At 61.1% G+C, this 230,686-nt stretch carries 198 protein-coding genes, 1 tRNA gene, 1 pseudogene and 1 riboswitch (2 of these 201 only partly in view); of the genes and pseudogenes, 96 read left to right on the forward strand and 104 right to left on the reverse strand.

The window, feature by feature from the left end:
- The 6 genes from J4E63_RS29475 to gshB all read right to left on the reverse strand — a co-directional run.
- Window positions 1-112 carry the 5' end (the start) of an aspartate carbamoyltransferase catalytic subunit gene (locus tag J4E63_RS29475; RefSeq protein ID WP_003177495.1) on the reverse strand. The gene continues 893 nt to the left of window position 1, outside the view, so 112 of the gene's 1,005 nt are visible here — the first part of the coding sequence; its start codon is at window positions 110-112; its stop codon lies off the left edge, out of view.
- 24 nt (window positions 113-136) lie between these two features.
- Window positions 137-643, reverse strand: coding sequence for a bifunctional pyr operon transcriptional regulator/uracil phosphoribosyltransferase PyrR (pyrR, locus tag J4E63_RS29480; RefSeq protein ID WP_060740208.1), 507 nt, complete (start codon window positions 641-643; stop codon window positions 137-139).
- Window positions 644-728: 85 nt separating this feature from the next.
- Window positions 729-1,166, reverse strand: coding sequence for a Holliday junction resolvase RuvX (ruvX, locus tag J4E63_RS29485; RefSeq protein ID WP_003177497.1), 438 nt, complete (start codon window positions 1,164-1,166; stop codon window positions 729-731).
- Window positions 1,166-1,735, reverse strand: a complete 570-nt coding sequence (locus J4E63_RS29490) for a YqgE/AlgH family protein (protein ID WP_092203077.1) — start codon at window positions 1,733-1,735, stop codon at window positions 1,166-1,168. The genes ruvX and J4E63_RS29490 overlap by 1 nt, the downstream gene beginning before the upstream one ends.
- Before the next feature lie 176 nt (window positions 1,736-1,911).
- Entirely contained in the window at window positions 1,912-2,808 is an 897-nt protein-coding gene (locus tag J4E63_RS29495) for an energy transducer TonB (protein ID WP_207284081.1), read from the reverse strand.
- 76 nt (window positions 2,809-2,884) lie between these two features.
- Window positions 2,885-3,838 (reverse strand): glutathione synthase, encoded by a 954-nt coding sequence (gshB, locus tag J4E63_RS29500; protein WP_060740210.1) that lies wholly within the window; start codon window positions 3,836-3,838, stop codon window positions 2,885-2,887.
- Between the two features lie 224 nt (window positions 3,839-4,062).
- Between gshB and J4E63_RS29505 the strand changes: the two genes are divergently transcribed.
- The 17 genes from J4E63_RS29505 (at window position 4,063) to madM (ending at window position 23,018) form a co-directional block, all read left to right on the forward strand.
- Window positions 4,063-4,491, forward strand: a complete 429-nt coding sequence (locus J4E63_RS29505) for a PleD family two-component system response regulator (RefSeq protein WP_060740211.1) — start codon at window positions 4,063-4,065, stop codon at window positions 4,489-4,491.
- Window positions 4,492-4,539: 48 nt separating this feature from the next.
- On the forward strand, window positions 4,540-4,905 hold the full coding sequence (gene pilH / locus J4E63_RS29510; RefSeq protein ID WP_003206465.1) for a twitching motility response regulator PilH: 366 nt from the start codon (window positions 4,540-4,542) through the stop codon (window positions 4,903-4,905).
- Between the two features lie 10 nt (window positions 4,906-4,915).
- Window positions 4,916-5,455 carry a chemotaxis protein CheW gene (locus J4E63_RS29515; RefSeq protein WP_060740212.1) on the forward strand — a complete coding sequence of 180 codons (540 nt, stop codon included), beginning with the start codon at window positions 4,916-4,918 and terminating at the stop codon, window positions 5,453-5,455.
- Window positions 5,456-5,613: 158 nt separating this feature from the next.
- A complete protein-coding gene (locus J4E63_RS29520) occupies window positions 5,614-7,677 on the forward strand; it encodes a methyl-accepting chemotaxis protein (RefSeq protein ID WP_060740213.1) in 2,064 nt (687 codons plus the stop codon).
- A gap of 185 nt (window positions 7,678-7,862) precedes the next feature.
- A complete protein-coding gene (locus J4E63_RS29525) occupies window positions 7,863-13,799 on the forward strand; it encodes an Hpt domain-containing protein (RefSeq protein WP_207284082.1) in 5,937 nt (1,978 codons plus the stop codon).
- Entirely contained in the window at window positions 13,792-14,271 is a 480-nt protein-coding gene (locus J4E63_RS29530) for a chemotaxis protein CheW (protein ID WP_060740215.1), read from the forward strand. The genes J4E63_RS29525 and J4E63_RS29530 overlap by 8 nt, the downstream gene beginning before the upstream one ends.
- Before the next feature lie 198 nt (window positions 14,272-14,469).
- Window positions 14,470-15,099 carry a nucleotidyltransferase domain-containing protein gene (locus tag J4E63_RS29535; protein ID WP_207284083.1) on the forward strand — a complete coding sequence of 210 codons (630 nt, stop codon included), beginning with the start codon at window positions 14,470-14,472 and terminating at the stop codon, window positions 15,097-15,099.
- The gene (locus J4E63_RS29540; RefSeq protein WP_092474656.1) at window positions 15,062-15,487 is read left to right on the forward strand and encodes a hypothetical protein; all 426 of its coding nucleotides are present in this window, start codon (window positions 15,062-15,064) and stop codon (window positions 15,485-15,487) included. The genes J4E63_RS29535 and J4E63_RS29540 overlap by 38 nt, the downstream gene beginning before the upstream one ends.
- A gap of 258 nt (window positions 15,488-15,745) precedes the next feature.
- Window positions 15,746-17,416 carry a malonate decarboxylase subunit alpha gene (gene mdcA, locus J4E63_RS29545; protein WP_207284084.1) on the forward strand — a complete coding sequence of 557 codons (1,671 nt, stop codon included), beginning with the start codon at window positions 15,746-15,748 and terminating at the stop codon, window positions 17,414-17,416.
- Window positions 17,417-18,292 carry a triphosphoribosyl-dephospho-CoA synthase gene (locus tag J4E63_RS29550; protein ID WP_207284085.1) on the forward strand — a complete coding sequence of 292 codons (876 nt, stop codon included), beginning with the start codon at window positions 17,417-17,419 and terminating at the stop codon, window positions 18,290-18,292.
- The gene (locus J4E63_RS29555) at window positions 18,292-18,591 is read left to right on the forward strand and encodes a malonate decarboxylase subunit delta (RefSeq protein ID WP_003206454.1); all 300 of its coding nucleotides are present in this window, start codon (window positions 18,292-18,294) and stop codon (window positions 18,589-18,591) included. Before J4E63_RS29550 ends, J4E63_RS29555 begins: the two co-directional genes overlap by 1 nt.
- The gene (locus tag J4E63_RS29560; RefSeq protein ID WP_207284086.1) at window positions 18,584-19,435 is read left to right on the forward strand and encodes a biotin-independent malonate decarboxylase subunit beta; all 852 of its coding nucleotides are present in this window, start codon (window positions 18,584-18,586) and stop codon (window positions 19,433-19,435) included. Before J4E63_RS29555 ends, J4E63_RS29560 begins: the two co-directional genes overlap by 8 nt.
- Window positions 19,432-20,235 carry a biotin-independent malonate decarboxylase subunit gamma gene (gene mdcE / locus J4E63_RS29565; RefSeq protein WP_207284087.1) on the forward strand — a complete coding sequence of 268 codons (804 nt, stop codon included), beginning with the start codon at window positions 19,432-19,434 and terminating at the stop codon, window positions 20,233-20,235. Before J4E63_RS29560 ends, mdcE begins: the two co-directional genes overlap by 4 nt.
- Window positions 20,229-20,852 carry a malonate decarboxylase holo-ACP synthase gene (locus J4E63_RS29570; protein ID WP_207284088.1) on the forward strand — a complete coding sequence of 208 codons (624 nt, stop codon included), beginning with the start codon at window positions 20,229-20,231 and terminating at the stop codon, window positions 20,850-20,852. Before mdcE ends, J4E63_RS29570 begins: the two co-directional genes overlap by 7 nt.
- A complete protein-coding gene (mdcH, locus tag J4E63_RS29575) occupies window positions 20,849-21,769 on the forward strand; it encodes a malonate decarboxylase subunit epsilon (protein WP_207284089.1) in 921 nt (306 codons plus the stop codon). The genes J4E63_RS29570 and mdcH overlap by 4 nt, the downstream gene beginning before the upstream one ends.
- A 66-nt stretch (window positions 21,770-21,835) precedes the next feature.
- Window positions 21,836-22,252: a malonate transporter subunit MadL gene (madL, locus tag J4E63_RS29580; RefSeq protein WP_060740222.1), complete on the forward strand. Its 417-nt coding sequence runs from the start codon at window positions 21,836-21,838 to the stop codon at window positions 22,250-22,252.
- 1 nt (window position 22,253) lies between these two features.
- Window positions 22,254-23,018, forward strand: coding sequence for a malonate transporter subunit MadM (gene madM, locus J4E63_RS29585; protein ID WP_060740223.1), 765 nt, complete (start codon window positions 22,254-22,256; stop codon window positions 23,016-23,018).
- 111 nt (window positions 23,019-23,129) lie between these two features.
- Here the strand turns inward: madM and J4E63_RS29590 are convergent, their stop codons facing one another.
- Window positions 23,130-24,044 carry a LysR substrate-binding domain-containing protein gene (locus J4E63_RS29590; RefSeq protein ID WP_186707073.1) on the reverse strand — a complete coding sequence of 305 codons (915 nt, stop codon included), beginning with the start codon at window positions 24,042-24,044 and terminating at the stop codon, window positions 23,130-23,132.
- 158 nt (window positions 24,045-24,202) lie between these two features.
- Here J4E63_RS29590 and J4E63_RS29595 point away from each other — a divergent pair, with 158 nt between their 5' ends.
- On the forward strand, window positions 24,203-24,820 hold the full coding sequence (locus tag J4E63_RS29595; RefSeq protein WP_060740225.1) for a hemolysin III family protein: 618 nt from the start codon (window positions 24,203-24,205) through the stop codon (window positions 24,818-24,820).
- Between the two features lie 126 nt (window positions 24,821-24,946).
- Here J4E63_RS29595 and J4E63_RS29600 read toward each other — a convergent pair whose 3' ends face one another.
- On the reverse strand, window positions 24,947-25,666 hold the full coding sequence (locus J4E63_RS29600) for a 16S rRNA (uracil(1498)-N(3))-methyltransferase (protein ID WP_060740226.1): 720 nt from the start codon (window positions 25,664-25,666) through the stop codon (window positions 24,947-24,949).
- 157 nt (window positions 25,667-25,823) lie between these two features.
- On the reverse strand, window positions 25,824-27,230 hold the full coding sequence (locus J4E63_RS29605; RefSeq protein ID WP_207284090.1) for an adenosylmethionine--8-amino-7-oxononanoate transaminase: 1,407 nt from the start codon (window positions 27,228-27,230) through the stop codon (window positions 25,824-25,826).
- A gap of 222 nt (window positions 27,231-27,452) precedes the next feature.
- On the opposite strand from J4E63_RS29605, the gene J4E63_RS29610 reads away from it, so the two are divergent.
- The 5 genes from J4E63_RS29610 to J4E63_RS29625 all read left to right on the forward strand — a co-directional run bounded on the left by J4E63_RS29610 (window position 27,453) and on the right by J4E63_RS29625 (window position 32,693).
- Window positions 27,453-29,204 carry a flavin monoamine oxidase family protein gene (locus tag J4E63_RS29610; RefSeq protein ID WP_207284091.1) on the forward strand — a complete coding sequence of 584 codons (1,752 nt, stop codon included), beginning with the start codon at window positions 27,453-27,455 and terminating at the stop codon, window positions 29,202-29,204.
- Between the two features lie 827 nt (window positions 29,205-30,031).
- Window positions 30,032-30,583, forward strand: a complete 552-nt coding sequence (locus tag J4E63_RS29615; protein ID WP_072405882.1) for a cytochrome b — start codon at window positions 30,032-30,034, stop codon at window positions 30,581-30,583.
- A gap of 32 nt (window positions 30,584-30,615) precedes the next feature.
- Entirely contained in the window at window positions 30,616-31,212 is a 597-nt protein-coding gene (locus tag J4E63_RS29620; RefSeq protein ID WP_025215936.1) for a YceI family protein, read from the forward strand.
- Window positions 31,213-31,602: 390 nt separating this feature from the next.
- Window positions 31,603-31,860 carry a transposase gene (locus tag J4E63_RS31045; protein WP_237140769.1) on the forward strand — a complete coding sequence of 86 codons (258 nt, stop codon included), beginning with the start codon at window positions 31,603-31,605 and terminating at the stop codon, window positions 31,858-31,860.
- Window positions 31,857-32,693, forward strand: a complete 837-nt coding sequence (locus J4E63_RS29625; RefSeq protein ID WP_259333607.1) for an IS3 family transposase — start codon at window positions 31,857-31,859, stop codon at window positions 32,691-32,693. The genes J4E63_RS31045 and J4E63_RS29625 overlap by 4 nt, the downstream gene beginning before the upstream one ends.
- Before the next feature lie 295 nt (window positions 32,694-32,988).
- On the opposite strand, the gene J4E63_RS29630 is transcribed toward J4E63_RS29625, so the two are convergent.
- From J4E63_RS29630 to ahcY, 5 genes and pseudogenes are all read right to left on the reverse strand, one after another.
- Window positions 32,989-34,863, reverse strand: a complete 1,875-nt coding sequence (locus J4E63_RS29630; protein ID WP_207284092.1) for a DEAD/DEAH box helicase — start codon at window positions 34,861-34,863, stop codon at window positions 32,989-32,991.
- 231 nt (window positions 34,864-35,094) lie between these two features.
- Window positions 35,095-35,905, reverse strand: a pseudogene (locus tag J4E63_RS29635) (substrate-binding periplasmic protein); the annotation flags it as partial.
- Between the two features lie 124 nt (window positions 35,906-36,029).
- On the reverse strand, window positions 36,030-37,112 hold the full coding sequence (locus tag J4E63_RS29640; RefSeq protein ID WP_103311192.1) for a hypothetical protein: 1,083 nt from the start codon (window positions 37,110-37,112) through the stop codon (window positions 36,030-36,032).
- Window positions 37,113-37,197: 85 nt separating this feature from the next.
- Entirely contained in the window at window positions 37,198-38,043 is an 846-nt protein-coding gene (metF, locus tag J4E63_RS29645; protein ID WP_092474628.1) for a methylenetetrahydrofolate reductase [NAD(P)H], read from the reverse strand.
- Window positions 38,044-38,228: 185 nt separating this feature from the next.
- The gene (gene ahcY / locus J4E63_RS29650) at window positions 38,229-39,638 is read right to left on the reverse strand and encodes an adenosylhomocysteinase (RefSeq protein WP_103311190.1); all 1,410 of its coding nucleotides are present in this window, start codon (window positions 39,636-39,638) and stop codon (window positions 38,229-38,231) included.
- A gap of 23 nt (window positions 39,639-39,661) precedes the next feature.
- Window positions 39,662-39,768, reverse strand: a riboswitch (S-adenosyl-L-homocysteine riboswitch).
- A gap of 191 nt (window positions 39,769-39,959) precedes the next feature.
- Between ahcY and J4E63_RS29655 the strand changes: the two genes are divergently transcribed.
- Window positions 39,960-40,361, forward strand: a complete 402-nt coding sequence (locus tag J4E63_RS29655; protein WP_060740235.1) for an acyl-CoA thioesterase — start codon at window positions 39,960-39,962, stop codon at window positions 40,359-40,361.
- Window positions 40,362-40,592: 231 nt separating this feature from the next.
- A complete protein-coding gene (locus tag J4E63_RS29660) occupies window positions 40,593-41,474 on the forward strand; it encodes a formate/nitrite transporter family protein (RefSeq protein ID WP_207284093.1) in 882 nt (293 codons plus the stop codon).
- A 38-nt stretch (window positions 41,475-41,512) separates the two neighbouring features.
- Here the strand turns inward: J4E63_RS29660 and J4E63_RS29665 are convergent, their stop codons facing one another.
- Window positions 41,513-43,456, reverse strand: a complete 1,944-nt coding sequence (locus J4E63_RS29665; protein ID WP_207284094.1) for a patatin-like phospholipase family protein — start codon at window positions 43,454-43,456, stop codon at window positions 41,513-41,515.
- Window positions 43,457-43,701: 245 nt separating this feature from the next.
- A complete protein-coding gene (locus tag J4E63_RS29670; RefSeq protein WP_207284095.1) occupies window positions 43,702-44,862 on the reverse strand; it encodes an MFS transporter in 1,161 nt (386 codons plus the stop codon).
- 208 nt (window positions 44,863-45,070) lie between these two features.
- Between J4E63_RS29670 and J4E63_RS29675 the strand changes: the two genes are divergently transcribed.
- Both J4E63_RS29675 and J4E63_RS29680 read left to right on the forward strand, forming a co-directional pair.
- Window positions 45,071-45,904: an EamA family transporter gene (locus J4E63_RS29675; protein ID WP_207284096.1), complete on the forward strand. Its 834-nt coding sequence runs from the start codon at window positions 45,071-45,073 to the stop codon at window positions 45,902-45,904.
- Between the two features lie 38 nt (window positions 45,905-45,942).
- Complete coding sequence (locus tag J4E63_RS29680) at window positions 45,943-46,326, forward strand: MAPEG family protein (RefSeq protein ID WP_060740239.1); 384 nt, start codon at window positions 45,943-45,945, stop codon at window positions 46,324-46,326.
- 154 nt (window positions 46,327-46,480) lie between these two features.
- Here the strand turns inward: J4E63_RS29680 and J4E63_RS29685 are convergent, their stop codons facing one another.
- Window positions 46,481-47,668: a murein transglycosylase A gene (locus tag J4E63_RS29685; RefSeq protein WP_060740240.1), complete on the reverse strand. Its 1,188-nt coding sequence runs from the start codon at window positions 47,666-47,668 to the stop codon at window positions 46,481-46,483.
- Between the two features lie 125 nt (window positions 47,669-47,793).
- Here J4E63_RS29685 and J4E63_RS29690 point away from each other — a divergent pair, with 125 nt between their 5' ends.
- Complete coding sequence (locus tag J4E63_RS29690; protein ID WP_060740241.1) at window positions 47,794-48,243, forward strand: cytochrome c; 450 nt, start codon at window positions 47,794-47,796, stop codon at window positions 48,241-48,243.
- Between the two features lie 48 nt (window positions 48,244-48,291).
- Here J4E63_RS29690 and J4E63_RS29695 read toward each other — a convergent pair whose 3' ends face one another.
- Complete coding sequence (locus tag J4E63_RS29695; RefSeq protein WP_207284097.1) at window positions 48,292-48,687, reverse strand: DUF1090 domain-containing protein; 396 nt, start codon at window positions 48,685-48,687, stop codon at window positions 48,292-48,294.
- A 91-nt stretch (window positions 48,688-48,778) separates the two neighbouring features.
- On the reverse strand, window positions 48,779-50,452 hold the full coding sequence (gene ligB, locus J4E63_RS29700) for an NAD-dependent DNA ligase LigB (RefSeq protein WP_207284098.1): 1,674 nt from the start codon (window positions 50,450-50,452) through the stop codon (window positions 48,779-48,781).
- A gap of 206 nt (window positions 50,453-50,658) precedes the next feature.
- Here ligB and J4E63_RS29705 point away from each other — a divergent pair, with 206 nt between their 5' ends.
- Window positions 50,659-51,279, forward strand: a complete 621-nt coding sequence (locus J4E63_RS29705; protein WP_207284099.1) for a LysE family translocator — start codon at window positions 50,659-50,661, stop codon at window positions 51,277-51,279.
- Between the two features lie 224 nt (window positions 51,280-51,503).
- Here J4E63_RS29705 and metK read toward each other — a convergent pair whose 3' ends face one another.
- Together metK and J4E63_RS29715 are read right to left on the reverse strand one after the other, a co-directional pair.
- Complete coding sequence (gene metK / locus J4E63_RS29710; RefSeq protein ID WP_060740245.1) at window positions 51,504-52,694, reverse strand: methionine adenosyltransferase; 1,191 nt, start codon at window positions 52,692-52,694, stop codon at window positions 51,504-51,506.
- 19 nt (window positions 52,695-52,713) lie between these two features.
- Window positions 52,714-53,709: a metalloregulator ArsR/SmtB family transcription factor gene (locus tag J4E63_RS29715; RefSeq protein WP_207284100.1), complete on the reverse strand. Its 996-nt coding sequence runs from the start codon at window positions 53,707-53,709 to the stop codon at window positions 52,714-52,716.
- A gap of 310 nt (window positions 53,710-54,019) precedes the next feature.
- Between J4E63_RS29715 and tkt the strand changes: the two genes are divergently transcribed.
- The 6 genes from tkt (at window position 54,020) to fba (ending at window position 60,398) form a co-directional block, all read left to right on the forward strand.
- Window positions 54,020-56,017, forward strand: coding sequence for a transketolase (gene tkt / locus J4E63_RS29720; protein WP_072405866.1), 1,998 nt, complete (start codon window positions 54,020-54,022; stop codon window positions 56,015-56,017).
- A 150-nt stretch (window positions 56,018-56,167) separates the two neighbouring features.
- Window positions 56,168-57,223 (forward strand): erythrose-4-phosphate dehydrogenase, encoded by a 1,056-nt coding sequence (epd, locus tag J4E63_RS29725; protein ID WP_060740248.1) that lies wholly within the window; start codon window positions 56,168-56,170, stop codon window positions 57,221-57,223.
- A 24-nt stretch (window positions 57,224-57,247) separates the two neighbouring features.
- On the forward strand, window positions 57,248-58,411 hold the full coding sequence (locus J4E63_RS29730) for a phosphoglycerate kinase (RefSeq protein WP_207284101.1): 1,164 nt from the start codon (window positions 57,248-57,250) through the stop codon (window positions 58,409-58,411).
- 31 nt (window positions 58,412-58,442) lie between these two features.
- Window positions 58,443-58,667 carry a hypothetical protein gene (locus tag J4E63_RS29735; protein ID WP_207284102.1) on the forward strand — a complete coding sequence of 75 codons (225 nt, stop codon included), beginning with the start codon at window positions 58,443-58,445 and terminating at the stop codon, window positions 58,665-58,667.
- Between the two features lie 56 nt (window positions 58,668-58,723).
- Window positions 58,724-59,059: an MliC family protein gene (locus J4E63_RS29740; RefSeq protein ID WP_207284103.1), complete on the forward strand. Its 336-nt coding sequence runs from the start codon at window positions 58,724-58,726 to the stop codon at window positions 59,057-59,059.
- 274 nt (window positions 59,060-59,333) lie between these two features.
- Window positions 59,334-60,398, forward strand: a complete 1,065-nt coding sequence (gene fba / locus J4E63_RS29745; RefSeq protein ID WP_003177554.1) for a class II fructose-bisphosphate aldolase — start codon at window positions 59,334-59,336, stop codon at window positions 60,396-60,398.
- A 467-nt stretch (window positions 60,399-60,865) separates the two neighbouring features.
- Here the strand turns inward: fba and J4E63_RS29750 are convergent, their stop codons facing one another.
- The 3 genes from J4E63_RS29750 to J4E63_RS29760 form a co-directional block, all read right to left on the reverse strand.
- Window positions 60,866-61,150 (reverse strand): fructose-bisphosphate aldolase, encoded by a 285-nt coding sequence (locus J4E63_RS29750; RefSeq protein ID WP_092259536.1) that lies wholly within the window; start codon window positions 61,148-61,150, stop codon window positions 60,866-60,868.
- A 905-nt stretch (window positions 61,151-62,055) separates the two neighbouring features.
- Window positions 62,056-62,724 (reverse strand): polysaccharide lyase family 7 protein, encoded by a 669-nt coding sequence (locus tag J4E63_RS29755; RefSeq protein ID WP_207284104.1) that lies wholly within the window; start codon window positions 62,722-62,724, stop codon window positions 62,056-62,058.
- A 333-nt stretch (window positions 62,725-63,057) separates the two neighbouring features.
- A complete protein-coding gene (locus J4E63_RS29760; RefSeq protein ID WP_207284105.1) occupies window positions 63,058-63,726 on the reverse strand; it encodes a polysaccharide lyase family 7 protein in 669 nt (222 codons plus the stop codon).
- Between the two features lie 321 nt (window positions 63,727-64,047).
- Here J4E63_RS29760 and J4E63_RS29765 point away from each other — a divergent pair, with 321 nt between their 5' ends.
- Genes J4E63_RS29765 through J4E63_RS29775 form a run of 3 tightly spaced genes read left to right on the forward strand, consistent with a single transcriptional unit; the run spans window position 64,048 to window position 67,018 of the window.
- Entirely contained in the window at window positions 64,048-66,171 is a 2,124-nt protein-coding gene (locus tag J4E63_RS29765; protein WP_207284106.1) for a bifunctional diguanylate cyclase/phosphodiesterase, read from the forward strand.
- A gap of 42 nt (window positions 66,172-66,213) precedes the next feature.
- Window positions 66,214-66,717: a M48 family metallopeptidase gene (locus J4E63_RS29770; RefSeq protein WP_092202844.1), complete on the forward strand. Its 504-nt coding sequence runs from the start codon at window positions 66,214-66,216 to the stop codon at window positions 66,715-66,717.
- 4 nt (window positions 66,718-66,721) lie between these two features.
- Complete coding sequence (locus J4E63_RS29775) at window positions 66,722-67,018, forward strand: helix-turn-helix domain-containing protein (protein WP_092175162.1); 297 nt, start codon at window positions 66,722-66,724, stop codon at window positions 67,016-67,018.
- 126 nt (window positions 67,019-67,144) lie between these two features.
- Here J4E63_RS29775 and J4E63_RS29780 read toward each other — a convergent pair whose 3' ends face one another.
- The gene (locus tag J4E63_RS29780; protein WP_060740258.1) at window positions 67,145-67,597 is read right to left on the reverse strand and encodes a GNAT family N-acetyltransferase; all 453 of its coding nucleotides are present in this window, start codon (window positions 67,595-67,597) and stop codon (window positions 67,145-67,147) included.
- A 259-nt stretch (window positions 67,598-67,856) separates the two neighbouring features.
- Between J4E63_RS29780 and J4E63_RS29785 the strand changes: the two genes are divergently transcribed.
- Window positions 67,857-68,594 (forward strand): ABC transporter substrate-binding protein, encoded by a 738-nt coding sequence (locus tag J4E63_RS29785; RefSeq protein WP_207284107.1) that lies wholly within the window; start codon window positions 67,857-67,859, stop codon window positions 68,592-68,594.
- Window positions 68,595-68,729: 135 nt separating this feature from the next.
- On the opposite strand, the gene yccS is transcribed toward J4E63_RS29785, so the two are convergent.
- The 12 genes from yccS to J4E63_RS29845 all read right to left on the reverse strand — a co-directional run bounded on the left by yccS (window position 68,730) and on the right by J4E63_RS29845 (window position 86,217).
- Window positions 68,730-70,913: a YccS family putative transporter gene (yccS, locus tag J4E63_RS29790; RefSeq protein ID WP_207284108.1), complete on the reverse strand. Its 2,184-nt coding sequence runs from the start codon at window positions 70,911-70,913 to the stop codon at window positions 68,730-68,732.
- A gap of 279 nt (window positions 70,914-71,192) precedes the next feature.
- Window positions 71,193-72,371, reverse strand: a complete 1,179-nt coding sequence (locus J4E63_RS29795) for an NAD(P)/FAD-dependent oxidoreductase (RefSeq protein ID WP_207284109.1) — start codon at window positions 72,369-72,371, stop codon at window positions 71,193-71,195.
- Between the two features lie 194 nt (window positions 72,372-72,565).
- Window positions 72,566-73,903, reverse strand: coding sequence for an ATP-dependent RNA helicase DbpA (gene dbpA, locus J4E63_RS29800; protein WP_237140825.1), 1,338 nt, complete (start codon window positions 73,901-73,903; stop codon window positions 72,566-72,568).
- Window positions 73,904-74,216: 313 nt separating this feature from the next.
- The gene (gene mdtD / locus J4E63_RS29805) at window positions 74,217-75,644 is read right to left on the reverse strand and encodes a multidrug transporter subunit MdtD (protein WP_060740262.1); all 1,428 of its coding nucleotides are present in this window, start codon (window positions 75,642-75,644) and stop codon (window positions 74,217-74,219) included.
- A 182-nt stretch (window positions 75,645-75,826) separates the two neighbouring features.
- Window positions 75,827-77,164: a TldD/PmbA family protein gene (locus J4E63_RS29810; protein WP_207284110.1), complete on the reverse strand. Its 1,338-nt coding sequence runs from the start codon at window positions 77,162-77,164 to the stop codon at window positions 75,827-75,829.
- Complete coding sequence (locus J4E63_RS29815; protein WP_207284111.1) at window positions 77,164-78,606, reverse strand: TldD/PmbA family protein; 1,443 nt, start codon at window positions 78,604-78,606, stop codon at window positions 77,164-77,166. Before J4E63_RS29815 ends, J4E63_RS29810 begins: the two co-directional genes overlap by 1 nt.
- Before the next feature lie 235 nt (window positions 78,607-78,841).
- Window positions 78,842-80,545, reverse strand: coding sequence for a choline dehydrogenase (betA, locus tag J4E63_RS29820; RefSeq protein ID WP_207284112.1), 1,704 nt, complete (start codon window positions 80,543-80,545; stop codon window positions 78,842-78,844).
- Window positions 80,546-80,692: 147 nt separating this feature from the next.
- On the reverse strand, window positions 80,693-82,165 hold the full coding sequence (betB, locus tag J4E63_RS29825) for a betaine-aldehyde dehydrogenase (RefSeq protein ID WP_207284113.1): 1,473 nt from the start codon (window positions 82,163-82,165) through the stop codon (window positions 80,693-80,695).
- Between the two features lie 79 nt (window positions 82,166-82,244).
- Complete coding sequence (betI, locus tag J4E63_RS29830) at window positions 82,245-82,865, reverse strand: transcriptional regulator BetI (RefSeq protein WP_060740267.1); 621 nt, start codon at window positions 82,863-82,865, stop codon at window positions 82,245-82,247.
- 312 nt (window positions 82,866-83,177) lie between these two features.
- A complete protein-coding gene (gene choV / locus J4E63_RS29835; protein WP_192262739.1) occupies window positions 83,178-84,356 on the reverse strand; it encodes a choline ABC transporter ATP-binding protein in 1,179 nt (392 codons plus the stop codon).
- Complete coding sequence (gene choW, locus J4E63_RS29840; RefSeq protein WP_060740269.1) at window positions 84,353-85,198, reverse strand: choline ABC transporter permease subunit; 846 nt, start codon at window positions 85,196-85,198, stop codon at window positions 84,353-84,355. Before choW ends, choV begins: the two co-directional genes overlap by 4 nt.
- Before the next feature lie 71 nt (window positions 85,199-85,269).
- The gene (locus J4E63_RS29845; RefSeq protein ID WP_072405846.1) at window positions 85,270-86,217 is read right to left on the reverse strand and encodes a choline ABC transporter substrate-binding protein; all 948 of its coding nucleotides are present in this window, start codon (window positions 86,215-86,217) and stop codon (window positions 85,270-85,272) included.
- Window positions 86,218-86,642: 425 nt separating this feature from the next.
- Between J4E63_RS29845 and J4E63_RS29850 the strand changes: the two genes are divergently transcribed.
- Entirely contained in the window at window positions 86,643-88,019 is a 1,377-nt protein-coding gene (locus J4E63_RS29850) for an L-serine ammonia-lyase (RefSeq protein WP_192262743.1), read from the forward strand.
- A 531-nt stretch (window positions 88,020-88,550) separates the two neighbouring features.
- The gene (locus tag J4E63_RS29855; protein WP_060740272.1) at window positions 88,551-89,654 is read left to right on the forward strand and encodes a GlxA family transcriptional regulator; all 1,104 of its coding nucleotides are present in this window, start codon (window positions 88,551-88,553) and stop codon (window positions 89,652-89,654) included.
- A gap of 118 nt (window positions 89,655-89,772) precedes the next feature.
- On the opposite strand, the gene J4E63_RS29860 is transcribed toward J4E63_RS29855, so the two are convergent.
- The 6 genes from J4E63_RS29860 to J4E63_RS29885 form a co-directional block, all read right to left on the reverse strand.
- Window positions 89,773-90,036, reverse strand: coding sequence for a hypothetical protein (locus tag J4E63_RS29860; protein ID WP_060740273.1), 264 nt, complete (start codon window positions 90,034-90,036; stop codon window positions 89,773-89,775).
- Window positions 90,037-90,418: 382 nt separating this feature from the next.
- Window positions 90,419-91,582 (reverse strand): gamma-butyrobetaine dioxygenase, encoded by a 1,164-nt coding sequence (locus J4E63_RS29865; protein ID WP_207284114.1) that lies wholly within the window; start codon window positions 91,580-91,582, stop codon window positions 90,419-90,421.
- 19 nt (window positions 91,583-91,601) lie between these two features.
- Entirely contained in the window at window positions 91,602-92,078 is a 477-nt protein-coding gene (locus J4E63_RS29870; RefSeq protein ID WP_207284115.1) for a thioesterase family protein, read from the reverse strand.
- 163 nt (window positions 92,079-92,241) lie between these two features.
- Window positions 92,242-93,207, reverse strand: coding sequence for an L-carnitine dehydrogenase (locus J4E63_RS29875; RefSeq protein ID WP_060740276.1), 966 nt, complete (start codon window positions 93,205-93,207; stop codon window positions 92,242-92,244).
- Between the two features lie 182 nt (window positions 93,208-93,389).
- Window positions 93,390-94,277 carry a 3-keto-5-aminohexanoate cleavage protein gene (locus J4E63_RS29880; RefSeq protein WP_060740277.1) on the reverse strand — a complete coding sequence of 296 codons (888 nt, stop codon included), beginning with the start codon at window positions 94,275-94,277 and terminating at the stop codon, window positions 93,390-93,392.
- Window positions 94,278-94,348: 71 nt separating this feature from the next.
- On the reverse strand, window positions 94,349-95,293 hold the full coding sequence (locus J4E63_RS29885; protein WP_207284116.1) for a choline ABC transporter substrate-binding protein: 945 nt from the start codon (window positions 95,291-95,293) through the stop codon (window positions 94,349-94,351).
- A gap of 192 nt (window positions 95,294-95,485) precedes the next feature.
- Here J4E63_RS29885 and J4E63_RS29890 point away from each other — a divergent pair, with 192 nt between their 5' ends.
- Entirely contained in the window at window positions 95,486-96,445 is a 960-nt protein-coding gene (locus tag J4E63_RS29890) for a GlxA family transcriptional regulator (protein ID WP_060740279.1), read from the forward strand.
- Window positions 96,446-96,513: 68 nt separating this feature from the next.
- Window positions 96,514-97,689, forward strand: coding sequence for an AAA family ATPase (locus tag J4E63_RS29895; protein WP_207284117.1), 1,176 nt, complete (start codon window positions 96,514-96,516; stop codon window positions 97,687-97,689).
- A gap of 205 nt (window positions 97,690-97,894) precedes the next feature.
- On the opposite strand, the gene J4E63_RS29900 is transcribed toward J4E63_RS29895, so the two are convergent.
- The 3 genes from J4E63_RS29900 to J4E63_RS29910 form a co-directional block, all read right to left on the reverse strand.
- Complete coding sequence (locus J4E63_RS29900; protein ID WP_207284118.1) at window positions 97,895-98,311, reverse strand: DUF3010 family protein; 417 nt, start codon at window positions 98,309-98,311, stop codon at window positions 97,895-97,897.
- A gap of 32 nt (window positions 98,312-98,343) precedes the next feature.
- Window positions 98,344-98,667, reverse strand: coding sequence for a helix-turn-helix domain-containing protein (locus J4E63_RS29905; protein WP_103309265.1), 324 nt, complete (start codon window positions 98,665-98,667; stop codon window positions 98,344-98,346).
- A 105-nt stretch (window positions 98,668-98,772) separates the two neighbouring features.
- Window positions 98,773-99,174 (reverse strand): lysozyme inhibitor LprI family protein, encoded by a 402-nt coding sequence (locus J4E63_RS29910; RefSeq protein ID WP_103309267.1) that lies wholly within the window; start codon window positions 99,172-99,174, stop codon window positions 98,773-98,775.
- A 235-nt stretch (window positions 99,175-99,409) separates the two neighbouring features.
- Here J4E63_RS29910 and J4E63_RS29915 point away from each other — a divergent pair, with 235 nt between their 5' ends.
- The 10 genes from J4E63_RS29915 (at window position 99,410) to J4E63_RS29960 (ending at window position 115,943) form a co-directional block, all read left to right on the forward strand.
- Complete coding sequence (locus tag J4E63_RS29915; RefSeq protein WP_030139307.1) at window positions 99,410-100,387, forward strand: dipeptidase; 978 nt, start codon at window positions 99,410-99,412, stop codon at window positions 100,385-100,387.
- Between the two features lie 79 nt (window positions 100,388-100,466).
- On the forward strand, window positions 100,467-100,997 hold the full coding sequence (locus J4E63_RS29920; protein ID WP_207284119.1) for a DUF5943 domain-containing protein: 531 nt from the start codon (window positions 100,467-100,469) through the stop codon (window positions 100,995-100,997).
- Between the two features lie 15 nt (window positions 100,998-101,012).
- The gene (gene dgcA, locus J4E63_RS29925; RefSeq protein WP_207284120.1) at window positions 101,013-103,073 is read left to right on the forward strand and encodes an NADH:flavin oxidoreductase; all 2,061 of its coding nucleotides are present in this window, start codon (window positions 101,013-101,015) and stop codon (window positions 103,071-103,073) included.
- 170 nt (window positions 103,074-103,243) lie between these two features.
- Window positions 103,244-105,193: a dimethylglycine demethylation protein DgcB gene (gene dgcB, locus J4E63_RS29930; protein ID WP_103309268.1), complete on the forward strand. Its 1,950-nt coding sequence runs from the start codon at window positions 103,244-103,246 to the stop codon at window positions 105,191-105,193.
- Window positions 105,193-106,413, forward strand: coding sequence for an electron transfer flavoprotein subunit alpha/FixB family protein (locus tag J4E63_RS29935; protein WP_207284121.1), 1,221 nt, complete (start codon window positions 105,193-105,195; stop codon window positions 106,411-106,413). The genes dgcB and J4E63_RS29935 overlap by 1 nt, the downstream gene beginning before the upstream one ends.
- A 13-nt stretch (window positions 106,414-106,426) precedes the next feature.
- Complete coding sequence (locus J4E63_RS29940) at window positions 106,427-107,197, forward strand: electron transfer flavoprotein subunit beta (RefSeq protein ID WP_207284122.1); 771 nt, start codon at window positions 106,427-106,429, stop codon at window positions 107,195-107,197.
- 321 nt (window positions 107,198-107,518) lie between these two features.
- Window positions 107,519-108,085: a GNAT family N-acetyltransferase gene (locus J4E63_RS29945; protein ID WP_207284123.1), complete on the forward strand. Its 567-nt coding sequence runs from the start codon at window positions 107,519-107,521 to the stop codon at window positions 108,083-108,085.
- A 1,101-nt stretch (window positions 108,086-109,186) separates the two neighbouring features.
- On the forward strand, window positions 109,187-112,639 hold the full coding sequence (locus tag J4E63_RS29950; RefSeq protein ID WP_207284124.1) for a GMC oxidoreductase: 3,453 nt from the start codon (window positions 109,187-109,189) through the stop codon (window positions 112,637-112,639).
- 163 nt (window positions 112,640-112,802) lie between these two features.
- The gene (locus tag J4E63_RS29955; RefSeq protein ID WP_207284125.1) at window positions 112,803-114,671 is read left to right on the forward strand and encodes a cytochrome c; all 1,869 of its coding nucleotides are present in this window, start codon (window positions 112,803-112,805) and stop codon (window positions 114,669-114,671) included.
- A 27-nt stretch (window positions 114,672-114,698) separates the two neighbouring features.
- On the forward strand, window positions 114,699-115,943 hold the full coding sequence (locus J4E63_RS29960; protein WP_207284126.1) for a metallophosphoesterase: 1,245 nt from the start codon (window positions 114,699-114,701) through the stop codon (window positions 115,941-115,943).
- 102 nt (window positions 115,944-116,045) lie between these two features.
- On the opposite strand, the gene gbcA is transcribed toward J4E63_RS29960, so the two are convergent.
- A complete protein-coding gene (gbcA, locus tag J4E63_RS29965) occupies window positions 116,046-117,338 on the reverse strand; it encodes a glycine-betaine demethylase subunit GbcA (protein WP_072405825.1) in 1,293 nt (430 codons plus the stop codon).
- A gap of 284 nt (window positions 117,339-117,622) precedes the next feature.
- Here gbcA and gbcB point away from each other — a divergent pair, with 284 nt between their 5' ends.
- Complete coding sequence (gene gbcB, locus J4E63_RS29970) at window positions 117,623-118,723, forward strand: glycine-betaine demethylase subunit GbcB (RefSeq protein WP_092333406.1); 1,101 nt, start codon at window positions 117,623-117,625, stop codon at window positions 118,721-118,723.
- Window positions 118,724-118,826: 103 nt separating this feature from the next.
- Here gbcB and J4E63_RS29975 read toward each other — a convergent pair whose 3' ends face one another.
- Window positions 118,827-119,093: a hypothetical protein gene (locus J4E63_RS29975; protein WP_207284127.1), complete on the reverse strand. Its 267-nt coding sequence runs from the start codon at window positions 119,091-119,093 to the stop codon at window positions 118,827-118,829.
- A 314-nt stretch (window positions 119,094-119,407) separates the two neighbouring features.
- Window positions 119,408-120,448 (reverse strand): low specificity L-threonine aldolase, encoded by a 1,041-nt coding sequence (locus J4E63_RS29980; protein ID WP_207284128.1) that lies wholly within the window; start codon window positions 120,446-120,448, stop codon window positions 119,408-119,410.
- A 194-nt stretch (window positions 120,449-120,642) separates the two neighbouring features.
- Here J4E63_RS29980 and J4E63_RS29985 point away from each other — a divergent pair, with 194 nt between their 5' ends.
- From J4E63_RS29985 to fdhA, 8 genes are all read left to right on the forward strand, one after another.
- A complete protein-coding gene (locus tag J4E63_RS29985; RefSeq protein WP_207284129.1) occupies window positions 120,643-121,347 on the forward strand; it encodes a TraX family protein in 705 nt (234 codons plus the stop codon).
- A gap of 310 nt (window positions 121,348-121,657) precedes the next feature.
- Window positions 121,658-122,911, forward strand: coding sequence for a serine hydroxymethyltransferase (gene glyA, locus J4E63_RS29990; RefSeq protein ID WP_003206308.1), 1,254 nt, complete (start codon window positions 121,658-121,660; stop codon window positions 122,909-122,911).
- 21 nt (window positions 122,912-122,932) lie between these two features.
- A complete protein-coding gene (locus tag J4E63_RS29995) occupies window positions 122,933-124,183 on the forward strand; it encodes a sarcosine oxidase subunit beta (protein ID WP_003177603.1) in 1,251 nt (416 codons plus the stop codon).
- Window positions 124,184-124,197: 14 nt separating this feature from the next.
- Entirely contained in the window at window positions 124,198-124,527 is a 330-nt protein-coding gene (locus J4E63_RS30000) for a sarcosine oxidase subunit delta (protein ID WP_014340581.1), read from the forward strand.
- Window positions 124,524-127,541: a sarcosine oxidase subunit alpha gene (locus tag J4E63_RS30005; RefSeq protein ID WP_207284130.1), complete on the forward strand. Its 3,018-nt coding sequence runs from the start codon at window positions 124,524-124,526 to the stop codon at window positions 127,539-127,541. Before J4E63_RS30000 ends, J4E63_RS30005 begins: the two co-directional genes overlap by 4 nt.
- A 167-nt stretch (window positions 127,542-127,708) precedes the next feature.
- Window positions 127,709-128,341 (forward strand): sarcosine oxidase subunit gamma, encoded by a 633-nt coding sequence (locus tag J4E63_RS30010; RefSeq protein WP_207284131.1) that lies wholly within the window; start codon window positions 127,709-127,711, stop codon window positions 128,339-128,341.
- A 158-nt stretch (window positions 128,342-128,499) separates the two neighbouring features.
- On the forward strand, window positions 128,500-129,357 hold the full coding sequence (purU, locus tag J4E63_RS30015; protein ID WP_092333332.1) for a formyltetrahydrofolate deformylase: 858 nt from the start codon (window positions 128,500-128,502) through the stop codon (window positions 129,355-129,357).
- A 166-nt stretch (window positions 129,358-129,523) separates the two neighbouring features.
- Window positions 129,524-130,723 carry a formaldehyde dehydrogenase, glutathione-independent gene (gene fdhA, locus J4E63_RS30020; RefSeq protein ID WP_060740302.1) on the forward strand — a complete coding sequence of 400 codons (1,200 nt, stop codon included), beginning with the start codon at window positions 129,524-129,526 and terminating at the stop codon, window positions 130,721-130,723.
- 68 nt (window positions 130,724-130,791) lie between these two features.
- On the opposite strand, the gene J4E63_RS30025 is transcribed toward fdhA, so the two are convergent.
- Entirely contained in the window at window positions 130,792-131,004 is a 213-nt protein-coding gene (locus tag J4E63_RS30025) for a cold-shock protein (RefSeq protein ID WP_060743119.1), read from the reverse strand.
- 310 nt (window positions 131,005-131,314) lie between these two features.
- Window positions 131,315-131,890 (reverse strand): hypothetical protein, encoded by a 576-nt coding sequence (locus J4E63_RS30030; RefSeq protein ID WP_207284132.1) that lies wholly within the window; start codon window positions 131,888-131,890, stop codon window positions 131,315-131,317.
- A gap of 187 nt (window positions 131,891-132,077) precedes the next feature.
- Here J4E63_RS30030 and J4E63_RS30035 point away from each other — a divergent pair, with 187 nt between their 5' ends.
- Window positions 132,078-132,647: a DUF2780 domain-containing protein gene (locus J4E63_RS30035; protein ID WP_207284133.1), complete on the forward strand. Its 570-nt coding sequence runs from the start codon at window positions 132,078-132,080 to the stop codon at window positions 132,645-132,647.
- Here the strand turns inward: J4E63_RS30035 and J4E63_RS30040 are convergent, their stop codons facing one another.
- The gene (locus J4E63_RS30040; RefSeq protein ID WP_192262779.1) at window positions 132,648-133,535 is read right to left on the reverse strand and encodes an acyltransferase; all 888 of its coding nucleotides are present in this window, start codon (window positions 133,533-133,535) and stop codon (window positions 132,648-132,650) included.
- Window positions 133,536-133,742: 207 nt separating this feature from the next.
- Between J4E63_RS30040 and J4E63_RS30045 the strand changes: the two genes are divergently transcribed.
- From J4E63_RS30045 to creD, 5 genes are all read left to right on the forward strand, one after another.
- A complete protein-coding gene (locus J4E63_RS30045) occupies window positions 133,743-134,249 on the forward strand; it encodes an ATP-dependent zinc protease (protein WP_053188779.1) in 507 nt (168 codons plus the stop codon).
- A 70-nt stretch (window positions 134,250-134,319) separates the two neighbouring features.
- On the forward strand, window positions 134,320-135,000 hold the full coding sequence (creB, locus tag J4E63_RS30050) for a two-component system response regulator CreB (protein ID WP_207284134.1): 681 nt from the start codon (window positions 134,320-134,322) through the stop codon (window positions 134,998-135,000).
- Window positions 135,000-136,418, forward strand: coding sequence for a two-component system sensor histidine kinase CreC (gene creC / locus J4E63_RS30055; protein ID WP_207284135.1), 1,419 nt, complete (start codon window positions 135,000-135,002; stop codon window positions 136,416-136,418). The genes creB and creC overlap by 1 nt, the downstream gene beginning before the upstream one ends.
- 171 nt (window positions 136,419-136,589) lie before the next feature.
- Window positions 136,590-137,564, forward strand: coding sequence for an alpha/beta hydrolase (locus J4E63_RS30060; RefSeq protein WP_207284136.1), 975 nt, complete (start codon window positions 136,590-136,592; stop codon window positions 137,562-137,564).
- A 54-nt stretch (window positions 137,565-137,618) separates the two neighbouring features.
- Window positions 137,619-138,992 carry a cell envelope integrity protein CreD gene (gene creD, locus J4E63_RS30065; RefSeq protein ID WP_207284137.1) on the forward strand — a complete coding sequence of 458 codons (1,374 nt, stop codon included), beginning with the start codon at window positions 137,619-137,621 and terminating at the stop codon, window positions 138,990-138,992.
- Window positions 138,993-139,189: 197 nt separating this feature from the next.
- On the opposite strand, the gene J4E63_RS30070 is transcribed toward creD, so the two are convergent.
- From J4E63_RS30070 to J4E63_RS30110, 9 genes are all read right to left on the reverse strand, one after another.
- Window positions 139,190-139,819 (reverse strand): glutathione S-transferase, encoded by a 630-nt coding sequence (locus tag J4E63_RS30070; protein ID WP_207284138.1) that lies wholly within the window; start codon window positions 139,817-139,819, stop codon window positions 139,190-139,192.
- A 101-nt stretch (window positions 139,820-139,920) separates the two neighbouring features.
- The gene (locus tag J4E63_RS30075; RefSeq protein ID WP_207284139.1) at window positions 139,921-141,219 is read right to left on the reverse strand and encodes an MFS transporter; all 1,299 of its coding nucleotides are present in this window, start codon (window positions 141,217-141,219) and stop codon (window positions 139,921-139,923) included.
- A gap of 206 nt (window positions 141,220-141,425) precedes the next feature.
- Window positions 141,426-141,605 carry a hypothetical protein gene (locus J4E63_RS30080; RefSeq protein ID WP_060740312.1) on the reverse strand — a complete coding sequence of 60 codons (180 nt, stop codon included), beginning with the start codon at window positions 141,603-141,605 and terminating at the stop codon, window positions 141,426-141,428.
- Window positions 141,602-142,732, reverse strand: coding sequence for a PepSY domain-containing protein (locus J4E63_RS30085; RefSeq protein WP_092169507.1), 1,131 nt, complete (start codon window positions 142,730-142,732; stop codon window positions 141,602-141,604). Before J4E63_RS30085 ends, J4E63_RS30080 begins: the two co-directional genes overlap by 4 nt.
- A gap of 217 nt (window positions 142,733-142,949) precedes the next feature.
- Window positions 142,950-145,388 (reverse strand): TonB-dependent siderophore receptor, encoded by a 2,439-nt coding sequence (locus J4E63_RS30090; RefSeq protein WP_207284140.1) that lies wholly within the window; start codon window positions 145,386-145,388, stop codon window positions 142,950-142,952.
- Between the two features lie 231 nt (window positions 145,389-145,619).
- Window positions 145,620-146,591 (reverse strand): FecR domain-containing protein, encoded by a 972-nt coding sequence (locus J4E63_RS30095; RefSeq protein WP_207284141.1) that lies wholly within the window; start codon window positions 146,589-146,591, stop codon window positions 145,620-145,622.
- Complete coding sequence (locus J4E63_RS30100) at window positions 146,588-147,106, reverse strand: RNA polymerase sigma factor (RefSeq protein WP_060740316.1); 519 nt, start codon at window positions 147,104-147,106, stop codon at window positions 146,588-146,590. The genes J4E63_RS30095 and J4E63_RS30100 overlap by 4 nt, the downstream gene beginning before the upstream one ends.
- A gap of 226 nt (window positions 147,107-147,332) precedes the next feature.
- Window positions 147,333-148,040, reverse strand: a complete 708-nt coding sequence (locus tag J4E63_RS30105) for a PolC-type DNA polymerase III (RefSeq protein ID WP_207284142.1) — start codon at window positions 148,038-148,040, stop codon at window positions 147,333-147,335.
- On the reverse strand, window positions 148,037-149,977 hold the full coding sequence (locus tag J4E63_RS30110; protein WP_207284143.1) for a putative nucleotidyltransferase substrate binding domain-containing protein: 1,941 nt from the start codon (window positions 149,975-149,977) through the stop codon (window positions 148,037-148,039). Before J4E63_RS30110 ends, J4E63_RS30105 begins: the two co-directional genes overlap by 4 nt.
- 253 nt (window positions 149,978-150,230) lie before the next feature.
- Here J4E63_RS30110 and J4E63_RS30115 point away from each other — a divergent pair, with 253 nt between their 5' ends.
- Window positions 150,231-150,677 (forward strand): response regulator, encoded by a 447-nt coding sequence (locus tag J4E63_RS30115; RefSeq protein ID WP_060740319.1) that lies wholly within the window; start codon window positions 150,231-150,233, stop codon window positions 150,675-150,677.
- A 183-nt stretch (window positions 150,678-150,860) separates the two neighbouring features.
- Here the strand turns inward: J4E63_RS30115 and J4E63_RS30120 are convergent, their stop codons facing one another.
- Window positions 150,861-153,038: a malate synthase G gene (locus tag J4E63_RS30120; protein WP_192262810.1), complete on the reverse strand. Its 2,178-nt coding sequence runs from the start codon at window positions 153,036-153,038 to the stop codon at window positions 150,861-150,863.
- A gap of 567 nt (window positions 153,039-153,605) precedes the next feature.
- On the opposite strand from J4E63_RS30120, the gene J4E63_RS30125 reads away from it, so the two are divergent.
- Complete coding sequence (locus tag J4E63_RS30125) at window positions 153,606-154,124, forward strand: glycine cleavage system protein R (RefSeq protein ID WP_207284144.1); 519 nt, start codon at window positions 153,606-153,608, stop codon at window positions 154,122-154,124.
- A gap of 217 nt (window positions 154,125-154,341) precedes the next feature.
- Here J4E63_RS30125 and rarD read toward each other — a convergent pair whose 3' ends face one another.
- The 5 genes from rarD to J4E63_RS30150 all read right to left on the reverse strand — a co-directional run bounded on the left by rarD (window position 154,342) and on the right by J4E63_RS30150 (window position 160,157).
- Complete coding sequence (gene rarD / locus J4E63_RS30130; RefSeq protein WP_207284145.1) at window positions 154,342-155,229, reverse strand: EamA family transporter RarD; 888 nt, start codon at window positions 155,227-155,229, stop codon at window positions 154,342-154,344.
- 204 nt (window positions 155,230-155,433) lie between these two features.
- On the reverse strand, window positions 155,434-156,408 hold the full coding sequence (locus J4E63_RS30135) for a serine/threonine protein kinase (protein WP_060740323.1): 975 nt from the start codon (window positions 156,406-156,408) through the stop codon (window positions 155,434-155,436).
- A gap of 216 nt (window positions 156,409-156,624) precedes the next feature.
- A complete protein-coding gene (locus J4E63_RS30140; protein ID WP_207284146.1) occupies window positions 156,625-158,526 on the reverse strand; it encodes a PhoX family phosphatase in 1,902 nt (633 codons plus the stop codon).
- A gap of 67 nt (window positions 158,527-158,593) precedes the next feature.
- Window positions 158,594-159,358, reverse strand: a complete 765-nt coding sequence (locus J4E63_RS30145) for a TOBE domain-containing protein (RefSeq protein ID WP_092169552.1) — start codon at window positions 159,356-159,358, stop codon at window positions 158,594-158,596.
- 58 nt (window positions 159,359-159,416) lie between these two features.
- Window positions 159,417-160,157: a ComF family protein gene (locus J4E63_RS30150; protein WP_207284147.1), complete on the reverse strand. Its 741-nt coding sequence runs from the start codon at window positions 160,155-160,157 to the stop codon at window positions 159,417-159,419.
- 90 nt (window positions 160,158-160,247) lie between these two features.
- Between J4E63_RS30150 and bioB the strand changes: the two genes are divergently transcribed.
- From bioB to J4E63_RS30215, 13 genes are all read left to right on the forward strand, one after another.
- Window positions 160,248-161,303: a biotin synthase BioB gene (bioB, locus tag J4E63_RS30155; protein ID WP_014340550.1), complete on the forward strand. Its 1,056-nt coding sequence runs from the start codon at window positions 160,248-160,250 to the stop codon at window positions 161,301-161,303.
- A gap of 168 nt (window positions 161,304-161,471) precedes the next feature.
- Window positions 161,472-162,650, forward strand: coding sequence for an 8-amino-7-oxononanoate synthase (bioF, locus tag J4E63_RS30160; RefSeq protein WP_207284148.1), 1,179 nt, complete (start codon window positions 161,472-161,474; stop codon window positions 162,648-162,650).
- The gene (locus J4E63_RS30165; protein ID WP_207284149.1) at window positions 162,643-163,374 is read left to right on the forward strand and encodes an alpha/beta fold hydrolase; all 732 of its coding nucleotides are present in this window, start codon (window positions 162,643-162,645) and stop codon (window positions 163,372-163,374) included. The genes bioF and J4E63_RS30165 overlap by 8 nt, the downstream gene beginning before the upstream one ends.
- Complete coding sequence (bioC, locus tag J4E63_RS30170) at window positions 163,367-164,179, forward strand: malonyl-ACP O-methyltransferase BioC (protein ID WP_192262826.1); 813 nt, start codon at window positions 163,367-163,369, stop codon at window positions 164,177-164,179. Before J4E63_RS30165 ends, bioC begins: the two co-directional genes overlap by 8 nt.
- Window positions 164,176-164,856, forward strand: a complete 681-nt coding sequence (gene bioD, locus J4E63_RS30175) for a dethiobiotin synthase (RefSeq protein WP_060740330.1) — start codon at window positions 164,176-164,178, stop codon at window positions 164,854-164,856. Before bioC ends, bioD begins: the two co-directional genes overlap by 4 nt.
- Before the next feature lie 119 nt (window positions 164,857-164,975).
- Window positions 164,976-165,272, forward strand: a complete 297-nt coding sequence (locus J4E63_RS30180; protein ID WP_092474384.1) for a pyrroloquinoline quinone biosynthesis protein PqqE — start codon at window positions 164,976-164,978, stop codon at window positions 165,270-165,272.
- A 276-nt stretch (window positions 165,273-165,548) separates the two neighbouring features.
- Window positions 165,549-167,354, forward strand: coding sequence for a phenylacyl-CoA dehydrogenase (locus J4E63_RS30185; RefSeq protein ID WP_060740332.1), 1,806 nt, complete (start codon window positions 165,549-165,551; stop codon window positions 167,352-167,354).
- Window positions 167,355-167,836: 482 nt separating this feature from the next.
- Window positions 167,837-168,328, forward strand: a complete 492-nt coding sequence (locus J4E63_RS30190) for a DUF1097 domain-containing protein (protein ID WP_192262832.1) — start codon at window positions 167,837-167,839, stop codon at window positions 168,326-168,328.
- Window positions 168,329-168,415: 87 nt separating this feature from the next.
- Window positions 168,416-168,928 carry a DoxX family protein gene (locus J4E63_RS30195; protein ID WP_259334271.1) on the forward strand — a complete coding sequence of 171 codons (513 nt, stop codon included), beginning with the start codon at window positions 168,416-168,418 and terminating at the stop codon, window positions 168,926-168,928.
- A 180-nt stretch (window positions 168,929-169,108) separates the two neighbouring features.
- Window positions 169,109-170,398: a GGDEF domain-containing protein gene (locus tag J4E63_RS30200; protein ID WP_060740334.1), complete on the forward strand. Its 1,290-nt coding sequence runs from the start codon at window positions 169,109-169,111 to the stop codon at window positions 170,396-170,398.
- 91 nt (window positions 170,399-170,489) lie between these two features.
- Window positions 170,490-172,286 carry an acyl-CoA dehydrogenase C-terminal domain-containing protein gene (locus J4E63_RS30205; RefSeq protein ID WP_207284150.1) on the forward strand — a complete coding sequence of 599 codons (1,797 nt, stop codon included), beginning with the start codon at window positions 170,490-170,492 and terminating at the stop codon, window positions 172,284-172,286.
- 244 nt (window positions 172,287-172,530) lie between these two features.
- Complete coding sequence (locus J4E63_RS30210; protein ID WP_207284151.1) at window positions 172,531-174,309, forward strand: acyl-CoA dehydrogenase C-terminal domain-containing protein; 1,779 nt, start codon at window positions 172,531-172,533, stop codon at window positions 174,307-174,309.
- Window positions 174,310-174,656: 347 nt separating this feature from the next.
- The gene (locus J4E63_RS30215) at window positions 174,657-174,815 is read left to right on the forward strand and encodes a YqaE/Pmp3 family membrane protein (RefSeq protein WP_003177654.1); all 159 of its coding nucleotides are present in this window, start codon (window positions 174,657-174,659) and stop codon (window positions 174,813-174,815) included.
- Window positions 174,816-174,942: 127 nt separating this feature from the next.
- Here the strand turns inward: J4E63_RS30215 and J4E63_RS30220 are convergent, their stop codons facing one another.
- From J4E63_RS30220 to J4E63_RS30260, 9 genes are all read right to left on the reverse strand, one after another.
- Window positions 174,943-176,772 (reverse strand): S9 family peptidase, encoded by a 1,830-nt coding sequence (locus J4E63_RS30220; protein ID WP_207284152.1) that lies wholly within the window; start codon window positions 176,770-176,772, stop codon window positions 174,943-174,945.
- Window positions 176,738-177,859: a pyrroloquinoline quinone biosynthesis protein PqqE gene (gene pqqE, locus J4E63_RS30225; protein WP_207284211.1), complete on the reverse strand. Its 1,122-nt coding sequence runs from the start codon at window positions 177,857-177,859 to the stop codon at window positions 176,738-176,740. The genes J4E63_RS30220 and pqqE overlap by 35 nt, the downstream gene beginning before the upstream one ends.
- 19 nt (window positions 177,860-177,878) lie before the next feature.
- Complete coding sequence (pqqD, locus tag J4E63_RS30230) at window positions 177,879-178,154, reverse strand: pyrroloquinoline quinone biosynthesis peptide chaperone PqqD (RefSeq protein ID WP_207284153.1); 276 nt, start codon at window positions 178,152-178,154, stop codon at window positions 177,879-177,881.
- Window positions 178,151-178,903 carry a pyrroloquinoline-quinone synthase PqqC gene (pqqC, locus tag J4E63_RS30235; protein ID WP_207284154.1) on the reverse strand — a complete coding sequence of 251 codons (753 nt, stop codon included), beginning with the start codon at window positions 178,901-178,903 and terminating at the stop codon, window positions 178,151-178,153. Before pqqC ends, pqqD begins: the two co-directional genes overlap by 4 nt.
- Window positions 178,904-179,106: 203 nt before the next feature.
- Window positions 179,107-180,018 (reverse strand): pyrroloquinoline quinone biosynthesis protein PqqB, encoded by a 912-nt coding sequence (pqqB, locus tag J4E63_RS30240; protein WP_092202698.1) that lies wholly within the window; start codon window positions 180,016-180,018, stop codon window positions 179,107-179,109.
- Window positions 180,019-180,098: 80 nt separating this feature from the next.
- Complete coding sequence (gene pqqA, locus J4E63_RS30245) at window positions 180,099-180,173, reverse strand: pyrroloquinoline quinone precursor peptide PqqA (protein ID WP_003177660.1); 75 nt, start codon at window positions 180,171-180,173, stop codon at window positions 180,099-180,101.
- 170 nt (window positions 180,174-180,343) lie between these two features.
- Window positions 180,344-182,776, reverse strand: coding sequence for a pyrroloquinoline quinone biosynthesis protein PqqF (pqqF, locus tag J4E63_RS30250; protein ID WP_207284155.1), 2,433 nt, complete (start codon window positions 182,774-182,776; stop codon window positions 180,344-180,346).
- A gap of 62 nt (window positions 182,777-182,838) precedes the next feature.
- Entirely contained in the window at window positions 182,839-183,633 is a 795-nt protein-coding gene (locus J4E63_RS30255) for a carbon-nitrogen hydrolase family protein (protein ID WP_060740343.1), read from the reverse strand.
- A 12-nt stretch (window positions 183,634-183,645) separates the two neighbouring features.
- Window positions 183,646-185,328, reverse strand: coding sequence for an NAD(P)/FAD-dependent oxidoreductase (locus J4E63_RS30260; RefSeq protein ID WP_207284156.1), 1,683 nt, complete (start codon window positions 185,326-185,328; stop codon window positions 183,646-183,648).
- A gap of 358 nt (window positions 185,329-185,686) precedes the next feature.
- On the opposite strand from J4E63_RS30260, the gene J4E63_RS30265 reads away from it, so the two are divergent.
- Complete coding sequence (locus J4E63_RS30265; RefSeq protein ID WP_207284157.1) at window positions 185,687-186,052, forward strand: type II toxin-antitoxin system RelE/ParE family toxin; 366 nt, start codon at window positions 185,687-185,689, stop codon at window positions 186,050-186,052.
- On the forward strand, window positions 186,045-186,359 hold the full coding sequence (locus J4E63_RS30270) for an XRE family transcriptional regulator (protein WP_025215812.1): 315 nt from the start codon (window positions 186,045-186,047) through the stop codon (window positions 186,357-186,359). Before J4E63_RS30265 ends, J4E63_RS30270 begins: the two co-directional genes overlap by 8 nt.
- Window positions 186,360-186,480: 121 nt before the next feature.
- Here the strand turns inward: J4E63_RS30270 and J4E63_RS30275 are convergent, their stop codons facing one another.
- Complete coding sequence (locus tag J4E63_RS30275; RefSeq protein WP_207284158.1) at window positions 186,481-186,942, reverse strand: Lrp/AsnC family transcriptional regulator; 462 nt, start codon at window positions 186,940-186,942, stop codon at window positions 186,481-186,483.
- A gap of 35 nt (window positions 186,943-186,977) precedes the next feature.
- Window positions 186,978-189,341 carry a hypothetical protein gene (locus J4E63_RS30280; protein WP_310650722.1) on the reverse strand — a complete coding sequence of 788 codons (2,364 nt, stop codon included), beginning with the start codon at window positions 189,339-189,341 and terminating at the stop codon, window positions 186,978-186,980.
- A gap of 346 nt (window positions 189,342-189,687) precedes the next feature.
- Here J4E63_RS30280 and J4E63_RS30285 point away from each other — a divergent pair, with 346 nt between their 5' ends.
- The 4 genes from J4E63_RS30285 (at window position 189,688) to J4E63_RS30300 (ending at window position 194,499) form a co-directional block, all read left to right on the forward strand.
- A complete protein-coding gene (locus tag J4E63_RS30285) occupies window positions 189,688-189,939 on the forward strand; it encodes a helix-turn-helix transcriptional regulator (RefSeq protein WP_170847605.1) in 252 nt (83 codons plus the stop codon).
- A gap of 810 nt (window positions 189,940-190,749) precedes the next feature.
- A complete protein-coding gene (locus J4E63_RS30290; protein ID WP_207284159.1) occupies window positions 190,750-192,777 on the forward strand; it encodes a hypothetical protein in 2,028 nt (675 codons plus the stop codon).
- On the forward strand, window positions 192,767-193,435 hold the full coding sequence (locus J4E63_RS30295; RefSeq protein ID WP_207284160.1) for a hypothetical protein: 669 nt from the start codon (window positions 192,767-192,769) through the stop codon (window positions 193,433-193,435). Before J4E63_RS30290 ends, J4E63_RS30295 begins: the two co-directional genes overlap by 11 nt.
- Complete coding sequence (locus J4E63_RS30300; RefSeq protein ID WP_207284161.1) at window positions 193,432-194,499, forward strand: hypothetical protein; 1,068 nt, start codon at window positions 193,432-193,434, stop codon at window positions 194,497-194,499. The genes J4E63_RS30295 and J4E63_RS30300 overlap by 4 nt, the downstream gene beginning before the upstream one ends.
- Here J4E63_RS30300 and J4E63_RS30305 read toward each other — a convergent pair.
- Window positions 194,492-195,793, reverse strand: a complete 1,302-nt coding sequence (locus J4E63_RS30305) for a DNA methyltransferase (protein ID WP_207284162.1) — start codon at window positions 195,791-195,793, stop codon at window positions 194,492-194,494. The two genes, J4E63_RS30300 and J4E63_RS30305, sit on opposite strands and share 8 nt — an antisense overlap.
- A 1,578-nt stretch (window positions 195,794-197,371) precedes the next feature.
- Window positions 197,372-197,611, reverse strand: coding sequence for a hypothetical protein (locus J4E63_RS30310; RefSeq protein ID WP_207284163.1), 240 nt, complete (start codon window positions 197,609-197,611; stop codon window positions 197,372-197,374).
- Window positions 197,612-197,847: 236 nt separating this feature from the next.
- On the opposite strand from J4E63_RS30310, the gene J4E63_RS30315 reads away from it, so the two are divergent.
- Window positions 197,848-198,042 carry an antitoxin VbhA family protein gene (locus tag J4E63_RS30315; RefSeq protein ID WP_207284164.1) on the forward strand — a complete coding sequence of 65 codons (195 nt, stop codon included), beginning with the start codon at window positions 197,848-197,850 and terminating at the stop codon, window positions 198,040-198,042.
- 282 nt (window positions 198,043-198,324) lie between these two features.
- Here the strand turns inward: J4E63_RS30315 and J4E63_RS30320 are convergent, their stop codons facing one another.
- From J4E63_RS30320 to rpsU, 12 genes are all read right to left on the reverse strand, one after another.
- Complete coding sequence (locus tag J4E63_RS30320) at window positions 198,325-199,377, reverse strand: type IV secretion system protein (protein ID WP_207284165.1); 1,053 nt, start codon at window positions 199,375-199,377, stop codon at window positions 198,325-198,327.
- A gap of 1 nt (window position 199,378) precedes the next feature.
- A complete protein-coding gene (locus tag J4E63_RS30325; RefSeq protein WP_137271043.1) occupies window positions 199,379-199,639 on the reverse strand; it encodes an EexN family lipoprotein in 261 nt (86 codons plus the stop codon).
- Window positions 199,636-200,070 carry a hypothetical protein gene (locus J4E63_RS30330; RefSeq protein ID WP_137271042.1) on the reverse strand — a complete coding sequence of 145 codons (435 nt, stop codon included), beginning with the start codon at window positions 200,068-200,070 and terminating at the stop codon, window positions 199,636-199,638. Before J4E63_RS30330 ends, J4E63_RS30325 begins: the two co-directional genes overlap by 4 nt.
- A 10-nt stretch (window positions 200,071-200,080) precedes the next feature.
- On the reverse strand, window positions 200,081-200,812 hold the full coding sequence (gene virB5 / locus J4E63_RS30335; protein ID WP_207284166.1) for a P-type DNA transfer protein VirB5: 732 nt from the start codon (window positions 200,810-200,812) through the stop codon (window positions 200,081-200,083).
- Window positions 200,809-201,636, reverse strand: a complete 828-nt coding sequence (locus tag J4E63_RS30340) for a helix-turn-helix domain-containing protein (RefSeq protein WP_207284167.1) — start codon at window positions 201,634-201,636, stop codon at window positions 200,809-200,811. Before J4E63_RS30340 ends, virB5 begins: the two co-directional genes overlap by 4 nt.
- Before the next feature lie 2 nt (window positions 201,637-201,638).
- The gene (locus tag J4E63_RS31055; protein ID WP_259334272.1) at window positions 201,639-201,869 is read right to left on the reverse strand and encodes a plasmid-related protein; all 231 of its coding nucleotides are present in this window, start codon (window positions 201,867-201,869) and stop codon (window positions 201,639-201,641) included.
- 239 nt (window positions 201,870-202,108) lie between these two features.
- Entirely contained in the window at window positions 202,109-203,179 is a 1,071-nt protein-coding gene (locus J4E63_RS30345; RefSeq protein WP_207284168.1) for a site-specific integrase, read from the reverse strand.
- Window positions 203,180-203,305: 126 nt separating this feature from the next.
- Window positions 203,306-203,382, reverse strand: a tRNA-Ile gene (locus J4E63_RS30350).
- Window positions 203,383-203,397: 15 nt separating this feature from the next.
- Window positions 203,398-207,141, reverse strand: coding sequence for a bifunctional diguanylate cyclase/phosphodiesterase (locus tag J4E63_RS30355; protein ID WP_207284169.1), 3,744 nt, complete (start codon window positions 207,139-207,141; stop codon window positions 203,398-203,400).
- A gap of 126 nt (window positions 207,142-207,267) precedes the next feature.
- Window positions 207,268-209,115, reverse strand: a complete 1,848-nt coding sequence (rpoD, locus tag J4E63_RS30360; protein ID WP_207284170.1) for an RNA polymerase sigma factor RpoD — start codon at window positions 209,113-209,115, stop codon at window positions 207,268-207,270.
- Between the two features lie 67 nt (window positions 209,116-209,182).
- Window positions 209,183-211,141 (reverse strand): DNA primase, encoded by a 1,959-nt coding sequence (dnaG, locus tag J4E63_RS30365; protein ID WP_207284171.1) that lies wholly within the window; start codon window positions 211,139-211,141, stop codon window positions 209,183-209,185.
- 478 nt (window positions 211,142-211,619) lie between these two features.
- Window positions 211,620-211,835: a 30S ribosomal protein S21 gene (rpsU, locus tag J4E63_RS30370; RefSeq protein ID WP_002551877.1), complete on the reverse strand. Its 216-nt coding sequence runs from the start codon at window positions 211,833-211,835 to the stop codon at window positions 211,620-211,622.
- A 199-nt stretch (window positions 211,836-212,034) separates the two neighbouring features.
- On the opposite strand from rpsU, the gene tsaD reads away from it, so the two are divergent.
- The gene (gene tsaD, locus J4E63_RS30375; protein WP_207284172.1) at window positions 212,035-213,060 is read left to right on the forward strand and encodes a tRNA (adenosine(37)-N6)-threonylcarbamoyltransferase complex transferase subunit TsaD; all 1,026 of its coding nucleotides are present in this window, start codon (window positions 212,035-212,037) and stop codon (window positions 213,058-213,060) included.
- 8 nt (window positions 213,061-213,068) lie between these two features.
- Here tsaD and plsY read toward each other — a convergent pair whose 3' ends face one another.
- A complete protein-coding gene (gene plsY, locus J4E63_RS30380) occupies window positions 213,069-213,638 on the reverse strand; it encodes a glycerol-3-phosphate 1-O-acyltransferase PlsY (RefSeq protein WP_207284173.1) in 570 nt (189 codons plus the stop codon).
- Between the two features lie 74 nt (window positions 213,639-213,712).
- On the opposite strand from plsY, the gene folB reads away from it, so the two are divergent.
- Window positions 213,713-214,066 carry a dihydroneopterin aldolase gene (gene folB, locus J4E63_RS30385; RefSeq protein ID WP_039590767.1) on the forward strand — a complete coding sequence of 118 codons (354 nt, stop codon included), beginning with the start codon at window positions 213,713-213,715 and terminating at the stop codon, window positions 214,064-214,066.
- Entirely contained in the window at window positions 214,057-214,575 is a 519-nt protein-coding gene (folK, locus tag J4E63_RS30390; RefSeq protein ID WP_192264117.1) for a 2-amino-4-hydroxy-6-hydroxymethyldihydropteridine diphosphokinase, read from the forward strand. Before folB ends, folK begins: the two co-directional genes overlap by 10 nt.
- A gap of 139 nt (window positions 214,576-214,714) precedes the next feature.
- On the opposite strand, the gene J4E63_RS30395 is transcribed toward folK, so the two are convergent.
- From J4E63_RS30395 to J4E63_RS30445, 11 genes are all read right to left on the reverse strand, one after another.
- The gene (locus tag J4E63_RS30395) at window positions 214,715-215,941 is read right to left on the reverse strand and encodes a multifunctional CCA addition/repair protein (RefSeq protein ID WP_207284174.1); all 1,227 of its coding nucleotides are present in this window, start codon (window positions 215,939-215,941) and stop codon (window positions 214,715-214,717) included.
- A gap of 63 nt (window positions 215,942-216,004) precedes the next feature.
- Window positions 216,005-217,570: a SpoVR family protein gene (locus J4E63_RS30400; RefSeq protein ID WP_060740355.1), complete on the reverse strand. Its 1,566-nt coding sequence runs from the start codon at window positions 217,568-217,570 to the stop codon at window positions 216,005-216,007.
- Window positions 217,567-218,838 carry a YeaH/YhbH family protein gene (locus tag J4E63_RS30405; RefSeq protein ID WP_003206179.1) on the reverse strand — a complete coding sequence of 424 codons (1,272 nt, stop codon included), beginning with the start codon at window positions 218,836-218,838 and terminating at the stop codon, window positions 217,567-217,569. The genes J4E63_RS30400 and J4E63_RS30405 overlap by 4 nt, the downstream gene beginning before the upstream one ends.
- A gap of 113 nt (window positions 218,839-218,951) precedes the next feature.
- The gene (locus J4E63_RS30410; RefSeq protein WP_053125937.1) at window positions 218,952-220,874 is read right to left on the reverse strand and encodes a PrkA family serine protein kinase; all 1,923 of its coding nucleotides are present in this window, start codon (window positions 220,872-220,874) and stop codon (window positions 218,952-218,954) included.
- A gap of 299 nt (window positions 220,875-221,173) precedes the next feature.
- A complete protein-coding gene (gene glpE / locus J4E63_RS30415; RefSeq protein ID WP_207284175.1) occupies window positions 221,174-221,503 on the reverse strand; it encodes a thiosulfate sulfurtransferase GlpE in 330 nt (109 codons plus the stop codon).
- Window positions 221,504-221,535: 32 nt separating this feature from the next.
- Window positions 221,536-222,411, reverse strand: coding sequence for a symmetrical bis(5'-nucleosyl)-tetraphosphatase (locus tag J4E63_RS30420; protein ID WP_207284176.1), 876 nt, complete (start codon window positions 222,409-222,411; stop codon window positions 221,536-221,538).
- Window positions 222,411-222,791: a Co2+/Mg2+ efflux protein ApaG gene (gene apaG / locus J4E63_RS30425; protein ID WP_053125932.1), complete on the reverse strand. Its 381-nt coding sequence runs from the start codon at window positions 222,789-222,791 to the stop codon at window positions 222,411-222,413. The genes J4E63_RS30420 and apaG overlap by 1 nt, the downstream gene beginning before the upstream one ends.
- A 116-nt stretch (window positions 222,792-222,907) precedes the next feature.
- Complete coding sequence (gene rsmA / locus J4E63_RS30430; RefSeq protein ID WP_092202669.1) at window positions 222,908-223,726, reverse strand: 16S rRNA (adenine(1518)-N(6)/adenine(1519)-N(6))-dimethyltransferase RsmA; 819 nt, start codon at window positions 223,724-223,726, stop codon at window positions 222,908-222,910.
- On the reverse strand, window positions 223,723-224,712 hold the full coding sequence (gene pdxA / locus J4E63_RS30435; RefSeq protein ID WP_207284177.1) for a 4-hydroxythreonine-4-phosphate dehydrogenase PdxA: 990 nt from the start codon (window positions 224,710-224,712) through the stop codon (window positions 223,723-223,725). Before pdxA ends, rsmA begins: the two co-directional genes overlap by 4 nt.
- On the reverse strand, window positions 224,709-226,025 hold the full coding sequence (gene surA / locus J4E63_RS30440) for a peptidylprolyl isomerase SurA (protein ID WP_207284178.1): 1,317 nt from the start codon (window positions 226,023-226,025) through the stop codon (window positions 224,709-224,711). The genes pdxA and surA overlap by 4 nt, the downstream gene beginning before the upstream one ends.
- Complete coding sequence (locus tag J4E63_RS30445; protein ID WP_207284179.1) at window positions 226,006-228,807, reverse strand: LPS-assembly protein LptD; 2,802 nt, start codon at window positions 228,805-228,807, stop codon at window positions 226,006-226,008. The genes surA and J4E63_RS30445 overlap by 20 nt, the downstream gene beginning before the upstream one ends.
- A 130-nt stretch (window positions 228,808-228,937) precedes the next feature.
- Here J4E63_RS30445 and J4E63_RS30450 point away from each other — a divergent pair, with 130 nt between their 5' ends.
- The 3 genes in view from J4E63_RS30450 to J4E63_RS30460 are tightly spaced (at most 1 nt apart) and all read left to right on the forward strand, a layout consistent with a single transcriptional unit that may run on beyond the window.
- The gene (locus J4E63_RS30450; RefSeq protein WP_207284180.1) at window positions 228,938-229,963 is read left to right on the forward strand and encodes an aminoglycoside phosphotransferase family protein; all 1,026 of its coding nucleotides are present in this window, start codon (window positions 228,938-228,940) and stop codon (window positions 229,961-229,963) included.
- A complete protein-coding gene (murU, locus tag J4E63_RS30455) occupies window positions 229,960-230,631 on the forward strand; it encodes an N-acetylmuramate alpha-1-phosphate uridylyltransferase MurU (RefSeq protein WP_207284181.1) in 672 nt (223 codons plus the stop codon). Before J4E63_RS30450 ends, murU begins: the two co-directional genes overlap by 4 nt.
- A 1-nt stretch (window position 230,632) precedes the next feature.
- Window positions 230,633-230,686, forward strand: the beginning of a protein-coding gene (locus J4E63_RS30460; RefSeq protein ID WP_060740363.1) for a TerB family tellurite resistance protein. Its footprint extends 714 nt past the window's final position; the window shows 54 of its 768 coding nt (coding positions 1-54); its start codon is at window positions 230,633-230,635; its stop codon lies beyond the right edge, outside the window.

The raw sequence follows: 230,686 nt of genomic DNA on the forward strand, positions 1-230,686 counted from the left end.
TGTCGAGGATTTCCGTCAACAACTCGCGGCGCAGGCCGTCGAGGGACAGGAAGTGCCGCAGCTGGCCCTGATCGTTGAGCTGCAGCGGGCGCTTGGTTTCGAGAGGCGTCATCGCGATGGACTCTTACAAGGGCAGTTAAAGGGCAAGGTCTTGCAGTTCGAGTTGCAGCGGCGACGGCCCGGAGAGCTTGACCCGCTCATGGGCGGCCAGCGTCAGCGTCGCGCCGACCACGTTCGGCCGGATCGGCAGCTCGGCGGCGTCCAGGTCCAGCAGGCACACCAGCGTCACGCTGGCCGGGCGACCGTAGTCGAACAGTTCGTTCATGGCAGCGCGGATGGTCCGGCCGCTCATCAGCACGTCGTCGATCAGCACCAGGTGCTGGCCTTCGATCTCGAACGGCAGCGCCGAGGGGCGCACTTGCGGGTGCAGGCCGTTCTGGCTGAAGTCGTCGCGGTAGAAGGACACATCCAGGGTGCCCAGCGGCGATTGGCTGCCCAGTGCTTCGAGCAAGGCCTGGGCGACCCAGACGCCACCGGTGCGAATGCCGATGTAGCGCGGTTCGCTGATGCCGCGGTGTTCCAGGTGTGCCGTGAGACGAATCGCCATCTGGCTGATCAGTTCGGCAGGATTGGGCAGGCTCATGCTGGCTCCTTCAGGTTCCCGGGCCGGTGGTGAGTGGCGCGGCTTATCGCTAAAAGAAAGCGCCTTGGCGGCGCTTTGTAAAAAATCAGGTTTCGAACAGGGCGGCGTTGGCGTCGAGCCAGCCTTGCAGCAGCAGGGCGGCAGCGATGGCGTCCACCGGGTTGTCGCGGTAGCTGCCTTTCTGCCCGCCGCGCACCAGGCGCTCGCCCTTGGCCTCGAAGGTGGTCAGGCGCTCGTCATGGGTATAGAAGGGCAGGTTGTAGCGGCCATTGAGCCGGCGGGCGAACTTTTCGGCGCGCAGGCACATGTCGCTGGGCGTGCCGTCCATGTTCAGCGGCAGGCCGACCACCACGGCATCGGGTTTCCATTCCTTGATCAGCGCTTCGACCTGGTTCCAGTCCGGAACACCGTTCTGCGCCTTCAAGGTGCACAACTCGCGGGCCTGGCCGGTAATGACCTGGCCGACCGCTACGCCGATCTGTTTGGTGCCGTAATCGAAGCCCAGCAGCAAGCGCAGGGCCATCAGGCGTGTCCTGCCTGGCTGGTGAGCAGGCTGAGGTTGACCCCCAACCGGCTGGCCGCCGCTTCCAGGCGCAGTTCGCTGCTGGTATTGAACAGGATGTCGGCGTCGAACGGGCAGGTCAGCCAGGCGTTGTCGGCCAGCTCGGCTTCCAGTTGCCCGGGTTCCCAGCCGGCATAGCCGAGGGCGATCAGGCTTTTCTGCGGGCCGACGCCATCGGCGATGGCGAACAATACGTCCTGGGAGGTGGACAGCGACAAGCCGTCCAGGTCCACCGTGGCCTGGTATTTGGGGCCCGACGGATGGAGCACGAAACCGCGGTCGGTCTGCACCGGGCCACCGATGAAAATCGGCACGTGCTGGCACAAAAGTGGCGGTTCGATCTCGGGCCGCAGTTGCTCAAGAATGTCCGCCAGGTTCAGCTCCTGCGGGCGATTGATCACCAGCCCCATGGCCCCATTGGCCGTGTGCTCGACGATGTAGGTCAAGGTATGGGCAAAGTTCGGATCGGCCATGTGCGGCATGGCAATCAGGAAGTGATGCTTGAGGTAGGTGGGGCTGACGTTTTTCATAGGCGCTAGTGTGGCGGCGCAGGGCCGAACTGACAAGCCGGGAAATGCCTGAGACTGTCACCAATCCCCTGTGGGAGCGAGCTTGCTCGCGATAGCAATTGATCATTCAACACAGAGGTCGACTGACCATCTGCTATCGCGAGCAAGCTCGCTCCCACAAGGGGATTGGGTGGTTATCAGTTACTGGACAGCCGGTCGCCGCGGGCGAATTTCCAGGTGCGGATGATTTCCAGCCGGTCGATGTCCGACAGGTCCCCGGTAAACGGCGCGAACGGTGCGGCCAGACGGACGATCCGCTGGGCGGCCTGGTCCAGCAGCGGCTGGCCGGAGGATTCGAGCACCAGCACTTCATACAACGAACCGTCCCGATTGATCGAGACCATTAGCCGCAGGTTGCCGTAGATCTGCTTGCGCCGTGCTTCGTCAGGGTAGTTGAGGTTGCCGATGCGCTCGACCTTCTTGCGCCACTCGTCCTTGTACCAGGCACCCTTGTCGCGCATGGTCGAAGCGGCGCTCAGGCGGTGGATGCGCGGGCGCTTTGCGTAGAGCTGTTGCTCCTGGGCCAGTTCGGCTTCCAGGCTGGCGATGTCGCTGGACAGCTGGGAGCTGTCGAAGGTGGGCACGGGGGCCTGGGGCTTGGGATCAGGCTTGACCTCTTCCTTGACCGGGGCTTTCTTCGGCTTCGGCGCCACGGTGGTCACGGCCGCCTTGGGCGCTGTCTCCTGCACTTCGGGCTTGGCCGCTGGCGGCGGGGTGACTTTCTGCACCGTGTTGTCCTGGAAGGGCGCGATCTCGGTAGTCTTGGGGATCGCCTTTTTTTCCAGGGTGCCGCTGCCTTGCTGGTTTTCCTGGGCGAGGAAGTCGGCCTTCTTGGGCTTGGTCTCGCTCTTGAAGGTGGCCAGGGTGATTTCCAGGGTCTGGCTGATCTGTTTCGGCTCGACCGTGGCAAACCCGACGCCCAGCAGCAAGGCCAGGTGGATCAACGCCGCCAGGAACAGGGTAAAACCGAGGCGATCGGCCGGGCGCACGCCACGATGGGCGAGCTCTAGGGGCAGATCGGACGGGAGTGTCATGACAAGGAAACCAACATCGCGTTTTTTTCAGGCCGGGCATGATAACGCAATGTGGGTTTCCTTCAGCAGATCTGGATCAACGAGCCTTGAGCTTCTGATCGATGGCATCCATCAGCATGCCGCCGATGTCGGTGCCGAAGGCGTTATCGATCTCGCGGATGCAGGTCGGGCTGGTGACGTTGATTTCCGTCAGGTGCTCGCCGATCACGTCCAGGCCCACGAACAACAGGCCTTTTTCCCGCAGGGTCGGGCCGACCTGGGCAGCGATCCAGCGGTCCTTCTCGGTCAACGGACGGGCTTCGCCACGACCGCCGGCCGCCAGGTTGCCACGGGTTTCACCGGCGGCCGGGATACGCGCCAGGCAATAATCCACCGGTTCGCCGTCGATCATCAGGATGCGCTTGTCGCCGTCGACGATGGCCGGCAAGTAACCCTGGATCATGATCTGCTGCTTGCCGTGCAGCGTCAGGGTTTCCAGGATCACCGACAGGTTGGGGTGGCCGGCAGTGTGCCGGAAGATCGAGGAACCGCCCATGCCGTCCAGGGGCTTGAGGATCACGTCGCCGTGATGGTCGGCAAATTCGCGCAATACGTCCGGGCGACGGCTGACGATGGTCGGCGGCGTGCACTGCGGGAACAGCGTGGCGAACAGCTTTTCGTTGCAGTCGCGCAGGCTCTGGGGCTTGTTGACCACCAGCACGCCGGCGTTTTCCGCTTGTTCCAGCAGGTAGGTGGAGTACACGAACTCCATGTCGAACGGCGGATCCTTGCGCATCAGGATCACGTCCAGGTCGCTGAGCAGCGCATCGCGCTCGTCGCCCAGCTCGAACCATTTTTCAGGGTTGGCGAAGACGTTCAGCGGCTTCATCCGCGCCCGTGCCTGGCCTTCGGCCTGGTAGAGGTCGCGCTGCTCCATGTAGAACAGCTCCCAGCCGCGCTTCTGAGCGGCCAGCAGCATGGCCAGCGAGCTATCCTTTTTATAGGAAATGCTGGCGATAGGGTCCATGACAATGCCGACGCGTACGCTCATGGCTTGGTTCCTCGAAATATGATGGGCACATAATGGCGTGAAAAAGTGGCGTCAGAGTGGCGCCCGGAAGATTGGCGGTCAAGGAAAAACCACCGCGCCCAGCGGCCGATAGATCGGCGATGGAGACTGTGCTAAAAAGGCTGCCATGTGACGTGCGGGCCTTGAACATCAAGGGTTTGCGCTGTCGTTCACTCTCAGGCGTTAAAAACCGGTCCGCAGCGGCAATGGCAGAGCACTCTACGCAACAGCAACCCAGCGCCTTGAAGGTCATGGTCATCGACGACTCGAAGACCATCCGCCGCACCGCCGAAACCTTGCTGCGCAACGTGGGCTGCGAGGTGATCACGGCGATCGACGGTTTCGATGCCCTGGCCAAGATCGCCGACCATCATCCGGGCATCATCTTCGTCGACATCATGATGCCGCGCCTCGATGGCTACCAGACCTGTGCCCTGATCAAGAACAACAGCGCGTTCAAGGCCACGCCGGTGATCATGCTGTCGTCCCGGGATGGGTTGTTCGACAAGGCCAAGGGGCGCATCGTCGGTTCCGATCAGTTTTTGACCAAGCCGTTCAGCAAGGAAGAACTGCTGGGGGCGATACAGGCCCATGTCCCGGGCTTTGCCGCTGTCCAGCCGCACCAGGCACATTAATGACACTCGGCCAACGGGCCTGGGGTCAACAAGAAAATGGGGAACACCATGGCACGAGTTCTGATCGTCGATGATTCGCCGACTGAAATGTACAAACTGACCGGCATGCTGGAAAAGCACGGCCATCAGGTCCTGAAGGCCGAGAATGGCGCCGATGGCGTGGCGCTGGCCCGCCAGGAAAAACCCGATGCGGTGCTGATGGACATCGTCATGCCCGGCCTCAATGGTTTCCAGGCCACGCGCCAGTTGACCAAGGACCCGGACACCGGCCATATCCCGGTGATCATCATCACCACCAAGGATCAGGACACCGACAAGGTCTGGGGTACGCGCCAGGGGGCGAAGGACTACCTGACCAAGCCGGTGGACGAAGAAACCCTGATCGCGACCCTGAACAAAGTGCTGGCGGGTTGACGGCGCGGCCATGAGCCAATCCCTGACGGCCTTCGAACTGCTGCTGCAGATCGACCGGCGTTGCCGGCTGCTGGGGGCGGACCTGCCCTCCCAGCCGACCCATCGTGCCGGCTGGAGCGGCATCGGCTTTCGTCTGGGCGAGCACTGGTACGTGGCGCCGATGGGCGAAGTCAGCGAAGTGCTGCACGAGCCTCGTCACACGCATTTGCCCGGGGTCAAGCCGTGGGTGCGTGGCGTGGCTAACCTGCGCGGGCGCTTGTTGCCGTTGATGGATTTGTGCGGGTTCTTCGGCCATGAGTTGTCCACCGTGCGCAAGCAGCGGCGAGTGCTGGTGGTGGACCACGACGAGGTGTTCGCCGGGTTGCTGGTGGACGAGGTCCTCGGGCTGCAGCACTTTGCCCAGGACAGTCTGGAACCGATGCTGGTGGACGACCACGACGGCCCGGAAGCGGCCTTCGTCAAGGGCCGGTTCGGCGGCGAGCGCGAGTGGCAGGTGTTCAGCCCGTTTGCCCTGGCGCGGTCGCCGGGGTTCATGGATGTGGCGATTTGACGAGAAGCAGCGCAGGCCCCTTGTGGGAGCGAGCTTGCTCGCGATTGCGGTGGGTCAGCCAGAGCAATGCTGACTGATCCAAGGCTATCGCGAGCAAGCTCGCTCCCACATGGGGACCACGGTGAGTGAGTTGGACTGGGTAGCACAGGCGAGAACCGATGATCAAAGCAAAAACAGGCAAGCCACTGGAAGCGTCGCGCAGTCGTTCGCAGATCATCGTGCTGTTCGTCGCGCTGATCGTCTTCATCGTGCTGCTGTTCGCCAACTTCGCTTACCTCAACACCCAGTCCACCTACGACAAACAGTACATCGGCCATGCCGGTGAGCTGCGGGTGCTGTCCCAGCGCATCGCCAAGAACGCCACCGAGGCCGCCGCCGGCAAGCCTGCGGCGTTCAAGCTGCTGAGCGATGCGCGCAATGACTTCGCCCAGCGCTGGGGCTACCTGAAACAGGGCGACCCGGTGACCGGCCTGCCGCCTGCGCCCGCCACCCTGCGCCCGCAGATGCGCGCCGTACAGCTGGATTGGGAGCGCCTGCTCAAGAACACCGATGCCATCCTCTCCAGCGAACAGACCGTGTTGTCGCTGCACCAGGTGGCGGCCACCCTGGCCGAAACCGTGCCGCAGTTGCAGGTCGAGTACGAAAAAGTCGTCGAAATCCTGCTGCAACGCGGCGCCCCCGCCACCCAGGTGGCCATGGCCCAGCGCCAGTCCCTGCTGGCCGAGCGGATTCTCGGCGCGGTGAATACCGTGCTGGCAGGGGACGAAAACGCCAGCCAGGCCGCCGATACCTTCGGTCGCGACGCGGCGCGTTTTGGCCAGGTGCTCAATGGCATGTTGCAAGGTGACCCGGCCCTGAAAATCTCCCAGGTCCAGGACCGCGATGCCCGGGCGCGGCTGAGCGAAATCAGCGAGCTGTTCGAGTTCGTCTCCGGCTCGGTGGATGAAATCCTCGAGACCTCGCCGGAGCTGTTCAAGGTCCGCGAATCGGCCGGCAATATCTTCAACCTGTCGCAGACCTTGCTCGACGAGGCTTCGCACCTGGCCACGGCCTTCGAGAACCTGGCCGGCGGGCGTTCCGTCAATACCATCGGCGGTTATGTGCTGGGCCTGCTGGCGCTGATGTCGATCATCCTGATCGGGCTGGTGATGGTCCGCGAGACCAACCGCCAGTTGCACGAAACCGCGGAAAAGAACGAGCGCAACCAGAACGCGATCATGCGGCTGCTGGATGAAATCGAGGACCTGGCCGACGGCGACCTGACCGTCACGGCCTCGGTCACCGAGGATTTCACCGGCACCATCGCCGATTCCATCAACTACTCGGTGGACCAACTGCGCGATCTGGTGGCGACCATCAACCTCACCGCCGGCCAGGTCGCCGCCGCCGTGCAGGAAACCCAGGCCACGGCGATGCACCTGGCCCAGGCGTCCGAGCACCAGGCCCAGCAAATTTCCGAAGCTTCGACTTCAATTAATGAAATGGCCCAGTCCATCGACCAGGTGTCGGCCAATGCCGCCGAATCGTCGGCGGTGGCCGAACGTTCGGTGGAGATTGCCAACAAGGGTAACGAGGTGGTGCACAACACCATTCATGGCATGGACAACATTCGCGAGCAGATCCAGGACACCGCCAAGCGCATCAAGCGCCTGGGCGAGTCATCCCAGGAAATTGGCGACATTGTCAGCCTGATCGACGACATCGCCGACCAGACCAACATTCTGGCCCTCAACGCCGCCATCCAGGCGTCCATGGCCGGTGATGCCGGGCGCGGGTTCGCGGTGGTGGCCGATGAAGTGCAACGCCTGGCCGAGCGTTCTTCGGCGGCGACCCGGCAAATCGAAACCCTGGTGCGGGCGATCCAGGCCGACACCAACGAAGCGGTGATTTCCATGGAGCAGACCACCACCGAAGTGGTGCGCGGTGCGCGACTGGCCCAGGACGCCGGCGTCGCCCTGGAAGAGATCGAAGGTGTGTCCAAGACCCTGGCGGCGCTGATCCAGAGCATCTCCAACGCGGCGCAGCAACAGACCACCTCGGCGGGGCAGATTTCCTTGACCATGAACGTGATCCAGCAGATCACCACGCAGACTTCGTCGGGCTCCACCGCCACCGCCGAAAGCATCGGCAACCTGGCGAAAATGGCCAGCCAGCTGCGCCGTTCGGTGTCGGGGTTTACCTTGCCGGCGGCGGCAGCGGCTGGCGATGAGGAAAAAGGGTGACTGACCTGCTGGGAGGGGATGTACCTGTGGCAAGGGCGCTTTTGTGGCGAGGGAGCTTGCTCCCGCTGGGTGGCGCAGCCGCCCCAAATATTTTGTGAGCGCTGCGCACTCAAGCGGGAGCAAGCTCCCTCGCCACGGGGTTCTGGGCCGTACCACAGGTATACGACTGTTGATTTGGAGTGGTTATGGGTGATCGGCACGACTACGTGGCCCTGGAATGGGTCAAGGGCGAGATTGCCGAAACGCTGAAGCAGGCTCATCTGGCCCTCAACCGCCTGGTGGACGATCCCCAGGCGTCGGATGCCCTCGGGCAATGCCTGGCCTGCATTCATCAGGTCCACGGCGGCCTGCAGATGGTCGAGTTCTACGGTGCGGCGTTGCTGGCCGAGGAGATGGAGCAGCTGTGCGCCGCCCTGCAGGACAACCGCGTCACCCATCGCGATGAAGCCATCAGTCTGTTGAGCCAGGCCCTGGGGCAGTTGCCGATCTACCTGGACCGCATACAAGGCGCCCGCCGCGATCTGCCACTGGTGGTGTTGCCCTTGATCAACGACCTGCGCAGTGCCCGGGGCGAGAGCCTGTTGTCGGAAACCAGCCTGTTCAGTCCCGAACTGCCCGATATTGCGCCGCTCAGCGACGAGGCCTTGCAGCGCCTCGAACCCGCTGACCTGCCGAACACCTTGCGCAAATGGCGCCAGACCCTGCAAATGGCCCTGGTGGGCCTGCTGCGCGAGCAGGATGACGCGACCCACCTCGGTTACCTGGCCAAGGTTTTCCAGCGCCTGGAAACGTTGTGTGCCGGGGCGCCGCTCAATGCCTTATGGCAAGTGGCCTCAGCGCTGGTCGAAGGCATGCGTGACGGGTGCATCGCCAACAGCCCGGCGCTGCGCAGCCTGTTCAAGGAAGCCGACAAGGAGCTCAAGCGGCTGCTGGACCAAGGCATGCCCGGCATCAATCAGCCGGCACCGCCCCACCTGCTCAAGAGCTTGTTGTTCTATATTGCCAAGGCCGAACATCCCAGCGGGCAGATGCAGATCATGAAAGAACGCTACTCACTGGACGACGCGCTGCCCGACAGCGCCATGGTCGACGAAGAGCGCGCGCGCCTGGCCGGGCCCGACCGCGATGCCATGCGCTCGGTGCTCGCCGCGCTGTGCGAGGAGTTGGTACGGGTCAAGGAGCGCCTGGACCTGTTCGTGCGCAGCGATCGCCAGCACGCCTCGGAACTGGACAGCCTGCTGGCGCCGTTGCGGCAGATCGCCGACACCTTGGCGGTGCTGGGTTTCGGCCAGCCGCGCAAGGTCATCATCGATCAGTTGGCGGTGGTGCTGAGCCTCGCCCAGGGCCAACGCGAGCCGGATGACGCGACCCTCATGGACGTTGCCGGGGCCTTGCTCTATGTCGAGGCGACCCTGGCCGGCATGGTCGGCACCGTCGAGCCCGAGAGCCGCGAAGACACGCACCTGCCCACCACCGACCTGACCCAGATCCACCAGATCGTCATCAAGGAAACCCACACCTGCCTGCAACAGGCCAAGGATATGATCGTCGACTACATCGACGCGGACTGGAACAGCGAGCAGCTGCAACCGTTGCCAGCGCTGCTGACCCAGGTGCGCGGTGCGCTGGCGATGATCCCCCTGAGCCGTGCCGCCAGCCTGGTGGAGTCCTGCAATGCGTTCATCCGCGACCATCTGTTGCTGGAGCAGGCCCAGCCGGGCTGGGAAGAACTCGACCATTTGGCCGACGTCATCACCGGTCTCGAATACTACCTGGAGCGCTTGAGCGAGGACCCGGAAACCCCTGGCGAGCCCTTGCTCGATGGGGTCGAACGGAGCCTGGCCGCGCTCGGTTATTACCCTGATGAAGCGCGGGTGCCGGTGCTTGACGATGTGTTGAGTCCCAACGAAGCCCAGGTCATGCAGGACTTGCAGGAACTGGATGACCCGCAGACGGTGCAGTCCTTGGCACAGGTGCTGGCCAGCCCGGTGTCGGCGGTCAATCCGCCGGCCAGGAGCACCCCAGGCAGCCTGTTGCCTCCACCACTGGACGAGAGCCCGGTGGACGACGAGTTGCGTGAGGTCTTCCTCGAGGAAACCGCCGAGGTGCTCGACGTTCTGCGTGAATACTTGCCGCGCTGGAGTGCGCATCCCGACGACCACGGCGCCTTGAGCGAACTGCGCCGGGCCTTCCACACCCTCAAGGGCAGTGGTCGGATGGTGCGGGCGCTGGTGCTGGGTGAACTGGCCTGGGCTGTGGAAAACCTGCTCAACCGGGTGCTGGAGCGCAGCGTCGAACCGCAGGTGTCGGTCCGCCAGTTGATCGAAGACACGGTGCAGTTGTTGCCGGACCTGGTGGCCGATTTCGCGGCCAATCGGCAACGCCAGCGCGATGACGTCGACCGTCTGGCCGCCCGCGCCCATGCCCTGGCCAAGGGCGGCGATGAAGACGACGAAGACGACGAGCAGGACGTGGCCGCTCTCGATCCGCTGTTGTTGAAGATCTTCGACAACGAAGCCCAGGGCCACCTCGCCAGCCTCAATCGTTTTCTCGACCAGGCGGCCGACCACCTGCCGTTGCAGGCCAGCGATGAATTGCAGCGGGCCTTGCACACCCTCAAGGGCAGCGCTTCGATGGCCGGCGTCCTGCCCATCGCCGAGTTGGCCGGTGCGATGGATGAGCTGGCCCGGGAGTACCGGGCGCACCTGATTGCCCTCGACCTGGATGAGGTGGAATTGCTGCTGGAGGCCGAAGGGTTGTTGCGCCGCGGCCTGCGCCAGTTGCACAGCGAGCCGCTGGCGCCGATCCCCGACGCCGAGGACCTGATCCAGCGTGCCCAGGCCCTGCTGGCCGAGCGTCTGCACGCCGCCAACAGTGCGCCGGACAAAGCACTACGGACCAAGCGCGATCCACAACTGATCAACAACTTCCTCGCCCAGGGCATGGACATCCTGCTGGACGCCGAAAGCCTCTTGCAGCGCTGGCAGCAGCACCCCGGTGAAGGCCAGGAACTGAGTGCGCTGCTGGATGAGCTGACAACCCTCGGCGAAGGCGCGCACCTGGCCGATCTGCACCCAGTGGACGAACTTTGCGAAGCCTTGCTGGACCTCTACGGCGCGGTGGAAGAAAGCAGCCTGGCGGTCAGCGATGAATTTTTCCGGCAGGCGCAGCTCGCCCATGAAGCGCTGATCGACATGCTCGATCAGCTGGCGGCCGGGCAGCATGTGCGTGCGCAGCCGGAGCGAGTAGCGGCCCTGCGTCGCCTGCTTCAGGAGAGCCTCGACCCGTCGGCCACTGGCCTGATCCGCAGCGACGGCAGCCGCACGCTGAGTATCCGCGAACTGGGCCACGCGACGGCGGAAATGGAACGCGACGCGCCCGCCGAGACCTCGGTGGAAGATGACCTCGCGTCGATTTTCCTCGAAGAGGCCCAGGACATCCTCGAAAGTGCCGCCCAGGCCTTGCAACGCTGGTTGGCCGATCCGGATAACGGTGCGCCGCTGTCCTCGCTGCAACGTGACTTGCACACCCTCAAGGGCGGCGCGCGGATGGCCGACATCCGGCCGGTGAGCGACCTGGCCCAGGAGCTCGAAAACCTTTACGAAGGGCTGGTGGACCGGCGCTACAGCTACAGCGAGGAACTGGCGCAACTGCTCGTCAGCAGCCACGAACGCCTCGACCTGTTGCTCGGACAGTTGCAACAGGGCCAACCGTTGGGCGATCCCGTTGCGCTGATCGACTCTATCCGAAGGTTCCGCCAGGACAAGCCGAACGCCATCGAGACGAGCGCAGCGGCCCAGGCCGACGGTGCCGGCCATGATCCCGAGTTGCTGGAAATCTTCCTTGAAGAAGGCTTCGACATCCTCGACAGCTCAGGCGCGGCGCTGCTGCGCTGGCAGGAAGAACCGTCGAATCGCCAGGCCGTGGAAACCCTGCTGCGGGATTTGCACACCCTCAAGGGCGGTGCGCGGATGGTGGAAATCGTCCCTATCGGCGACCTGGCCCACGAGCTGGAAAACCTCTACGAAGGCCTGTCGGCGGGCCTGCTCCAGCCGACCCCGGCGCTGTTCGCCTTGCTGCAAAGCAGTCATGACCGACTGGCGCAGATGCTCGATGCGGTGCGCGCCGGCCATCCGTGCCCGCTGGCCGATCGGCTGATCGCGCAGATCCAGGCGGTGAATCATCCCCAGGCAAGTGCGGTGGCCCAGGCTGCCCCGGCGCCGGAGCCGATCACGCCCCCCATCGCAAGTCCGCCCGCAGCGCCCGCCAGACAAGACCCCAGTGCAGCGGGCGACGGTGCGGACATGGTCAAGGTCTCCGCCGAGCTGCTCGACGACCTGGTGAACCTGGCGGGGGAAACCTCGATTTTCCGTGGGCGCATCGAACAGCAGGTCAACGACGCACGCGTGGCCCTGGGCGAAATGGAAACCACCATCGAGCGCATGCGCGACCAATTGCGGCGCCTGGATACCGAAACCCAGGGGCGGATTCTCAGTCGTCAACAGGTGGAGGCCGAGCGCCTGGGCTACGAAGAGTTCGACCCGCTGGAGATGGATCGGCATTCCCAGTTGCAGCAGCTGTCCCGGGCGCTGTTCGAGTCTGCCTCGGACTTGCTCGAACTCAAGGAAACCCTGGATCGCAGTAATCATGATGCCGAGCTTCTGCTGCAACAGCAGGGGCGGATCAACACCGAGCTCCAGGAAGGCCTGATGCGCACGCGCATGGTGCCGTTCGAGCGCATGCTGCCGCGGCTCAAGCGCATCGTCCGGCAAGTGGCGCAGGAACTGGGCAAGGACGTGGAGTTCGTGGTGGGCAATGCCGACGGCGAGATGGACCGTAACGTCCTGGAGCGTATGGCCGCGCCCCTGGAACACATGCTGCGCAACGCCGTCGACCACGGCCTGGAACCGGCCGACGTGCGCCTCGCCGCTGGCAAGCCGGCGCGAGGGCGCATCAGCCTCGACCTGTCGCGGGAAGGCGGCGACATCATTTTCGACATCCGCGACGACGGTGCCGGCGTGCCGCTGGAGGCGGTGCGGACCAAGGCGATCAAGCGGGGCCTGCTGACGCCGGACAGCGATATCAGCGACCGCGACGTGCTGCAGTTCATCCTGCAACCGGGGTTTTCCACGGCGGAAAAAATCACCCAGATCTCCGGGCGTGGCGTGGGCATGGACGTGGTCCACGAAGAGGTGCGGCAGTTGGGCGGCAGCATGACCATCGATTCCACGCCGGGGCAGGGCGTGCATTTCCGCATTCGCCTGCCGTTTACCGTGGCGGTGAACCGGGCGTTGATGGTGCATTGTCACGAAGACCAGTACGCGATCCCGCTGAACGCCATCGAAAGCATTGTCCGGGTGTTGCCGGCCGAACTGGACGGCCATTACCAACTCGACCCGCCGACCTATACCTACGCCGGGCAACGCTATGAACTGTGCTACCTGGGCGAGCTGCTGAAAACCGGCGCCCGGCCGAAGCTGCTGGGCCAGAGCCAGCCGTTGCCGGTGCTGCTGGTGCAGTGCAACGAGCGGCACGTGGCCGTGCAGGTGGACGCTATCGCCGGGACCCGGGAGATCGTGGTCAAGAGCCTTGGCCCGCAGTTCTCGGCGGTGCAGGGCCTGTCCGGGGCGACGATCCTGGGGGATGGCCGGGTGGTGTTGATTCTCGACCTGCTGGCGCCGATCCGCGCCTTGCCCCACCAGGTCCCGCGCCGCCAGGTGCCGGCGGAAGGCGAGGGCGAACCGCAACGGCCACTGCTGGTGCTGGTGGTGGACGACTCGGTGACGGTGCGCAAGGTCACCAGCCGCCTGCTGGAGCGCCATGGCATGCACGTCCTGACCGCCAAGGACGGCGTGGACGCCATGGCGCTGCTGTCCGAGCACGCGCCTGACCTGATGCTGCTGGACATCGAGATGCCGCGCATGGACGGCTTCGAAGTGGCCACGCAAGTGCGCAACGACCCACGCCTGGCGCACCTGCCGATTATCATGATCACCTCCCGCACGGGCCAGAAACACCGCGACCGCGCCATGGCCATCGGTGTCAACGACTACCTGGGCAAGCCGTACCAGGAATCGGTGCTGCTCGACAGCATCGCCTACTGGAGCAGAACCCATGCATGACCTGCATCACTCACGCGCCAGCCACCTCACCGGCCTGCTGCTGCCACTGGCCGACCGCCACCTGATCCTGCCCAACGTGGCGGTGGCCGAACTGATCGACTACCAGAGCAGCGCCTTCGATATGGACACCCCGCCGTGGTTCCTGGGGTGGGTGAGCTGGCGCGAACGGCAAATCCCGCTGCTGAGCTTCGAATCGGCCTGCGGCCAGAAAACCGTGATCGGCGAGCGAGCACGCATCGTCATCCTCAACGCCCTGGGCGGCCGGCCGGAGCTGCGTTTCATCGCCCTGCTGGTGCAAGGCATTCCCCGCTCCTGCAAGCTCGACAGTCAGTTGAGCTATGTCGACGTGCCGCTGTGCGGGCTGGAGCAGGCGGCGGTGCAAGTGGGGGAACATGTGGCGAAAGTGCCGGACTTGTTGGCGTTGGAGGAGTTGGTGGTGGCGGCCGGGTTGGTTCAGCAGCACAAATCCTGAAGCCTATGCAGGGCCCATGTGGGAGCGAGCTTGCTCGCGATAGCGGAGTGTCAGCCGGCTCAGTGTTGACTGATCCACCGTCATCGCGAGCAAGCTCGCTTCACAGAAGTCCAGGCGCTTACGTTTAATGCCACTTCCAACTTGATAAGTCCCAAAAAGGGACCTATCGTTCCCTTTTTGGGACCTGTGGCCTTTTCCATGAATCATCTCTCTCTAAGCGATGCCTTGTTCACGGCCACTCAGCAACGGGTCCTGGGTCTGTTGTTCGGTAAACCGGATCAAAGTTTCTATGCCAATGAAATTGCTCGCTGGGCTCAAGTCGGCAAGGGCAGTCTCATGCGGGAGTTGGAGCGTTTGCAAAACTCAGGGATCTTGATGATGACTCGTCAGGGCAATCAAACCCATTACCAAGCCAATGTGAACTGCCCGATTTACGCGGAACTGTTGGGCATCGTTCAAAAAACCATGGGTATAGCGGAACCGTTGCGCCAAGCCTTGCAGCCGTTTTCCAGGCAGTTGAGTTGGGCATTCGTCTACGGTTCCGTCGCCAAAGGCCAGGCGAACGCATCCAGTGACATAGATCTCATGCTGATCGGCGAAGGCCTGCACTACAGTGAAGTGATGGAGCGGCTTATGCCTCTGGAAGAGAAACTGGGCCGTCCTCTTAATCCTACGCTCTACACGCCCCAGGACTGGGCCGCAAAATTTGCGGCGGGTAACAGCTTCGTGGTTCGGGTAGCGCAGCAGGACAAGATCAACTTACTGGGTGAAGACCCTTTGGAGTCCAAGGATGGGCAAGCAGGAAAGCCTGGAAAATCTATTACGTAGCGGCAGCCTCAAAGCAGAACCGCCGGATCGCCAGGAATGTGAGGGCTTGGTGCGTTCTGCAATGGACCGCCTGACAGATGCGCAAACAGTGTCCCTTTCGTTTGCCAGTCGATTCGACCTGGCGTACAACGCCGCCCATGCCGCCGCCCTTACGGCGTTACGTTTGAGCGGCTATCGTTCGGACAAGCGTTATCTGGTCTTTCAATGCCTGGTTCATACGGCGGATGTCACCAAAGTGCAGGTCCGGCTATTCGCCCTATGCCATGAGCGGCGCAACCTTGCCGAGTACGAGGGCTACATGGATGAAGATGACGCGCTTCTTATCCAACTGATTGAGAGTGCGGTAGAACTGCTCGAACGGGTTCGGCAATTGATGAGTATGAGTTGATCCCTGCTGGCCGCTACAAAATCCAAAGCCAAACGCAATCCTTGTGGGGGCTAGCTTGCTTGCTCGCGATAGCGGACTGTCTGCCGGCTCAGTGTTGACTGATCCACCGTCATCGCGAGCAAGCTCGGCTCCCACAGGGGACTGGGTCTTTTTCCTCACCATTACTCCAACCGTAACGATCCGCCGCTGAGCTTGATTGATGCCCTCGCCACAACACTCCTAAGGTAACCCCCACGACAGCGAACCCGTGGAGTGGTCATGACAACAACAATATCCCCCGACTCGCGCTGGACGCGGCGGCGCAGCGAAAAGCAGCGGCGCCTCGAACTGGTGAAGGGGCTTGCCGACGGTGTGGTGCTGCCCACCGACAAGATCGTCGCGGCGCTGGAGGCGTTGATCCTGCCCGGCGACCGTGTGGTGCTGGAGGGCAACAACCAGAAGCAGGCGGATTTTCTCTCGCGCTCCCTGGCCAAGGCCGACCCGAGCAAGCTGCATGATTTGCACATGATCATGCCCAGCGTCGGTCGTTCCGAGCACCTGGATCTGTTCGAACGCGGCATCGCCCGCAAGCTCGATTTTTCCTTCGCCGGCACCCAGAGCCTGCGCATCAGCCAGTTGCTGGAAGATGGCCTGCTGGAAATCGGTGCGATCCACACCTACATCGAACTCTATGCCCGGCTGGTGGTGGACCTGATTCCCAACGTGGTGCTCTCGGCCGGTTTCATGGCCGACCGCGCCGGCAATATCTATACCGGCCCCAGCACCGAAGACACGCCGGCGCTGATCGAGCCGGCGGCTTTCAGCGACGGGATTGTCATTGTCCAGGTCAACCAGTTGGTGGATGACGTCAGCGACCTGCCGCGAGTGGACATTCCGGCGTCCTGGGTGGACTTCGTGGTGGTGGCCGACAAGCCGTTCTACATCGAGCCGCTGTTCACCCGCGACCCGCGCCACATCAAGCCTGTGCATGTGTTGATGGCGATGATGGCGATCCGTGGGATCTACGAAAAACACAACGTCCAGTCCCTCAATCACGGCATCGGTTTCAACACTGCCGCCATCGAATTGATCCTGCCGACCTACGGCGAATCCCTCGGCCTGAAGGGCAAGATCTGCCGCAACTGGACCCTCAATCCCCACCCAACCCTGATCCCGGCCATCGAAAGCGGCTGGGTCGAAAGCGTGCATTGCTTCGGCACCGAGTTGGGCATGGAAAACTACATCGCCGCTCGCCCCGACGTGTTCTTCACCGGCCACGACGGCTCCCTGCGTTCCAACCGCATGGTCTGCCAACTGGCCGGGCAATACGCGGTGGACCTGTTCATCGGCGCCACCCTGCAAGTGGACGGCGACGGCCATTCCTCCACCGTGACCCGCGGCCGCTTGGCCGGCTTCGGTGGTGCGCCGAACATGGGCCACGACCCCCGCGGTCGCCGTCATGGCACGCCGGCCTGGCTCGACATGCGCCATGGCGATGGCGAGGCGCCGTTGCTCGAACGCGGCAAGAAGCTGGTGGTGCAGATGGTCGAGACGTTCCAGGAGGGCGGCAAACCGACCTTCGTCGAGACCCTCGATGCGGTGGACGTGGCGAAGAAAGCCGGCATGCCCCTGGCGCCGATCATGATCTACGGCGACGACGTCACCCACCTGCTGACCGAAGAGGGCATCGCCTACCTGTACAAGGCTCGTTCCCTGGAAGAACGCCAGGCGATGATCGCCGCCGTGGCCGGGGTCACCGCCATCGGTTTGCGCCATGATCCGAAAGACACCGCGCGCATGCGCCGCGAAGGGCTGATCGCCTTGCCCGAAGACCTCGGCATCCGTCGCACCGACGCCACCCGCGAGTTGCTCGCGGCCAAGAGCGTGGCCGATCTGGTGGAATGGTCCGGTGGCCTCTACAACCCACCCGCCAAGTTCAGGAGCTGGTAAATGCACGCCTTCAACCTGCAACCGAAAAAACTGTCCTTGGCCGAACGTCTGGCGGACATGGCGGTGGATGCGCTGATCGACGAAGCCGACCTGTCACCTAAACCGGCCTTGGTGGACCGTCGCGGCAATGGCGCCCACACCGACCTGCACCTGGGCCTGATGCATGCTTCGGCGCTGTCGCTGTGGCCGGCGTTCAAGGAAATGGCCGAGGCCGCCCTTGAATGCGGCGAAATCGGCCTGCCGTTGCGCGAAGCCCTTGGGCGGATCGGCCGTGAGGGGGAAGCGGCGATGCTTGCCACCACGGGCGGGGTAAACACCCATCGTGGCGCGATCTGGGCCTTGGGCCTGTTGGTCGCTGCAGCGGCGCTGGAACCTGAATCCAGTGTCGCCAGCGCCGTTACTTTGCGCGCTGCCCGCCTGGCCTTGCTCAACGACCGTCATGCGCCCCAACCCTTGAGCCATGGCGCCCAGGTCGCCCAGCGCTACGGCGTGCGCGGTGCCCGGGAAGAAGCGCAATTGGCGTTCCCGGCGGTGACGGGCCTGGGCCTGCCGCAACTCAAGCGCAGCCGCGCGGCAGGGGCGGGCGAGCAGAACGCCCGGCTCGATGCCTTGCTGGCGATCATGACCACCCTGGCCGACACCTGCGTGCTCTACCGCGCTGGCGAGCCGGGTTTGCAGGCCATGCAACAAGGCGCCAGAGCGGTGCTCGATGCCGGTGGCAGTGCGTGCCTGGGCGGTCGGCGCCAATTGCACGCGCTGGACCAACAACTGATTGCCTTGAACGCCTCGCCCGGCGGCGCTGCCGACCTGCTCGCCGCCTGCCTGTTCCTCGATCGTATCGAGCGCGGCGATGGCCTCTTCCCTGGAGTGTGCTGATGGAAACCTTATCCTTTGAATTCCCCGCCGGGCAGCCGCCACGGGGCCGGGCGCTGGTGGGCTGCGTCGGCTCGGGCGACCTGGAAGTGCTGATCGAGCCTGGCCTGGCGGGCAAGCTGACCATCCAGGTGCAGACCTCGGTCAATGGCAGCGAGCAACGCTGGCAACATCTGTTCGCCCGCATGTTCGACGGCCAGACGCCACCGGCCCTGTCCATCGACATCCATGATTTCGGCGCCACCCCCGGCGTGGTGCGTTTGCGCCTGGAGCAAGGCTTCGAGGAGATCGGCCATGACTGACAGCGCAGCGTTGCTCAACAAGCACAGCTTCGTCGAACTCGGCGCACGGCAGCGGGCCAAGGCCTTGCTCGATGACGGCACTTTCCGTGAACTGCTCGACCCGTTCCAGCGGGTCATGTCGCCGTGGTTGTTGCGTCAGGGCGTGGTGCCGCAAAGCGACGACGGCGTGGTGATCGCCAAAGGCTCGCTCGATGGCCTGCCCGTGGTGATCGTCGCCATTGAAGGTGCGTTCCAGGGTGGCAGCCTCGGCGAAGTCGGCGGGGCGAAGATTGCCGGTGCGTTGGAGCTGGCGGCCGAAGACAACCGCAAAGGCATTCCGACCTGCGCCGTGCTGCTGCTGGAAACCGGTGGCGTGCGATTGCAGGAGGCCAACCTCGGGCTTGCAGCGATTGCCGAGATTCATTCGGCGATTGTCGATTTGCGTCAGTACCAGCCGGTGGTGGGCGTGGTGGCCGGCAGCGTCGGTTGTTTTGGCGGCATGTCCATCGCCGCCGGGCTGTGCAGTTATCTGCTGGTGACCCGGGAAGCGCGGTTGGGCCTGAACGGTCCACAAGTGATCGAACAGGAAGCCGGCCTCGACGAATACGACTCCCGTGACCGGCCGTTCATCTGGAGCCTGACGGGCGGCGAGCAGCGTTTCGCCACGGGGCTGGTGGATCGTTATGCGGCCGACGATGTGACGCAGATCCGCCAACAGATCAGCCAATTGCTGCACCTGGGCGTGCCCGTGCAACACCGTAGCGGCCAGGCCGAACTGTTCCTGCAGCGCTTGGCGCGCTTGGACACTGACGTGCAAATCGAACCGGCAGCGGTTCGTCAGTTGTATCAGGGAGAACGCCCATGAGTGCGTATTCATTGAGAGGCTTGCGCTGGTTCGAAGCCTTGAGTGGCGATGCCAGCGCGGTACAAGGTTTGCCTGCTTCGTTGAAAGTCGCCGATGTCCGCCTGGGCGAGCAAACCGTACGCCTGCTGGCGGTGGTGGCCGATCCCGACAACCGTTTCCCCCGGGCGCGCAACGGCGAAGTCGGCTTGCTGGAAGGCTGGGGCCTGGCCAAGGCGGTGGATGACGCCATCGATGCCGACCGCGATGCCACCCACAAGCGTGCGTTGATCGCGATTGTCGATGTACCGAGCCAGGCCTATGGCCGGCGTGAAGAAGCCCTAGGCATTCATCAGGCCTTGGCCGGTGCGGCGGACAGCTATGCCCGTGCGCGGCTGGCCGGGCATCCGGTGATTGGCTTGCTGGTGGGCAAGGCGATGTCGGGGGCGTTCCTGGCCCACGGCTACCAGGCCAACCGGCTGATTGCCTTGCGCGACCCGGGCGTGATGGTCCACGCCATGGGCAAGGCCTCGGCGGCGCGGGTGACCTTGCGCAGTGTTGAAGAGCTTGAAGCCTTGGCCGCCAGCGTGCCGCCGATGGCCTACGACATCGACAGTTTTGCCAGCCTGGGCCTGCTGTGGGAAACCTTGTCGGTGGAGCAGATCGAGCAGCCCTGCGCGAGCGATCTCGCCCGGGTCACCGATTGCCTGCAACAAGCGATCAACGATGTCGCCACGGCACCTCGCGACTTGCGCAGCCGCCTCGGCGCGCCCCATCGGGCAGCCTCCAGCACCGTTCGCCAATTGTTGAGCGCGCAGTGGTGAACGAGTTCCTGGCCCATGACCTGCTCTGGGGAATGACGCCGGAGCACTTGCCTGCGGATGCACCAGGCTGGGCCGTCGAGAGCCTCGGCCTCGGTCAACCGGTGGTGGTGCGCCGGGCGCTGACCTTGCCCGGGGATGTCGCGGTGGGCGTGCGCGGTCGCTCCAGGGCGCAGCGTTACGCCACGTCGATGCCGATGGCTGCGATCCAGCGCCGGGTGCGCCCGGAGGACCTGTGCCAGGTCGAGTCGCCGCGCGACCTGCCGGCCCTGCACGCCCTGGCCCGGCTGCGTCCGCTGCTCGATGGCAGTGGCTGGACCTGGGGCGTCAGCGGCAGCGCCGGGTTCGAACTCGCCAGCGGTGTCGAGGCCCTGCATGAGCGCAGTGACCTGGATTTGATTCTGCGCACACCGCACTGTCTGGATCGTCTCCAGGCCAGGGATTTGCTGGCGCTACTGGATGCTTCGGTATGCGCCGTGGACATGCAGTTGCAAACGCCTTGCGGCGCGGTGGCTCTGCGGGAATGGGCGGGTTCGTCGCCTCGGGTCTTGCTCAAGGACGATGTTCAGGCCCGGCTGGTGAGCGATCCTTGGCAGCCTTGCGTGGAGCAGGTCGCGTGAGCAGCCTCTTCGTCTTTCCCGGCCAGGGTGCGCAGCGCGTGGGCATGCTCCATGGGCTGGCGCCGCTGATCCTGGACGAGGCGGGGGATGTGCTCGGTGAAGACGTCTTGCGACTGGACAGCGCCGAGGCGTTGCAATCGACCCGCGCCGTGCAGCTGTGCCTGCTGATCGCCGGCGTGGCGGCGGCCCGTCGATTGCTGGAACAAGCCCCCGCGCCGGATTATGTGGCAGGGCTGTCCATCGGTGCGTATCCGGCGGCGGTCGTTGCCGGGGCGCTGGGCTTCGAGGATGCGCTACGGCTGGTCAGCCTGCGCGGTGAACTGATGCAGCAGGCGTATCCGCACGGCTACGGCATGAGCGCGATCATTGGCCTGGATCTGGCGGCAGTGGAAGCCTTGCTCGAGCAGGTGCACGGTGAAAAAACGCCGGTCTACCTGGCCAATATCAACGCCGATAACCAAGTGGTCATTGCCGGCAGCGACGAAGCCATGGGCCTGGTCGCCGAAAAGGCTCGGCGCCAAGGGGCTGGCAAAGCCTTTCGGCTGGCGGTGAGCGTGCCGTCCCATTGCCCGTTGCTGGAGGCTCCGGCGCGGACATTGGCCCAGGCGTTTGCCGAGGTGCCGTTGAAAGCCCCCACACTGGGCTATCTCAGCGGCAGCCGCGCCCGGCCGGTGATCAGCACTGAGGCCCTGCGCGACGACCTGGCCTTCAACATGTGCCGCGTCGTCGATTGGCGCGGCACCGTGCAAAGCGCCTACGAGCGTGGCGTGCGGCTACAGATCGAACTGCCACCCGGCGCGGTACTCACCGGGCTGGCGCGCCGGGTGTTCGAGCAGGGCACCGTCATTGCCTTCGACGGTGCCCGGCTCGATACCTTGCAGGCGCTGTTGCGTGAGGAGGGAAGCCGCCAACCCTAGACACCGACTCAAGCTGACGAAGCACAAAAACAACAACTTCGACGATGCACTTTGAGGACTACGACAATGATTATTTACGGTGTGGCGCTGTTGGCGATCTGTACGCTGACAGGGGTGATCCTGGGCGACATGCTCGGCGTGTTGCTGGGCGTCAAATCCAACGTGGGCGGGGTCGGCATTGCGATGATCCTGCTGATCTGCGCGCGGTTGTGGATGCAAAAACGCGGCGGCATGACCAAGGACTGTGAGATGGGCGTGGCCTTCTGGGGCGCCATGTACATTCCGGTGGTGGTGGCGATGGCCGCGCAGCAGAACGTGGTTACGGCCCTGCACGGTGGCCCGGTGGCGGTGTTGGCGGCCATCGGTTCGGTGGTGCTCTGTGGTTGCACCATTGCGCTGATCAGCCGGACCCACAAAGGCGAGCCATTGCCTGATGAGCCGGCGGAACTGACCCCGCTGGGCACGCCAGCAGGAGGCCGCTGATATGTGGGATCTCATCGAGAAAGGCCTGGAACATAACGGTCTGATCACGGCGTTCGCGTTCGTGGGCGTGATCATGTGGGTATCGGTGGTGTTGTCCAAGCGCCTGACCTATGGACGGATCCACGGCTCGGCGATCGCTATTGTCATCGGCCTGGTGCTGGCCTGGGTGGGCGGGACCATGACTGGCGGGCAAAAAGGTCTGGCGGACTTGTCTCTGTTTTCCGGTATCGGTTTGATGGGCGGGGCCATGTTGCGTGACTTCGCCATCGTTGCCACGGCCTTCGAAGTGCAGGCCACCGAGGCGAAGAAGGCCGGGATGATTGGCGTCATCGCGTTGCTGCTGGGCACGATCCTGCCGTTCATCGTCGGCGCGAGCATTGCCTGGCTGTTCGGTTATCGCGACGCGGTGAGCATGACCACCATCGGCGCGGGTGCGGTGACCTATATCGTCGGGCCCGTGACCGGGGCCGCGATTGGCGCCACGTCCGATGTGATGGCGTTGTCGATTGCCACCGGCTTGATCAAGGCGATCATCGTGATGGTCGGCACGCCCATGGCGGCCCGCTGGATGGGCCTGGATAACCCGCGTTCGGCCATGGTATTCGGTGGCTTGGCCGGGACGGTGAGTGGCGTGACGGCCGGCCTGGCGGCGACGGACCGGCGGTTGGTGCCGTACGGCGCGTTGACGGCGACCTTCCACACCGGGCTGGGGTGCTTGCTGGGGCCTTCGTTGTTGTACTTCATTGTTCGCGGGATTGTTGGTTAATCGGCGACTGCTTTTGTGGCGAGGGAGCTTGCTCCCGCTCGGGGGCGCAGCACCCGCTCTTTTGGGGCTGCTGCGCAGCCCAGCGGGAGCAAGCTCCCTCGCCACAAAGTCCTATGCCTGGCGATTGGCATACATCCGGCACTCGGCCAACAGCGCCAGCAGGTTCGGATCACGCTCCTTGGCCTTCAGGAACACCACGCCGATGTGCTGCTGCAAACGGTACTTTTCCTGCAACGGGATCAGTTTCACCCGGTTTTCATACACCGCCGCAATCCGGCCCGGCAGCAAGGCATAACCCACCCCGGAACTGACCATGCTCAGCAGGGTGAAGATGTCGTTGACCTGCATCGCCACCTTCGGCTCGAACCCCGCCTGCTTGAACACCCGGACGCCGTCCTGGTGCGTGGCGAAACCCTGGGTCAGGGTGATGAATGTCTCGTCGCGGACCTCGGCCAGGTCGACTTCGCTGCGTTGGGCAAAGGGCGAGTCGGCTGGCGTGGCGAGGAAGATGTCATCGGAAAACAGCGCAATCTGCTCGCAGTCCGGGTCGTTGACGCTGTCGTCCAGGGACACCAGGATCGCATCGACCTCCATGTTCTTGAGCTTGTACAGCAAGTCGATGTTGGAGCCCATGATCAGGTCGATATTGAGTTCGCTGCGGCGGATCTTCAGGCCCATGATCAACTGCGGCACGGTCTTGACCGTCAGCGAATACAGCGAGCCGAGCTTGAAGCGCTCGGCGGAGAAACCGGCGGCCTCACGGGTCAGGCGCACGCTGTCGACCACGTCCTGGATCAGCTTCTGCGCCCGTTCTTCCAGCACGTAAGCGCTTTCCAGCGGTGTGAGGTTGCGACCTTCGTGCTTGAACAATGGGCAGCGCAGGGCGCTTTCCAGCGAGTGAATGGCCCGGTGCACACTGACGTTGCTGGTCTGCAACTCGGCCGCCGCCCGTGCCAGGTTGCCGGTGCGCATGAAGGCCAGGAACACCTCCAGTTTCTTCAGGGTCAATTCTTCGTCGATCAGCATGGGGCGGACTCTTATTCGTATGGTTTGATTGTGCCCCAATCGACTCTTTTTGGAGGAGTTAATCAGTGGTGGGCTCAGAGGGGTAGCAGCAAAGCATTGCACTTTGCTGCGCCAAGCCTGAGCCTTGGCACCTGTTTCTAAATGTGAGGTGGTATTGGATGTATCACGGGGAACGACTCAACGCCTGGACGCACCTGGTGGGGGCGGTGGCGGCGTTTATCGGCGCGGTGTGGTTGCTGGTGATCGCCGGGATGGCGGGCGATCCGTGGAAGATCGTCAGCGTGGCCATCTACGGGTTCACCTTGTTGGTGCTGTACAGCGCTTCGACGGTTTATCACAGCGTGCGCGGGCGCAAAAAGGAAATCATGCAGAAGGTCGATCACTTTTCGATCTACCTGCTGATCGCCGGCAGTTATACGCCGTTTTGCCTGGTGACCCTGCGCGGGCCGTGGGGCTGGACGTTGTTCGGGATCGTCTGGGGGCTGGCGGTGATCGGGATCTTGCAGGAAATCAAGCCGCGTTCCGAAGCGCGGATCCTGTCGATTGTGATCTACGCCGTGATGGGCTGGATCGTGCTGGTGGCGGTCAAACCGTTGTTGGCGGCTCTGGGCAGCACCGGGTTCGCCTGGCTGGCCTCGGGCGGCGTGTTGTACACCGTGGGCATCATCTTTTTCGCCCTTGACCATCGTCTGCGCCACGCCCACGGCATCTGGCACCTGTTCGTGATCGCCGGCAGCCTGCTGCACTTCGTGGCGATTCTGTTTTATGTGCTCTAACCCCTGAGCAACCTGGATTCAATGTGGGAGCGAGCTTGCTCGCGATAGCGTCGGATCAGTCAGCATCGATGTTGACTGGCCCACCGCCATCGCGAGCAAGCTCGCTCCCACAGGGGGTATCAGACTTCAGAAATCCCCCCACAACTGCTGCGCCACGGCCAGGGCCACCACCGGCGCGGTTTCGGTGCGCAGCACGCGGGGGCCGAGGCGGGCGGCCTGGTAGCCGGCGGTCTTGGCCTGCTCGACCTCGGCATCCGACAACCCGCCTTCGGGACCGATCAGGAAGGCCAGGGTCGACGGTTTTTCATGACTGACCAGAGGCTCGGCCACCGGGTGCAGCACCAGCTTCAGTTCGGCCTCGGCCTGCTTCAACCAGTCAGCCAGCAGCAGCGGCGGGTGGATCACCGGCACGGTCGAGCGCCCGCACTGCTCGCAAGCGCTGATCGCCACCTGGCGCCAATGCAGCAGGCGCTTGTCGGCGCGTTCGTCCTTGAGGCGCACTTCGCAACGTTCGCTGAAAATCGGCGTGATCTCGCTGACCCCCAGCTCCGTGGCTTTCTGGATCGCCCAATCCATGCGCTCGCCTCGGGACAGGCCCTGGCCGAGGTGGATGCGCAACGGCGATTCAAGTTGTCCGGCGAACTGCTCGTCCAACTGCACCCGCACGCGCTTTTTGCCGACTTCGGCCAACGTGCCGCGAAACTCCTGGCCGGAGCCATCGAACACCTGCACCGCATCGCCCTCGGCCATGCGCAGCACCCGACCGATGTAGTGGGCCTGGGCTTCGGGCAGTTCGTGGTCGCCGAGGCTCAGGGGGGCGTCGATGAAGAAGCGGGACAGTCTCATGTTTTGTTCTCTATTGAATCTGAATTCGACATTGCTGCAGGGGAGCTTTTGTGGCGAGGGAGCTTGCTCCCGCTCGGGTGCGCAGCGCCCGCTCTTCTTTTAGGGCCGCTTCGCAGCCCAGCGGGAGCAAGCTCCCTCGCCACAGAGAAACTTGTCGTCAACCCGGATCGCGATAGCCTGGGTGAAAGTCCTTCGGCACCGCCACGCTGACTTTGTCCCGGGTGGCGATGTCGATGCCTTCACTGGCCACCTCGGCAAGGAAGTCGATCTGCTCGGGGGTGATGACATACGGCGGCAGGAAATACACCACGCTACCCAACGGCCGCAACAATGCACCACGCTCCAGGGCATGCTGGAACACCGCCAGGCCACGCCGTTCCTGCCACGGATACGCGGTTTTGCTGGCCTTGTCCTTGACCATCTCGATGGCCAGCACCATGCCGGTCTGGCGCACTTCGGCGACGTTCGGGTGATCGGCCAGGTGCGCAGTGGCGCTGGCCATGCGCTGGGCCAGGGCCTGGTTGTTTTCGATGACGTTGTCTTCTTCGAAGATGTCCAGCGTCGCCAGGGCCGCCGCGCAGGCCAGCGGGTTGCCGGTGTAGCTGTGGGAGTGCAGGAAGGCGCGCAGGGTCGGGTAGTCGTCGTAGAACGCGCTGTAGACCTCGTCGGTGGTTACGCACGCCGCCAGCGGCAGGTAGCCGCCGGTCAGGGCCTTGGACAGACAGAGAAAATCCGGTGTGATACCGGCCTGCTCACAAGCGAACATCGTCCCGGTGCGGCCAAAGCCGACGGCGATTTCGTCATGGATCAGGTGCACGCCATAGCGGTCGCACGCCTCGCGCAGTAACTTCAGGTACACCGGGTGGTACATGCGCATGCCGCCGGCACCCTGGATCAGCGGTTCGACGATCACCGCCGCCACCGTGTCGTGGTGCTCGGCCAGGGTCTGCTCCATGGCGGCGAACAGGTTGCGCGAATGTTCTTCCCAGCCCATGCCTTCGGGGCGGTGGTAGCAGTCGGGGCTCGGCACCTTGATCGTGTCCAGCAGCAACGCTTTGTAGGTTTCAGTGAACAACGGCACATCGCCCACTGACATCGCCGCAATGGTTTCGCCGTGGTAGCTGTTGCTCAGGGTGACGAAGCGCTTCTTGTCCGGCCGGCCGCGATTGATCCAGTAGTGGAAACTCATCTTCATCGCCACTTCGATGCAGGACGAGCCGTTATCGGCATAGAAGCACCGGGTCAGGCCCTCGGGCGTCATCTGCACCAGGCGCTCGGACAGTTCGATCACGGGCTGATGGCTGAAGCCGGCCAGGATCACATGCTCCAACTGATCGACCTGGTCCTTGATGCGCTGGTTGATGCGCGGGTTGGCATGGCCGAACACGTTGACCCACCAGGAGCTGACGGCATCGAGGTAGCGCTTGCCTTCGAAATCTTCCAGCCACACGCCTTCACCGCGCTTGATGGGGATCAGCGGCAGCTGTTCGTGGTCTTTCATCTGGGTGCAGGGATGCCACAGCACCGCGAGGTCGCGTTGCATCCACTGGTTATTCAGGCCCATTTACAGTCTCCTCGAGGCGGCTCGCGGCGGGCGCGGGCAAAACAATCGCGCAAGCCTATGCAATGGCGGCCCTGGGGACAACCCATTGTGTCGTTGACGCTACTTTGAGCGAGGCGATAGACGCCGCTGGCGGCGCTTTGATGGCTGTCGTATTCTTCGCCGTTCCCTGAGCCGACTGGCTCGAAAGCTGAAATTTCCTACGTTTAATCCGGAGTTCGTTGAATGTCTGCTGGTTGGCTGCGCGCCTGTGCGCTGGTGATGATAGGGCTGTTCAGCGTTTCTGCGCTGGCCAAGGACAAACAACCGACGGCCATCGTCATCGGTGGTGGCCTGGCGGGGCTCACCGCGGCCTATGAGTTGCAGAACAAAGGCTGGGCCGTGACGCTGCTGGAAGCCAAGCCGGACCTGGGCGGTCGCTCGGGCATGGCCACCAGCGAGTGGATCGGCAATGAGAAGACGCAGCCGGTGCTGAACAAGTACGTCTCGACCTTCAAGTTGAGCACCACGCCGGCCCCGGAATTCGTGCGTACCCCCAGCTACCTGATCGACGGCACCTACTTCACCGCTGCCGACCTGGCGACCAAGCAGCCGGCCACCGCCGAAGCCCTCAAGCGCTACGAAACCACCCTGGACGACCTGGCGCGTTCCATCGAAGACCCGCAGAACCCGGCAGCCAACAATACCCTGCATGCCCTGGACCAGATCACCGTGTCCAACTGGCTCGACCGCCTGCAACTGCCAGCCACCGCGCGGCAACTGGTCAACCAGGAAATTCGTACCCGTTATGACGAGCCTTCGCGCTTGTCGCTGCTGTATTTCGCACAGCAGAGTCGAGTCTATCGCGGCGTGTCCGACCGCGACCTGCGCGCCTCGCGTCTGCTGGGGGGCAGTCCGACCCTGGCCCAGGCGTTCGTCAAGCAACTGAAAACCATCAAGACCAACTCGCCGGTGTCGGCCATTTCCCAGGACAAGGACGGCGTGACCGTCAAGGTCGGCAGCGTGGGTTACCAGGCTGACTACGTGGTGCTGGCGGTGCCGTTGCGGGCGCTGAACAAGATCCAGTTGACCCCGGCCCTGGACGCCCAGCATCAAGGCGCGATCAAGGGCACCAACTACGGTTGGCGCGACCAGATCATGCTCAAGTTCAAGACCCCCGTCTGGGACAGCAAGGCACGCATGTCGGGCGAAATCTACAGCAACGCCGGCCTGGGCATGATGTGGATCGAGCCGGCCATGAAGGGCGGCGCCAACGTGGTCATCAACCTGTCCGGCGACAACGCCCGGGTGATGCAGGCCTTCGGCGACAAGCAGATGGTCGATCAGGTGCTGATCCGCCTGCACGCGTTTTATCCACAGGCCCGTGGCGCGTTCACCGGCTATGAAATCCGCCGCTACAGCACCGACCCGTCCACGGGCGGCGCGTACCTGGCCTTTGGCCCGGGCCAGATCAGCAAGTACTGGCGTCTGTGGGAAAAACCGTTGCAGCGTGTAGCCTTTGCCGGCGAACACACCGATACCCTGTATCCGGGCACCCTGGAAGGCGCGTTGCGCAGCGGCCAGCGGGCTGCCAGCCAGGTTGAAGACCTGGCGGCCGGCAAGTCGTTCGAACCGGCCAAGGTCGCTCCCGCCGCGACAGCCGCCGCTGCCGGTGCGGTGGCGGCGAAGAAGGGCAACTTCTTCAGCAACCTGTTCGGCGGTTCGGATGACGACAAGAAGCCGGAGCCGGTCAAGGCGCCCGAGCCGGTAGCGCCGCCAGCACCGACGCCTGCGCCAACCCCGGCACCTGCGCCGGTAGAAGCGCCTAAGGCCGCGGCCCCGGTAAAAGCCGAGCCTGCCAAGAAAGCACCGGCGAAGAAACCGGCAGCCAAGACCCCGGCAAAAAAAGCCCCGGCCAAGGCCCCGGTGAAAAAGACTGAATCAGCGAAGAAGCCAGCGGCGAAGCCGGCGACGACCACTGAAACCAAGGTTCAGTAGTCGTCCTGGCGAAAAGCGCGGCTCAAGGGTCTAGCACTGTTCGCTCAAGGCTTGTCTGAATCATTGTGGCGAGGGAGCTTGCTCCCGCTGGGCTGCGCAGCAGCCCCTTTTTGTGAGCGCTTCGCACTCAAGCGGGAGCAAGCTCCCTCGCCACGGGCTCATCGCTTTTCTTAAGTAAGCAGCATAAGGCCCAAGGGCTGCTCTTTTTTTATCCTGCATTAGGCGTGTACTGACGCTGTCACCCAGAGCCCGGCGTTGTGCAACGAGCGCTAACTTTTTACACGCTGCGGCGATATATCGGAAACTTCCCACCCATTAACAGGATGGAAGTGATAGAGCGCACCAGTCATAGGCTCTAGGCTCCTAAAAACTGGAGCGCTTATGAAAGTCCTAATAGCGATGGTTGCGTTGGTAGTACTTTCTGGGTGTGTCTATGGCGAATGCCGGGATCCTTTGAGAATTCCGATGATCCCAAAAAGAGATCTGCAGTTGGCATACAAGTGCACGATGGATCCATACAAGCCCGAGTGCTCGGTGAATTAGTACATCAACTGTCAGGCTATCCTAGGATATTAGAGCTGGGGAGGGCTCAGCACACATGCTTCATGGCAAAAAAGCGCCGTGAGCAGGCTGCGATAGGGCCCTTTCAATCACGCGATCGCTGTTTGCACCGGTCGCCATCACCCACCGTTTCCCCTTTAATCTTTCCTTAACCCACCCCCTCCAGACTGATGATCGTATTTCTCGATATTTCAAAGCGAAAATTTCCGCTTTAAATCGATAGATAACTCGCTAGTCTTGATCGCAGTTTTTACAGGATATGAGCAATGCAGCTTCGCAACTCTTCTTCTCGCTATGGCTGGGTCAGTATCGCTGTGCACTGGGGCGTTGCGCTGGTGGTGTACGGGCTGTTCGCCCTGGGCCTGTGGATGGTCGGCCTGGATTACTACAGCACCTGGCGCAAAGACGCGCCGGACCTGCACAAGAGCATTGGCCTGGTGCTGCTGGCGGTCATGTTGCTGCGGGTGGTCTGGCGGTTTGTCAGCCCGCCGCCACCGACCTTGCCAACCTATGGCCGCCTGACCCGCGTCGGCGCCAAGCTTGGCCATAGCGCACTGTATCTCGGGTTGTTCGCCGTGATGATTGCCGGTTACCTGATTTCCACCGCAGACGGTGTCGGGATCCCGGTGTTTGGCCTGTTTGAAGTACCCGCGCTGGTGTCCGGACTGCCCGATCAGGCAGACGTCGCCGGTGAGATTCACTTCTACCTGGCATGGGCGCTGGTCATTTTTTCCGGCCTTCATGCGTTGGCAGCATTGAAACACCACTTTATTGACCGTGACGCGACCCTCAAGCGAATGCTGGGGCGCCAAGCCTGATGTTCAACCTCGACTCCAAAGGAATAGAAAGCATGTTGAAAAAGACGCTCGCCGCCCTGGCAATCGGTTCTGCCCTGCTGTCTGCCGGCCAGGCCATGGCTGCCGACTACGTCGTCGACAAGGAAGGCCAGCACGCCTTCGTCGACTTCAAGATCAGCCACCTGGGCTATAGCTACATCACGGGTACCTTCAAGGACATCGACGGCAAGTTCAGCTTCGACGCCGCCAAGCCTGAAGCCAGCAAGATCGAGTTCAACGTGAATACCGCCAGTGTATTCACCAACCACGCCGAGCGCGACAAGCACATCGCCAGCGCTGACTTCCTGAACGCCAGCAAATTCGGCAAGGCGACCTTCGTTTCCACCAGCGTCAAGTCCACTGGCAAGAACGCTGATGGCAAGGAAACCGCCGATGTGACCGGTGACCTGACCCTGCTGGGCGTGACCAAGCCGGTTGTGGTCAAGGCTACCTTCCTGGGTGAAGGCAAGGACCCGTGGGGCGGCTACCGTGCTGGCTTCGAAGGCACCACCAGCATCAAGCGTTCGGACTTTGGCAAGCAGAAAGACCTGGGTCCAACCTCCGACGCGGTCGAACTGTACGTCTCGTTTGAAGGTGTCAAAGCGAAGTAACCTTCGCGCCTGACAAAAAAACGCCCCTGGTCTTGGGACCAGGGGCGTTTTTTATTGCGCGGATTCGGGCAACACAGAGAACCCTGTGGGAGCGAGCTTGCTCGCGATGACGGCAGTTCTGTCACATTGATGTTGGCTGATACACCGCTATCGCGAGCAAGCTCGCTCCCACATCTGGAATGTGTCGAACCAAAAAAAGCCCCGGTCTTGGGACCAGGGGCGTTTTTTATTGCGCGGATTCGGGCAACACAGAGAACCCTGCGGGAGCGAGCTTGAACTGGCCTAATGATTTTGGACACTTCAATCGGGCGCTATGATGGCGCCCAAATCTGAGGTGTTTTGGTTATGCGTAAATCTTACTCCAGTGAGTTCAAACTCAAAGCGGCCAGCATGGTGCTGGACGAGGGACAGTCGGTTCCCGAAGTCTGCGCCAGCCTGGATATTGGGCCCACGGCGCTTCGCCGCTGGGTCGATCAGGTTCGCAAGGAACGCTTGGGTTCGACCCCGGTGGGCGCCAAGGCGATTACCGCTGATCAGCGTGAAATTCAGCAGCTCAAAGCGTTGCTCAGGCAAAAAGACCTGGACATTGAAATCCTAAAAAAGGCCAGTGCTCTCCTGCTTTTGGACTCCAAAGATCATTCTCGTTGATCAATGAGCTGGACGAGCAGTACGGCATTAACAATTGCTGTCGGGCGTTTGGAGTCAACCGCAGCAGCTTTTACGCCTGGCGTCAGCGCCAAGGCAAAGTGAAGCCCGAGCGGGAGAAACTTAAAGCCGTGCTGGTCGAGCATCACAAGGAGTCCAGAGCATCCGCGGGGTCTCGCACCCTTTCCAAGGAGCTGCAAGCAAAGGGACATCGTGTCGGGCGGCATATGGCTCGCAGCTTGATGCGCGAAGCCGGTGTTGCCAGTCGTCAGCGCCGGCGGCACAAGTACAAATCTTCCGGCGTGGAAGCGTTGGTGGCGCCGCACGTGCTCAAGCGCAAGTTTGATGTCACGGCGATCAACCAGGTGTGGTGTGGCGATGTGACGTACATCAAGGTCGGCAAGCGCTGGATGTATTTCGCGGCGGTGCTGGATCTGTTTGCTCGCCGGATCGTGGGCTGGTCGTTTTCAATGATTTCCGATGCCTCGCTGACCTGCGAAGCGTTGCGAATGGCGGTGCAATTGCGAGGTTGCCCAAAAGAGGTGCTGTTTCATTCCGATCAAGGCTGCCAATACACCAGCCACAAATTCAGGAATGAAATGCGCAAGCATGGACTCCTGCAAAGCATGAGTCGCAAAGGTGAGTGCTGGGACAACGCCCCGATGGAGCGTTTCTTTGGGAGCCTGAAGTCGGAGTGGGTGCCAGAAGATGGCTACAGCTCGGAGCATGAAGCCCGCGTGGATGTGCAGCGTTATGTGATGCGTTACAACAACGTCAGACTCCATAGCTACAACGACTACCGGTCGCCGGTAGCTATGGAGAAACTGGCAGCATGAAACCGTAACTGGTGTCCAAAATTAGTTGACCAGTTCAAGCTCGCTCCCACATTTGGAATGTGTTGGGCCAAAAAAAAACTGGTCTTGGGACCAGGAGCGTTTTTTATTGCGCGGATTCGGGCAACACAGAGAACCCTGTGGGAGCGAGCTTGCTCGCGATGACGGCAGTTCTGTCACATTGATGTTGGCTGATGCACCGCTATCGCGAGCAAGCTCGCTCCCACATTTGGAATGTGTCGGGCCAAAAAAAGCCCCGGGTCGCGAGACCCGGGGCTTTTTCACGGCTTGAAAAAACTCAGCGATTGCGTGTCAGCAATGCCGGTTTTTCGCCCCGTGGACGGCTTGGCAGTTGATCCAGCTGTTCAGGTGTCGGGAAGCGATCGGCTTTCGATTCCTTGTGCATGATCTTCGGCTGGTTGCTGCGTGGGTTCTGCACGGCAGGTTCCTGGCGAGGCTGGTCGTCACGGGCCGGGCGGCGCGGGCGGGTGTCGTCGCGGCGGGCCTGGCCGTCACGCGGGGCGCCGTTGCGTGGGCCGCTGCGCTTGGCCGGTGGTGTGCCGGTAGACGAGCCGTTGCTGTTGCGCGGACCGTTCTGGCGACCCTGTGGCTGGCCACTGCGCGGTGCGCCTGCACCTGCACCTGCGCCTTGTGCCGGGGCGCCCGGACGGCGACCGCGGCCCTGGGCCGGTTTCTGTTGTGGCACGTAGTCGACGCGGTTACCGAAGTTATCGACATCGTCATCCAGGAATTCGTCCGGGGCGCGATCGGCTGCGGCGCGCGGAGCCGGGCGCTGCTGCTCACGGGCCGGGGTGCCTTCGCGGGGCTTCTGCTCGCGGGCAGGGCGTTCGCCGCGGCCATTGCTGTTGCTGGCCGATTTTTCCTTGCCCTTGTCCTTGCCTTTGTCTTTGCGACCGCCACCACCACCGCCGCCGTTCGGACCGTCGCCCCGCGGGCCACGGGCATTGCGCGGATTACGCACATCCGGACGTTCGCGTACTTCAGGCTTCTCGGCTTCGATAGTGCTGGCATCGAAGCCCATCAGGTCGCCGTCGGCAATTTTCTGCTTGGTCATGCGCTCGATGCTTTTGAGCAGCTTTTCTTCGTCCGGCGCGACCAACGAGATCGCTTCGCCCGAACGACCGGCCCGGCCGGTACGGCCGATACGGTGAACGTAATCTTCATCGACGTTCGGCAGCTCGAAGTTGACCACGTGGGGCAACTGGTCGATGTCCAGGCCACGGGCCGCGATGTCGGTGGCCACGAGGATGCGCACTTCGCCGGCCTTGAAGTCGGCCAGGGCCTTGGTGCGGGCGTTCTGGCTCTTGTTGCCGTGGATCGCCACGGCTGGCAGGCCGTGCTTGTCCAGGTACTCGGCCAGGCGGTTGGCGCCGTGCTTGGTACGCGTGAAGACCAGGACCTGTTCCCAGGCGCCGGCGGTAATCAGGTGCGCCAGCAGGGCACGTTTGTGGCTGGCCGCCAGGCGGAACACACGCTGCTCGATACGCTCGACCGTGGTGTTCGGCGGCGTGACTTCGATGCGCTCCGGGTTGTGCAGCAGCTTGCCGGCCAGGTCGGTGATGTCCTTGGAGAACGTCGCCGAAAACAGCAGGTTCTGGCGCTTGGCGGGCAGGCGGGCGAGGACTTTCTTCACGTCATGGACGAAGCCCATGTCGAGCATGCGGTCGGCTTCGTCCAGCACGAGGATTTCAACGTGGGACAAATCGACGCTGCCCTGGCCGGCCAGGTCCAGCAGGCGACCGGGGCAGGCCACCAGTACATCGACGCCACGGGACATGGCCTGGACCTGGGGGTTCATGCCGACGCCGCCAAAAATGCAGGCGCTGACGAACTTCAGGTCGCGAGCGTAGACCTTGAAGCTCTCATGTACCTGGGCCGCCAGTTCGCGGGTGGGGGTCAGGACCAGCACGCGCGGTTGGCGCGGGCCATGACGCTGGGATTTGTCTGGGTGACCGTTGGGAAACAACCGCTCCAGGATCGGAAGGGCGAAACCACCGGTTTTACCAGTACCTGTCTGCGCCGCGACCATCAGGTCGCGACCTTGCAACACGGCGGGAATGGCCCGCTGTTGCACCGGGGTAGGCTGGGTATAGCCGGCGGCTTCGATGGCGCCGACTAAAGCCTCGGAGAGACCGAGGGAAGCAAAGGACATGAGTAATCCTGTTTTAGTGAGGGCCTGGCCCAATGGGATAGTCTTGCCGGGCGCGAATGACGTTCAACCAAAAGACGTCATCCCGTCCGGTCCTGCCGGGCCTCGAAGGCGGGTCCGGACAAGGCTCGCGCGGGCTGTAGGCGGCGCTGTAGCGGTGTCGGGATGCCTTTTGCAAGACCGGGCGTCCGGGCGTGAGCCTGGCGGGAAGGCCGGAGTATAACAGAGCAAACGCCTCGCGCCGCTTTCCTGGTGCTCAACGGTTTATTTCAGTGCTGGCCCGGCCGGGCGAAGTGGCCTTGGTCATATCGCCTGCGCCGTAGCGGGCGCTCAGTTCGGCATAGGCTGGTTCGCGCTTGAAACGCTTGAGTTCGGCACTGAAGCGTTGCACCAGCAAATCCATCCCGGCATTGCGCCGCACCGCCAGGTATTGGCTTTGACGGCTCACCACCACTGGGTTTTCGGTGATCTGGTCGCCCAACTGCATTTGTTCGAGCACATGTCGGCCGACCCTGCGGTCGGTGATGAGCAGGTCGATCCGACCCAGTTGCAACTTGCCGAAGTTGGCTTCGTGGGTGGGCGCCGCTTCACGTTTGAACAGGGTCGACTCACTGAAGGCCTGGCTGTACAGGTAACCGGGCGAGGTGCCAACGGTCAGGCCGCCCAGGTCGTCGAGCGTGCGAAACGGATGGGGGCGGGCGTTGGCGTAGAACATCACGAATTCCACGTCCGACAGCGGTTCGCTGGGGTAAAGCAACAGGGCATCGCGCTCATCGCTGTGGAAAATGTCCAGCGCCCCGTCCGCCAACCCTTGTTCCAGCATCGCCAGGCACCGCTTCCAGGGCAGGAACTGCCATTCCACATCAATGCCCAGGCGCTTGAACACAATGGCCGTGGTTTCGTAATCCAGGCCGAGCTTCTTGCCGTTCTCTTCGTAGACATAAGGCGCCCAGGGTTCGGTGACAATGCGCAACTTTTCGGCCTGGGCGGTCACGCTCAGGCACAAGAGAAGAAGGGTGGTCAGCAGCTGGGCAATGACGGGCATGGGCCTGAGGTTACGACGAGAGCTCATCAAATAGCTAGAGCGCTCTGGCCTGTGCCCTGGTGGCCTGTTTGGCTAGTGAGTCAACTTCTGCGAATTTGAACTGACGAACTCACCACACAGGCCACTACTTGCCTTTTGCCTGCATCAGGTGCGCATAGATGGCTTCGCGGCGCTCACCCAGCACGAGACGAATCAGCGGATGATCGAGCCAACGTTTGAGTTCATGGTCCTGCAGCGATTTTTCCAGGCGATGTTCGACGTTCTCCAGGGCTTTTTCCCACCAGACCGGGGCGCAGGCCTGATCGAACTCGTTGGTATGGCGATAGCAGCCATAGAGAATCTCGCGCATGAACTGGCGTTTATGGCTGGGCAGCCCCAGGGTGATGAATTTGTAGGCCAGGCGTTGGAAGGTCGGCGGCCGAGGCAGGGTGGCGGTGACTTGGCCGGTTTCATCCAGGGCCTGGTGGCAAGTCGGTGCGGCACCGTGTTTGTCGAGCCAGGCTTTGGTCTTGGCGCGGAACAGCTGCTTGCGGCTCCAATAGTGGTGGATCAGGTCCGGGCACTCGCGCACCTGCACCGAGCGATAGGCCGCGACCGAAAGGCAGAATTCTTCCAGCGTGTAGGCACCCTTCGCCAATGGATACAGCTCATCCATCAGGGCGATCGAGCGATCCAGGACTGACGCATCGACGCAGTTGAGACCAATGACCCCGGAGTTCAACAAGGGCATGTCGTCGTCCGCCAGTTGCCGCTGGCGCAGTGTGTCGGCCAGTGTCAGGTAAAGCCCGGCGTCCTTGTTGGCGCCATACGTCAGGCCGAAGGCATTGCACAGCAACGTGCCAGGCTGGACGCGGCGAAACAGTTCGAGGGGGGAACAATGGAAAAAAGTGTCGGTGTCGATCAGCAGCGCCACCTCGGCTTCTTCGAGCACCTTCTGCATCACCACGTGCTTGGCACGGAAGTGATACCCGTGGGGTTCGATCCAGGCCTGGCGCGTTTCATTGTCCAGCGGGCGCAAACGCACCGGCAGCCCTGCGTACGGTGCAGGATTGTCGGTGAACACCTGGATATCCAAGGCTTCGTCCGGCGTCTTGCGCAGACCGGCCAACGCGCTGGCGATGCTGAACAACGCTTCCTGGTGATAGGTTTCGGCCCCGTAGACCAGATAAATGAGTTGTGGGGTCGTTAGCCTGTGACCATTGGGCATCTACTGCGATCCTCCAGATGTCTGTGCTTAAAAAAAAGGCCTTGGTTTTCGCCAAGGCCTCTTTGTACCACCGCATTAAGTCAATTCAGCGCGGCAGCTTGAGGTTGTTCCATACCGCGAGGCTGGGCTCGGCCTGGTTAAGGGTATAGAAATGCAGCCCCGGTGCACCGCCCTGCAACAAACGCTCACACATTTGTGTGATGACTTCCTCGCCGAAGCTTTGGATGCTTGAGGAGTCATCGCCATAGGCTTCCAGTTGTTTGCGAATCCAGCGTGGGATTTCTGCACCGCATGCGTCGGAGAAGCGCGCCAGCTTGCTGTAGTTGGTGATCGGCATGATTCCCGGCACGACAGGAATGTCGACGCCCAGCTTGCGGATACGTTCGACGAAGTAGAAATAACTGTCGGCGTTGAAGAAATACTGGGTGATGGCACTGTTGGCGCCAGCATTGGCCTTGCGCACGAAGTTGCGCAGATCGTCTTCGAAGTTGCGCGCTTGCGGGTGCATTTCCGGATAAGCAGCCACTTCGACGTGGAAGTGTTCGCCGGTTTCCTCGCGAATGAAGCTCACCAGTTCGTTGGCGTGGCGCAGCTCACCGCTGGCCATGCCCATGCCCGACGGCAGGTCGCCACGCAGGGCAACGATGCGCTTGATGCCAGCGGCCTTGTACTGGGTCAACAGGCTGCGCAGGTCGTCCTTGCTGTCGCCGACGCAGGACAGGTGAGGGGCTGCGGGAACTTTGACTTCGCTTTCGAGCTGCAACACGGTGTTCAGGGTGCGATCACGGGTCGAACCGCCGGCGCCATAGGTGCAGGAGAAGAAATCGGGGTTGTAGCTGGCCAACTGGCGGGCAGTGGCGATCAGTTTTTCATGCCCAGCATCGGTCTTCGTCGGGAAGAACTCGAAGCTGTAGCGACGGTCTTGGGACATGGTCATATCCTTGGAAACTCGTAGGCCGGTGAGGCTTGCATATCCCTGGTTGGGGGCGGGCTTATGTGGGAGCGAGCTTGCTCGCGATTGCCATCGCCTCGGTACGGCAGTTGGGCCGAGGTGTCTGCATCGCGAGCAAGCTCGCTCCCACAAAAAAGCCTGCTCCCGTGGGGGAGCAGCGCCGATCAGTAGCGGTAAGCGTGCGGCTTGAACGGGCCTTCGACGGTGACGCCGATGTAGTCAGCCTGTTGCTTGGTCAGCTTGGTGACCACGCCGCCGAAACCGCGGACCATTTCCAGGGCCACTTCTTCGTCGAGTTTCTTGGGCAGTACTTCCACGGTCAGGCGCTCGGCTTTCTGGGCCGGCGACAGGTCGGCGTATTTCTGGCCGAACAGGAAGATCTGGGCCAGGACCTGGTTGGCGAACGAACCGTCCATGATGCGGCTTGGGTGACCGGTGGCGTTGCCCAGGTTAACCAGGCGGCCTTCGGCCAGCAGGATCAGGTAGTCGTCGTTCTGTGGGTCGAAGCTACCGGTACCGGTGCGGTGCACCTTGTGGACCTGTGGCTTCACTTCTTCCCATGCCCAGTTCTTGCGCATGAAAGCGGTGTCGATTTCGTTGTCGAAGTGACCGATGTTGCAGACCACGGCGCGTTTCTTCAGGGCCTTGAGCATGTTGGCATCGCAGACATTGACGTTGCCGGTGGTGGTCACGATCAGGTCGATCTTGCCCAGCAGCGCCTTGTCGATGCTGGCTTCGGTGCCGTCGTTGATCCCGTCGATGAACGGCGAAACCAGCTCGAAACCGTCCATGCAAGCCTGCATGGCGCAGATCGGGTCGACTTCGGACACCTTGACGATCATGCCTTCCTGACGCAGGGACTGGGAAGAACCCTTGCCCACGTCACCGTAGCCGATCACCAGCGCCTGCTTGCCCGACAGCAGGTGGTCGGTACCGCGCTTGATGGCGTCGTTGAGGCTGTGACGGCAGCCGTACTTGTTGTCGTTCTTGCTCTTGGTCACCGAGTCGTTGACGTTGATGGCCGGGATCTTCAGTTCGCCCTTGGCCAGCATGTCCAGCAGGCGGTGTACGCCGGTGGTGGTTTCCTCGGTCACGCCGTGGACGTTTTCCAGCACGGATGCGTATTTCTTGTGCAGCAGCTCGGTCAGGTCGCCGCCGTCGTCGAGGATCATGTTGGTGTCCCATGGCTGGCCATCCTTGAGGATGGTCTGTTCCAGGCACCACTCGTACTCCTGCTCGGTCTCGCCTTTCCAGGCGAATACCGGGATACCGGCGGCGGCGATGGCGGCAGCGGCCTGGTCCTGGGTCGAGAAGATGTTGCAGGACGACCAGCGCACTTCGGCACCCAGGGCAACCAGGGTTTCGATCAGCACGGCAGTCTGGATGGTCATGTGGATGCAGCCGAGGATTTTTGCGCCTTTCAATGGCTGTTCGCCAGAGTACTTGCGACGCAGACCCATCAGGGCTGGCATTTCGGATTCGGCGATGATGATTTCGCGACGGCCCCAGGCAGCCAGGGACATGTCGGCGACTTTGTAATCGGTAAAAGCTGCAGGCGTGATAACAGCGCTCATGAAGAGCCTCCATTCGTAATGTATGCGAATGGGCGCCGTTGTGCGTTTAGTGTCCGTGCGGGCAGGCCCGTACAAACAACGCCCCATCCGAGCCTGACAGGTCGAGCCTGCTGCAGCGCCCCTCGGACAGGTGGCGGGAACGGTCCAACGGGTGGACCGGGTAAAGCGGGGGCGATTATAACGGGCTAATCGGATCTTCCAAAAGGGTTTCTGTCGGCAAATCGAAATTGCCGATGACCGTCATAGGGGCCGCGACCTAGAGCCTGACCGCCCGGTCTGCCATGATGCGGCTATTCAACGGCCAGACGCTCAGGAGTGATCATGAATTTCCACACCCGCAAATGGGTCAAGCCCGAAGACCTCAACCCCAACGGCACGCTGTTCGGCGGCAGCCTGTTGCGCTGGATCGACGAGGAGGCGGCGATCTACGCCATTGTCCAGCTGGGCAACCAGCGCGTGGTCACCAAGTACATTTCGGAAATCAATTTCGTCAGTGCTTCGCGCCAGGGCGACATCATCGAGCTGGGCATCACCGCCACCGAGTTTGGCCGCACCTCCATCACCCTGACCTGCGAGGTGCGCAACAAAATCACCCGCAAGAGCATCCTGACCGTGGAGAAAATGGTCTTCGTCAATCTCGGCGAAGACGGCTTGCCCGCGCCCCATGGCCGGACCGAGATCACGTACGTCAAGGATCAGTTCAAGGAGGATGTCGTCGGGTGAGATCGGCGGCGCTGTCATCGCGAGCAAGCTCGCTCCCACAAGGGGTCTGCGGTGAGGACTCCCCTGTGGGAGCGAGCTTGCTCGCGATGACGATTGCACATTCAACACCGATGCAAACCGACCCACCGCTATCGCGAGCAAGCTCGCTCCCACATTTGTGTTTGGGGTGCCACTGAACAGCTCTGAACGCCGCGTGTCGTAGGTACATCACGCCACCGGTTCAGGAGCTGTATGGACACCCACAAAGACGGCAAGACCCCTGACCTTTCGGCTCAGGAGCAGCACGAAGTCGACCGCAACCAGCCGCCGCGGGCGGCCGTGTTGCATGAAATCATCCGCACCCAGGGCAATCTGGAGTTGGAACGCAGTATCGCCGCGCTCTGGTGGTCGGCCCTGGCGGCGGGGCTGACCATGGGGCTGTCGCTGATGGCGATGGGCTTGCTCAGCTCCCGGCTGCCGGATCACGAGGGCTTCAAGGTCATCGCCAGTTTCGGTTACTGCGCCGGCTTTCTCGCGGTGATCCTGGCCCGCCAGCAACTGTTCACCGAAAACACCCTGACCGCTGTGCTGCCGATCATGAGCAAACCCACGCTGGGCAACTTCGGTCGGTTGTTGCGGCTGTGGGGGGTGGTACTGGTGGGCAACCTGTGCGGCACCTTGCTGGTGGCCTACGTGATGCTGCATCTGCCGATTTTCGATCCGCGCACCGACCAGGCTTTCCTGGAAATCGGCCGCAAGGTCATGGAGAACGACACCGGCCAGATGTTCGCCAAGGGCATCATTTCCGGCTGGATGATCGCCACCATGGTCTGGATGATCCCGTCCATGGAAAGTGCCAAGATGTGGATCATCATTCTGATCACCTACCTCATGGCGCTGGGGGATTTCACCCACATCGTCGTCGGCTCGGCCGAAGTGTCCTACCTGGTGTTCGCCGGCCAGTTGTCCTGGGAGGACTTCTGGATGGTCTTCGCCGGGCCGACGCTGGCCGGCAACATAGTCGGCGGCAGCTTCATCTTCGCTTTGATCAGCCATGCACAGATCCGCAGCGAAGTCGGCCTGCCCAAAGATAAACGCCCAGATAAGCCTGCGCGGCGCAGCGATTCGGAGTAGGCGGGAACCTGATCCCAGGCTCCCGGCGTGAGCGGCGGTTATTTGAATTGCATGTTGCGCAGTGTCTTGCGGGTTGTCGACTCCGGATCGAGCATCCCCGTGTAGCGCGACCTGTAGTTGGCGATGACCCGTTCGAGTGAATTGTTGAACGCGATCTTCTGCTCCCGTGAGTTCTTGGAGGCCTTTGGATCTTGCACTTCCTGCAGGTCCCGGATGGCCCCTTTTATCAGCTTGATGTTCGCATCGGGCTGGCCGCCGATAAAGCGCGCGGGATTCAGCACGTTTTGCACGACGTTATGGATGCGCGTGGCAATGTCGTGCAGGTGCATTTGCTCGACGGCGTGACGGGTCACCTCGGAAATGGCGCTGGTCGCGCCGCTGTCCCACTCGGCGGCAGCCTGCAGGAACTGCATGAAGTCCGGGTCATTGCCGTGGTTGAGGCGTTTTGCCAACCAATCCAGCTTGCCGGGCTGGTCCGCAAGCTGGTCGAGGGCCCAGATGGCGCTCTGCATTTGTGAAGTGGGTTCAAGCTTGGAGGACGTTTCGTTGGCCGCCTGGATCGCTTCCTTCAATTGCGTCAACGCCAGTAGTGCGTGGCGCCTGAAGGCGATTACCTCGGCGCAGGCTTCGTCGCCTTCCAGTTCTATGCTCAGCGGCTCGAAGTCCTTGTCGCTCAACGCCAGCAGGGCGTCCTCGACCGAGGCAAACGAAAAGGTCTGCTGCGTGGCGTTGCGCTCGTCCACATGGGTTTGAACAGCCTTGCGCAGTTCTTCCTGGAGATGGTTCTTGGTCTCCTTGGACATGCTGAAGTTGATCGTTCCACTCACCAGACCAGAGTAATTGCCTTTATCGGTTATCAGCGGCACGACGACGGTCTTGTCGGCAAAGCGCTTCAGTTGTTCGGCATTCCATGCGGAGCTGGCTGTATGGGGAGCCTTGAGAACCCGATCGATCAGGGCCGAGATGCCCGTGCCTCGCGGGCTTTCCTGGGCCGACTCTTGCGCTTCGAATACCAGAATCAAAGGCTCGCCGTCCGGGATCGGGCTCATGGAGGTGGCCGGGTTGTAGATGGCAGGTACCGGTGTGTTGTTCAGGATGCCGCCATCGGCAAATGCCGTGGTGGTGCCCACTGCTTGGAACGGCTGTCCTTGCAGGGGCGGCTGGCTGAACACCACCGGCAGCGATGCGGAGATATGCGCGGCCACGGCAATGTCCATATCGGGGGTCAGGTCCGCGCTGAAGACCACCAATTGCGTGCCTTCCTCGAACATGGCGGTGCCGGTGATTTCCACGGATTTGATTTGCGGGACCTCTTTGCTCAGGACGGCCAGGTCGGCAAAAGTGACGTATTGGTTCCTTTCCACATTGGCAACGGCTTGTTGCGCGTCTTCGGAAAGAGGCTCCGGGTGTTCTTTGCAACGCTGCAACAGCGACGTGCAAGCCTCCTCCCTGATCAGTTTCTCCAGTGGCATCCCTTTGGAACCCAGGCGTGGCAGCAAATCACACAACAGTTGCGCCAGCGGGAGTTTTTCCAGTTTCTCGCCCAGCTTCGACAATCCGTTCTGGATTTTTTGAACAGTAGCGTTGGTGCTGTCGAGCAAGGAAATGAGAGGGATATCGTCAGAAATCCTATCGAAGCCGGCATGATTCATACCGCTGGCGAGCAATGCTGCCGATATGGCCCCCGCAGAGGAGCCTGAAATCGTTCTGATATTGTCCATGATGCCGTTGGTTTCGAGCGTATCGACGAAGCCGGAATACGCCACCCCCTTGGCGCCACCGCCACTGAGCACCAATTCTGTGATGGGAGGCCGATTGATACTGACTTGAGCGCTACCGTCTTCATTTCGAACGAGGGTGATCGACCGGTCTGTCGCGCCGCATGCCAATTGTTGGGGGCGTTCAGGGATGGCTTGCGTTGCGAGCTGGCCTGCGTTTTCAAACGTGTGAGGGGAGGGGATGTGTTGCGAGATTGCTAGCATTCTGGTTCGTTCCGTGTGCCCGGGAGGGAGGGGGCCGAACTGTAAGCAAGATCTGAAGGCGAATTGCGTTGTGACTCAATTGGACAAATATCCGCCGACTGCGAACGGCAGTCGGCGGATCTCAATAAAAGCCCTCTGGAACAAGGCTTCTGGAAGGTTGGTAAAACAGCTCGCAGGGATGGGGGGCAAAGTCTTACTGAGCGCGTCGCCCATTCGCTCACCGGCAGGGCATATTTCTCAGTCCCTCAAACAGCGACTACCGCCAAGCGTCGTTGTCGATGGATAAAGAACAAGGCGGTCAATACCGTGAGGCCGCCGACCGCTGCTCCGGTCCAGGGTAGATCCGCCAGGTCGGCACCGCTGGCCACCACCAACCCACCCATCCAGGCCCCGGCGGCGTTGCCCAGGTTGAATGCGCTCTGGTTGAGTGTGGAGCCGAGGTTCGGTGCTTCGTGGGCCTGGTCGATGATCAGCAATTGCAGGATCGGGCACAGGGCGAAGGCGAAGATGCCCCATAGCACCAAGGTGATTGCCGCCGGGATCACCGACCGGCTGGTCTGGCTGAATGCGGCCAACACCAGCACCACGGCCAGGGCCATGCCGACGAGCGAAGGCAGCAGGCGCCGGTCCGCCAGGCGTCCACCGAGGAAGCTGCCGGCCGTCAGGCCGACGCCGAACAACAGCAGCATGATGGTGATGCCGTGGGGGCTGACACCGGTGATGTCCTGCAGGATCGGCGCGATGTAGGTGAATACGCTGAACAGACTGGTAGAGGCCAGTACGCTCATGCCCAGGGCGAGCAACACGTTGGCCTTGCCCAGGACCTTGAACTCACTGGCCAGGTTGGCTTTGTCCATGGGGATTTCCTTGGGCAGCCAGACCCATTGGGCAATGGCCGCGATCACGCCGATGATCGAGACCGCCCAGAAAGTCGAGCGCCAGCCGGCGTATTGACCCAGGGCCGTGCCCAACGGGACGCCCAGCACGTTGGCCAGGGTCAGGCCGGTGAACATCATGGCAATCGCCTGGGCCCGTTTATTCGGCGCCACCAGCCCGGCGGCCACCACCGAGCCGATGCCGAAGAACGCCCCGTGGCACAGCGCCGTGATCACCCGGGCAGCCATCAGCGTGGTGTAGTTCGGCGCCAGGGCGCAGAGCACATTGCCGAGAATGAACATCAGGGTCATGCCCAACAGCGTGGCCTTGCGCGGCATGTTGGCGGTGCCGATCGCCAGGATCGGCGCGCCGAACACCACGCCCAGGGCGTAGCCGGTGATCAGCAGCCCGGCCTGGGGAATGCTCACGGCCAGGTCCCGGGCGACATCGGGCAATAGGCCCATGATGACGAATTCAGTCGTGCCGATGCCAAAAGCGGCAACGGCCAAAGCAAGCAAGGCGAGTGGCATGCGCAGGGTCTCTGTCTGTAGTCTTGACGCTCTGATCAGGCATACGCATGCCGGCGCCCCTATTCGAGTGAACGGGACAACCGCGAGCTTATTGGAATTAGGGGTATGCGCAACTGAGTGCGGCGTGGTCGGCTTGAAGTATAAACGATCGCGAATCAATTCATGAGCCCGCTGATCGTAGGAGCGGGGACAAGACAAGGAGCGTGCCGTGCTTGCGACGGCCTTGGTGTTGGTAGCGGCGCTGTTGCATGCGGCGTGGAATACGCTGATCAAATTCAGTGGCGAGCGTTTGCTGGTGGTGGCGTGCATGGACAGCGTCGCCCTGCTGTTCGTCGCGTTGACCCTGGGTTTCGTGGCATTGCCGCCGTTGGATATCTGGCCGTGGATCCTGGCCTCGGCGGCGTTCGAGCTGTTGTACCGTTATTTGCTGATCCAGGCTTATCGGGTTGGAGACCTGGGATTGGTCTATCCACTGATGCGTGGCCTGTCGCCGCTGGTGGTGCTGGCCCTGACGTTTATTTTCGCCGGTGAAGCGCTGACGACCCAGCAGGTCATCGGTATCTTGCTGATCCCGTTCGGCATGCTTTGTCTGTTGTGGCAGGGCGGTGGCGGCGATCGGCTGCCGTGGTCGATGTTGCCGGTGGTGGCGTTGATCGGCCTGTGCATCGGTTGCTACACCTTTATCGACGGCCATGCCCTGCGGCGTTGGTCCCATCCGCTGGATTACCTGGTCTGGGTCACGCTGCTCAGCGCCTGGCCCTTCCCCGTGCTGGCGTTGGTGAGCAAACGGCCGGCGTTCATGCGGTTCTGGCACGAACAGTGGCGGCTGGGGTTGGCGGTCGGATTCTGCGTATTGTTCAGCTACGCTCTGGTGCTGTGGGCCATGCAACTGGGCTCGATCGCCGAAGCGGCGGCGTTGCGGGAAATCAGCGTGATCCTGGTGGTGCTGTTCGGCATGCGCTACCTGAAAGAACCTTTTGGCTTGCCGCGGCTCTTAGCCTGCGGGCTGGTGCTGATTGGCATGCTGGTGATGAAAGCCTGACGCTCGACTCTCTATAAAACTCAAAAAGGAAGTGCGGTATGACGGTTGCCCTGTGGTGTGTGTTGATTGCTTTTCTCCTGCCTTACCTGTGTATCGGGATCGCCAAGGCCGGTGGGAAATACCGGTTGCAGGATAATCACGACCCCCGGGATTTTCTGGACTCGCTCGAAGGCGCTCCCCGGCGTGCCTACGCGGCGCAACTGAACAGCTTTGAAATCAGCCCGTTTTTCGCCGCCGCCGTGATCGTCGCGCACCTGGCCGGCAACGCCGAACTGGTCACCATCAACGTGCTGGCGGTGCTGTTCATCACCAGCCGCCTGCTCTACATCATTTGCTATCTGGCGGACTGGGCGATTCTGCGTTCGCTGGTGTGGTTCGTGGGGGTAGGGTTGGTGGCGAGTTTCTTCTTCGTTTCGATTTGAGCCTGGCGGCTGAATCGTCGGCGTCTGTACTGGCCTTATCGCGAGCAAGCTCGCTCCCACTTGGATCTTAGCCGCACACAAGATATGTGTTCACTGGCGATCGACTGTGGGAGCGAGCTTGCTCGCGATGGGGCCTGTACCCTCAATCCATTTCTCAAGGGTTGGCGGTCACCGCATTCGCCACCTGAGGTACTTGCGGCAACACCATGCCCTTGGGCCAGAGCATCCAGATCTGCCCCTGCTGTTTCATGTCCCCGGCCAGTTGGCCTGCCGCTTCACCCGTGCCCCAGAACAGGTCCGCCCGCACTTCGCCGGTAATCGCACCACCAGTGTCCTGGGCGGCGACGGGGCGGTTCAAGGCGCTGCCGTCGGGGCGAGTGGTGGATAACCACAGCAGGCTGCCCAGCGGAATCACCTTGCGGTCCACCGCCACGCTGTAGCCAGCGGTCAGAGGTACATTCAGCGAACCTCGTGGGCCTTCGTTGCTGTCGGGGTTGCGGTTGAAGAACACGTAGCTGGGGTTGCTGGCGAGCAATTCGGGAATGCGGTTCGGGTTGGCCTTGGCCCAGGCACTGATGGTGCCCATGGTCACGTCTTCTTTCTTGAGTTCGCCTTGTTCGACCAGCCAGCGTCCGATGGGGCGGTAGGGATGGCCGTTCTGGTCGGCATAGCCGATGCGCAGTTGGCGACCATCGGCCAGTTGAATGCGTCCCGAACCCTGGATCTGCAGGAATTGCAGGTTCATGGGGTCGGTCAGCCAGGCAATGACCGGCGCCTTCACGCCATTGGTCTCGATGGTGGCCGCGTCGTCGTACGGCTTGAGCACCCGGCCTTCGAGGCGGCCGCGCAGGCGTTTGCCCTTGAGCTCAGGGTAGATGCTGTCCAGCGACACGATGATCATGTCCTCCGGTACACCGTAGACCGGGATATTCGCCGTAGTGGTCTGGGTGAGGCTGCCGGGGTAGACCGGCTCGTAATAGCCGGTAATCAGGCCGTTGGGGCTGTTGTCCCCCGAGCGCAGGCCATAGACGTCCAGGTTCTGTTTCAGGAAGTTGCGTACATCCTGTGGGGTTTGCGGCACGTTGGCCGCTGCCGCACAGGTCGGACCCCAGGTCGCATCGGCCTTGAGCCGGGTGCACGCGCTGCGCCAGGAACCGAAACCGGCCAGCAGGTCTGCATCGGACACCGCCGGCAGCGCCTCCCAGGGGGCGCTGACATAGGTGGCGAGGGCATGGGTCTGAGGTTCTTCGACCTTTTCGCCGCGGTTACAACCGGCCAACAGTGCGATCAGCGGTAGGGTCAATGCCAGGCCTTTGTGCCAGGGCTTGATGCGGCTGTTCATGAAGATTTCCTTTGCAGCCATTCGGGCGCTGTCAGGCGCTCGAACAACCCGTATTGTTGATAGGGCCATTGGTCTTTACCGATGACCCGAGGATACTAACCGCCGTTTCCTGCCCCGAGGCCAAGATGTTTGTAAAACGATTTTCCATGGCCGTGCTGGCCTGCCTGATGTTGTCCGCCTGTGGCGGCGTCGATCCCAATTCTCCCCTGGGCCAGCGCAAGACCATCTTCAAGCAGATGCTCAAGACCAACGAAGAGCTGGGCGGCATGTTGCGCGGCCGAGTTCCGTTCGATGGCGCACGTTTCGCCGAGGGCGCGGCGCAACTGGACCAATTGTCCCATGAGCCGTGGAAGCACTTCCCGCAAGTGCGCGAGCAAGACCACACCAGCGCCCGGGATGACGTCTGGCAAAAACAGGCACGCTTTCAGGAACTGGCCCGCAACCTTGAAGCGGCCACCGGTGAGTTGGTGACCGCCAGCAAAGTCCAGCCTTACAGGGCCAGTTACCTGGGGCCGGCGGTGCAGAAGGTCGAAGATGCGTGCAGTGCCTGTCATAAAGAGTTTCGGGATTATTGACATGCCTTGAAGGATCGCAGGCTTCGCCAGCGCCTACAGATCGGGTGTTCACTTATCCAACTCATCCACCGCTTCCTGCAACTCCTTGCGGGAGGTTGCCAGCTTGTCCTTGCGTTTGTTGATCCGCTCGGCGTCGCCTTTCTTCATGGCCTTTTCCAGGTCGGCCTGACGCCGGCTGACCTCGTGCTTGGCATCGAGTACCTTGTTTTCACGCTCCTTGCGCAAGGACGCATCGGTGCAATGGGTGGTGACGTCACTCAATGCGGTTTCCAGGCCTGCCTGCTGGTCCTGGTTGCCACGGGACTTGGCCAGTTCGATCTGGTTGATGATGCCCTGGCGCTTGGCCGCGCAGCCGGTGAGTTCCGGGGTTTGTTCGTCCGCCAGCAAAGGGGCGGCCATGGCGCTGCATAAGACCAGCAGGGCAACGGGGGACAGGAAATTCATAGCAACTCCGTAAAAAATCGCGAGCGGTCGGTACAGATGCGCTGTTGGAACGCATGTTCGCCCCTTGGGTTCAACCGCACGGGGGGCCGGATTAAAAACCGTCGACCCCGGCGGAGCGTAATACGTCACTCAAGGCCAGCACCTGCGGGTCGCGAAAAAAGGCGCTCAATTGCGCGGCGCGTCCCGCTCCGATGCCGACTTCGGCTTGCCATTGTTCGGTGCTGCGCTCGGCCAGCGCCTGCCACGGCCCTTCCAGCCGGGCCTCACCGATGGGTGGCAGGCCCAAGGCCTTGAGCCATTGCCCGAAAGGGCGTTGCCGGGCGCTGTCGAGGCTGGCGAGCAGGCGCGCGCTAGTGCGTTCGCCGAAGCCGTCAATGTTAGCAAGCTCGGCGGCATCGAGGGTCAACCAATCCAACAATCCATGGAGTCGACCGGCAGCCAGGAGTTTTTCCCAGGTGCCGGGGCCGACATGGGCCAGGGCGAGCCCGTGCTTGCCGCTGAGCCAGTTCAGGCGGGCGAGGAATTGGCTTTCACAGCCGGGCGTCGCTTGCCAGCAACTCAAGAAGTGGTGATCGCTTGCCATGGGGGCATTGACGTCCTGGCGCTCGAGGCTGCGCAGCACCACCTCGTCGAGGCGTGGAATGGTCAGTCCGGCCAGGCTGATGGCAACCCGATCGCCGGGACGGATGTCCATCTCCTCCCAGCGCTTGAGGGAACTGACGCTGACCCGGCGAATCCGCCGGTCGTCGAGCAGGGTCGGTTCGAGTTCCAACACAGGGGTGATGCGCCCGGTACGCCCGACCTTGAAGCGCACCTTGCGCACTTCGGCCAGGGCCTGGGCATACGGGTATTTCCAGGCCACGCTCCAGAACGGCGTCCTGGCCTGCCAGCGGTCGGCGGGTGGACGGCGGCTCTGGCGCAGGACGATCCCGTCACTGGCGAAGGCCTGCGGCGTGCGATACCAGTGGTCGCGCCACCGCTGGGCATCCCTCAGTGTCCGGACAGGTTGGTTGTAGTCGTGGGTGTCAGCGAAACCCAGCGCGTTCAGCGCGGCCATCCGCTCTGGCAGGGTGCCTGGCCCTTCAGGCCAGTCCCAGACAAACAGGCCGATGGAGGATGCCTCCTGCGCCGTCAAATTGTTGCGCGCCATCAAGCCCGCCACGGTTGCGCGGGCATTCAGGCTGCCGTGGCTGGCTTGGACATGGGCGTCCAGGCGCCAGTACAACTCGCCCTGGACGACCAGGTCCACGGGCTGGCGCAGTTGCTGCGCGATGGCGCCGATCTGGTGCGCACTCGCGGTCCAGTCATGCCCCAGGACGCCATCGCCGCGGCTGATCGCCTGATGCAGGCGACCCGTGCGGTAAACCAGGGAGACCGCCACGCCATCGACTTTCGGTTGCGCCCAGACGTCCTCTCGACCGAGCAGCCAGGCCTCCACGGCGTCGGCGTCCTTCAGTTTTTCCAGGCCGGTATGGACGATGGGGTGCCGCACCTTTCCGCCCGCTGAGCGCAGGGGATTGTCGGGCGCCGCGAGATCGAAGCAGCGGCGCCATTGGCCCAGCTGTGTGCGGGACTGATCATAAAGCTCATCGGCCACCAGCGACTGGCCGAGGCGGTGGTAACGGTCGTCCCAGGTGTCGATTTGTTGTTGCAGTGCGGCGATCTCCGCCCGGGCCCGTTCAGCGGGCCAGTCGGGGCAGGGTGCGGCTAGCGCGGGGAGGGCCATGAATGCGAGACAGGCGAGGGCATAGAGGAACGGTGGCATCGAAGCATCCTTGCTCGGTTGAGTATCTGAAGGCTAGTCAGCGTCCCGGTTGTTGTGAGGGGCGGAGCGTTACCGGATTTTGCGGCGCCTGGTGGCAAAGTCGCGGCGGTACAGTCCTGCGGGATTTCGCCACGCAACTGTCCCTTGAACCCCTCGATGACCGGTGCAGAATGAGCCTTCGATCCACCTCTGCCTGGAACGCCCGAATGGACCTGCCGACACTCGCTGTTTTCATTCCGGCCTGCTTTGCGCTGAACATGGCGCCGGGGCCGAACAATCTGCTCTCCATCAGCAACGCCTCGCGTTATGGCTTCGTCCGGGCGTGCAGCGGTGGCATCGGTCGGTTGCTGGCGTTTGCGATCATGATCGCCCTGGCTGCGGTGGGGCTCACCGCCGTGTTGCACACATCGGAGCTGCTGTTCCTGGGGATCAAGCTCGTCGGTGCCGGTTACCTGTTCTATCTGGCCGTGCAGTTGTGGCGGGCCCGGCCCGAGGCCGACAGCGAAGCCGGGCTCGCATCGATGACCCGGGCCGGCCTGGCGCGCCAGGAGTTCCTGGTGGCGATTGGTAATCCGAAGGCAATTTTGTTGTTCACTGCGTTCCTGCCGCAATTCGTCGACCGTACAGGTACCGTCACCCAACAATTCGCCGTGCTGGGCGGCTTGTTCCTCGCGCTGGAGTGCATCGCCATCGGGTTGTATTGCTACATGGGCATTTACGCGCGGCGGCTGTTTGCCCGGCCCAGTGGCAAACGCCTGTTCAATCGGATGTGTGCGGGGCTGCTCGCCAGTGCGGCTTCGTTTTTGCTGGTGGCACGGCGCTCTTGAGCGCCATGACGAGGGGATTTTGTGGGAGCAAGGCTTGCCCGCGATACAGGCGCCTCGTTACCGCAGGGACCGCGTTGTCCTCATCGCGGGCAAGCCTTGCTCCCACAGATAAATTCTCCCGCCACAAGAACCAGGCATGACTTTGCACTCTGAGTAGTCAAGCACCTGGCATGAAAAAGCCCCTGACGACCCAGTCGCCAGGGGCTTTTCCTTACACGCGGGTGTTACAGGCCGGCAGCGGCGCGCAGGGCGTCCGCGCGGTCGGTCTTTTCCCAGGTGAACGTGGTGAAGGTATCGCCATCCACGGTCCTGGTCTCTGGCGTACGGCCGAAGTGACCATAGGCGGCGGTTTCCTGGTACATCGGGTGCAGCAGGTCGAGCATGGTGGTGATGGCGTATGGACGCAGGTCGAACACTTCGCGGACCAGGTTGATGATCTTGTCATCGCCGATCTTGCCGGTGCCGAAGGTGTTCAGCGAGATCGACGTAGGCTGGGCGACGCCAATGGCGTAGGACACCTGGATCTCGCAGCGTTCGGCCAGGCCGGCGGCCACGATGTTCTTGGCGACATAACGACCGGCGTAGGCGGCCGAGCGGTCAACCTTGGAAGGGTCCTTGCCGGAGAACGCGCCACCGCCGTGACGGGCCATGCCGCCATAGCTGTCGACGATGATCTTGCGACCGGTCAGGCCGCAGTCGCCCACCGGGCCGCCGATGATGAACTGGCCGGTCGGGTTGATGTGGAACTGGGTGTCCTTGGACAGCAACTCGGCAGGCAGCACGTGCTTGACGATCAATTCCATCACGCCTTCGCGCAGGTCTTTGTAGGACACCTCAGGGTTGTGCTGGGTTGACAGGACGACGGCGTCGATACCGACCACCTTGCCGCCTTCGTAACGGCAGGTCACCTGGGACTTGGCGTCCGGGCGCAGCCACGGCAGCAGGCCGGATTTACGGGCCTCGGCCTGGCGTTTAACCAACTGGTGCGAGAAGGTGATCGGGGCCGGCATCAGCACATCGGTCTCGTTGCTGGCGTAGCCGAACATCAGACCCTGGTCGCCTGCGCCCTGGTCTTCAGGCTTGGCCCGGTCAACGCCCTGGTTGATGTCCGGGGATTGCTTGCCGATGATGTTCATCACGCCGCAGGTCGCGCCGTCGAAGCCGACGTCGGAGCTGTTGTAGCCGATGCCCAGGATGACGTCGCGAACGATCTGTTCCAGGTCGACCCAGGCCGACGTGGTGACTTCGCCAGCGATGATCGCCACGCCCGTTTTCACCAGAGTCTCGCACGCCACGCGGGCGAACTTGTCTTCAGCAATGATGGCGTCCAGCACCGCATCAGAAATCTGGTCGGCGATTTTGTCCGGATGCCCTTCAGACACGGACTCGGAGGTGAAAAGGGAGTATTCGCTCATCTCGATGTTTTCCTACAAGTTACCGTTGGTGAGTGTTGCCAGTGGGTCGCTGAAAGTGGCGAACCTGGATCTGGAAACCATTACGTAAGCCTACATAGAGGCTTTCCCCGGGCACGAGGCCCGCTGCGGTGGCCCAGCGGGCCAGGTCGTCCTGTTCAAAGCCGAGCCAGAGGTCGCCGCAGGCTTCCCTGGCCCAGCTCTGGTTGTGACTGCATAACTCGGTCACCAGCAGGCTGCCGCCCGGTTGCAGCAGGCGGGCCATGTGCTTGAGTGCATCGGCCGGCGCGGCGAAATGATGCAGCACCATGTTCAATACCACGCAGTCGGCCTGCAGGCTCATGCCATCCAGTGCATCGGCCAGTTGCAGGCGCACGTTAGCCAGGGCCTCGCGCTCACACACCTGGCGCGCCAGTTCGAGCATGGCCGGGCTGTTGTCCAGCGCCGTCACCTGGCTGAAGCGTCGCGCCAGCTCCGGCAGAAAGGCGCCATCGCCGGGGCCGACTTCGATCGCCGTGGCCGCAGGCTCGAAGCTCAATTTGTCGAGCAGCGCCACCACGCTTTCACGGTACTGCGGCAAGCCGGCGATCAGGTCTTGCTGGGCGCGAAACTTCTCGGCGACCCGTGCGAAGAAGTCCTGGCTGGCGGCGGCCCGTTGTCCGTGAACCTGGGTGATGCGAGCCTGTACGTCGGTCGGCAGGCTCAGTGCGTCCACTTCGTCCAGCAGCGCCGCGTGCAGCTTGCCGCCCAGCAGGTCGGTGTGGGGCAGGGCGCGGCGATAGAAAATGGCGTTGCCTTCCCGGCGGGTCGCCACCAGGTCGGCCTGGGCCAGGACCTTGAGGTGGTGACTCATGCCGGACTGGCCGATACCGAAGATCTGCGCCAGTTCCAGCACGCCGAACGAATCGTTGGCCAGGGCGCGCAATACATTGAGCCGCAACGGATCGCCGCCGGCCTTGCAAAGGGCCGCCAGCTCATCGCAGTCGTCGTGGCGAATGGAGGGCGCGGGCAGGTTCATAGTGGGGCCGTCTGTTTCATGAGTGGGGCGGTCCGTTTCAGTGAGGCAGTCTAGTGAGGGGTTTGGATCATCGCAAGTTCAATATCAAAAAGTTTTGATATTGGTTGATAAATGGCACTTCCCACTCCGTGCTTGACTCTACAGGCCATCAGCGGAAAGGTTTCACCCGGCGAATGCGACTTTATCCACCGGAAAAACGCTCAAGGATGACTATCTGTCATTGCCCCGGGGCGGGTGGGTGAGGGAAAATGCTCGCCTTTTTCAGTTTCGTTTTATTCATTCTCGATTCAATACCCGCAGGAGAACAGCGATGCCCAGCCGTCGTGAGCGTGCCAATGCCATTCGTGCCCTCAGCATGGATGCCGTGCAGAAAGCCAACAGCGGCCATCCCGGTGCCCCCATGGGTATGGCGGATATCGCCGAGGTGCTTTGGCGCGACTACCTCAAGCACAGCCCGAGCAATCCTTCGTTCGCCGACCGTGACCGCTTTGTGCTGTCCAACGGCCATGGTTCGATGTTGATCTACTCGCTGCTGCACCTGACCGGCTATGACCTGTCGATCGATGACCTGAAGAACTTCCGCCAGTTGCACAGCCGCACCCCGGGCCACCCGGAATACGGCTACACCCCAGGCGTGGAAACCACCACCGGCCCGCTGGGCCAGGGCCTCGCCAACGCCGTGGGTTTTGCCCTGGCGGAAAAAGTCCTGGCGGCGCAGTTCAACCGCCCAGGTCATAACGTCGTCGACCACCACACCTACGTATTCCTGGGTGATGGCTGCATGATGGAAGGCATTTCCCATGAGGTCGCCTCCCTGGCCGGCACCCTGGGCCTGGACAAGCTGATCGCGTTCTACGACGACAACGGCATCTCCATCGATGGCGAAGTCGAAGGCTGGTTCACCGATGACACCCCCAAGCGCTTCGAAGCCTACAACTGGCTGGTGATTCGCAACGTCGACGGCCACGATCCGGAAGAAATCAAGACCGCCATCGAGACTGCTCGCAAAAGCGCCCAGCCGACCCTGATCTGCTGCAAGACCACCATCGGTTTCGGCTCGCCGAACAAGCAAGGCAAGGAAGACTGCCACGGCGCACCGTTGGGGGCCGAGGAAATCGCCCTGACCCGTGCCGCGCTGAAGTGGAACCATGGCCCGTTCGAAATCCCGGCCGACATCTACGCCGAATGGGATGCCAAGGAAAAGGGCCGTGCGCTCGAAGCCGAGTGGGACCAGCGTTTCGCTGCCTATTCCGCCGAATTCCCCGAGCTGGCAAACGAGCTGGTGCGTCGCCTCAGCGGCGAGCTGCCGGCCGACTTCGCCGAAAAAGCCTCGGCGTACATCGCTGAAGTCGCCGCCAAGGGCGAAACCATCGCCAGCCGCAAGGCCAGCCAGAACACCCTGAACGCCTTCGGCCCATTGCTGCCGGAACTGCTGGGCGGTTCGGCCGACCTGGCCGGTTCCAACCTGACCCTGTGGAAAGGCTGCAAAGGTGTCAGCGCCGAAGATGCCAGTGGCAACTACATGTACTACGGCGTTCGCGAGTTCGGCATGAGCGCAATCATGAACGGCGTTGCGCTGCACGGCGGCCTGGTACCTTACGGCGCCACTTTCCTGATGTTCATGGAATACGCCCGCAACGCCGTGCGCATGTCGGCGCTGATGAAAAAACGCATCCTGTATGTGTTCACCCACGACTCCATCGGCCTGGGCGAAGACGGCCCGACGCACCAGCCGATCGAGCAACTGGCGAGCCTGCGTTGCACGCCTAACCTGGACACCTGGCGTCCCTGCGACGCCGTGGAATCGGCAGTGGCCTGGAAATACGCCCTCGAGCGTAACGACGGCCCATCGGCGCTGATCTTCTCCCGTCAGAACCTGCAGCACCAGAACCGCGATGCCGACCAGATCGGCGACATCACGCGCGGCGGCTACGTGCTCAAGGACTGCATCGGCGAGCCTGAACTGATCCTGATCGCCACCGGCTCCGAAGTCGGCCTGGCCGTCCAGGCCTACGACAAGCTGACCGAGCAGGGCCGCAACGTACGCGTGGTGTCCATGCCGTGCACCAGCGTGTTCGATGCCCAGGATGCTGGCTACAAGCAGGCAGTGCTGCCGCTGCAAGTCAGCGCGCGGATCGCCATCGAGGCTGCCCATGCCGATTACTGGTACAAGTACGTGGGCCTGGAAGGCCGCGTGATCGGCATGACCACCTACGGCGAATCGGCACCTGCGCCGGCGCTGTTCGAGGAGTTCGGTTTCACCCTGGAAAATATCCTGGGTCAGGCTGAAGAGCTGCTGGAAGACTGATCCGCAAACAGGTTGTCTGTTCTGACGCCATCGCGAGCAAGCTCGCTCCCACAAGGATTTTCACCGACCCTGTGGGAGCGAGCTTGCTCGCGATAGCGCAGGCTCAGGCATTACTGGACTGAAGGATTCACCACGGTAACCGAGAACCCCATGCCCCAACCGCGTCCCTACAAAGTTGCACTCAACGGCTACGGCCGGATAGGTCGTTGCGTCTTGCGTGCGTTGTTCGAGCGAGGGGCCAAGGCCGATTTCGAGATCGTGGCGATCAATGACCTGGCCGACATGGCCAGCATCGAATACCTGACACGCTTTGACTCCACCCACGGCCGGTTTCCCGGCGAAGTGCGGGTCGAGGGTGATTGTCTGCATATCAATGGCGACTGCGTGAAAGTGCTGCGCAGTGCCACCCCCGAAGGCATCGATTGGGCGTCCCTGGGTGTCGATCTGGTGCTCGAGTGTTCCGGTGCCTACCACACCCGCGAAGACGGCCAGCGTTTTCTCGCGGCCGGCGCGCCACGGGTGCTGTTCTCCCAGCCGATGGCCAGCGAAGCGGATGTCGATGCCACCATCGTCTACGGCGTGAACCAGGATTGCCTGACCGGCGAAGAGCTGCTGGTGTCCAACGCGTCCTGCACCACCAACTGCGGCGTGCCGCTGTTGCGCCTGCTGGACCAGGCCATTGGTCTGGAATACGTGTCGATCACTACGATCCACTCGGCAATGAACGACCAGCCAGTGATCGACGCCTACCATCATGAGGACTTGCGCCGCACCCGTTCGGCGTTCCAATCGGTGATTCCGGTGTCCACTGGTCTGGCGCGCGGTATTGAACGGCTGCTGCCGGAACTTGCCGGGCGAATTCAGGCCAAAGCCGTGCGGGTGCCGACGGTCAACGTGTCCTGCCTCGACATCACGATGCAGACCGTGAGCGATACCGACGCCACCGAGGTCAACCGGATCCTGCGCGAAGCCGCCACCAGCGGCCCGCTCAAAGGCCTCCTGGCTTACACCGAGTTGCCTCACGCCAGTTGTGATTTTAACCATGACCCCCATTCGGCCATTGTCGATGCCAGCCAGACCCGTGTTTCCGGGCCGCGGCTTGTGAACATCCTGGCCTGGTTCGACAACGAATGGGGGTTTGCCAACCGAATGCTGGACGTTGCCGAGCATTACCTGCAAACCGCTTCGAAAAAACCTGCTCTCTAAACAGTTACCCAGGAATTGCGACCCATGACCGTGTTGAAGATGTCCGACCTCGATCTGCAAGGTAAGCGCGTACTGATCCGCGAAGACCTCAACGTCCCCATCAAGGACGGTGTTGTCACCAGCGATGCGCGTATCCTGGCTTCGCTGCCGACCATCAAGCTGGCCCTGGAAAAAGGCGCGGCCGTGATGATCTGCTCCCACCTGGGCCGCCCGACCGAAGGCGAGTTCTCGGCGGAAAACAGCCTCAAGCCGGTAGCCGATTACTTGAGCCGTGCCCTGGGCCGCGACGTGCCGTTGGTCGCTGACTACCTGGGCGGCGTCGATGTGAAGGCCGGTGATGTCGTGCTGTTCGAAAACGTGCGCTTCAACAAGGGCGAGAAAAAGAACGCCGACGAATTGGCCCAGCAATACGCCGCCCTGTGCGACGTATTCGTGATGGACGCCTTTGGCACCGCTCACCGCGCCGAGGGTTCGACCCATGGCGTGGCGAAATTCGCCAAAGTCGCCGCCGCAGGCCCGTTGCTGGCGGCCGAGCTGGACGCACTGGGCAAGGCCCTGGGCTCGCCGGCCCAGCCGATGGCCGCCATTGTGGCCGGCTCCAAAGTCTCCACCAAGCTGGACGTGCTCAACAGCCTGAGCCAGGTGTGCAACCAGTTGATCGTCGGTGGCGGCATCGCCAACACGTTCCTCGCCGCCGCCGGTCATCCGGTCGGAAAATCCCTGTACGAGCCGGACCTGCTGGACACCGCCCGGGAAATCGCCGCCAAGGTCAGCGTACCGTTGCCGGTGGACGTGGTCGTGGCCAAGGAATTCGCTGAAAGCGCGACGGCCACCGTCAAGCTGGTGGCCGACGTGGCCGACGACGACATGATCCTCGACATCGGCCCGCAAACCGCAGCCAACTTCGCCCAATTGCTGAAATCCTCCCAGACGATCCTGTGGAACGGCCCGGTCGGCGTGTTCGAGTTCGACCAGTTCGGCAACGGCACCAAGGTGTTGGCCCAGGCCATCGCCGAAAGCTCCGCGTTCTCTATCGCTGGCGGCGGCGACACCCTGGCGGCCATCGACAAATATGGCGTAGCTGCGCAGATCTCCTACATTTCCACCGGTGGCGGCGCATTTCTCGAGTTCGTCGAAGGCAAAGTGTTGCCGGCCGTGGAAGTCCTGGAAAGCCGGGCCAAGGCCTGAGGCTGCGTTGACCAGGCAAAGGAGTGTTCTGATGGTCAAGACGTTCACGTTGCTGCTGGCGACAACGATGCTGGTGGCTTGCTCGAGCAGCCCGGAGGCTCCGGCCCCGCAAACCGACACGCCGACGCCCGAAGAAGGCTGTTACCAGGCCGACTGGCAGGCCGAGACGAATCCGGTGCTGAACAAGCGTTCCGGACCGGACGGCCTGGACAAATACGAGACGCAAACCCCGGCCAAGGAACATGGTTGTCCTTGACGGGTCTGACTCTTAACTCATGGCGGGCGGCGTGTGCCGTCCGTCGAGGAACACGGATGAAAGGCTTGATCGCCGTTGTGGCGTTGGCATTGCTGGCCGGTTGTTCGCAACTGGGTTTTTTGCAGTCGTCCGAGCCCGTTGCAGAGGGCTGGACGAGTTGGACCTGTGACAGCGAGGCCAAAGTGCTCTGGCGCTACACCGATGCCGCCCGCAAGGAAGTCGATGTACGCCTGGGCGGCGCCGATAAGGTTTATCGCCTCAAGCTTGAGCCGGGTGCTGAAGGTTCGCTGTACAGCGATGACATGCTGGCATTTCACGTCAAGGGTGAAGAAGGCCTGGTGTACTGGGTTGCCACCAATGACTTGATTGGGCGTGGTTGCAAGGCGCAGTAATACGATTGAACTGATCCACACAGATCCAAATGTGGGAGCAGATCCAGTGTGGGAGCGAGCTTGCTCGCGATAGCGGTGTACCAGGCAACAGTGATGTTGAATGTACCGCCCTCATCGCGAGCAAGCTCGCTCCCACAAGGATCGCGTCAGTATTTGGGTTTAGCGATACCGAACACGCAGCTCGGGCCAACCCCCGATCCGCAATGACTTGAATAGCCGCCGCCGCTCCGGCAGGCTGGCACGATTAACGACCCTCGACCGGGAGAGAGACACAATGGCACTTATCAGCATGCGTCAGATGCTGGACCACGCAGCCGAGTTCGGCTACGGCGTTCCAGCCTTTAACGTCAACAACCTTGAGCAGATGCGCGCCATCATGGAAGCCGCTGACAAGACTGACTCTCCGGTGATCGTCCAGGCTTCGGCCGGTGCCCGCAAATACGCCGGCGCGCCGTTCCTGCGTCACCTGATCCTGGCGGCGATCGAAGAATTCCCGCACATCCCGGTGTGCATGCACCAGGACCACGGCACCAGCCCGGACGTCTGCCAGCGCTCCATCCAACTGGGCTTCAGCTCGGTGATGATGGACGGTTCCCTGGGCGAAGACGGCAAGACCCCGACCGACTACGAATACAACGTACGCGTTACCCAGCAGACCGTTGCCATGGCCCACGCCTGCGGCGTTTCGGTGGAAGGTGAGCTGGGTTGCCTGGGTTCGCTGGAAACCGGCATGGCCGGTGAAGAAGACGGCATCGGTGCCGAAGGCGTGCTGGACCACAGCCAGATGCTGACCGACCCGGAAGAAGCGGCGGACTTCGTCAAGAAAACCCAGGTAGACGCCCTGGCCATCGCCATCGGCACCAGCCACGGCGCCTACAAGTTCACCAAGCCACCTACCGGCGACGTGCTGGCTATCGACCGCATCAAGGAAATCCACAAGCGCATCCCCAACACCCACCTGGTGATGCACGGTTCGTCCTCGGTACCGCAAGAGTGGCTGGCGATCATCAACCAGTACGGCGGCGACATCAAGGAAACCTACGGCGTGCCGGTTGAAGAAATCGTCGAAGGCATCAAGTACGGCGTGCGCAAGGTCAACATCGACACCGACCTGCGCCTGGCTTCTACCGGTGCCATGCGTCGTTTGATGGCGACCAACCCGAGTGAGTTTGATCCGCGCAAGTTCTTCGGCGCTACTGTGACGGCCATGCGTGATGTGTGCATTGCGCGGTATGAGGCGTTTGGTACGGCGGGTAATGCTTCGAAGATCAAGCCGATCTCGCTGGAAGCGATGTATCAGCGGTATTTGAAGGGTGAGTTGAACGCTAAGGTCAACTGAGGCTTCAGTGGTGTGAGAAAACCCGCAGTGATGCGGGTTTTTTTATGGGTGGGGTTTGTGTGTATATCCGTTTCTTGGGTAACGGCGGCTTATGGTTCCGCCCTTACGGCGGGTTACTTTTGGCAAACGCCCCAAAAGTAACCAAAAGGTCTTTGCCCCACCACTCGGCACCTCGCCTAGGCTCGGTGTGCCCTCACTCCGGCATTGCTCCGTGGGCCGCCGCGAAGGGCCATCCATGGCCCAGCGCGGCTATCCCGGCATCCATGCCGGGATGCCCACTACGCAATACCGGCGTTCGGCCAGCGTGGTTAATGGGGCCCCCAGATCAAAAGCCCGCCGAGGCGGCCTTATAGCCGACCTGATTCTTGATGTGATCGCGTTTCTCCTGTGGGAGCGAGCTTGCTCGCGAAGGCACTGTTACTGTCGATGAAGATATTGAGTTTGCAGGCTTCTTCCTACGGGAAGCTTTACTGCCCTTCGAGCCCGCGCTGTTCAATCACTCCAAAAACATCCGCCACATCCTGGACCATGATCCGGGCGATGTTGGTGATGGTGTTGATGTCGGTCTCGGCCGAATCGCGCAGTGTGGTGCAGGCCATCAGCGTCAGGTAGTCGAGGGTGGCGTGCAGGCGTTCGCTGGCGCAGGCGTGGAGTTCGGGCAGTGGGGCGGTTTTATCGATGAACAGGACGGGGTGGGTGGTGGCGATTGGGGTTAGCGGGGTGAAGCGGCGGAACGATTGTTCGGTAGACATAGTAAATCCCTAACTCAAGAGAAAATTTGCCACCGTTTTGCTGCGAAACAATTGGGTGGCAGCCATGTGCGGGTTCGCAGACCGAGGAGTTAGGACTCGGCAGACCCGAAGATCTCCCACACACAGCCGCCATGAAAAGCCGAACGTAGGTGCGTATGCCTATGCCGATTTTTTTGACGGTTGTGATTCTAACTCACCAGGGCTGCGAAACCCTCCCACCGACCAAAGCCAGTAGGTGAACCAAACTATAGAAGGGGATTTTTGACGCAACAACCGACCTGTAGGACGCCCACAACCCCCGTGGCGAGGGAGCTTGCTCCCGCTCGGTGGCGCAGCCGCCGTAAATCCTGGTCATGGGACCGGTCTGACGAAAAGAGGGGGCTGCTTCGCAGCCCAGCGGGGATAAATCCCCTCGCCACAAAGGGGGAGTTCCTACGAGATTTTCAGAAGGCCGGGGGAACGATCAAAATCTCCGACCACCCCACAAATCCTAGTCGGCTGTCAGGCCGCCATCGCGAGCAAGCTCGCTCCCACAATTGGATCGGAGTACGACCGTGAGAGCCAGGCCGGCTGGCAGGCCGCCTCGCGGTGGACGTTGATCTCGGCGCCCCGTTAACCACGCTGGCCGAACGCAGGCATTGTGGAGTGGGCATCCCGGCATGGATGCCGGGATAGCCGCGCTGGGCCATGGATGGCCCTTCGCGGCGGGCCCACGGAGCAATGCCGGAGTAAGGGCACACCGAGCCTAGGCGAGGTGCCGAGTGGTGGGGCATAAAGCGTTTTGGTTACTTTTCGCCGGGCCGCGCAGGCTTCTCAAAAGTGACCCGCCGTAAGGGCGGAACCGTAAGCCGCCGTTACCGCAGCAACGGATATACACACGATATCTCTCTATCGAAAGCACCCGGTCAAGTGTTGTGATCGATATCCAACTTGCTGAACGTCACCTTCCCCCCTTCGCTGGTATAGCCACTGTTGTCCTGCACGTACACGCCAGCCTTGAAGTACAACGGCTTGACCTTCCATTTGGAACTGATGGTGGTGTACCAGCTACGACCCGCCGCAGTAATGCCCAGGTCGCCCGTACGGTCGAGGTGGAGCCGATAACTGAAGGACTGAGCCAGCTTCACGCCGGTCGCGACGGTGATCACCCGGCCCTCATCGTCATCGGGACGCATGCGGACCTTGGCAACGATGTCGCCAGTCTTGCTGCCATCCTTGTACTGGTACTCCAGTTTCACCATGGGTTTGCTGCTGTCCTTGGCATGAATCTGCCCGATCACGATCTTGCCGCTGCTGGGCACCTGGTTGACCACCAGGGTCGCGCTCAATTTATTGTCGGCGTCAGGGTAGACCCAGTTGCGCAAGGTGCCGTCTTTATAGGTTTCCCGTAATTCACTGCGCGGGTAGATCGCGTTTTCGGTCTTGGTGCCGGTGACAGGCGACCAGAAGTACACCGTGCTGCCTTCTGAGTTGAAGTACTTATCCTTGAACCCATCCACCAGTCGAGGCGTTTCGATGGTTTTCGGTGGGCTGCCCTCGGGGATGCTCAGGTTCCAGGTTGCAAGATCGACCATGTTCGGATCCTTTCTGAGAAGAAGAAATGATTTACGCCACAGCCGGAGGGCTCTAAGACGCGCTTTTGCTGAGGCCAAAAAGGGGGCGCGAACGTGTATTTGGCACGTTCGTACGGCGGAGGGTTGGCGTCAACAGTCCGTCAGAGTTGCGTTTACCGGTTTGGTGCCCGAGATAGACGACCGTTAGTCGGCTAGTAGGAATTTTTCGGGAACATGGCGATATGGCATCTGTCTATGGCGCCCTGTTGTAGGGCGTCAAGCAGCGGATACGGAGGTTTTTGTCGCACGAGGCAAGCAGCGTCCCTGCTGCTATGGCGCTACGAGAGGGCGCAATCAGAGGTTGTGATCGATATCCAGCATGCTGAAGGTCACTTTCCCGCCTTCGGTGACGTAGCCGGTGTTGTCTTGCACATACACGCCTGCCTTGAAGTACAGCGGCTTGTCGCTCCAGGTGTTGCTGATGTTGGTATTCCACTGATAGCCGGCGCCGTTGATGGTCAGGACGCCGGCGGGGCTGAGGTGAATCAGGTAGGAGAACGACTGGTTCAGCTTGATGCCCGTGGCGATGGTGATGACCTGGCCCGATTCGTCATCGGGGCGCATGCGGACCTTGGCGACGATGTTGCCGGTGGAGCTATAGGTCTTGTACTGGTACTCCAGCTTCACCATGGGGCTGGTGCTGTCCTTGGCGTGGATCTGGCCGATCACGATCTTGCCGCTGCTGGGCACCTGGCTGACGGTCAGGGTCGCGGCCAGTTTGTTGTCCGCCGCCGAGTACAGCCAGTTGCGCAACGTACCGTTGCTGTAGGTCTCCCGCAGTTCGCTGCGCGGGTAGATCGCATTTTCCGTCTTGGCGCCGGTCACCGGTGCCCAGAAGAACAGGGTCCCGGTTTCGGAGTTGAAGTATTGGTCCTTGAACCCCTGTACCAGCAATGGGGTTGAAATGGTTGCCGGTGGGCTGCCCTCGGGGATGCTCAAGTTCCAGGTGGCGAGATCGATCATGTCCGGATCCTACGTAACGAAGCGAAAAAAGTTGAAGCCCTGGCGCGGGCTCTAACTCGCGCTTTGTGGGCGTGTTGATCACGCAAGATGGGTGTTTTTCGACAACCGTCCGGCGGATGATTGACGTCAATTGTGCGTCGTAGGTGTCTTTGCAGTTTTTGTGCCCGAGGTGGGTGACCGTTAGTCGGCTATTTCGGGCTTTGCCTGGATGATGGCGCGATGACACCTACTGCTTTTCAAAATCCCGGTCTAGAGTGAGGGGACAGTATTTGTCCGCTTTGCTACGTAAAAACGGACGTGGCGCCCGATAAGAGAAGCAGCATGGAATGCGCGCAACCAACGCTCGGCGAAGACAGCTCTGTCCTTTTGATTGTTGATGATTACCCTGAAAACCTGCTCAGCATGAGGGCCTTGTTGCAGCGGCAGGATTGGCGGGTGATGACCGCGTCCTCGGGGGTCGAGGCGCTTAACCTGCTGCTCGAACACGACGTCGACCTGGTGCTGCTGGATGTGCAGATGCCCGACATGGACGGTTTCGAAGTGGCGCGCTTGATGCGCGGGAGCCAGCGCACGCGGCTCACGCCGATCATTTTCCTGACCGCCAACGAGCAATCCCAGGACGCGGTCATCAAGGGCTACGCCAGTGGCGCCGTGGACTACCTGTTCAAGCCCTTCGATCCGCAAATCCTCAAGCCCAAGGTCCAGGCATTGCTCGAGCACCAGCGCAATCGCCGGGCCTTGCAGCGCCTGAGCCAGGATCTCGAAGCGGCCAGGGCCTTCAACGCCTCGGTGCTGGACAACGCCGCCGAAGGCATCCTGGTGGTGGATGAGAATGGGTGTATCCGCTTCGCCAACCCGTCGACCTGCCGTTTGCTCAATGCCACCGCCGACCAGTTGCAGGGGATGCCGTTCCTGGATTTCCTGCAGAAACCCCATATTCCCGAGTGGGTCGGTTCCGATATCCATAACGCCTATCGGCGTGGTGAAACCTGGCGACTGCATGACGCGGTGCTGCGCACGGCACCCGGCCAGCAGGTGTCGGTGGCCTTGTCCTGTGCGCCGCTGCCCTCGGAGCAGAAGGCGATGGTGGTAACGCTCCAGGACATGTCCGTGGTTCGCCACTTGCACCAGCAGCTCGAATACCAGGCCGTCACGGACCCGCTGACCGGCTTGCTCAACCGCCGGGGCTTCTACCAGACCGCGGAAAACCTGTTGATGCGCAGCGAGCGGCTGGAAAGCAACTGGGTGCTGCTGTACCTGGACCTCGATGGTTTCAAGCGGGTCAATGACTCGCTGGGGCACGACGCTGGGGACCGGGTCTTGCGCTGGGTGTCGGAGCAGCTGAAGGCGTGCCTGCGTCCCTTCGATATCCTTGCGCGGCTGGGCGGTGACGAGTTCACGGCCCTGCTGGACCTGGAGTTTCCCGAGCAGGCGGCGAAGATCGCGGAGAAACTCATCGAACGCGTCGCGATCTGCCAGCAGATCGAAGGCATGGACGTGGCGCTCGGCGCCAGCATCGGCATCGCGACGTACCCGGACTGTGGCGCCAACCTCGATGGCTTGCTACGGGCCTCCGATATCGCGATGTACGAAGCCAAGCGTGCCGGTCGCCAGCAATACCGTTTCTACGACCATGAAATGAACGGTCGAGCCCGTTCACGGCTGATGCTGGAAGAGAGCGTGCGCTCGGCCATCGAGAACCGCGATTTCAATATGGTCTACCAGCCGCAGGTGAGCATCGTCGACGGGCGGATCCGTGGGTTCGAGGCGCTGTTGCGCTGGCAGCATCCGAGTGTCGGCGATGTGCCGCCGGGCCTGTTCCTGCCGTTGCTGGAAGAGGCGCGATTGATCAGTCGGCTGGGCAGTTGGATTTATCATCGCAGCGCGGCCCAGCGCAAAGTCTGGGAGCGTTTGTTCGCTGACGACCTGGTGTTGGGGGTAAGCCTGAGCAGCACTCAGTTCGGCATGCCGAATCTGGTGACCGAGTTGCGCCAGGTCCTGGAGCGCCACGCCTTGAAGCCTCGGCAGTTGGAGGTCGAGGTGACCGAGGATGCGCTGATGCGCAATCCCGATGAAACCCAAAAGCAGTTGCGGTTGCTGCGCCAGCTCGGGGTGCGGGTGGCGTTGGATGACTTCGGGTCGGGCCCGTGTTCGCTGACGCATCTGCGTGACCTTGAACTCGATACCCTCAAGCTGGATCGGCACTTGATCGCCCGTCTGCCAGGGTCGCCCCGGGATGCCGCGTTGGCTGCCTCGGTCATCGACCTCTGTACGCAGTTGGGCTTGCGGGTCATCGCCGAAGGGGTGGAAACCCGCGAGCAGTATCTGTGGCTACATGCCCACGGCTGTGAGTTCGTGCAGGGGTTCCTGGTGGCGCGTCCGTTGATGGCCGAAGACACCGATGTCTTCGCCACGCCCTTCGACTGGAGCGCGGTGCAGGCCTGAATTCGCTACACTGGCGGCCTCTTGTGACAGTGTTGCCTGCCGATGACCGCGCTCAAATACCTCCAGGCCTACCCCGCCGCCTTGCAAGCCCAAGTGCAGCAATTGATCGCCCAGGATCGCCTGGGCGATTACCTGCAACAGCGCTACCCGGGTCGGCATCCGATCCAGAGTGACAAGGCCTTGTACGGTTATGCGCTGGACCTCAAGCAGCAATACCTGCGTAACGCGCCGGCCATCGACAAGGTGTTGTTCGACAATCGCCTGGACCTGACCCACCGCGCCCTCGGCCTGCACACCGCGGTGTCGCGGGTGCAGGGCGGCAAGCTCAAGGCCAAGAAAGAAATCCGCATCGCGGCGCTGTTCAAGGACGCGGCGCCCGAGTTCCTGAAGATGATCGTGGTGCACGAGTTGGCCCACTTCAAGGAGTCGGACCACAACAAGGCCTTCTACCAACTCTGTGAACACATGCTGCCGGGCTATCACCAACTGGAATTCGACCTGCGGGTGTACCTGACCTGGCGTGACCTGCAACCTCACAAGGACTGACCGAATGGACGTGAGCAAGACCAAGACCAGTTTCTACCGTCGCCTGTACGTGGCTTACCTGATCGACAGCGGCCTGGCGAGCAACGTCCCGGCGCTCACTGAAGTCACCGGCATGCCGCGACGCACTGCCCAGGACACGGTCGCGGCGCTGGCGGACCTGGATATTGTGTGTGAGTTCGAACAAGAGGAGGGCGCTCGCAACCACGCCGGGCGTTATCGGATTCGCGACTGGGGTGCGATTGACCGGGGGTGGATCGAGGCGAATCTGCCGCGGATCAAGGCGGTGCTCGAGTATCCCTGATTGTAGGGTGGTGTTTGGGCTGGCCCTATCGCGAGCAAGCTCGCTCCCACATCGATCTTCGGTGAACAGGCGATTGATGTACGACATGGATCCACTGTGGGAGCGAGCTTGCTCGCGATGCCGTCATCAAGGTCGATGCATGCCAATGTGTGGAATCCCATCCTCCAGGTATTCCACCCCCACCACTTCAAACCCGTACCGCCCGTAGTACCCCTGCAAATGCGCCTGGGCCGACAATGAGATCGATGTGCCGGGCCAATGTTTCTCGGCCTGCTTGAGCGCTTGCTCCATCAGCGTGTGGCCTAACCCCTGGCCGCGCGCCTGGGGGGCGATGATCACGCGCCCGATCACTACGTCGCTGTTCTGCGAGTGCGGGTCGAGCAAGCGCAGGTAGGCCACCAAGTGGTTGTCGTGCCAGGCCATCAGGTGGCAGGTGTCGCCCTCCAGGTCCAGCCCGTCGACGTCCGGGTAGGCGCAGTTCTGCTCGACGACGAACACGTCGGAGCGCAATTTGAGGATGGCATACAGCTGTTCCTTGCTCAGGTCACTGTGATGTTTGCAGACCCACTCGATATCCATTTTTGAATTTCCTGAAGAACCTGCTGCCGATATTAAGCGTGGTTGGCTCGGAAGTCTCTTGCTCGCGCGACCGGAAAATCTGTGACAAAGACCAAAATGCCATCATTCCTTTGTCGCGGTGCTGTCGTCTTTGTGTAATCTTCGTGACAGCCCTGCGCAGCGGTTCCAATGAGCTAATGTTAGGACCGGGTGTCTGAGGATGCCTGTTGAGTTTCGGCTAAAAACAAACCGGGCTTTGAACCCGTCAAGGACGCTTGGCATGCCGCGATTGCATCGAACTCTTGCATTGATCGGGTTGCTGTTGCTGAGCTACGAGGCTTGCGCGCAGAAGTTGCGCCTGGTCGCCGATGCCTGGCCGCCCTTTACCGATTCCACCTTGATCAATGGCGGCCTGGCGACCGATATCGTCAGCACCGCCCTGGCGCGGGCCGGCTATGCCACGGACTTCGAACAGGTGCCCTGGGCCCGGGCGATGCTGGGCATCGGCGAGGGCCGCTATGACGTGCTGATCAACGCCTGGTACAGCGAGGAGCGCACCCATATCGGCCGGTTCTCGGCCGAATACCTGATCAACCGCGTGCGCTTCATCAAGCGCAAGGACGAGGCGATCCAGTTCGACAGCCTGCAACAGCTGCGTGCCTATCCCATCGCTGTCGTGCGCGGTTATGCCTATTCCAAGGACTTCGATGAAGACCCGCAAATGCAGAAAGTCCCGGTGCATAACTTCGCCATGGCGGTGCGCATGCTGGCTGCCGACCGCGTGAAGTTGACCCTGGAAGACGAGTTCGTCGCCCGCTATTACCTGGCCCGCGAATCGCCCAAGGTGCGCAGCGCCGTGGAGTTCCTGCCCAAGCCCTTGAGCGAAAACAGCCTGCACATCCTGGTCAGCCTGAAGAACCCGGAGCATGAGCAGATCGTGGCCGGGTTCGATCGGGAGATCGCGGCGATGAAGGCGGATGGGAGTTATGCGCGGCTGTTGAAGGCGCATGGGATGTAAGGTGTCTGGGCTGGCCTCATCGCGAGCGAGCTCGCTCCCACAGTGGATCGCTGGTGTGCACAGACTTTGTGTTACAGCAGATTCAATGTGGGAGCGAGCTTGCTCGCGATGAGGTCCGCTTGGACACCACACCCCTCAAGCCTCGCCAGTGTCCTTGATCAAATGCGCCGCCAGCGTGCGCAATGGCCCCAACTGTCGACAGATCAACCCCAGTTGCGTCTGCACCAGGCGCTGGCCTTCGTCGATTTCATCGGGCATCTGCTCAAGCTCGCTGGCCAGGGCTTCCTCTTCGTCGCTCTGGATCGCAATCGGTTGTTTGCTCGCCAGGCCCTGGGCGATTTCGTCGATGCTCGCTGCCAGTCTCACCCCGGCACCGTCGATCAACTGTTCGCGCACTTCCGTCGGCAGTTCGGTGCCCCGGTGGGCGCCCAGGCCGGACAAGTAACTGAGCAGGGTGTGGGACAGCACCAGGAAGCGGAACCCCACATCGGCTTCCTTGCGGAAATGCCCAGGCTCCATCAGCATGTTGGCCAGCGTGGTGGACAGCGCGGCATCGGCGTTGTGGGCGTTGCGTCGGGCCAGGCGGTAGGCCAGGTCGTCACTTTTGCCTGCTGCGTATTGCTGCATGATCTGGCGCAGGTAAATGCTGTTGCAGGTCAGCGTGTTGGCCAGCACTTTGTTCAGCCGCCGACCTTGCCAGTCGGGCAGGAACAGGAATACCGCCAGCCCGGCGATCAGGCTGCCGAGCAAGGTATCGAACAGCCGCGGCAGCAGCAGACCATAGCCGTCGCCCACCTGGTTGAAGCAGAACAGCACCATGATGGTGATCCCCGCCGTCGCCAGGGTGTAGCGGGTGGTGCGGTTGGTAAAGAACACCACCCCGGCGGCAATGGCGAAGCACGATTGCACCAGCGGGTTGGGGAACAGATCGAACAGCGCCCAGGCCACCGTCAGGCCGATGGCGGTGCCGATGATCCGCTGGCCGAGCTTGCGGCGGGTGGCGCCGTAGTTGGGTTGGCACACGAACAGCGTGGTGAGGATGATCCAATAGCCCTGGGACGGGTGGATCATGTGCACCACGGCGTAACCCACGCTCAAAGCCAGGGGCAAGCGCAGGGCATGCCGGAACAGCAGCGAGGTGGGCGTGAGCTGGGTGCGCAAGCGCAGCCAGACATCCTTGAGGTTGCGCGGCGAGCGGTCCAGCAGGCTGCTGTCGGTGGCGTCGGCCAGGGCGTCGGGGTTGCTCGCGTCGCTGAGCAGGCGGTCCATGGTGCCCAGGTTCACCGACAGGGCTCGCAACGAACGCAGCAAGCCGCGCCAGGCCGGGTTGCTCTGGATGCGCAGGTGCTCAAGGGACGCGTGGAGGTCGTTGAGGGCGTCGGCGAAGGTGTCGTCGTAGACGAACGGCTGGCGCAGTTGTATCGACTCGGCCAGCGCCTGGCAGGCCTTGCCTTGCTGGCGCAGCAGGCGCTGGCAGCGGAACAGCACGTCACTGTGGAAGAAGGCCTCGGCCAGGGCGTTGTAGGGATAGTGGGAGGAACTGGCGCGTTCGTGGATGTCCTGGGCCAGGAAGTACAGCTTCAGGTAGCGACTGACCTTCGAGCCCGGCCGGCCGTTGCCCACGCGGTGCAGGATGATTTCCTTCGCGCTGTTGAGTGCGGCGACCACCCGGCCATTCTGCTGGGCCAGTTCCAGGCGGCGGGCCTCGACGTCGAGTTGGCGGATCGGCTCGAGGAGCGACGATTTGAGTTTGAGGTAGCGTCCCAACTCGCGAAACAGCCGCGCCAGGCTTTGCTGCACCGGTTGGTTGGAAAACAGCGCCTGCCACAGCACCGAAAGCAGGCCGTACCACGTGGCGCCGGCCACTAGCAGCAGCGGCTCATGCCAGAAATCGGTGACCGCACCGCCGCGTTGGTCCACGCCGATCATGGTGTAGACCGAAAGGATCAGGGTGGCCGAGGCAATCGCGCCATAACGTTCGCCCAGGGCGCCGAGCATGGTCAGGCCGAAGCTCGCCAGGGCCAGGGCGATGATGAACAGGACGGGGTAGGGGAACAGCAACTCCACCGACAGCGCCGCGACGGTGAAACACACCAGGGTCACGGCCAGCGCATTGAGACGGCCCTGCCAACTGTCATCGGTCTCGGCCAGGGCACTGGCGATGATGCCCAGGAACAGGGGAATCAGCAGGGCCATTTCGTCCAGGTACCAGCACAGCCCCATGCTACCGGTCAGGGCGATGAAGACCCGCACGCTATAACTGAACTTATCCAACGCCCAAAGGCGACGCAAAGACTGGCTAAACGAGTTCGATGACATGAAGTGCACGGGCCTGACGGGCAATGACGCTAAATTGAGGCAGTAATGACGCCGACGCAATGGCGGCGATCACATCTGACAGCAAAAAGTGTTCCGGGAGCCGCCTGAGGCCCCTTTACCTGTGGCGAGGGAGCTTGCTCCCGCTCGACTGCGCAGCAGTCGCAAAACAGGCACCGCACGCTGCCTGAATAAACTCTGCGCATCAAAGGAAGGGGCTGTTTCGCAGCCCAGCGGGAGCAAGCTCCCTCGCCACAAAAGCAGGTTCAACCCAGGTTGGGATCAGACGTACTGCGCCGCCGCATACCCCGATGCCCACGCCCACTGGAAATTGAACCCGCCCAGGTGCCCGGTGACGTCCAGCACTTCGCCGATGAAGTACAGGCCAGGGCTTTTCAACGATTCCATGGTCTTGGACGAGACTTCCCGGGTGTCGACGCCGCCGAGGGTGACTTCGGCGGTGCGGTAGCCTTCGGTACCGGCGGGGACGACGTTCCAGCTCGCCAGTTTCTCGGCGATGTCCGCCAGCTCCCCGTGGGTGTACTGCTTCATGGGTTTGGAGACGAACCAGGTGTCGGCCAGCAGGTTGGCCATCTTCTTGGTGAACAGCTCGCCCAGCAGGGTCTTGAGTTCGCTGTTGGGGCGTTCGGCCTGTTGCTGTTGCAGCCATTGCGGCACGTCGTGGTCGGGCAGCAGGTTGATCTGCACCGTGTCCCCCGGTTCCCAGAACGAGGAAATCTGCAGGATCGCCGGCCCGCTCAGGCCGCGATGGGTGAACAGGATGTTCTCGCGAAAACTCTGGTCGTTGCAGCTCACCAGGCAATCCACCGAGGTGCCCGACAGCTCGGTGCACAGCGTCTTGAGCTGATCGGTGATGGTGAACGGCACCAGCCCGGCGCGGGTCGGCAGCAGCGCATGGCCAAACTGTTTCGCCACCTGATAACCGAAGCCGGTCGCCCCGAGGGTCGGGATCGACAGCCCACCCGTGGCGATCACCAGGGATTGGCAGGCGAGGGCGCCAAGGGTGGTTTGCAGCAGGTAGCCGCCGTCGGTTTTTTCGATCTGGGTGATCGACGTGTCGAGGTGCAGGCTGACGCCGGCCTGGTCGCATTCATCCAGCAGCAGGCCGAGGATGTCGCTGGACTTGTTATCGCAGAACAACTGGCCGAGCTTTTTCTCGTGATAGGGCACGCCGTGCTTGGCCACCAGCGCGATGAAGTCCCACTGGGTGTAGCGGGCCAGGGCCGATTTGCAGAAGTGCGGGTTCTGCGACAGGAAGTTGCCCGGCTCGGTGTACATGTTGGTGAAATTGCAGCGCCCACCGCCCGACATGAGGATTTTCTTGCCGGCCTTGTTGGCGTGATCCAGCAGCATCACCTGCCGCCCGCGCGCGGCCGCGGTCAGCGCACACATCAACCCTGCGGCGCCAGCGCCAATGATCACGACTTCGGTAGAGCGCAAAACGGTGTCCTCTGAATGTCTGGGGTCTGGCAGGAGTTTGCTCTTGTGGCGAGGGAGCTTGCTCCCGCTGGGCTGCGCAGCAGCCCTGAAAGCGATGAACGCGATGCTTCAGACAGTTCGCGTTCGTTGGTTTTGCGACCGCTTGGCGCTCGAGCGGGAGCAAGCTCCCTCGCCACAGGGTGAATCAACAGCGGTCAGAGGATCCGCACCCGCAACGAGCGGCCCTTGATCTTGCCATCGTTCAGGCGTTGCAGGGCCTGTTTGGCGATGCCGCGTTCCACGGCCACGTAGGCCTGGAAATCGAAGATCGCGATCTTGCCGACCTGGGCGCCGGGGATGCCGGCCTCGCCGGTCAGGGCGCCGAGGATGTCGCCGGGGCGGACCTTGTCTTTACGCCCGGCGCCGATGCACAGGGTGCTCATGGCCGGCAACAGCGGGCCGCCGCCCTGGGGCTTGAGGTTGTCCAGTTGGTCCCAGCTCAGGGGCGATTTCTGCAGTTGCTCGATGGCCTGGGCGCGATGGGCTTCGGACGGCGCCACCAGGCTGATGGCGATGCCTTTCTCACCGGCGCGACCGGTGCGGCCGACGCGGTGGATGTGAATTTCCGAGTCCCGGGCCAGTTCGACGTTGATCACCATGTCCAGGGCATCGATGTCCAGGCCGCGGGCCGCCACGTCAGTAGCCACCAGCACCGAGGTACTGCGGTTGGCGAACATCGCCAGCACCTGGTCGCGGTCGCGCTGTTCCAGGTCGCCGTGCAGGCCAACGGCAGAAATGCCCTTGGCGCTCAGGTGGTCGACGGTTTCCTGGACTTGCTGCTTGGTGAAGCAGAACGCCACGCAGGAGGCCGGGCGGAAATGCGCCAGCACCTTGACCACCGCGTCCATGCGCTCCTCGGGGGAAATCTCATAGAAGCGTTGCTCGATCTGCGCGTCGGAGTGAAACGCCTCGGCCTTCACTTGCTGCGGATTGCGCATGAACTTGGACGACAGTTGCTTGATGCCCACCGGGTAGGTGGCGGAGAACAGCAGCGTCTGGCGGCGTTCCGGGGTCTGCTGGATGATGTCTTCGATGGCGTCGTAGAAGCCCATGTCGAGCATGCGGTCGGCTTCGTCGAGGATCAGCGTATTGAGACCATCGAGCACCAGCGAACCCTTGCGCAGGTGTTGCTGGATACGCCCTGGCGTGCCGACGATGATGTGGGCGCCGTGTTCGAGGGAAGCGATCTGCGGGCCGAAGGACACGCCGCCGCACAGGGTCAGGACCTTGATGTTGTCTTCGGCGCGGGCCAGGCGACGGATTTCCTTGGCGACCTGGTCAGCCAGCTCGCGGGTGGGGCACATCACCAGTGCCTGGCAGCCGAAGAAGCGTGGGTTGATCGGGTTCAGCAGGCCGATGCCGAAGGCGGCGGTCTTGCCGCTGCCGGTCTTGGCCTGGGCGATCAGGTCCATGCCCTTGAGGATCACCGGCAAGCTTTGCGCCTGGATCGGCGTCATCTGGGCATAACCGAGTGATTCGAGGTTAGCCAGCATGGCGGCGGACAGCGGCAAAGTATTAAAAGCGGTGGCAATGGTGGTCACGGGACTGGCCTGCAAAACAAAATGTCGCGCAGTGTAGCAGCCTCGTGCCACTTTCTTCGAAAGTTCTGGACGAGCGTGGCGTGGCCCCTGTGGCGAGGGAGCTTGCTCCCGCTCGGCTGCGCAGCAGTCGTAATCCAGGCGACGCGATATTCAGGTACACCGTGTTGACCGATTTTGGGGGCGCTTCGCACCCCAGCGGGAGCAAGCTCCCTCGCCACAAGAGCCAACATCTCCCCCGGTTCAGACAGCGTTCCAAGCGCCTGGGTTAATGCTCGATATGCTCATCGGGACGCTTCTGCCGCCGGCCATCCTGCTTGGACAACTGGGAAAAAATCGTCGCCGCCAGCATCGCCATGATCCCCACCGTCACGAAGGTCAGCTGGAACGCGCCCAGCACCGTCTCCACCCCGTCGTTGCCCACCTGGGCGGTAAAGCCGCCGAGCAGGGCGCCGGCGCAGGCCACGCCGAGGCTCAGGGACAGTTGCGCCACCACCGACAACAGGCTGTTGCCGCTGCTGGCGCTGGCGTCGTCCAGGTCGATCAGGGTCACGGTGTTCATCGCGGTGAATTGCAGCGAGTTGATCGCCCCCAGCACCGCCAGTTGCGCCAGCAGCAGCCAGTACGGCGTCTGTTCGCTGACCAGGCCCATGCTCGCCAGCATCACACCCAGGGCCACGGTATTGCCGGTCAGGACGATGCGATAGCCCAGGCGTTCGATCAGCGGTCGGGCCACGGACTTGGCGACCATGGCCGCTGCCGCCAGGGGCAGCATGCTCATGCCGGCCTGGGACGGTGAATAGCCGAGGGCGACTTGCAGCAGCAACGGCACCAGGAACGGCAATGCGCCGCTGCCCAGGCGCGCGAACAGGTTGCCGAGGATGCCCACCGCGAAGGTGCGGGTCTTGAACAGCGACGGCGGGAACAGCGCGTTCTCGACATGGCCTGCCCGCAGCCAATAGGCCGCCAGGCAGGCCATGCCGCCGAACAGCAACAGCATCACCCGCAGGTGCGGCAGGTGCAGTTCGCCCAGGCCCTCCATGGCGACGGTGATCAGCACCATCGCCGCGCCGAACAGCAGGAACCCCAGGCCATCGAACCGGGTGCGCTCGCTGCCGCGCAGGTCGGGGATGAATTTCCACACCGCGTAACAGCCGATCACGCCCACCGGCAGGTTGATGATGAAGATCCAGTGCCAGGTCAGGTACTCGACCATCCAGCCGCCCATGGTCGGCCCGATCAGTGGGCCGAGCAGGCCGGGGATGGTGATGAAGCCCATGATCCGCACCAGTTCCGAGCGCGGATAAGCCCGCAGCACCACCAGCCTGCCCACCGGCAGCATCAGCGCACCGCCCAGGCCCTGGATGACCCGGGCGCCGATCAGCATGCTCAACGAATTGGACAGGGCGCACAGCAGCGAGCCGAAGCTGAACAGCAGGATCGCCCCGAAGAAGATCTTCTTGGTGCCGAAGCGGTCGGCGATCCAGCCCGAGGCCGGGATCAGCAACGCCACGGTGAGCATGTAGGCAATGATCACGCCCTGCATGCGCAGCGGGTTTTCCGCCAGGTCGCTGGCCATGGCGGGCAGGGCGGTGTTGAGGATGGTCCCGTCCAGGGACTGCATGAAGAAGGCGATCGCCACCACCCACGGAAGCCAGCGGGCGGTGACGGCGTCGAGCGGTGCGCGGTTGGGCATGGGACCTCTTGTATGGCGTGTTGATCAGGAACAGGTGTCGCTGTTGTGGCGAGGGAGCTTGCTCCCGCTGGGTTGCGAAGCAACCCTGAAACCAGGCACCGCGGTGTTTCAGATGCGTTGGGTCAGCAGGGTTTTGCGACTGCTGTGCAGTCGAGCGGGAGCAAGCTCCCTCGCCACGGTTATTACAGCGTTAAGGTCAACCGCTTCACCAGTGCCCCCGGCAACAACATCGAGGCCGTGGCTCGCTGGCTGTAGGTGCTGGCCGAGAGCAGAAGTTCCCGCTCTTGGGTCAGGCTTTCCAGTTGTGAGCCGAGCAGGCTGTAGACACTGTCGTCGAAACGCATGGTGCTGACCGGCGCGACGATCTGGCCGTTCTCGACCCAGAACGTGGCGAAGCGGGTCATGCCGGTCAGGCGCGCCGCCGGTTGGTCCGAGTAGTTCAGGTACCAGAGGTTGCTGATGTACAGCCCGGTGCCGAGTTCTTCGAGGATGTGTTTTTGCTCCAGTTGTCCGCCCCGCATGTCCAGCGCCGTAGGGTATTCGTAGCTGCTGGCGCCGTTGGCCGCGAGGCCATATTCGGCGGCGCTGCGGGAGTTGACCAGTCGCGCATTGGCCGTGCCCTTGGCGATCAGCCCCAAGTCATCGCGGGGATAACCTTCGTCGGAAAATGCCGGGCTCAAGGAGCCGCTGACCTGCTCCGCCAGCCACACGTTGGGGCTGAAGTGGGCTTCGCCAGCGTAGAACTTCTGCAGCGGGCTTTGCTTGCTGGCGATTGCACGGGCCGAGAACCCGCCCCAACTGAGCATGCCCATGATCTCTTCCAGAGCGGCCGGCGCCAGGTAGGCGCGATATTCGCCGGGCGGCAACGTGCGCAGCGGGCGGCCGAGGAATTCCAGTTGCTCGCGGGCCTGTTCGAAGCGCCGGGCAAATCCGTCGCTGCTCCATTCATGTCCGGCGTAGCTGGCTTTCACCGCCTGGCCATTGTCATGGAACAGGCTGAAATCGAAGTTGAAGCTGTTGGCCTGATGCCAGCCGAACGCCCCCGAAGAGCTGGCGAAACCACGGCTGATGGGCCCGGCGGCGTAGAACCCCACCAGGTCCAGGCCTTCGGCGGCGCGGGTGATTTCGGTAACGGCCTGTTCCGTCTCGGGCAATGGATGGGCCTGCACATTGTTGCTCTGCCAGTGGTCGGGGTTGAGCAGCAGGTACGGATCGCGGGGCAGCAACGGCAAGGTTTCGCGCAGTTGTCGCAGGCCTTCGGCCAAACGCTGCAAATCCGTCTCGGCTTCGCCGGACAAGGTGATCTGCAAATCGGCGTGGCGCCCGTCGTCGATCAGTTTGAAACTGACATTGGCTTGCTGCACCTGGCCGGCCTGGCGGACCTTGCCATGGTTGAAACGGACGAAGGCCGAAGACTCGGCGGCGTAGCCGAGGGTGAACTGTTCGGATTCATGCAACGTATCGCGCAGCCAGTCGACCAACGCCTTGAATGCCTCGGCCTGATTGTTGAAAGTGCTCATCAGGCATCCCCCCCAAACACATCGACGTTGCTGAACACGCAGGCTGGCGACGCATGGCCGACGCGGATGACCTGGTTCGGTTCGCCCTTGCCACAGTTCGGCGTGCCCAGGACCTGGAAGGTGCTGGCATCGCCCACCGCGCGCAGGCTCTTCCAGAACTGCGCGGAAATGCCCCGGTAGTTGGGGTTCTTCACCACGCCCTTGAGCTCGCCGTCCTCGATCAACTGGCCCCACTCGCAGCCGAACTGGAATTTGTTGCGGGCGTCGTCGATGGACCAGGAGCGGTTGGTGCGCATCAGCACACCCCGTTCGGTGCCCTGGATCAATTGCGCCAGGGACTGGTCGCCGGGTTCGATGTTCAGGTTCGCCATGCGGTCGATGGGTGGCCGATTCCAGCCGCAGGCGCGGCTGTTGGCGACACCGTCGAGGCCGGCGCGGAACTGCGACAGCGCGCCACCCAGTGGCCGCAGCAACAGGCCTTCGCGAATCAGGAACTGTTTGCTGGCGGCGCTGCCGTCGTCGTCGTGGCTGTAGCTGGCCAGTTCTTCGGGAATGTTCGGGTCGAAGGTCACGTTCAGCAGGCGGGAGCCGTATTGCAGGTGGCCGAAATCGCTGGCCTTGACGAAGCTGGTGCCGGCGTAATTGCGCTCGTCCCCCAGGATGCGGTCCAGTTCCAGCGGATGGCCGATGGACTCGTGGATCTGCAACATCATCTGGTCGGGCATCAGCAGCAGGTCGCGGGGGCCTTGCGGCGTGTTCGGCGCCATCAGCAACTGCAGGGCCTGGTCGGCGATTTTCGGCCCGGCCCCGATCAGGCCGCAGCGGCTGATCACATCGAAGCCGCCCTGCTGGCCGAAGTTTTCCCGGCCCAGGGTGCGGGTCTGGCTGTCGTGGCCGTCGAAGGCGGTGACTTCCAGGGCCGGGTAGATGAAGCGTTGGGCCTGGCGCAGTTCAGCGCCGGCACTGTTGAGGTAGATCTGCTCGACCTGGGTCAGGCCGATGCTGGCCTGCCAGTTCACCAGGCGCTCGTCCTGGGGCACCGCAGCCGATTCGTCGCCGAGCAACTGGTAGCAGTCGCTCAGGGGTGGGAAGGCCTGGTCGAAATGCGGCGAGAAGTAATCGGCGCGGTCACTGGACACGGCTTGTTCGCGCAGGTCGAGCAAGGCATGGGGCTTGAGCTGGCGAGCATGTTGTTCGGCACGTTCCAGTGCCGCTTGCAGACCGGCCTGGGACAGGTCGTTGGTGGCGGCATACGCCTCGACACCGTTGACCCGCGCGGTGAGCATCGCACCTTCATCACGGTTCAGGCTGGGCGGTTCGGCGACGTTCTTGCGCACCGACAAATGCTGGCCGGATTCGCGCACGTAACGCAGGGAAAAGAATTCAGCGCCCGTGCGCAAGGCAGCGAAACGCTCCTTGAGCCGGGGGTGGAAGTCGAACATGGAACCTCCTTGTCTGGAGCGAGGGTGCGGCGCATTGCGGTGATTTGACGCGGCGGCTCTAGATTAGGCCTGGGGTGGGGGTGGGATCAAGGTAGAAGGGAATACTGAGGTTGTCAGGGCGGACGCTTTCGCGAGCAAGCTCGCTCCCACATTGGATCTTCGGCGACCACGGAATCCGTGCCGGCCATCGTGCCCTTTGTGGGAGCGGGCTTGCTCGCGATGGCTGTCCTGAGCCTTACTGAGCCATCGGCCCCACTTCGCGCAGTGGCTTGCCGCGCACCGGCGCTTCGCCGGCCACGTAGTACGGGGCGGTGCTGCGTGGCAGGGGCTTGCGGCCGCGGATCTTGTCGGCGATTTTCTCGGCGATCATGATCGTCGGCGCGTTCAGGTTGCCGGTGGTGATGATCGGCATGATCGAGGCATCCACCACGCGCAGCCCTTGCATGCCATGCACGCGGCCTTCGCCGTCCACCACGGCCATGTCGTCGGTGCCCATCTTGCACGAGCAGGACGGGTGGAACGCGGTTTCGGCGTGTTCGCGGATGAACTGGTCCAGTTGCGCGTCCGTCTGCACCTCGATGCCCGGACTGATCTCGCGACCCCGGAACGGGTCGAGTGCTGGTTGCTGCATGATCTCGCGGGTCAGGCGGATGCCGTCGCGAAACTCCTGCCAGTCCTGTTCGGTCGCCATGTAGTTGAACAGGATGCTCGGGTGCTGGCGCGGGTCCTTGGACTTGGCCTGGATCCGGCCGCGGCTTGGCGAGCGCATGGAGCCCATGTGCGCCTGGAAACCGTGTTCCTTCACGCCGTTGCTGCCGTTGTAGTTAATCGCCACCGGCAGGAAGTGATACTGGATGTTCGGCCAATCGAAATCCGGACGGGTGCGGATGAAGCCGCCGGCCTCGAACTGGTTGCTGGCGCCGATACCGGTGCCGTTGAACAGCCATTCGGCACCGATGGCCGGCTGGTTGTACCAGAGCAGCGACGGGTACAGCGAGACCGGTTGGGTGCAGGCGTATTGCAGGTACAGCTCCAGGTGGTCCTGCAGGTTCTCACCGACCCCCGGCAGGTCATGGACCACCGGGATGTCGAGGCTTTCCAGCAATTGGGCCGGGCCGACGCCGGAGCGTTGCAGGATCTGTGGCGAGGCGATGGCGCCGGAGCACAGCAGCACTTCCTTGCGTGCCCGGGCTTCGACACGCTCTTCAGCGGCGCCCACCAGGTAACGCACGCCGACCGCACGCTTGCCTTCGAACAGGATTTTGTCGGTCAGGGCGTGGGTGACGATGGTCAGGGTCGAGCGCTTCTTGGCGATGTCCAGGTAGCCGCGCGCGGTGCTGGCCCGACGGCCGTTGGGCGTGACGGTACGGTCCATCGGGCCGAAACCTTCCTGCTGGTAGCCGTTGAGGTCTTCGGTACGCGGGTAACCGGCCTGCACGCCGGCTTCGACCATGGCGTGGAACAATGGGTTGTTGCCGGCCTTGGGGGTGGTCACGCTGACCGGGCCGTCGCCGCCGTGGTAGTCGTTCGGGCCGATGTCCCGGGTCTCGGCTTTTCTGAAGTAGGGCAGGCAGTCCAGGTACGTCCAGTCTTGTAGGCCAGGCAGTTTTGCCCAGTTGTCATAGTCCAGGGCGTTGCCGCGGATGTAGCACATGCCGTTGATCAGCGAAGAGCCGCCCAGGCCCTTGCCGCGACCGCATTCCATGCGGCGGCCGTTCATGTGCGGCTCCGGGTCGGTTTCGTAGGCCCAGTTGTAGCGTCGGCCTTGCAGCGGGAACGCCAGGGCGGCAGGCATTTGCGTGCGAAAGTCCAGGCGATAGTCCGGGCCGCCGGCTTCGAGCAGCAGGACGGTGACGCCCTCGTCTTCGGTCAGGCGGGTGGCCAGGGTGTTACCGGCCGAGCCGGCACCGATGATGATGTAATCGAATTCTTGGGACATGAAATGCACCCTCTTTTTGAATTGGGTTCAGGTCAGGCCTGGCGAGTGCTTCGCACTCAATCGCGAGCAAGCTCGCTCCCACATTGGAATGGGAGCTCCTGTGGGAGCGAGCTTGCTCGCGATGGCGGCCGCAGAGGCAACGCCGGCTTAGAACACTGACGCGTAATCGCCCAGTTCGACCTGTACCGATTTGATTCGCGTGAAGTTGTTCAGCGAACTGATGCCGTTCTCCCGGCCTACGCCCGATTGCTTGTAGCCGCCGACCGGCATCTTGGCGTCGGACTCGCCCCAGGCGTTGATCCAACAGATACCGGCTTCCAACTGGTGGATGATGCGGTGGGCGCGGTTCAGGTCGCGGGTCACGACGCCAGCGGCCAGGCCGAAGTCGGTGTCGTTGGCGCGGCGGATCACTTCTTCTTCGGTGTCATAGGTGAGGATGCTCATCACCGGGCCGAAGATTTCTTCACGCACGATGGTCATCTCATCGGTGCAGTCGGTGAACACGGTCGGGGCGACGAACGCGCCCTTGGCGAATTCGCCTTCAGTCAGGCGACCGCCGCCGCACAGCAGGCGCGCGCCTTCGGCTTTGCCTTTCTCGATGTAGCCCAGCACGCTTTCCATGTGGGCGAAGCTCACCAGCGGGCCGAAATTGGTGTTTTCATCCTCTGGGTTGCCAACGCGGATGCGCGCCACGCGCTCGGCGATCTTGGCTTCGAAGGCGGTCTTGAGGTGGCTCGGTACAAACACGCGGGTGCCGTTGGTGCAGACCTGGCCGGAGCTGTAGAAGTTGGCCATCATCGCGGTGTCGGCAGCGCGATCCAGGTCGGCATCGTCGCAGATGATCAGCGGCGACTTGCCACCCAGTTCCATGGTCACGTCCTTGAGCGAAGAACTCGAAGCGCTGGCCATGACTTTCTTGCCAGTGTCGGTGCCGCCGGTGAAGGAGACTTTTTCGATGCGCGGGTGCTCGGTCAGCCAGGTGCCGACTTCACGGCCGCTGCCGGTCAATACGTTGAAGACGCCTGGCGGAACGCCGGCTTCGGTGTAGATCTCGGCCAGTTTCAAGGTGGTGAGCGAGGTGACTTCGCTCGGCTTGAAGATCATCGCGTTGCCAGCCGCCAGGGCCGGTGCGGATTTCCACAGGGCGATCTGGATCGGGTAGTTCCACGCGCCGATACCGGCCACTACGCCCAGGGGCTCGCGGCGGGTGTAGACGAAAGACGTGTCGCGCAACGGGATCTGCTCGCCTTCGATGGCGGGCACCAGGCCGGCATAGTATTCCAGCACGTCGGCGCCGGTGACGATGTCGACGTAGCGGGTTTCGGAGTAGGCCTTGCCGGTGTCCAGGGTTTCCAGGGCGGCCAGTTCATCGTTGCGCTCGCGCAGGATGTCCACGGCGCGGCGCAGGATGCGCGAACGCTGCATGGCGGTCATGGCCGCCCAGACTTTCTGGCCCTTTTCGGCGCTGACCACGGCGCGCTCGACGTCCTCGAACGTTGCGCGCTGCACCAGGGCGAGTACTTCACCGTTGGCCGGGTTGATGGCTTCGAAAGTGGCGTCGCCGCTGGCATCGCTGTACGCGCCATCGATGTAGAGTTTTTGCAGTTCGAAACGGGCCATAAAGTCCTCGCAAGTGCATGAGTGGTTGGCTGGCCACCGAGCGTGTCGTTTATAGCTGACTACGCGCTGCGGTGGGGGTTCAGGAGTCGAGCGGTTCTGTGTGCTCTGGCGCCCCTGCCTTGGCCAGTTGGAAGTCCATGTATTCGTAAGCGATCTGGTGCGCCTGGGCGGTATCGAACGCGTCTCCCGACAGCGCTCCGCGCAGCCACAAACCGTCAATCAACGCGGCCAGGCCCCGTGCCGCGCTGCGTGCCTGATCAACGGGCAACAGGCGGCGGAACTGGCAGCACAGGTTGGAATACAGACGGTGATCGTTGATCCGCTGCAACCTGTGCAAAGACGGGTGGTGCATGCTGGTGGCCCAGAAGGCCAGCCAGGTTTTCATTGCCGGGCCATTGACCTGGCTGGCGTCGAAGTTGCCTTCGATGATCACCTTGAGGTGAGCCCGCGGGCTCGAATCCTCCAGCGCATGACGGCGCGCGGTGACGTTCTCGCTCAGGACAGTCATCAGGTACTGGGCCGTGGCCGCGATCAGGCCGTTCTTGTCCTGAAAGTAGTGACTGATGATGCCGTTGGAGACACCGGCCAAACGGGCGATCAGCGCAATGCTGGCGTCCCCCATCCCGACCTGATCGACCGCTTGCAGCGTGGCTTCGATCAATTGCTGACGGCGGATGGGTTGCATACCGACCTTGGGCATCTAGCACATCTCCTTAGGCCTGCAGGCGGACGAGTGCAGTCCGTCATGGCGAGGGCCAGTCTATTTTGTTTTGATTGAACGTTCAATCAACAAAAACAAAGTTCTATGACAAGTCGTCGCTGCTTGTCGGGATTTCCACGTGCAAAGGGCGCTTGAAGGCACATGGGAAACCCGCCACGCAGGGGCGAGGACTTTTTCGGGATGTCTTTATAACACTCGTCGGTCGGTTGCCGAGCAAACGGTTGTGGCAAGGCTGAATGTCTGTACAAACAAAAACGCCGCGATCATCTCGCGGCGTTTGTGTGCGTGGGCTCAGCCCAGGTTCTTGCCGAGCAGTGCGTGGTACAGCTCGCTGTCGCCCAGGATCCCGACGACTTTCTGGTTATCGTGGAGCACCAGTTTGTTGCCGGTCTGGTAGCGGATCTGCAACGCGTCGCGCATGCCGATGTTGGAGTCCACCAGGGTCGGACGCCGGCCCAGCTCTTCCACCGATTGGCCCGGTGCCCAGTTTTGCAGGTCCAGGACTGCGCCGTTCTGCCGGGCGCCCTTGATGGTGTTGCCTTCGGCCAGGTCGAGCCAGGAGTCGCCGCCCGGATCCAGGCAGACCGAACCGTTGATGCGCTTGCAGTTGTCCAGGGTGCGCATCAGGCTGCGACCGCAGAGCACGTTGAGTGGGTTGGTGTGGGCGACGAAGGTGCGCACATAGTCGTCCGCCGGGTTCAGCACGATCTCTTCCGGCTTGCTGTACTGGATGATCTTGCCGTCTTTCATGATGGCGATCCGCGTGCCCAGCTTCAGGGCTTCGTCCAGGTCATGGCTGACGAACACGATGGTCTTTTGCAGTTTGCGTTGCAGTTCCAACAGTTCGTCCTGCAAACCCTGGCGGATCAGCGGGTCGAGGGCCGAGAACGGTTCATCCATCAGCAGGATGTCGGCGTCCATCGCCAGGGCGCGGGCCAGGCCGACCCGTTGCTGCATACCGCCGGACAGCTCGTCGGGCTTCTTGTTGCGCCACTGGGTCAGGCCCACCAGCTCGAGTTTTTCATCCACCAGCTTGCGCCGTTCCTTCTCCGGACGGCCCTGCATTTCCAGGCCGAAGCTGATGTTTTCGCGCACCGTCAGCCAAGGCATCAGGGCGAACTTCTGGAACACCATGGCGATGCGCTTGGTGCGCATCATCTTCAGTTCGGCGGGGGTGCAGGAAGCGATGTCGATCTGCCGGCCTTCATGCTCGACGAACAACTTGCCACGACTGACGGTGTTCAAGCCGTTGATGCAGCGCAGCAGGCTGGATTTGCCTGAGCCGGAAAGGCCCATCAAGACGCAGATCTCACCCTTCTCGATGGATAGGCTGGCTTTTTCCACGCCGACGATCAGGCCGGTCTGCTGCAGGATCTCGGGGCGCGAAAAACCCTTGTCCAGCAGGTCCAGCGCGGCCTTGGGGCGGTTGGAGAAAATAACATCGACGTCTTCGAAACGAATGATGCTCATGCGTCACCCCCTACTTTAGCGTCGGGTTGTTTGCAGATTCGGTCGAGCATGATCGCCAGCAGGACGATCGCCAGGCCGGCTTCGAAGCCCAGGGCGATATCGGCGGTGTTCAGTGCGTTGACCACGGGTTTGCCCAGGCCATCGGCACCCACCAGCGCGGCGATCACTACCATCGACAACGACAGCATGATGCACTGGGTGATACCGGCCGCGATGCTTGGCATCGCATGGGGCAGTTCAATGCGCGACAGGAGTTGGCGACGGGAGCAGCCGAAGGCTTTGCCGGCGTCCATGAGTTCGTCCGGAACGTCGCGGATGCCCAGGTAGGTCAGGCGGATGGGCGCGGCAATCGCGAACACCACCGTGGAGATCAGGCCCGGGACCACACCCAGACCGAAAAGGGTCAGGGTAGGAATGAGGTAGACGAAGGTCGGTACGGTCTGCATCAGATCGAGTACCGGACGCATCATTGTGTAGAACATCGGCTTGTGCGCAGCAACAATGCCTAGCGGCACGCCGATCAGCACACAGACCAGGGTCGCGAACAGCACCTGGGCCAGGGTTTCCATGGTCTCTTGCCAGTAACCCAGGTTGAGAATCAGCAGGAAGGACGCGATGACGAATACGGTCAGGCCCCATTTGCGCTGGATGAAGTGCGCCAATAGCGCGATGAGGCCGATCAGGGCCAGGGGGTTGAACCAGGTCAGCGCAAACGTCACGCCGTGAATCATCGTTTCCAGAAACAGCGCGATTGCGTCGAATGTGCTGGCGCCGTTTTGCGTCAACCATTCGACAAAGCCCGCGATGTACTGGCCCAAAGGTATTTTCTGATCAATAAGCATGGTAGTGAACGTCCGCATGCAAGGGAATAAACAGCCCGGGCGAGCGAACTCGCCCGGCATAACATAAGCAGTTATTGCGCAAGTTTGGCTTTCACGGCTTCCAGGCCAGGTTTACCGTCAATGGTGGTCACGCCAGCGAGCCAGGTATCGAGTACCTGTGGGTTTTTCTTCAGCCAGGCCTTGGCGGCAGCCTCAGGTTTCATCTTGTCGTCGAGCACGTTGCCCATCAGCGTGCTTTCCATGTCGACGGTGAACTCCAGGTTTTTCAACAGTTGTCCAACGTTGCTGCATTCCTGGCTGTAGCCCTTGCGGGTGTTGGTCGCCACGGTAGCGGCACCGAAGTCGGGGCCGAAGAAGTCGTCGCCGCCGGTCAGGTACTGGATCTTGAAACGCGTGTTCATCGGGTGTGGCGCCCAGCCGAGGAACACCACGTCGGTGCCACGCTTGGAGGCGCGGTCGACCTGCGAGAGCATGCCCGCTTCACTCGACTCGACGACTTTGAAGCCGGCGTCCTTCAGGCCGAAGGCGTTCTTTTCGATCATGCTCTGGATCAGGCGGTTGCCGTCGTTGCCCGGTTCGATGCCGTAGATCTTGCCGTCCAGCTCTTTCTTGAATTTGGGGATGTCGGCGAAGTCATGCAGACCTTTGTCGTACAAGGCCTGGGGCACGGCGAGGGTGTATTTGGCGCCCTTGAGGTTGGTGCGCACGGTTTCCACGGTGCCGGCTTCGCGGTAGGCCTTGATGTCGTTTTCCATGGTCGGCATCCAGTTGCCGAGGAATACATCCATGTTCTTGCCATCGGCCAGGGACTTGTAGGTCACCGGCACGGAAATCATGGTGGTCTTGGTCTTGTAGCCCAGCGCGTCCAGCACCACGCTGGTGGTCGCCGTGGTCACGGTAATGTCGGTCCAGCCGACATCGGAGAAGTTGACGGTGCTGCACTTTTCGGGTTCTGCAGCGTTGGCCAGCATCGGAAGACTCAGCATGGCGGCCAACAACAACGGCTTGGAACCTTTCATGGGTGGACTCCTGGTGTTTTATCGGCGGTGTCCGGTCAGGACAACCACGCTTAATTGGATGTTGCGGTTGGTGGCGCGTGGGCACTCTCTGACACGCGGCCTTGCAAACGAGCCGTAACCGATCATGTACCAGTGCAAATCTGACGCCTACAGGGTGAGTCGTATCCAGTACAGGGATGGTCGCATCCAGTGTCGGTGACGTCGTTTACAGATTTTTTCCGCCCCTGACGGGCCTCTGACACGCAGAAAAACGCCGCAGAACCGGGGTCAGGGACAGGCGGCGCTGGTGGGCATGATTGCGTCGGTGTCAGACGTCGGGCGCCAAGGTAAAAGCCGGATGATGCGGCCATCCCGGCGTTGAGCGTAGCAGCTCCGTCACCGGACGCTCCTGCGCCCGGATGTGCCTGTTCTGGAGGTTATCGGCAATGGCAATCAGCGTTTTCGACTTGTTCAAAATCGGTATCGGCCCGTCCAGTTCCCACACCGTGGGCCCCATGCGTGCCGCGGCGCTGTTCGTTGAAGCGCTGAAGGCAAAGGCCCTGCTCAATGATGTGCGCCGGGTCGAGGTGCAATTGTTCGGTTCGCTGTCGGCCACCGGCATCGGCCACGGCAGCGACAACGCCGTGATCATGGGCCTGATGGGGGAGTGGCCGGACGCGATCGACCCGTCGCAGATCGGCCCGCGTATCGAGCTGCTGCGTGAAACCCAGACCCTTCTGCTCGACGGTCGCCTGCCGGTGCCGTTCGTATGGTCCCGGGACATGCGCCTGATCGACGAGAACCTGCCGTTCCATCCCAACGCGATGACGCTGGTAGCCGAGGGCGCCGACGGCGAGCTGCACCGTGACACTTATTACTCGGTGGGCGGTGGCTTTGTCGTCGATCAGGCCCAGGCCTCCAGCGGCGTGGTGGATCTGGACAGCACTGAGCTGCCTTACGATTTCTCCAGTGCCGAAGAGTTGCTTGAGCTGTGCCGTACCCACAACTTGCGGGTAGCCGAGTTGATGCTGGCCAACGAAAAGGTCTGGCGGTCCGAAGAAGAGATCCGCAGTGGCCTGATGAAACTGTGGCGGGCCATGCAGGATTGCGTCGAGCAGGGCCTCAAGCACGAAGGCATCCTGCCGGGCGGTTTGAATGTGCGCCGGCGGGCGGCCAAGTTGCACCGCAGCCTGCAAGAGCTGAACAAGCCCAATGTCATCGGCTCGACTCTCAGCGCCATGGAGTGGGTCAACCTGTTCGCCCTGGCGGTCAACGAGGAGAACGCGGCCGGCGGGCGCATGGTCACGGCGCCGACCAACGGTGCGGCGGGGATCATCCCGGCGGTGCTGCACTACTTCATGAAGTTCAGCGAAGCGGTCACCGACGCCAACGTCGTGGATTATTTCCTCGCTGCGGCGGCCATCGGGATCCTGTGCAAAAAGAACGCATCGATCTCCGGCGCCGAAGTCGGTTGCCAGGGCGAGGTGGGATCGGCTTGTGCCATGGCGGCGGCGGGCCTGGCGGAAATCCTCGGGGCCACGCCGGAGCAACTGTGCAACGCGGCGGAAATCGGCCTGGAACACAACCTCGGCCTGACCTGCGACCCGGTGGGCGGCCTGGTGCAGGTGCCGTGCATCGAGCGCAACGCGATCGCCGCGGTCAAGGCCATCAACGCCGCACAAATGGCCCTGCGCGGGGATGGCCAGCATTTCATCTCCCTGGACCGGGTGATCCGCACCATGCGTGATACCGGTGCCGACATGCATGACAAATATAAAGAGACCTCGCGCGGCGGCTTGGCGGTCAGTGCGGTGGAGTGCTGAAGCACGCATTGCCGGGGCTCCCTGTGGCGAGGGAGCTTGCTCCCGCTGGGTTGCGAAGCAACCCCAAGGCCTGATCTCGCGGTAGCAAACTCCCTCGCCACGGGTTGTTCTTAAAATCGCTCACAAAATGCACACCCATCCTGAAACACGCCACCTTTTAGCGCGTCGCAAACAGACAAGACGCCCGTTGTCGGGCCAACCGCTCAATCGTGCTCGACCGTCCGTCACCCGCACCTGTGGTGCTACTCCTTGCGCTAGCCGCGCAGCCCAGTTCCCACAAGTGCTACCGAACTGCTCACAGCCTTCTGTGATCGGTACCTGCAGCCATTGACGGCACCTAAAACCCGGACTCGATGCACGCCTTATATAGACAGGCCGCGATGTCGTTTTCAGGATTTATTGAACACACATTCAATTTTAGGCATGGCAATTGCTCTATCCCGATAAAGCCCTGTCTCGCGCAAGAGAACGTGGCAATAACAAGAGCCTCCGCCTGAGGCCATCACCCGCTTTGTGTGAGGAGATACCGCGATGACGACGTCCAACTCCGGGGCCCAACCCCAGAACCGTGCGCCTCAATCCATCGGCTTTTTGCTGCTGGACAATTTCACGCTGATTTCCCTGGCGTCCGCGGTGGAACCGCTACGCATGGCCAACCAGCTATCCGGTCGCGAGCTGTATCGCTGGACCACTCTCACCGTCGATGGTGGCCAGGTCTGGGCCAGCGACGGTTTGCAGATCACCCCCGACGCCTCCATGCACAAGGCGCCGCCCCTGGACACCGTCATCGTCTGTGGGGGCATTGGCATCCAGCGCACCGTGACCCGTGAACACGTGTCGTGGTTGCAGAGCCAGGCCCGCCAGTCCCGTCGCCTCGGCGCGGTCTGCACCGGCAGCTGGGCCCTGGCCTGCGCCGGCCTGTTGGATGGTTTCGATTGCAGTGTGCACTGGGAATGCCTGGCGGCGATGCAGGAAGCGTTCCCGCGGGTATCGATGAGCACCCGCCTGTTCACCCTCGACCGCAACCGCTTCACCAGCTCCGGTGGCACCGCGCCGCTGGACATGATGCTGCACCTGATCAGTCGCGATCACGGTCGCGAGCTGTCGGCGGCGATCTCTGAAATGTTTGTCTACGAGCGTATCCGCAACGAGCAGGATCACCAGCGTGTGCCGCTCAAGCACATGCTTGGCACCAACCAGCCGAAGTTGCAGGAAATCGTGGCGTTGATGGAAGCCAACCTCGAAGAGCCGATCGACCTGGACGAGCTGGCGGTGTACGTCGCCGTGTCCCGGCGTCAGCTGGAGCGGTTGTTCCAGAAATACCTGCACTGCTCACCGTCGCGCTACTACCTCAAGCTGCGGCTCATTCGTGCGCGGCAACTGCTCAAGCAGACGCCGATGTCGATCATCGAGGTGGCCTCGGTGTGCGGCTTCGTTTCCACCCCGCACTTCTCCAAGTGCTACCGCGAATACTTCGGCATTCCGCCGCGGGACGAGCGCGTCGGTTCCAACACCACGCAACAGGTGGCGATGATGCCGCTGCCGCAGGCGTTGGTGCTGTCGCCATTGTCCGGGCCGCTGTCGGCGCTGAGCCAGGCGCGTAATGAATCGACGTTTGCCAGTGTGAGGCTCTAAGACCTCTAGCGCCTTCATCGCGAGCAAGCTCGCTCCCACAGGGCGATCGCCTGGGTGCAATAGAAAGTGTGCACACCAGGGATCACTGTGGGAGCGAGCTTGCTCGCGATTGGTTTTATCAGGCGCTGTGGTTTTGCTGGTAATTCATCAGCGCCGGCAACAGCTGCTTGTCGATTGCCTGGCGCACGGCCGGCAGGATGGTGGCGCTGCTGGTGTACATGTCCTTGACCATCCGCCGCAGTTCATTGGCGCGGGCCTGGTCCAAACCCCGCACAGCGCACTCGCAGGCCTGCTCGGCGGTGGAGCCACTGGGTATCTGCAGTCCCAGGGCCTTGAGATGGCCCAGCAGGTCTTCCTGGTCGATCAAATCGGCGTGCATCATGACGCTTTTCCTTGTTCAGGGATTGGGGTCGTGTCTCGATTCTGGTAGCCACCCGAAGCGGCGGCAAGGGCAAATGGTCGCAATGTCACGAATGACTATGGAGGCGTCGTTTTCGGTTAACTTGCCCAGGCCTGGACTGGGCACACTGGCCCCAAGCTGAATCACGATGGTTTGGTCACCCTCGCGCGACAGCTCCTCCAGTAACGCAACCTGCCCCGATCCTGTCACGGCTTGATCGGGGATTTTTTTGTCTGTGACAATCAGGGAGTGATGGGTTGTTCGTCAGGACGCTATCGCGAGCAAGCTCGCTCCCACAGGGGGTTGTGTCGTTCACGAAACCTAATGTGGGAGCGAGCTTGCTCGCGATGAACGATGACGCGGTCTACCTCTGCAACACCAGAATCCGCGACAACAATTCATCCCGATCCACATAACACCCCTGGAAATGCCGCGCGCCGGAAGCCGGGTCGAAGGCATTGCGCGCGTGAAGCGTGCGGCGGTTGTCGAAGCACCAGAGCTGGCCCGGTTCGAGACGCTGCACCAAGCGAAAGCGTGGCTCGCGGGTCAGGGCGATGAAGCGGCGGTAGGCGCGGTAGAGTTTGGGCATCTGCTCGACCGAGGTGTCGAACGGCCCACGCAGGAAGTTCGCCATGCGGATTTCCGAGACTTCTCCGAGGGCGTCCAGGGCGATGATCGGCGCCAGGCAGCGGTAGTCGCTGCGACGGTCCTTGTTGCGAAATTCAACCGGAATCCGGCACAAGGCGTCGAAGGCCTCGGGGTCTTCCTGGCGCAGGGTTTCGGCAATGGCAAAACCGTCGACAAAAATGCTCTCGCCACCGTCGGCGTCATTCACCAGGCAATGCAAGAACTGCAGCCCCGGCTGCAACTCCCGGGTCGGCAGGTCGCTGTGCAGCGGCAGGTTGAAAGCGGTGTAGGCGTTGCTGTCGGCATCGGCCTTGGACTGCACGTTGAACAGCACGCCGAAGTTGCTCTCGCGGATGAAGGCGATGCGTTGGGCTACCCGTTTCAGCGAACCGGGTTCGGTGGGCACGCCGCGCACTTGGGTCAGGCCGATGTCGCGCAGCGCCAGCAACCATTGCAGCAGCGCGTCGGTATCGTCCATCAGCGCCGGATAATCGAACACCGGCAGTGGCAGGTCGTGCCGCCACAGCTGGCGCCGGGGCTTGTTCGCCAGGCGTTCGGCCCGGGATTGATCGTCGTAGGCGTGGGCGCGCAACCAGCCCGGGTCGAAACGGCTCTGGTGGCCGTCCTGCCAGTCCACGCATAGGCAGCCTTCGTCGTCGAGGCGAATCGCGCCGGGGGCCATGTCCTCAGCGACATCGACGATTTCCAGCACCTGCTCGCGGGTGACGCTGTAGACGCATTGGGGGCAAGGGCAGTTGTCCCGTAACCATGGGTGATGAAAGGGGCTGGTCCGGCCATCGGCCCATATGACTTGCACCCGGTCGGCCAAGGGGGTTGCGGCGGTCAACGCGAAGATCAGGGGATAACGGCGGAAGTCGGCAAAAGCGGCGGCGGTGTTCATGCGATCTCCTGTGCGGGGCTTATCGGGCGGGGGGCAGGGCGATGACCCGACCGATGTAGGCTGGGGGCGGCAGGTCGGATTGCTCGTCCAGCAGGGCGTCGAGCCGGGCCAGGGTCTGCTCCGTGAAGGGCGCCGAGCGCGGGCCGGCCAGGTCGACGTGCAGCAGCATCTGTTCATTGCCGGCCAGTTCTTTATCCCCGCCAACCAGGTGCAGGCTGTGGTAGAGGTGCAGGCGTTTGGCGTCGTGGCCGATGAGCTGCGTGTGCACTTGCACCTCGGCCCCGAGCTTCACTTCGTGCAGGTAGTTGAGGTGTAGCTCGAGGGTGAACAGCGAGTGACCGCTGGCTTCGCGGTTCTGGCTGTCCAGGCCGAGCCGGTCCATCAGCGCGTCGGTGGCGTAGCTGAAGATCAGCAAGTAGAAGGCATCGCGCAGATGGCCGTTGTAATCGACCCATTCGGGGAGGATGCGGGTCTGATAGGTGGTGAGGGTGGGCATGATTCAGGTCCGACAATTGGGGTGACTGGGTTGGCGCTATCGCGAGCAAGCTCGCTCCCACAGGGATCTTCTGGGGGAAATAAAGAGCGTTCACACCGCGAAATCCTTGTGGGAGCGAGCTTGCTCGCGATGGGGCCAGGCCTGCTGGCCCCAAAACCAGGGTTTACTCTTCGAAAGCCATTCCATGCTTGGCCTTGGTGGTCTTCACCGCCTCCAGCACCGCCAGCAAACAATCATCACGATAGCGCTCCAGGGCCGAGATGCTGTGGCTGCCCAATTGCTCGCTCGTGCCGTCCACCACATCGTCGATCAGCTTCTCGGTCAGCTCCGGCGCTGGCAGGTAGGTCCAGGGCAGTTGCAGTGCCGGGCCGAACTGGGCCATGAAGTGCCGCATGCCGGCATCGCCACCGGCCAGGGTGTAGGTCAGGAACGTGCCCATGAATGACCAGCGCAGGCCGGCGCCAAAACGGATGGCATCGTCGATTTCCCCGGTGGTGGCGACGCCGTCGTTGACCAGGTGCAGGGCTTCGCGCCACAGCGCTTCGAGCAGGCGGTCGGCGATGAAACCGGGCACTTCCTTGCGTACGTGCAGCGGTCGCATGCCGAGGGATTCATACACCTGCATGGCCGCCTGCACCGCTTCGGGGGCGGTGTGCTTGCCACCGACCACTTCCACCAGCGGCAACAGGTAAACCGGGTTGAACGGGTGTCCGACCACGCAGCGTTCGGGGTGAGTGCAACCTTCGTAAAACTCGCTGGGCAACAGCCCCGAAGTGCTGGAGCCGATCAATGCATTCGGCTTGGCGGCTGCGCTGATCTGGCCGTGCAGTTCGAGCTTCAGTTCCAGGCGCTCGGGGGCGCTTTCCTGGATGAAGTCGGCGTCGCGCACGCATTCTTCGATGGTCGCGACAAAGCGCAGCCGATCCTGCGAGGCGCCAGGGGCCAGACCCTGTTTCTCCAGCGCGCCCCAGGCGTTGGCGACGCGTTTGCGCAATGCGGCCTCGGCACCCGGCGCCGGGTCCCAGGCGACGACGTCGAGGCCATGGGCCAAGGCCCGGCTGACCCAGCCGCTGCCGATCACGCCGCTGCCCAGGGCGGCGAAGGTCTTGATGTCGGTGATAAAGCTCATGGTGATTATCCTGAGTAATTCGCTGATTCCCTGTGGGAGCGAGCTTGCTCGCGATGACGGTATTCCAGGCGCAGCAAATGCACTGGATGCGCCGACGCTATCGCGAGCAAGCTCGCTCCCACACTTGATCTTGGGTGGTCTTGATATCTGCAGTCACTGCAGATCCAATGTGCGCGTTCGGGTTAGCCGCGCTGGGCCAGGCCCATTTTCTTGCGGCCCTCAGCCGGGGTGAGCACGCGGGCCCCGAGGCGGCTGAGGATTTCGCCAGCGCGTTCCACCAGTTGGCCGTTGGTGGCGAGCACGCCTTTATCCAGCCAGAGGTTGTCTTCCAGCCCGACCCGCACGTTGCCCCCCAGCAGCACCGCCTGGGCAGCCATCGGCATTTGCATGCGGCCGATGCCGAAGCCGGCCCACACCGCGTCGGCGGGCAGGTTGTCGACCATGGCCTTCATGGTGGTGGTGTCGGCCGGCGCGCCCCATGGGATGCCCAGGCAGAGCTGGAACAGCGGGTTGTCCAGCAAGCCTTCCTTGATCAGTTGCTTGGCGAACCACAGGTGCCCGGTGTCGAAGATTTCCAGTTCGGCCTTGACCCCCAGCTCGGTGATCCGCTTGGCCCCGGCCCGCAGTTGCGCCGGGGTGGAGACGTAAATGGTGTCGCCGTCGCCGAAGTTCAGGGTGCCGCAATCCAGCGTACAGATTTCCGGCAACAGTTCTTCGACGTGGGCCAGGCGGGTCAGCGGACCCACCAGGTCGGTGTTGGGGCCGAACTCCATCGGCCGCTCGCCCGCACCGATTTCCAGGTCACCGCCCATGCCGGCGGTGAGGTTGACGATGATGTCCACATCCGCCTCACGGATGCGCTCCATCACTTCGCGGTACAGCGCCACGTCGCGGCTGAACTTGCCAGTCTGCGGGTCGCGGACGTGGCAGTGGACCACGGTGGCACCGGCCTTGGCGGCTTCGACGGCAGCGGCGGCGATCTGTTTCGGGGTGACCGGCACGTGGGGGCTCTTGGCGGTCGTGTCGCCAGCACCGGTGAGTGCGCAGGTGATGATGACGTCGTGGTTCATGGTGCGGATTCCTTCAGGCGTGGTGAGTCACCGCGCAGCCGTTCGGTGCTGCGCAGAGGGAGAGCGTTTGGTCAGTTACTGGTGAGTTTCAGGTTGTCGGCGGCCGGCTTGCCGTCGAAGGTGGTCACACCGTCGAGCCAGCGCTGCTTGTCTTGCGGATGATCCTTGAGCCATTGCCGGGCCGATTCGAGCGGATCCTTGTGATCGAGCAGCGGCTGCATCATCCGGCTCTCGTCTTCGGCGGTGAAGGTCAGGTTGCTCAGCAAGCGACCGACGTTCGGGCATTGCTCGGCGTAGTTCGGCGCAGTGACGGTCCAGATGGTGGCCATGCCTTCGTTCGGGCCGAGGGCGTCTTCGCTGCCGGTGAGGTAGGTCATTTGCACGTTGACGTTCATCGGATGCGGCGCCCAGCCAAAGAACACCACGGCTTCCTTGCGCCGTACGGCGCGGTCCACGGCGGCGAGCATGCCGGCTTCGCTGGACTCCACCAGTTGGAATTTGCCCAGGCCGAACTGGTTCTTGGCGATCATCGCCTTGATCTGGGTGTTGGCGCCGGAGCCGGGTTCGATGCCGTAGATCTTGCCCCCCAACTCTTTTTCGAATTTGGCGATATCGGCGAAGGTCTTCAGGCCCTTGTCGGCCAGGTAGGTCGGCACGGCCAGGGTGGCGCGGGCGTCCTTGAGGCTGGGTTGTTCCAGGACCTTGACCTGCTTGGCTTCGACGAATGGGGTGATGGTCTGGGTCATCAGCGGGTTCCAGTAGCCCAGGAACAGGTCCAGGCGCTGGTCACGAATGCCGGCGAAGATGATTTGCTGGGAGGCGCTGGTCTGCTTGGTCGTGTAGCCGAGGCCGTCGAGCATCACTTGGGTCAGGGCGCTGGTGGCGATGACGTCGGTCCAGTTGACTACGCCCAGGCGCACGTTCTGGCACGCGGCGGGTTCAGCGGCCATGGCGGTGCCATTCATTAAGGTGGTAGCGCTGAGTGCAAGAACGCAGGAGCTGATCAGTCGTTTCATGTCGGGTTCCTCGGCAGCTTATTGTTATGGGGCCCGGTGTCTGTGCGCCGGTGATGCCAAGTTACGCAGCCCGAAGCGTGGCAAAACGCACAGCGGCGACGTGCTCTTGCACTGCAGCGACCTGCGCCCTTGAACGACGCTTGCAACTGGCGTATCAAGGTCCGCACGCTACCCGTCGACCGAGTGCGCTCCATGTCCCAGGATTTCTACTTCTTGTTGATGCCGGGCTTTTCAGCCATCGGTTTCATCTCGGCCATCGAGCCGTTGCGGGTCGCCAATCGCTTTCGTGGCGAGCTGTATCGCTGGCATGTGTTGAGCGTCGATGGCGGGGCGGTGCTGGCGAGCAATGGCATGTCGGTCAACGCCGATGCCGCGCTGGAGCCGTTGAAGAAGGGCGCGACCCTTTGGGTGGTGGCGGGATTCGAACCACTGAAGTTCGCCACCCCGGCCCTGGAGCGCTGGTTGCATCGGTTGGACAACGAAGGCGTGATCCTGGGCGGCATCGACACCGGCAGCGTGGTTCTGGCCGAGGCGGGGCTGCTGGAAGGGCATCGCGTGACCTTGCACTGGGAGGCGATCGAGGCGTTCAAGGAGTCTTATCCGCAGCTTGGCGTGACTCAGGAACTGTTTGAAATCGACCGTCGCCGCATCACTTGCGCCGGTGGCACCGCGTCCATCGACCTGATGCTCGACCTGATCGGCCAGGCCCATGGTTCGGAGCTGGCGATCCAGGTCAGCGAACAGTTCGTGCTCGGCCGCATCCGCCCGCGCAAAGATCACCAGCGCATGGAGATCGCCAACCGCTATGGCATTCGCAACAAGAAGTTGGTGCACGTCATCGGCGAGATGGAAACCCACAGCGAACCGCCCCTGAGCACCTTGGCCCTGGCCGAGTCGATCAACGTCACCCGCCGCCAGCTCGAACGCCTGTTCCGCCTGCACCTGAACGACACCCCGAGCAACTTCTACCTGCGGCTGCGCCTGGAGAAAGCCCGGCAACTGCTGCGCCAGACCGACATGAGCGTACTGGAGGTCAGTATTGCCTGCGGTTTTGAATCACCGTCGTATTTCACCCGCAGTTACCGAGCACGGTTCGCGCGCTGTCCACGGGAAGATCGGCGGCGGCAGGGGGATGGGCGGGAGGTGGTTTGACAGGCTTTTATACTCAATTATACTCGCGACTATAAATTATACCTGCAGCCATAATTGAGTATAAAACCATGTCCAAGCACCCCGGTTTTGTATTCCGGCGCCCTGATCTGGCCCGCAATATTGTCGAGGGGCTGGTCGGCGCCGGGATCCAGGATTACACCTCAGGCCTGTTCCTGGCCGCGCCGAGACGTACCGGAAAAAGTACGTTCCTGCGTGAAGACTTGATTCCCGAGTGCGAAACCCGCGGCTGGCTCGCGGTCTACGTCGACCTGTGGGCCAACAAGGAGAAAGACCCTGCCGACCTGATCGCTTCGGCAATCGCCGGGGCATTGGTGCCTTATGAAAAGGGGATCCGCAAGCTGGCCAAATCCATGGGCATCGACAAACTCAGCTTCTTGCGCACGTTGTCCTGGGATTTCAGCCTGCCGCAACTGCCCGAAGGGGCGACGCTGACCCAGGCTTTGGAGTTGTTGCACAGTGCGGCCGGTAAAACCGTGGTGCTGGTGATCGACGAAGCCCAGCATGCGTTGACCACCGAGGCCGGGGTCAACGCCATGTTCGCCCTCAAGGCCGCCCGCGACCAACTCAACCAAGGGCGCGAGGGTGATACCAGCGGCCTGCGCCTGGTGTTCACCGGCTCCAATCGCGACAAACTCGCGCACTTGGTACTCAGCCGTAACCAACCGTTCTACGGATCCAGCATCACCTCGTTCCCATTGCTGGGTAAAGAGTTCACCAAAGCCTACGCTGCCCATTTGAACGCGCATCTGGCCCAAACCAATCAGTTCAATGCCGATGACTTGGACCAGGCCTTCGAGTTGGTAGGGCGCCGCCCTGAAATGCTGCGCAGCATCATTGGCGAAATTGCCTTGGAACTGGGCGAGGCGAGCCACTTGGGCGAATTGCTGCGCAACAGCGCGCAAATGCTCCGTGCTGGCGTCTGGACCGAGTTTGAAAGCGCCTGGAACGCCTTGACGGTGCCGCAACGAGCAGTGCTGCAGGTCATGGCCGAGCGCTCGCAAAACAACGAACCCTTTGCGCCCTTCACCGATTCAACGCTGGACGCCGTGGGCAAGGTGCTCAGGAGCATGGGGAGCGAAGTCGTGCCTGGCACCCAGACCATCCAATCCTGCATCGACGCGCTGCGTGACAAGGAACTGGTGTGGAAGTCCAATCGCGGTGGTTACGCCTTGGAGGACAAAGCGTTTGCGGATTGGTTGAAGGGGTATCGCAAGCAACATTGAACCTGGGAATACATTCTGTGGCGAGGGAGCTTGCTCCCGCTGGGTGCGCCCTGTAGGAGCTGTCGAGTGCAACGAGGCTGCGATCTTTCCCCAGACACTTGAATCCCAAGCGAAAGATCAAAAGATCGCAGGCTTCGCCAGCTCCTACAGAGCCGAGCGGGAGCAAGCTCCCTCGCCACAGGTATTGTGTTCGGCTGGAAAAGGGCTATTTCTTCATCAGTGCCGAGCACGCCGCCTTGTACGCCTCGTGCTGATACTTGTTCAGCGTCGCCGGCAAGGCGAAGTCATGTTTCTTGTGCTGCGCGTTGAGGGTCTGCGGTGACAGCAGTGTCACCTCGCAGCCTTCCAGCAACTGGAAAACCCCTTCAATCTTGAACGTGGTGGGTCCGCCGGCGAACTCGCCTTTCTTGCTGCGCTTCTTGATGGCGATGCGTTCAATGCCATGTTCAGCCACGAACGCCCGTACCTGGGCGGCAAACGCCTTGACGTTGGCGGCTTCGTCATCGTCGTCCAAGGCGATTTTCTTGGTGTTCAGCGCGATGTGAGTCAACGCCTGCTGCTCCAGCGAGGCAACGGCGATGATCGCTTCGCTGCCTTTGATTTCGATACCGCAGGTTTTCATGGGAGTCTCTTTGCTCGGTGGTGACGTACAGCTTACAGCTCTAACTGATCAGCATGGATACCAAAGGCAGCGGCAATTTTCTCTCGAGTAGCCCGGCGAGGCTTTGCGACCGATTCCTGCTGGGCAAACGCCGGTTGAGAAATACCCAGTCGCCTGGCGACTTCATCCTGAGTCAGATTCAAGTGTTCGCGCCAGGCGCGGATAGGCGTAGCGCCGTCGACGATACGGCTGACCACTTCGTGAGGGATCAGATCGGGTTCCAGTTTTTGTGCAACGTATTGTGCGTACGGAATGACCACAAATGCCGGGTTTCCGTCTGCATCGTTGATGATCTGAATATCAGTAGGTGCGTTCATCATGGAAAAAATATAAGTCTTTTATAAGATTTTCGAATCCTGACTTATATTCCTTCCAGGGCCAACGCGTGAACGATGTCTGGATATTGCTCCGTGGATAACCCTTTACTCCTGCCCAATCGACTCCAAAAACTCCGACCGATCATCGCTCACCTGGGCCATGCAGTCGTTTTCGGCGATTTTGTAGGCTTCGCTGCCGGGTTTGGCTGGGAAGGCGGCGATGGCGCAGTCGGCGTCGCGCTGTTTTTGCCACAGTTGTTGGGCGGCCTTGACCTTGGCGGTGATGTCGTTGAGTTGCGCCTTGTCGCTGGCGTAGCGGGTTTGCAGGCGCTCGTTGAGGCTCTGCAGGTTTTCGTTGAGCAATTGCTCGGCGGCGGTCTTGCCGTAGGCCGAGCAGGCCAGGGTCTGGACGTCGTTTTCAACTTCGTCGCAGGGATTGGGCTCGGTGTCTTCGGTTGCGTGTGCCAGGGTGCTGATCAGTGCCAAAGCCAGGAAGATTGATTTCATCGCGTTGCCGCTCAAGTCCAGTGAAAACCAGTGATGCGGCGGATTCTGGCGCAACCGTCGGGTAAAGAACAGACGGGCAGGGTGGGCCTGTCGTAGCCCATTGTCGTGGATTGACGCTTTCGGCAATTCCCCTGTCGTTTTTGCACCGGGTCGCGACGGCCCTCAGGCATATGCTGGCCCCAAAGCGCCGGCACACGATTCGGCGCATGAATCGCTGACAAAAGGGGACTGCCTGATGAGCCCAGCCGAATTGCACGCCGACAGCATCGTTATCGACGGGCTGATTATTGCCAAGTGGAACCGCGACCTGTTCGAAGACATGCGCAAGGGCGGCCTGACCGCAGCCAACTGCACCGTGTCGGTGTGGGAAGGTTTCCAGGCCACCATCAACAACATCGTCGCCAGCCAGAAGCTGATCCGCGAGAACAGCGACCTGGTGATTCCGGTGAAAACCACCGCCGACATCCGTCGCGCCAAGGAACAGGGCAAGACCGGCATCATCTTCGGCTTCCAGAACGCCCACGCCTTCGAAGACCAGCTCGGCTACGTCGAGATCTTCAAGCAACTGGGCGTCGGTGTGGTGCAGATGTGCTACAACACCCAGAACCTGGTGGGCACCGGTTGCTACGAGCGTGACGGCGGCCTGTCGGGCTTCGGTCGCGAGATCGTCGCCGAGATGAACCGTGTCGGCATCATGTGCGACCTGTCCCACGTCGGTTCCAAGACCTCCGAAGAAGTCATCCTCGAATCGAAGAAGCCGGTGTGCTACTCCCACTGCCTGCCGTCCGGCCTGAAAGAGCACCCGCGCAACAAATCCGATGAAGAGCTGAAGTTCATCGCCGACCACGGCGGTTTCGTCGGCGTGACCATGTTCGCGCCGTTCCTGGCCAAGGGCATCGATTCGACCATCGACGACTACGCCGAAGCCATCGAATACACCATGAACATCGTCGGTGAGGACGCCATCGGCATCGGTACCGACTTCACCCAGGGCCACGGTCAGGATTTCTTCGAAATGCTGACCCACGACAAGGGCTACGCCCGTCGTCTGACCAGCTTCGGCAAGATCATCAACCCCCTGGGCATCCGCACCGTGGGCGAGTTCCCGAACCTCACCGAGACGCTGCTCAAGCGCGGCCATCCTGAGCGGGTGGTGCGCAAGATCATGGGTGAAAACTGGGTCAACGTGCTGAAAGACGTCTGGGGCGAATAACCGCCGCCGCATCGCTAATCCTCTACCTGCGGCCCTCTGCGCCGCAGGCAATACCACGAATTTCCGGAGTCAAGTTTTCATGGCCAAGATCGCCCCGCAACTGCCTATCGAAGTCGACAGCGAAACCGGTATCTGGACGTCCGACGCCCTGCCGATGCTGTACGTACCGCGTCACTTCTTCGTCAACAACCACATGGGCATCGAAGAAGTGCTGGGCGCCGACGCCTACGCCGAGATTCTCTACAAGGCCGGCTACAAATCCGCCTGGCACTGGTGTGAAAAAGAAGCCGAATGCCACGACCTGGAAGGCGTCGCGGTGTTCGAGCACTACATGAAGCGCCTGTCCCAGCGTGGCTGGGGCCTGTTCAAGATCCAGGACATCGACCTGGATAAAGGCACCGCCAGCGTCAAGCTCGAACACTCGGCGTTCGTCTATGTGTACGGCAAGGTCGGGCGCAAGGTCGACTACATGTTCACCGGCTGGTTCGCCGGCGCCATGGACCAGATCCTCGCCGCTCGTGGCAGTTCGATCCGCACCGTGGCCGAGCAGGTCTATGGCGGTTCCGAAGAAGGCCACGACGACGGCCTGTTCATCGTCAAGCCGTTGTAAGTCGAGGATTGCGCCATGGCTTTTGAAGCAATGTTCCAGCCGATCCAGATCGGCAAGCTGACCATCCGCAACCGCGTGCTCAGCACCGCGCACGCCGAGGTCTACGCCACCGACGGCGGCATGACCACCGACCGGTACGTGAAGTATTACGAAGAAAAGGCCAAGGGCGGCATCGGCCTGGCGATCTGTGGTGGCTCGTCGGTGGTTGCCATCGACAGCCCGCAGGAATGGTGGAGCTCGGTGAACCTGTCCACCGACCGCATCATCCCGCACTTCCAGAACCTGGCCGACGCCATGCACAAGCATGGCGCCAAGATCATGATCCAGATTACCCACATGGGCCGTCGCTCGCGCTGGGACGGTTTCAACTGGCCGACCCTGATGTCGCCGTCCGGCGTGCGTGAGCCGGTGCACCGTGCCACCTGCAAGACCATCGAGCCGGAAGAAATCTGGCGGGTGATCGGCAACTACGCCCAGGCGGCACGGCGTGCCAAGGCCGGTGGCCTGGACGGCGTCGAGCTGTCCGCCGTGCACCAGCACATGATCGACCAGTTCTGGAGCCCGCGGGTCAACAAGCGTACCGACGAATGGGGCGGCAGCTTCGAAGGCCGCATGAAGTTCGGCCTGGAAGTGCTGAAGGCCGTGCGCGCCGAAGTGGGCGACGATTTCTGCGTGGGCATGCGCCTGTGCGGCGACGAGTTCCACCCGGACGGCTTGTCCCACGAGGACATGAAGCAGATCGCCAAGTACTACGACGACACCGGCATGCTGGATTTCATCGGCGTGGTGGGCTCGGGTTGCGACACCCACAACACCCTGGCCAACGTCATCCCGAACATGAGTTATCCACCGGAGCCGTTCCTGCACTTGGCCGCCGGTATCAAGGAAGTGGTCAAGGTCCCGGTGCTGCACGCGCAGAACATCAAGGACCCGAACCAGGCCACGCGGATCCTGGAAGGCGGTTACGTCGACATGGTCGGCATGACCCGTGCCCACATCGCCGACCCGCACCTGATCGCCAAGATCAAGATGGGCCAGATCGACCAGATCAAGCAGTGCGTGGGCGCGAACTACTGCATCGACCGTCAGTACCAAGGCCTGGACGTGCTGTGCATCCAGAACGCCGCGACGTCCCGTGAATACATGGGCGTGCCGCACATCATCGAGAAGTCCACCGGGCTCAAGCGCAAAGTGGTCGTCGTCGGTGCCGGCCCGGCCGGGATGGAAGCGGCGCGTGTCGCTGCCGAACGTGGGCACGACGTGACCCTGTTCGAGAAGAAAGAATTCATCGGCGGGCAGATCACTACCGCCTCGAAAGCCCCGCAACGGGACCAGATCGCCGGTATCACTCGCTGGTTCCAACTGGAACTGGCGCGGCTGAAAGTCGACCTGCGCCTGGGCGTGGCGGCTGACGCGGCGACGATCATGGACCTGCGTCCGGATGTGGTAGTGCTCGCCGTCGGCGGCCATCCGTTCCTGGAGCAGAACGAACACTGGGGCGCCGCCGAAGGGCTGGTGGTCAGCAGTTGGGACGTGCTCGACGGCAAGGTCGCGCCGGGCAAGAACGTGCTGGTCTACGACACCATTTGCGAGTTCACCGGCATGTCGGTGGCCGACTTCCTCGCCGACAAGGGCAGCCAGGTCGAGATCGTCACCGACGACATCAAGCCGGGCGTGGCCATTGGCGGGACTTCGTTCCCCACGTACTACCGCAGCATGTACCCCAAGGAAGTGATCATGACCGGGGACATGATGCTGGAGAAGGTCTACCGCGAAGGCGACAAGCTGGTGGCGGTGCTGGAGAACGAATACACCGGCGCCAAGGAAGAACGCGTGGTGGACCAGGTGGTGGTGGAAAACGGCGTGCGGCCGGACGAAGAAATCTACTACGCGCTCAAGGAAGGTTCGCGCAACAAAGGCCAGATCGACGTCGAAGCCTTGTTCGCGATCAAGCCCCAGCCGTGCCTGGAGCAGAGCGGCGATGGCTACCTGCTGTTCCGCATCGGTGACTGCGTGGCCCAGCGTAATACCCACGCGGCCATCTACGACGCCCTGCGGTTGTGCAAGGATTTCTAACGGCTTGTGGATAACCCTGTGGGAGCGAGCTTGCTCGCGATAGCGGTGGATCAGGCGACATTTATGTTGGATCTGAGTCCGTCTTCGCGAGCAAGCTCGCTCCCGCAGGGATCGAGCAAGACATCCAGGTTTCTGTGCCTGCAAGACCTGAGGTCTTTGGGAGCTTCACCATGCTGAACACCCTTCTTCCAATCCTGCTGTTCGCAGCCCTGGGCCTCGCGGTCCTCGGCGCCTTGCGGCGGGTGAACATGTGGCGCCGGGGACGACCGGCCAAGGTCGACCTGATCGGCGGTCTCTTTGCCATGCCCAAGCGCTACATGGTGGATTTGCACCACGTAGTGGCGCGGGACAAATACATTGCCAACACCCACGTCGCCACGGCCGGTGGTGCGGTGGCGTCGGTGGTGCTGGCGATTCTGGTCCACGGGTTTGGCCTGCATAACCGTTTCCTCGGCTATGCGTTGCTGTTGATGTCGGCCGTGATGTTCGTCGGTGCGATCTTTGTCTACCTGCGTCGGCGCAATCCGCCGGCCCGTTTGTCCAAGGGCCCGTGGATGCGCCTGCCGAAAAGCCTGTTGGCGTTTTCGGCGTCGTTCTTCCTGGTGACCCTGCCGGTGGCGGGCATCCTGCCGGAGAACTTCGGCGGTTGGCTGGTGGCGGCGGTCCTGGGTGTCGGTGTGCTGTGGGGCGTCTCGGAACTGTTCTTCGGCATGACCTGGGGCGGGCCGATGAAGCACGCCTTCGCCGGTGCCCTGCACCTGGCTTGGCACCGCCGCGCCGAGCGCTTTGGCGGCGGCCGTTCCACCGGTCTCAAGCCGCTGGACCTGAACGATCCCGCCGCGCCACTGGGCGTGGAGAAACCCAAGGACTTTACCTGGAACCAACTGCTGGGCTTCGACGCCTGCGTGCAGTGCGGCAAGTGTGAGGCTGCCTGCCCGGCGTTCGCGGCCGGCCAGCCGTTGAACCCGAAAAAACTCATCCAGGACATGGTCGTCGGCCTGGCCGGCGGCACCGATGCGAAATTCGCTGGCAGCCCATACCCGGGTAAACCTGTGGGCGAACATGCGGGTAATCCCCATCAGCCGATCGTCAACGGCCTGGTAGACGCCGAGACCCTGTGGTCCTGCACCACCTGCCGGGCGTGCGTCGAGGAATGCCCGATGATGATCGAGCACGTCGATGCCATCGTCGACATGCGCCGCCACCTGACCCTGGAAAAAGGCGCCACGCCGAACAAGGGCGCCGAGGTGCTGGAAAACCTCATCGCCACCGACAACCCTGGCGGCTTTGCCCCGGGCGGGCGGATGAACTGGGCGGCGGACCTGAACTTGAACCTGCTCAGCGAGAAGAAATCCACCGACGTGCTGTTCTGGGTCGGCGACGGTGCCTTCGACATGCGCAACCAGCGCACCTTGCGCGCCTTCGTCAAAGTGCTGAAGGCGGCGAAAATCGATTTTGCCGTGCTCGGCCTCGAAGAACGCGACAGTGGCGACGTGGCCCGGCGCCTGGGTGACGAAGCGACGTTCCAGCTGTTGGCCAAACGCAACATCCAGACCCTGGCCAAATACAGCTTCAACCGCATCGTCACCTGCGACCCCCACAGCTTCCACGTGCTGAAAAACGAATACGGCGCCTTCGATGGCAACTATTTGGTGCAGCACCACAGCACCTACCTGGCGGAGATTATCGACGCCGGTGCGCTGAACCTCGGCCAGCACAAGGGCGACAGCGTGACCTATCACGACCCGTGCTACCTGGGCCGCTACAACGGCGAATACGAGGCGCCGCGCCAGGTGCTGCGTGCGCTGGGTATCGAGGTCAAGGAGATGCAGCGTTCCGGTTTCCGTTCGCGTTGCTGCGGCGGTGGTGGCGGTGCGCCGATCACTGACATTCCAGGCAAGCAGCGGATTCCTGACATGCGCATGGACGACATTCGCGAAACCGGCGCTGAGCTGGTGGCGGTGGGTTGTCCACAGTGCACCGCGATGCTCGAAGGCGTGGTCGAACCACGGCCAATGATCAAGGACATTGCCGAACTGGTGGCTGACGCACTGCTTGAAGACGCAGCCCCGAGCAAGCCCGTGGCCCCAGCCAAACGTGAACCTGCGGAGGTGCATTAATGAGCGACATCATCCGCCGCGACCCTCGCGCCGAGTGGATCGCCCGCAACCGCCTGCACCCGCTGCACGCGGCCATGCAACCGGTACAACACAGCTGGATGGGCCCCAACGGCGTCATTCGCAAGAACGTCCATGGCATCGGTTTCATCGGCCCCAACGGCATCAAGCGCATCGACCGCAGCGGTGCCCAGCAGGGTGGCGCGAGCAAGCGTACCGCCGCGACCGAAGTGCAATTGCCGCTGCATCAGGTGCCGCAACCGGCGTTCTACATCAGTGTGGTGCCGGACATGGTCGGTGGTCGCCTCAGCAGCCACGACCGCGATCTGCTGGGCCTGGCCCATCAGCTTGCGGGGACGGACGGCGCGGTGCTGGCCGTGGTCTTCGGCGAGCACAAGGAAAACGCCTTCGCCACGGCCGGTGTCGACCGCTTGCTGGTACTGGAAGGTGAGGCCTTCAGCGGTTATGCACCGGAACAACGGGTGCAGGGTCTGCGGGCTGTGGATAACCAATTCAACCCACGCCATTGGCTGCTGCCCGACAGCCGTACCGGTGGCGGTGAACTGGGCCGGCGTTTTGCCGCAGCCCTGGGCGAGCGCCCGGCCACGCGGGTCTGGCAGGTCAAGGGCGAGGAGTGCATTGGCCGCGCCGGTGCGGGCCTGCAAGACTTGGCCCGGCCATTGGCGCGCTTGATCCTGGCAGCGGCCGAATGCGCCGAACCGGTCAGCGAAACCCGCCACGAAGCCTTGCCGGTGGAGTTATCCACAAGCGTGGCCCGCAGCTTGTCGCGAATCGAAGATCTCGGTGCAGTGGCGGTGGACCCGGGTGCGATCCCGATGGCCGAGGCCGAATTCATTTTCTCTGGCGGCAACGGGGTCAAGGACTGGGCGCTGTTCCACCAGACCGCTGCGGCCCTGGGCGCCACCGAAGGCGCTTCGCGGGTGGCGGTGGACGACGGCTTCATGGCTCGCGATCGCCAGGTCGGTGCGTCCGGTACCTGGGTCACGGCACGGGTCTACGTGGCGGTGGGGATTTCCGGGGCGATCCAGCACCTGCAAGGCATCGGTGCCTGCGACAAGGTGGTGGCGATCAACCTCGACCCAGGCTGCGACATGATCAAACGGGCAGACCTGTCGGTGATCGGTGACAGCGCGGCGATTCTCCAGGCCTTGATCGCGGCGGTAGAGGCTTACCGCAACGAAGCCAAGCGCGATGCGGCTTAAGAAGGATAAGTTGATGAGTACCCAAGTGATCAGCCTCGTGTCCATTGGCGCCCACCCCACTTCCGGTCGGCCCCGGCGCGCCGAACAGGACGCCCGGGCCGTGGAACTGGGCCTACAACTGGCTGGCAACGACCTGCAAGTGCTGCACGCCGGTGACGTGGCCGAACCGGCCCTGCGCGCCTACTTGGGCATGGGCCTGGATGAACTCCACGTCCTGGAAAATCCCGACGGGGCCGACGCCCTGCCGGCCCTGACCGACTACCTGCGTGACGCTGGCGCCCAAGTGGTGCTCACCGGCAGCCAGGCGGAAACCGGTGAAGGCTCGGGCATGCTTCCCTTTTTGCTGGCGGAAAACCTCGGTTGGCCGTTGGTGGTGGGGCTGGCCCAGGTCGAGTCCATCGACAGTGGCGTGGCCCTGGTGCTGCAAGCCTTGCCCCGCGGCCAACGGCGCCGTCTCAAAGTGCGCCTGCCATTCCTGGCCACTGTGGATAACGCCGCGCCAAAACCTCGGCAAAGCGCCTACGGCCCGGCCCGGCGTGGGGCATTGCATGCCGAGGAAGTCGAAGTGATCGACGACACCTTGCTGGCGGTGGCGACCCTGCAACCGGCCAAGCCACGCCCCAAGCGCTTGAAAGTGATCAAGGCCAAGAGCGGAGCCGACCGCATGAAAGCCGCCACGGCCAAGGCCAGCGGCGGAGGCGGGCAAGTGCTCAAGGGCGTGAGCCCGGAGGCCGGGGCCGAGGCCATTCTCAAGCTGTTGATTGAGGAAGGGGTCGTTCGCTAAACCCAGGAATACCTGAATCCCTTTGTGGGAGCGAGCTTGCTCGCGATGGCGGTATGTCAGGTTGCATCTTCTTCGCTGACACGCCGCTATCGCGAGCAAGCTCGCTCCCACAGGAGGGCAGTGTTTGCCCACCCTTGCTGTGCGCCTCTGTGGATAACCTGCTCGGCCCCCCCGCCGTAAACCAGGCCATCCAGGCCTGCGCTCAAGCCCCCCCACCTGACCTACTGCAACATCCGGCCATAAAACCGCTGGCCTGGCGGGTTGCCGTGACTCAAGCCTGTGGGTGAAAAAGGTCGTTTCATCGCCAATGGAGTCCTATCAATGGAAGTAGCAATTCGCCCGGCCTTGCCCACGGATGCACGGGAGATCGCCCGTCTGTTCCGGATTTCCTCAGAGGGTGCGTCGGATTACATCTGGAGCCAGCTGGCGAAGCCAGACCAGGATCTGCTTGACGTGGGCGCCGCGCGTTATGCCCGGGAAGGTGTCGATTTTTCCTACCAGAACTGCCTTGTCGCCCAGGCCAACGGACAGGTCATCGGCATGATGCACGCTTATGTCACGCGTCATGATCCACAGGCGGCCCCAGTCACAGACCCGGTCCTGGCGCCCTACGCCGACATGGAAGTGCCCGACACCCTCTATATCTCAAGCTTGGCCCTGCATGAAGGCTGGCGTAACAAGGGGCTCGGCGTTCGCTTCCTCGAACTGGCGCAACAGCGTGCCGATCAACTGGCACTCAAGGGCCTGAGCCTGATCGACTACGCCGCGAATACCGGCGCCCGGCGTTTTTATGAGCGCCATGGCTTTGGCATCGTCAAAACCTGTCAGGTCGTCCCGCATCCGTTGATTCAAGTAACGGGCGCGGCCTACCTCATGCATCGGCCGTAGCCGGCACGGCGGCCCTGAAACCCTGTGGGAGCGAGCTTGCTCGCGAAAGCGGTATTTCAGGCTACATTTTCGTCGCTGACACACTGCATTCGCGAGCACGCTCGCTCCCACAGGTAATGTGTTTACCCACAATCCTTGTGTATCCGCCTGTGGATAACCTGTTCGCCCCTCGCTGTACCCCATGAAAATCAGGCCCTGCCGGCCTGCGGTCAAAAAGTAGCCAGTCTAACCTACGGTTTTTATTGGTTTTTGTTTGTGAATAACGACCCCTTCCAGCTGAAACTTGCCCCCAATCTCTGTTGGCGCTTCTGTGGATAAGATGTTCGCTCAACGCTGCAAGCCATACGGGACGTGGTGCTCAGTGGATTGATCATAAAATGATCGATTGGTGTTTTTTATCGGTAAAACCTCCGGAAAACCGCGATTTACAAGCCGTCCAAGGGGTTTTCCACAGAATCGTCAAAATTACCCCCAAACACTGTTGGCGCTTCTGTGGATAAGGTGTTTGCTCACTGCCACAGCCCATGCTTATCGGGGCTTACAGGGAGTTGGTCAAAAAACAACCGATAGGCCAGTAAAACCGGCATTGTCCATAAGTCACGGTTTTTATTCACTTTGCCGGGGAGAAAATGCCCGACTTACGCACACTTGTCCCCATTTGCTGTGGGTGGCCATGTGGATAACTTGTTCGCCAAACGCTGCAGGCCACGGCCTGCATAGCGCAAATCGCGATAGATCAAATTTCATACAGTTCTAAGGCCCAACCTTGACGCAGGTCTGTCGGCTGTCTTCACTTCCATGGCACAAGGACATCGCACTTTATCCACATCAGGTTCAGGGAGAACACATGATGGATAGCAAGCACCCCCGCTCGCACCCGCTCCCCCTGCTGACCTGCGTCCCGGCACCGCCCACTTCGCTGCATAAACGCATCCACCGTCGCGCCGCCAATCAGCGTGCACGTCTATAGCGTCCGTTTTTTCCCCCTGTAGCACCGCTGACTGCCGCTGGACCCTGCACGGGACAGTGGCCAGGCGTTCGTGCGCCTGTCGATTTGCAGGCAACCGCAGAGTTGCCCCTTCTGCCTGAGAGGACTTGAACATGACACGGATCTCAACCCCCATCAGTGATATCCAGGAGCACTACGACGTCATCGTCATCGGTTCCGGCTACGGTGGCGGTATTGCTGCCTCGCGCCTGTCCCGGGCCGGACGCAAGGTGTGCCTGCTGGAGCGTGGCCGGGAGATCCAGCCCGGCGAATACCCCAACACCCTGCTCGCGGCCACCGAGGAACTGCAGGTCCATGACCCGGACGGGCATATCGGCTCGCGCACCGGGCTGTTCGACCTGCACGTCAACGCCCAGCAGAACGTGGTGGTCGGTTGCGGCCTGGGCGGCACGTCGCTGATCAATGCCAACGTTGCGCTGGAGCCGGAGCCTGGCGTGTTCGACGACCCACGCTGGCCCCTGGCGGTACGGGAGCACCGCGACACGCTGCTCAAGGACGGCTACGCCCGGGCCCGGGAGATGCTCAAGCCCAACCCTTACCCGGCTTCAGCACCGAACCTGCCCAAGCTCGACGCTCACAAGAAGTCGGCCGATTACCTCAAGCAAGGCGCGCATTTCTACAAGCCGCCGATCAACGTGACCTTCGACAAGCTACCCAACAACCTCAACCACGTCGGTGTCGAACAGTTGCCCTGCAATGGCTGTGGCGATTGCGTCTCGGGCTGTAACAACAAAGCCAAGAACACTACGCTGATGAATTACCTGCCGGATGCCTGGAACCACGGCGCGGAGATTTTCTGCCAGGCCGAGGTGCGCCACCTGGAGCGCGACGGCGACGGCTGGATCGTGCACTTCCAATACCTGGACAGCGGCCGCGAGCTGTTCTCGGCGCCCACGTTGTTCGTGCGGGCCGATATCGTGGTGGTGTCCGCCGGCACCCTGGGCTCCACCGAAATCATGTTGCGCTCGCGGGACAAGGGCCTGGCCATGTCCGGCCAACTGGGCGAGCACATGAGCGGCAACGGCGACATCCTCGGCTTCGGCCACAACTGCGACCAGGTCATCAACGGCATCGGTTTCGGCGCCCATCCGGCCAAGGAACTGGAGCCGGTGGGGCCATGCATCACCTCAGTCATCGACATGCGCACCGAAGGTGACTGGCGCAGCCGCATGGTCATCGAGGAGGGTTCGATTCCCGGCGCCCTCGGCCGAGCCATGGTGCCGAGCATGGCGGCGTTTGCCGAAATGATCGGCGTGCCCACCGACACCGGTTTCGGTGCCAGCCTCAAGTACAAGGGCCGGGAGGCCGAGAGCTTCCTGCGCGGGCCGTATTACGGCGCGCTGCACAACATGCAGACCTACTTGATCATGAGCCATGACAACGCCAAGGGTCGCATGCTGCTCGACAACAAGGACCAGTTGCGCATCGACTGGCCCGGCGTCGGCGAACAGGAGAACGTTACCCTTGGCAACGAGCGGCTGCACCAGAGCACCAAGGCCCTGGGCGGGATCTGGGTGGAGAACCCGATCTGGACCAAGCTGCTCAAGCACAGCATCGTTTCGGTCCACCCCCTGGGCGGTTGCGTGATGGGCGAGGACGCCACGCAAGGGGTGGTCAACCATAAGGGCCAGGTGTTCAGTGGCGCCAGCGGCACCGATGTCTACCCGGGCCTGTACGTGACTGACGGTGCGGTGATCCCCACGTCCCTGGCGGTCAACCCACTGCTGACCATCTCGGCGGTAAGCGAGCGCAACATGGGGTTGCTGGCGGCCGACCGTGGCTGGATCATCGACTACACGCTGCCCTCGGCCCCGCGCAAAACGGTGGCGCCGCCGACCCTCGGCGTGCAGTTCACCGAAACCATGAAGGGCTACTTCTCCACGGCCTTCACTCAGGCACAGGGCACCGATCTGAGCCTGTACGAGGCGGCGGCCAAGCGCGGCAAGGCCGACAACTCGCCCATCGAGTTCACCCTGACCATCACCGCCGCCGACCTCAACCGTCTGATCAAGGAGCCGGAACACGCCGCCACCCTGGTGGGCACCCTCGATGCACCGCTGCTCTCACCGCAACCGCTGGTGGCCAGCAACGGGGTGTTCAACCTGTTCGAGCAGTACCAGGAACAGGTCGGCGTACGGCACATGAACTACGACATGAAGCTGACCGCCGAGGACGGCAGCGACTATTACTTCAGCGCCTTCAAGACCGTGCCCGAGGACAACGGCGTGCTGAATATCTGGCACGACACCAGCACGCTCTATGTCACGCTCTATCGCGGGCCGGACAAGACCGGCGCAGTGATTGGCTGCGGCGTGATGCACATCCTGCCGGCCGACTTCGCCAAGCAGATGACCACCATGAAAGTGCTCAACGCGCGCAACGAGCGTGAGCGCGTGGAGGCGCTGGCGCGATTCGGCAAGTTCTTTGCCGGGATCCTGTGGGAGAGCTACGGCGGTGTCTTCGCCGGCGACGTCTATTTCAACCCGGACGCGCCGCCCCGGTTGAAACGGCCGTTGGATGCGCCGGCGCCGGCCGTGCATTTCTTCCAGACCGAAGACAACGTCGAGCTGCGCCTGACCCGTTATCAGGCCGGCACCAAAGGCCCGGTGATGTTGGTCCATGGCTTGGGCGTGGGCTCGAACATTTTCTCCACCGACACCATCCACACCAACCTGCTGGAATACCTCTGCAAGCACGAATACGACGTCTGGCTCCTGGATTTACGGGTGAGCATCCTGCTGCCGGCCAGCAAGCATGAATGGAACGGCGACCAGGTGGCCCAGTACGATTTCCAGGCCGCCATCGAGCAGATCCAGCAAGCGACCCTGGCCCGTGACGTGCAGTGCGTGGTGCATTGCTACGGCGCGACGACGTTCTTCATGTCGATGCTGGCGGGGCTGCAGGGCGTGCGCTCGGTGGTCTGCTCGCAGATCGCCGCCGACACGGTGGTCGCCACCGCCACCGGTCTGAAGGCCGGTTTGCACTTGCCGGGAATGCTCGATGCCATCGGCATCAAGTCCCTCACGGCCTACGCCGACACCAAGGAAAGCTGGTTCAACAAACTCTACGACAAGGCCCTCAACGGCTATGCCCGGATCGAGGCCCAGGGCTATTGCACCAACCCGGTCTGCCATCGCATCACGTTCATGTATGCCTCGCTGTACCGCCACGACACCCTCAACGAAACCCTGCACGACAACCTGCATGAGCTGTTCGGCGAGTCGAACATCCAGACCTTCGAGCACCTGGCGCTGATCGTGCGCAAGGGGCACCTGGTGGACTTCAAGGGCAACGACGTCTACATGCCGCATTTCGATCGGTTGAAGTTGCCGATCTGTTTCATCAGCGGCGCCGACAACCAGTGTTACCTGCCGCAAAGCACCCTCAAGACCTACGAGCGACTGTGCGAGATGCATGGCCCGCAGTTGTTCAGCCGCCACGAAGTGCCGGGGTATGGCCATATCGACTGCATGTTCGGCAAGGATGCGGTGGTGGATGTGTATCCGATCATTCTTGGGCACCTGGAAAAGACCGCTCTCGGTTGACGCAAGACCGAGTGGTCTGCATCGCGAGCAAGCTCGCTCCCACAGGGGCCATGTGCCGCTGATTTTGTGCACGCCACACATCCAGTGTGGGAGCGAGCTTGCTCGCGATGGCGATCGTCAGAGCGCCGCATATCGTGAGCCAAGAATTAAGGAAAAGGATGCCATGAACACTTACATCCGCTGGTTCCAACGCATTATCTGGGTCGGGATTGTCATGAACATGTTCTTCGCGATCCCGGCGTTGTTCGCGCCGGCATTGCTGACGTCCATGATCGGCCTGCCACCTGTCTTGTCCGATCCCTGGCTGGAGAACGCCGGCATGTTGCTGGTGGGGATCAGCCTGTTCTACATGCCCTCTGGGTTCAACGCGCCGCGTTTCGTGGTGCATTCGTGGTTGTGCGTGCTGTCGCGGCTGGTGGCGGTGGTGTTCTGGATCTATCTGATCAACACCAATAACCAGGGCCAATTGTTTGTGCCGATGTTGATGGGCGACCTGAGCATGTTCCTGATCCTGGGCGTGCTGCTGTACCTGGGCAGCCCGGTGGCCAATCGTCCGCTGGCCCTACTGTGCGCCGGTTGGCGGGAATGGCGCGCCGGCTGGGCGCTGCGCTGGCAGAGCCACGGGTTCAAGGTCGGCATGTTGGTGGTGGTCGTGTTGCTGGGTTTCATTGGCTACCAGACCTGGTACCAAATGATCCGGGAGGTACCGCAACCGGATTTCGCCTCCGACGAAGACCATTACAAATACGCCGCCATCGGCCTGGGCATCGAGGCGCGGATTCCCTACTACCTGTTCGCCGTGCTGCCGCAAATGTGCCCGGAAAAACTGCCCAAGCCCGGCGGCTACGAAGTGTTCGGGTTTCTCTATGAAAACGGCAAAGACCTGCCCATCGGCATGGCCAAGCGGCAACTCGGTTACCCCACGGTCGAACCCAATTGCGCCCTGTGCCACACCGGCTCCTACCGGGCCAATGCCACTGACGTGGCAGTGCCGGTCGCCGCCGCGCCGGCCAATACCCTGCAACTGCAAGCCTTCCAGTGGTTCGCCTACGATTGCGCCAGCGACCCGAAATTCACCCCCGAGGCGGTGATGGCGGCGATCAATGGCAAGTTCCAGCTGGGTTTTTTCGAAAAACAGTACAACCGTTACTTGATCATCCCGATGGCCAAGAGTGCGCTGCTCAAGCAGAAGCAGGCCTATGCTTGGCAGAAGCTGCGTCCGGCCCAGGGGCCTGGGCGGACCGATACCTTCAACCCGACCAAAATGGTGGTGTTCGGCTTCCCGGATGACTCCACCATCGGCACCGTGGATCTGCCACAGGTCTGGAACCAGAAACCCCGGGAGTCGATGTACCTGCATTGGGACGGCAATAACAACCAGATCCACGAGCGCAACTACGCAGCGGCCATGGCCGTGGGCGCGACGCCGGAATCGGTGCTGCCGCCGAGTTTCAACCGGGTGACCAACTGGCTGCTGGGCCACAAGGCACCGGCCTGGCCGTTCGCCCTGGACTCGGCGAAAGTCGCCCAGGGCAAACCGATCTGGGAGAAAAACTGCGCGAGCTGCCATGATTTCGGCCGCAGCGACACCGGCCAGGTCACCACCAACATCGACCAGTTGGGCACTGATCCCCATCGCCTGAATTCCTTCACCACGGGCCTGGTGACGGCGTTCCACGGCTTCAAGAAACCGCCGTTCGACTTTGGCGCCTACCGCAAGACCCAAAGCTACAGCAACACCCCCACCGACGGCATCTGGCTGCGGGCGCCGTACCTGCACAACGGTTCGGTGCCAACCCTGTGGGATTTGCTGCAAGCGCCGGAACAGCGTCCGCAGGTGTTCTACACCGGCTCTGACATTTACGACCAGGAGAAGGTCGGCTTCGTCACCCGCGGTGCACAGATGAAAGCGTCGGCGGATTTCAAATACGACACCCGCCTGGAAGGCAACCACAACGGCGGCCACCTGTATGGCACGCAACTGTCGGACGTCGACAAACGGGCCCTGATCGAGTTCATGAAGACCCTGTAGCCCAGGGCATTGCGAAGGAGCGTTCACATGTCATTACTGCACCATTGGGAACATGAGTTCGACAAGGTCAAGGTCCGCCTGCACGGGTTGGTCACGCGGCTGGAGATGTCCTGGAAGAAACTCGTCAACGACCTGGAACCCGAGGAGTTTCAGGCCATCGTCAAACTGCTGCAGCGCGGGCACGACCAGGCGCGGCACGTCATCGAGCATGGCGACCTCCCGGATGACGAGCCGGCCGTACCCTGGGAGCTGGCCCACGGCCTGTCGATCCTGAAGATCGGTAACCCCACGCCGTTGCCGCAAAGCGAAGACGAACTGCCGACTCGGGTGCTCAAGGACGGCACCTTGCTCGGTTGTCGCAAATGGGAGCTGCTGGACCTGCTGTGGAGCGAGGCGCTGCTCAAGTGGATCGAGAACCTGCGGCATCACGCGCCGTTCGCCACCAACCCGGCGCTGGTGAAAATGGACAGCGACGTGGTGCTGGCCATCGCCGGCGACTGGGGCACGGGGCCGTTCGACAGCCACGCGCCGGCGGTGGCCGTGGCCAATCAGATGCAACTGGCCCAGGCTGACTTCACCATCCATCTGGGTGATGTGTATTACGCCGGCACCCATTCCCAGGAAGACGTCGACATGGTCGGCTGGCCCCAGGGCAAGCACGGCTCGTTCACCCTCAACTCCAACCACGAGATGTACAGCGGTGCCCACGGTTACTTCAAGGAACTGGCCAAGCGTTTTCCGGTGCAGCAAGGCACCAGCTACTTTGCCTTGTACAACGACGACTGGCTGGTGGTTGGCCTGGACAGTGCCTATGCCTCGGACGCGATGAACCTGTACATGGACGGCACCCTCAACACCCAGCAGATCGAGTGGATGAAAACCCTGCCCAAGCGCAAGAAGTTGATGGTGCTCAGTCATCATCAGGGCTTCGATATTTCCGGGCACAACAAGACCGCCCTCTACCAACCGGTGTGCGATGCCCTGGGGCGTGAGCCGGACTACTGGTATTGGGGGCATTTGCACAACGGCATCTGCTACGCGCCGCAAGGCGGGTTGCACGCGCGCTGCGCCGGGCACGGGGCGATTCCCTATGGCACCACCAGCGAGCTGAACGGGCATGCCCGGGTGCTGTGGTCGGAGACTCAATTGGCGGGGGACGAGGCGTATCCGCTGCGAGTGTTGAATGGGTACGTGAAGGTGCGGTTGGTGGGGGAGGAGATTGTCGAGACGTTTTATGGGGAGGATGGCAGTGTGCGGTGGTCTTCCAAGTAGTCGGTGAGTGTCAGGCCGCTATCGCGAGCAAGCTCGCTCCCACAGGTTTTGTGAACGACACAGAACCCCTGTGGGAGCGAGCTTGCTCGCGATGCTTCTGACTTAGCCCTGGACTGGAACGCCCTTGAGGTAAGGCGCTGGCTCGGCCCCGAGGTTGTTGAGCATGCGCTCGCTGTACCAGTCCACGAAGTTCACCACGCCGAACTCATAGGTCTTGGAGTACGGGCCAGGCTGGTAGGCGGTGGAGTTGATGCCGCGCTGGTTTTCTTCGGCCAGGCGACGGTCCTGGTCGTTGGTGGCGTCCCAGACTTCACGCATGCGCGCCACGTCGTAGTCCACGCCTTCGACGGCGTCCTTGTGCACCAGCCACTTGGTGGTGACCATGGTTTCCTGGGCGCTGATCGGCCACACGGTGAACACGATGATGTGGTCGCCCATGCAGTGGTTCCACGAGTGCGGCAGGTGCAGGATGCGCATCGAGCCCAGGTCCGGGTTCTTGATGCGGCCCATCAGCTTGGCGCAGCCTTGCTTGCCGTCCATGGTCATCGACACGGTGCCCTTGAGCAGCGGCATGCGCACGATGCGGTTACGCAGGCCGAAACTGGCGTGGGCGTAAGGGATCTTCTCGGCGTCCCAGGCGGCGGCGGAAGCGGCCACGTGGTCCTTGAAAGCCTGGTCGGCCCGCGGGTCGGTGACGTCGTCCCATTCCAGCAGGGTCTTGAGCAATTCCGGGTGCGAACCGCCGCAGTGGTAGCACTCGCGGTTGTTTTCCAGCACCAGCTTCCAGTTGGCCTTTTCCATCAAGGTGGTTTGCACTGCCACCTTGGTGTTCTCCATGTCGTACGGTTCCATGTAGTGGTTCAGCGTCGACAGGAAATCATCGATGGCCGGCGGATTCTCGGCCAGGCTGATGAAGATGTAGCCGCCCGCGGTCTTCACGTTCACAGGCTTGAGGCCGTACTGCTTCATGTCGAAGTCGGCGCCCATCTCGGTGCCGGCGAACAGCAGGCGACCGTCCAGCTCGTAGGTCCACTGGTGGTAGTGGCAGACCAGTTTGGCGACCTTGCCCTTTTCGCTGGTGCACAGCCGCGAACCGCGGTGGCGGCAGACGTTGTGGAAAGCGTGGACCACACCGTCGGCACCGCGAATCACGATGATCGGGTTCTTGCCGACTTGCAGGGTCAGGTAGTTGCCCTTGGCCGGGATCTCGCAGGTCATGCCGGCGATCAACCATTCCTTCTGGAAGATTTCCTGCATATCGATATCGAACAGGCGCTCATCGCTGTAGAACGGTTGTGGCAGCGAGAAGGTGCGCTCGCGCTCTTGCAGCATTTGCGCGGTGGCCTTGCGTGCGGGTTCCAGCGGATCGCCCAGGCTCAGGGTAGTGGTGTCCATCGTTTTATCCTCGTGGCCCTCTAAGCGGAGCCGGTGAAAATGACTAATCGGTTGTGCTACGCAAGGCAGAAAACTTTGTTTATCTGTTGGGGCGAGTGTGGGGCCGCGCAGGGGCCGAACCTTATCCATGGGCGACATGGCCCAATCTGTTCCCGACGCGCAAGCCCCGGTAGTTAAGGGCTGGTCGCGATAAGTATGTGAATGTCGCAGATAGGTAAATGGTCACCCAGGCGCCTGCGCACAATCGCCATCATGAAGGCCGACAGTCGGCCGTGGAGATCAGCATGTCCAATAACTTCCTGAACCCGGTCACCACCCAGACCTGGGCCAATGGCCGACATATCGTACGTTGCGTCAAAGTCATCCAGGAAACCTGGGATGTGCGCACCTTCTGCTTCATGGCCGATCAGCCGATCATGTTCTTTTTCAAGCCGGGGCAATTCGTCACCCTGGAGCTGGAAATCGAAGGCCAGCCGATCATGCGCTCCTACACCATCTCCAGTTCGCCGTCGGTGCCCTACAGCTTCTCGGTCACCATCAAGCGCGTGCCGGGGGGCAAGGTCTCCAACTGGTTGCACGATACCCTGCATGAAGGCCAGGAGCTGGCGGTGCACGGGCCGGTGGGGTTGTTCAACGCCATCGATTTCCCGAGTCCGAAAGTCCTGTACCTGAGCGGTGGCGTGGGGATCACGCCGTGCATGTCCATGGCCCGCTGGTTCTACGACACCAACGCCAATGTCGACATGACCTTCATCCACAGCGCCCGGTCGCCCAAGGACATCATCTACCACCGCGAGCTGGAACACATGGCGTCGCGGATCGACAACTTCAGCCTGCACCTGATCTGTGAAAAGCATGGCCTGGGCGAGCCTTGGGCCGGGTATCGCGGTTACCTGAACCACAAGATGCTGGAATTGATGGTGCCCGACTTCCTCGAGCGCGAAGTGTTCTGTTGCGGCCCGACCCCGTACATGACCGCGGTCAAGCGCCTGCTGGAAGCGGCTGGCTACGACATGAAGCGTTACCACGAGGAGTCCTTCGGCGCCACGCCACCGGAAGCCCGTGCCGACGCCGTGGAACAGGCCGAACAGGCGGCCGACGCGCCGGAAGTCGATGCGGCGGACCTGCACCTGGTGGAATTCACTTCCTCTGGCAAGAGCATCCGCGTGGGCCCGGGCGAAACCGTGCACGCCGCCGCCGCCAAGCTCGGCATGATGATCCCCAAGGCCTGCGGCATGGGCATCTGCGGCACCTGCAAGGTGCTGAAGCTGGGCGGGGAGGTGGAGATGGATCACAACGGCGGGATCACCGAGGACGACGAGGCCGAGGGCTACATCCTGTCGTGCTGCAGCGTGCCGAAGGGGGATGTGCGGATCGATTTCTGAGGGGGCGTTGAGTATCAGGTCATCCTGTGTTTTTCAGAATGGCCTGATAGTCGTGGGGGCTTCCTTCGGCCATAGGTGACCGTGTCAATGGTCCCCGGCGAAGTTAACTACCTTGCATTGGTGGCTTGTGTAAGTGAAGTTGCAGCATCCAATCCGAGTCATCCACGTTTACTGGCGTTCTGGAAGCAAAACCCCTTAGCGCTACTGTTCCAGCAAAGTATTTGCCTTCGTGCCTGAAATTGATCATGTCGCCGACTTGGGCTCCGAGCAATATGTCACGATAGTTCTCATCGGGCGGGATATAGACCTGGACCTGATCAGGATAGTCCGAGGGGGAAAATGAAATTTCAATGCGCATTGGCTTAGCCATGATGATTTACCTCTTGCCATCGGGTTCCGAAGTGGAATTGCTCTTGGCCTCAATCGGTACTGTCGAGCGCGGGCTGCCTGTCTCACCGTCAAGGAGATGCTGATGCTAGGGGAAGGGATAGGCCTTGTCTGCTGTAAGGTCTGACAGTAGACGCGTCCCGGATTTGATGCTTTTGGCCGGTCGCGTTTTGAGGGGGGCCCCCGTTTTTTCTCTGACGATGAGCGCTTGTGGCGAGGGGATTTATCCCCTCGCCACAGGTTAACCATGTCCCCAGGCCAAACAGTAGTCCGGCCCGGTCTTGAGTGAGTCTTTACTTAGCTCGCCATCACTTCCCGAATATCCACCGCCAATTCCCGCACCCGCGCCTCTTCGGTATCCCACGAGCACATGAACCGTGCGCCGCCCTTGCCGATGAAGGTGTAGAAGCGCCAGCCCTTGGCGGTCAGCGCGGCGATGGCCGGTTCCGACAGTTGCAGGAAAACGCCGTTGGCCTGGACCGGGAACATCAGTTCCACGCCGGGAATGTCGCTGACCAGTTCTGCCAGCAATTGGGCGCAGTGGTTGGCGTGGCGGGCGTGTTTGAGCCAGGCGTCGTTCTGTAGCAGGCCGACCCAGGGCGCGGACAGGAAGCGCATTTTCGAGGCCAGTTGCCCGGCCTGTTTGCAGCGGTAGTCGAAATCCACGGCCAGGTCGTGGTTGAAAAACAGGATCGCCTCGCCCACCGCCATGCCGTTCTTGGTGCCGCCAAAGCACAACACGTCCACGCCGACCTTCCAGGTCAGGTCCGCCGGGGAGCAGCCGAGGAAGGCGCAGGCGTTGGAAAAGCGCGCGCCGTCCATGTGCAGGTTCAGCCCCAGTTCCTTGCAGGTGACGCTGATGGCGCGGATTTCATCCGGCGTGTAGACGCTGCCGACTTCCGTGGCTTGGGTCAGGGTGACGACCCGAGGCTTGGGGTAGTGGATGTCCTGGCGCTTGAGGGCAATCTCGCGGATCGCCTCGGGGGTCAGCTTGCCGTTTTCAGTACGTGCCAGCAGCAGCTTGGAGCCGTTGGAGAAGAACTCCGGTGCACCGCATTCGTCGGTTTCGACGTGGGCGGTTTCCGAGCAGATCACGCTGTGATAACTCTGGCACAGCGAGGACAGGGCCAGGGAGTTGGCCGCCGTGCCGTTGAACGCGAAGAACACTTCGCAGTCGGTTTCGAACAAGGCCCGGAAATCGTCCGCCGCGCGGTGGGTCCACTCATCGTCGCCGTAGGCACGTTGGTGACCCTGGTTGGCTTCTTCCATGGCGGCCCAGGCTTCGGGGCAAATGCCTGAATAGTTGTCGCTGGCAAACTGTTGACTCTTGTCGGTCATGGCCTTGCTCCTGAATAGAGAGTCCTGGATAAAGAGATCCCTGGCGGAATGCCCGGGTGGGGCGTTCCCTGGTTCGGCGTGTTTGGGTCCACAGCGCCGTGGTCGATACTGGTGCGCACTTTACCCAAGATTAGTGGGGGAACACACCGGATGTTTCTGTCGGAAAGTATCAATCTCGTCGCGCGGCTTTATACATGAGCCGGCGTGACGGGGCCCTGGACCTGCTCAAGTGGTTGGCTCTTTTGTCGATGGTCCTCGATCATCTGCGATATGTCGGTTTTTCCGTCGATTGGCTCTATGTGCCGGGCCGCTTGGCATTCCCGTGGTTCTGCCTGGCGATGGCGGCGAATCTGGCGCGCAGGGGTGCCAGCGCCGCTCCATGGCGGTACCTGGGCTGGCTGCTGCTATTCAGTGCCGTCAGCGAAATCCCCTACCGCTTGTTCATTCCTGATCCCACCACCCTGAATGTGATGCCAACCCTGGTGCTGGGATTGTTGGTGGCGCGCTGCTGGCAGACGCCCACCCTGGAGGCGCGATGCCTGGCGGTGATGGCGTTGCTGTTGGCGGCGCTGTTTTCGTCGCAGTTGATGTTCGGTTTCTTCGGTGTGCTGCTGCCGCTGGCGATGTTGCTGGTATTCAAGCGTCCCTTGTACATGGCGTTGTTGCCGGGGCTGGTCTGCGTGGCGGCCAACCAATGGCGAGTGTTGTATGGCGCGGCGTGGTTGGGAGATGGGGTGGCGTTGTGGGGGCTGGTGGCTTGCCTGATCGCGCCATGGCTTGGGCGGGTGCTTTTGCGACACGCCGGTCGTTTTCATCCACCGGCGATGCGGCGCTGGGCCTATGGCCTTTATCCGGCGCATTTCCTGCTGTTGCTCGCGGTTCGCCAGGTCGCTGCTTAATCCGTTGTGGCGAGGGAGCTTGCTCCCGCTGGGCTACGAAGTAGCCCCAAGGCCTGAGAATGCGATTTGTCAGGTGCACCGCGTTTGCCGGTTTTACGACTGCTGCGCAGCCGAGCGGGAGCAAGCTCCCTCGCCACGGAGGTTGGCGCCGGGCCTCCTTTGCCGTGCATGTCGTAAACGCACCTTTGCGTGGCGTCCATAGGCATTTGACATGCCTGCGCCAGCCATACCATCGCATCCAAAGGGCACGACCGAATGGTCCGTGCCTCACCGAGACGAAAGGCGCACCGCCGCCGCTGGGAGAGACGCGATGTTCAGCAAACAAGACCAAATTCAAGGCTACGATGATGCGCTGCTGGCGGCGATGAACGCCGAAGAGCAACGTCAGGAAGATCACATCGAGCTGATCGCGTCGGAGAACTACACCAGCAAGCGCGTGATGGAGGCCCAGGGCAGCGGCCTGACCAACAAGTACGCCGAAGGCTATCCGGGCAAGCGCTACTATGGTGGCTGCGAGCACGTCGACAAAGTCGAAGCCCTGGCCATCGAGCGCGCCAAGCAGTTGTTCGGTGCCGATTACGCCAACGTCCAGCCGCACTCCGGGTCTTCGGCCAACAGCGCCGTGTACCTGGCCCTGCTGCAGGCCGGCGACACCATCCTGGGCATGAGTCTGGCCCATGGCGGTCACCTGACCCACGGTGCCAAGGTGTCGTCCTCGGGCAAACTCTACAACGCGGTGCAATACGGCATCGACACCACCACCGGCCTGATCGACTACGACGAAGTCGAGCGCCTGGCGGTCGAGCACAAGCCGAAAATGATCGTGGCCGGTTTCTCCGCTTACTCCAAGACCCTGGATTTCCCACGTTTCCGTCAGATCGCCGACAAGGTCGGTGCCCTGCTGTTCGTCGACATGGCCCACGTGGCTGGTCTGGTTGCCGCCGGTCTGTACCCGAACCCGCTGCCGTACGCCGACGTGGTCACCACCACCACCCACAAGACCCTGCGCGGTCCGCGTGGTGGCCTGATCCTGGCCAAGGCCAACGAAGAAATCGAGAAGAAGCTCAACGCCGCGGTATTCCCCGGCGCCCAGGGCGGCCCCCTGATGCACGTGATCGCTGGCAAGGCGGTGTGCTTCAAGGAGGCGGCGGAGCCTGGCTTCAAGGCTTATCAGCAGCAAGTGATCGATAACGCCCAGGCCATGGCTGGCGTGTTCATCAAGCGCGGCTACGATGTAGTGTCCGGTGGTACCGATAACCACCTGTTCCTGGTCAGCCTGATCCGTCAGGGCCTGACCGGCAAGGATGCCGATGCTGCCCTGGGCCGCGCCCACATCACCGTCAACAAGAACGCCGTGCCGAACGACCCGCAATCGCCATTCGTGACGTCGGGCCTGCGCATCGGCACTCCGGCGGTGACCACCCGTGGCTTCAAGGTTACCCAGTGCGTCACGCTGGCCGGCTGGATCTGCGACATTCTCGACAACCTCGGCGATGCCGATGTCGAGGCCAATGTCGCACAGCAAGTGGCGGCCCTGTGCGCGGACTTCCCGGTTTATCGCTGAGTCGGTTTTGGAGTAATGACTATGCAACGCTATTCGGGCTTCGGCCTCTTCAAACACTCACTCAGCCATCACGAAAACTGGCAGCGGATGTGGCGCACGCCGACCCCGAAAAAGGTCTACGACGTGGTCATCGTCGGCGGTGGCGGGCATGGTCTGGCGACCGCCTACTACCTGGCCAAGGAACACGGCATCACCAACGTGGCGGTGGTCGAGAAGGGCTGGTTGGGCGGCGGTAACACCGCGCGCAACACCACCATCGTGCGCTCCAACTACTTGTGGGACGAATCGGCCCACCTGTACGAACACGCGATGAAACTCTGGGAAGGCCTGTCCCAGGACCTGAACTACAACGTGATGTTCTCCCAGCGTGGCGTCTACAACCTGTGCCACACCCTGCAGGACATCCGTGATTCCGAGCGTCGCGTCAGCGCCAACCGCCTCAACGGCGTGGATGGCGAGCTGCTCAACGCCAAGCAAGTGGCCGACGAGATCCCGTACCTGGATTGCTCGAAAAACACCCGCTACCCGGTGATGGGCGCCACCGTCCAGCGTCGCGGCGGCGTGGCCCGTCACGATGCCGTGGCCTGGGGCTTTGCCCGGGCGGCGGACGCGTTGGGCGTGGACCTGATCCAGCAGACCGAAGTGATCGGTTTCCGCAAGGAAAACGGCGTGTGCATCGGCGTGGAAACCAACAAGGGCTTCATCGGCGCCAAGCGCGTCGGCGTGGTGACCGCCGGTAACTCCGGGCACATGGCCAAGCTCGCGGGCTTCCGCCTGCCGATCGAATCCCATCCGCTGCAAGCGTTGGTGTCCGAGCCGATCAAGCCGATCATCGACAGCGTGATCATGTCCAACGCCGTGCACGGCTACATCAGCCAGTCCGACAAGGGCGACCTGGTGATCGGTGCCGGTATCGACGGCTACAACGGCTACGGTCAGCGTGGCTCGTACCCGGTGATCGAGCACACGGTCCAGGCCATCGTCGAGATGTTCCCGGTGTTGTCCCGCGTACGCATGAACCGCCAATGGGGCGGTATCGTCGACACCACGCCAGATGCCTGCCCGATCATCTCCAAGACCCCGGTGCCGAACATGTTCTTCAACTGCGGTTGGGGCACCGGCGGCTTCAAGGCCACTCCGGGTTCGGGCAACGTCTTCGCTGCAAGCCTGGCCAAGGGTGAAATGCACCCGCTGGCCGCGCCGTTTTCCATCGACCGTTTCCACAACGGCGCACTGATCGACGAACACGGCGCTGCTGCCGTCGCCCACTAACAGGAGAAATCCCTATGTTGCACATCTTCTGTCCTCACTGCGGCGAACTGCGCTCCGAAGAGGAATTCCATGCATCCGGCCAGGCGCATATCCCGCGCCCGCTGGATCCGAACGCCTGCACCGACGAGGAGTGGGGCGACTACATGTTCTTCCGTGACAACCCACGCGGGTTGCACCATGAACTGTGGGACCACGTCGCCGGTTGCCGCCAGTACTTCAACGTGACCCGTGACACCGTGACCTACGAGATTCTCGAAACCTACAAGATCGGCCAAAAGCCGCAGTTCACCGACAAGGCTGACAGTCCGAAAGCGGCTGCACAGGCTCTGGGAGAGAAGGTATGAGCCAGATCAATCGCCTGTCCAACGGCGGACGGATCGACCGCAACAAAGTGCTGAGCTTCACCTTCAACGGCCAGACCTACAAAGGTTTCGAGGGCGATTCCCTGGCCGCTGCGCTGCTGGCCAACGGTGTCGACATCATCGGTCGCAGCTTCAAGTATTCCCGGCCGCGCGGCATCTTCGCCGCCGGTGCCGAAGAGCCGAACGCGGTGCTGCAGATCGGTGCCACCGAAGCCACGCAGATCCCTAACGTGCGCGCCACGCAACAGGCGCTCTACCAAGGTTTGGTCGCCACCAGCACCAACGGCTGGCCGAACGTGAACAACGACATGATGGGCATTCTCGGCAAGGTCGGCGGCAAGCTGATGCCGCCGGGCTTCTACTACAAAACCTTCATGTATCCGCAATCGTTCTGGATGACCTACGAGAAGTACATCCGCAAGGCTGCCGGCCTGGGTCGCTCGCCGACCGAGAACGATCCGGACACCTACGACTACATTAACCGTCACTGCGACGTGTTGATCGTTGGTGCTGGCCCTGCTGGCCTGGCCGCCGCACTGGCCGCGGCCCGCAGCGGTGCGCGCGTCATCCTGGCCGATGAGCAGGAAGAGTTCGGCGGCAGCCTGCTCGACTCCCGCGAGAGCCTGGACGGCAAGCCGGCGACCGAATGGGTAGCCTCTGTTGTCGCTGAACTCAAGTCGATGCCCGACGTGGTGCTGCTACCTCGTGCCACGGTGAACGGTTACCACGACCATAACTTCCTGACCATCCACGAGCGCCTCACCGACCACCTCGGTGACCGCGCACCGATCGGCCAGGTTCGCCAGCGCATCAACCGCGTTCGCGCCAAGCGCGTGGTGCTGGCGACCGGCGCCTGCGAGCGCCCGCTGGTCTATGGCAACAACGACGTGCCGGGCAACATGCTGGCCGGTGCGGTGTCGACCTACGTGCGTCGCTACGGCGTGGCACCGGGCAAGAAACTGGTGCTGAGCACCAACAACGACCACGCCTATCGCGTAGCACTGGACTGGTTCGACGCCGGTCTGCAAGTGGTGGCCGTGGCCGATGCGCGCAGTAACCCACGTGGCGCGCTGGTGGAAGAAGCCCGCGCCAAGGGCATCCGTATCCTCACCGGCAGCGCCGTGGTCGAGGCCCGTGGCAGCAAGCGCGTCACCGGGGCACGTGTTGCCGCGATCGACGTCCGCGCCCATAAAGTCACCAGCCCAGGCGAATGGCTGGACTGCGACCTGGTGGCCAGCTCCGGTGGCTACAGTCCGGTGGTCCACCTGGCTTCGCACCTGGGCGGCAAGCCGATCTGGCGTGAAGACATCCTCGGTTTCGTACCGGGCGAAGCACCGCAAAAACGTGTCTGCGTCGGCGGTGTGAACGGTGTCTACAGCCTCGGCGACAGCTTGGCCGACGGTTTTGAAGGCGGCGTGCGCGCGGCCAGCGAAGCCGGCTTCAAAGCGGTGGAGGGCGTGTTGCCCAAAGCCCTGAGCCGTCATGAAGAGCCGACCCTGGCGCTGTTCCAGGTGCCTCACGAAAAATCCACCGCACGGGCGCCGAAGCAATTCGTCGACCTGCAGAACGATGTCACTGCCGCCGCCATCGAACTCGCCACCCGCGAGGGCTTCGAGTCGGTGGAACACGTCAAGCGCTACACCGCACTGGGCTTCGGTACCGACCAGGGCAAACTGGGCAACGTCAACGGCCTGGCCATCGCGGCCCGTTCGCTGAACGTGAGCATCCCGCAGATGGGCACCACCATGTTCCGTCCGAACTACACGCCGGTGACTTTCGGCGCGGTGGCTGGCCGGCACTGTGGGCACATCTTCGAACCGGTGCGCTTCACCGCACTGCATGCCTGGCATGTGAAAAACGGTGCCGAGTTCGAAGACGTCGGCCAGTGGAAACGCCCTTGGTACTTCCCGAAGAACGGCGAAGACATGCACGCCGCGGTCAAGCGCGAATGCAAGGCGGTGCGTGACAGCGTCGGCCTGCTGGACGCTTCCACCCTGGGCAAGATCGACATCCAGGGCCCGGATGCCCGCGAGTTCCTCAACCGCGTCTACACCAACGCCTGGACCAAGCTCGACGTGGGCAAGGCCCGCTACGGCCTGATGTGCAAGGAAGACGGCATGGTCTTCGACGACGGCGTAACGGCCTGTCTGGCGGACAACCACTTCCTGATGACCACCACCACTGGCGGCGCGGCGCGCGTGCTGCAATGGCTGGAGATCTATCACCAGACCGAATGGCCGGACCTGAAGGTGTACTTCACCTCGGTCACCGACCACTGGGCGACGATGACCCTGTCGGGCCCCAACAGCCGCAAGCTGCTGAGCGAAGTCACCGACATCGACCTGGACAAGGACGCGTTCCCGTTCATGACCTGGAAGGAAGGCCTGGTGGGTGGCGTGCCGGCACGGGTGTTCCGGATCTCGTTCACCGGTGAACTGTCGTACGAAATCAACGTACAGGCCGACTACGCCATGGGCGTGCTCGAGCAGATCGTCGAGGCCGGGAAGAAATACAACCTGACCCCGTATGGCACCGAGACCATGCACGTACTGCGGGCCGAGAAGGGCTTCATCATCGTCGGCCAGGACACTGACAGCTCGATGACGCCGGACGACCTGAACATGGGCTGGTGTGTAGGCCGGACCAAACCGTTCTCGTGGATCGGCTGGCGTGGCATGAATCGCGAAGATTGCGTGCGTGAAGACCGCAAGCAACTGGTGGGTCTCAAGCCGATCGACCCGAATGTCTGGCTGCCGGAAGGTGCGCAACTGGTGTTCAACACCAAGCAGGCGATCCCGATGACCATGGTGGGTCACGTGACCTCCAGCTACGCCCACAACTCCCTGGGTTATTCATTTGCCATGGGTGTGGTCAAGGGCGGCCTCAAGCGGATGGGCGAGCGAGTGTTCGCGCCATTGGCCGATGGCAGCGTGATCGAGGCAGAGATCGTTTCTTCGGTGTTCTTCGATCCGAAGGGGGATCGGCAGAATATCTAGTGGCTTGAGGTCCTGTGGGAGACCGGCGATACCGCGTCGGCATCATCGCGAGCAAGCTCGCTCCCACAGTTGATCGTGTAACCCTTGTGGGAGCGAGCTTGCTCGCGATGACGGCCTGACAGCCACCACAAGGGTTTGACTCAACAGCATTCAGACAGGTGCTCCATATGACCGCAGTCAACGTGTACCAACAACGCCCAACCACCGGGGCCAAGGCCGAGTCGTCGCTGCACCATGCCGACCTCGCCAGCCTGGTGGGCAAGGGTCGCAAGAACGCCGGTGTGACCGTGCGCGAGAAAAAACTCCTGGGCCACCTGACCATCCGTGGCGATGGCCACGACCCGGCGTTCGCCGCGGCCGTGCACAAGGCCCTGGGCCTGGAATTGCCAGGCGCCCTGGCCGTCATCGTCAAGGGTGAAACCAGCCTGCAATGGCTCGGCCCGGATGAATGGCTGCTGGTGGTGCCCACTGGCGAAGAGTTCGCCGCCGAGCAGAAACTGCGTGAAGCCCTGGGCGACCTGCACATCCAGATCGTCAACGTCAGCGGCGGCCAGCAGCTGCTCGAGCTGTCCGGCCCGAACGTGCGCGACGTGCTGATGAAATCCACCAGCTACGATGTACACCCAAGCAACTTCCCGGTGGGCAAGGCCGTGGGTACGGTGTTCGCCAAGTCACAACTGGTGATCCGCCACACGGGCGAAGACACCTGGGAGTTGGTGATCCGCCGCAGCTTCTCCGATTACTGGTGGCTGTGGTTGCAGGATGCCGCGGCTGAGTATGGGTTGAGCGTGCAGGCCTGATTGATGGCCTTGGAATGCTTTTGTGGCGAGGGAGCTTGCTCCCGCTGGGTTGCGAAGCAGCCCCCAATATCAGGCGACTGCTGCGCAGTCGAGCGGGAGCACGCTCCCTCGCCACAGGGTTCTTTGTCGCCCAGTTAATTTGAACAGGAGTCACCGCAATGAGTCGCGCCCCGGATACATGGATCTTGACTGCCGACTGCCCCAGCGTGCTCGGCACCGTGGACGCGGTGACCCGCTTTCTGTTCGAGCAGGGCTGCTATGTCACCGAGCACCACTCCTTCGACGACCGGCTCTCGGCGCGTTTCTTCATTCGCGTGGAGTTTCGCCAGCCCGACGGTTTTGACGAGCAGGACTTTCGCGCCGGCCTGGCCGAGCGTGCGCAAGCCTTCGGCATGGTCTTCGAACTGACGCCGCCCAACTATCGGCCCAAAGTGGTGATCATGGTCTCCAAGGCCGATCACTGCCTCAACGATTTGCTCTACCGCCAGCGCATCGGCCAGTTGTCCATGGACGTGGTGGCCGTGGTGTCCAACCACCCCGACCTCAAGCCGCTGGCCGACTGGCACCAGATTCCCTACTACCATTTTCCCCTGGACCCGAACGACAAGCCGGCCCAGGAGCGGCAGGTGTGGCAGGTGATCGAAGACACCGGTGCCGAACTGGTGATCCTTGCCCGTTACATGCAAGTGCTGTCGCCGGAGTTGTGCCGCAAGCTCGACGGCAAGGCGATCAACATCCATCACTCGCTGCTGCCGGGCTTCAAGGGGGCCAAACCGTATCACCAGGCCTATAACAAAGGCGTGAAGCTGGTGGGCGCCACGGCGCACTACATCAACAACGACCTGGACGAAGGCCCGATCATCGCCCAGGGCGTGGAAGTGGTAGACCACAGCCACTATCCCGAAGACCTGATCGCCAAGGGCCGGGACATCGAAGGGCTCACGTTGGCCCGGGCGGTGGGGTATCACATTGAAAGAAGGGTGTTCCTGAACGCCAATCGCACTGTCGTTCTTTAGGCCGGCATCGCGAACAAGGTGTACGCGGTCAAAATTGTGGGAGCGAGCTCGCTCGCGATGAGGCCTTTAAGACAACAAAGAAACAAGACACAAGCACTACCCGAGCAATCAACGCGCTGCCTGCCTGGGCAACGCAGTTCCACAAAAACAACAGCGAGGTGAAAGCATGTCTGGTAATCGTGGTGTCGTGTATCTCGGCAACGGCAAGGTCGAAGTACAGAAAATCGACTATCCAAAAATGCAGGACCCGCGCGGCAGGAAGATTGAGCACGGTGTCATCCTGCGCGTGGTCTCCACCAACATCTGCGGCTCCGACCAACACATGGTCCGCGGTCGTACCACTGCCCAGACCGGCCTGGTCCTGGGTCACGAGATCACCGGTGAAGTGATCGAAAAGGGCAGCGACGTTGAGAACCTGAAAATCGGTGACCTGGTGTCGGTGCCGTTCAACGTGGCTTGCGGGCGCTGCCGTTCCTGCAAGGAGCAACACACGGGCGTCTGCCTGACCGTCAACCCGGCCCGGGCCGGCGGTGCCTACGGTTATGTGGACATGGGCGACTGGACCGGCGGCCAGGCCGAATACGTGCTGGTGCCGTACGCCGACTTCAACCTGCTGAAACTGCCGGACCGCGACAAGGCCATGGAGAAGATCCGTGACCTGACCTGCCTGTCCGACATTCTGCCGACCGGCTACCACGGCGCCGTCACTGCGGGTGTTGGCCCTGGCAGCACCGTCTACATCGCGGGTGCCGGCCCGGTTGGCCTGGCGGCTGCCGCTTCCGCTCGCCTGTTGGGCGCGGCGGTGGTGATCATTGGCGACGTCAACCCGGTCCGCCTGGCTCACGCCAAGGCCCAGGGTTTCGAAATTGCCGACCTGTCCACCGATACACCGTTGCACGAACAGATCGCTGCGCTGCTGGGCGAGCCTGAAGTCGACTGTGCTGTCGATGCGGTAGGCTTCGAAGCCCGTGGTCATGGCCATGACGGCGTCAAGCACGAAGCCCCGGCCACCGTGCTCAACTCGTTGATGGGTGTGGTCCGCGTCGCCGGCAAGATCGGTATTCCCGGTCTCTACGTCACCGAAGATCCGGGCGCAGTCGATGCAGCGGCAAAAATGGGCAGCCTGAGCATCCGTTTCGGCCTGGGCTGGGCCAAATCCCACAGCTTCCACACCGGCCAGACCCCGGTCATGAAGTACAACCGCGCGCTGATGCAAGCGATCATGTGGGACCGTATCAACATCGCCGAAATCGTGGGTGTGCAGGTCATCAGCCTGGATGATGCGCCGAAGGGTTATGGCGAGTTCGATGCGGGCGTGCCGAAGAAGTTTGTGATCGATCCGCACAAGTTGTTCAGTGCGGCGTAAAGCAGTAGGCAGGACGGAAAAAGGGCGACAGTGATGTCGCCCTTTTTATTCGGCCTGTCCCGGATTGCTTATTCCGGCGTCACTCTTGTGGCCTGCATGCCTTTAGTTCCCTTCTCGATTTCAAATGAAACGGTCTGCTTCTGTTTCAACGTTTTATAACCCTCGCCGGCTATCGCCGAGTAATGAACGAACAATTCCTCGCCGCCGTTGCCGCAGGTAATGAAGCCATAGCCCTTTGCATCGTTAAACCATTTAACGGTTCCTTTGATTCGGTCGTTCATTTTTATTGTCCTGCTTGCCGAATGAATAAAGGCCTGGTTGCCCATGGCCTTGTTTCCGTTGACACAACGGGAGCTTAGGGACGGGGCAAATCGTTGCCTACTGTCAGAGTTGACAGTAGGCAATACCGAGAGGAAATAACCGATTGCAGGTGATATTCAGAGGTCTGTCATGAGGCGGTCATGCCATGGCTTGCGCTTCCATTGTGGCGAGGGGATTTATCCCCGTTGGGCTGCCTAGCAGTCCCCTTGCTTTCAGATACCAGCGGCGAGCGCTTCGCACTCGAGCGGGAGCAAGCTCCCTCGCCACGGGTTATTGATGTGCAGTTGCGGCCCCGACCCGGTCGCAGAATTCAGGGTAGAACCCTCGGGCGCTAGGGCCTTGGCAATAGTCTTGCGCCTGGGCCAATGCAGCGCCGCTGAAATTCAGGTTGCGAGGCATGCTGGCAAAGGTGACGTAGCCACCCTGTTGCGTCTTGATGGCGTCGAAGCCCTGCATGTCGTAGACCAGTTCCACGTCATCGTCGGCGAGCACTCGTGCCTTGACCGTCACTTGCACGTATTGCTTGCCTCCTGGCGCGCCATTGAGCGCCGCCAGGCCGTGGCCGACCACGCGCAGCATGTGCGGGACCCAGGGCTCGCAGTCATCCGCGCAAGGGCCTGGACGGTAGAGCACGGTCAGCGCCTGTTGATCGCGGCTCACCTCGGTCAGGGTTGGATCGGAGCGCTTGATGCGGTGTTCGATGGTCAGCCAGGTCTTTTGTTCTTCGCTGGTGCCATCGGCAAGTTCCGGGTTCTGCGGGCCGCGTTGGCATTCGCTGACGCCCAGGGCGATGAGCATGCCGGTCAGGATGACCGCGAGGGTGACGCCGCCGATTTTTACGTTCATGGGCAAACTCTGCTGGAGGAAGCCGCACTGTACGGTAACGGCGCATCAACCTGCACGTTCGGGTATCCGCGCTTTCGCTATCGGCCACTCTCGTACGGTTAGGAACAATCCGCGTCCGCATCAGTCCAAAGCACGCTTTACGCCGCTCTTTATGGGCGGCTTTTTCATGCTCAAGAGGATGTCCCGGATGAAGGTTTCACGAGGTTTTGCATTGTCCTGGCTGCTGACACTGGCCGCCAGCCCGGCCTTCGCGCAGTTCAGCCTCAGCGATGCGGCCAATGTGGTGTCGGCGATACAGGGCAACTCAGGTGAGGAAGAGGGCGTCGTAGCCGCCGCGCCGAAAGCTGCCGGCCTGCTCAACACCCTGGGATCGGAACTCAAGATCACGCCGGAACAGGCCATCGGCGGCGCCGGTGCGATGCTGGGGCTGGCGAAGAATCGGCTCAGCGAGCCGCAGTTCTCCGAGTTGAGCAAAAGTGTGCCGGGCCTGGATCAGATCGCCGGCAACAGCGCCATCGGGGGGCTAAATGGCTTGGGCGGTCTGCTCGGTGGCGGGTCGGACAAAAATGCCTTGCTCGACGGTCTGCTGGGCAACGTCAAGGACACCGGCGACCTGAACAATGCCTTCAGTGCGCTGGGCATGGACAGCGGCATGATCGGCCAGTTTGCCCCGATCATTCTGCAGTACCTCGGCCAGCAGGGGGTTGCCGGTTCGCTGCTGCAGAACCTGGGCGGTATTTGGGGCACAGGTGTCTGATCAGCCACCCTTGTTGCGCAAAGCCGTAATACGCCGATCCTTTTCAGTCCAGAGCTGGTTGACCCAGTTCTGCACATGCTGGCGAAACACAGGGTCGTTTTCGTAGTCGCCCTGCCACAACGCCGGGTCCAGTTCGCGGGTCTGGATGTCGATGATGACCCTGGGTACCGCGCCGCTGATCAAGTCCCAGAACCCGGGAATGCGCTCTTGCGGATAGACCACGGTCACGTCCAGTACCGCATCGAGTTGTTCACCCATGGCCGCCAGCACGAACGCTACGCCACCGGCCTTGGGCTTGAGCAGGTGGGTGAAGGGCGATTGCTGTTGTTGGCTTTTGGCGGCGGTGAAACGGGTGCCTTCGAGGTAGTTGACCACGGTGACCGGTTGACGCTTGAACAGCTCGCAGGCGGCCTTGGTGATTTCCAGGTCCTTGCCGGCCAGCTCCGGGTTCTTCGCCAGGAACGCCTTGGTGTAGCGTTTCATGAAAGGGTAATCCAAGGCCCACCAGGCCAGGCCCAGGAACGGTACCCAGATCAGTTCCTTCTTGAGGAAGAACTTGAAGAACGGCGTGCGCCGGTTGAGGGTCTGGACGAGGGCGGGGATGTCCACCCAGGACTGGTGATTGCTGATCACCAGGTAAGAGGTATCGCTGCGCAGGTCCGCACCGCCGCGAATGTCCCAGCGGGTGGGGATGCACAGGGCGAAGATCAGCTTGTCGATCTCGGCCCAGGTCTCGGCGATCCACATCACCGCCCACGAGGCGTAGTCGCGAAAGCGTCCGGGCAGGACCAGTTTGAGCAGTGCGAACACCATCAGCGGCCCGAACAGCACCAGGGTGTTGAGCAACAGCAGCAGGGTGACGAAACAGCCGGTGAGCAGGCGGCGCATAGATGACTCTTGCAAACGGGTGGGCGAGCCATGATAAGCAAGCTTCGGGCGGTAGGCCAAATCGGCTTGGACGAAAGTTTCACCTGGGCTTGGCTAAACTGGGCCGGTTTTTGTGGTGAGGGCGCCATCCCAGGCCACAGGTGCGTTTAACCGAACGAATTCATTGGCTACGGTCTAAAAGCCCACCCATACAGGAAGCCTTATTCCATGAAATCCCTTCTCGCCCTGCTTTCCCTGGTGGCCCTTCCAGTGCTGGCCGCCGAGCCGACCCTGTACGGGCGCTACGAATACATCGCGCTGCCGGAAATCGGCGGTGAAGTGCTCAAGGCCAAGATGGACACCGGCGCCCTGACCGCCTCGCTGTCGGCCAAGGACATCGAGACCTTTACCCGGGACGGCGATGATTGGGTGCGGTTCCGCCTGGCGACCAAGGATGCGAGCAACAAGGTCTACGAACACAAGATCGCCCGCATCAGCAAGATCAAGACCCGTTCCGAAGAGGATGAGGACGACGACGAAAAGATCGCTCCCACCAAGCGCCCGGTGGTCGATCTGGAGTTGTGCCTGGGTAACGTCAAGCGCACGGTCGAGGTCAACCTGACCGACCGCAGCAGTTTCAATTACCCACTGTTGATTGGTGCCAAGGCGTTGCGTGAGTTCGGCGCGGCGGTGAACCCGGCGCGGCGGTTTACGGCGGATAAGCCGGACTGCTGATTTCCCTGATTGACTCACCCCAAGCCTTGCGGCACCGTTCCGGCAACTTTTACTGCCGGGCTCGCAAGCCATGCCTCATATCCTGATTGTCGAAGACGAAGCCGCCATCGCCGATACGCTGGTGTTTGCCCTGCAAGGGGAGGGGTTTGACACCACTTGGTTGAGCCTTGGCGCCGCCGCCCTCGAGTACCAGAAAAGCACCCCGGCGGACCTGATCATTCTCGATGTGGGCCTGCCGGATATCAGCGGATTCGAGACTTGTAAAAATCTCAGACGTTTCAGCGACGTCCCGGTCATTTTTCTGACAGCCCGGGATGGGGAGATCGACCGGATCGTAGGCTTGGAAATCGGTGCCGACGATTACGTGGTCAAACCCTTCAGCCCCCGCGAGGTGGCGGCCAGGGTCCGGGCGATCCTCAAGCGCGTGGCGCCGCGTCCAGCGGTGGAGCCGGGCATGGGGCTGTTTCAGGTCGATGCCGGCCGTGTGCAGATCAACTATCGCGGTAAACCGCTGAACCTCACCCGCCACGAATTCCGCCTGCTCAATTGTCTGCTGGAGCAACCCGAGCGGGTCTTCAGCCGCGAGCAATTGCTCGATGCCTTGGGCGTTGCCAGCGATGCCGGCTACGAGCGCAGCATCGACAGCCACATCAAGAGCGTGCGCGCCAAGTTGCGCCTGGTCCGGGCCGAGGCCGAGCCGATCCAGACACATCGAGGCCTGGGCTACAGCTACAGCCCGGGGCACAGCTGATGTCGCTGGGGATCCGGATTTTCCTGGTGTATGTGCTGTTTATCGCCCTGACCGGCTATTTCGTGCTCAACACGGTCATGGAGGAAATCCGCCCCGGCGTGCGCCAGTCCACCGAAGAAACCCTGGTGGACACCGCCAACCTGATGGCCGAGATCCTGCGGGACGATTTCAAGGCCGGCACCCTCAACCAGAATCGCTGGCCGCAGTTGCTCAAGGCCTACGGCGAGCGCCAGCCGGCGGCGACGATCTGGGGCCTGCCGAAGAATCAGGTCAGCCATCGCATCTACGTCACTGATGCCAACGGCATCGTGGTGCTCGACTCCAGTGGCGTGGCGGTAGGGCAGGATTATTCGCGCTGGAACGACGTCTACCTGACCCTGCGCGGCCACTACGGCGCCCGCTCGAGCCGCAGTGATCCGGACGATCCGGCGTCTTCGGTGATGCACGTCGGCGCGCCGATCCGCGACAACGGCCGGATCATCGGCGTTGTCACCGTCGCCAAGCCCAACAGTTCCTTGCAGCCTTATGTCGACCGCACCGAGCGGCGCCTGTTGGCCTACGGCGCTGGATTGGTCGCCCTGGGCTTGTTGCTGGGCGGCTTGCTGTCGTGGTGGCTCAGCGCGGCACTGCGGCGTTTGACGAGCTACGCCCAGGCGGTCAGCCAGGGGCGTCGGGTGGAAGTGCCGCATTATCGTGGCGGCGAGTTCGAGCAATTGGCGGGTGCCGTGGAGCACATGCGCACCCAACTCGAAGGCAAGGCGTACGTCGAGCGTTACGTGCACACGCTCACCCACGAACTCAAGAGCCCGCTGGCGGCGATTCGTGGCGCCGCCGAACTGCTGCAAAGCGACATGCCCGCCGCCCAGCACCAGCGCTTCGTCAGTAACATCGACAACGAAAGTGTGCGCATGCAGCAGTTGATCGAGCGTTTGCTCAACCTGGCCCAGATCGAACAACGACAGGGGTTGGAGGATGTGGTCGCCGTGCCGTTGGTCGCGCTACTGGATGAATTGCTGGAGGCGCGTGGTGGCTGGATCGAGCGTCGCCAGTTAAAGGTCGAGCAACACATCGCGGCCGACCTGACGCTGACGGGCGAGGCATTTCTGTTGCGCCAGGCCCTGGGTAATCTGCTGGAAAACGCCCTGGACTTTACCCCCGCCCATGGATTGCTGCGCATCAGCGCCGAGCGTGTCGGCAGCCATGTCGAGATCCGCTTGTTCAATCAGGCCGAACCGATTCCCGACTACGCCCTGCCGCGCCTGAGCGAGCGCTTCTACTCCCTGCCGCGCCCGGACAGCGGCCGCAAGAGCACCGGCCTGGGGCTCAACTTCGTGGAGGAGGTGGTGCAGTTGCATGGGGGGGCATTCAGGATTGGCAATGTCGAGGGTGGGGTGGAGGTGCTGCTGCGGTTGCCTTGAGAAAAATTTGATTAATTTTATTATTGGTTAATTTACATAATCATTTTTTAGGTTTAGTTTTCGCTCAGCACTGACGAACAATAACTAGACCTGTCAGCACGCCCTGCCTTACGGCGAGATGGCTTTCGGTTCGTTGGTCCTATTCGTGGCTACACAACCGGGAGTATGAGCATGGTAAGCCTCTGGCAAAAATTGCAGGCCAAGTTGCTGCGCGCCTTCGCCAAGCGAATGAAGGCGAAGTTCACCTATGACGCCGCGCTGTTTCCGTTGCGCGCCGTGACCGAACAAACCATTGAAACCCCATGGGGACCCGCGCGGGCGTTGTTCTACTGGCCCCATTCCCAGGCCTCGACGACGCTGCCGGTGTATTTGAATTTTCATGGCGGTGGCTTTGTCGCCGGGACACCCGAGCATGACGATAGCTATTGCCGTCGACTGGCCCACAACCTGAACTGCCTGGTGGTCAACCTGGACTATGCCCTGGCGCCAGAGCAGGCCTTTCCCGTAGCGCCGCGGCAATGTTTTGCCGTGCTCGAGTGGTTGGCGGGCCAGGCTGAAGCGTTGGGTATCGATCCCCAGCGGATCGCCGTCGGTGGCCATAGTGCTGGCGGTAATTTGGCCGCCGTGGTGGCGGGTCTGGCGCGGGGGCATCGAACACTGAAAGTGGTGCATCAATTGATCGACTATGCGGCGCTGGACCTGGCCCAAGACCCGGCGCTGAAGACCTCCACCATTGCTCGTCCCTTGCTCGGCGTCGGCCTGATGCGGTTCTTCATGCGCTGCTACCTGAGCGATCCGGCACAGGCGCTCGATCCGTTGGCGTCGCCCTTGCTGTCGCCGGTCGATGCGCTGGTAGGGATGCCGGCCGCCACGGTGATTACGGCCCAGTACGATATCTTGCGCGGCGAGGGCGAGGCCTATGCCGAGAGATTGCGTCAGGCCGGCGTGCCGGTGCAGCTGCGAATGTTTGAAGGGTGCGACCATATGTTCACCCACCTGGGGCCGGACGAGTCGGCCGAGGAGGCTTGGCAGTTGATGGAAGACTCGCTGCGCGAAGCTTTCCAGGTCGTGGACGTGACGGAGGCCGGCATTCGCGGCCAGCATGGCGAGGGCAGTCTCCACACAATCTCCACAATCGCTCCATAAACCCAGCACACAGCCACCCCAGACTCTCCCTCATTCGAACAGGGAGAGCCCCACATGAACCGCAGCCTCGCCATAAAACTGGGCATGATTGCCCTCTTGATTCTCTTGCTGATGATTCCTCTGTTGATGATCAACGGCCTCATCGATGAGCGCCAGGAGTTGCGCGACGGTGTGCTGCAGGACATCGCCCGCAGCTCCAGCTACAGCCAGCAATTGATCGGGCCGATGATCGTGGTGCCGTTTCGCAAGAGCGTGAAGGTCTGGAACACCAACGAGAAGACCGGCGTGCGTTTCCTGGAAACCGTCGAGCGCACGGGCGAGTTGTATTTCTTGCCGGAGCAATTCGAGCTCGACGGCCAGGTCCGCACCGAAACCCGTGCCCGGGGTATCTACGAAGCGCGGATGTTCCACGCCGATAACCGGATCGATGGCCGCTTCAAGGTGCCTGAGCGCTATGGCGTCGCCGCCAAGGACTTTGCCGACTACCGCTTCGACGAACCGTACTTGAGCGTTGGCATCAGCGATATTCGTGGCATCGAGAACGCGCTGACCCTGACGCTGAACCAGCAGACCGTCGACTTCCTGCCCGGTTCGCGGCTTGGCTGGCTGGGGCAGGGTGTGCATGTGCCGCTGCCGATGATCACCGCCCAGGGCGGTCCCGAGCTGACCTTCGGTTTTGACCTGCGCCTGCAAGGCACTGGCGAGTTCCAGATTCTGCCGGTGGGCAAATCCACCAAAGTGCACTTGTCGGCGGACTGGCCGCACCCGAGCTTCATTGGCAACTATCTGCCGAGCAATCGCGAGATCAATGAGCAGGGTTTCAGTGCCGACTGGCAGACGTCGTTTTTCTCCACCAACCTGCTGGAAACATTGCAAGCCTGCGAGCCGAGCGATGGCTGTGAAGCGTTCCGCAGCCGGGCCTTCGGTGTGAGCTTCATCGACCCAGTGGACCAGTACCTCAAGAGCGACCGGGCGATCAAATATGCGTTGCTGTTCATTGCCCTGACGTTCGCCGGCTTCTTTCTCTTCGAAGTGCTCAAGAGCCTGGCCGTCCACCCGGTCCAGTACGCCTTGGTGGGCGTGGCGCTGGCGTTCTTCTACCTGCTGCTGTTGTCGCTGTCGGAGCACATCGGCTTCACCCTGGCGTACCTGGTGTCGGCCAGTGCCTGTGTCGTGCTGATCGGGTTTTATGTCTGCCACGTGTTGCGCAGCGTGAGCCACGGCCTGGGTTTTTCGGCGGGGCTGGCGGGTTTGTACGGTTTGCTCTACGGCCTGTTGAGCGCGGAGGACTATGCGCTGCTGATGGGGTCGCTGCTGCTGTTCGGCCTGCTGGGCGTGTTCATGGTGCTGACCCGCAAGCTGGATTGGTATGGAGTGGGGTCGAAGCCCGCCGCTGCGATGGCCTTCGATCTGGGAGAGGTGAAATGAGCCGGTCGTTGGGGTTGCGTGAGGATCAGCGGGAGGGCGCGATGTTGGTGGCGCTGATTGCCGGGTTGTTTCCGCTGGACCGCAGTGGCCCTATCGCGAGCAAGCTCGCTCCCACAGGAGACCTCGTTTACCCAGGCAATGAAGCCAAATGTGGGAGCGAGCTTGCTCGCGATGGGGCCGGTGCAGCCAGTGCAGAACTAGACTTTGGGCACTGTCTCAAGCATTGAAGGCCGCAAGCTCACCTCGGCAAACCACGCCGCCAATTGCGGGTTGGCCTTGCGCCATTCCAGGTCGGGATGGCGCAGGTCCAGGTAGCCCAGGGCGCAGGCCACGCTGATGGAGGCCACGTCGAAATGGCTGGCCAGTTCGGCGATCGCCTCGACTTCGAGCAGGCCCAGGGCCCGGCGAATCTTGTCCCGCTGCGCCTCGAGCCATTCGTCCCAGTGTTTTTCCACAGGACGTAGCGCGGTTTCGTAGCGGATCATCACCGCCGCATCCATGACTCCATCGGCCAGGGAGGCCAGGGTCAAACGCCGCCAGCGAGCCGCGCCGTCCCGGGGGATCAGCGGGTTGCCGACATGCTGGTGATCGAGGTAGTCGAGAATGACCCGGCTGTCATGAATCACGCTCCCGTTGGCCAGGCGCAGGGCCGGGATCTTGCTCAACGGGTTGTCCTCGATCAGCGCCCGATCCGGCTTGACCGGCGTGAGCTGGCTGAGCTGCAACGCCACGCGGTCCTGTTGACCGGTTTCGTGCAGTAGCACCAGGACCTTGCGAACGAAGGGCGAAGCGGGGTTGTGGAACAGCGTCATGCTGGGGGTGGACATGGCAACGTCTCGATTCAATGGGACTTGTTGCGCAGCATAGCGCGTTCATCCGTGTTCAAGGCAGGCGCGACCGAGGCGAAGAAGGTCGGTCGCGCCATGCATCAGGCGGCCGGCTGAAGGGCCTGCGGCTCTGGCGCCGATGTGGTCGGTTGCTGCTTGAGTTCCCGGGCGACAGTCCAGACGATGAACGCGGCGATGACATCGAAGATGGCCAGCAGCATAAACAGTGGGCTGTAGCCGATCTGGGTCACCATGACGCCGAACAGCAGCGTGAAGGCGGCGGCGCCCAGGTAACCGAACATCCCGCCCATGCCGGTGGCGGTGGCGACTTCATTCTTGCCGAACGAATCGGACGTGATGGCGTACAGCGCGCCGGACAGGGTCTGGTGGGCAAAGCCGCCGATGCACAGCAGGGCGATCGCTGTGTACGGACTGGCGACCAGGCCGATGCAGGCTGGGCCGATCATGCACGAGGCACCGAACAGCAGGACCATTTTGCGCGATGTGAACAACGACACCTTGCAGTATTTATGGAAGAACGGGCTCAGGTAGCCGCCCAGCACGCAACCGAGGTCGGCGGCCAGGAACGGCAACCAGGCGAACATCGCGATCTCCTTGATGTTCATGTGCCGCTCGGTCATCAGGTACAGCGGGATCCAGGCGTTGAATGTCTGCCAGGCCGGCTCGGAGAGGATCCGGGCACTGGCGATGGCGTAGAAGTTGCGGCTGGCGATGATGCGTTTCCAGCTGCCTTTCTTCGGCGTCGGGTCTTGAAAGTGAGCTTCCTGGCCGCTGAGGATGTAATCGCGCTCGGTGTCGCCCAGGAGCTTCTGGTCGCGTGGATGCTTGTAAAAGATCAGCCAGAGGAACGTCCAGGCCACGCCCAGGCCGCCAACGATCAGGAACGCCAGCTCCCAACCACTGTTCAGGATCGCCCAGACCACTAGCGGCGGAGCCAGCACGGCGCCGATCGAGGAACCGATGTTGAACCAGCCGATGGCCACCGAGCGTTCCTTGGCTGGGAACCATTCGGTAGAGGTCTTTACCGCAGCCGGCAGCCCGGCGGCTTCCGTCAGGCCAAGCAAACCGCGGAAAAACGCCAGGCCCTGCCAGCCCGACGCCATGGCCGCCGCGGCACAGGCGATGGACCAGGCGAACGCGAAAATGGCGAAGCCCATCTTGGTGCCGATGGCATCGATGATGTAGCCGGCCACCGGTTGCATCAACGCGTAGCAGACCTGCCAGGCCACGACGATGTGGGAATACTGCTCGGTGGAGATATTCATTTCGCTCATCAGGGTGGGAGCGGCCACCGAGAGGGTATTGCGAGCCAGGTAGTTGACCATCAGGCCGGCCGTGACGAGGCCGACCATCCACCAGCGGATGCCTTTGATTTTCATCACTTCACCATCGATTATTTTTGGATTTGGCGTGGCGTGGTTTGTTATAGGTTGTCGTACAACGTGCGCACTTATAGAGGGTCAAGAATTAATTTGTCAACAAATATGTCAAAGGCTGGGCGGTCTGAAACAGCCGGCGCGCTCGCGGTTGTCGTATGACGAAGAGAGAAGGGGCGCCCACTCTGGCAAGTGCACGCCCGGATGACTCAGCGGCGGGGGATCAGTCCCCACACCGCCAACACGGAGGGTATGCCCAATCCCAGCCAACTGACGGCGTCCCACAGACCGTCCCCCAGCAAGGCACTGAACAGCCCGGCGGCGCAGAGAATGGCGATCAGCACGGGCATGCCGAACACTTTCCAGAAACTCGACTGCCGTGGCCTCACGAGGCGACCTCCGTACCGACCGTTGCACGCCTGGCCGCTTTGCGCCGCACCAGCCACAGGTAGACTCCGCTGCCGAGGACGATGATGGTGAGCACGTCGAGGGTGGCCCAGAAGATCTGCATCGGCCGGCCACCGTAGTCGCCGAAGTGCAACGGTAGAGACAGGCTCATGACGTCCATGTACCACGGCCGCTCGGCCACCGCGGTGACCTCCAGAGTGCTGGCATCGATCAATACCGGCGTCAGCAAGTGCGAGGTCAGGTGGGTGCTGCCTTTCATGAACACGCCGTAGTGGTGTTGGCTGGAAAACAATGTGCCGGGGAAGGCGATGAAGCTGGGCTCCATGCCCGGCGCGACCTCCTTGGCGATGTCGAGCAAGCGGGTGGCCGGGGCCAATTGCGTCAGCGGCGGGGTGTTGCGATAGGGTTCGACCATGGCGCTGAGGCTGTCGTTGCGCCAGGCGGCAATGATCAGGTCGGCGCACGCGGCAATCACGCCGGTGACGCCCACGGTGAGCGCCCAGACCAGCGTCACCACACCGATCAGGTTATGCAGGTCGAGCCAGCGCAGGCGCGTGGATTTGTCCTGGCGCACCGTGGCGAATTTCAACCGGCGCATGAAGGGCAGGTACAGGACCACGCCGGAAACGATGGCGATCACGAACAACAGCCCCATGAACGCCAGCAGCAACTTGCCCGGCAAACCCGCGAACATATCCACGTGCAGGCGCAGCATGACCATCATGAAACCGCCGTTGGCCGAGGGCATTTCCAGGGCCTCGCCGGTGCGCGCATCGAGCATGAAGGTATGGGAGGAGTTGGGCTCGGTGTCCGGTGTCGGCGCCATGATGGTGAAGATGCCGTTGGGCTCGTCTTCGTCCCAGCCAAAATACTGGACCACTTCACCCGGACGATGGGCCTTGGCCTTTTCCACTAACTGCTGGAGGTCCAGGTGTGGCGTGTCGGCAGGCATCTCCCGGAACTCGGGAGCGTCGCCCAGCAGATGCTCGATTTCATGATGGAAAATCAGCGGCAGCCCGGTAATCGCCAGCATCAGCAGGAACACCGTGCAGATCAGGCTGGTCCAGGTGTGGACGAAGGACCAGCGGCGGATGGTTTTGCTTTTCATGAGCGATCCGAATGCAAGAGGGCCTCGATGCCTGAGCCCCTTCAGTCCAGTCGTGAAACCTGTGGAAGCGAGTTTGCTCGCGAAAGCGGTGTGCCAGACAACATCAATGTTGACTGTTACGCCGTCTTCGCGAGCAAGCTCGCTCCCACAGGGATTTCATTTGACTGGCAGGTCTCGGGTGCAGGTGCCCTCAAAAGGTTTTGCAAATGCTAACCGTTTACCATTTGTAATTCACGCTGGCGACGACGTTGCGTTGGTCGCCGTAGTAGCAGTAGAAGCCATCGCAAGTGGACAGGTAGTCCTTGTTGAAAATGTTCTTCGCGTCCACCGCCACCGTGACGCCTTTGAGGGTCTTGTTCAAACGCCCTAGGTCGTAATGGGCCGAGGCGTCGTACACGGTATAGGAGCCGACATGACCCCAGTCGGTGTTGGTGGTGTTGCCGTAGGTGTCGCCGACATAACGCACGCCGGCACCGACCCCGAAGCCATCCAGCGGACCGTTGTGCCAGGTGTAGTCCGCCCAGGCGGTGGCCTGGTTACGCGGTACCTGGGCCATGCGCTTGCCTTTTTCAGCGGCGGTACCCTTGGTGATTTCACTGTCGTTGTAGGTGTAGGAACCGATCAGCTTCAGGTTGTCGGTCACGTCGCCCGAGGCTTCCAGTTCCAGGCCGCGCACCCGAACTTCGCCCACTTGGCGAGTGATGTTGTTTTCGGTAACCGAGTTGTTCTGCTGCGTCAGGTCGAACACCGCAGCCGTCAGCAGGGTTTTGGTGCCCGGCGGTTGATACTTGATGCCGGCTTCGTACTGCTCGCCTTCTGTTGGCTTGAACGCTTCGGTGCTGTTGACGGTTGAGCCGGCCGCCGCCTGGAACGACTGGGCGAAGGAAACGTAGGGCGTCACACCGTTATCGAAGACGTAGCTCAACGCCGCGTTGCCGCTGAATTTCTTGTCGCGCTGGGTGTTGGTGACGTTGTTCTGGTTGTGGAATTCGGTGCCGGTGTGAATCCAGTCTTCGCGGCCGCCGAGGGTCAGGCGCCATTTGTCCAGGGCGATCTGGTCCTGGACATACAGGCCGGTCTGGTTGGTCTTCTGGTTGTAGTCGTACATGGTGAAGTACTGGACGTTGGAGAAATCCTGTCCGTAAGTCGGGTTGTGGATGTTGCTGGTCGGCACGCCGGTCGAGCCCCACAACCAACGCGAATTGCTGTTGGAGCGCTGGTGATCCAACCCCAGCAGCAGGGTGTGGCTGAGGGCACCGGTCTGGAAATCGGCCTGGAAATTGTTGTCCACGGCGAACTGGCTGATGTCTTCGTCAACGACACTGGCGCTGCGCTTGATGGTGCCATCGGCGCTGACTGCTTCCTCAGGCCCCGCCGGCCAGAACTGCCCGCCAGCGGAGATGCCCTGGGTTTCCAGGTCGCTCTTGGTGTAGCGCAGGTTCTGGCGGAACTGCCAGGTGTCGTTCAGGCGGTGTTCGAACGCATAGCCGAGGGCGTAGTAGGTACGGTCGTAGAATTCCCAATCTGGATCGCCGAGGTTCTTGTGGTGGGAAATCTTGCCTGCTGGCGAGGACAGCTTGGTGCCTTGCAGCGGCAGGAATTGCCCGGTGATGCCGGTGTCGTCGCGGGTGTACTGGGACAGGAAGGTCAGGCGCGTGTCGTCGTTGATGTTCCAGGTCAGGCTCGGCGCGAGGTTGTAGCGCTTGTCCGGGATGTGATCGACCTGGGAGTTGCTGTCGCGCACGGTGCCGCTGACCCGATAGAGGAACTGGCCTTCGTCATCGACTTTGCCGGTGCTGTCGAAGTTGATCTGCTTATGTTCGTAGCTGCCGGCCTGCAGCTCGACCTCATGGCTGCTTTCGGCCTGTGGGCGACGGCTGACCATGTCCAGCATGCCGCCAGGTGGCGTCTGGCCGTAGACCGACGAGGCCGGGCCACGCAGCACGGCGATGCGCTCAAGGTTCCAGGGCTCGATTTTCGGCGTGATGTAGTTGCCCTTGGGCAGCGGCAGGCCATCGAGGAACTGGGTCGGCACGAAGCCGCGCACCAACAGCCAGTCGTTGCGCGAATCCGAGCCGTAGCCGCTGCTCTGCACGCCGGCGGTGTAGCGCAGGGCGTCATTGAGGTTGAGGACAGAACGGTCCTCCATCTGTTGGCGGGTGACCACGGAGACGGAGCGCGGCAGTTCGACGATCGGCGTATCGGTCTTGGTGCCGGCCGCGGTGCGGGTGGCGGCGTAGCCCTCGGTCGGGCCCCACGCGGTTTCGCTGAGACCGGCACCGATCACGCTGGTTTCCGGCAAGGCCATGACGCCTTCAGGTACGGCCACCAGGCTGTAGGTGCCAGCGCTGCTTTGTTCCAGTTGCAGGCCGGTGCCGCGCAAGGCCTCGCGCAATGCGCCGGTGGCGTCGAACTGGCCCTGGACCGGGGCCGAGGTCTTGCCCGAGGCCAGGGACGGATTCAGGCTCAGTGCGAGGCCGGCCTGGCTGGCGATCTGGTTCAGGGTGCTGGCCAGGGGCGCGGCGGGCAGGTTGTAGGTGCGCACGCTCGTGGCTTGTTCGGCGGCCAGCAGCGGGGCGCTGGTCAACGGGACGGCGAAGGCAATGGCAACGGCCAACAGGCTGGGGCGCAACAGGGTGTCTAGCGGGCGGGACATACGGCGGCTCCTGAATGGAAATATTTCTCAATTGCCTGGGTGCCGGATGAAAATCGAAAAGTGATAGGGCTGGATGAAAATAATTTAGATTCGTTTTACAGCTGGTGGCTTTGTGGTGAAGCGAATGGCCTCATCGCGAGCTAGCTCGCTCCCACACTGACCGAGCCGCCCACGAATCATCCTGTGGGAGCGAGCTTGCTCGCGATGAGGCCACCACTGACACAAAACCATTCAAGGCTTGGCTTCAGCCCGTGGCCCCACCACCACCCACCACCGCGTGTGATGCTCGACCTGCACCGGCAAGGTCGGCAGCAGGGCGGTCAGCGCCAGGTCGGTGTCGTGCAGCGGGAAACTGCCGGTGATGCGCAGGTCGGCCACTCGTGGCTCGACACCGAGGTAGCCGCGCCGGTAACGCCCCAACTCATGGATCAGGTCTTCAAGGCGGGCGTTGTCCACCACCAGCATGCCGCGGGTCCAGGCATCGGCGCCGGGGCTCAGGGCAACGGTCGGCCCGAGGCCGTCGCGACGCATCAGCACTTGTTGGCCTTCGCGCAGGATCTGTTCGCTGTCCGTGGCCTGGGGATGCGCCGCCACGGCGGATTTCAACACGCTCAGGCGCGTGCCTTCGTCTTCACGCTTGACCAGGAATCGTGTGCCCAACGCGCGCAGGCGGCCTTCGCGGGTCTCGACAATGAACGGGCGCGGGTCGTCGTGGCCGGTTTCCACCAGGATTTCGCCTTCCTGCAGGACGATACGGCGCTGCTTGTCATCGAAACGCACATCCAGCGCACTGTGGGTGTTGAGGTTGATCAGCGTACCGTCGGTCAGGCGCAGGGTGCGTTGCTCGCCTGTCGCGGTGCGCTGATCGGCCAGCCAGTAATCCAGCGGCAGACGTTCACCGGCAAACAACGCCAGGCCGATGACCGCGACAACGCTGGCCAGGCCGCTGCCGATCTTGCGTATCCGTCGGCGAATGCTCACCCGCGATTGCAGCAGCGCCGCCCGTGCCGGCCCGTTGGCCACGCTGAAGCGCTGGTCGAGCATGCCCAGTTGCCGCCAGGCCCGGGCGTGTTCTTCATCGGCGGCATGCCAGCGGGCGAACGCTTCATGCTCCTGGGCGCTGCTCGCGTCCAAAGACAGCTGCCAGGCAATGGCGGCATCCAGCACGCTGGCCGAGACCGGCTTGGCATGGGCCTGGCTCATGTCGGTTCACCGTACAGGGCGATGTAGCACTGCCGGATGCCCTGGGCCAGGTACTGCCGTACCCGCGGCACCGAAACCCCCAGGCGCTCGGCGATTTCGGCATGGCCGAGGCCGTCGAGGCGGTTATAGAGGAAGGCTGCACGGGCCTTGCTCGACAGTTTGCCGAGCAGGCGATCGATGGCCTTGAGGTCTTCCAGGATGATTTGCTGTTCTTCCACCGAGGGCTGCTCGGCCTCGGGGATCAGCATCAGTTCGGTGAGGTAAGCCTGCTCCAATGCCGCTCGACGGAAATAATCGAACAACAGGCCCTTGGCGATGGCCACCAGAAATGCCCGGGGCTCGCGGGGCGTCTTCAGGTCCTCGCGTCCCAGCAAGCGCACAAAAGTGTCCTGGCTCAGGTCTTCCGCCCGGTGCGCACACGCCACGTTGCGTCGCAGCCATGCCAATAGCCAAGCGCGATGGTCACGGTACAACGCACCAACCAAATCACTGTGGGGGCTAGGAACTGACGACACGGAGCATCACCGATGTTTTAAGTAACGAGAATTGTTCGCGATTGTGGCAGAGGCGGGGGCGGGAAAGCAATTGGCGCTGGTCGGGCAGTGCAGGTAAGGAAATTGAGGCCGGGTTCTGTGTGGGAGCGAGCTTGCTCGCGATAGCGACAGGTCAGTCAACATCAATGTCGACTGACAGTGCGCCATCGCGAGCAAGCTCGCTCCCACAGGGTAGTGTGTTCATCTTTCAAAGCGAAGGCGCCTGCTGCCGCCGTTTCCACTGGCCCAGGCGCTGTTGCAGGTCAAGCGGGCTGAGGATCTGTTGCTGGCGGGCGCGGCTGAACAGGATCAGCGCCAGTTCCGCCGTGGCCAGGGCGTCGGCGCTGGCGTTGTGGCGGTCGAAGACTTGCAGCTTGAACCAGTCGATCCACTCGTCCAGGCCGGACTTGCGCAGATTGGCTTGTGGACAAAGCATCGGGGCCAGGTCCGCCACGTCGAGGAACGGATGCTGCAGGCGATAGCCCAGATGGTCTTTCAAGGCGCGCCCGAGCATGTGGGAATCGAACGGCGCGTGAAAGGCCAGCAGCGGGCTGTCGCCCACGAACGCCATGAACGCCAGCAGCGCCTCGGCCGGGTCGCTGCCGGCGGCGATGGCACTGGGCGCCAGGCCATGGATCAACACACTGGGCCCGAGCTTTTGCTGATTGCACTGCAAGGTACGTTCGAATTGCTGGCTGAAGTCGATGGCACCGTCTTCGATGACCACCGCGCCGATGGACAGCACCTGGTCCTTGTTCAGGTTCAACCCGGTGGTTTCCAGGTCCAGGACGACCCAGCGTTGCGCCCGCAGGTCGCCTTCGCCCAGTGGCGAGGGCGCGGGCAGGCGCTCCAGGCGCTGTTGCAGCGCGTCGGGCAATGTCGGCTGGGCCGGGCGCAGCCAGGAAAACAGGTTCACAACTGGTACCTCAGCGTCAGGCTGCTTTGCAGGCGTTGGGCCTGGCGCAGGGATTCGCGCAGGATGCGTCGGTCCAGATGGTTGAGGCTGTCGGGGTCCACGCGGTTGGAATAGGGCAGGTTCTCGCGGGTTTGCAGTTGGTGTTGCTGCATGCGGGTCTGCTGGATGAAGTGATAGGCCTCTTCATAGGCCGCGCCATCGAGCGGTTCGATCACTTCCTTGACGACCAGTTGTCGCAGGCGTTCCAAGGTATTGTTGGCTTCGATGCCGTTGGCCAGGGCCAGCAGGCGGGCGCCGTCGACGAAGGGCGTCAGGCCCTGCACTTTCAAGTCCAGGGTCGCCTTTTCGCCATTCTTGCGGCTCAGCACAAAGTCCCTGAAGCGTCCCACCGGCGGGCGATGACGCAGCGCATTCTCGGCCATCATGCGCTGGAACAGGCGATTGTCGGCCACTTGACCGAGGATCTGCTGGCGCAACTGCTCGCAACCTTGCTCATCGCCCCAGACCACCCGCAGGTCGAAATAGATGCTCGAGCCCAGCAGGTTTTCCGGCGTCGCTTCGCGAATGAATGACGCGAAGCGCCGGGCCCATTCGGCGCGGGACAGGCACAGCTCGGGGTTGCCGGCCATGATGTTGCCCTTGCACAAGGTGAAGCCGCACTGAGCCAGGCTCTGGTTGATCTGTTGGGCGATGGGCAGCAGCAGGCCGCGGATCTGCGCGGCATGGGCGGCATCCCGGGCTTCGAACAACATGCCGTTGTCCTGGTCGGTGTGCAGGGTTTGCTCGCGCCGGCCTTCACTGCCGAAACACAGCCAACTGAACGGCACACCCGGGTCGCCTTTGTCGGCCAGGGTCAGTTCGATGACGCGGCACACCGTGTGGTCGTTGAGCAGGGTGATGATGTGAGTGATCTGGGTCGACGACGCGCCGTGGGCCAGCATGCGCTCCACCAGTTGGCCGATCTCGCCGCGCAGGGCCACGAGGTTTTCCACCCTGGGGGCGTTGCGGATGGTCCGGGCCAGGTGCACCAGGTCGACGCGCTGCAAGGAAAACAGATCGCGCTCCGAGACCACGCCACACAGACGCTGGTCCTTGACCAGGCAGACGTGGGCGATGTGACGCTCGGTCATGGCGATGGCCGCGTCGAAGGCGCTGTGGTCCGGCGAAAGGAAGAAGGGTGCCTGGGTCATGTGTCCTACGATGGCTTGGGAAAAGTCCCCGGAACCATCGGCCACCACTTGCCGCAGGTCGCGCAAAGTGAAAATTCCCACCGGCGCCTTTTGCTCATTGACCACCACGATGCTGCCGACCTGCTGCTCGTGCATCAGTTTCACGGCTTCGCGCAGCGGCATGTCCGGGCTGCAACTGACTGGATGGCGCATCGCCAGTTCACCCAGCCGCGTATTGAGGGAGTACTGGGTGCCCAGGGTCTGTGCGGATTTCTGCTGGACCTGTTGGTTGACCTGGTCGAGCAGGCTGCTGACCCCGCGCAGGGCGAAATCGCGAAACGGGGCGGACAGGGCGAAGAGCTTGATGAAGGCCAGTTTGTTCAGTTGCAGGCAGAACGTGTCTTCGCCGGCCCGGTGCTCGGTGCGCGTGGCCCGCTCGCCCAGCAGCGCGGCCAGGGGGAAACATTCGCCGGTGGTGATCTCGAAGGTGGTCTCGGTGCCACCCTTGGCCGAATGCGGGCGTTCGCCCACCACCCGGCCCTGCTTGACGATGTAAAAGTGCTCCACCGGGCCGTCGGCCGGTTTGATGATGGTGTCGCCCGGGGCGTAGAAACGCAGCAGGCATTGCTCCACCAGATAGGCCAGGTGGGCATTTTCCATTTGGTTGAACGGCGGAAAGCGCTGGAGAAACTGCAGCGTCCCCTGGATGTTTTGCAACACCGCGGTTTTCCCTGCCTGGATGAAGGCGTCCGCTTTTTTCATAACCATTACGCAGTCTTATTCGAATTGTTGTGGTCGGATCTGTTCTCCATGGTCGGCCCCTCAGCGCGGGGTGCCCATTGGACGTAAGTCTAGGTCGCGGCCTAAGGGCCGCGCTTACGGAAAACTCTTACGCCAGGCGTCAGAAAAATCTTCATTGAATGTTCTTGGAAAAAAATCCGACGAAGTGCACATTGAAGCGCCGCAGAACGATGTCTGACCACTGTGCCAGGGGATCGATTTAAAGAACGTAGAGAGCACCATGTCCGACCACGATATTTTGAGTGACGCCGAGCGCGAGGCGCTGAGTGCCGTCATGTTGGAACCTGACCTGCCGCCGCAGCGCGTCTTGATCGTTGATGACGATAAGGACGCCCGTGAGCTGTTGTCGGAGATCCTGGCATTGGATGGGATTCACTGCATGACCGCCGCCAGCGGCGAAACGGCCCTCAAGATGCTGGAAACCAAGCCGTCGATAGGCCTGTTGATCACCGATCTGCGCATGGGCAACGTCGATGGCCTGGAACTGGTGCGCCTGGTGCGCGAATCCGAACGGGCAGCGCTGCCGATCATCATCGTGTCGGGCGATGCCGACGTGAAGGACGCCATCGAAGCGATGCACTTGAGCGTGGTGGACTTTCTGCTCAAGCCGATCGATACCGACAAACTGCTGGGGTTGGTCAAGCATGAGTTGGGGATGGATCTTTAAGACCGTCCGCCGAGGACTGGCGCCATTCAAATGTGGGAGCGAGCTTGCTCGCGATGGCGGCCTGACATTCAACATCTCCATTGACTGCCACACCGCTATCGCGAGCAAGCTCGCTCCCACAGGGGCATGAAAAAGCCCTGATCTTTCGATCAGGGCTTTTTTTGTGCCGCGTCTACCGCTCAATCACAACCCATTGGCGGCCTTGAACTCGCGACGGCGACGGTGCAGCACCGGCTCGGTGTAGCCGTTAGGCTGCTTCGTGCCTTCGATCACCAGTTCGACCGCCGCCTGGAAGGCGATGTTGCTGTCGAAGTCTGGCGCCAGTGGACGGTACAGCGGGTCGCTGGCGTTCTGGCGGTCGACCACTGGCGCCATGCGCTTGAGGCTTTCCATCACCTGGTCTTGCGTAACGATGCCATGGCGCAGCCAGTTGGCGATGTGCTGGCTGGAGATACGCAGCGTCGCACGGTCTTCCATCAGGCCGATGTCGTTGATGTCCGGCACCTTGGAGCAGCCGACGCCCTGGTCGATCCAGCGCACCACGTAGCCAAGGATGCCCTGGGCATTGTTGTCCAGTTCGTTCTTGATCTGCTCCGGCGTCCAGTTCGGGTTGACGGCCAGCGGGATGGTCAGGATGTCGTCCACCGAAGCGCGAGTGCGCTTGGCCAGTTCGGCCTGGCGAGCGAACACGTCGACCTTGTGGTAATGCAGCGCGTGCAGGGCGGCGGCGGTCGGCGAGGGAACCCAGGCGGTGTTGGCACCGGCCAGCGGATGAGCGATTTTCTGTTCGAGCATCGCGGCCATCAGGTCCGGCATCGCCCACATGCCCTTGCCGATTTGCGCGCGACCTTGCAGGCCGGTGCTCAAGCCGATATCGACGTTCCAGTTTTCATAGGCGCCGATCCACTTCTCGGCTTTCATGTCGGCCTTGCGCACCATCGGGCCGGCTTCCATGGAGGTGTGGATTTCATCGCCGGTACGGTCGAGGAAGCCGGTGTTGATGAACACTACGCGTTCGCTGGCGGCCTTGATGCAGGCCTTGAGGTTGACCGTGGTACGGCGCTCCTCGTCCATGATCCCGACCTTGAGGGTGTTGCGCGGCAGGTTCAGCACGTCTTCGACGCGACCGAACAGCTCGTTGGTGAACGCGGCTTCTTCCGGGCCGTGCATCTTCGGCTTGACGATGTACACCGAGCCGGTGCGGCTGTTGCGGCGCGAGGTGTTGCCGTTGAGGCTGTGGATCGCCGCCAGGCTGGTGACCAGGCCGTCGAGGATGCCTTCCGGCACTTCGTTGCCGTGCTTGTCCAGGATCGCGTCGATGGTCATCAGATGGCCGACGTTACGAACGAACAGCAGCGAGCGGCCGTGCAGGGTCACGCCCGAGCCGTCGACGGCGGTGTAGACACGGTCAGGGTTCATGGTCCGGGTAAACGTCTGGCCGCCCTTGGCGACTTCTTCCGACAGGTCACCCTTCATCAAGCCGAGCCAGTTGCGGTAGATCACCACTTTGTCATCGGCGTCGACGGCGGCGACCGAGTCTTCGCAGTCCATGATGGTGGTCAGCGCGGCTTCCATCAGAATGTCTTTGACGCCGGCGGCATCGGTCTGGCCGACGGGCGTGCTGGCATCGATCTGGATTTCGAAGTGCAGGCCGTTGTGTTTCAGCAGCACGGCAGTCGGTGCCGAGGCATCGCCCTGGAAGCCGATCAGTTGGGCATCGTCACGCAGGCCGCTGTTGCTGCCGCCCTTGAGGGCAACGACCAGTTTGCCGTCGACGATTTTATACGCGGTGGAGTCGACATGGGAGCCGGCCGCCAGGGGGGCCGCTTCGTCGAGGAAGGCGCGGGCGAAGGCGATGACCTTGTCGCCGCGCACCTTGTTGTAGCCTTTGCCTTTTTCCGCGCCATCGGCTTCGCTGATGGCATCGGTGCCGTACAGCGCGTCGTACAGCGAACCCCAGCGGGCGTTCGAGGCATTGAGGGCGAAGCGGGCGTTCATCACCGGTACCACCAGCTGTGGACCGGCCATGCGGGCGATTTCGTCATCGACGTTCTGGGTCGTGGCCTGGAAATCCGCCGCTTCTGGCAGCAGGTAGCCAATGTCTTGCAAGAAGGCTTTGTAAGCCACGGCGTCGTGGGCCTGGCCGGCACGGGCCTGGTGCCAGGCATCGATCCGCGCCTGGAAATCATCGCGTTTGGCGAGTAGGGCTTGGTTCTTCGGGGCCAGGTCGTGGATGACCTTGTCGGCACCGGCCCAGAATGCGTCGGCGGTGAGGCCGGTTCCGGGAATGGCTTCGTTATTCACGAAGTCGAACAGGACTTTGGCGACCTGCAGGCCACCGACTTGAACGTGTTCAGTCATTGCTTGCCTCACTCTGCTCAGCTATTTCGCTTTTCAGCTCTTCGATTTTGACAATGAAGCCTCGGGACATTTAAACCACAAACCCCGGAACCAGTACATGCCATCGCTGGCGGCTGGGTATTCAAGCCTTGCTGACGGGGCTTTTCAGGGATGCGACTGGCCTTAAGCAGACATCGGTACAACAGGGGTATCACGATTATGTAGTGCGCGCTGCGGCATACTACATGATCAATTGCGGTTGTGAAAATTAGACTAATTGCGTCGTTCCGCGACCGACTAAAGCAGTACAGTCACGGCGCGGCTTCTGATGTTCTCAAAAAAACTGTGGATTGTTCCAGATAAATATTAAAACTTGTACACGATTTATGTGAGCACACGAGCCCTGTGGCGAGGGGATTTATCCCCGTTGGGGCGCGAAGCGGCCCTAAATCCGACACTTCGGTGATCAGACAGATTGAGTTGAATGTCTTGGGGGGCTGCTTCGCAGCCCAACGGGGATAAATCCCCTCGCCACGGGACTTGTGCGTCCTGCCTATACTGTTCCTTCCACCACAAGAGGACTGCGCCATGGACCACCTCGTCATCACTGTTTTCGCCCCGGACAAGCCCGGGCAGGTCGAGCGCATCGCCGATTGCATTGTCGAACATGGCGGTAACTGGCTGGAAAGCCGCATGGCGCACCTGGCCGGGCAATTTGCCGGGATCGTGCGCTTCAGCGCCCCGGCCGAGGCCCATGAGGAATTGATCGAAGCCTTGCAGGGGCTGGCGGCCCACGGCATCCACGTATTGATAGCTGAAAGTGCCGTTGAGGAGTCCTGCACTTGGAAACCCATCACCATGGAGCTGGTGGGCAACGATCGTCCCGGTATCGTGCGGGACATCACCCGGTTGTTGAGCGAGCAGGGCGTCAATGTCGAGCGTCTGGTGACCCATGTCCGGCCGGCACCGATGAGCAGTGAGCTGCTGTTTCATGCCGAAGCGATCCTGGGCGTGCCCTTGACCTTGTCCCTGGAGACCTTGCAGGAACGCCTGGAGACCTTGGCCGATGAGTTGATGGTGGAACTCAAGCTCAGCGACGAAGTGTAATGAAGGTTATCCAAGGAAAAACTGCGCCTGCCTGTGGATAACCTGTAGAGACCCGGCCCCAGCCCAGGCCCGCCGGGGCTCAGCGGCCAATGATCAAAAAATCACCAGTTTTCAAGGGCTTGTGCACAAACGGCGGGGATCACGCTGTGGATAACCTTGGGAAGGATAAGCGCAGGCCACGGCGGACGTGGCCTGTGGAGGTTTGTGCGTTTTTTGATCAGCTGCGCCGGCGCATGCTGATCACCGCATCGACGCTGTACACCGCCAGCCCGGCCCAGATGAACAGGAACGCCACCAGCGTGCTGGACGACAGGTGCTCACCGAACAGCAGCACGGCGAGTAACAGCACCAGCGTCGGCGCGATGTACTGGAGAAACCCCAGGGTGGTGTAGGGCAAATGTCGGGCCGCGGCGTTGAAGCATACCAGTGGAACCAGTGTCACGGGGCCGGCCGCCACCAGCCACCAGGCTTCGGAGGTGGTCCAGAACGCGGCCTGGGCACTGGTGGCCGTGGGATTGAACAGCAACCAGGCGATGGCGATCGGCACCAGCATCCAGGTTTCCACCACCAGCCCCGGCAATGCCTTGACCGGCGCTTGTTTGCGGATCAACCCATAGAAACCGAAGGTCAGCGCCAGCACCAGCGACACCCACGGCAGGCTACCCACTTGCCAGACCTGCTGCGCCACGCCGACGGCCGCCAGCCCCACCGCCAGCCATTGCATGCGGCGCAGGCGCTCGCCGAGGATCACCATGCCCAGCAACACGTTCACCAGCGGGTTGATGTAGTAACCCAGGCTGGCTTCGAGCATGCGTTCGTTGTTCACCGCCCAGACGTAGGTCAGCCAGTTGGCCGCGATCAGTGTCCCGCTCAGGGCGAGAATCGCCAGGCGCTGTGGATTGTCCCGCAGTTCGCGCCACCAGCCCGGGTGTTTCCAGACCAGCAGCAATGCCGCGCCGAACAGGGCCGACCACAGCACCCGGTGGATGATGATTTCCACTGACGGCACGCTGGCGATGGCCTTGAAGTAGATCGGGAACAGACCCCAGATGATGTAGGCACTCAGGCCCAGGATATACCCGCGACGCGGGTTGGCGGCTTGCATGCAGAATCCTTGCTTAGGCAGCTAACAAAGGGGGATTGTAAGGAGATTTATCTGGTTGTGCTGTGAACCTTTGTGAGCGTTCCAGCGCAAATCCCTTTGTGGGAGCGAGCTTGCTCGCGATAGCGATGTGTCAGTCGACAGAGGTGTCGAGTGTTCGATCGCCATCGCGAGCAAGCTCGCTCCCACAGGGGGACCCGCAGTAGGTCAGAACAGCTTCAACGGCTCTTCATTGAGCGCCGCCAATTGCTCGCGCAATGCCAGCACCTGGTCGCCCCAGTAGCGTTCGCTGCCGAACCACGGGAAGCTGCGGGGGAACGCCGGGTCGTCCCAGCGCCGTGCCAGCCAGGCGCTGTAGTGCATCAGGCGCAGGGCTCGCAGCGGTTCGATCAGCGCCAGTTCACGCGGGTCGAAGTCGTGGAACTCACGGTAGCCGTCCATCAGTTCCGACAATTGCCCCAGGCACTCCTGGCGATCGCCGGCGAGCATCATCCACAAGTCCTGCACCGCCGGGCCCATGCGGCAGTCGTCCAGGTCGACGATGTGAAACACCTCGTCGCGGCACATCATGTTGCCGGGGTGGCAATCGCCGTGCATGCGGATGTTCTGGTGGGGTGTGGCGGCATAGACCTCTTCGACGCGCTTGAGCAAGTCCCGGGCGACCGACTCATAGGCTGGCAGCAGGCTGCGGGGAACGAAGCCGCTAGCCAGCACGGTGGCCAATGAATCGTGGCCGAAATTTTTCACGCCCAGGGCTTCGCGATGCTCGAACGGCCGGGTCGCCCCGAGCGCGTGCAGGCGTCCGAGCAATTGTCCCAGGCGATAGAGTTGGTCGAGATTGCCCGGCTCTGGCGCTCGGCCACCGCGACGAGGAAACAGGGTGAAACGAAACCCGGCGTGTTCGTGCAGGCTGGCGCCGTTGTGAATCAGCGGCGCCACCACGGGCACTTCGTATTCGGCCAGCTCGAAGGTAAAGCTGTGCTCTTCCAGGATCGCTTCGTTGGTCCAGCGCTGGGGGCGATAGAACTTGGCGATCAGCGGCTCGGAATCTTCGATGCCCACCTGATAGACGCGGTTCTCGTAGCTGTTGAGGGCCAACACGCGGGCGTCGCTGAGAAAGCCGATGCTTTCAACGGCATCGAGCACCAGGTCGGGCGTGAGGGTTTCAAACGGATGGGACATGCTGACTCCTGCGCAGCGGCAGGGCTGCCGCGTCCGGCACAGCATGGTAGCGCAGACAGAGGCAGATAGGTGGCGGCTGTGCTGACGTTATCGCGAGCAAGCTCGCTCCCACAGGGATAGCGGATCCATTGGACTGACTCCAAAAGCCAGATGGGTGTCCAACTTTTTGGGGGCAGTCCACATTGTGGGAGCGAGCTTGCTCGCGATGAGGCCCTATCAGGCGCCGATGACCCCGCCATCGTCCCGGGTAATCACCATCACCGAAGACCGCGGCTTGCCGTTGGGCAGGTGCTCAGGGAAGGTCGAACCACCGTTTTCCCCTGGATGCTGGATCCCGACGAACAAGGCTTTCTGGTCCGGGGCAAAACTGATCCCGGTCACTTCGCAGCCCACCGGTCCGACCATGAAGCGGCGGATTTCGCCACTGTTGGGGTCGGCGCAGAGCATTTGGTTGTTGCCCATGCCGGCGAAGTCCCCGGCGTTGCTGGAGTCACCGTCGGTGAGAATCCACAGCCGGCCGGCCTTGTCGAAACCCAGGCCGTCGGGGCTGTTGAACATGTTCTGCGGGTTGATATTGGACGACCCGGCTTTCGGCGTGCCGGCGTGTACCGTCGGGTTGCCGGCGACCACGAACAGATCCCAGGAGAAGGTCTTGGCGGCATGATCGTCGCGGTCGGTGCGCCAGCGCAGGATCTGCCCGTAGACGTTCTTGGCCCGAGGGTTCGGCCCGTCCACCGGTTGGCCTTCCTCGCCGCGCTTGGAGTTGTTGGTCAGGGTGCAATAGACCTGGCCGTCTTTCGGGCTGACCACGATCCACTCAGGGCGGTCCATGCGGGTGGCACCCACGGCGCTGGCGGCCAGGCGCGCATGGATCAGCACCTCGGCCTGGTCGGCGAAGCCACTGCTGGCGTCGAGACCGTTCTTGCCGTGGGTCAACTCGATCCACTGGCCCTTGCCTTTGGGATGGTCCGGGTTGCCGTCGCCGGCATCGAAGCGCGCCACGTACAAGGTGCCGTGGTCCAGCAGGTTGCGGTTGGCCTTGGCATTGCGATGATTGATGCGCTCGCGACTGACGAACTTGTAGATGAACTCACCGCGTTCATCGTCGCCCATGTACACCACGGCGCGACCGTCGTTGGTTTGTGCCAGGGCGGCGTTTTCGTGTTTGAAGCGGCCCAGGGCGGTGCGTTTCACCGGCGTGGACTCTGGATCGAACGGATCGATTTCCACCACCCAACCATGGCGATTGAGTTCGTTGGGGTTCTTCGCCAGGTCGAAACGCGGGTCGTACAGGTGCCAGTTGATCTCGCGGCTGGTGACGGTGGCGCCGTAGCGCTTTTGCGCCTCATCGAACTGCAGGTCGGTCTTGCTGCTGCCGAAGCAGTCGGTGAAGTTTTCTTCGCAGGTCAGGTAGGTGCCCCACGGCGTCATGCCATTGGCGCAGTTCTGGAAGGTGCCCAGCACTTTCTTGCCGCTCTTGTCGGCACTGGTTTTCAGCAGGTCGTGGCCGGCGGCCGGACCACGCAGGCGAATCGGCGTGTTGCCGTGGATCCTGCGGTTGTAGCGCGATTCCTGGACGAACTGCCACTGGCCGCGACGACGCTGGACCTCGATCACCGACACCCCTTCGCTGGCCTGGGCCTTGTGCACGTCTTCGGCCGACTGCGGCTGGCCACCGTGGGGAAAGAGGTAGCGGTAGTTGGTGTATTCGTTGTTGATCGCCATCAGCGCCCGGTTCTTGTCGCCGGGGAATTCGAACAGGCTCATGCCGTCGTTGTTGTCGCCAAACTGCACTTCCTGTGCGCGGGCTGTTCCATTGCCACTGGGATCGAACGCCGGTGCATTTTTCTGCAGCGGCTGGCCCCAACTGATCAGCACCGAAGCCTTGTAGCCCGGTGGCAGCGTGATGGTGTCGGCCGTGGCGGCGGCGATGCTGTTGAAACCCAGCAGCCGGCTGTTGCCTTCGCTCACGGCGGCGGCCAGCACGCTGCGGCTCAGCAGGTTGCCGCCCAGGAACATCGCCGCGCCGCACAGGGCGCCGGCGCTGATGAAACTGCGCCGGCTCAGGCCGACGATCTTTTCCAGGTCGGTGGATTGGTTTTCTTCTAATAGGCTCATCATCAGGCTCCCTGCTGGTTTTGGCAGTCACCTTAAAGCGGGTCGATGAAGCTATTGTTGCAGCGCGCTACAACGGTGTGCCGAGCAGCACATTTGTCGCTGAAAACGTCACTTGCACCGGTGAGCCGGCTACCAGGTCCTGCGCTTGCAACTGAAGCGGGTCGGCCAGGGCGCACAGCGTCTGGCCGTTGGGCAGGCCGATGCGCACTTCGCTGGGGCCGTCTTCGGCGGCGTCGACCTGCTCGATCATGCCGCGCAGCGTATTGATCCCCGGTTTTTCCGCTTGTTCGACGGGGTGCAATTCCAGCCAGCCGGCCTTGATCAGCGCCACCACGTCGGTGCCGACAGCCAGCTCGAGGCGCAACGTGCTGTCATGGGTGATCCGCGCTTCGATGACCAGGCCCCGGGCCAGCTCCAGGCGTACCCGGTCGTTGTGCCCCCGGGCCTCGATGCCCAGGACCTTGCCATGCAATTGATTGCGGGCACTGGTGCGCAGCATCAGGCGACTGAGCAGGCCCAGGTCTCCGGCGTCTTCGCTGGCTTCCAGCAGTTGCGCCTGCAGCGCTTGCAGGCGCTGATACAGGCGCAGCACCCGTTGGCCTTCCTCCGACAGCCTCGCGCCGCCACCGCCCTTGCCGCCGACGCTGCGTTCCACCAACGGATGGTCGGCGAGGTTGTTCAACTCATCGATGGCATCCCATGCCGCCTTGTAGCTCAGGCCCGCGCTCTTGGCGGCGCGGGTGATCGAGCCCTGTTCGGCGATGTGCTGCAACAGGGCGATGCGTTGTGGTCGCCGGACGATGTGTTGGGTCAGGAGCGTGGGCAATGACATGACGGCAAACTGCGTGCAAAAGTCGATGAGCGGACGTTGGCGCCTTGGGCGCGGCACGTCAAGCCGGTTCACCGGGTTTCGGCGTGCGGGCCAGGCAATACACATCGACCCGCGCCGCGCCGGCATCGAGTAACAGGGCGGCCAGGGCCTGGGCGGTGGCGCCGGTGGTGAGCACGTCGTCGACCAACGCCAGGTGACGATTGCGTAACGTCGCCTGGGGCGCGAGGGCAAAGGCCTGGCGCAGGTTTTGGCGCCGGGCCCTGGCGTCGAGGGCCTGTTGGGCGGGCGTGTCCTGGGTGCGTCGCAGCAGGTTTTCTTCGCAAGGGATCGCCAGCGGCCCACTGAGCCAGCGGGCCAGCAGTGCCGCCTGGTTGAAACCGCGCTGGCGCAAACGCCGGGTTGCCAGTGGCACCGGTACCAGTGCGTCGGGCCGTTCCAGCCCTTCGTCGAAATGATGTTGCAGCGATTGCGCCAGCAGTTCGCCCAGCAGCCGGCCAAGGGGCCATTTCGCCTGATGCTTGAAGCGGGTGATCAGGCTGTCTACCGGGAAATCGTAGGCCCAGGGCGCCAGGACCCGCTCGAAGGCCGGCGGCCGCGAGGCACATTGGCCGCAACGCAGTCCGGCCATGGGCAGTGGCAGGGCGCAAATGCTGCATTGATCGCCAAGCCAGGGCAGCTCGCTTTCGCAAGGGGTGCAGATAGGCTGCGGGGTATCCGTGCTTTCGCCGCACAGTAGGCAGGTTTGCTTGTTTTTTAACCAGATGTAAACCGGCCATTTGTATCGTGGTTGACAGCGCATGACTCTTCCTTAAATATGCCGAACATCCGTGTCGCGCCTGTGGGTATTGCATGCCCCAGGCGCCAGCCAAGCATAATCAAGGAAATGCCCATGAGCGCCAGCACCACTGCCAACCTGCGTCATGACTGGTCTTTGGCCGAAGTCAAAGCACTCTTTGTCCAGCCATTCAATGACCTGTTGTTCCAGGCGCAGACCGTGCACCGCGCGCACTTCGACGCCAACCGCGTCCAGGTTTCCACGCTGCTGTCGATCAAGACTGGCGCTTGCCCGGAAGATTGCAAATATTGTCCGCAGTCCGGTCACTACAACACCGGTCTGGATAAAGAGAAATTGCTCGAAGTGCAGAAGGTCCTCGAAGAGGCTGCGCGGGCCAAGGCCATCGGTTCGACCCGTTTCTGCATGGGCGCGGCCTGGAAACATCCATCGGCCAAGGACATGCCGTATGTGCTGGAAATGGTCAAAGGCGTGAAGGCCATGGGCCTGGAAACCTGCATGACCCTGGGCCGCCTCGACCAGGAACAGACCGAAGCGCTGGCCCAGGCTGGCCTGGACTACTACAACCACAACCTCGATACCTCGCCGGAGTTCTACGGCAGCATCATTACCACCCGTACCTACAGCGAGCGCCTGCAAACCCTGGCCTATGTGCGTGATTCGGGGATGAAGATCTGCTCCGGCGGCATCCTGGGCATGGGCGAGTCCCTGGACGACCGCGCCAACCTGCTGATCCAACTGGCGAACCTGCCGGAGCACCCGGAATCGGTGCCGATCAACATGCTGGTCAAAGTCGCCGGTACGCCGCTGGAGAATGCCGAAGACATCGATCCGTTCGATTTCATCCGCATGCTTGCCGTGGCGCGGATCATGATGCCCCAGTCCCATGTGCGCCTGTCCGCTGGCCGTGAAGCGATGAACGAGCAGATGCAGGCCCTGGCATTTTTTGCCGGTGCCAACTCGATTTTCTACGGCGACAAGCTGTTGACCACCGCCAACCCGCAAGCCGACAAGGACATGCAATTGTTCGCACGCCTGGGCATCCAGCCCGAAGCCCGCGAAGAACATGCCGACGAAGTGCACCAGGCGGCGATCGAACAGGCGCTGGTGGAGCAGAAGAGCAGCGAGCAGTTCTATAACGCCGCTGTCTGATTGCTCACCGATCCCCTGATTGGAATGCAAGACCTTGTGGGAGCGAGCTTGCTCGCGATGGCGGTATAACAGCCGACAGAGATGTTGAATGTAATGGCCTCATCGCGAGCAAGCTCGCTCCCACAGGGGATCTCACTCCGTCCATAAATGGTTCACCCCGAGGCCTGCATGCCCTTCGATCTCGCCGCACGCCTGGCTGCCCGTCGTGCCGAAAACCTCTACCGCCAGCGCCCGCTGCTCGAAAGCCCCCAGGGCCCGGAAGTGGTGGTGGACGGCCAGCCGTTGCTGGCGTTCTGCAACAACGATTACCTGGGCCTGGCCAATCACCCGCAAGTGATCGAGGCCTGGCGCGCCGGCGCGGCGCGTTGGGGCGTCGGGGGTGGGGCCTCCCATTTGGTAATCGGCCACAGCAGCCCTCATCACGCCTTGGAAGAAGCGTTGGCCGACCTGACGGGGCGTCCGCGGGCGTTGCTGTTCACCACCGGTTACATGGCCAACCTCGGCGCGGTCACCGCGCTGGTGGGGCAGGGTGATACGGTGCTGGAAGACCGCCTCAATCATGCTTCGCTGCTCGACGCCGGGCTGTTGTCCGGTGCGCGTTTCAACCGATACCTGCACAACGATGCCCAGAGCCTGGCCAGTCGCCTGGAGAAAGCCACTGGCAATACCCTGGTGGTCACCGACGGCGTGTTCAGCATGGACGGCGACATTGCCGACCTGCCGGCCCTGGCCCGTGAGGCAAAGGCCCGGGGCGCCTGGCTGATGGTCGACGATGCCCACGGCTTCGGTCCGCTGGGGGCCCATGGCGGCGGTATCGTCGAACATTTCGGTTTGAGCCAGGACGACGTGCCGGTGCTGGTCGGCACCCTGGGCAAGGCCTTTGGCACCGCCGGGGCCTTCGTCGCCGGTAGCGAGGAACTGATCGAAAGCCTGATCCAGTTCGCGCGTCCCTACATCTACACCACCAGCCAACCGCCGGCCCTGGCCTGCGCCACGCTCAAGAGCCTTGAACTGCTGCGCGACGAGCATTGGCGGCGTGAACACCTGCAGGTGCTGATCCGCCAGTTCCGCCAGGGTGCCGAGCAGATCGGCCTGCAATTGATGGACAGCTTCACGCCGATCCAGCCGATCCTGGTGGGTGATGCGGGGCGGGCCATGCGCTTGTCGCAGATGCTGCGTGAGCGGGGGCTGATGGTCACGGCGATCCGCCCACCCACCGTGCCGGCCGGCAGCGCTCGTTTGCGCGTGACTCTGACCGCCGCCCATAGCGAGGCCCAGGTGCAACTATTGTTGAATGCACTGGCCGAGTGTTTTGCCCTGTTGGGACCGGAGCCAAGCCATGCGTGATCGACTGGTTTTGCTGCCCGGTTGGGGCTTGGGCGTTTCACCGCTGGAACCGCTGGCGGCGGCCTTGCAAGGGCTCGACGAACACCTGCGGGTGGAAATCGAACCGTTGCCGGCATTGCTATCGAGCGACCCCGATGAATGGCTCGAAGAGTTGGACGCCACCGTGCCTCAGGACACCTGGCTGGGCGGTTGGTCCCTGGGCGGCATGCTGGCCTCGGCGCTGGCGGCGCGCCGGGGTGAGCGCTGCTGTGGCCTGCTGACCATGGCCAGTAATCCGTCCTTTGTCGCCCACGAGCAATGGCCGAGCGCGATGGACGGCCAGACGTTCGATGGCTTTCTCGCCGGCTGTGCGGCCGACCCACGCCAGATCCTCAAGCGTTTCAGTCTGCTGTGTGCCCAGGGCTGCAGCGATCCACGCGGGTTGTCGCGGTTGTTGTTGGCCGGGGCGCCAAGCACTTCGCCCGAAGTATTGATGGTCGGGCTCGAACTGCTGGCGCGATTGGACACCCGCGCTGTGTTGCAGAGTTTCCGAGGCCCGCAACTGCATCTGTTTGCCGGGCTCGATGCCCTGGTGCCGGCCGAGGCCGCGGGTGATTTGCTGGTCTTGCTGCCGGATGTCGAAATCGGTCTGATTGAACAGGCCGGCCACGGATTCCTTCTGGAAGACCCTCACGGTATAGCAGCGGCGATCCAGGTTTTTTTGCATGAGTCCGGCGATGACTGATTTGTCTCTCCCTCCATTGCCCGGTGCCTTGCCCGACAAGCGCCAGGTAGCGGCTTCGTTTTCCCGGGCAGCGACCAGCTATGACAGCGTGGCCGAGCTGCAGCGCGACGTGGGGCAGCAATTGCTCGGTCGCTTGCCGCCTTCTTTCACGCCGCAACGTTGGCTGGACCTGGGCTGCGGCACCGGCTACTTCACTCGGGCCTTGGGTGCGCGTTTTGGTGCGACCACCGGCCTGGCGTTGGATATCGCCGAAGGCATGCTCAACCATGCGCGTCCCCAGGGTGGCGCCGCGTATTTTGTCGCCGGTGATGCTGAGCGGCTGCCTTTGCAGGCGGCGAGCTGCGACCTGGTGTTCTCCAGCCTGGCGGTGCAATGGTGCGCGGATTTCGCCACGGTGCTGAGCGAGGCCCATCGTGTGTTGAAGCCGGGTGGGGTGTTGGCCTTCACCAGCCTCTGCGTGGGCACTTTGTACGAATTGCGCGACAGCTGGCGTCAGGTGGATGGCTTGGTACACGTCAACCGTTTCCGTGCGTTCGAGACGTATCAACACCTTTGCGCGGCCAGCGGGCTGAATGTCGTCAGTCTTGAAAATCGTCCTCATGTGCTGCATTACCCTGATGTGCGCAGCCTGACGCATGAATTGAAAGCTTTGGGTGCCCACAATCTGAACCCTGGTCGCCCCGGTGGCTTGACGGGCAGGGCGCGGATTCTCGCGCTGGTTGAAGCTTATGAGCAGTTTCGTCAGGCCCAGGGGCTGCCGGCAACTTACCAGGTGGTCTACGCCGTTTTGGAGAAACCGCTATGAGCAAGGCCTATTTCATTACCGGCACCGACACCGATGTAGGCAAGACCACCGTCGCGGCGGGCCTGCTGCATGCTGCGCGACAGGCTGGCATGAGCACGGCTGCCGGAAAACCCGTGGCCTCTGGCTGCGACGTGACGCCCAAGGGCCTGCGCAACGCCGATGCCTTGGCCTTGCTGGCCGAATGCTCGATACCGTTGACTTATGCACAGGTCAATCCGGTGGCGTTCGAACCGGCAATAGCGCCGCACCTGGCCGCCCGGGAAGCGGGTGTTGCCTTGACGGTGCAGTCGCTACTCGGCCCGATGCGCGAAGTGCTGGCGCTGAACGCCGATTTCACCTTGATCGAGGGCGCAGGTGGTTGGCGCGTGCCGCTGGCCGGCCAGGACAATCTTTCCGATCTGGCGATCGCGCTGGGCTTGCCGGTGATTCTGGTGGTGGGCGTGCGCCTGGGTTGCATCAGTCACGCATTGTTGACCGCCGAGGCTATCGCCCGTGATGGCTTGCAGCTTGCCGGTTGGGTCGCGAATATCATCGACCCGGCCACCTCGCGCCTGGAAGAAAACCTGGCAACCTTGGCCGAGCGACTTCCGGCGCCGTGCCTGGGCAGGGTGGCGCGGATCCAGAGCGTGACGGCCGAAGCCGTGGCCGGACACCTGCAACTGGATCTGCTGGACTGAGCCCCCGCCAAGGTTTTGCCTATGACACGGCACTGTGCCATTAGTGTTTTTGTCGGGCCTTTTCCCTGGGCTTCTGATTCAATGGCCACTGTCGACCCTTCAAGAAGACGAGCTCTGCCATGGAAATCTCAGGAAGTACCGCGTTCTATGCCGGTCTGAGCACGATTCAGACAGGGCAGAACCGCGTCGATCAGGCCGCCGGCCAGATCGCCAACAACACGATCGAGCGTTCGGTCACCAGCCAGTCGTCTGAAGTCCAGGTAGATCGCCTGCGTTCGGTGGATCGTAGCCAGCAGTCGGACCAGGCCGCCAACATGGTCGAAATGGCCCAGGGCAAGTTCCAGGTGCAACTGGGTGCCAATGTCGCCAAGGCATCCGACGAAATGCTCGGGACATTGATCGATACCTTTGCCTGATCCTGTTCTTCAGATTTGCCAAAACGCCGCGATTATTCGCGGCGTTTTTGTCTCTAACGTCTTATTGCTCAACTAATCTTTTCCTACGCGCATCGCGGATTCTTCAGGGCGATGGGTTTCCTGTGTCCGACATTTTTCTCAGGCTGATGACGAACGGCAAAAGATCGGCGCTTGACAAGATTTGGGCGTAAACGTATGTTTCAAACAACTGTTTGACCGCCACAACAAATCCACGCGGTCGTTCATTCCCGGTTACATCAGCAGAGGTTTATCGCTATGCCTGACTACAAGGCCCCCTTGCGTGATATTCGCTTCGTTCGTGACGAACTGCTTGGCTACGAAGCGCATTATCAGAGCCTTCCGGCTTGCCAGGATGCAACTCCGGACATGGTTGACGCCATTCTCGAAGAAGGCGCCAAGTTTTGTGAGCAGGTGCTGGCTCCGCTGAACCGTGTGGGCGACATCGAGGGTTGCACCTGGAGCGAGTCCGGCGTGAAAACCCCGGCAGGTTTCAAGGAAGCCTACAAGCAATTCGTCGAAGGCGGCTGGCCGAGCCTGGCCCACGACGTCGAGCATGGCGGTCAAGGCCTGCCGGAATCCCTGGGCCTGGCGGTCAGCGAGATGGTCGGTGAAGCCAACTGGTCGTGGGGCATGTACCCGGGCCTGTCCCATGGCGCGATGAACACGATTTCCGAGCACGGTACACCCGAGCAGCAAGAGGCCTACCTGACCAAGCTGGTTTCCGGCGAATGGACCGGCACCATGTGCCTGACCGAACCGCACTGTGGCACCGACCTGGGCATGCTGCGCACCAAGGCCGAGCCTCAGGCCGACGGTTCCTACAAGGTTTCCGGTACGAAGATCTTCATTTCGGCCGGTGAACACGACATGGCCGACAACATCGTCCACATCGTGCTGGCACGCCTGCCGGACGCACCGGCTGGCACCAAGGGCATTTCGCTGTTCATCGTTCCAAAGTTCCTGCCTAACGCCGACGGCTCCATCGGCCAGCGCAACGCGGTGAGCTGTGGTTCCCTGGAACACAAGATGGGCATTCACGGCAACGCCACTTGCGTGATGAACTTCGACGCGGCCACCGGTTACCTGATCGGCCCGGCGAACAAAGGCCTGAACTGCATGTTCACCTTCATGAACACCGCTCGTCTGGGCACTGCGCTGCAAGGCCTGGCCCACGCCGAGATCGGCTTCCAGGGCGGCCTGAAATATGCCCGTGATCGCCTGCAAATGCGTTCCCTGACGGGTCCGAAAGCGCCAGACAAGGCCGCCGACCCGATCATCGTGCACCCTGACGTGCGTCGCATGCTGCTGACCATGAAGGCCTTCGCCGAAGGTAACCGGGCGATGGTGTACTTCACCGCCAAGCAGGTCGACATCGTCAAGTACGGCGTGGACGAAGAAGAGAAGAAAAAAGCCGATGCGCTGCTGGCGTTCATGACGCCGATCGCCAAGGCCTTCATGACCGAAGTCGGTTTCGAATCGGCCAACCATGGCGTGCAGATCTACGGCGGCCACGGCTTCATCGCCGAGTGGGGCATGGAGCAGAACGTTCGCGACAGCCGCATCTCGATGCTGTACGAAGGCACCACCGGCATCCAGGCCCTCGACCTGCTGGGCCGTAAAGTGCTGATGACCCAGGGCGAGGCACTCAAGGGCTTCACCAAGATCGTCCACAAGTTCTGCCAGAGCAACGAAGGCAACGAAGCGGTCAAGGAGTTCGTCGAGCCCCTGGCTGCGCTGAACAAGGAATGGGGCGAGCTGACCATGAAGGTCGGCATGGCGGCCATGAAGGATCGTGAAGAAGTGGGCGCGGCATCGGTGGACTACCTGATGTACTCCGGTTACGCCTGCCTGGCCTATTTCTGGGCCGACATGGCGCGCCTGGCGGCGGAAAAACTCGCAGCCGGCACCACCGAAGAAGCCTTCTACACCGCCAAGCTGCAGACCGCGCGCTTCTACTTCCAGCGCATCCTGCCGCGTACCCGTACCCACGTGGCGACCATGCTGTCGGGCGCCAACAACCTGATGGATATGAAAGAAGAAGACTTCGCGCTGGGTTACTAAGCCTTACGCGGTTCTTTGAAAAAAGCCGCTGCTTCTTCGGGAGCAGCGGTTTTTTTTTGCGCCGCCGACAAACACTCGCCTCAAGCACCAGCAGGCTTCAAGTCGCCGAATTTCTCACTGTGGAAATGCAGCCTCGTGCTTCAAATTCCGTCACCTGTCCCTGCAACGCGTCGAAACGGTCCATAACGGCCCATTTGTTGTGGTTTTTGGAATAGATAAGTCAATTTCATCCCGTTTATTCACAGGCGGTCAATCGACATCATGGGGTTGTGGGCTGACAACCTTCGCTCCATGTGGGCTCGGCCGGTGCCGATCCCGTGAAACCAGCTTTATCGCACGTACCGGAAAGGAATTGACCATGAACGTGAACATCACTCTTGCGGCCTGGTGCCTGATTGCCGCTGGCGATCGCTTCTTGCGTCGTATCGCCCTGTCTGGCCTCTTGACGTCACGGCGGGTACCTGCGACCCGGGAGGTGAGTCATGGCCAATAATGCATTTTTCACTCATCTGAAGGTAGTGGTGGGGGAGTCGGTCATTGCGTCATCCGCCGCCACCCTGAGCGTGATGGCGCTGGAGGTTCCGGTGTGGGCCATGTTTGTCGGGTGGATTTCATTCTTTACCCGCGGGCTCAACCTCAAGCAAGGGGCGATCAATCTGGCCTGCGTGCTGATCGGCGTCATTCTGGGCATCGGTGCGGCCAATGCCATGGCTGCCCTGACGCCTGTTCTGGGCAGCTATGCCATCAGTGCAGTGGTGTTCGCCATCACGGTCATTGCGCTGTCTTTGGCCAAGGCGCCGGTGTTCAACAACCTGCTCGGTTTCTTCCTGGGGCTGGTGGCGTATTTCGCTTCGCACCAACCCCCGTCGCTCACAACCTTCGGGATGCTGGCCCTGGCCGGGACGCTGGGAGCGACAGCGGCCCTGCTGGCGCATTCGCTGCAAAAGCGGGTTCGCCAGGGCGCTGGTCATTGATGCGAAGGAGTCCAGCATCTCGCCAGCAAGCGCTGGCCGCGGTAGCGGGTGGCTCTGAAAACCTCATTCACAAAAAGGACTACCGAGATGGACACGTCACAACGTAAATCCGCGATGACCTCCATAGAAACCACCGCCTCCCAAGAGCGCCTGCTGTTTCCTGCGCTGGATGGGCTTTACACCCGTGCGGAGCCCGTTTTGTATGCAGTGCTGCGGTTTGCGTTCGGCGTTGTCATGTTCACCCACGGCCTTCCAAAAGCCCTGGGGATATCCCACGGTTCCATGGCGGATCCCATGGCGGGCTCCATCAACCTGATCCAGAATGTCATGGGTTTGCCGTTCGCCGCGCAATGGGCAGTTCTGGTCATGCTTCTTGAAACGGTCGGCGCGGTCATGCTGGCTATCGGTCTGTGGGCGCGCCCGGTCGCGTTCATGATGGCGATGCAAATGGTGGGTATCAGCTATGCACTTGGCCCCACTTGGCCGTGGATCGATCGCGGTATTGAATTTCCCGTATTGATGGGATTTCTTGCGCTCTATATTGCCGTGCGCGGTAGCGGCCACTTTGCGGTGGATCGCAAGCTCAGGTTTTCCATCTGAGCAGGCGCAGTTGTTTGCATGAAAATTCTGTAACAATAATTGCTCCGACAAAGCCTTAAGAAAACCTCCCGCCCTGCCGTTACAGCGATGGCAGTGTGACATCTGTCACATCTCGCGTGCCTTACTGTTCCAATTGCAGGCACAATGCCATCTTTGATCAGCCGGGTCGGAGCTTTACCCTTGCCGCGTTCTTCCGCTGTACGTTTGAGCCATTTCCTACCGTCGTTGCTGTTGTTGGTGGCGGGGCTTGCGGCTGCCTACGTCAAGGATCTCAACGTTTTCTTCACCTCGCTGTTCAACGTTCTCCCGACGCTGGTGCTGTTGCTAGGCGGGGCGTATTGCGCGGTCTACCGACGTCAGCGTGAACTGTTTCTGATGGTCACGGTGTATATCGCCTACTTTCTCCTGGACACCCAGACCGACTTTTATCGCGATAACGGTAAGGTGCGCGAAGACGCGGCGGTGGTGTTCCATCTCGTCTGCCTGTTGCTGCCGCTGTTGTTCGGGCTGTTCGCGGCGTGGCAGGAGCGCACCCACCTGTTCCAGGACATGGTGGCGCGGTTCGCGGTGTTGCTGGTCTTTGGCAGTGTAGCGCTGGCCTTGGAGCAGAGTTTTCCCCAGGCTTTGTTGTTGTGGCTCTCGGAGATCCGCTGGCCCGCGTTGCACGGTGCCTGGATGAGCCTGATTCAATTGTCCTACCCGATGTTCGCCGCCGCGTTCCTGCTGTTGGCCTGGCAATACTGGCGCAATCCCCGGCCACTGCACGCCGCGCAACTGGTGGGTTTGCTGGGGTTGTTCTGGATGCTGCCCAAGACCTTTATCCTGCCGTTCACCCTGAACATCATGTGCAGCCAGGTCATGTTGATGATCGCCGCGGCGGTCGCCCACGAGGCCTATCAGATGGCTTTCCGTGACGAGCTCACCGGCCTGCCGGGCCGGCGGGCACTGAACGAACGCATGCAGCGCCTGGGGCGCAACTATGTGTTGGCGATGAGTGACGTGGACCATTTCAAGAAATTCAACGACACCCACGGCCACGACGTGGGCGACCAGGTGCTGCGCCTGGTCGCCAGCAAGTTGTCGAAGATCGGCGGTGGCGGTAGGGCATATCGCTACGGCGGTGAGGAATTTGCCCTGGTGTTCGCAGGCAAGACCATCGACGAGTGCATGCCCCATCTGGAAGTCATCCGCCAGTCCATCGAGACGTATGCCATCCAGCTGCGCAATCCCGATAGCCGTCCCCAGGACGATCAGCAAGGCCGCCAGCGTCGCTCCGGCGCGGGTGCTTCCAGCGTATCGGTGACGGTCAGCATCGGTGTCGCGGAGCGCCTTGAGCAGCGCACGCCCGAAGAAGTGCTCAAGTCCGCCGACCAGGCGCTGTACAACGCCAAGGGCGCGGGGCGTAACTGTGTGGTTGCCTTCGGCCAGAACCGCCGCGGCGCGGTGCGCATGGAAGCCGCCGCGGGTTGAGTGATGACGGCGCATTCAGCGTCTGGACTGTGATTGTGGGACAGGGTGGCCGGCAGTAGGTTGGAACGATCTGCTACCGGAGAAAACCACCATGCCCGAGTACAAAGCCCCCCTGCGCGACATGCGCTTTCTGATCGATCACGTCTTCGATTTCCATGGCCGTTATGCCGAGCTGGGTGCCAGCGATGCCAGCCCGGACATGGTCAGCGCGATCCTCGAGGAAGGCGCCAGATTCTGTGAAAACGTGCTGGCACCGCTCAATCGCTCCGGTGACGAAGAGGGCTGCCATTTCGACAACGGCGTGGTCACCACGCCTACAGGCTTCAAGCAGGCTTTCGCACAGTACGTGGAAGGCGGCTGGCACGGCTTGGCGGCAGATCAGGCGTATGGTGGCCAAGGCTTGCCCAGCTCCCTGGGCCTGGTCATCAGCGAGATGATCGGTTCCAGCAACACGTCCTGGGGCATGTACCCGGGCCTGACTCACGGTGCCATGTCGGCCATTCATGCCCACGGCACTGAAGAGCAGAAACAGACCTACCTGAGCAAACTCACCGCCGGCCAGTGGACCGGCACCATGTGCCTGACCGAAGCCCACTGCGGCACCGACCTGGGCATCATCAAGACCCGCGCCGTGCCCCAGGCCGACGGCAGTTACGCGATCTCCGGCAGCAAGATTTTCATCTCCGCCGGCGAACATGACATGAGCGATAACATCATCCACCTGGTGCTGGCCAAGCTGCCGGACGCCCCCGCCGGGACCAAGGGCATCTCGTTGTTCATCGTACCCAAGTTCCTGCCCGAGGCCAGCGGTGAGGCGGGGGGGCGCAATGGCGTTTCCTGTGGCTCGATCGAACACAAGATGGGCATCAAGGCCTCGGCCACTTGTGTGTTGAATTTCGATGGGGCCAAGGGTTTCCTGATCGGCGAGCCGAACAAGGGCCTCAACTGCATGTTCACCATGATGAACCACGCCCGGCTTGGCACCGGCATGCAGGGCCTGTGCCTGGGGGAGGCGAGCTTCCAGGGCGCGATCAAATACGCCAACGAGCGTCTGCAGATGCGCGCGCTGACCGGCCCCAAGGCACCGGAAAAAGTCGCCGACCCGATCATCGTCCATCCCGATGTGCGGAGGATGTTGTTGACCATGAAGGCCTTCAACGAAGGCAACCGGGCGCTGACGTATTTCACCGCGCAACTGCTCGATACCGCCCACCTGAGCCCGGACGATACCGCGCGCCAGGAGGCCGAGGACCTGCTGGCGTTTCTTACCCCGATCTGCAAGGCCTTCATGACCGACACCGGGCTGGAGGTAACCAACCACGGCATGCAAGTGTTTGGCGGCCACGGCTTCATCCGCGAGTGGGGCATGGAGCAGTTGGTGCGCGACTGCCGCATCGCGCCGATCTACGAGGGCACCAACGGTATCCAGGCCCTGGATCTGCTGGGGCGCAAGGTGCTGGGTAGCCAAGGCAAATTGCTGCGAGGTTTCACCAAAATCGTCCATAAATTCTGCGCTGCCAATGAGCAACATTCGCAGCTCAAGGAGTACGTCGCGCAACTCGACGGGCTCAACCAGCAGTGGGGTGAACTGACCACCCGGGTCGGCATGGCCGCCATGAAGAATCCGGATGAAGTGGGGGCCGCCTCGGTGGACTACCTGATGTACAGCGGCTACATCATCCTGGCCTATCTGTGGTTGCGCATGGCCTTGGTGGCCCAGGCGCAACTCGACAGTGGCACTGGAGATGGCGATTTCTGCCAGGCCAAACTGGCGACCTGCGAGTTCTACTTCAAGCGCCTGCTGCCACGTACGACCGCCCATCGGGCTGCGGTCGAGGCCGGGAGCGAGTGTTTGATGAAGCTGCCGGCAGCGTTGTTTGCCCTCTGACGGAACCGTGGCGAGGGCGCTTGCTCCCGCTGGGCTGCGCAGCAGCCCTTTTTTTGTGAGTGCTGCGCACTCGAGCGGGAGCAAGCTCTCTCGCCACGGTTAATCTCTAAAATCCTGCAGTGACCAAAAATAACAAAACAGTCATGGGTTGACCCTATGTGTCGCAAAAGTTGTTGAGGTACACTCAGGTCATTGCGAAAACCGTCTTTTACGAACCAACTGTTTAGATCCTGCGAGGTTTGCCATGGCTGACTACAAAGCGCCCCTGCGCGATATGCGCTTCGTCCTCAATGAAGTGTTCGAGGTCGCGAAACTCTGGGCCCAATTGCCGGTACTGGCCGACACCGTGGACGCTGAAACGGTCGAAGCGATCCTCGAAGAAGCCGGCAAAGTCACCAGCAAAAGCATCGCCCCCCTCAGCCGCGCCGCTGACGAAGAAGGTTGCCACTGGGCCGACGGCGCCGTCACCACGCCGGCAGGTTTCCCACAGGCCTACAAGACTTACGCTGAAGGCGGTTGGGTCGGTGTCGGCGGTGATCCGGTGTACGGCGGCATGGGCATGCCCAAGGCCGTTTCGGCCCAGGTCGAGGAAATGGTCAACTCCGCCAGCCTGTCCTTCGGCCTGTATCCGATGCTGACCGCCGGCGCCTGCCTGTCGATCAATGCCCATGCCAGCGAAGAACTGAAGGCGGCGTACCTGCCGAACATGTACGCCGGCGTCTGGGCCGGTTCCATGTGCCTGACCGAGCCTCACGCCGGTACGGACCTGGGGATCATCCGCACCAAGGCCGAACCTCAGGCCGACGGTTCCTACAAGGTCAGTGGCACGAAGATTTTTATCACCGGTGGCGAGCACGACCTCACCGAGAACATCATTCACCTGGTGCTGGCGAAACTGCCAGACGCACCGGCGGGCCCCAAGGGTATCTCGCTGTTCCTGGTGCCCAAGTTCATGGTCAATGCCGACGGCAGCCTGGGCGCGCGCAACGCGGCCAACTGTGGGTCGATCGAACACAAGATGGGCATCCAGGCGTCCGCCACCTGCGTGATGAACTTCGACGAAGCCGTGGGTTACCTGGTGGGTGAGCCGAACAAAGGCCTGGCGGCGATGTTCACCATGATGAACTACGAGCGTCTGGGGGTTGGCATCCAAGGCCTGGCCTCCGGCGAGCGTTCCTACCAGAACGCCGTCGAATATGCCCGTGACCGCTTGCAAAGCCGTTCGCCCACTGGGGCGCAGAACAAGGACAAGGTCGCTGACCCGATCATCGTCCACCCCGACGTGCGTCGGATGCTGCTGACCATGAAGGCCTCGAACGAGGGTGGCCGGGCATTTTCCACCTACGTGGCGATGCAACTGGACACCGCCAAGTTCAGCGAAGACCCGGTCACCCGCAAGCGCGCCGAAGACCTGGTGGCGTTGCTGACCCCAGTGGCCAAGGCCTTCCTGACCGACCTGGGCCTGGAAACCACGGTCCATGGCCAGCAGGTGTTCGGCGGTCATGGTTACATTCGTGAATGGGGCCAGGAGCAACTGGTGCGTGACGTGCGCATCACCCAGATCTACGAAGGTACCAACGGTATCCAGGCGCTGGACCTGGTAGGGCGCAAGATCGTCGGCAGTGGCGGAGCGTTCTACCGGTTGTTCGCCGATGAAATCCGCCATTTCACCGCCACCGCCAGCAGCGACCTGGCGGAGTTCACCAAGCCACTGAACGATGCGGTCGGTACGTTGGATGAGCTGACTGAATGGTTGCTGGACCGGGCGAAGAACAACCCGAACGAAATCGGCGCCGCTTCGGTGGAATACCTTCAGGCGTTCGGTTACACCGCTTACGCTTACATGTGGGCGTTGATGGCCAAGGCGGCCTTTGGCAAAGAAAACCAGGATGATTTCTACGCGAGCAAACTGGGCACGGCGCGGTTCTATTTCGCTCGCCTGCTGCCGCGCATTCACTCCCTGAGTGCTTCGGTGAAAGCTGGCAGCGAGTCGCTGTTTCTGTTGGAGCCCGGGCAGTTCTAAAAACTGACATTGTGTAAGCAAACGCTTACACAATGTGCTGGCGTTTTCCCTCTATCGGCAGATTGGATCCAGGGCTAATCTACTTCACATGGACGCCGCGCAGGACGCGCAAAAGTAACAACACGGACACGTAGGATTCTGCCAGGACGGCGGAGTGAAATGGATGTCAGGGAAACAGTCTGCAAAGCCCCGCTTCGGCGGGGTTTTCTTTTGCCTGGGTTTTTTGTTCCTTGGCAGCGCGCCCTACTCCGGGGCTCCTTCTGCTTGCGTTTCACTGAACCCTGACGAGCGGCTTGAGGTCAATGAGCTATGTGGCAATTTGGCCATCGTCGATCAGGGAGTCATCCATGGATTTCATTCGCATTATTATCGCCATCCTGCTGCCGCCACTGGGGGTGTTCCTGCAAGTCGGTTTCGGCGGGGCGTTCTGGCTGAATATCCTGCTGACGCTGTTGGGTTACATCCCTGGCATCGTGCATGCGGTGTACATCATCGCCAAGCGCTGAATTCATCGGTCATAAAATCCCCCTGTGGGAGCGAGCTTGCTCGCGATAGCGGTGTGTCAGTCCACGGAAATATCGACTGGACTACTGCTATCGCGAGCAAGCTCGCTCCCACAGTTTGTCTGGCGTCCTACAGATCGCCATCCATCACCTTGCGATAGAACAACCACTCATGCTCCAGCGCATGCGCCTGGTTCGCGGCTTTGCGAAAACCGTGACGCTCATCCGGATAGTAGTGCGCCTCGACGGCTACGCCGTTGGCCTGTAAGGCACTGACCATGTCGCGGGTTTGCTGCGGTACCACCACGGCGTCCAGTTCACCCTGGAAAAAGATCACCGGCACACGGATGTTCCCGGCGTGCAGCAACGGGGTGCGGGCGCGGTAGCGTTCGACGTCCTGTTGCGGATCGCCGATCAGCCAGTCCAGGTAATCACCTTCGAACTTGTGCGTGGCCCGGCCGAGGGCAACAGGGTCGCTCACGCCATAGAGGCTGGCGCCGGCACGGAAGACCTCATGGAACGCCAAGGCGCAGAGGGTCGTATAGCCACCGGCACTGCCTCCCCGAATGAACGCATGACGGCCGTCGATCAGGCCTTGCTCATCCAGGTAGGCAATCACCGCGCAGGCATCCTCGACATCCACCACGCCCCAGTTCAAATGCAATGCCTGCCGATAGGCCCGGCCATAGCCGCTGCTGCCGCGGTAATTGAGATCGGCAACGGCAAAGCCACGCTGGGTCCAATACTGGATACGCGGATCGAACAGGGGATAACAGGCCGAGGTGGGGCCGCCGTGAATGAACACCACCAGGGGCGGCTTCGCCTGTACATTCATGGCCGGGTAAAAGAACCCGTGGGCCTCACCTGACCCGGACGGATAACGCAGGGTGCGAGGACGGCTGATCTGTTCGACGGGCAATGGCGCGACGCCGCCGGCCAGCACCGCCACGTCATGACTATGCCGCTCGATGGCAATGACCGCCGACGGGCCGGTCGGCGAGGCGGCAATGGCGTAGATGAACCGCTCATCCAGCGCCAGGCTGCGAAAGCGGGTATAGGTGCCGGTAAAGTCCTCGCTGGCGTGGTCTTCGCGACACAGGCCCAGGCGCCCGAAACCCGCTTCGGTCCAACTCGCCAGGTACGTGTGTTCATCCAGCGGCAGCCAGGTACAGCCACCCAGTTGCCATGGCGCGGGGGCGTGATCGGCTTCGGCGGCGGGCAGTGCTGCCAGGCCTTGGGCCGACTCCCTCCAGGGTTGCCAATAACCACCGCGATCACTCAGGCAATAAAGGCGACTGGCTGCGTCGAAGCGCGGTTGCTGAATGGACTCTTGCTCACCGTCGCCGGCCACACAGCGTGGCTCGCCCCAACCCGAAGCATTGCGTTCGGCCAACATCAACCGCGTCGCTGTCCAGGGTTGATGCGGGCGGCTCCACTCAACCCAGGCGAGCCGCTGGCCGTCCGGGCTCAGGGTCGGCGAAGCGTAGAAATCGGCGCCTTCAGCCAGTAGATGCCGTTGATGATCCGCCAACCCGATCGACACCAGGCGATGCTGGTTGGCTTGTTCTTCCACCGCCAACACCTGGCCACCGGCAAAGCCAAGGTCCCCGTAGCGGCACTCACCGGAGGTCAGCGCCACGAGTTGCCCGTCGCTCAGCGACTGGTGGTACAGCTGCTGGTCGGTCTCATTGACGAACAGCACGCCGTCATGGCTCAGGCAGAACGACCCGCCGCCGTATTCATAGACCCGGCTGCGCGCGCTGAACCCGTCCGGCGTCAAACAGCGGGCCTGGGCATCTTGCCAATGCCAGATCCGGCAGGCGCCGTCCGCGGGGCGGTATTCATTCCAGAACAAGCCCAAGGGCCCGACCTGCAGTTCGGCGAAGTCAGTGCCGGCGGCAACGGCCTGGGCGGCGCTGAAAGGCTCAGCCTTTGGCGATGAGGCGCGAGTTTCGTTCATTGCGAAAGGCCAACTGTTCAATGGTTTGCGTGGCGTGCTCGGCCTCTTCACGCGCCTGGAGAATCACCCCGTGGTGTTCGGACTTGCTGCACACCGGGTCGGCGTTACTGGCGTCCCCCGTGAGCATGAACGCCTGGCAGCGGCAGCCGCCGAAGTCCTTTTCCTTTTCATCGCAGGAGCGGCACGGTTCGGGCATCCAGTCATAACCGCGGAAACGGTTGAAGCCGAACGAGTCGTACCAGATGTGCTGCATGCTGTGGTCGCGCACATTGGGAAACTGCACCGGTAGCTGTCGGGCGCCGTGACAGGGCAATGCCGTGCCGTCCGGCGTGACGGTGAGGAAAATGCTGCCCCAGCCGTTCATGCAGCCCTTGGGTCGTTCTTCATAGTAGTCCGGCGTGACAAAGATCAACTTGCACGGATTGCCTTCGGCTTCCAGCTTGGCGCGGTATTCATTGGTGATGCGCTCGGCGCGTACCAGTTGCTCCCGGGTGGGCAGCAGGCCGACACGGTTCAATTGCGCCCAGCCGTAGAACTGGCAGGTGGCGAGTTCGACGAAGTCGGCCTCCAGGGCAATGCACAGCTCGATGATGCGGTCGATCTTGTCGATGTTGTGCCGGTGGGTCACGAAGTTCAGCACCATCGGATAGCCGTGGGCCTTCACCGCCCGGGCCATTTCCAGCTTTTGCGCGAAGGCTTTCTTCGAGCCGGCCAGGAGGTTGTTCACCTGCTCGTCGCTGGCCTGGAAACTGATCTGGATATGGTCCAGCCCGGCCTTCTGGAAGTCGCTGATTTTCTGTTCGGTCAAGCCGATGCCGGAGGTGATCAGGTTGGTATAGAAACCCAGCCTGCGCGCTTCACCGATCAGCTCGGCCAGGTCCTGGCGCACCAGCGGCTCGCCGCCGGAAAAACCCAGCTGCGCGGCGCCCATTTCCCGGGCTTCGCGAAAGACCTTGAACCATTGCTCGGTGCTCAGCTCCTTGCCCTGCTCGGCGAAGTCCAACGGGTTGGAGCAGTACGGGCATTGCAACGGGCACCGATAGGTCAGCTCCGCCAGCAGCCACAGCGGCAGGCCGACTTCCGGCATGGGCGGCAGGGCGCGGGTGTCAGGCAAGTTCGATCCAGTGCTGTGCACGGGCGACCTCCATGAATTGCTCGATGTCGTCACCAAGTTCCGGCACGTCGGGAAACTGCTTGGCCAACTCGCCAATGATGGCCGCGACATCCCGTTCGCCGTCGATCAGGCCGCCGATCAGCGCGGCGCTGTCGTTCAACTTGATCATGCCTTCAGGATAGAGCAGCACGTGGCCTTTCTGGGCCGGTTCGTACTGGAAACGATAGCCGGGGCGCCAGCGCGGGGTTTGGCTGCGGTTGAAACTCATAAGGTAATTCCTTTGTGCCAAACCCGTTGGTCGGTCACGCTGTGATAGGGCGGGCGGTTCAATTCGTAGGCCATGCTCATGGCATCGAGCATGCTCCAGAGGATGTCCAGCTTGAACTGGAGAATCTCCAACATGCGTTCCTGCCCTGCGCGGGTGGTGTAGTGCTGCAAGGTGATCGCCAAGCCATGCTCCACATCGCGCCGGGCCTGGCCCAGGCGGGTGCGGAAGTATTCATAGCCGGCCGGGTCGATCCACGGGTAATGCTGGGGCCAACTGTCCAGGCGCGACTGGTGGATCTGCGGGGCGAACAGTTCCGTCAGCGAGCTGCTGGCGGCCTCTTGCCAACTGGCCCGGCGGGCGAAGTTGACATAGGCGTCCACCGCGAAGCGTACCCCCGGCAACACCAGTTCCTGGGAGCGCAGTTGGTCGGGGTCCAGGCCCACCGCCTGGCCCAGCCGCAGCCAGGCTTCGATGCCGCCGTCTTCGCCGGGCGCGCCGTCATGGTCGAGCAGGCGCTGGATCCACTCGCGACGGATTTCCCGGTCCGGGCAGTTGGCCAGGATCGCGGCGTCCTTGAGCGGGATATTCACTTGATAGTAGAAACGGTTCGCGACCCAGCCCTGGATCTGCTCGCGAGTGGCACGACCTTCATACATCGCCACGTGATAGGGGTGATGGATGTGGTAATACGCGCCTTTGGCACGCAGGGCCGCTTCGAACTCGGCGGGGGGCAGGGGGGTGTCAGTCATTTCGGTCTCCGGGGAATAACCGTTGGGTTCTGTGGCGTCAGGGCTGGCCCCATCGCGAGCAAGCTCGCTCCCACACGGGTTGTGCTGTGAATCAGATATCAGGACTACTGTGGGAGCGAGCTTGCTCGCGATAGCGTCCTACCAGTCGGCACCAATGTCGACGGATACACCGCAAGCCCACCCCCACATTGGTTCCGACCTTCCTACAACTCAATACTCATTCCGTCGTAGGCCACTTCAATCTTTCGGCGTACAAGCTCTGCCCGCTCGGGCGAGTCTTCGTCCAGGATCGGGTTGGTGTTGTTGATATGGATAAGGACCTTGCGCTGCTCGGGCAGTTGCTCCAGCACTTCCAGCATGCCGCCGGGGCCGTTCTGGGCCAGGTGGCCCATTTCCCTGCCGGTGCGGGTGCCAACGCCACGGCGCTGCATCTCATCGTCGTCCCACATCGTGCCGTCAACCAGCAAGCAGTCGCTGCCGGCCATGATCGCCAACAATGACTCGTCGACCTTGCCCAGCCCCGGGGCATAGAACAGCTTGCCACCCGTGCGCAGGTCTTCGACTATCAGCCCGATGTTGTCGCCCGGGTGCGGGTCGAAGCGATGGGGTGAATAGGGCGGTGCGGCGCTGCGCAGGGGCAGCGGGGTGAAGCGCAGGTTCGGGCAAGCGGCGATGGTGAAGCTCTGGTCGAGCTCGATGCGATTCCAGCTCAGCCCGCCGTTCCAGTGGGTCAGCATGTTGAACAGTGGAAAGCCCGTGCTCAGGTCTTCATGAACCATGTCGGTGCACCAGACTTGATGCGGGCACCCTTCGCGCAGGCTGAGCAGGCCGGTGGTGTGGTCGATCTGGCTGTCCATCAGGATGATCGCGCCAATGCCGGTGTCGCGCAGGGCCCGGCCAGGCTGCATCGGGGCGAAGCCCTGGAGCTGGGCGCGAATGTCCGGGGAGGCGTTGCACAGCACCCAGTTCACACCGTCATCGGACAGGGCGATGGACGACTGGGTACGCGCCTGGGCCCGCAGGCTGCCGTTGCGAAAACCTGCGCAGTTGGCGCAGTTGCAGTTCCACTGGGGGAAACCGCCGCCGGCGGCGGAACCTAGAATCTGGACGAACATAGCTGCTCCATCTGCAAACCGAAATAAAAACGCCTCGGCTGGCCGAGGCGTAGTGCTGCGTGCTTAATCGCCTGCAGCAATCAACGGCTGGCGAAGTACATGGTGACTTCGAAACCGATACGCAGGTCGATATATGCGGGTTTGGACCAGGACATGGGAATACTCCTTTGGTTGGGGGACTTTGGTTCGATGGAACGGTGGAGACCTATACATATAGTCCACCTCCGTTCGGAGATGTTCAGATGCTTAGGCGCCTATGTTACTAAATCTGACAAATTCGTTCGCCGCGATTCTCGAAGAAAGCTCATTACAGCGGCTGCAATGATCACTGCGCCGCTTGCCAGTGTTCTGGTGGGCAGGCGCCGTTGCTCAGGCAATACCATCCCCCTTGCGCATCGAGCAAACCCTGGGCGGCAGCCTCGAGCCGGGCGCGATCCAGGCACAGGATGGCAGCAGACAACTGCTCAAGATAATCCGACGGGCGGCCGGCCAGCTTGCCCTGCCAGAGCAGTTCGGCGGCCTGGGCGAAGGGCTGGGCACTGCTCTGGAGTTGGGCGGCGAGAGCCTGCTGCTGACGGGCAAGGGACGCGTCATCAAGCTGCTGGATCAGCGCCGGTAACCCGGCCAGGAATTGTTCGAGGTGGGCGATCAGTTCTGCCGCCGAGAGGCTGGGCGATTGGACGCCGAACAACACCCCGGTTTGCCCATCGACCTGCTTCAAGCCGCTGAACACCGCATAACCCACCTGCAACTCGACGCGCAGGCGCTGGTAGAACGGCGTCTGGCACAGCTGTGCCAGCCACCGCCAGGCAGCTTCGTCGGCCAGCGCCGAGGTGGCGGTCGGGCAAAACAGCAACACGGCCGATTCTTCACCGTGGGTCTGGAGCCTATGCCAGACGCGTTGCCCACGCGACGCCGACGCCAGGCTGACGTCCTCGCCGGCAACGCCCGGCACACGGGCCAGCGCCGGGCCAAGCGCCCCTTGGGTGGCGGCCGACAGACCGATGGACAGCCCATCCCAGCGGGCCGTTGTCCACACGTCTTGATCGCTGTCGGGCATCGGCAACGTTGATGATTGCCGGCAATGATCCGGCAGCGCCTTCAACAGCTGTCGAATCGGCATCGACGGAATTTCGTCACCGGCCTGGGCCATTGGCAGGGGTTGGGCAAGCTTCGCCAGAACGTGTTCGAGCACCAACGGCATCGGTGCCTGCAAGCCGACCAGTTTTAGCAGCCATTGATGGGCGGACGCTTCGAAACTGACTTCCACGCCGGCCTGCCGAGCCTCTTCGCGCACATCCTGCAGGTGCCGGTCGAGCCTGGATTGAACGTCGGGCGGTGCCTGGCTCGTCAGTTGCCAGCGCAGGTACACCGCGCCTTCACGACCGTTGTCTGGCAGCGCCTGGCTGAACTGCATGGGCGAGCGTTCCCGCCGGCCCCGGGAGCGATCTTGGGCGAAGGTTCGCAAACCGCGGTGGGCGCTGGTCTGGCCGCGGATCAGCCCGGCGCGAGGCGCTTCGCTTGGTGTTTGCAGGAACGGATTGGGCGCGGGCAGTTGCCAGGGTTCCACGACGTTAGCGGCGGGGTGCAGTTGCCTGAGGATTTCCCTGAGCCTCACGAGGTCGTTTGCCAGCAGCGGCGTGTCACGTCCTTCACAGTCCCAGCGGGCCAACTGCAAGGCCGATCCTGTCTCCTGCCGTCGCTGCAACAACGCGGTGAATTCCTGGCGCAACGGCGCCCAGTCATCCTGGGCGGCAAAGAATCCCAACCAGTCGTGCAGCAACGGCTGGATTTGCGCCGCTGCCTGAGCGTTGCCGTGCTTGAATTCGATGTGCAGCAGCCCTTGTCCGGCAAACTCATACAGCGCAGTGGCCTTGAGGCTGTCAGCCAGGCCGCGCTGACGCAACATGGCGAGCAGGCCGCCCGGTTTGCTGGAGTTCAGCCACGTACAAAGAAAGTCCAGGGCTTGGGGGGAGGCGGCGGGCAACGCTTCGAAGGCGAACAACAGGTCGAGACAACCTTCCTGGGCCTGTTGATAACGCATCTGGGACGATGCCATCAGCCTTGGCGGCGACGATCCAGCGACCGCTTCACCGGCCGATACGTGGCTGCCGAACCGTTGCGCCAGCGCTTTCAAGGCGTCGATGCTTTGTGGGCCGGCCAAGCTCAACGTCATCTGGCCGCTCTGGTAAAAGCGGCGATAGAAGTTGTGCAATGCGCTTTGGAATTCGGCGTGTTCCACGGCGAGGCTGTCGCGATTGCCGGCGTGAAAACCCCGCAGCGGATGGGACGCTGACACGCCCTCATACAAGGCAAGCTGCCGTTGGGCGGCCGCATCCTGGGACCAGGCGATGAACTCCGCGTGCAACACTTCCCGTTCCCGCAACTGCTCAGCTTCATCCAGGCGTGGCTGGGCGAGCATGTCCCACAGCCGTTCCAGCCCGTCGGCGAAGGTTGCGGGAGGGAGCTCGAAGAAAAAATCCGTGGTGCGTTCACTGGTGCGCGCATTGACCTGACCGCCGTGCCGCTGCACGTAGGCCATCAGATTCTCCTCGGCGGGAAACCGTTCGGTACCGAGGAAGAACAGGTGTTCGAGCAAGTGCGCCATGCCCGGCCAGGCCAGGGGGGCGTCATGGCTGCCAGCGGCGACGCGCAGTACCGCGGCGCTGCGCTTGAGGCCCGGGACATGACGCAATGTCACCCGCAAGCCGTTGGCCAGGGTTTCGGTGTGGGGGCGGAGGGAATCGGGGACCGGCATGGGCGCTTCCAGAACAAGGATGCGCCCATGCTAGCGGATCAGGGCCCTTTCTCAATCCTCAATCAGTGTTTGTGCAGGTCGTCGTAAAGCTCGGGGCGGCGATCGTGCAGGTAGTTGTAGGCCGCGCGGGAGTCGTCCAGCAGTTGTCGATCCAGTTCACCGACGATCAAGGCCTCGTCCAGCCCCGCCAGCGCCGGGCGACTGCCATTTGGTGCGGCGATGCTGCTTTGGCCGCAATACTGCAATTCAGCTTCATGGCCGCAGTAATTGGCGTACGCCACGAAACACTGGTTCTCGATGGCTCGGGCGCGCACGGTGACGTCGGCGATGAACTCGTAGGGCTGCATGTTGGCGGTTGGCACCAGGATCAGCTCGGCGCCGGCCAGGGCCAGGCGTCGGGCGTTTTCCGGGAATTCCAGGTCGTAGCAGATCAGCAGGCCGAGCTTCCAGCCGTTGAGCTCGACGATGGGCAGCGCTGAGTCGCCGGCGCTGAACATGGCGTGATCAAGGTCGCCGAACAGGTGACTCTTGCGGTAGTTGGCCAGGCGCTCGCCCTGGGCGTCGATCAGTTGCACCGCGTTGTAGATCTGCCCGTCTTCGCCACGTTCCGGGTAGCCATAGACAATCGCCAGGTTGGCTGCCTTGGCGATGCGGCCGATCTGCTGCGCCCATTCGCCGTTGTAGACCTCGGCCAGTACATTCACCGCATCGACACCGATGTTGTAGCCGGTCATGAACATCTCCGGCAGCACCAGCACATCGGCGCCCCTGGCTTCCAGCGCCACCTGGTGCAGGCGGTGCAGGTTGCCGGCCGGATCCAGTGGCAGCGGTGGACATTGGTAGAGGGCTACGCGCATCGAAAACTCCTTTTATTCAGGCAGGGCGATCGGACCGATCTCGTGGAACACATCACCTGGACCCGGGTTCTCGGCGTGAGTTTCACCGCCGAAGTGCTTCATGATGCCCCACACGGCATTGAGTGAGGTCTGTACCGCGCCTTCGACCCAGGCGGGTGTCCATGAGACGTCATCGCCGGCGATAAAGATCCCGCGTTGTTCGGCCGGCATGTCGTCTTGCATGAAATGCGCGTACATGCGCTGGTTATAGCGATAGTGGCCGGGCAGGGCGCCCTTGAAGGCACCGAGGAAGTGCGGGTCGGCTTCCCAGGACACGGTGATCGGATCGCCGATGATCCGTGCGGCGATGTCCACCTTGGGGTAGATCTTCTTCAGGGCATCGAGGGCCAGCTTCACGCGTTTTTCCACCGGATGCGGGAGCATTTTCAGCGCATCGCTCATCCAGGAATACGACAGGCAAATCACCCCTGGCTTGTCATCGCCGTTGTCGAACAGGTAGGTGCCACGGGTCAGGCGGTCGGTCAGGGTCATGCTCATCAGGTCGCGACCGGTTTCCGGGTCCTTGTCTTTCCAAAATGGGCGGTCGACCATCACGAAGGTCTTCGACGATTGCATGTAGCGGGTGCGGTCCAGGGCCATCCACATTTTTTGCGAGAACAGCGCTTCTTCACACTCGATCTGGGTGGTCAGCAGCCAGCTCTGGCAAGTGACCAGCACGGCGGCGTACTCGCGGGTGTTTTCCCACACGTCCGTCACGCTGAACCGGCCATCGGCGGCACGGGCAATGCGCTTCACGCCGCTGCGTGGGGCGCCCAGGTGCAGCGAATTCAGGTTGGTACCTTCCGGCCAGTGCGCACAGCGTTCGGGCACGTGATTCCAGATGCCGTGGGGTACCTGCTCGACGCCACCGACCACAAGGTGCTGGTGGTCGTCGCAGTTGGTCATCACGACGCGAAAGATTTCCAGCATCGAATTGGGGAAGTCCGAATCCCAGCCGCCCGTGCCGAAACCGACCTGGCCGAACACTTCGCGGTGCTGGAACGAGAGCTTGGCGAACGCCTTGGAGGTGGCGACGAAGTCGTAGAAAGTGCGGTCGTCCCACAGCGGCACCAAGGTGTTCCACAACGCTTTGAGGCGTGGCACATCGCGGTCGCGGATCGCCTGCTGGATGTCGCCGAAGCGCGAACCATCTTCCAGCGCATCGGCCCAGGCGTCGGCGACTTCCTGGAACAGTGCGGGAAGGTCCGCCAGTTTCTGTGCGTAATAGGTCTGGCCTTCCAGGTCGATGACCGTGCTGCCGGACGCCGGGGTCAGTGGGTTGGGGAAGGGTTTGGTTTCCAGGCCCAGTTTGTCGACGTAATGGTAGAACGCGGTGGATGACACCGGAAAACGCATGCCGCCCAGCTCGGCAATCACCCCTTCGGCGCCGTTGAACGCCTGTGAGCGCAGGCGCCCGCCCATTTTCGATGCCTCGTAGACCACGGGCTTGAGCCCCAGCTTCATCAACTCGTATGCCGCCACCAGGCCGGCGATCCCGGCACCGACAATCGCCACTTCCGTACCGTGGTTGTGGGCGGGAATGCTGCCCAGGCCCGCCGGGTGCTCGATCCAGTCGTCAAAGGCGAAAGGAAAGTCCGGCCCGAAAATGGTGATGGGCTTCTTACCGTCTGCTGGGTGGCGATTGTTCTTGTTCATGGCGGACCTTGATGGGCGACTCGACGCGGTGCTCGCGTCTGAGTATAGGAAAGATGCCAGCCATTCTAGGGAGGGTAGAACACGTTAATAAGACACAATATGTCGTCGTTTTGAGTGGTTGTAAGTCATTTTGATGTGACTGTAAGGCGTAGTGACGAAATGCATTCCTGTGGGAGCGAGCTTGCTCGCGATAGTGCCGGTTCAGTCAGCACTTTCATGGACTGACAGACCGCTATCGCGAGCAAGCTCCCACAGAAACTCTCCTTAACAATTGCTTGCACGATCAACAGAAGCAGATACCCGCCCAAACTCCTATGGTTATTCCCTTGAGGTTATATATCCTGGGTGGCATATTTGAATGAAATGGGACGTTGAATACACTGACGAATTTGAGATGTGGTGGAACCGTCTCTGTGAGTCAGAGCAAGACTCTGTACAGGCCTCGGTAATGCTGCTCGGCGACACCGGGCCGTATCTGGGCTTTCCTCACACCAGTGATATCAAGGGTTCGCGCCATGGCAACCTTCGTGAGTTACGAGTGCAACACGCAGGTAGGCCTTATCGTGTGCTCTATGCGTTTGATCCTCGCCGCTGCGCCATCCTGCTGATCGGGGGAGACAAAACCGGCCAGGGCCGTTGGTATCAGGAATATGTGCCTTTGGCCGAACGCCTCTATGACGAGCATTTGGAAGTATTGAAGAGAGAGGGCTTTGACAATGGCTAAGAAATTTTCCGACTTGATGGCGCGTCGGTCGCCTGACTCCCAGGCTCGTGCACAGGCTCTGTATCAGACGTTGCGTGCAGAAATGCCGTTGCACGAGTTGCGCCAGGCGCAGGAGTTGAGCCAGGAGGCCTTGGCCAAGGCACTGCATATCAACCAGGCGGCAGTCTCGAAAATGGAGCGTCGGACGGATATGTACATCAGCACGTTGCGAAATTACATCCGGGCCATGGGGGGGGAATTGGAGATTATCGCGACCTTTCCAGAGGGGCAGGTCAGGATCGAAAATTTCTCCCATCCAACACCGTAACTGGCGATATTCCTGTGGGAGCGAGCTTGCTCGCGATAGCGCCGGTTCAGTCAGCACTTTCATGGACTGACAGACCGCTATCGCGAGCAAGCTCGCTCCCACAGGTTAAGTCATGTAGGGCCTAGACCGGCTGACCCCGGTCGATCTTGCTGCTGAGGATGATCGAGGTGGTGGTCTTCTCTACACCGTCCACGCTGCCGATCTGGTCCAGCAACTGGTCCAGTTGTTCCGGCGAATCGGTGCGCAGCCAGGCGACGTAGTCGAACTCACCGCTGACCGCGCACAATTGCTGGACTTGGGCCATGGCGCTCAAGCGTCGCAGCACGTCCTTGCCGGAGCGCGGTTGGACCTTGATGCCAACGTAAGCCTGCAAGCCGCCATCAATCACCCGTTGACCCAGGCGCACACCATATCCGGTAATCACCTTGGTCTTTTCCAGGCGCGCCAAGCGCGAAGTGACGGTTGTCCGGGCGATACCCAACTGCCGGGCCAGCATGGCGACGCTTTCCCGGGCATTGATTTGCAGGGCCGCGATCAGTTGGCGGTCGATTTCGTCGAGGATGGGAGGGCGGGTGTCAGGCAAGGTGGGCTCCGGCGTGGGCATCGGTGGCGAGCATGTTACAGGCTCTCGCGTTCGAAATAGCCAATGGCGGGTAAGGTCAGCGCTCGCCAGGCAGGGGCCAGGTGTACTTGCGAAGACCTGAGCCAGAAACCGTCCTGGCACACCAACTGTTCAGCGGGCGCTTGCAGCAAAAGGGTCAGAGGCAATGACTGTACCGAACCTGGGTCGTCATTGTCCTCCGCTTCCCAATCGCGTTCAAAACAGCGCACGCGCACCTGATCGTCGTCGAAACCTTCAAACAGGGGGCGGTGACCCAGCCACTGCGGGTGCACTCGCAACGTGTGCGCCTGGACATCCAGCAGCAGCAACTGCCAGCCCCGATAGCTGCCACACAGCTCGGTCACGTCGGTAGCCATACAGGTCAGGGCCAGATAACGACCATCCGCCGACCAGATCATCGAGGGGGCCAGGTCGGTCAACGCGCAGCCTGATGCTGTCAGCAGGTGGCCGCCAAGCCGAGGCGTCCGCGCCCGCATCCAGCTGTCGGCATATTCCGTCTCGCTGCCGAACAACCAGGCGGCATCCTGTTGGTTGGGGGCGGGCAGGATGAAGTCGCCATCGGCGTTGGCGACTTGCGGGCGATCCACCAGACGCCAAGGTGTAACGCTGTGCAGGTGTGAATCGGTCACCTGCAGCTCCACGGTGTTGTAGAACAGCCGGGATTGCTCGTCGGGTTGAAAGAACGAAGAGTCGCTATCGCTCTGCGGCGCGGGGATGTTGCAGCGTTGCAACGCGCTGCTCTCCAGGTCTTGATCGAGACGGCCGGCCACCACCGCCAGGCTCAGCCGGCCCGCGCGGAAATCGAGCAGGCGAGCGACCCACATCGCGGGGCCCTGCAGCAGCTGTCGCTCCTTCAGATCGGCAACCACCCCATGGGTCGCGACCGTCGTGGCACCGTCGAAGGGCAGCAGGGCCAGGTAACGTCCGCAATCGGAGACCCGATGATCCAACAACCAGCGGCCAGGCAATTGCCAGTCGCCGATCTGACAGCGATAACCGCCCAGCCCGTCGGGATTATCGCCAAGCCAGGTCAACCGTGCGTGCACCCCGTCCTGCATCGGCTGCGTTTCGATGGATGAATCGCCGCGCTGGCCTTGGCTGTCCAGCGGCATCGCGATGGTCATGCGGGTCAACGCAAACTCGCCCTCCTGCACGCGACCTTGGGCATCGTGACCGACCTGGGTCTCGGTATCGCCGTGGATGCTGTCCAAGCGGTAGCCATAACGCCCGGAGCCCGGTCGCGGATAGTCAAGGTACGAGCCGATCTGCACATGGCTTGCGTCGAGACCCAGCAACTCGTGCCAATAGAAGGACGGTTCTGCTTCGCTCTTCACCCAAGGCGAGGGCAGGGCGCGCCAGCCCAGGTCGAGCTGCCACAGCCAATAGTGGTCGCCGTCTGCATGAGGGGTTTGTTCCTGGGCCAGGCACACCAGGGCGCGTTGATCGCTGCTCCATACCAACGGCGCATCGGCCGCCATCAACAGGCCGGCCGGTTGCCCGTTGACGCTGATGGCGTAGCGCGGTGAAACCAGCGGTTCCAGCGGCTGGGCCAGGTCGCGAAACGTCGCGGGCAAGGCAATGTCGCCCCGCAGGCATTGCTGGCCGTCCGCAGAACGCCGCTCGAAGGTATGTTGAACCTGCTCGGGATGCCAATCGGAGTCCAGCCAGAGGTCGGCGAAGGGGACCAAGTGGGTAACGCTGGCCGTCTGGAATAGCTCATCCAGTCGGATTTCGCGAACGCTGTCGTCCACCAGTGGGCTATGGCGCCCGCTCAACACGCCGAGGTCAAAAGCGTCCAACTCCCAGAGTTCGCTGTCGGCACAGCGGTACACCTGGCGCTGTTGACGGTCGAGGACGAGCAGCCCCCAGTTCTGCCGAGACGGTACGGTCGCCGCGAAATAGCGCCCGTCGCGGGAGAACATGGACGAAGAGCCAAGGCCTTGCAGGAGCACGCCATCGGGGAACAGATAGTCGCAATAGGTGGGGCCGCCCATGGCGATTTCACTGTGGTTGAACACCCGGATCGGTTCGCCTTCAGGCGTCAGTTGTGGCTCGCTTCCACCCCAGGCACTGGCGCCTTTGCCGGAAACGGGCACCAAGCCCAGGCGCCGCTCCCAGGTGCTGACACACGCCAGCCCGACGCCGATGCTGGCGATGGCCGCCAGGATGCCCCACCACTCAGGCAAGGCCCGGCCCACGCTGAAACCCAGGCCGAACACGGCGCCGACGATCAACCTGCCACAGACTCGCCCGGCCGACTGAAAACCGAATCGTGCGGCAAGCCCCATCAGCAGGCCGAAGAACAACACCGCCAACAAAGCCAATGGAGGCGGCAATATCGTGACGAAAAAAGCCGGCACAAGCAGGATGCCGAGTTGCCAGAACAGTTCAAGAAACAGTCGGGAGAGGCTGGGGCTGGCGATGATGGGGATCTCGCTTGAGGAGGTTGAACGGCTTGGACGTGGGGTCTTCGCCCGTCGTTAATTCCCCAGAGTATTACTTCCAGGTGAGTCGAGGAACAAGGAAAGGGGGCGGGCAGTTGCCAAAGTTGCTATCGCGGTCAAACAACGGCGAGCTTTTGACGTCGATTCGGGGACGGATGTTCCGGTGAAAGGTGAGTACGTTAACTGCGAGGGCATATCTGCTTTGATTTTTTGGAGGTTAGGTATACGTTACATTTAATATTTTTTGTCTTGTATACATAACATGGATTATTCCCTCATCATCGTGCGTCTGGGCGAGCAGGTTCGCAAGCGCCGCCTCAATCGCGGCCTGACCCAGGCCAATCTCGCTACCTTGGCAGGTGTCACTCGGCAGAAGGTCATTGCCATCGAAAAGGGTGACCCGTCGGTGGGGATGCTTGCCTATGCACGAGTCCTGGGGGCCCTGGATTGTGAGTTCGCCGTGGTACCGGCTGCGATGCCTACGCTTGAGGAAATCCAGGGAGTGTTCGACTGATGACGACCAGTTGCAAGCACTGGAACAAGTGCTGGCCCGCTCGACTGAACTTTGTGAACAGGCACCGAATGTGGTCGCAGCCATCAGGCAGTGTGCAGAGCCGTTTATGAGGACCTTCGCCTAGGGCGCAAGAGTCAACAGGCTCAAGAACGCAAAAGCCGCGCAATGCGCGGCTTTTTGTATGGTGGGCCCACACGGACTCGAACCGTGGACCAAAGGATTATGAGTTGCTGGGCGAGCTGGTATGCCTAGAGAAGTCGTTCGTAGGTGAACGTAGGTTGGCATAGCTGGAGGCCCCGTCGTTACTGGTGTTGAGCGTAATTTTGAGAAGGTTGCTCAAGCTGGTTACTGTACCGGTGATGTACCTTAATTGGACTGGTAGATTTTTTACGGCTGCACACGGGAATTACAACCAAGCGACATCTACGGGTCTTAATCAGAACAAAAATTTATCCTGTCGCGTTCAGCAAATGGAGGTTGAGGCAATGGAAACCGTGCTGATACGCGCTACGCACGCGGTAGCTAAGCCAAGTCGGCATTCTAGTCCGAAACTAGAACCTGTTGCTTGATAGGCGCGTAGCATCGAAAGCTTACGGAGCGGTCATAGCAAATTTTGTCCGTGCTGCTGCGACCACAACCTGCTATCGAGCGTTAGCGCAGATGAAAGCGGTATGAGATTCGTCGAAATAACTGGATATACGTTCAGTATAGACAGGCTTCGAAGCATTTTATTGGTCAAATGACGAGCTAGAAGGCAAAATGCCAGATAGGAGAGTTTTTCTCACAGACTGGACGGAAGCAGGACGCTAAATGATTAACTTCCCGATTCTAAAAGAGTTGATTGTTGAGAACTATGGACTATATCCAGGGACGCCCCAGAGCCCAGGGTTGAATATAAATTTTCGAGGGCAGGGGCTCAGCATTGTCATCGGAGCCAATGGGCTCGGGAAAACCACTTTAATAAATATAATTTTTAGAGTATTAACTGGAGCCTTCGATCTTGGAAAATTTGATCGGACAGACGAATTAGGAAACTTAAGGCTGACGGCCGCTGAACGTTCAGATCTGAAGGGGTTATTTGCAGCGCGAGTTCAGGATCAAGCTCGGAACGCAACCGTAACACTTGTGGTTGAGTTTGGAGGTATGGAAGTATTAATTAAAAGAAGTCTTCATGATTTATCGCTTTTAGATTTAAGGGAAGGGCTTAGTGTCGTTCAGCTGCCTGACAAGAATGGGCTTAAAGAAGAACGCTTTCAATCCGTAATATGTCTCGCAGCAAAAGTGGCAGACTTCGGGGATTGGTTGTTGATGCTGCACTATGTAATATTCTATCAAGAAGATCGAAGAGCTTTAGTGTGGGATACAAGTGCGCAACGTGAGTTGTTGCGGGTATTGCTGTTGGATTCTGAAGAGTCTGGCGTTTGGAAAAATAATGCCAGGAAGGTTTTGGAACTTGACTCTGAGTTTCGAAATTTGCGAAGTTCGTTGAATAAGCAAATAAAAAGATTGCGCGAGCAAATATCAAGTGCGGAAGATAGGAGTGGTCTTCGCAGTGAACTGGATTCATTAAAGAAAATACAGCAAGAAACTAGGAGCTTGCTGGCAATAGTAAATGAAGATATCAAAGAAAAAAACAACTCTAGAGTCTTGCTTAGAGAGCAGCTTCTTCGTGAAAAAAATGACCTGGATAGTTTGGCTAGAGATCTGGAGAATGCAAAACTTACAGCTTTGGAAAGCACGCTTCCTAGCTTAAGTGATACCTCAAAGTTTATTCTTTCGCAGCTCATGGCCGATGAGATATGTCTGGCATGCGATAGCCACGCTCCTGCTGCCAAAAAAGAATATGAGCGTCGGCTGGAAAATCATATATGTGTGATTTGCGGGTCCCACTCAGCTGATGATTCTAATCATGCAGAACCTGTAGTAATAGCTAACCTTAGAATACAAAAACTCGTAGATGATATTAAAGAAAAGAAACGCGCCGAAGAAATTATAGTAGCTAACATTGATGTGGTTGAGGAAGAGCTGCTGTCTTGGTCTACACAGGCCCAGGAGTATCAAGAAAGGATACGCGAAACTGTGATGCGGATGGCGCCAATTGAAGGTGTTTTAGCAAAGACTGATGAGCCGGCTACAAGAGCAAGTGTCCAGATCAATAGCTTAGAGTTAATGCGGGATGAAAGAGCTAGAGAGCTTGAGGTTGAGCATTCTGCATTTACGGACTTTTTGGGAACGGTTGAGCATAAATTTTTATCAAATACGGATAATATTCAGGTTGAATTTAATCGTATTGTTCAGGAATTTCTCATCGAAGACTGTGAGGTTACTTGGAAACGAGTGGATTGGAAACTAGGTCAAGAAGAAGAGCCTATTGAGTTTCCTGCATTCATATTCAAAATGCGCAGTGGCACCCATCAGGTTGTGACAGAGCGCAGAGATCCTGCAGAAGTCTCGGAGAGTCAGAGAGAATTTATCGATTTGGCGTTCCGCATGGCTTTGATACGCACCTGTGGAAGCGGTGGCGCCGGAAGTATCATAATGGATGCACCGGAATCATCACTCGACGCTGTTTTCGTCGAGCGTGCAGCTGATGTTTTTACCGCGTTCACTAGGTCTGCACCAAATAAATTGCTCTTGGCTTCCAATCTTGTTGATGGAAATCTTTTACCAACATTAATCTCGGAGGTGTACAGAACAAATACGATCGGGACCGCGCTGGTCAACTTATTTAAAGTTGGTATGCCTTCAAAGGCGGTTTTAGATCATAAGGTTCAATATGAATCGCACTTGGAGCGTGTGATGGTACGAGCAAGGGAGATCGCATCTAATGCCAAGTGATAATAGTAGCAGAGCTCAGAAGGCTGCTCTGAAATTGCGTATTATTATGTTGCTAGAAGCCGCGCGGCTTTCTGGAATGAATCCACTTCCTGCAGAGATATTGCATAATTTAGCTTATTTTTCAAATTTGCTAGCGCCTTTGTGGAAACTAAAACCATTGGATGGGAAAGTTCTAAGGCTAAAAAGAGGTCCGTATTACCCCGATTTACAAAGGCAAGTTGATCATTTAGTCGCCACCGGATTAGTTACGTTATCAAATCTCAGATATGAGCAGCTAGCGGATAGCGGCCATTGGCAAGTTCTTGCGGATTATCGGTTAGATACATCGCGCGCAGAGCCTGTCTTGCATTGTATTTCCAGCTGGGAGAAGGAGCAGTCCGAGTTTTCTTTTATTAGAGAGTTGATGCTATCGATTTCATCTTTAAGTGATTTGCAACTTAAAGCAGTGGAAATTGATGATGCTACTTATTCAAGTAATGTGATCGGATATGGAAATGTTATCGATTTCGGTGAGTGGAAAAATGATAATCCCAGTGTTGATGCTGCAGAGTACTTTCAAAAAATCATGCCGGGAAATATTTATTTGTCGAGGAGTAATAAGCTGAATTTCTTCATAAGCCATTTGGCTTACAGGGTCGATCAGCGGAGGCTTGCATGAGTGGTAATTTTGGCTCTTGGTCTCAAGACGAGTTGAGTCAGTCCCTGCAGAGAACGCTTTCAGGTGGTCCTGTAATAGAAGGCGAGACGCCAGCTGCGGATCAGTTCTACGCTAATACTGTCAATGCGCTCAGGAAGTACGTGGCGTTAAAAACAAATGTTTTAGAACCTTCTATATTTTTTCTCGCGCCGGAAGTGCCTGTCGAGCTAGAAAAGGTAACGGAAATTAAGAGTGAGCGTAGATTAAGTTCCGGAGAGGTCACCTTAGCTGGATATGCCTGGTTTGTTAATCCTAAAGTTCAGCGAGGTAAAAGCTGCAAGATAGGATCTTTTGGGCTAAATGATTTTATTGATTATCTAATGGAGTATGGTTTGCAAGATACTCCAGCCATTATCTATAACCCCCTGGATATGCAGGAAACTATCGCATTTTATCCTAATGGCCTGGATTCGGATTTTACTGTTGCTACTCCTTTGTCTCCAGTATTTGTGACTACCGAAAAGATTAGGGAGGTCATTGATAATCTTTATGAGGGCACTCTTAAAACTCCATTTCAAGCTTCTAGTACCGGCGCAAAAATCTGGAGTGATGCTGCGAAATGGTATCCGGCGGAAAATGTGGAAAAAGAGATCCAGGGGCGTCTTCAGTCATACATGTATGGTAATTTCGAATGCAATTTACTACCGGTAAGTGAGGTTGAAACTGGGGAAGGGCGTTTAGATTTGCTTCTAATTGAGGCAAGTGCTACACCGGGAATTATGAAAAATCATGCGCTAATCGAACTTAAAGCATTTAGAACATATAGCAGCACTGGCAAAACTACCTACCGTAACTCAGACCATCTTAAATGGGTTGAGAAGGGTACCACTCAGGCAATTCATTACAAAGGAGTGCATGGGCCAAAGCACTCAATTTTATGTTGCTTTGATATGTGTAAACAGGAATATACGGATGCATATTGGTTCTCTGCTTCAGAGGTTGTGGCTCAGTCTGCTGAGATATTGCAGTGGCGTTGGAGGCTGTATAACTCAGCAGATGCCTTCCGAAATAAGAGTTCTAAATGAGTTTCTGATACACGATGAGGGTTTCGTCTAGTCCAAGTTGACCGCCCTGTTGGGGAGAAACTCTCATGGAGCGGAATGGCTCATTTTTTATGAGTGACCATCCTCTCGAAAGCAGTAGTTCATTTAATATCGTTGCTGTGGAAATGGTAATGCCGGCATATTTGCTGTCGCCGACTACCATCCACATAGTGCCATTAGGTGATAGATTTTCCCTTACGCCATCTATGACCTTTAGGAGGTCGGAGAAATAGCCGCCTACCATCTCAGGGATGCTACTGTTCCATAAGTTCTTCCTTGAAGCTATTAGCTCGCTCATGGCTTTAAGCAGAGTTTGTGACTCTAGAGGTGCTTCCGCATAGCCTCTGTGAATTTGGACATGGGAGCTGAGCGTTCTGTTTCTAAGCTCTCGATTCGACTCCTTAGAACACAGGTGGCCAAGAATCCAAAGCTCAATATTATATACATCTGTATAGTCAAATGAGTTAGGGTAGGGTGGCGAAAATACACATAAGTCGATAGGGCCAACATTAGATGTCAATACCCTGCTATCCCCTCGTGTAATTGAGTACGACTTACATAGCCTTCCACTATACCGTGTGATATCACCAATTGCATTTTTCACAGACTCTTGGAAAAGATCATCCAAATGGTTTTCTGGAATTACTCTACTTTTCCAATTGTTTCTATAGCGTCGCCCCTTGCCGTTAACGATGATGTTGCTGGCCTCTACCAATACACCGCCTAGTAGAGTTTTAAATAAGCGTTGGTGTGCTGGGTTTTCTATATATGAAATTGACTGAAGAAGGCATGAAATTCTTTCGCATATCTTAGTGTTGAATAGCCAGCGGTCTTTATCTCCAGGTTCAAAAAAAGTTTTCGGCATGTTTTCCGAAAGAGACTGAGTGTCCGGAGTTAAATTGTAAGATTTGCTGACAACTAATCTGAAGTCATCACTCAGTTCAAGTGCATTGTATTCTTGGAGCTTCGCTTCAATCAGATCGGCCAGGTAAGGATTTACTTCTACAGTACGAGGGTGGACCCCCAAAAACTGACATGCTAAAGCGGTCGTGCCTGACCCACCAAAGGGGTCCAAGCAGGAATGCACAGGAATTGGGCTTTCTGACACGGCCCTCCGAATCAGCTCTGGGGCAAATGCCTCTTTGAAATGCCGCCATCTCTGAAAGGCGATTGATGCTGTTCCGGCATTTGTCCCCCAGCACATGATCTCTCGAGACATCACCCATTCATCAAAGCTTGGAGTGTAGGCGGTGCAATCTTTAGAAAATGTACCCATTATGCTTTTTCCAGGCTCGATCATGCGGCTGTAAAAAGATGCAAATATAGCACTTCTTCAGTCGTAAGCTCAACTGGTAAGAGGGATTTAATTGGTTGAATTTATTGGGGTTGAGGCTGACAGAACTTTACTTTGATAGGTTGAGCCTAGTTTCTGTAAGTTTTAAAAATATATGAGAATAAATGCTCTGCTAGTTTGAAGTGTATATGGAGTAAATTCGCTTGGTAGGATCCCTTAAATTCCTGGGTGTGTTTTTTGTGAGGCGTGCGAGCTATTTGTTAATTTCGTAGGGGGCATAGTTCTGAAGGTGTAGTCGAGCGGGAAAGACTGTCTGTTCAACCGTCCTCGGGTCTGATCTGAATCCGAGTTGGCCGATCACTATCTCGATAGGCTGTTTGAGTGTCTAAATTCTGGTTTCATCATAGTGTCCACAGCCAAGAAATGTTCGTATTTTTAGCATCAAGTGTCGCTAGGTGCCTCCCCGATTTGAAATACAAAGCTCGGTTTATATTGATTGTTCATTGAAGTTGCCAAAGGAGTCCTAGCTTTACCTCGTGGTAGACGTGGTTTATCGCGCAAGGCTTTTCAGTAATCCTTGTACCGTTCAGGTACTAGGTTGACTTTGAAATCTTAGCTTTCCCGACACCTAACTAGGCCCGTCAATCCGCAAGTTTCCACAGTACTTTATCGAAATTACCGGGGTAGTTTACCGGCGACTAGCCTATCCTGCCTTAGCCCTCTGTAGCGCCTGCACATTGTGTTTTTTCGTCATGACGAAATTTTCGCCGGTAATGAGAGAAGCGGTTTTGCTCACTCAGAATGAGCCTGTATGACGAAGTCACGGCGTCTTGCCTATCCTGCACTAGTCCATCTACGCGTTTGCTACCTTGGTTATGAGGAGAGAGCAGAACGATTGAGACTGCCTTAGGTGGTAGACCGGGTGTAGTGGATGTCACATTCCCGGCGAACGCCTATCCTGCACTAGCCCATCAGACGTAGTTTTTTAGTATGACTAAGGTTTTGACAGCCTCGTACGAATCACTGGGAACGGGCCAGAGGAGGATGGTGATTCAAATATCGTGCTTGGGGGCTGGGCGACCGTTGTGTGGCACACAATGCCGGCGTTTGCCTATCCTGCAATAGCCCTCTCAGGCCTCCGATCCTTAGTCATGACGAAGGAATGCCGAGCTTGGGAAAAGAAACGTGGTTTTGCAGAGTGCGAACGAGAAATGCCGAGTGAGTTGTGAAGCAAAAATGGAATGGGTCAGGCTGCGCGCCCTTCGGGCTTGCCCAAAAGGGGCGCAGCCCCTCTGGACTCTCCGCCCTCGCCGGTAGCAGGGTTGCAGGAGGAAAAAACTCTCCTGCAACCCCGCCCGAAGGGTGGGGGCACTCCATCGGCATCAAGGGTACGCTTCGCCGGCATCCTCGCCCGGTCCACTCGCTACGCTCGCGGCTGCGGCCTCCGGTTCCGCCCTTGACCCCGATTACAGCCAGAAAGCGTTTGAGACTCTGGAAACGGCATTTTCCAACCATCCCGATGCGCTCTTCGCCAGTTCAAAGGGCTCGAACGGGTAGGAATTAATGCGCCTGTCCGACTCTTCGGACAGCTTCTCTTAAATCATCGAGGAATCGGATGGTCATGTCTGGGCCAACCTGGCTAACCGAAAATTGGACGACTAGTTGTCCAAGTCCTGCCATCAAGATCTGCGCAGGAATGCCGGGATTCTCATTTGCAAAGCGCTCCATTACGTCAACCATCTGATTTTGCAGTTCAGTGGCTTTGTCGCGCATAGCAAGTGAGAGCTTTGATGATGTCATGGGTTTTCTCCAAGAGGATCGAAAGAAAGGTGCGCGTTACTATCGAGCCCGGGTCCCTTCTCGAAAATTTCGTCATGACGAAATTTTTAGCTGTGATTTGGACCGTTCGCAGCCGTCGGAGGCATTGATACTAGATGGTGTCTTTGCTCGATCGACCCAGTTTCGTCACGAAATCGTTTTGTGCTGGCTTACCAGGTAAAATTTAAATCATATGGATTGCATGGTAGGGCTGGCTGATGGACAAAAATCATCATCCCCAAATTTCTGATGCTGAACGGCGGCGCAGAGAGGAGGCGGTGAACTACGCACGCTCGTCCGTTGGCTTAGAGGGCTTCCAGCTCAGCAAGGCCGACGAGAAACGCGCAAGGCGTTTCGTCGATGGAGAAATTGATTTGACTGAGTTCGTGGAATGTCGCGGTGGGGCAGGCTAGGAACCGTAGGTCACTTCCCACGACAGAGCTAGCGCTGGATGTTGATCGTGCGCCGGAATCGGCGTCAAGGGCGGGACCGGAGGCCGCAGCCGCGAGCGTAGCGAGTGGACCGGGCGAGGATGCCGGCGAAGCGTACCCTTGATGCTGATGGAGTGCTCATACCCTCAGGGCAGGGATGCAGGGGCGCTTTACTCCCTGCACCCCTGCCTCCCGGCGAGGGCAGGTGTCCAGAGGGGCAGCGCCCCTTTGGGTAAGCCCGTAGGGTGCGCAGCGGTAATGACTTCAATTACCTTTAACGGAGCCACCCGTTGCGGGGCCCCAGTTCTTCCCAAGGTTTTGCAAGACGTGCTGACGGTAGGCCGGATTCCAAACTGTATTGCCTGCCACCATGTGGTTGGTGCGACCTGCTGTGACCATCATCCCGGACTGCATATCACGCCGCGTCGTTTTCGGATTGACAACATTCCCAACGGCATCAGCCATGTTGCGGAAGGTAACGGCTCCGAACGAAATACCTCCGGCCAGCGATGAGCCCAGCCCGCTCGTTTTCTTAAGTGCAAAGAAGATGAGGAGGGCTGTCGCCAGGATCTGGAAAAAAGAGGTGATGGGATTGTCATCGCCTACGACGATTACCTGATCAAATAGGTGTTTGAAGAGAGCAACTCCGACAGTGACAACAACCATTGCGATGGCGATTTCCAGAGCGAATGAAAGCGCTTGCTGAAGCCATCGGTCGAACCACTGGGCAGTGACGGGGAACATGAGTGCAGCGATGAATATCGGACCGATTCCTAGCAGCACACCCAGGCCAAGCTTGGCCAGGATTATGGTTGCTGCGGCCGGCAGATGGATCAGAAACACTGCCAGCGCCATCAGGAGCGCGTTTAGGGCATCCCAGAACATCTGTCCCAGCTCATAGAATTCCCGTTTTGCCGCTTTGCCGAGCATGTCATAAGCAACGTTGAGCCCTTTGTTCATCGATTCGTCCAGCACCTGATAGATATTGGTGGAGTGCGCATTCGATGTGGACACAATGTTGGCTAGACCACTTTCTAATCCGTGAATCGCCGATACTACCGTTGCTGTATAGGAATCTGCCGTCATGCAAAAAGCAGCGATGATGCTGATCTTGATGCATTGTTTGAGGAACGTTGGAAAAGGCGCTTCCATCGCGCCGGAGCTGATCGCATAGCCTGTCAACGTGATGTAGAGAGTGACGCAGGTAAGTATCGTCAACTGAAAACCCAAAATCACATTCGATGCCGTTTGCGAAACGAAGGTGTTCAGCATCGCGTCCAGGCTTCCGCCGATCCATTGAAATACGGTCCACTCCATGTCACTGGCCTCCTTTCAGTGGATTGGATGGGACCAACCTGGGGTAGTCCCGTTTATCGACCGCTAGATGATTGGCCGCGGTTTTGGCGTTGATACAGTTCGGCGTCGTTGCCAGTTCGCCCGGATTTTCCTCACACTTGAGGATCATGCCTTTACGTTCCGCATCGTGATTCTTGTACCAGTCAACGGTTTGAACTGGTGTGCTTTCGCCGCAGCCGGCCAGGATGACTGCGACCGCGAGAACGAAGGAGACCTTTTTCATTTCTTCACTCCCGATGTAATGGGCTGCGGCATTGCGCGCAGGGCATGCGCTACCTCGGCTGCCGTAATGATGTGTCGAGCTGCAAGAAATCGGAGTGCGGATTCAGCTATGCCGGCATGAGTGGGGTTGGTGAATCGTTCGCGACCGTTGAAGTAGCCCATACCCACCGCTGCGATACTTGAAATGACCGCATAGAAGCAGCACTCCCAGCTTTCGAATCCTCTGGTGGGCAGGTCAAGCCAGTCATAAGCAGCCCAGAAAATAACCAGTGAGGCCCAGAAGGTTCCAATCACGTCGAAATTGAAAACCTGCCACTCCATGCGATAGGCGGCCTTGAGTTTTCCGAAGCGGCGCACGGCCAGCCAAAAGCTGATAATCAAGCTCGCGTAAAAGCTCGCGACGGCAATGGAAAGAACATAAAAAATTGGCATTGCATTCACCTTACTGGTCAAGTGGGTTGAAGGTTTGCAATCTCGAATACCCGCGCTTATCGACGAGCTGTGCATTGATTTCTCGCTGTTGTTGCCTCTGCAAGCGGTCCTCTGCTTCGGCCACCATCTGGTACATCTGAAGCTTGGTTTGCTCGTTTTGAATCATCGCTTGCTCGGCCGAAATCCGACCTTGTAGCTCTGCGATAGCCTTGGGATCTGGGGTGTCGTTGATCTTCCCCATCAACTGATCGATCTGCCTCAAGCGGCCTTTGGCTGCGTCGTAAGCGTCCAGGGCGAAAGCCTTGTCTTGCGAAGGTTTTACCGCCTGGGCTTGGCATGAAGTTCTCTGTTGGGTTGTCATGAACTGCGAGCAGGCGTCGTAGACTTTTCTGTCGTTGTAGATCTGAGCCGCCCTTCTACTCAAGCCGGCATAGCCGCCACTCTGTACTGAGTCGTAAACCTGCTGCCAGTCTTGCGGCAAGTAATCGCGAAGAGCCGGGTTATTCATGATGGTGCCTAGGCCGCGCGATCCGGTGATCGACTGGTATTGCTGCTTCATCTGGTCAATTTGCGAAGTCATTTGCTCGACTTGCTGTGCCCAGCGCGCTGTGTTGGACGCGAATTCGGCCATGGTCATTGGCGAGTCACTTGCCTGGGTTGTCACCGTTACGGGAATTTGAGCGCTGACGGTCGACGATATGGCAACGCCGAAAATCAGAATTAGCGAAAAATGATGGTTCATGATTGCCGCTCCTTTTGTTGAGGTAGAGGGGCTCGGGACGTATTTTCCGAACTGTCGACGGTGCTCCTTTTGCCGAGTAACGCTTTGATTTCCCGCATGTGATGTTCGGCGTGTTGAGGCGAATTTGAGAGGGATTTAGGTGGTTCTTGTGTCTGAGTCTGTTTGATCCTGCGTTTAGCGATATCAGGGCCAAGTTTCGGTTTGAAATGCCCGGCCCGATACCGCATAGCGACCGCTGAGAGCCAATATTCAGGGCGGTTACGCTTTTCAATGGCATCTATCGCCATCGCCCCAGATAACTCGTCCAAAAGCATCTGGGCCGCATCATTCGGAATCCCCTCCAGGACTCGGCCAATAGAGTCCCTCGAATGCCTGGTCAGTCCTTTTGGATAAACCAAGCCAGTTACATTGAGGGTATCTGACCGTACGTTTTGTTTTAATTTGGTTTTCTTTAGTAGTTCAAGGCCCGACACCTGCTTGGCGTCGGCGGGTGACAGTTGGCTGTCATCCCCCCCTGTCAGATGTATGTCATAGGGGGGTGACACAGCTGTGACGTTCTTGTCTACGTTAATAAAATTAAAATTGCTAGTTTGCGAGCCGTCAGTTCTGAAGCGCGGGTTCGATGAGATGAGTCCGGTTTCACGGTACTTTTTCAGAACTCGCTGCACTGTTCTTGGCGAAACGCCGCATTTGGCAGCTATTAGTTTCACACTTGCAAAACAAGGATCCTGTTCATTTTCGCATTTGGCGATAAACGTCAGGATGAGTTTGTCTTGCACAGGTAGCGGCTGGTTAAACACCCATTCTATCGTGCTGTAGCTCATGCTCAGGCCTGTAGCGCTGGGGTGTCGAGAGATAGCGCTTGACTGACTTGCAAGGTGCGGAAGTAAACACGGCGCCCAACTCGCACCATTGTAGGGTTTAATTTTCGAGAGACATCTGTGTTTGAGTATAGGGCTACTCGAACACCATCTGGAGAACGCCCCAGGAGTGAGGCTAGGTCCGCTATGCTCATTAGCGGGCCGAATCGATCCAGCATGTATTCTTCTGTTGTCATTTGTAAGTCCACCTAAGTTATGAGTAGGTGGACGTATTCTTCGGCTTGATTTCTATTTGGTCAAACGTAACTACAGCCAAGTTCTGACCATGCTCATCTATTGATGATTTCCAAAATTAGATATCGGCATATTCCAAAACATACTGTTTTGGTTAGTTGTGCTGGATTTTTGCTTTTTATTTCTTTATAGGTCAAAGAGTTGCAGATTTTATTGGGTATCTATTTTTGATAGATAATATTCATCGGGTTTTTAAGGCTTTTATTCGGTCGAGCCTCCCAACTAAGTCTTCAGCTCGAAGGTGCGTATAGCGTTTAAGCATCTGCATGGATTTATGACCGCTGATAGCGGACACCTCCTGATCCGAAAGCCCCCCTTCGACGAATCGACTAACCGCCTCATGTCGTAAGTCGTGAAAGCGCAAGTCAGGCATTCCGAACTTCTTTTTGAGCACTCCCCAGATTTTGGTAAACGCATAGGGACGTCGTTTTCCGTCTTTCCCAGGCTCGCCGAAGAATACAAGATCGCAATCCTGTGGCCGGGTAGGGTTCTCAAGTGCGGCCTGGAAAGTCACCGTTGCCAGCCTGCTTAGAGGAACAGTACGTGCGCTGTCGTTCTTGGTATCTGAGAGGCGGACCACGCGTCTTTTGAGATCGATTTGGTGGCGACGTAGGCCTGTGATTTCCGAAGAGCGCATTCCCGTTTCCAGAGCGATACGGACGATCCACCCAAGCATGGGGTTGCTGTGGTTGTTCACGGCTGCCAGTAGTCGTCGTTCCTCCTCTGGGGATAGACGACGGTCACGACCTTCGCCTGGGCTCGGCTTACGAATATTGAGCACAGGGTTAAAGGTTAGTCCAAGGCCCCACTCTTGAATCGCAACCGTGAACAGGTGGCTCAGCAAAGCCAGCTCCAGCCGCACGGTATTGTTACTCGTGGAATTGCCGCGGTTGGTGAGTGAGCCCAGTCGGGTGTCGCGATAGTTGGCGATCACTTCGGACGATAACGCCGCGAGGGAATACTTCCCCAGGTGCCGTATCAGTTGCTGCGCCTTGGTTGCTTCCGCTCTCTGCGTTGTGGGCTTCTTGGTAGGGCTCACTTCACGTAGGTATTGCTGGAGCGCCTTTTCGAGCGTCAGCCGCTCGGAGCCGCTGCGTTGGATGTACACGCCGCGCACCATTTCGTCTTCGGTGCGTCGTGACCAGTCTTCGGCGTCGCGTTTGGTGCGGAAGGTTTTGGCGTTGGTAGGCCATCCGGTTTTGCGGATGACGGCCTTCCAGGTGCCGGCAGGGGTTTTAACGATTGTGGCCATCTGAAGGACTCCAAAGGCGTGCAAGCGAAGCCGCACTGTACCTAATTTGTACCTTTGGACCATAGGACTGTATCTGTGATGGTTCCGCCAGAAACGCGAAAGCCGCGCAATGCGCGGCTTTGGAGTTGGTGGGCCCACACGGACTTGAACCGTGGACCAAAGGATTATGAGTCCTCTGCTCTAACCAACTGAGCTATAGGCCCTCAGTAGGTCGCGGATTATAGCGACGGTTTCTCGGCTGTGCTATCCGAAAAATCCGATACGGCCACACGAAGAAACGTTGCGGCAAACTCGTCGGCGCACAGGGGCAGGCTGACGATGTAGCCCTGGATCTGTTCGCAACCTTCTTCGGCCAGGAATTGTTGCTGGGCCAGGGTTTCGACGCCCTCGGCGATGATGGTGAATTGCATGCTGCGGCCCAGCGCGATGATTGCCCGCACGATGGCCACGTCGTGTGGGTCGTCGGGCAGGCCGCGGACGAAGGACTGGTCGATCTTGAGTATGTCCAGTGGCAGGCGCTTGAGGTAGCTCAGGGAGGAATAGCCCGTGCCAAAGTCGTCGATGGCCAGTTGCACGCCGAGGTTCTTCAACTGGTGCAGCACCGTCAGGGCCTCTTCGGCCTGGCTCATGATGAAGTTCTCGGTAATTTCCAGTTGCAATAAGTCGGACCGGAGCTGGTGTTCGCGCAGCAGTTGTTCGATACGCCCCAGCAGGTTGGGCTGGCGCAGTTGGGCGCCGGCCAGGTTGACCGACAGGGGGCCGAGGCTTTCGTAGGTGCTGTTCCATTCGCACAGTTGCCGGCAGGCGCGTTCCAGTACCCAGTCGCCAATTTGCAGAATCATGCCGTTTTCTTCCGCCAACGGGATGAAGTGTTCGGGGGGAACGTCGCCAAATGTCGGGTGATACCAGCGAATCAGCGCCTCGGCCCCCACCAGGCGATTGTCGGCGAGGCTGATTTTCGGTTGGAAGGACAGTGACAGCTCGTTGCGTTCAATCGCTCGGCGCAGCTCGTGTTCCAGGGCCACGCGCTCGCTCGCCTGGGCGGTGAGGTCGCGGGTGTAGCTTTCCACCCGGTTACGCCCCTTGGCCTTGGAGCGGTACATCGCTGCGTCGGCGTTCTTGACCAGCGTGGCGACGTCGCAGCCATCCTGGGGGTAGAGGCTGGTGCCGATACTGGCGCTGATGAAGAACTCATGCTCGCCGGCCTGGAACGGTGCGGTAAAGCAGTTCAACAGCTTCTGGGCGATGTGCTCGGCATCGCTGGGCTGTTGCAGGCCTGGCAGCAGGATAATGAATTCGTCGCCGCCCAGGCGCGCCACGGTGTCGATGTCACGCAACTGCTCGCGCAAGCGCACGGCAATGCCCTTGAGCAGCAGGTCGCCGACCGGGTGCCCGAGGCTGTCATTGATATGCTTGAAACGGTCCAGGTCCAGAAACAGCACGGCTCCCTGGCCGCCGTTTTCCTGCTGGCCGTTGAGAGCTGCCAGCAAGCGGCTTTCGAACAGCGTGCGATTGGGCAGGCCCGTCAGCGGGTCGTGGTGAGCCTGGTAATCGAGCCGGGCCTGGGCGTGCTTGAGGCTGGAGATATCGGCGAAGACCGCGACGAAATGGGTGATCTGTCGGCCCCGATTGCGCACCGCGCTGATGGTCAGCCAACTGGGGTACAGCTCGCCGTTCTTGCGTCGGTTGGAGATCTCTCCCTGCCAGTGTCCCTCGGCCGTCAACTGGTGCCACATCGCCGCGTAAAACGCGCTGTCATGCAGGCCGGAAGCCAACAACCGAGGCGTATGGCCCAAGGCTTCGGTTTCGCTGTAGCCGGTGATCTCGGTGAAGGCCCGGTTCACGGCGCTGATGTGCTGTTGCGTATCGGTGATCAGCACGCCTTCGGCAGTGCTTTCGAACACGGTGGCGGCCTGTTGCAGTTTTTCCTGCATCAGGTGGCGTTCGGTGATATCCCGGGCGATGGTCAGCATGCAGTCTTCGTTGCCGATGGGCAGTGGGCGGCTGGATACTTCGCAGAGCCGTATCTGCCCGTCGTTGCGACGGATATGGCAGCTGAAATCCCTGACGAAGCCGTCCCGTTTCAGCAGGTCGAGCATCTGCTTGCGCTCGTTGAGATTGACCCAGATACCCAGGTCCAGAGTGGAGCGGTCTACCGACAGGGCGCTGTTGAAACCGGTAATGCGGCTGAACCCTTCGTTGACCTCAATCAGCAAGCCGTCGCTCTGCCGTGACAGCAGCAGGCCATCGGGCGAGGCGTGGAACGCTTTGGCGAACTTCTCTTCGGATGTCTGCAGTTGCTGCTGGGTTTCCTTGAGCTGGCTGATGTCCCGTACCACCACGACCAGGGCTGGCGTCGTGTCGAGGTCGAAGGGTTCAGCGGAGATCAGCCCGGTGAACACCTGGCCGTTGCTGCGGCGAAAGGGCATTTCCAGGTTGCGAATGCTGCCGGCCTGCAAACGCTGCAACAGGCTCGGCCCCACGCCTTGGATGCCCCAGATATTCAGTTCGGTTGCGTTGTGCCCCACCACTTCTGCGGCACTCAGGCCGATCTGCTCTTCGAACGCCTTGTTGACCTCCAGAAGGCAACCGTCCAACAGTCGTGCAATCACCAGGATGTCCGGGCACTGGCGGAACACCGAGGCAAATTTCTGTTCCGAAAGGCGCAGTGCTTCCTCGGTGCGCTTGGCTTCGCTGATATCGATCATCAATCCACGTATCAGCGGCTCATGCCCGTGTTCGATCAGGCTGACAATGTCGCGTACCCACAGGCAGCGACCATCGGCCGTGATAACCCGGTAATCGATGCAGTGATCGCGACCCGCCAGCAGTTCATTGTCGCAGTAGGTCTGGGCGCGGATCAGGTCGGCCGGATGAATGATGGTGCGCCAGAAACCTGGGACCAGCCAATGGGAGAGGGGATAACCCAACAGGTCTTCGGCGTGAGGCGACACGTAGCTGTAGGTGAAATCGCTGACCCTTGCCTCCCAGGCAATGGCCGACAGGCTCTCCACCAGCCCACGGTAATGGTATTCGCTGCTGCGCAACTCCTGCTCAAGTTCGACGCGGCGGGCGATTTCCGAGCTGAGCCGGCGATTGATGCGAATCACCACCGCCAGTATGCCAATCAGGAGCAGCAACGCAGGCAGGCCGTAAAACAGTAAGTCTGACCAGAGCTGGCGATAGTCGTGCACATTGCCGATCCACTTCTGCTGGATCTCGGCGACTTCGGCCGGGTTCATATCTGCCAGGACTTTGTCCAGGATGCCCACCAATACCTTGTTGTCCCGAGGGACGGCCATTGCCAGTTGATAGCGATAAGGCGTTTCCCCGCTGACATAAAGGCCTTCGAGCTTGAGTTGGCGCAGGCTCCAGACACTGGAAGCCAGATCGCCAACCACCGCGTCCACTTCATCGGTTGCCAGTGCTTGCAGGGCTGAACTGACGTTGGGCAGCGCCACCAGGTTCAGGTCGGGATGATGGTTGCGCAGCAATTCATGAGGCGCGTAGTTCTCCACCACAGCGATTTTCAGCCCATACAGCTCCTTGAGGTTCTGGGGCTGGGCGCCACCGCGATGGGCCAGGATGACAATGGGGAAATCCAGGTAGGGACGGGTAAATGCCAGGTAATTCTGGCGCTCCGGAGTGGACATGATGCCAGGCAATAGGTCGATCTTGCCCTGTACGACCTGCTCCAGCACAGCAGTCCAGCTGGCCGGCTCGATGGGCGTGAGTCTGACGGCCAGTCGTTCACGGATGATCTCGATGTAGTCGGCGGCCAGGCCCTGATAGCGGCCTTGATCGTCGCGAAACTCAAACGGCGGCCATGAGGCGTCGACACCCAGGCGCAGATCGGGGTGGTCCTTGAGCCAGCGGAGCTCCTCATCGGTGAGCGTCAACGCGCCAGCTGTTGCGGTCCAGGTGATCAATGACAGCAAAAGCGCGGCCGTCAGTCTGGGCATCACTGTCTCGTCATGGCTTGGGGAGGATGTTTCGAGTGTAGACGGGCAACAGGGGGTGGGGAGCGTAACGAAGGGGATTTTATCTGCATATAACAAAACCCCCGGCAGGGCCGGGGGTTTTGAAGGTCACTCGTCGAGGAAGGAGCGCAGATGCTCGCTTCGCGTCGGGTGGCGCAGTTTGCGCAACGCCTTGGCTTCGATCTGGCGAATCCGCTCACGGGTTACATCGAACTGCTTACCGACTTCCTCAAGGGTGTGGTCGGTATTCATGTCGATGCCGAAGCGCATGCGCAGTACCTTGGCTTCACGGGCAGTGAGGCCGGAGAGTACTTCGCGAGTCGCTTCCTTGAGACTCTCGACAGTGGCGACATCGATCGGAGACTGCATGGTGGAGTCTTCGATGAAGTCCCCCAGATGAGAGTCTTCGTCATCGCCGATCGGGGTTTCCATGGAGATCGGCTCTTTGGCGATCTTCAATACCTTGCGGATCTTGTCCTCAGGCATTTCCATGCGTTCGCCCAGCTCTTCCGGCGTCGGTTCGCGACCCATTTCCTGCAGCATCTGCCGGGAAATGCGGTTGAGCTTGTTGATTGTCTCGATCATGTGCACCGGGATACGGATGGTGCGGGCCTGGTCGGCGATCGAGCGAGTGATCGCCTGACGGATCCACCAGGTGGCATAAGTCGAGAACTTGTAGCCGCGACGGTATTCGAACTTGTCCACCGCCTTCATCAGGCCGATGTTGCCTTCCTGGATCAGGTCGAGGAATTGCAGGCCGCGGTTGGTGTACTTCTTGGCGATGGAGATCACCAGACGCAAGTTCGCTTCGACCATCTCTTTCTTCGCGCGACGGGCCTTGGCCTCGCCGATCGACATGCGACGGTTGATGTCCTTGATCTCGGCGATGCTCAGGCCAGTCTCGGTCTCCAGCGCACTGAGCTTCTGCTGGCAACGAATGATGTCCGGCTGCAGGCGGGCAATGGCTTCAGCGTATTTGCTCTTGCCCTTGGCCAGTGCATCGGTCCAGCTTTCGTCGACTTCGTTGCCCGGGAACTGGCGCAGGAAATCAGCGCGTGGCATGCGGGCATCACGCACGCAAAGCTGCATGATCGCGCGCTCTTGCTGACGCAAGCGATCCAGGGCACTGCGAACACGCTCGACCAGGCCTTCGAATTGCTTCGGCACCAGTTTGATCGGCATGAACAACTCGGCCAGCGCCAACAGCTCGGCAATCGCCTGCTTGTTGTTGCGGCCGTGCTTCTTCAGCGCCTTGCGGGTGATTTCCATCTGGTCGGCCACGGCGCCGAAACGCTGTGCGGCGATGACCGGATCCGGACCGCTTTCGGCTTCTTCCTCGTCGTCGCTCGCTTCGGCGTCGTCGTCATCGGTGTCGTCGTCGGCCTTGACGGCTTTCGCATCGATCGGCGGCGGCACTTCGGCGGCAGGCGGCGCAATGCCGTCGTCCGGGTCGATATAGCCGCTCAGGACGTCGGACAGGCGGCCACCTTCGGTGGTGACGCGGGTGTACTCGGAGAGAATATGGTCAACCGTGCCAGGGAAGTGCGCGATTGCGCCCATCACTTCACGGATGCCTTCTTCAATACGCTTGGCGATTTCGATTTCGCCTTCACGTGTGAGGAGCTCTACCGTACCCATTTCACGCATGTACATGCGCACGGGGTCCGTGGTGCGACCAATGTCGGTCTCGACCGCTGCCAACGCTGCGGCCGCTTCTTCAGCGGCCGCCTCGTCGGTATCGGCGTCGGCCAGCATAAGGGCATCCTTATCTGGAGCAACCTCGAATACGTTGATCCCCATGTCGTTGATCATGCGGATGATGTCTTCCACCTGTTCCGGATCTGAAATATCCTCCGGCAGGTGGTCGTTGACCTCCGCGTAAGTCAGGTAGCCCTGCTCACGACCCAATAGGATCAACTCTTTGATACGAGACTGCTGTTGCGCTTTTCCGGACATAACACCCTATCCACTGAAGGTCTTGGCGGGCAAAAAACAAGCCGAGGATTATACCTGAGCTGTGACCTCACGCGCCAGTTGAGGTCGGGTTTGATGCGCAAACATTGCGGCTGAGTAAGTCGCGCAATTGGTTTTTCTCTTCGCTGGTCAACTCGCTCTGGCGAGCTTTTCGCAGAAGTTGTTCCAGGTTTCGCTCGCGTTGGCGGGCGGACAAGCTAGTAATGGTGTCGAAAAACTGTTGTTCAAGGTTGTCTCCATCAATCAGCCATTCCTTCTCGGCCAAGGCCTTCAAGAGGCGTCCCTGCTCGGTACCGTGCCACCGTGCGATCAACTGGAAAGAGTTTAGCTTGGGGTTCTTCTGCACGGCTTCAAGGAGAGCGACCAGCAATTGCGTATTGCTGTGGTCCTCGGCGGCGAAGTGCCCTGCGTCCTCTACTTTCTCCGCCAGTTGCGGGTGATGCAGCAAGGTGCGCAAGGCGGCCAGTGTTGGGGGTTCGACGGCGGCCGGCACGCGCGGGGCACGTGGCTGGTCGCGATCGCCGCGCTTGCCGTTCTTGTCCCAGGGTTTCTTGTCCCATTTCTTGCCGCCGCTGCCGGGTTTTTTCGGCGTCCATTCCTGCTGGGAGGCGTAATCCTGCTGGGGTTGATGATAGTCGGCGAAATCCGGCATCGCGTCGTAATCGATGCCTGGGTCATACGCCGGCGGCGCCTCCTGGGGGGCGCTGTGCACCAGTTGATTGACCGCTTCGCTGTTGAGCCCGGTGATCTCGGTCAGGCGCTGGCGCATGAGCGTGCGCAGATTGGCGCCGGGCACCTTGTCGATCAGCGGCGCCGCGAGGGTGGCCATGTGGGCCTTGCCTTCGAGGGAGCGTGGATCGGCTTCTTCGGTCAATTGCTGGAAAAAATAGTCGGCCAACGGTTGTGCGTGCTGGTTGATCCGTGCACGGAACGCGTCGGTGCCTTCGGAGCGCACCAGGGTGTCCGGGTCCTCGCCCTCGGGCAGGAACAGGAAGCGTGCCCGCCGGCCGTCCTGCAGGCACGGCAAGGTGGCTTCCAGTGCGCGCCAGGCGGCGTTGCGACCGGCCTGGTCGCCGTCGAAGCAGAACAGCACGTTGGGCACGACGCGAAACAGGCGCTTCATGTGCTCTTCGCTGGTGGCTGTGCCCAGGGTCGCGACGGCGTTGCGCAGGCCTTGCTGGGCCAGGGCTATCACGTCCATGTAGCCCTCGACGACGATGATTTCGTCGAGGCTGCGGTTGTTCTTGCGCGCTTCGTACAGGCCGTAGAGTTCCTGGCCCTTATGGAACACTGGGGTTTCCGGGGAGTTCAGGTACTTCGGCTTGTCATCGCCCAGCACCCGGCCGCCAAAGGCGATGATCCGCCCGCGCGTGTCGCGGATCGGAAACATGACCCTGTCGCGAAAGCGGTCGTAGCGCTTGCCGGTTTCGGCGTTTTCGATCAGCAGGCCTGCGTCGATCATGGCGCGCTGCTGCAGTGTGTCGCTGCTTAGATGCTTGTACAGGTTGTCCCAGCCGGGCGGGGCGAAGCCGAGGCCGAAATCCCGGGCGATTTCGCCAGTCAGGCCGCGGCCCTTGAGGTAATCCACTGCGGCCTTGCGCGCCGGGTGGCTCTTGAGGGCCTGGCGATAGAAATCGGCCGCCGCCGTCAGCAGTGGGTAGAGCGGTGAGTCGGTCGGTTGGCGCGGCTTGTGCGGTCGACCGCTTTCCTCGCGGGGGATTTCCATGCCGGCGGCTTTGGCCAGTTCTTCGACGGCCTGGGGGAAGTCCAGGTTGTCGTGGTCCATGATGAAGCCGAGGGCATTGCCGCCCGCGCCGCAACCGAAGCAATAGTAGAACTGCTTGTCGGGGCTGACGCTGAAAGAGGGCGTTTTCTCTTTGTGAAACGGGCAGCAGGCCGTGTAGTTCTTGCCTGCTTTCTTCATTTGCAGGCGAGAGCTGACCACGTCGACGATGTCGGTGCGGTTCAGGAGGTCGTCAATAAAGCTCTGGGGAATCAGCCCGGCCATGGCGTTCTCATCATCACTGCGCGAAATATGGACCCGAAATCGGCAGGCGTAACCGGGTCTGGGTTTGAGACACGCTGAATCGGTGGCTCGACCGGGTCGTCTGCATCATCGCTGTCGGGAAGTGTATCTGCCGATAATCCACTGACGTTAATAACTATCAGTATTCGACTGTTTGAATGTGTTGCGCTGAGTCCGGTAACGGCCGGTCAGGCCTCGGATAGCTCATGAAGCGGGCACGCAGGCAGGTGCCTTGGGCTGATCGTCGTTAGAGGAATCAGGGTGTGCTCGTCGGTAGCCTTGGAAGGCTCGTCAGGAAAGACGTGCACCGCTGGCAAAAGAGCCAGGTCTGACGCGGTGAAGCGGTTGTCTTGGTCGCGTCTGCGACTTTGACGGTGAAGCATCAAGCGTTATTCCGCAAATGCCATAAGCCCGGCTTGAAGGCCGGGCTTGGCAGAAGCTTGCTACGGACGTCTGTGTATTAGTACAGACGTACGGCGCGGCGCTGTTCGCGCTGAACTTTCTTGGCGTGACGCTTAACAGCGGCTGCTGCCTTGCGCTTACGCTCAGAAGTCGGCTTCTCGTAGAATTCGCGGCTACGAACTTCAGCCAGAACACCGGCTTTTTCGCAGGAGCGCTTGAAACGACGCAGAGCTACGTCGAAGGGTTCGTTCTCTTTTACTTTGACGGCTGGCATCCAGAGCTACCTTCATTCATTACCGGGGTCAACATCCTCGCGGCAAAAGAGCACTTGAAGACGTCGGTTTTTAAGGGTTGCGGATGTTAACCCCTCAACGCTCGGAATGCAAAGCCTCTGATCGAAAACCGCTGGTCGGGGCACAACGCGACGACTATTATGCGCGCCTTCGAATTCAGCCTCTACAAGGCGCAAACCCATGCTAGTACTGGGATTAGAAACCTCCTGCGACGAAACCGGTGTCGCACTTTACGACAGTGAGCGCGGCCTGCTGGCCGATGCGCTGTTCAGCCAGATCGACCTGCACCGCGCCTACGGCGGGGTGGTGCCCGAACTGGCCTCCCGCGATCACGTCAAGCGCATGCTGCCCTTGATCCGCCAGGTCCTGGCCGAAGCCGGCTGCATGCCGACCGAGATCGACGGCATCGCCTACACCGCCGGCCCGGGGCTGGTGGGCGCGTTGCTGGTTGGCGCTTCCTGTGCCCAGGCGCTGGCCTTTGCCTGGGGTATTCCGGCCCTGGGCGTGCATCACATGGAAGGCCACTTGCTGGCGCCGATGCTGGAGGCGCAACCGCCACAATTCCCGTTCGTCGCTTTGTTGGTATCGGGTGGCCATACACAGCTCATCCGGGTCGATGGCATCGGCCAATACGAGCTGCTCGGCGAAACCCTCGACGATGCCGCCGGCGAAGCATTCGACAAGACGGCGAAAATGATGGGGCTCAATTATCCCGGTGGGCCGGAAATTTCCCGGCTTGCAAGCCAAGGGGTCGATGGGCGCTTCGTGTTCCCGCGACCGATGTGCGACCGCCCCGGCCTGGATTTCAGTTTCAGCGGGTTGAAGACCTTCGCCCTGAACACCTGGCAGCAGTGCGTCAGCGCCGGGGACGACAGTGAGCAAGCCCGTTGCGACATCTCGCTGGCGTTCCAGCAGGCCGTGGTGGAGACTTTGACCATCAAGTGCAAGCGTGCCCTGAAACAGGCCGGGCTCAAGCGCCTGGTGATCGCCGGGGGCGTGAGTGCGAACAAGGCCTTGCGCACATCGCTGGAGAAAATGCTCGGTGACATGAAGGGCGACGTTTACTACGCCCGGCCGGAGTTCTGCACAGATAACGGCGCGATGATTGCCTTTGCCGGCTGCCAGCGTTTGCAGGCGGGCCAGCAGGAAAGCCTGGCAATCAGCGTGCAGGCGCGCTGGCCCATGGAGCAGTTGGTCCCCCTGTGAAACGGCATTTAAAAATGCCGTTCGCGCCCGGCGAACAGGTCGCGTAGATTGCCCCGGTGGCGCCAGACGATCAGTGCAACCAGCATGGTCATTGGCAGCAAGGCTGCCGGTTCCTGCCAGGCCAGCAATGGCAGGGTCAACGGCGTGGCGATCAGCGCGGCCAGGGAGCTGGTGCGGGTCAGGTAGAACGTCAGCAGCCAGGCGCAGACAGCCAGCAGGGCGGCGGGGGGGTACAGGCCCAGCAGCATGCCGGCGGCGGTGGCGACGCCCTTGCCGCCACGGAAGCGGAAGTACAGCGGGAACAAGTGGCCGATGACGGCGCAGACGCCGATCCAGGCCTGTTGCTGCAACGAGAGCCCTGCAAGGCTGGCGATCAATACCGGGACAAGGCCTTTGCAGAGGTCGCCCAGCAGGGTCAGGATGGCGAGTTTGCGTCCGGCCAGGCGCAGCATGTTGGTGGCGCCGGCATTGCCTGAGCCACTCATTCGCGGATCCGGGCGACCGGTCAGGCGGCTGAGCAAAATGGCGAAGGAGAGCGAGCCGAGCAGGTAGGCGAGAATCGCCAGTAACCAAAACATGCTAACTATTCCGGGCGAGGACGCCCTGATTCTAACGGGGCATCGCGCCCTTGTCGTGCTGCGGAGAAGAGTGCTTGGACAGAGTGTTTATCGAGGGCCTGGAAGTCGACACGGTAATCGGTGCCTACGACTGGGAGCGAGGTATCCGACAGTGCCTGCGGCTTGACCTGAGCTTCGCCTGGGACAACCGCCCGGCTGCCGCGGGCGACGACCTGACCCTGGCACTCGACTATGCCAGCGTGTCGTCGCGCATCCAGGCGTTTGCCGAGCAGGCGCAGTTCCAGTTGGTCGAGACCTTCGCCGAACGACTGGCCCAGGAGCTGATGGACGAGTTCAAGATCACCTGGTTGCGTCTGAAAGTGACCAAGCCTGGCGCCGTACCGGCGGCCAGCGGCGTTGGCGTGGAGATCGAGCGCGGATGTCGCTGACTCAGGTTTTTCTCGGGCTCGGCAGCAATATCGAGCGCGAAACCCATTTGTGCGCCGGTCTTGAGGCCTTGGCCGGTTTCCTCGTGGACATGCGCTGTTCGGCCGTGTTCGAGAGCCAGCCAGTGGGGATCAAGAGCGGGCCGTTCTTCAATTTTGTCGTCTCGGCCTTCACGGACCTGCCGCTGATGGAGTTGGATCGTCGCCTCAAGTTCATCGAGGCGGACAACGGTCGTTATGCGCCAGACCGCAAGGGCCTGCCACTGGATATCGACGTGTTGTTGTATGGCGAACAGGTCGGCAACTTCGATGGGCTGATCCTGCCGCGTGCGGAAATCCTCAAGAACGCCTTCGTCCTGTGGCCTTTGTCGTTGATCGCGCCGGATCGGATTCATCCCGGTGTAGGCAAAAGCTTCGCTACCTTGTGGGACGAGTCGCAGATTGATCAGGTGCTGGCGCCGGTGGCTTTCGAGTGGCGCGGCCAGCAGCTTACGCCGTCCAGCCTGTTGTGAGGCGCCTGCCGCCATCGCGAGCAAGCTCGCTCCCACAGAGGATTTCAGTCGAATACGAGACATGCGTCCACTGAGAGTCACTGTGGGAGCGAGCTTGCTCGCGATGACGGTGGGCACTCCACCGCAAATGTAAACTGACTCAGCTCGCCGCTTCCTTATAGGCCTTCAATGCCTTGAGCCGCTCACGCTTGATCGCCTCACCCAGCTCCGGCCCCTTGAAGCCTTTCTCCAGCAAAGGCTGCACCGCCACTGCGCGGGCCGCTGCTGCGGCGCCCCGCAGATAATCAGCCTGTGGATAACTTCGCTGCTCAAGCCCCTTGCGCCCCCGCGCATCCATTTCGCAGGCCGCGATGAATTCCTCGAAGCGCTGGGGCCGACGGTACACATCAAAACTTTGTAGCAGCTCAAGCAGAGTAGATGCCTTCAGTTCAAGCGCGCGATGACCATGGGTATGGTATTGGCCCACCAATAACGCCAGTTCCTGACAGTCGCGCGGCGCCTTGAAGCGCTCGTTTACGACTTTGATCAGCTTCAAGCCCGTGTGCTCATGGGCGATGTGTCGCGGCCATTCGTGCTGGGGCGTCAGGCCTTTACCCAGGTCATGGAGCAGGCAGGCCCAGCGGACCGTTAGTGGCTGTTGATGCAGTGCCGCTTGTTCCAACACGCTCAGGGTATGGACGCCGGTATCGATTTCCGGGTGATGGGCTTCAGGTTGTGGCACGCCAAACAGCGCGTCGACTTCGGGCATCAAGACCTTGAGGGCTGTGCAGTCGCGCAAGACCTGAATAAATACCTGTGGTTGCTTTTCCATGAGGGCGCGGGAGATTTCTTTCCAGCTGCGCTCAGCCGTCAACGCCTCCAGTTCGCCGGACTCGCTGAGCTGGCGCATCAGCTCAAGGGTTTCGCCCGCCACCTTGAAACCCAGCGGCGCATAACGCGCGGCAAAGCGGGCAACTCGCAGGACTCGGAGCGGATCTTCGGCGAAAGCGGGGGAAACGTGACGCAGCACCCGGGCTTCGAGATCGCGCTGGCCGTGGTGCGGATCGGTCAGGTTGCCATGGTCATCTTCAGCCATGGCGTTGATGGTCAAGTCCCGGCGGACCAGGTCTTCTTCCAGAGTGACTTCAGGACTGGCATGGAACACGAAGCCGCCATAGCCGCGGCCGCTTTTGCGCTCGGTGCGGGCGAGGGCGTATTCCTCTCCGGTCTTCGGGTCGAGGAATACCGGAAAGTCGGCCCCCACGGGGCGAAAACCCTTGGCGAGCATTTCCTCGGCGGTGGCTCCCACGACGACCCGATCGACGTCGGTGATGGGAATGCCCAGCAGGCGATCGCGTACGGCGCCGCCAACTTTATAGATCTGCATAAAAAACCTCCGTTGGTCCGACAGGATAACCTTTGCGTCGGACGTCCGGAGGCGAAAACGGGATCAAAGATGAATGACGGCCAGGTCCAGGCGGCCATAATCGCCTTCGGCTTGTTCGCCCCTGGGCGGTACATGATGGGTTTTCATCACTTGGTCGCCTTGCAGGGTTTCCAGGTGGATGTCGAAGCCCCAGAGGCGATGCAGGTGCTTGAGCACTTCATCGGTGGAGTCCCCCAGTGGTTTGCGGTTGTGCGCCTGGTGCCGCAGGGTCAGCGAACGGTCTCCGCGGCGGTCGATGCTGTAGATCTGCACGTTGGGCTCGCGATTACCCAGGTTGTACTGCGCCGCCAGGGTTTCGCGGATGATGCGATAGCCGCTCTCATCGTGAATGGCAGGTACCACCAGGTCATCCTTCTGGTCGTCATCCAGGATGCTGAACAGTTTCAGGTCGCGGATCACCTTGGGCGAAAGGTACTGCAGGATGAAGCTTTCGTCCTTGAAGCTGCTCATGGCGAATTTAATGGCGGACAACCAGTCCGAACCGGCGATTTCCGGGAACCAGCGACGATCTTCCTCGGTAGGGTTTTCGCACATGCGCCGAATGTCGCGGTACATGGCGAAACCCAGTGCGTAAGGATTGATGCCGCTGTAGTACGGGCTGTCGAAGCCAGGTTGGAACACCACGCTGGTGTGTGACGTCAGGAACTCCATCATGAAGCCGTCGGTGACCAGGCCTTCGTCGTACAGGTCGTTCATCAGCGTGTAGTGCCAGAACGTGGCCCAGCCTTCGTTCATTACCTGGGTTTGGCGCTGTGGATAGAAATACTGGGCGATCTTGCGCACGATGCGCACGATTTCCCGCTGCCACGGCTCCAGCAGCGGCGCATGTTTTTCAATGAAATAGAGAATGTTCTCCTGGGGCTCGGCAGGGAAGCGGGCATTGTCTTTTTCGTTGTACTTGTCCGCACCCTTGGGGATGGTGCGCCATAGATCGTTGATCTGTTTCTGCAGGTGTTCTTCGCGGTCCTTCTGGCGCCGGCGTTCTTCTTCGGCGGAAATCGGATACGGTCGTTTGTAGCGGTCCACGCCGTAGTTCATCAGGGCATGGCAGGAGTCCAGCAGGTCCTCCACCGCGTCGATACCGTGGCGCTCCTCGCATTGCATGATGTACTGCTTGGCGAACACCAGGTAATCGATGATCGAACTGGCATCGGTCCACGTGCGGAACAGGTAGTTGCCCTTGAAGAAGCTGTTGTGCCCGTAGCAGGCATGCGCCACCACCAGGGCCTGCATGCAGATGGTGTTCTCTTCCATCAGGTAGGCGATGCAGGGGTCGGAATTGATCACGATCTCATAGGCCAGCCCCATCTGACCGCGGCTGTAGGATTTCTCTGTGCTGAGGAAGTGCTTGCCGTAGGACCAGTGGTGATAGCCCAGCGGCATGCCGACCGACGCGTAGGCGTCCATCATTTGCTCGGCGGTGATCACCTCGATCTGGTTCGGGTAGGTGTCGAGGGCATAACGGTCCGCGATACGGCTGATTTCGCGGTCGTAGGCCTTGATCAGCTCGAATGTCCATTCGGAGCCGGTGGAAATGGGCTGGCGTTTCTGCTCTTTTTTGGCGGTCATGTCACTAACCTGCGCTGGAAGAGTTCACGGAAGACCGGGTAGATATCCCCGGCCGAGACCAGTTGCTGTTGGGCAAATGTGTCGGAAAATGCTTCGGCAATCCGTTCGTATTCGTACCACAACGCCTGGTGTTCCCGTGGAGTAATTTCCACATAGGTGTAGTACTGGACGAACGGCATGATCTGGTTGATCAGGATGTCACGGCAGATCGGTGAATCGTCGTTCCAGTTGTCACCGTCCGACGCCTGGGCCGCATAGATATTCCATTCGTTGGCCGGGTAGCGTTCGGCCATGATTTCCTGCATCAGCTTCAGGGCGCTGGAGACAATGGTGCCACCGGTTTCCCTGGAGTAGAAGAACTCCTCCTCGTCCACTTCCCGGGCGCTGGTGTGGTGGCGGATGAACACCACATCGATCTTGTCGTAGTTCCGTTTCAGGAACAGGTACAACAGGATGAAGAAGCGCTTGGCGATGTCCTTGGTGGCCTGGGTCATGGAGCCGGAAACGTCCATCAGGCAAAACATCACCGCCTTGGAGCTGGGGTTGGGCTGTTTCACCAGCAGGTTGTACTTGAGGTCGAACGTATCGAGGAACGGGACGCGGTGGATGCGGGCGCTGAGTTTCTCGATTTCCGCTTCCAGGTCCTGAATGTCGCCGAAATTGTCGGGTTCTTCGCGTTTAAGGCGAGCCAGCTCTTCCTTGGCTTCGCGCAGTTTGGCCCGGCTGCTGCCCGACAGCGCGATGCGTCGGGCGTGGGCCGAACGAAGGGTGCGGATGATGTTGATGCGTGACGGGTTGCCTTCATTGCTGATACCGGCACGCACGGTCTTGAAGGTGTCGGTACCGGTCAGGTTGCGCTTGACCAGGTTCGGCAGCTCCAGGTCCTCGAACATGAACTCCAGGAATTCCTCCTGGGTGATCTGGAAGACAAACTCATCCATGCCTTCGCCGGAATTGCCGGCCTTGCCAGGGCCCTTGCCGCCACCGCCGCCCTGGGGTCGGGGGATGTGCTCGCCACTGGTGAATTCCTTGTTGCCAGGGTGCACGACGGTCTGTTTGCCGCCGCGACCATGGTGAAGCACCGGCTCGTCGATGTCGCGGCCGGGGATGCTGATCTGCTCGCCGTGTTCCATATCGGTAATGGAACGCCGGCTGACCGCCTCTTCGACGGCCTTCTTGATGTGGTCGCGGTAACGCCGCAGAAACCGTTGGCGGTTCACCGTGCTCTTGTTCTTGCCATTAAGGCGTCGGTCGATCACATAGCTCATAGGCCCCTCCAGGGGAGCTTCAAGTCGTAAGCCTCAAGCCGTAAGGGGCGTGGCGTCGAGCCTTGGGCTCGACGCCGCTCCCTTGCAGTTTGTAGCTAGAAGCTTGCCGCTGCTTACTGCGATTTTCGGACCCGCAGGTACCACTCGGAAAGCAGTCGTACCTGTTTGTCGGTGTAGCCACGTTCGACCATACGTGTGACGAAATCGTTGTGTTTTTGCTGGTCCTCCTTGCTGGCCTTGGCGTTGAAGCTGATGACGGGCAGCAGGTCTTCGGTGTTGGAGAACATTTTCTTCTCGATGACCACCCGCAGCTTTTCATAGCTGAGCCAGGTTGGGTTCTTGCCGTTGTTGTTGGCCCGGGCGCGCAGCACGAAGTTGACGATTTCGTTGCGGAAATCCTTCGGATTGCTGATGCCCGCCGGTTTCTCGATTTTTTCCAGTTCCTCGTTGAGGGCCACGCGATTGAGTATTTCGCCGGTTTCCGGGTCGCGATATTCCTGGTCCTGGATCCAGAAGTCTGCGTACAGCACGTAGCGGTCGAAGATGTTCTGGCCGTATTCGCTGTAGGACTCCAGGTACGCCGTCTGGATTTCCTTGCCGATGAACTCGATGTAGCGTGGCGCCAGGTATTCCTTGAGGAAGCGCAGGTAACGCTCGCGGGTTTCGGCCTGGAACTGTTCCTGTTCGATCTGCTGTTCCAGCACATACAGCAGGTGAACCGGGTTGGCGGCAATTTCGTGGGGGTCGAAGTTGAAGACCTTGGACAGGATCTTGAACGCGAAGCGTGTGGACAGCCCGTTCATCCCTTCATCGACGCCGGCGTTGTCGCGGTACTCCTGGATCGACTTGGCCTTCGGATCGGTGTCCTTGAGGTTTTCACCGTCGTACACACGCATCTTCGAATAGATGTTGGAGTTTTCCGGCTCCTTGAGACGCGACAGCACCGTGAACTGGGCCAGCATCTTCAGGGTGTCGGGGGCGCAATGAGCCTTGGACAGCGAGCTGTTGAACAGCAGCTTGTCGTAGATCTTCACTTCGTCGGTCACTCGCAGGCAGTACGGCACCTTGACGATATAGATCCGGTCGATGAAGGCTTCGTTGTTCTTGTTGTTGCGGAAGGTATGCCATTCCGATTCGTTGGAGTGCGCCAGCAGGATGCCGGTGAACGGAATGGCCCCCAGGCCCTCGGTGCTGTTGTAGTTGCCTTCCTGGGTGGCGGTCAGCAGCGGGTGCAGCACCTTGATAGGTGCCTTGAACATTTCGACGAATTCCATCAAGCCCTGGTTGGCCCGGCACAGCGCACCCGAATAACTGTAGGCGTCGGCGTCGTTCTGTGGGAATTCTTCCAGTTTGCGGATATCGACCTTGCCCACCAGGGCGGAGATGTCCTGGTTGTTTTCGTCCCCCGGCTCGGTCTTGGCTACCGCGATCTGGTTGAGGATCGAGGGGTAGAGCTTGACCACCCGGAACTGGCTGATATCACCGCCGAACTCGGCCAGGCGCTTGGTCGCCCATGGCGACATGATGGTGTTGAGGTAGCGGCGTGGGATACCGAAGTCTTCCTCGAGGATCGCGCCGTCCTCTGTTGCATTGAACAGCCCCAGGGGTGATTCGAACACCGGCGAGCCCTTGATGGCATAGAAGGGCACTTTTTCAATCAGTTGCTTGAGTTTTTCGGCCAGGGACGATTTACCGCCACCTACGGGGCCGAGCAGATAAAGGATTTGTTTCTTCTCTTCCAGGCCTTGGGCGGCATGGCGGAAATAGGACACGATCTGTTCGATGCATTCTTCCATCCCGTGGAAGTCCGCAAAGGCCGGATAGCGGCGTATCACCTTGTTGGAGAAGATGCGCGAGAGCCTCGAGTTGGTCGAGGTATCCAGCAGCTCCGGTTCTCCGATGGCCAGCAACAGACGCTCCGCAGCCGACACATAGGCACTGCGGTCCTGCTTGCAGAGTTCGAGGTATTCCTGCAGCGAGTATTCCTCTTGCCGCGTGGACTCGAAACGTTGCTGGAAGTGGCTAAAAATGCTCATGACGTCACCTCGCTCGATACGTGGAGCCGGTGTCGGATCAATCAGTCGATGCTGGACAGCCGCTGGGAACCCAGTTGCCGTTTACCCCCCAGAATGCTTTCAAGAATGCAGGCTCCTGAAAGCTGACTCCCGATGACCCGCGCGCCGGTGTACCGGCTCTCCCCTGTTTTGGATGGCCTGAGGCTAAGGATAGTTCGGAATCACGGAGGTAAAGGTGGAATACGTAATTAGTTGTGGCTGACCGTTCGTCTGCCATCGCTCAAGCCCACGGTTCACGCGGGCTTGGCCGGCATAAAAAATTATTCGGCGGCGCCTTGCGCTGTTTCTGCAGGGTACGTCGCGCGCCACAACTCAAAACCACCGTCCAGGCTGTAGACGTCGCTGAAGCCCTGGCTGATCAGATAGGCGGCTGCGCTCTGGCTGGAGTTGCCGTGATAGCAGACCACGACGGTCGGCGCATCGAGGTCGGCGGCACGGATGAAGTCGGCGATGGAATGGTTATCCAGATGCTTGGCGCCACTGATATGCAGAGCCGCAAACGTCGCTGGGTCGCGAACGTCGACGACGACCGCGCCTTGCTCGCGCAGGGCCTGGGCCTGTTCCGGGGGGATGCGTTTGAATTCGGTCATGAGGGACTCCTGTAGCTTGAGCGCAACGCCGGTCAAACGGCGGTGCCGGCCGGCAATGGTGCAGTGGTCGGGTGATGGATTCTGGCGTGGCCCTGTTCGTCGCAATCACAACGCAATTGCTCGCCCGTGTCGACGTTCATCAGCGTCATGGCGCTGCCCCACACGCAGCCGGTATCGAGGGCGAAGACGCCGGGTTCGTCGCATTGACCTCCCAGTGCCGCCCAGTGCCCGAAAATGATTTTCAGGTGACGGGTCTTGCGCTCGCTGTGCTTGAACCAGGGGGCGTAGCCGGGTGGTGCGGTCTCGATGCCTTCCTTGCCCTTGAGGTCGAGCTTGCCGTCACGGGTGCAGAAGCGCATGCGCGTGAAATAATTGGTGATGACGCGAAGGCGGGCGCTGCCGGTGAGGTCGTTGTCCCACTTGACCGGCTCGTTGCCGTACATGCCATCCAGGTAGGGTGCGAACAGATTGTCGTCGCGCAGGGCCTGTTCCACCTCGCCGGCGCACTTGAGCGCCTTGCTCAGGGACCACTGGGGCGGGATGCCGGCATGGACCAGCGCCAGGTTGCGTTGCTCGTCGTAGTGCATGAGCTTTTGCTGGCGCAGCCACTCCAGCAGTTCAACGCAATCGGGGGCGTCGAGGATTTCACTCAAGGTGTCGGATTTTTTCAGGCGCTCGATGTTCTGCCAGGCGGCCAACAGGTGCAGGTCGTGGTTGCCGAGCACGCACACCAGCGACTGGCGGATGCCGTAGAGAAAACGCAACGTCTCAAGGGATTGCGGGCCACGGTTGACCAGGTCACCCACCAGCCACAGCGTGTCTTTCCGGGGATCGAAGGCGACGCGCTCCAATAGGCATTTGAGCGGATCGAGGCAGCCTTGCAGGTCGCCGACCGCATACGTGGCCATTAGTGCAGCGCTCCGGGCACGGCCAGGCGAAAGGGCTTGATGACGGCGTCGAAGCGTGTGCCGTCCTCGGCCAGCATCTGGTAGGTACCCTGCATGGTGCCGACCTTGGTGGTCATCACGGTCCCGCTGCTGTAGCTGTGGCTTTTACCGGCGTCGATCAACGGCTGCTGGCCGACAACGCCTTCACCGCGCACCTCTTCGACATGGCCGTCGCCATCGGTGATGACCCAGTGCCGCGACAACAGCCTGGCCGGCAAGGAGCCGTTGTTGCGCACGGTAATGCTGTAGGCGAAGGCGAAGCGGTCATGCTCGGGTTGCGACTGTTCTGCCAGAAAACGGGTGGTGACGCTGACGTCGACCTGGTAACGAGGATCAGACATGCAAATAAGGCCTTAAAAACGAAGCGGGACGCGGGCGCGACTCAGGAGATCAGTCTAGGCCAAGTATCGGGTAGTAGACCAGACTGGCGTACTGCCCGATAGCGCTTGTCGCCCGTTCAGTTGGCGTCGGCTTGCGGGGCGACCTGTTCGCTGAGCTTGTCGGCCAGGCGTACGAAAGCCGCCAGGTCCAGCTGCTCGGGGCGCAGGCTGCCGTCGACGCCGGCGGCTTCGATTTCGGCGCTGCTGAGCAACAGTTTCAAGGTGTTGCGCAAGGTTTTGCGGCGTTGGTTGAACGCTTCGCGCACCACCCGTTCCAGCAGGCGATGATCCTTGGCCGGGTGCGGCAGGACGGCATGAGGTACCAGGCGGACGATGGCCGAATCGACTTTCGGCGGCGGGTTGAATGCACCCGGACCGACGTTGAACAGGTGTTCGACCCGGCAATGGTACTGGACCATGATCGACAGGCGGCCCCAATCGCCACCGCCAGGGCCGGCGGCGAGGCGCTCGACCACTTCTTTCTGCAGCATGAAGTGCATGTCGCGGATCAGGCTGGCGTTGCTCAGCAGGTGGAAGATCAGTGGTGTGGAGATGTTGTACGGCAGGTTTCCCACCACCCGCAGGCTGTTCGGCGCGGCATTCAGGCTATTGAAGTCGAACTTCAGCGCGTCGCCCTGGTGCAGGTTGAAATTGCTCTTGCCGGCGAACTGCTGGTTGAGGATCGGGACCAGGTCCTTGTCCAGTTCCACCACGTCCAGTTGCGCGCCGCTGTCGAGCAGGCCCTCGGTCAGGGCACCCTGGCCTGGCCCGATTTCCAGCAGGCGGTCGTCGGGCTTGGCCCGGATGGAGCGCAGGATGCGATCGATCACGCCGGCGTCATGCAGGAAGTTCTGGCCGAAGCGCTTGCGCGCGCGGTGTTGGTATTGCTCGGTCATAAATGGGTCTCGGCCATCTGGTAGGCGGTTTCCAGGGCGACTTGCAGGCTGCCGGTATCGATCTTGCCGCTGCCGGCCAGGTCCAGGGCGGTGCCATGGTCCACGGAGGTACGGATGATCGGCAGCCCCAACGTCACGTTGACTGCCGCGCCGAAGCCTTTGTACTTCAGCACGGGCAGGCCCTGGTCGTGGTACATCGCCAGCACCGCATCGCAGTGCTCCAGATATTTGGGGGTAAACAGAGTGTCGGCAGGCAGCGGGCCACGCAGGTCCATGCCCTCGCTGCGCAAGCGCTCCAAAGTGGGTTCGATGATGTCGATTTCTTCACGGCCCAGGTGCCCGCCTTCGCCGGCATGGGGATTGAGCCCGCAGACCAGGATGCGTGGCCGGGCGATGCCGAATTTTTCCTGGAGGTCGGCGTGCAGGATGCGGGTGACCCGCTCCAGGCGTTCCGGGGTGATGGCGTCGGCGATGTCCCGCAAGGGCAGGTGAGTGGTCACCAGGGCCACACGCAGGCCGCGGGTGGCGAGCATCATCACCACTTGCGCGGTGTGGGTCAGGTCCGCCAGGAATTCGGTATGTCCGGAAAAGGCAATCCCGGATTCGTTGATCACGCCCTTGTGTACCGGCGCGGTGATCATGCCGGCAAACGCCCCGTCCAGGCAGCCTTGGCCGGCGCGGGTCAGGGTTTGCAGGACGAACGCGGCGTTGGCCTTGTCCAGCTGCCCGGTGACGACCGGGGCGCCCAAGGGCGTATCCCAGACATACAGGCTGTTGGCGGGCGCCGGGGCATCCGGCCAGGCCTGCGGCGTTACCGGCAACAGGTCGACGACCACCCCCAGTTGCGCGGCCCGTTCAAGGAGCAGGTCGCGATTGGTGATGGCAATCAGAGGATGCGGCTGGGGGTGCGAGGCGAGCAGCAGGCACAGGTCGGGACCTATGCCGGCTGGTTCGCCGGGTGTCAACGCGAAACGCTTGGGTTTCACTGCGCTGCCTGGTCTGCACCAGGAAGTTTGATCTCAACGTAGGCTTCGTCGCGAATCTGACGCAGCCAGGTTTGCAGCTCTTCGTCATATTTGCGGTTGCGCAATACGGTCATCGCCTGCTGTTCGCGTGCCTGGGTGGTGCTGTCGGTGGCGCGACGGCCAAGGACTTCCAGTACGTGCCAGCCGTACGGGCTCTTGAACGGCTTGGACAGTTGGCCTTGCGGCGTATCGGCCATGACCTGGCGGAACTCGGGAACCAGTGCATTCGGGTCAACCCAGTTCAGATCGCCGCCGTTGAGGGCCGACCCCGGGTCTTCGGAGAAACTCTTCGCCAGTTCGGCGAAGTCCTCGCCCGCTTCGATGCGGTCGTAGAGTTTTTCCGCCAGGCGCTTGGTCTCGGCTTCGCTGCGAATCTCGCTTGGCTTGATCAGGATGTGGCGAACATGTACTTCGTCACGAACCTGGGTTCCGCCACCGCGCTTTTCCAGCACTTTCAGGATAATGAAGCCGCCTGGGGTACGTGCTGGCTGGGTGATGTCGCCCACGGCCATGGCGCTCAGTTCACGGTCGAACGGAGGCGGCAGTTGAGCGGGCTTGCGCCAGCCCATGTCGCCGCCTTCCAGGGCGTTGTCGCTGCCCGACTTGGCGATGGCCATCTGGCTGAAATCAGCGCCTTGCTTGAGCTGCTGGTAGACATCCATTGCCTGGCGATAAGCGCTCTGGATGGCTTCGGAGTTGGCGCTTTCCGGGGTAGGAATCAGGATGTTCGCCAGGTGCAGTTCTTCGGAAAGCTGCATCTTGCCCAGGTCGGAGGCGAGGAAATTCTTCACTTCCTGCTCCGACACCTGGATGCGTTCGGCGACACGGCGCTGGCGCACACGGCTGATGACCATTTCGCGACGGATCTGATCGCGGGCGTCCTCGTAGGAGAGGCCGTCGCGAGCCAGGGCGGCGCGGAACTGGTCGATGCTCATGTTATTGCGCTGGGCAATGGTGCCGACAGCCTGGTTCAGCTCTTCATCGGTAATGCGAATACCGGAACGCTCGCCGATCTGCAGTTGCAGGTTTTCGACGATCAGGCGCTCGAGCACTTGCTGGTCCAGTACGCCCGGTGGCGGCAGGCCACCGCCGCGCTTGGCGATGGTTTGCTGCACTTCATGGACGCGCTGGTCCAGTTGGCTCTGCATGACCACGTCGTTGTCGACGATGGCCACGACCTTGTCGATGGACTGTACCGCGGCGTTGGCCGCGGTACCCAGGAACAGCGCGCCCAGCATCAGCGGGCGCAGACAATCAGAAAGCTTGTTCTTCACGTTCACGATAACCTTGGATGCCTTTGTCGAGGAAGCTCTCTACCTTGGCGCCGGTGAGGCCGCCGAGTCCCTTCAGGACAATTTGGAGGAAGATGCCGTGGTCGCCTTTTTCGTTTTCCGGGGCGGCTTGACTGAATTCTTCATAGTCGACCCAGTAGCGGTTGATCAGGCGCAATTTCCAGCAGCAGTTGTCGTACTCGAAACCACCAAAGGCTTCCAGGGTGCGGTTGCGGTTGTAGTCATACTGCCAGCGGCTGATGGCGTTCCACTGCGGCACGATCGGCCAGATGACCGAGAAGTCGTGCTGCTTGATCTTGTAGTAGTCCTTCACGTAACCAGGTTGGCCCGGGGTGCCATAGTCGCCGCCGCCCACTTGCCACGTACCCGTGTTCTGGTCGTAACGGACCAGGTCGTTGCGATAGCGATAACCGGCGTTGATGACCTTGTTCGGGTTGTCTTCCGGCTGGTAGTGGAACATCGCACTGCCCGAACGCGGGCTGTGGGTGTCCGGGTCCCAGTTGTAGTCGGCCGTGGTACGCCAGTCGCGGTTCCAGCGGTATTCGTACTCCAGGGCGTATGGTGAAACGCTGGAATGCGCATCTTCACGCGTCTTGTAGTCGATACCCGGGAGTTGGACTTCGCGGTCCTTGAAGTAGAAGGCCTGGCCGACGCTGATGCGCTGGCGTTCGAAGCCATCTTCCTGAATCCAGCGGTTGGTCACGCCCAGGGACAACTTGTTTTCATCGCCGACACGGTCGGAGCCGCTAAAGCGGTTGTCCCGGAACAGCGAGGAATAGTTGAAGGTGCTTTCGCTGGTATCGAAGACAGGAATGTCGCTCTGGTCTTTCTCCGGTACATAGAGGTAGTACAGGCGTGGCTCCAGCGTTTGGCGATAGTTTTTGCCGAACCACTGGGTATCGCGGTCGAAGTACAGGCCGCTGTCAATGCTTGCGATTGGTACGCCACGGCTTTGGCTGCTGCTGTAGGTGCCGTTCAGGCGGTCCTGTTCAGCCGTTTGTGCGGCGACATCGGCTTTGCCCCGGTTATCCAAGTCGAGGTCATACTGCGTGTACTGATACTTGAGCGACGGCTTGATAAAGCCATAGCTCGTACTCATTGGCAGGCTCATGACCGGGGCCAGATTCATCCGGTCGCCGGTGGCACGGGCCAGGCCGCGGACGTTCGTATCAAGGAATGCCTGGGTAGAATCGCCGTTCTCGTTCGTGTAGTTGCCAGTTCTCAAATCACGATCAAACCGCACGAACTCAGTGTTATAGGCGAAATCCAAGCCACCCGGATGCTGCGGCAACGCACCGTTGAAGGTGATCTGTGGCAAGCGGTCATAAGGCGTGATGTTCGAAATCGTGGCCATTTGATAGGCCTGGACGTTCAAGCGCGCCGTATACGTATCGCCGCGATAGCTGACCGCACCCTGCTGGTTCACATAGTCCCTGGACTCGACACCGATCTGGTCGGTCTGCAGGTCCTGGAAGTAGTAAGGGTCGCTGATCTTGGTGTAGTCGACTTCCGTCAGCACGCGGGAATCGAGCCCACCCTTGTGCTGCCAGTTGTACATGTAGCGAGTCTTGCTGTAGTCGGTCTGCTTGGCGCGTTCGTCTTCTTCGTCGTTGAGGTACGCAGCACCGAACTGACCTTCGCTGGACTTGGTCAGGTAGCGGAACTCGCCTTCCATCAACAGGCCGCGCTTGGCCATATAGCGTGGGTACAACGTGGCGTCGTAGTTCGGCGCCAGGTTGAAGTAGTACGGAGTGACCAGCAGGAAGCCGGTGTCGCTGCCGCTGCCGATGGTCGGCGGCAGGAAGCCGGATTGGCGACGGTCGTCGATCGGGAAGTAGATGTACGGCGTGTACAGGACCGGGAAGTCCTTGACCCGCAGCGTCACGTTGGTCGCGGTGCCGAAGCCGGTGGCCGGGTTCAGGGTGATGTTGTTGCCCTTGAGCGTCCAGGCGTTGCTGCCCGGTTCGCACGTGGTGTACGTACCGTCCTTGAGGCGGATGATCGCGTTCTCGGCACGCTTGGCGTACAGCGCGTTACCGCGGATGCGCGATTTGTGCATCACGTATTCGGCGTTGTCGACCTTGGCTTCGCCGGTGTCCAGCTGTACATCGGCGTGGTCGCCGACGATCAGCGCACCGTTGTCGCGAACCCGTACGTTGCCGCTCAGCTCGCCACGGTTCTCGGCCTGGTACAGGCTGGCCTCGTCGGCTTCGACCTGCATGCTGCCCTGGCGCATGACCACATCGCCGGCCAGGGTCGCCACTTGCTGTTCCTGCTCATAGCGGGAAGCCTTGGCGCCGAGGAAAGTCGGGGCATCGCTCTTGGCCGTCTTGTCATTCATGCCGGGACGAGAGGGCTCGATATAGGCGCCCGCGCAGTAAGGACCGGTTTCAGCCAGTTGCGCCGGGGTGAGGTTCTCTCGTGGAACCCAATCCAGGTGGCTGTAGTCTGCACTGCGCGACTTCAGGCCGCGGCCCTTGGCTTCGGTAACGAGCATCGGCTTTTCGCCGGCCTCCTCGCCCGAGCTGCTGTCGGCTGGCGACGCGCCGCTGTCGGAAACCGCACTGCCGTCATGCACGGGGCGCGGCGGCAACGCGGCGGCCGGTGTCTTGGGTGCACAGTCCCAGGCACCCGAAGCGGAGACGGAGCAGTCATACTGCTGCGCCGCGACGACGAATGAAGAGGCCAGGGGTTGCAGGGCCAGCAGACTGCCGGTGACCAGCAACGGAAATTTTTTACGAAACGCGGGGGATTTCAATGCCATCTTATTAGTCCGGGCTTCCTGCGTGCCATCTGCCCGCGGTGTGGGCCGCACGCCTCTCGATGGTCTGAAAAAGATGCTGGATAATAAAGCATGACCCGCTTGACGGCTAGCGCCGTCGGAGACCCTTGCAATGCCCGACCAAGATGTACGCTTGCAACACCTGAAAGTTTGGCTCGATGAACAACTGCCGATCCTTTTCACTCAACAGGGCTGGGGCACCGTACCCCCGGCCACGTTGACCGCCGCCAGCAGTGACGCGAGTTTCCGGCGGTATTTCCGCTGGGAAGGCGAGGGCCGCAGTTTGATCGTAATGGATGCGCCACCGCCCCAGGAAAACTGCAAACCCTTCGTGGATATTGCTTTTTTACTGGCGAAATCCGGCATCAACGTGCCGAAAATTTATGCCGAAGACCTCGAGCGCGGCTTTCTTTTGCTCAATGACCTGGGCAATCAGACCTACCTGGACGTGATCGACAGCGAAAATGCCGACGATTTATTCGGCGATGCCTTGCAAGCCTTGTTGGCTTTCCAGCAACTGCCGATGGTCGCGCCGTTGCCGAGCTACGATGTCGCGTTGCTGCGTCGGGAGCTGGAATTGTTTCCCGAGTGGTACGTCAAGCGCGAGCTGGGCATCGAATTCGATCCGGGCCAGCAGCAACTCTGGCAACAGGCCAGCGAGCTGTTGATCGACAGCGCCCTGGCCCAACCCAAAGTGCTGGTGCACCGCGACTACATGCCGCGCAACCTGATGCTCAGCGTACCGAACCCCGGTGTGCTGGACTTTCAGGATGCGGTCTATGGCCCGGTGACCTACGACGTGACCTGCCTGTTCAAGGATGCCTTCCTCAGTTGGCCCGAGGCGCGTGTGCGCGGTTGGCTGGAGCGTTACTGGCAGCAGGCTGGCGCCCTTGGCATTCCCGTCCAGCCGGATCTCGAGGATTTCCTGCGGGCCAGCGACTTGATGGGCGTGCAGCGTCACCTCAAGGTTATCGGGATCTTCGCGCGCATTTGCCACCGTGATGGCAAACCACGTTACCTCGGTGATGTGCCGCGTTTCTTTGCTTATATAGAAGCGGTCATCGCCCGGCGTCCTGAACTGGCACCGCTCGATGAGCTGCTTGTCAGCCTGCGGCAGTCGGCCGGAGCAACGGCATGAAGGCGATGATCCTGGCGGCGGGCAAGGGCGAGCGCATGCGCCCCTTGACCCTCACCACGCCAAAGCCGTTGATTCGCGTGGGTGGCGTTCCCTTGATCGAATACCACTTGCGGGCGCTCGCCAAGGCCGGGTTCAGCGAGATCGTGATCAATCACGCCTGGCTCGGCCAGCAGATCGAAGATCACCTGGGAGACGGCTCGGGTTTTGGCGTGAGCATTCGGTTCTCACCCGAAGGCGAGCCGCTGGAAACCGGTGGTGGAATCTTCCGGGCCTTGCCGCTGCTGGGCGATGACGCGTTTGTGGTGGTGAACGGCGATATCTGGACCGACTACGATTTCAGCGTCTTGCGCAGGCCGCTCAAAGGGCTGGCGCACCTGGTGCTTGTCGATAATCCAGAGCATCACCCGAACGGCGATTTCATTCTGGCCGACGGAAAGGTTCACGATGGGCAAACACCTGCCGACAACCTGACCTATAGCGGCATCGCCGTGCTGCACCCGCGCTTGTTCGACGGCTGCACAGGCGGTGCCTTCAAGCTCGCACCGCTGTTGCGCACGGCCATGGCCGAAGGGTGCGTCAGTGGCGAGCACCTGAAAGGGCATTGGGTCGATGTCGGCACCCATGAACGGTTGGCGCAGGTTGAAACCTTGATAGAAGCGAGCGGTTGATATGTGGTGGCCAGGGACTCTGATTGGAGCCGGGGCGGGCTTTGCCATCGCCAGC

It is taken from the genome of Pseudomonas sp. FW300-N2F2 (genome assembly GCF_017351655.1).
Taxonomy (GTDB): domain Bacteria; phylum Pseudomonadota; class Gammaproteobacteria; order Pseudomonadales; family Pseudomonadaceae; genus Aquipseudomonas; species Aquipseudomonas fluorescens_AA.

Coding starts and splice junctions, on each gene's coding strand:
- fdhA (WP_060740302.1), top strand. CDS start 129,524: ATGTCTGGTAATCGTGGTGTCGTGTATCTCGGCAACGGCAAGGTCGAA.
- plsY (WP_207284173.1), bottom strand. CDS start 213,638: ATGTTTTGGTTACTGGCGATTCTCGCCTACCTGCTCGGCTCGCTCTCC.
- J4E63_RS30445 (WP_207284179.1), bottom strand. CDS start 228,807: ATGGCATTGAAATCCCCCGCGTTTCGTAAAAAATTTCCGTTGCTGGTC.
- J4E63_RS31045 (WP_237140769.1), top strand. CDS start 31,603: ATGGTGCTGGACGAGGGACAGTCGGTTCCCGAAGTCTGCGCCAGCCTG.
- glpE (WP_207284175.1), bottom strand. CDS start 221,503: ATGACCGAATTCAAACGCATCCCCCCGGAACAGGCCCAGGCCCTGCGC.
- J4E63_RS29630 (WP_207284092.1), bottom strand. CDS start 34,863: ATGTCCTTTGCTTCCCTCGGTCTCTCCGAGGCTTTAGTCGGCGCCATC.
- betB (WP_207284113.1), bottom strand. CDS start 82,165: ATGGCCCGTTTCGAACTGCAAAAACTCTACATCGATGGCGCGTACAGC.
- J4E63_RS29900 (WP_207284118.1), bottom strand. CDS start 98,311: ATGAAAACCTGCGGTATCGAAATCAAAGGCAGCGAAGCGATCATCGCC.
- J4E63_RS31055 (WP_259334272.1), bottom strand. CDS start 201,869: ATGACAACAGAAGAATACATGCTGGATCGATTCGGCCCGCTAATGAGC.
- J4E63_RS29960 (WP_207284126.1), top strand. CDS start 114,699: ATGTCATTACTGCACCATTGGGAACATGAGTTCGACAAGGTCAAGGTC.
- J4E63_RS30010 (WP_207284131.1), top strand. CDS start 127,709: ATGACCGCAGTCAACGTGTACCAACAACGCCCAACCACCGGGGCCAAG.
- ruvX (WP_003177497.1), bottom strand. CDS start 1,166: ATGGCCCTGCGCTTGCTGCTGGGCTTCGATTACGGCACCAAACAGATC.
- rpoD (WP_207284170.1), bottom strand. CDS start 209,115: ATGTCCGGAAAAGCGCAACAGCAGTCTCGTATCAAAGAGTTGATCCTA.
- J4E63_RS29515 (WP_060740212.1), top strand. CDS start 4,916: ATGAGCCAATCCCTGACGGCCTTCGAACTGCTGCTGCAGATCGACCGG.
- J4E63_RS29845 (WP_072405846.1), bottom strand. CDS start 86,217: ATGAAAGGTTCCAAGCCGTTGTTGTTGGCCGCCATGCTGAGTCTTCCG.
- murU (WP_207284181.1), top strand. CDS start 229,960: ATGAAGGCGATGATCCTGGCGGCGGGCAAGGGCGAGCGCATGCGCCCC.
- fba (WP_003177554.1), top strand. CDS start 59,334: ATGGCACTTATCAGCATGCGTCAGATGCTGGACCACGCAGCCGAGTTC.
- J4E63_RS29950 (WP_207284124.1), top strand. CDS start 109,187: ATGACACGGATCTCAACCCCCATCAGTGATATCCAGGAGCACTACGAC.
- dnaG (WP_207284171.1), bottom strand. CDS start 211,141: ATGGCCGGGCTGATTCCCCAGAGCTTTATTGACGACCTCCTGAACCGC.
- betA (WP_207284112.1), bottom strand. CDS start 80,545: ATGTCCCAAGAATTCGATTACATCATCATCGGTGCCGGCTCGGCCGGT.
- J4E63_RS29915 (WP_030139307.1), top strand. CDS start 99,410: ATGAGCCCAGCCGAATTGCACGCCGACAGCATCGTTATCGACGGGCTG.
- J4E63_RS30305 (WP_207284162.1), bottom strand. CDS start 195,793: ATGGGTACATTTTCTAAAGATTGCACCGCCTACACTCCAAGCTTTGAT.
- J4E63_RS29715 (WP_207284100.1), bottom strand. CDS start 53,709: ATGAACCTGCCCGCGCCCTCCATTCGCCACGACGACTGCGATGAGCTG.
- J4E63_RS29705 (WP_207284099.1), top strand. CDS start 50,659: ATGGACCTGCCGACACTCGCTGTTTTCATTCCGGCCTGCTTTGCGCTG.
- J4E63_RS29730 (WP_207284101.1), top strand. CDS start 57,248: ATGACCGTGTTGAAGATGTCCGACCTCGATCTGCAAGGTAAGCGCGTA.
- J4E63_RS29640 (WP_103311192.1), bottom strand. CDS start 37,112: ATGCCCAATGGTCACAGGCTAACGACCCCACAACTCATTTATCTGGTC.
- mdcA (WP_207284084.1), top strand. CDS start 15,746: ATGACAACAACAATATCCCCCGACTCGCGCTGGACGCGGCGGCGCAGC.
- J4E63_RS29920 (WP_207284119.1), top strand. CDS start 100,467: ATGGCCAAGATCGCCCCGCAACTGCCTATCGAAGTCGACAGCGAAACC.
- J4E63_RS29655 (WP_060740235.1), top strand. CDS start 39,960: ATGAATTTCCACACCCGCAAATGGGTCAAGCCCGAAGACCTCAACCCC.
- J4E63_RS30400 (WP_060740355.1), bottom strand. CDS start 217,570: ATGACCGCCAAAAAAGAGCAGAAACGCCAGCCCATTTCCACCGGCTCC.
- J4E63_RS30355 (WP_207284169.1), bottom strand. CDS start 207,141: ATGCCCAGACTGACGGCCGCGCTTTTGCTGTCATTGATCACCTGGACC.
- creC (WP_207284135.1), top strand. CDS start 135,000: ATGTCGCTGGGGATCCGGATTTTCCTGGTGTATGTGCTGTTTATCGCC.
- J4E63_RS29870 (WP_207284115.1), bottom strand. CDS start 92,078: ATGCCCACCCTCACCACCTATCAGACCCGCATCCTCCCCGAATGGGTC.
- J4E63_RS29525 (WP_207284082.1), top strand. CDS start 7,863: ATGGGTGATCGGCACGACTACGTGGCCCTGGAATGGGTCAAGGGCGAG.
- J4E63_RS30255 (WP_060740343.1), bottom strand. CDS start 183,633: ATGCGCGTAGCCCTCTACCAATGTCCACCGCTGCCACTGGATCCGGCC.
- J4E63_RS30310 (WP_207284163.1), bottom strand. CDS start 197,611: ATGACATCATCAAAGCTCTCACTTGCTATGCGCGACAAAGCCACTGAA.
- J4E63_RS29490 (WP_092203077.1), bottom strand. CDS start 1,735: ATGAAAAACGTCAGCCCCACCTACCTCAAGCATCACTTCCTGATTGCC.
- J4E63_RS30340 (WP_207284167.1), bottom strand. CDS start 201,636: ATGAGCTACAGCACGATAGAATGGGTGTTTAACCAGCCGCTACCTGTG.
- bioD (WP_060740330.1), top strand. CDS start 164,176: ATGAGCAAGGCCTATTTCATTACCGGCACCGACACCGATGTAGGCAAG.
- bioB (WP_014340550.1), top strand. CDS start 160,248: ATGAGCGCCAGCACCACTGCCAACCTGCGTCATGACTGGTCTTTGGCC.
- J4E63_RS29945 (WP_207284123.1), top strand. CDS start 107,519: ATGGAAGTAGCAATTCGCCCGGCCTTGCCCACGGATGCACGGGAGATC.
- pqqF (WP_207284155.1), bottom strand. CDS start 182,776: ATGCCGGTCCCCGATTCCCTCCGCCCCCACACCGAAACCCTGGCCAAC.
- J4E63_RS29760 (WP_207284105.1), bottom strand. CDS start 63,726: ATGATCGATCTCGCCACCTGGAACTTGAGCATCCCCGAGGGCAGCCCA.
- J4E63_RS30040 (WP_192262779.1), bottom strand. CDS start 133,535: ATGCGCCGCCTGCTCACCGGCTGTTTCGTCACCCTGCTGCTGTTGCTC.
- metK (WP_060740245.1), bottom strand. CDS start 52,694: ATGAGCGAATACTCCCTTTTCACCTCCGAGTCCGTGTCTGAAGGGCAT.
- rsmA (WP_092202669.1), bottom strand. CDS start 223,726: ATGACCGAGCAATACCAACACCGCGCGCGCAAGCGCTTCGGCCAGAAC.
- J4E63_RS29530 (WP_060740215.1), top strand. CDS start 13,792: ATGCATGACCTGCATCACTCACGCGCCAGCCACCTCACCGGCCTGCTG.
- J4E63_RS30330 (WP_137271042.1), bottom strand. CDS start 200,070: ATGCCAATTTTTTATGTTCTTTCCATTGCCGTCGCGAGCTTTTACGCG.
- rarD (WP_207284145.1), bottom strand. CDS start 155,229: ATGCAAGCCGCCAACCCGCGTCGCGGGTATATCCTGGGCCTGAGTGCC.
- madL (WP_060740222.1), top strand. CDS start 21,836: ATGATTATTTACGGTGTGGCGCTGTTGGCGATCTGTACGCTGACAGGG.
- apaG (WP_053125932.1), bottom strand. CDS start 222,791: ATGTCTGATCCTCGTTACCAGGTCGACGTCAGCGTCACCACCCGTTTT.
- J4E63_RS29540 (WP_092474656.1), top strand. CDS start 15,062: ATGGGCAAGCAGGAAAGCCTGGAAAATCTATTACGTAGCGGCAGCCTC.
- choV (WP_192262739.1), bottom strand. CDS start 84,356: ATGAGCATCATTCGTTTCGAAGACGTCGATGTTATTTTCTCCAACCGC.
- J4E63_RS29505 (WP_060740211.1), top strand. CDS start 4,063: ATGGCAGAGCACTCTACGCAACAGCAACCCAGCGCCTTGAAGGTCATG.
- J4E63_RS29775 (WP_092175162.1), top strand. CDS start 66,722: ATGGACGTGAGCAAGACCAAGACCAGTTTCTACCGTCGCCTGTACGTG.
- J4E63_RS30285 (WP_170847605.1), top strand. CDS start 189,688: ATGGATTATTCCCTCATCATCGTGCGTCTGGGCGAGCAGGTTCGCAAG.
- dgcA (WP_207284120.1), top strand. CDS start 101,013: ATGGCTTTTGAAGCAATGTTCCAGCCGATCCAGATCGGCAAGCTGACC.
- J4E63_RS29980 (WP_207284128.1), bottom strand. CDS start 120,448: ATGACCGACAAGAGTCAACAGTTTGCCAGCGACAACTATTCAGGCATT.
- pqqE (WP_207284211.1), bottom strand. CDS start 177,859: ATGCCGGAAGTCGGCCTGCCGCTGTGGCTGCTGGCGGAGCTGACCTAT.
- J4E63_RS29620 (WP_025215936.1), top strand. CDS start 30,616: ATGTTGAAAAAGACGCTCGCCGCCCTGGCAATCGGTTCTGCCCTGCTG.
- bioC (WP_192262826.1), top strand. CDS start 163,367: ATGACTGATTTGTCTCTCCCTCCATTGCCCGGTGCCTTGCCCGACAAG.
- J4E63_RS30025 (WP_060743119.1), bottom strand. CDS start 131,004: ATGAACGACCGAATCAAAGGAACCGTTAAATGGTTTAACGATGCAAAG.
- J4E63_RS29605 (WP_207284090.1), bottom strand. CDS start 27,230: ATGGGCCTGAATAACCAGTGGATGCAACGCGACCTCGCGGTGCTGTGG.
- madM (WP_060740223.1), top strand. CDS start 22,254: ATGTGGGATCTCATCGAGAAAGGCCTGGAACATAACGGTCTGATCACG.
- J4E63_RS29890 (WP_060740279.1), top strand. CDS start 95,486: ATGTCCCAGGATTTCTACTTCTTGTTGATGCCGGGCTTTTCAGCCATC.
- J4E63_RS30085 (WP_092169507.1), bottom strand. CDS start 142,732: ATGAAAAGCAAAACCATCCGCCGCTGGTCCTTCGTCCACACCTGGACC.
- J4E63_RS30320 (WP_207284165.1), bottom strand. CDS start 199,377: ATGGAGTGGACCGTATTTCAATGGATCGGCGGAAGCCTGGACGCGATG.
- J4E63_RS30420 (WP_207284176.1), bottom strand. CDS start 222,411: ATGGCCACGTATGCGGTCGGCGACCTGCAAGGCTGCCTCGATCCGCTC.
- J4E63_RS29935 (WP_207284121.1), top strand. CDS start 105,193: ATGAGCGACATCATCCGCCGCGACCCTCGCGCCGAGTGGATCGCCCGC.
- J4E63_RS30190 (WP_192262832.1), top strand. CDS start 167,837: ATGGCCAATAATGCATTTTTCACTCATCTGAAGGTAGTGGTGGGGGAG.
- J4E63_RS30260 (WP_207284156.1), bottom strand. CDS start 185,328: ATGAACAAGAACAATCGCCACCCAGCAGACGGTAAGAAGCCCATCACC.
- J4E63_RS29665 (WP_207284094.1), bottom strand. CDS start 43,456: ATGCTAGCAATCTCGCAACACATCCCCTCCCCTCACACGTTTGAAAAC.
- J4E63_RS29770 (WP_092202844.1), top strand. CDS start 66,214: ATGACCGCGCTCAAATACCTCCAGGCCTACCCCGCCGCCTTGCAAGCC.
- J4E63_RS30345 (WP_207284168.1), bottom strand. CDS start 203,179: ATGGCCACAATCGTTAAAACCCCTGCCGGCACCTGGAAGGCCGTCATC.
- J4E63_RS30060 (WP_207284136.1), top strand. CDS start 136,590: ATGGTAAGCCTCTGGCAAAAATTGCAGGCCAAGTTGCTGCGCGCCTTC.
- J4E63_RS29685 (WP_060740240.1), bottom strand. CDS start 47,668: ATGAACAGCCGCATCAAGCCCTGGCACAAAGGCCTGGCATTGACCCTA.
- J4E63_RS29695 (WP_207284097.1), bottom strand. CDS start 48,687: ATGAATTTCCTGTCCCCCGTTGCCCTGCTGGTCTTATGCAGCGCCATG.
- J4E63_RS29810 (WP_207284110.1), bottom strand. CDS start 77,164: ATGAGCACTTTCAACAATCAGGCCGAGGCATTCAAGGCGTTGGTCGAC.
- J4E63_RS30030 (WP_207284132.1), bottom strand. CDS start 131,890: ATGAACGTAAAAATCGGCGGCGTCACCCTCGCGGTCATCCTGACCGGC.
- J4E63_RS29755 (WP_207284104.1), bottom strand. CDS start 62,724: ATGGTCGATCTTGCAACCTGGAACCTGAGCATCCCCGAGGGCAGCCCA.
- J4E63_RS29535 (WP_207284083.1), top strand. CDS start 14,470: ATGAATCATCTCTCTCTAAGCGATGCCTTGTTCACGGCCACTCAGCAA.
- J4E63_RS29595 (WP_060740225.1), top strand. CDS start 24,203: ATGTATCACGGGGAACGACTCAACGCCTGGACGCACCTGGTGGGGGCG.
- gbcA (WP_072405825.1), bottom strand. CDS start 117,338: ATGGACACCACTACCCTGAGCCTGGGCGATCCGCTGGAACCCGCACGC.
- J4E63_RS30135 (WP_060740323.1), bottom strand. CDS start 156,408: ATGTCCCATCCGTTTGAAACCCTCACGCCCGACCTGGTGCTCGATGCC.
- J4E63_RS30215 (WP_003177654.1), top strand. CDS start 174,657: ATGGATTTCATTCGCATTATTATCGCCATCCTGCTGCCGCCACTGGGG.
- J4E63_RS29895 (WP_207284117.1), top strand. CDS start 96,514: ATGTCCAAGCACCCCGGTTTTGTATTCCGGCGCCCTGATCTGGCCCGC.
- pilH (WP_003206465.1), top strand. CDS start 4,540: ATGGCACGAGTTCTGATCGTCGATGATTCGCCGACTGAAATGTACAAA.
- J4E63_RS29600 (WP_060740226.1), bottom strand. CDS start 25,666: ATGAGACTGTCCCGCTTCTTCATCGACGCCCCCCTGAGCCTCGGCGAC.
- J4E63_RS30070 (WP_207284138.1), bottom strand. CDS start 139,819: ATGTCCACCCCCAGCATGACGCTGTTCCACAACCCCGCTTCGCCCTTC.
- bioF (WP_207284148.1), top strand. CDS start 161,472: ATGCCCTTCGATCTCGCCGCACGCCTGGCTGCCCGTCGTGCCGAAAAC.
- pqqB (WP_092202698.1), bottom strand. CDS start 180,018: ATGTTCGTCCAGATTCTAGGTTCCGCCGCCGGCGGCGGTTTCCCCCAG.
- J4E63_RS29955 (WP_207284125.1), top strand. CDS start 112,803: ATGAACACTTACATCCGCTGGTTCCAACGCATTATCTGGGTCGGGATT.
- J4E63_RS29690 (WP_060740241.1), top strand. CDS start 47,794: ATGTTTGTAAAACGATTTTCCATGGCCGTGCTGGCCTGCCTGATGTTG.
- J4E63_RS30005 (WP_207284130.1), top strand. CDS start 124,524: ATGAGCCAGATCAATCGCCTGTCCAACGGCGGACGGATCGACCGCAAC.
- J4E63_RS29940 (WP_207284122.1), top strand. CDS start 106,427: ATGAGTACCCAAGTGATCAGCCTCGTGTCCATTGGCGCCCACCCCACT.
- choW (WP_060740269.1), bottom strand. CDS start 85,198: ATGCTTATTGATCAGAAAATACCTTTGGGCCAGTACATCGCGGGCTTT.
- J4E63_RS30300 (WP_207284161.1), top strand. CDS start 193,432: ATGAGTGGTAATTTTGGCTCTTGGTCTCAAGACGAGTTGAGTCAGTCC.
- J4E63_RS30125 (WP_207284144.1), top strand. CDS start 153,606: ATGGACCACCTCGTCATCACTGTTTTCGCCCCGGACAAGCCCGGGCAG.
- J4E63_RS29740 (WP_207284103.1), top strand. CDS start 58,724: ATGAAAGGCTTGATCGCCGTTGTGGCGTTGGCATTGCTGGCCGGTTGT.
- mdcE (WP_207284087.1), top strand. CDS start 19,432: ATGAGTGCGTATTCATTGAGAGGCTTGCGCTGGTTCGAAGCCTTGAGT.
- dgcB (WP_103309268.1), top strand. CDS start 103,244: ATGCTGAACACCCTTCTTCCAATCCTGCTGTTCGCAGCCCTGGGCCTC.
- J4E63_RS29865 (WP_207284114.1), bottom strand. CDS start 91,582: ATGAACACCGCCGCCGCTTTTGCCGACTTCCGCCGTTATCCCCTGATC.
- J4E63_RS30000 (WP_014340581.1), top strand. CDS start 124,198: ATGTTGCACATCTTCTGTCCTCACTGCGGCGAACTGCGCTCCGAAGAG.
- J4E63_RS30115 (WP_060740319.1), top strand. CDS start 150,231: ATGTCCGACCACGATATTTTGAGTGACGCCGAGCGCGAGGCGCTGAGT.
- J4E63_RS29880 (WP_060740277.1), bottom strand. CDS start 94,277: ATGAACCACGACGTCATCATCACCTGCGCACTCACCGGTGCTGGCGAC.
- J4E63_RS29550 (WP_207284085.1), top strand. CDS start 17,417: ATGCACGCCTTCAACCTGCAACCGAAAAAACTGTCCTTGGCCGAACGT.
- metF (WP_092474628.1), bottom strand. CDS start 38,043: ATGTCCCAAGACCGTCGCTACAGCTTCGAGTTCTTCCCGACGAAGACC.
- J4E63_RS29555 (WP_003206454.1), top strand. CDS start 18,292: ATGGAAACCTTATCCTTTGAATTCCCCGCCGGGCAGCCGCCACGGGGC.
- J4E63_RS29860 (WP_060740273.1), bottom strand. CDS start 90,036: ATGATGCACGCCGATTTGATCGACCAGGAAGACCTGCTGGGCCATCTC.
- J4E63_RS29905 (WP_103309265.1), bottom strand. CDS start 98,667: ATGAACGCACCTACTGATATTCAGATCATCAACGATGCAGACGGAAAC.
- J4E63_RS30195 (WP_259334271.1), top strand. CDS start 168,416: ATGGACACGTCACAACGTAAATCCGCGATGACCTCCATAGAAACCACC.
- J4E63_RS29495 (WP_207284081.1), bottom strand. CDS start 2,808: ATGACACTCCCGTCCGATCTGCCCCTAGAGCTCGCCCATCGTGGCGTG.
- epd (WP_060740248.1), top strand. CDS start 56,168: ATGCCCCAACCGCGTCCCTACAAAGTTGCACTCAACGGCTACGGCCGG.
- J4E63_RS29670 (WP_207284095.1), bottom strand. CDS start 44,862: ATGCCACTCGCCTTGCTTGCTTTGGCCGTTGCCGCTTTTGGCATCGGC.
- J4E63_RS29995 (WP_003177603.1), top strand. CDS start 122,933: ATGCAACGCTATTCGGGCTTCGGCCTCTTCAAACACTCACTCAGCCAT.
- J4E63_RS30075 (WP_207284139.1), bottom strand. CDS start 141,219: ATGAAAATCAAAGGCATCCGCTGGTGGATGGTCGGCCTCGTCACGGCC.
- ligB (WP_207284098.1), bottom strand. CDS start 50,452: ATGCCACCGTTCCTCTATGCCCTCGCCTGTCTCGCATTCATGGCCCTC.
- J4E63_RS30095 (WP_207284141.1), bottom strand. CDS start 146,591: ATGAGCCAGGCCCATGCCAAGCCGGTCTCGGCCAGCGTGCTGGATGCC.
- J4E63_RS29910 (WP_103309267.1), bottom strand. CDS start 99,174: ATGAAATCAATCTTCCTGGCTTTGGCACTGATCAGCACCCTGGCACAC.
- J4E63_RS30210 (WP_207284151.1), top strand. CDS start 172,531: ATGGCTGACTACAAAGCGCCCCTGCGCGATATGCGCTTCGTCCTCAAT.
- J4E63_RS30270 (WP_025215812.1), top strand. CDS start 186,045: ATGGCTAAGAAATTTTCCGACTTGATGGCGCGTCGGTCGCCTGACTCC.
- tsaD (WP_207284172.1), top strand. CDS start 212,035: ATGCTAGTACTGGGATTAGAAACCTCCTGCGACGAAACCGGTGTCGCA.
- J4E63_RS30450 (WP_207284180.1), top strand. CDS start 228,938: ATGCCCGACCAAGATGTACGCTTGCAACACCTGAAAGTTTGGCTCGAT.
- J4E63_RS29875 (WP_060740276.1), bottom strand. CDS start 93,207: ATGAGCTTTATCACCGACATCAAGACCTTCGCCGCCCTGGGCAGCGGC.
- J4E63_RS30035 (WP_207284133.1), top strand. CDS start 132,078: ATGAAGGTTTCACGAGGTTTTGCATTGTCCTGGCTGCTGACACTGGCC.
- J4E63_RS30165 (WP_207284149.1), top strand. CDS start 162,643: ATGCGTGATCGACTGGTTTTGCTGCCCGGTTGGGGCTTGGGCGTTTCA.
- J4E63_RS29590 (WP_186707073.1), bottom strand. CDS start 24,044: ATGCTGATCGACGAAGAATTGACCCTGAAGAAACTGGAGGTGTTCCTG.
- J4E63_RS29680 (WP_060740239.1), top strand. CDS start 45,943: ATGACGGTTGCCCTGTGGTGTGTGTTGATTGCTTTTCTCCTGCCTTAC.
- J4E63_RS30185 (WP_060740332.1), top strand. CDS start 165,549: ATGCCTGACTACAAGGCCCCCTTGCGTGATATTCGCTTCGTTCGTGAC.
- J4E63_RS30325 (WP_137271043.1), bottom strand. CDS start 199,639: ATGAAAAAGGTCTCCTTCGTTCTCGCGGTCGCAGTCATCCTGGCCGGC.
- virB5 (WP_207284166.1), bottom strand. CDS start 200,812: ATGAACCATCATTTTTCGCTAATTCTGATTTTCGGCGTTGCCATATCG.
- rpsU (WP_002551877.1), bottom strand. CDS start 211,835: ATGCCAGCCGTCAAAGTAAAAGAGAACGAACCCTTCGACGTAGCTCTG.
- J4E63_RS30295 (WP_207284160.1), top strand. CDS start 192,767: ATGCCAAGTGATAATAGTAGCAGAGCTCAGAAGGCTGCTCTGAAATTG.
- pqqD (WP_207284153.1), bottom strand. CDS start 178,154: ATGAGTTTCAACCGCAGCCAAACCCCGCGCTGGCGCCCCGGCTATCGT.
- J4E63_RS29815 (WP_207284111.1), bottom strand. CDS start 78,606: ATGTTCGACTTCCACCCCCGGCTCAAGGAGCGTTTCGCTGCCTTGCGC.
- J4E63_RS30150 (WP_207284147.1), bottom strand. CDS start 160,157: ATGCGCTGTCAACCACGATACAAATGGCCGGTTTACATCTGGTTAAAA.
- J4E63_RS29610 (WP_207284091.1), top strand. CDS start 27,453: ATGTCTGCTGGTTGGCTGCGCGCCTGTGCGCTGGTGATGATAGGGCTG.
- dbpA (WP_237140825.1), bottom strand. CDS start 73,903: ATGCTGGCTAACCTCGAATCACTCGGTTATGCCCAGATGACGCCGATC.
- J4E63_RS29615 (WP_072405882.1), top strand. CDS start 30,032: ATGCAGCTTCGCAACTCTTCTTCTCGCTATGGCTGGGTCAGTATCGCT.
- folK (WP_192264117.1), top strand. CDS start 214,057: ATGTCGCTGACTCAGGTTTTTCTCGGGCTCGGCAGCAATATCGAGCGC.
- J4E63_RS30395 (WP_207284174.1), bottom strand. CDS start 215,941: ATGCAGATCTATAAAGTTGGCGGCGCCGTACGCGATCGCCTGCTGGGC.
- purU (WP_092333332.1), top strand. CDS start 128,500: ATGAGTCGCGCCCCGGATACATGGATCTTGACTGCCGACTGCCCCAGC.
- creB (WP_207284134.1), top strand. CDS start 134,320: ATGCCTCATATCCTGATTGTCGAAGACGAAGCCGCCATCGCCGATACG.
- ahcY (WP_103311190.1), bottom strand. CDS start 39,638: ATGAGCGCTGTTATCACGCCTGCAGCTTTTACCGATTACAAAGTCGCC.
- J4E63_RS29975 (WP_207284127.1), bottom strand. CDS start 119,093: ATGGCTAAGCCAATGCGCATTGAAATTTCATTTTCCCCCTCGGACTAT.
- J4E63_RS30405 (WP_003206179.1), bottom strand. CDS start 218,838: ATGAGCTATGTGATCGACCGACGCCTTAATGGCAAGAACAAGAGCACG.
- J4E63_RS30180 (WP_092474384.1), top strand. CDS start 164,976: ATGGAAATCTCAGGAAGTACCGCGTTCTATGCCGGTCTGAGCACGATT.
- J4E63_RS29855 (WP_060740272.1), top strand. CDS start 88,551: ATGACGACGTCCAACTCCGGGGCCCAACCCCAGAACCGTGCGCCTCAA.
- J4E63_RS30140 (WP_207284146.1), bottom strand. CDS start 158,526: ATGAGCCTATTAGAAGAAAACCAATCCACCGACCTGGAAAAGATCGTC.
- creD (WP_207284137.1), top strand. CDS start 137,619: ATGAACCGCAGCCTCGCCATAAAACTGGGCATGATTGCCCTCTTGATT.
- J4E63_RS29750 (WP_092259536.1), bottom strand. CDS start 61,150: ATGTCTACCGAACAATCGTTCCGCCGCTTCACCCCGCTAACCCCAATC.
- J4E63_RS30220 (WP_207284152.1), bottom strand. CDS start 176,772: ATGAACGAAACTCGCGCCTCATCGCCAAAGGCTGAGCCTTTCAGCGCC.
- J4E63_RS29735 (WP_207284102.1), top strand. CDS start 58,443: ATGGTCAAGACGTTCACGTTGCTGCTGGCGACAACGATGCTGGTGGCT.
- tkt (WP_072405866.1), top strand. CDS start 54,020: ATGCCCAGCCGTCGTGAGCGTGCCAATGCCATTCGTGCCCTCAGCATG.
- pqqC (WP_207284154.1), bottom strand. CDS start 178,903: ATGACTGACACCCCCCTGCCCCCCGCCGAGTTCGAAGCGGCCCTGCGT.
- J4E63_RS30205 (WP_207284150.1), top strand. CDS start 170,490: ATGCCCGAGTACAAAGCCCCCCTGCGCGACATGCGCTTTCTGATCGAT.
- J4E63_RS29660 (WP_207284093.1), top strand. CDS start 40,593: ATGGACACCCACAAAGACGGCAAGACCCCTGACCTTTCGGCTCAGGAG.
- J4E63_RS29785 (WP_207284107.1), top strand. CDS start 67,857: ATGCCGCGATTGCATCGAACTCTTGCATTGATCGGGTTGCTGTTGCTG.
- J4E63_RS29850 (WP_192262743.1), top strand. CDS start 86,643: ATGGCAATCAGCGTTTTCGACTTGTTCAAAATCGGTATCGGCCCGTCC.
- yccS (WP_207284108.1), bottom strand. CDS start 70,913: ATGTCATCGAACTCGTTTAGCCAGTCTTTGCGTCGCCTTTGGGCGTTG.
- J4E63_RS30110 (WP_207284143.1), bottom strand. CDS start 149,977: ATGGTTATGAAAAAAGCGGACGCCTTCATCCAGGCAGGGAAAACCGCG.
- J4E63_RS30290 (WP_207284159.1), top strand. CDS start 190,750: ATGATTAACTTCCCGATTCTAAAAGAGTTGATTGTTGAGAACTATGGA.
- J4E63_RS30315 (WP_207284164.1), top strand. CDS start 197,848: ATGGACAAAAATCATCATCCCCAAATTTCTGATGCTGAACGGCGGCGC.
- J4E63_RS29985 (WP_207284129.1), top strand. CDS start 120,643: ATGAGCCGGCGTGACGGGGCCCTGGACCTGCTCAAGTGGTTGGCTCTT.
- gbcB (WP_092333406.1), top strand. CDS start 117,623: ATGTCCAATAACTTCCTGAACCCGGTCACCACCCAGACCTGGGCCAAT.
- J4E63_RS29520 (WP_060740213.1), top strand. CDS start 5,614: ATGATCAAAGCAAAAACAGGCAAGCCACTGGAAGCGTCGCGCAGTCGT.
- pyrR (WP_060740208.1), bottom strand. CDS start 643: ATGAGCCTGCCCAATCCTGCCGAACTGATCAGCCAGATGGCGATTCGT.
- gshB (WP_060740210.1), bottom strand. CDS start 3,838: ATGAGCGTACGCGTCGGCATTGTCATGGACCCTATCGCCAGCATTTCC.
- J4E63_RS29765 (WP_207284106.1), top strand. CDS start 64,048: ATGGAATGCGCGCAACCAACGCTCGGCGAAGACAGCTCTGTCCTTTTG.
- J4E63_RS29780 (WP_060740258.1), bottom strand. CDS start 67,597: ATGGATATCGAGTGGGTCTGCAAACATCACAGTGACCTGAGCAAGGAA.
- J4E63_RS29560 (WP_207284086.1), top strand. CDS start 18,584: ATGACTGACAGCGCAGCGTTGCTCAACAAGCACAGCTTCGTCGAACTC.
- J4E63_RS30045 (WP_053188779.1), top strand. CDS start 133,743: ATGAAATCCCTTCTCGCCCTGCTTTCCCTGGTGGCCCTTCCAGTGCTG.
- J4E63_RS30410 (WP_053125937.1), bottom strand. CDS start 220,874: ATGAGCATTTTTAGCCACTTCCAGCAACGTTTCGAGTCCACGCGGCAA.
- J4E63_RS30145 (WP_092169552.1), bottom strand. CDS start 159,358: ATGTCATTGCCCACGCTCCTGACCCAACACATCGTCCGGCGACCACAA.
- mdtD (WP_060740262.1), bottom strand. CDS start 75,644: ATGCCCAACCGCGCACCGCTCGACGCCGTCACCGCCCGCTGGCTTCCG.
- J4E63_RS29885 (WP_207284116.1), bottom strand. CDS start 95,293: ATGAAACGACTGATCAGCTCCTGCGTTCTTGCACTCAGCGCTACCACC.
- J4E63_RS30120 (WP_192262810.1), bottom strand. CDS start 153,038: ATGACTGAACACGTTCAAGTCGGTGGCCTGCAGGTCGCCAAAGTCCTG.
- betI (WP_060740267.1), bottom strand. CDS start 82,865: ATGCCCAAGGTCGGTATGCAACCCATCCGCCGTCAGCAATTGATCGAA.
- glyA (WP_003206308.1), top strand. CDS start 121,658: ATGTTCAGCAAACAAGACCAAATTCAAGGCTACGATGATGCGCTGCTG.
- J4E63_RS30265 (WP_207284157.1), top strand. CDS start 185,687: ATGAAATGGGACGTTGAATACACTGACGAATTTGAGATGTGGTGGAAC.
- J4E63_RS30090 (WP_207284140.1), bottom strand. CDS start 145,388: ATGTCCCGCCCGCTAGACACCCTGTTGCGCCCCAGCCTGTTGGCCGTT.